201 protein-coding genes, 1 tRNA gene and 3 pseudogenes (2 of these 205 only partly in view) are annotated in these 228,101 nt (G+C 63.5%); 95 read left to right on the top strand and 110 right to left on the bottom strand.

The window, feature by feature from the left end; genetic code table 11:
* From AWY79_RS17360 to AWY79_RS17350, 3 genes are all read left to right on the top strand, one after another.
* A protein-coding gene (locus AWY79_RS17360; protein ID WP_066806650.1) for a PAS domain S-box protein crosses the window boundary here: on the top strand, nucleotides 1-1,251 show its 3' end. The gene continues 1,896 nt to the left of window position 1, outside the view; the window shows 1,251 of its 3,147 coding nt (coding positions 1,897-3,147); its start codon lies beyond the left edge, outside the window; its stop codon occupies nucleotides 1,249-1,251.
* A 113-nt stretch (nucleotides 1,252-1,364) separates the two neighbouring features.
* Complete coding sequence (torT, locus tag AWY79_RS17355) at nucleotides 1,365-2,549, top strand: TMAO reductase system periplasmic protein TorT (protein WP_066806648.1); 1,185 nt, start codon at nucleotides 1,365-1,367, stop codon at nucleotides 2,547-2,549.
* Between the two features lies 1 nt (nucleotide 2,550).
* Nucleotides 2,551-4,503 (top strand): cache domain-containing protein, encoded by a 1,953-nt coding sequence (locus AWY79_RS17350; protein ID WP_066806646.1) that lies wholly within the window; start codon nucleotides 2,551-2,553, stop codon nucleotides 4,501-4,503.
* Here the strand turns inward: AWY79_RS17350 and AWY79_RS17345 are convergent.
* The 5 genes from AWY79_RS17345 to AWY79_RS17325 form a co-directional block, all read right to left on the bottom strand.
* On the bottom strand, nucleotides 4,500-5,684 hold the full coding sequence (locus AWY79_RS17345; protein WP_066806644.1) for a hybrid sensor histidine kinase/response regulator: 1,185 nt from the start codon (nucleotides 5,682-5,684) through the stop codon (nucleotides 4,500-4,502). The genes AWY79_RS17350 and AWY79_RS17345 overlap by 4 nt on opposite strands.
* A 100-nt stretch (nucleotides 5,685-5,784) precedes the next feature.
* The gene (locus AWY79_RS17340; RefSeq protein ID WP_066806642.1) at nucleotides 5,785-6,768 is read right to left on the bottom strand and encodes an ABC transporter permease; all 984 of its coding nucleotides are present in this window, start codon (nucleotides 6,766-6,768) and stop codon (nucleotides 5,785-5,787) included.
* The gene (locus AWY79_RS17335; protein ID WP_066806640.1) at nucleotides 6,769-7,812 is read right to left on the bottom strand and encodes an ABC transporter permease; all 1,044 of its coding nucleotides are present in this window, start codon (nucleotides 7,810-7,812) and stop codon (nucleotides 6,769-6,771) included.
* Nucleotides 7,809-9,287 (bottom strand): ATP-binding cassette domain-containing protein, encoded by a 1,479-nt coding sequence (locus tag AWY79_RS17330; RefSeq protein WP_066806638.1) that lies wholly within the window; start codon nucleotides 9,285-9,287, stop codon nucleotides 7,809-7,811. The genes AWY79_RS17335 and AWY79_RS17330 overlap by 4 nt, the downstream gene beginning before the upstream one ends.
* A 3-nt stretch (nucleotides 9,288-9,290) precedes the next feature.
* Nucleotides 9,291-10,532: a BMP family lipoprotein gene (locus tag AWY79_RS17325; protein WP_233490953.1), complete on the bottom strand. Its 1,242-nt coding sequence runs from the start codon at nucleotides 10,530-10,532 to the stop codon at nucleotides 9,291-9,293.
* Between the two features lie 297 nt (nucleotides 10,533-10,829).
* Between AWY79_RS17325 and greA the strand changes: the two genes are divergently transcribed.
* The 4 genes from greA (at nucleotide 10,830) to AWY79_RS17305 (ending at nucleotide 15,402) form a co-directional block, all read left to right on the top strand.
* Complete coding sequence (gene greA, locus AWY79_RS17320) at nucleotides 10,830-11,324, top strand: transcription elongation factor GreA (RefSeq protein WP_066806636.1); 495 nt, start codon at nucleotides 10,830-10,832, stop codon at nucleotides 11,322-11,324.
* Between the two features lie 62 nt (nucleotides 11,325-11,386).
* On the top strand, nucleotides 11,387-12,163 hold the full coding sequence (locus tag AWY79_RS17315; RefSeq protein ID WP_066806634.1) for a hypothetical protein: 777 nt from the start codon (nucleotides 11,387-11,389) through the stop codon (nucleotides 12,161-12,163).
* On the top strand, nucleotides 12,160-12,804 hold the full coding sequence (locus AWY79_RS17310) for an RluA family pseudouridine synthase (RefSeq protein ID WP_066806631.1): 645 nt from the start codon (nucleotides 12,160-12,162) through the stop codon (nucleotides 12,802-12,804). The genes AWY79_RS17315 and AWY79_RS17310 overlap by 4 nt, the downstream gene beginning before the upstream one ends.
* Nucleotides 12,805-13,218: 414 nt before the next feature.
* Nucleotides 13,219-15,402 carry a glutamine synthetase III family protein gene (locus tag AWY79_RS17305; protein WP_066806629.1) on the top strand — a complete coding sequence of 728 codons (2,184 nt, stop codon included), beginning with the start codon at nucleotides 13,219-13,221 and terminating at the stop codon, nucleotides 15,400-15,402.
* A gap of 925 nt (nucleotides 15,403-16,327) precedes the next feature.
* On the opposite strand, the gene AWY79_RS17300 is transcribed toward AWY79_RS17305, so the two are convergent.
* From AWY79_RS17300 to AWY79_RS17250, 11 genes are read right to left on the bottom strand one after another with little or no spacing between them, the layout of a single operon-like run.
* Nucleotides 16,328-16,780, bottom strand: coding sequence for an amphi-Trp domain-containing protein (locus tag AWY79_RS17300; RefSeq protein WP_066806627.1), 453 nt, complete (start codon nucleotides 16,778-16,780; stop codon nucleotides 16,328-16,330).
* The gene (locus AWY79_RS17295; RefSeq protein ID WP_066806625.1) at nucleotides 16,777-17,532 is read right to left on the bottom strand and encodes a ParA family protein; all 756 of its coding nucleotides are present in this window, start codon (nucleotides 17,530-17,532) and stop codon (nucleotides 16,777-16,779) included. The genes AWY79_RS17300 and AWY79_RS17295 overlap by 4 nt, the downstream gene beginning before the upstream one ends.
* Before the next feature lie 12 nt (nucleotides 17,533-17,544).
* On the bottom strand, nucleotides 17,545-17,727 hold the full coding sequence (locus tag AWY79_RS17290; protein WP_066806623.1) for a hypothetical protein: 183 nt from the start codon (nucleotides 17,725-17,727) through the stop codon (nucleotides 17,545-17,547).
* Nucleotides 17,728-17,755: 28 nt separating this feature from the next.
* Complete coding sequence (locus tag AWY79_RS19160; protein ID WP_066806621.1) at nucleotides 17,756-18,226, bottom strand: amphi-Trp domain-containing protein; 471 nt, start codon at nucleotides 18,224-18,226, stop codon at nucleotides 17,756-17,758.
* A 28-nt stretch (nucleotides 18,227-18,254) separates the two neighbouring features.
* Nucleotides 18,255-19,439, bottom strand: coding sequence for a GAK system CofD-like protein (locus tag AWY79_RS17280; RefSeq protein ID WP_066806619.1), 1,185 nt, complete (start codon nucleotides 19,437-19,439; stop codon nucleotides 18,255-18,257).
* Nucleotides 19,440-19,463: 24 nt separating this feature from the next.
* The gene (locus AWY79_RS17275; RefSeq protein WP_066806617.1) at nucleotides 19,464-20,552 is read right to left on the bottom strand and encodes an HprK-related kinase B; all 1,089 of its coding nucleotides are present in this window, start codon (nucleotides 20,550-20,552) and stop codon (nucleotides 19,464-19,466) included.
* Entirely contained in the window at nucleotides 20,549-21,421 is an 873-nt protein-coding gene (locus AWY79_RS17270) for a GAK system ATP-grasp enzyme (protein ID WP_066806615.1), read from the bottom strand. Before AWY79_RS17270 ends, AWY79_RS17275 begins: the two co-directional genes overlap by 4 nt.
* A gap of 18 nt (nucleotides 21,422-21,439) precedes the next feature.
* Nucleotides 21,440-23,092, bottom strand: a complete 1,653-nt coding sequence (locus AWY79_RS17265; RefSeq protein WP_066806613.1) for a phosphate signaling complex PhoU family protein — start codon at nucleotides 23,090-23,092, stop codon at nucleotides 21,440-21,442.
* Nucleotides 23,093-23,097: 5 nt separating this feature from the next.
* Nucleotides 23,098-23,364 carry an amphi-Trp domain-containing protein gene (locus AWY79_RS17260; RefSeq protein WP_066806612.1) on the bottom strand — a complete coding sequence of 89 codons (267 nt, stop codon included), beginning with the start codon at nucleotides 23,362-23,364 and terminating at the stop codon, nucleotides 23,098-23,100.
* A gap of 9 nt (nucleotides 23,365-23,373) precedes the next feature.
* The gene (locus AWY79_RS17255; RefSeq protein ID WP_066806609.1) at nucleotides 23,374-24,534 is read right to left on the bottom strand and encodes a PHP domain-containing protein; all 1,161 of its coding nucleotides are present in this window, start codon (nucleotides 24,532-24,534) and stop codon (nucleotides 23,374-23,376) included.
* Nucleotides 24,535-24,558: 24 nt separating this feature from the next.
* Nucleotides 24,559-25,083, bottom strand: a complete 525-nt coding sequence (locus tag AWY79_RS17250) for a GAK system XXXCH domain-containing protein (protein ID WP_066806602.1) — start codon at nucleotides 25,081-25,083, stop codon at nucleotides 24,559-24,561.
* Nucleotides 25,084-25,257: 174 nt separating this feature from the next.
* Between AWY79_RS17250 and AWY79_RS17245 the strand changes: the two genes are divergently transcribed.
* On the top strand, nucleotides 25,258-26,985 hold the full coding sequence (locus tag AWY79_RS17245) for a bifunctional metallophosphatase/5'-nucleotidase (RefSeq protein WP_066806600.1): 1,728 nt from the start codon (nucleotides 25,258-25,260) through the stop codon (nucleotides 26,983-26,985).
* A 63-nt stretch (nucleotides 26,986-27,048) separates the two neighbouring features.
* Here the strand turns inward: AWY79_RS17245 and AWY79_RS17240 are convergent, their stop codons facing one another.
* The gene (locus tag AWY79_RS17240; protein ID WP_066806598.1) at nucleotides 27,049-28,044 is read right to left on the bottom strand and encodes a Gfo/Idh/MocA family protein; all 996 of its coding nucleotides are present in this window, start codon (nucleotides 28,042-28,044) and stop codon (nucleotides 27,049-27,051) included.
* A gap of 112 nt (nucleotides 28,045-28,156) precedes the next feature.
* Here AWY79_RS17240 and ppnP point away from each other — a divergent pair, with 112 nt between their 5' ends.
* The 11 genes from ppnP (at nucleotide 28,157) to AWY79_RS17185 (ending at nucleotide 38,793) form a co-directional block, all read left to right on the top strand.
* Nucleotides 28,157-28,471, top strand: a complete 315-nt coding sequence (ppnP, locus tag AWY79_RS17235; protein WP_066806597.1) for a pyrimidine/purine nucleoside phosphorylase — start codon at nucleotides 28,157-28,159, stop codon at nucleotides 28,469-28,471.
* Between the two features lie 8 nt (nucleotides 28,472-28,479).
* Complete coding sequence (locus AWY79_RS17230; RefSeq protein ID WP_066806595.1) at nucleotides 28,480-28,896, top strand: hypothetical protein; 417 nt, start codon at nucleotides 28,480-28,482, stop codon at nucleotides 28,894-28,896.
* Nucleotides 28,897-28,899: 3 nt separating this feature from the next.
* Nucleotides 28,900-29,691 (top strand): substrate-binding periplasmic protein, encoded by a 792-nt coding sequence (locus AWY79_RS17225; RefSeq protein ID WP_078063851.1) that lies wholly within the window; start codon nucleotides 28,900-28,902, stop codon nucleotides 29,689-29,691.
* 182 nt (nucleotides 29,692-29,873) lie between these two features.
* A complete protein-coding gene (locus AWY79_RS17220; protein ID WP_066806593.1) occupies nucleotides 29,874-30,938 on the top strand; it encodes a UDP-glucose--hexose-1-phosphate uridylyltransferase in 1,065 nt (354 codons plus the stop codon).
* A complete protein-coding gene (locus AWY79_RS17215; RefSeq protein ID WP_066806592.1) occupies nucleotides 30,935-32,239 on the top strand; it encodes a galactokinase in 1,305 nt (434 codons plus the stop codon). Before AWY79_RS17220 ends, AWY79_RS17215 begins: the two co-directional genes overlap by 4 nt.
* The gene (locus AWY79_RS17210) at nucleotides 32,236-33,258 is read left to right on the top strand and encodes a LacI family DNA-binding transcriptional regulator (protein WP_066806590.1); all 1,023 of its coding nucleotides are present in this window, start codon (nucleotides 32,236-32,238) and stop codon (nucleotides 33,256-33,258) included. Before AWY79_RS17215 ends, AWY79_RS17210 begins: the two co-directional genes overlap by 4 nt.
* Complete coding sequence (locus AWY79_RS17205) at nucleotides 33,255-34,301, top strand: aldose epimerase family protein (protein ID WP_066806588.1); 1,047 nt, start codon at nucleotides 33,255-33,257, stop codon at nucleotides 34,299-34,301. Before AWY79_RS17210 ends, AWY79_RS17205 begins: the two co-directional genes overlap by 4 nt.
* Before the next feature lie 37 nt (nucleotides 34,302-34,338).
* Nucleotides 34,339-35,436: an ABC transporter ATP-binding protein gene (locus AWY79_RS17200; protein WP_066806583.1), complete on the top strand. Its 1,098-nt coding sequence runs from the start codon at nucleotides 34,339-34,341 to the stop codon at nucleotides 35,434-35,436.
* Between the two features lie 79 nt (nucleotides 35,437-35,515).
* Nucleotides 35,516-36,772: an ABC transporter substrate-binding protein gene (locus AWY79_RS17195; RefSeq protein WP_078063850.1), complete on the top strand. Its 1,257-nt coding sequence runs from the start codon at nucleotides 35,516-35,518 to the stop codon at nucleotides 36,770-36,772.
* 73 nt (nucleotides 36,773-36,845) lie between these two features.
* Nucleotides 36,846-37,964, top strand: a complete 1,119-nt coding sequence (locus AWY79_RS17190) for a carbohydrate ABC transporter permease (RefSeq protein WP_066806581.1) — start codon at nucleotides 36,846-36,848, stop codon at nucleotides 37,962-37,964.
* Between the two features lies 1 nt (nucleotide 37,965).
* Nucleotides 37,966-38,793: a carbohydrate ABC transporter permease gene (locus AWY79_RS17185; RefSeq protein WP_066806579.1), complete on the top strand. Its 828-nt coding sequence runs from the start codon at nucleotides 37,966-37,968 to the stop codon at nucleotides 38,791-38,793.
* A 768-nt stretch (nucleotides 38,794-39,561) separates the two neighbouring features.
* Here AWY79_RS17185 and AWY79_RS17180 read toward each other — a convergent pair.
* The 4 genes from AWY79_RS17180 to AWY79_RS17165 all read right to left on the bottom strand — a co-directional run bounded on the left by AWY79_RS17180 (nucleotide 39,562) and on the right by AWY79_RS17165 (nucleotide 42,556).
* Nucleotides 39,562-40,290: a tetratricopeptide repeat protein gene (locus tag AWY79_RS17180; RefSeq protein ID WP_066806578.1), complete on the bottom strand. Its 729-nt coding sequence runs from the start codon at nucleotides 40,288-40,290 to the stop codon at nucleotides 39,562-39,564.
* Between the two features lie 164 nt (nucleotides 40,291-40,454).
* The gene (locus tag AWY79_RS17175) at nucleotides 40,455-40,919 is read right to left on the bottom strand and encodes a TadE/TadG family type IV pilus assembly protein (RefSeq protein WP_066806575.1); all 465 of its coding nucleotides are present in this window, start codon (nucleotides 40,917-40,919) and stop codon (nucleotides 40,455-40,457) included.
* A gap of 13 nt (nucleotides 40,920-40,932) precedes the next feature.
* The gene (locus AWY79_RS17170; RefSeq protein ID WP_418055034.1) at nucleotides 40,933-42,252 is read right to left on the bottom strand and encodes a VWA domain-containing protein; all 1,320 of its coding nucleotides are present in this window, start codon (nucleotides 42,250-42,252) and stop codon (nucleotides 40,933-40,935) included.
* Entirely contained in the window at nucleotides 42,164-42,556 is a 393-nt protein-coding gene (locus tag AWY79_RS17165) for a TadE/TadG family type IV pilus assembly protein (protein ID WP_066806571.1), read from the bottom strand. Before AWY79_RS17165 ends, AWY79_RS17170 begins: the two co-directional genes overlap by 89 nt.
* Nucleotides 42,557-42,817: 261 nt before the next feature.
* Between AWY79_RS17165 and AWY79_RS17160 the strand changes: the two genes are divergently transcribed.
* The 13 genes from AWY79_RS17160 (at nucleotide 42,818) to AWY79_RS17100 (ending at nucleotide 57,851) form a co-directional block, all read left to right on the top strand.
* Nucleotides 42,818-44,203, top strand: a complete 1,386-nt coding sequence (locus tag AWY79_RS17160; RefSeq protein ID WP_066806569.1) for a sigma-54-dependent transcriptional regulator — start codon at nucleotides 42,818-42,820, stop codon at nucleotides 44,201-44,203.
* Between the two features lie 455 nt (nucleotides 44,204-44,658).
* A complete protein-coding gene (locus AWY79_RS17155) occupies nucleotides 44,659-44,877 on the top strand; it encodes a Flp family type IVb pilin (protein WP_066806567.1) in 219 nt (72 codons plus the stop codon).
* 141 nt (nucleotides 44,878-45,018) lie between these two features.
* Nucleotides 45,019-45,567, top strand: coding sequence for an A24 family peptidase (locus AWY79_RS17150; RefSeq protein WP_066806565.1), 549 nt, complete (start codon nucleotides 45,019-45,021; stop codon nucleotides 45,565-45,567).
* A 12-nt stretch (nucleotides 45,568-45,579) separates the two neighbouring features.
* Entirely contained in the window at nucleotides 45,580-46,395 is an 816-nt protein-coding gene (cpaB, locus tag AWY79_RS17145; RefSeq protein ID WP_066806563.1) for a Flp pilus assembly protein CpaB, read from the top strand.
* Nucleotides 46,396-46,404: 9 nt separating this feature from the next.
* Complete coding sequence (locus tag AWY79_RS17140; RefSeq protein ID WP_233490952.1) at nucleotides 46,405-47,802, top strand: type II and III secretion system protein family protein; 1,398 nt, start codon at nucleotides 46,405-46,407, stop codon at nucleotides 47,800-47,802.
* Nucleotides 47,803-47,825: 23 nt separating this feature from the next.
* Nucleotides 47,826-48,110: a hypothetical protein gene (locus AWY79_RS17135; protein ID WP_066806561.1), complete on the top strand. Its 285-nt coding sequence runs from the start codon at nucleotides 47,826-47,828 to the stop codon at nucleotides 48,108-48,110.
* A 106-nt stretch (nucleotides 48,111-48,216) separates the two neighbouring features.
* Nucleotides 48,217-49,410: a CpaE/TadZ family protein gene (locus AWY79_RS17130; protein WP_066807364.1), complete on the top strand. Its 1,194-nt coding sequence runs from the start codon at nucleotides 48,217-48,219 to the stop codon at nucleotides 49,408-49,410.
* Nucleotides 49,407-50,816: a TadA family conjugal transfer-associated ATPase gene (locus AWY79_RS17125; RefSeq protein WP_066806557.1), complete on the top strand. Its 1,410-nt coding sequence runs from the start codon at nucleotides 49,407-49,409 to the stop codon at nucleotides 50,814-50,816. Before AWY79_RS17130 ends, AWY79_RS17125 begins: the two co-directional genes overlap by 4 nt.
* A 3-nt stretch (nucleotides 50,817-50,819) precedes the next feature.
* Nucleotides 50,820-51,791, top strand: a complete 972-nt coding sequence (locus AWY79_RS17120; RefSeq protein WP_078063848.1) for a type II secretion system F family protein — start codon at nucleotides 50,820-50,822, stop codon at nucleotides 51,789-51,791.
* A gap of 10 nt (nucleotides 51,792-51,801) precedes the next feature.
* The gene (locus AWY79_RS17115; protein WP_066806555.1) at nucleotides 51,802-52,758 is read left to right on the top strand and encodes a type II secretion system F family protein; all 957 of its coding nucleotides are present in this window, start codon (nucleotides 51,802-51,804) and stop codon (nucleotides 52,756-52,758) included.
* A gap of 25 nt (nucleotides 52,759-52,783) precedes the next feature.
* Nucleotides 52,784-54,139, top strand: a complete 1,356-nt coding sequence (locus AWY79_RS17110; protein WP_233490951.1) for a tetratricopeptide repeat protein — start codon at nucleotides 52,784-52,786, stop codon at nucleotides 54,137-54,139.
* Between the two features lie 239 nt (nucleotides 54,140-54,378).
* A complete protein-coding gene (locus AWY79_RS17105; protein WP_418055046.1) occupies nucleotides 54,379-56,469 on the top strand; it encodes a response regulator in 2,091 nt (696 codons plus the stop codon).
* 143 nt (nucleotides 56,470-56,612) lie between these two features.
* Nucleotides 56,613-57,851 (top strand): glycerophosphodiester phosphodiesterase family protein, encoded by a 1,239-nt coding sequence (locus AWY79_RS17100; protein WP_066806551.1) that lies wholly within the window; start codon nucleotides 56,613-56,615, stop codon nucleotides 57,849-57,851.
* Between the two features lie 276 nt (nucleotides 57,852-58,127).
* On the opposite strand, the gene AWY79_RS17095 is transcribed toward AWY79_RS17100, so the two are convergent.
* Nucleotides 58,128-59,432, bottom strand: coding sequence for an HD-GYP domain-containing protein (locus tag AWY79_RS17095; protein ID WP_233490950.1), 1,305 nt, complete (start codon nucleotides 59,430-59,432; stop codon nucleotides 58,128-58,130).
* 313 nt (nucleotides 59,433-59,745) lie between these two features.
* On the opposite strand from AWY79_RS17095, the gene AWY79_RS17090 reads away from it, so the two are divergent.
* The gene (locus AWY79_RS17090; RefSeq protein WP_078063847.1) at nucleotides 59,746-60,192 is read left to right on the top strand and encodes a hypothetical protein; all 447 of its coding nucleotides are present in this window, start codon (nucleotides 59,746-59,748) and stop codon (nucleotides 60,190-60,192) included.
* A gap of 69 nt (nucleotides 60,193-60,261) precedes the next feature.
* On the opposite strand, the gene AWY79_RS17085 is transcribed toward AWY79_RS17090, so the two are convergent.
* From AWY79_RS17085 to AWY79_RS17065, 5 genes are all read right to left on the bottom strand, one after another.
* Complete coding sequence (locus AWY79_RS17085; protein ID WP_066806547.1) at nucleotides 60,262-60,651, bottom strand: DUF2721 domain-containing protein; 390 nt, start codon at nucleotides 60,649-60,651, stop codon at nucleotides 60,262-60,264.
* 258 nt (nucleotides 60,652-60,909) lie between these two features.
* Nucleotides 60,910-61,431, bottom strand: coding sequence for a tRNA (N6-threonylcarbamoyladenosine(37)-N6)-methyltransferase TrmO (gene tsaA / locus AWY79_RS17080; RefSeq protein ID WP_066806545.1), 522 nt, complete (start codon nucleotides 61,429-61,431; stop codon nucleotides 60,910-60,912).
* 156 nt (nucleotides 61,432-61,587) lie between these two features.
* The gene (locus AWY79_RS17075) at nucleotides 61,588-62,742 is read right to left on the bottom strand and encodes a PQQ-dependent sugar dehydrogenase (RefSeq protein ID WP_066806543.1); all 1,155 of its coding nucleotides are present in this window, start codon (nucleotides 62,740-62,742) and stop codon (nucleotides 61,588-61,590) included.
* 161 nt (nucleotides 62,743-62,903) lie between these two features.
* Nucleotides 62,904-63,170, bottom strand: a complete 267-nt coding sequence (locus AWY79_RS17070) for an SHOCT domain-containing protein (RefSeq protein WP_066806541.1) — start codon at nucleotides 63,168-63,170, stop codon at nucleotides 62,904-62,906.
* 24 nt (nucleotides 63,171-63,194) lie between these two features.
* A complete protein-coding gene (locus tag AWY79_RS17065) occupies nucleotides 63,195-63,767 on the bottom strand; it encodes a Spy/CpxP family protein refolding chaperone (protein ID WP_158509909.1) in 573 nt (190 codons plus the stop codon).
* A 376-nt stretch (nucleotides 63,768-64,143) separates the two neighbouring features.
* Here AWY79_RS17065 and AWY79_RS17060 point away from each other — a divergent pair, with 376 nt between their 5' ends.
* Complete coding sequence (locus AWY79_RS17060; RefSeq protein WP_257721342.1) at nucleotides 64,144-65,364, top strand: permease; 1,221 nt, start codon at nucleotides 64,144-64,146, stop codon at nucleotides 65,362-65,364.
* A 281-nt stretch (nucleotides 65,365-65,645) separates the two neighbouring features.
* On the opposite strand, the gene AWY79_RS18485 is transcribed toward AWY79_RS17060, so the two are convergent.
* From AWY79_RS18485 to AWY79_RS18470, 7 genes and pseudogenes are all read right to left on the bottom strand, one after another.
* Nucleotides 65,646-67,451: a DUF262 domain-containing protein gene (locus AWY79_RS18485; RefSeq protein ID WP_078063845.1), complete on the bottom strand. Its 1,806-nt coding sequence runs from the start codon at nucleotides 67,449-67,451 to the stop codon at nucleotides 65,646-65,648.
* Nucleotides 67,452-67,950: 499 nt separating this feature from the next.
* A pseudogene (locus AWY79_RS17055) lies at nucleotides 67,951-69,005 on the bottom strand (IS3 family transposase); the annotation flags it as partial.
* Between the two features lie 294 nt (nucleotides 69,006-69,299).
* Complete coding sequence (locus AWY79_RS18480) at nucleotides 69,300-71,537, bottom strand: ATP-binding protein (RefSeq protein ID WP_078063844.1); 2,238 nt, start codon at nucleotides 71,535-71,537, stop codon at nucleotides 69,300-69,302.
* Between the two features lie 58 nt (nucleotides 71,538-71,595).
* Entirely contained in the window at nucleotides 71,596-73,335 is a 1,740-nt protein-coding gene (locus AWY79_RS18900) for a hypothetical protein (RefSeq protein ID WP_133987175.1), read from the bottom strand.
* Nucleotides 73,328-75,817, bottom strand: coding sequence for an ATP-binding protein (locus tag AWY79_RS18475; RefSeq protein WP_078063843.1), 2,490 nt, complete (start codon nucleotides 75,815-75,817; stop codon nucleotides 73,328-73,330). Before AWY79_RS18475 ends, AWY79_RS18900 begins: the two co-directional genes overlap by 8 nt.
* Before the next feature lies 1 nt (nucleotide 75,818).
* Nucleotides 75,819-77,159 carry a TRM11 family methyltransferase gene (locus AWY79_RS18895; RefSeq protein WP_133987173.1) on the bottom strand — a complete coding sequence of 447 codons (1,341 nt, stop codon included), beginning with the start codon at nucleotides 77,157-77,159 and terminating at the stop codon, nucleotides 75,819-75,821.
* A 105-nt stretch (nucleotides 77,160-77,264) separates the two neighbouring features.
* On the bottom strand, nucleotides 77,265-77,489 hold the full coding sequence (locus AWY79_RS18470) for a DUF6471 domain-containing protein (RefSeq protein ID WP_078063842.1): 225 nt from the start codon (nucleotides 77,487-77,489) through the stop codon (nucleotides 77,265-77,267).
* Between the two features lie 454 nt (nucleotides 77,490-77,943).
* On the opposite strand from AWY79_RS18470, the gene AWY79_RS17030 reads away from it, so the two are divergent.
* The gene (locus AWY79_RS17030; RefSeq protein ID WP_066806528.1) at nucleotides 77,944-78,639 is read left to right on the top strand and encodes a metallophosphoesterase family protein; all 696 of its coding nucleotides are present in this window, start codon (nucleotides 77,944-77,946) and stop codon (nucleotides 78,637-78,639) included.
* 131 nt (nucleotides 78,640-78,770) lie between these two features.
* Here the strand turns inward: AWY79_RS17030 and AWY79_RS17025 are convergent, their stop codons facing one another.
* From AWY79_RS17025 to AWY79_RS17000, 6 genes are all read right to left on the bottom strand, one after another.
* Nucleotides 78,771-80,375, bottom strand: coding sequence for a Tn7-like element transposition protein TnsE (locus tag AWY79_RS17025; protein ID WP_066807346.1), 1,605 nt, complete (start codon nucleotides 80,373-80,375; stop codon nucleotides 78,771-78,773).
* Nucleotides 80,372-81,874: a TnsD family Tn7-like transposition protein gene (locus AWY79_RS17020; protein WP_066806526.1), complete on the bottom strand. Its 1,503-nt coding sequence runs from the start codon at nucleotides 81,872-81,874 to the stop codon at nucleotides 80,372-80,374. The genes AWY79_RS17025 and AWY79_RS17020 overlap by 4 nt, the downstream gene beginning before the upstream one ends.
* A 3-nt stretch (nucleotides 81,875-81,877) precedes the next feature.
* Entirely contained in the window at nucleotides 81,878-83,515 is a 1,638-nt protein-coding gene (locus AWY79_RS17015) for an AAA family ATPase (RefSeq protein WP_066806525.1), read from the bottom strand.
* Nucleotides 83,516-85,603, bottom strand: a complete 2,088-nt coding sequence (locus AWY79_RS17010; RefSeq protein WP_066806523.1) for a Mu transposase C-terminal domain-containing protein — start codon at nucleotides 85,601-85,603, stop codon at nucleotides 83,516-83,518. It lies immediately after the preceding gene.
* Entirely contained in the window at nucleotides 85,587-86,414 is an 828-nt protein-coding gene (locus tag AWY79_RS17005) for a heteromeric transposase endonuclease subunit TnsA (protein ID WP_066806521.1), read from the bottom strand. The genes AWY79_RS17010 and AWY79_RS17005 overlap by 17 nt, the downstream gene beginning before the upstream one ends.
* A gap of 126 nt (nucleotides 86,415-86,540) precedes the next feature.
* Complete coding sequence (locus AWY79_RS17000) at nucleotides 86,541-89,339, bottom strand: SIS domain-containing protein (protein ID WP_233490949.1); 2,799 nt, start codon at nucleotides 89,337-89,339, stop codon at nucleotides 86,541-86,543.
* A gap of 328 nt (nucleotides 89,340-89,667) precedes the next feature.
* Here AWY79_RS17000 and AWY79_RS16995 point away from each other — a divergent pair, with 328 nt between their 5' ends.
* The 4 genes and pseudogenes from AWY79_RS16995 to AWY79_RS16980 form a co-directional block, all read left to right on the top strand.
* On the top strand, nucleotides 89,668-90,918 hold the full coding sequence (locus AWY79_RS16995; RefSeq protein WP_066806517.1) for an ABC transporter substrate-binding protein: 1,251 nt from the start codon (nucleotides 89,668-89,670) through the stop codon (nucleotides 90,916-90,918).
* Nucleotides 90,915-93,431 carry an ATP-binding protein gene (locus AWY79_RS16990; protein ID WP_066806511.1) on the top strand — a complete coding sequence of 839 codons (2,517 nt, stop codon included), beginning with the start codon at nucleotides 90,915-90,917 and terminating at the stop codon, nucleotides 93,429-93,431. The genes AWY79_RS16995 and AWY79_RS16990 overlap by 4 nt, the downstream gene beginning before the upstream one ends.
* 112 nt (nucleotides 93,432-93,543) lie before the next feature.
* The gene (locus AWY79_RS16985; RefSeq protein WP_066806509.1) at nucleotides 93,544-93,924 is read left to right on the top strand and encodes a response regulator transcription factor; all 381 of its coding nucleotides are present in this window, start codon (nucleotides 93,544-93,546) and stop codon (nucleotides 93,922-93,924) included.
* Between the two features lie 296 nt (nucleotides 93,925-94,220).
* Nucleotides 94,221-95,570, top strand: a pseudogene (locus AWY79_RS16980) (HD domain-containing phosphohydrolase); the annotation flags it as partial.
* Nucleotides 95,571-95,580: 10 nt separating this feature from the next.
* On the opposite strand, the gene AWY79_RS16975 reads toward AWY79_RS16980, so the two are convergent.
* The 5 genes from AWY79_RS16975 to AWY79_RS16955 all read right to left on the bottom strand — a co-directional run bounded on the left by AWY79_RS16975 (nucleotide 95,581) and on the right by AWY79_RS16955 (nucleotide 101,631).
* Nucleotides 95,581-97,350, bottom strand: coding sequence for a DUF885 family protein (locus AWY79_RS16975; protein WP_418055033.1), 1,770 nt, complete (start codon nucleotides 97,348-97,350; stop codon nucleotides 95,581-95,583).
* A 25-nt stretch (nucleotides 97,351-97,375) separates the two neighbouring features.
* Complete coding sequence (locus AWY79_RS16970) at nucleotides 97,376-98,329, bottom strand: chemotaxis protein (RefSeq protein WP_066806505.1); 954 nt, start codon at nucleotides 98,327-98,329, stop codon at nucleotides 97,376-97,378.
* Nucleotides 98,330-98,436: 107 nt separating this feature from the next.
* Complete coding sequence (locus AWY79_RS16965) at nucleotides 98,437-99,816, bottom strand: sigma-54-dependent transcriptional regulator (protein WP_066806503.1); 1,380 nt, start codon at nucleotides 99,814-99,816, stop codon at nucleotides 98,437-98,439.
* Entirely contained in the window at nucleotides 99,813-101,243 is a 1,431-nt protein-coding gene (locus AWY79_RS16960; RefSeq protein WP_066806502.1) for a HAMP domain-containing sensor histidine kinase, read from the bottom strand. Before AWY79_RS16960 ends, AWY79_RS16965 begins: the two co-directional genes overlap by 4 nt.
* 115 nt (nucleotides 101,244-101,358) lie before the next feature.
* Nucleotides 101,359-101,631, bottom strand: a complete 273-nt coding sequence (locus tag AWY79_RS16955; protein ID WP_066806500.1) for an acylphosphatase — start codon at nucleotides 101,629-101,631, stop codon at nucleotides 101,359-101,361.
* A gap of 173 nt (nucleotides 101,632-101,804) precedes the next feature.
* Between AWY79_RS16955 and AWY79_RS16950 the strand changes: the two genes are divergently transcribed.
* A complete protein-coding gene (locus AWY79_RS16950; RefSeq protein WP_066806498.1) occupies nucleotides 101,805-102,398 on the top strand; it encodes a hypothetical protein in 594 nt (197 codons plus the stop codon).
* Between the two features lie 231 nt (nucleotides 102,399-102,629).
* Nucleotides 102,630-102,818, top strand: a complete 189-nt coding sequence (locus AWY79_RS19050) for a hypothetical protein (protein WP_158509908.1) — start codon at nucleotides 102,630-102,632, stop codon at nucleotides 102,816-102,818.
* Nucleotides 102,819-102,891: 73 nt separating this feature from the next.
* Here AWY79_RS19050 and AWY79_RS16945 read toward each other — a convergent pair whose 3' ends face one another.
* Complete coding sequence (locus AWY79_RS16945; RefSeq protein ID WP_066806496.1) at nucleotides 102,892-103,395, bottom strand: hypothetical protein; 504 nt, start codon at nucleotides 103,393-103,395, stop codon at nucleotides 102,892-102,894.
* A gap of 458 nt (nucleotides 103,396-103,853) precedes the next feature.
* Here AWY79_RS16945 and AWY79_RS16940 point away from each other — a divergent pair, with 458 nt between their 5' ends.
* The 6 genes from AWY79_RS16940 to AWY79_RS16915 all read left to right on the top strand — a co-directional run bounded on the left by AWY79_RS16940 (nucleotide 103,854) and on the right by AWY79_RS16915 (nucleotide 109,877).
* On the top strand, nucleotides 103,854-104,171 hold the full coding sequence (locus tag AWY79_RS16940; protein WP_066806494.1) for an FmdB family zinc ribbon protein: 318 nt from the start codon (nucleotides 103,854-103,856) through the stop codon (nucleotides 104,169-104,171).
* A gap of 122 nt (nucleotides 104,172-104,293) precedes the next feature.
* Nucleotides 104,294-105,592 (top strand): adenylosuccinate lyase, encoded by a 1,299-nt coding sequence (gene purB, locus AWY79_RS16935; protein ID WP_066806492.1) that lies wholly within the window; start codon nucleotides 104,294-104,296, stop codon nucleotides 105,590-105,592.
* A 1-nt stretch (nucleotide 105,593) separates the two neighbouring features.
* Complete coding sequence (gene pyrE, locus AWY79_RS16930; RefSeq protein WP_066806490.1) at nucleotides 105,594-106,151, top strand: orotate phosphoribosyltransferase; 558 nt, start codon at nucleotides 105,594-105,596, stop codon at nucleotides 106,149-106,151.
* A 60-nt stretch (nucleotides 106,152-106,211) separates the two neighbouring features.
* Nucleotides 106,212-107,471 (top strand): L,D-transpeptidase family protein, encoded by a 1,260-nt coding sequence (locus AWY79_RS16925; RefSeq protein WP_066806488.1) that lies wholly within the window; start codon nucleotides 106,212-106,214, stop codon nucleotides 107,469-107,471.
* Nucleotides 107,468-108,175 carry a hypothetical protein gene (locus tag AWY79_RS16920; RefSeq protein ID WP_066806486.1) on the top strand — a complete coding sequence of 236 codons (708 nt, stop codon included), beginning with the start codon at nucleotides 107,468-107,470 and terminating at the stop codon, nucleotides 108,173-108,175. Before AWY79_RS16925 ends, AWY79_RS16920 begins: the two co-directional genes overlap by 4 nt.
* The gene (locus tag AWY79_RS16915) at nucleotides 108,126-109,877 is read left to right on the top strand and encodes a M14/M99 family metallopeptidase (protein WP_066806484.1); all 1,752 of its coding nucleotides are present in this window, start codon (nucleotides 108,126-108,128) and stop codon (nucleotides 109,875-109,877) included. Before AWY79_RS16920 ends, AWY79_RS16915 begins: the two co-directional genes overlap by 50 nt.
* Before the next feature lie 96 nt (nucleotides 109,878-109,973).
* On the opposite strand, the gene AWY79_RS16910 is transcribed toward AWY79_RS16915, so the two are convergent.
* From AWY79_RS16910 to AWY79_RS16890, 5 genes are all read right to left on the bottom strand, one after another.
* Nucleotides 109,974-110,594 (bottom strand): phosphatase PAP2 family protein, encoded by a 621-nt coding sequence (locus AWY79_RS16910; protein WP_066806482.1) that lies wholly within the window; start codon nucleotides 110,592-110,594, stop codon nucleotides 109,974-109,976.
* Nucleotides 110,595-110,617: 23 nt separating this feature from the next.
* On the bottom strand, nucleotides 110,618-111,961 hold the full coding sequence (locus tag AWY79_RS16905; RefSeq protein ID WP_066806480.1) for a glycerate kinase type-2 family protein: 1,344 nt from the start codon (nucleotides 111,959-111,961) through the stop codon (nucleotides 110,618-110,620).
* A 12-nt stretch (nucleotides 111,962-111,973) separates the two neighbouring features.
* A complete protein-coding gene (locus tag AWY79_RS16900) occupies nucleotides 111,974-112,954 on the bottom strand; it encodes a 2-hydroxyacid dehydrogenase (RefSeq protein ID WP_066806478.1) in 981 nt (326 codons plus the stop codon).
* A 114-nt stretch (nucleotides 112,955-113,068) separates the two neighbouring features.
* Nucleotides 113,069-113,145 (bottom strand) — tRNA-Arg (locus tag AWY79_RS16895).
* Between the two features lie 52 nt (nucleotides 113,146-113,197).
* Nucleotides 113,198-113,629 carry a pyridoxamine 5'-phosphate oxidase family protein gene (locus AWY79_RS16890; RefSeq protein ID WP_066806477.1) on the bottom strand — a complete coding sequence of 144 codons (432 nt, stop codon included), beginning with the start codon at nucleotides 113,627-113,629 and terminating at the stop codon, nucleotides 113,198-113,200.
* Nucleotides 113,630-113,684: 55 nt separating this feature from the next.
* Here AWY79_RS16890 and AWY79_RS16885 point away from each other — a divergent pair, with 55 nt between their 5' ends.
* The 7 genes from AWY79_RS16885 (at nucleotide 113,685) to AWY79_RS16855 (ending at nucleotide 119,741) form a co-directional block, all read left to right on the top strand.
* A complete protein-coding gene (locus tag AWY79_RS16885) occupies nucleotides 113,685-114,359 on the top strand; it encodes a phosphoadenosine phosphosulfate reductase family protein (protein ID WP_066807344.1) in 675 nt (224 codons plus the stop codon).
* Nucleotides 114,360-114,687: 328 nt separating this feature from the next.
* A complete protein-coding gene (locus tag AWY79_RS16880) occupies nucleotides 114,688-116,586 on the top strand; it encodes an NADH-quinone oxidoreductase subunit 5 family protein (RefSeq protein WP_066806475.1) in 1,899 nt (632 codons plus the stop codon).
* The gene (locus tag AWY79_RS16875) at nucleotides 116,586-117,434 is read left to right on the top strand and encodes a respiratory chain complex I subunit 1 family protein (RefSeq protein ID WP_066806473.1); all 849 of its coding nucleotides are present in this window, start codon (nucleotides 116,586-116,588) and stop codon (nucleotides 117,432-117,434) included. Before AWY79_RS16880 ends, AWY79_RS16875 begins: the two co-directional genes overlap by 1 nt.
* 3 nt (nucleotides 117,435-117,437) lie before the next feature.
* Nucleotides 117,438-117,881 (top strand): NADH-quinone oxidoreductase subunit B family protein, encoded by a 444-nt coding sequence (locus AWY79_RS16870; RefSeq protein ID WP_066806472.1) that lies wholly within the window; start codon nucleotides 117,438-117,440, stop codon nucleotides 117,879-117,881.
* A gap of 18 nt (nucleotides 117,882-117,899) precedes the next feature.
* Nucleotides 117,900-118,268, top strand: coding sequence for an NADH-quinone oxidoreductase subunit C (locus AWY79_RS16865; protein WP_066806470.1), 369 nt, complete (start codon nucleotides 117,900-117,902; stop codon nucleotides 118,266-118,268).
* A gap of 9 nt (nucleotides 118,269-118,277) precedes the next feature.
* On the top strand, nucleotides 118,278-119,357 hold the full coding sequence (locus AWY79_RS16860; protein WP_066806468.1) for a hydrogenase large subunit: 1,080 nt from the start codon (nucleotides 118,278-118,280) through the stop codon (nucleotides 119,355-119,357).
* A 9-nt stretch (nucleotides 119,358-119,366) separates the two neighbouring features.
* A complete protein-coding gene (locus AWY79_RS16855) occupies nucleotides 119,367-119,741 on the top strand; it encodes a 4Fe-4S binding protein (RefSeq protein WP_066806467.1) in 375 nt (124 codons plus the stop codon).
* A 363-nt stretch (nucleotides 119,742-120,104) separates the two neighbouring features.
* Here AWY79_RS16855 and AWY79_RS16850 read toward each other — a convergent pair whose 3' ends face one another.
* The 4 genes from AWY79_RS16850 to AWY79_RS16835 are packed head-to-tail and all read right to left on the bottom strand — an operon-like array spanning nucleotide 120,105 to nucleotide 123,589.
* A complete protein-coding gene (locus tag AWY79_RS16850; protein ID WP_066806466.1) occupies nucleotides 120,105-120,638 on the bottom strand; it encodes an FmdE family protein in 534 nt (177 codons plus the stop codon).
* Between the two features lie 14 nt (nucleotides 120,639-120,652).
* A complete protein-coding gene (locus AWY79_RS16845; RefSeq protein WP_066806465.1) occupies nucleotides 120,653-121,408 on the bottom strand; it encodes an ABC transporter ATP-binding protein in 756 nt (251 codons plus the stop codon).
* Nucleotides 121,405-122,475 carry a FecCD family ABC transporter permease gene (locus AWY79_RS16840; protein ID WP_066806463.1) on the bottom strand — a complete coding sequence of 357 codons (1,071 nt, stop codon included), beginning with the start codon at nucleotides 122,473-122,475 and terminating at the stop codon, nucleotides 121,405-121,407. The genes AWY79_RS16845 and AWY79_RS16840 overlap by 4 nt, the downstream gene beginning before the upstream one ends.
* 1 nt (nucleotide 122,476) lies before the next feature.
* Nucleotides 122,477-123,589: an iron ABC transporter substrate-binding protein gene (locus tag AWY79_RS16835; RefSeq protein ID WP_066806461.1), complete on the bottom strand. Its 1,113-nt coding sequence runs from the start codon at nucleotides 123,587-123,589 to the stop codon at nucleotides 122,477-122,479.
* A gap of 418 nt (nucleotides 123,590-124,007) precedes the next feature.
* Between AWY79_RS16835 and ispG the strand changes: the two genes are divergently transcribed.
* The 11 genes and pseudogenes from ispG (at nucleotide 124,008) to AWY79_RS16785 (ending at nucleotide 135,124) form a co-directional block, all read left to right on the top strand.
* Entirely contained in the window at nucleotides 124,008-125,081 is a 1,074-nt protein-coding gene (gene ispG / locus AWY79_RS16830) for a flavodoxin-dependent (E)-4-hydroxy-3-methylbut-2-enyl-diphosphate synthase (protein ID WP_066806459.1), read from the top strand.
* The gene (locus AWY79_RS16825; RefSeq protein ID WP_066806457.1) at nucleotides 125,082-126,824 is read left to right on the top strand and encodes a proline--tRNA ligase; all 1,743 of its coding nucleotides are present in this window, start codon (nucleotides 125,082-125,084) and stop codon (nucleotides 126,822-126,824) included.
* 126 nt (nucleotides 126,825-126,950) lie between these two features.
* Nucleotides 126,951-127,565, top strand: coding sequence for a LysE family translocator (locus AWY79_RS16820; protein ID WP_066806455.1), 615 nt, complete (start codon nucleotides 126,951-126,953; stop codon nucleotides 127,563-127,565).
* Between the two features lie 172 nt (nucleotides 127,566-127,737).
* Nucleotides 127,738-128,049, top strand: a pseudogene (locus tag AWY79_RS19595) (exodeoxyribonuclease VII large subunit); the annotation flags it as partial.
* 118 nt (nucleotides 128,050-128,167) lie between these two features.
* On the top strand, nucleotides 128,168-129,232 hold the full coding sequence (xseA, locus tag AWY79_RS16815; protein ID WP_335343125.1) for an exodeoxyribonuclease VII large subunit: 1,065 nt from the start codon (nucleotides 128,168-128,170) through the stop codon (nucleotides 129,230-129,232).
* A gap of 7 nt (nucleotides 129,233-129,239) precedes the next feature.
* Nucleotides 129,240-130,223 carry a M23 family metallopeptidase gene (locus AWY79_RS16810; protein ID WP_066806454.1) on the top strand — a complete coding sequence of 328 codons (984 nt, stop codon included), beginning with the start codon at nucleotides 129,240-129,242 and terminating at the stop codon, nucleotides 130,221-130,223.
* A 9-nt stretch (nucleotides 130,224-130,232) separates the two neighbouring features.
* A complete protein-coding gene (locus tag AWY79_RS16805; protein WP_066806452.1) occupies nucleotides 130,233-131,132 on the top strand; it encodes a M23 family metallopeptidase in 900 nt (299 codons plus the stop codon).
* Between the two features lie 35 nt (nucleotides 131,133-131,167).
* A complete protein-coding gene (xseB, locus tag AWY79_RS16800) occupies nucleotides 131,168-131,410 on the top strand; it encodes an exodeoxyribonuclease VII small subunit (protein WP_066806450.1) in 243 nt (80 codons plus the stop codon).
* Complete coding sequence (locus AWY79_RS16795; RefSeq protein WP_066806448.1) at nucleotides 131,407-132,312, top strand: polyprenyl synthetase family protein; 906 nt, start codon at nucleotides 131,407-131,409, stop codon at nucleotides 132,310-132,312. Before xseB ends, AWY79_RS16795 begins: the two co-directional genes overlap by 4 nt.
* 21 nt (nucleotides 132,313-132,333) lie before the next feature.
* The gene (gene dxs, locus AWY79_RS16790) at nucleotides 132,334-134,232 is read left to right on the top strand and encodes a 1-deoxy-D-xylulose-5-phosphate synthase (RefSeq protein ID WP_066806446.1); all 1,899 of its coding nucleotides are present in this window, start codon (nucleotides 132,334-132,336) and stop codon (nucleotides 134,230-134,232) included.
* Between the two features lies 1 nt (nucleotide 134,233).
* Nucleotides 134,234-135,124: a class I SAM-dependent methyltransferase gene (locus AWY79_RS16785; RefSeq protein WP_066806444.1), complete on the top strand. Its 891-nt coding sequence runs from the start codon at nucleotides 134,234-134,236 to the stop codon at nucleotides 135,122-135,124.
* A gap of 191 nt (nucleotides 135,125-135,315) precedes the next feature.
* On the opposite strand, the gene AWY79_RS16780 is transcribed toward AWY79_RS16785, so the two are convergent.
* The gene (locus tag AWY79_RS16780; protein ID WP_066806442.1) at nucleotides 135,316-135,804 is read right to left on the bottom strand and encodes a YchJ family protein; all 489 of its coding nucleotides are present in this window, start codon (nucleotides 135,802-135,804) and stop codon (nucleotides 135,316-135,318) included.
* A gap of 317 nt (nucleotides 135,805-136,121) precedes the next feature.
* On the opposite strand from AWY79_RS16780, the gene arfB reads away from it, so the two are divergent.
* Entirely contained in the window at nucleotides 136,122-136,550 is a 429-nt protein-coding gene (arfB, locus tag AWY79_RS16775; protein WP_066806440.1) for an alternative ribosome rescue aminoacyl-tRNA hydrolase ArfB, read from the top strand.
* Nucleotides 136,551-136,561: 11 nt separating this feature from the next.
* Here arfB and AWY79_RS16770 read toward each other — a convergent pair whose 3' ends face one another.
* The 3 genes from AWY79_RS16770 to AWY79_RS16760 all read right to left on the bottom strand — a co-directional run bounded on the left by AWY79_RS16770 (nucleotide 136,562) and on the right by AWY79_RS16760 (nucleotide 138,705).
* Entirely contained in the window at nucleotides 136,562-137,176 is a 615-nt protein-coding gene (locus tag AWY79_RS16770; protein WP_066806438.1) for a 3'-5' exonuclease, read from the bottom strand.
* A 109-nt stretch (nucleotides 137,177-137,285) separates the two neighbouring features.
* Nucleotides 137,286-137,942 carry a hypothetical protein gene (locus AWY79_RS16765; protein WP_066806436.1) on the bottom strand — a complete coding sequence of 219 codons (657 nt, stop codon included), beginning with the start codon at nucleotides 137,940-137,942 and terminating at the stop codon, nucleotides 137,286-137,288.
* A gap of 16 nt (nucleotides 137,943-137,958) precedes the next feature.
* Nucleotides 137,959-138,705 carry a hypothetical protein gene (locus AWY79_RS16760; protein ID WP_066806434.1) on the bottom strand — a complete coding sequence of 249 codons (747 nt, stop codon included), beginning with the start codon at nucleotides 138,703-138,705 and terminating at the stop codon, nucleotides 137,959-137,961.
* 113 nt (nucleotides 138,706-138,818) lie between these two features.
* On the opposite strand from AWY79_RS16760, the gene lgt reads away from it, so the two are divergent.
* Complete coding sequence (gene lgt, locus AWY79_RS16755; protein ID WP_066806426.1) at nucleotides 138,819-139,601, top strand: prolipoprotein diacylglyceryl transferase; 783 nt, start codon at nucleotides 138,819-138,821, stop codon at nucleotides 139,599-139,601.
* Here the strand turns inward: lgt and AWY79_RS16750 are convergent.
* Both AWY79_RS16750 and AWY79_RS16745 read right to left on the bottom strand, forming a co-directional pair.
* Nucleotides 139,593-140,369, bottom strand: a complete 777-nt coding sequence (locus tag AWY79_RS16750) for a glutaminyl-peptide cyclotransferase (protein ID WP_066807343.1) — start codon at nucleotides 140,367-140,369, stop codon at nucleotides 139,593-139,595. The two genes, lgt and AWY79_RS16750, sit on opposite strands and share 9 nt — an antisense overlap.
* 124 nt (nucleotides 140,370-140,493) lie before the next feature.
* Nucleotides 140,494-141,120, bottom strand: a complete 627-nt coding sequence (locus AWY79_RS16745; protein ID WP_066806424.1) for a TetR/AcrR family transcriptional regulator — start codon at nucleotides 141,118-141,120, stop codon at nucleotides 140,494-140,496.
* Between the two features lie 142 nt (nucleotides 141,121-141,262).
* Between AWY79_RS16745 and ispH the strand changes: the two genes are divergently transcribed.
* The 3 genes from ispH to moaA all read left to right on the top strand — a co-directional run bounded on the left by ispH (nucleotide 141,263) and on the right by moaA (nucleotide 143,859).
* On the top strand, nucleotides 141,263-142,111 hold the full coding sequence (gene ispH / locus AWY79_RS16740; protein WP_066806422.1) for a 4-hydroxy-3-methylbut-2-enyl diphosphate reductase: 849 nt from the start codon (nucleotides 141,263-141,265) through the stop codon (nucleotides 142,109-142,111).
* Nucleotides 142,112-142,476: 365 nt separating this feature from the next.
* Nucleotides 142,477-142,839 carry a molybdenum cofactor biosynthesis protein MoaE gene (locus AWY79_RS16735; protein WP_066807341.1) on the top strand — a complete coding sequence of 121 codons (363 nt, stop codon included), beginning with the start codon at nucleotides 142,477-142,479 and terminating at the stop codon, nucleotides 142,837-142,839.
* A 12-nt stretch (nucleotides 142,840-142,851) separates the two neighbouring features.
* Nucleotides 142,852-143,859, top strand: a complete 1,008-nt coding sequence (gene moaA / locus AWY79_RS16730; RefSeq protein ID WP_066806420.1) for a GTP 3',8-cyclase MoaA — start codon at nucleotides 142,852-142,854, stop codon at nucleotides 143,857-143,859.
* 147 nt (nucleotides 143,860-144,006) lie between these two features.
* Here the strand turns inward: moaA and AWY79_RS16725 are convergent, their stop codons facing one another.
* Entirely contained in the window at nucleotides 144,007-147,705 is a 3,699-nt protein-coding gene (locus AWY79_RS16725) for a DUF748 domain-containing protein (protein ID WP_066806419.1), read from the bottom strand.
* A gap of 263 nt (nucleotides 147,706-147,968) precedes the next feature.
* On the opposite strand from AWY79_RS16725, the gene AWY79_RS16720 reads away from it, so the two are divergent.
* The 6 genes from AWY79_RS16720 to AWY79_RS19470 all read left to right on the top strand — a co-directional run bounded on the left by AWY79_RS16720 (nucleotide 147,969) and on the right by AWY79_RS19470 (nucleotide 154,360).
* A complete protein-coding gene (locus AWY79_RS16720) occupies nucleotides 147,969-149,669 on the top strand; it encodes a sensor histidine kinase (RefSeq protein WP_066806416.1) in 1,701 nt (566 codons plus the stop codon).
* Nucleotides 149,670-149,706: 37 nt separating this feature from the next.
* Nucleotides 149,707-150,138 carry a response regulator gene (locus AWY79_RS16715; RefSeq protein WP_066806414.1) on the top strand — a complete coding sequence of 144 codons (432 nt, stop codon included), beginning with the start codon at nucleotides 149,707-149,709 and terminating at the stop codon, nucleotides 150,136-150,138.
* An 8-nt stretch (nucleotides 150,139-150,146) separates the two neighbouring features.
* A complete protein-coding gene (locus tag AWY79_RS16710; protein WP_066806412.1) occupies nucleotides 150,147-150,545 on the top strand; it encodes a response regulator in 399 nt (132 codons plus the stop codon).
* A 5-nt stretch (nucleotides 150,546-150,550) separates the two neighbouring features.
* The gene (locus AWY79_RS16705) at nucleotides 150,551-150,961 is read left to right on the top strand and encodes a response regulator (protein ID WP_066806410.1); all 411 of its coding nucleotides are present in this window, start codon (nucleotides 150,551-150,553) and stop codon (nucleotides 150,959-150,961) included.
* 80 nt (nucleotides 150,962-151,041) lie between these two features.
* Nucleotides 151,042-153,633, top strand: coding sequence for a PEP/pyruvate-binding domain-containing protein (locus AWY79_RS16700; RefSeq protein WP_066806408.1), 2,592 nt, complete (start codon nucleotides 151,042-151,044; stop codon nucleotides 153,631-153,633).
* Between the two features lie 487 nt (nucleotides 153,634-154,120).
* A complete protein-coding gene (locus tag AWY79_RS19470; protein ID WP_066806406.1) occupies nucleotides 154,121-154,360 on the top strand; it encodes a hypothetical protein in 240 nt (79 codons plus the stop codon).
* A 510-nt stretch (nucleotides 154,361-154,870) separates the two neighbouring features.
* On the opposite strand, the gene tmcA is transcribed toward AWY79_RS19470, so the two are convergent.
* The 8 genes from tmcA to AWY79_RS16655 all read right to left on the bottom strand — a co-directional run bounded on the left by tmcA (nucleotide 154,871) and on the right by AWY79_RS16655 (nucleotide 163,527).
* On the bottom strand, nucleotides 154,871-155,269 hold the full coding sequence (gene tmcA / locus AWY79_RS16690) for an acidic tetraheme cytochrome c3 TmcA (RefSeq protein WP_066806404.1): 399 nt from the start codon (nucleotides 155,267-155,269) through the stop codon (nucleotides 154,871-154,873).
* A gap of 9 nt (nucleotides 155,270-155,278) precedes the next feature.
* A complete protein-coding gene (gene tmcB / locus AWY79_RS16685; RefSeq protein WP_066806402.1) occupies nucleotides 155,279-156,598 on the bottom strand; it encodes an electron transfer complex ferredoxin TmcB in 1,320 nt (439 codons plus the stop codon).
* A 33-nt stretch (nucleotides 156,599-156,631) separates the two neighbouring features.
* Nucleotides 156,632-157,291, bottom strand: coding sequence for a TmcC family electron transfer complex membrane anchor subunit (gene tmcC, locus AWY79_RS16680; protein WP_066806400.1), 660 nt, complete (start codon nucleotides 157,289-157,291; stop codon nucleotides 156,632-156,634).
* A gap of 13 nt (nucleotides 157,292-157,304) precedes the next feature.
* Nucleotides 157,305-158,564 carry an electron transfer complex subunit TmcD gene (gene tmcD / locus AWY79_RS16675; protein WP_066806398.1) on the bottom strand — a complete coding sequence of 420 codons (1,260 nt, stop codon included), beginning with the start codon at nucleotides 158,562-158,564 and terminating at the stop codon, nucleotides 157,305-157,307.
* Nucleotides 158,565-159,251: 687 nt separating this feature from the next.
* Nucleotides 159,252-160,421: a pilus assembly protein TadG-related protein gene (locus AWY79_RS16670; RefSeq protein ID WP_066806396.1), complete on the bottom strand. Its 1,170-nt coding sequence runs from the start codon at nucleotides 160,419-160,421 to the stop codon at nucleotides 159,252-159,254.
* Nucleotides 160,422-160,425: 4 nt separating this feature from the next.
* Nucleotides 160,426-160,815 carry a TadE/TadG family type IV pilus assembly protein gene (locus AWY79_RS16665; protein ID WP_078063838.1) on the bottom strand — a complete coding sequence of 130 codons (390 nt, stop codon included), beginning with the start codon at nucleotides 160,813-160,815 and terminating at the stop codon, nucleotides 160,426-160,428.
* Nucleotides 160,816-160,817: 2 nt separating this feature from the next.
* Nucleotides 160,818-161,219, bottom strand: a complete 402-nt coding sequence (locus AWY79_RS16660; RefSeq protein WP_066806390.1) for a TadE family protein — start codon at nucleotides 161,217-161,219, stop codon at nucleotides 160,818-160,820.
* 283 nt (nucleotides 161,220-161,502) lie between these two features.
* Nucleotides 161,503-163,527 (bottom strand): HAMP domain-containing methyl-accepting chemotaxis protein, encoded by a 2,025-nt coding sequence (locus AWY79_RS16655; protein ID WP_066806388.1) that lies wholly within the window; start codon nucleotides 163,525-163,527, stop codon nucleotides 161,503-161,505.
* A gap of 221 nt (nucleotides 163,528-163,748) precedes the next feature.
* Here AWY79_RS16655 and AWY79_RS16650 point away from each other — a divergent pair, with 221 nt between their 5' ends.
* The 8 genes from AWY79_RS16650 to AWY79_RS16615 are packed head-to-tail and all read left to right on the top strand — an operon-like array spanning nucleotide 163,749 to nucleotide 170,103.
* Nucleotides 163,749-164,054, top strand: a complete 306-nt coding sequence (locus tag AWY79_RS16650) for a c-type cytochrome (RefSeq protein WP_066806386.1) — start codon at nucleotides 163,749-163,751, stop codon at nucleotides 164,052-164,054.
* A 12-nt stretch (nucleotides 164,055-164,066) separates the two neighbouring features.
* On the top strand, nucleotides 164,067-165,077 hold the full coding sequence (locus tag AWY79_RS19560; protein ID WP_078063837.1) for an SCO family protein: 1,011 nt from the start codon (nucleotides 164,067-164,069) through the stop codon (nucleotides 165,075-165,077).
* Entirely contained in the window at nucleotides 165,078-166,685 is a 1,608-nt protein-coding gene (gene ctaD, locus AWY79_RS16640; RefSeq protein WP_066806384.1) for a cytochrome c oxidase subunit I, read from the top strand. It abuts the gene before it with no gap.
* Nucleotides 166,678-167,274 carry a cytochrome c oxidase subunit 3 family protein gene (locus tag AWY79_RS16635; RefSeq protein ID WP_066806381.1) on the top strand — a complete coding sequence of 199 codons (597 nt, stop codon included), beginning with the start codon at nucleotides 166,678-166,680 and terminating at the stop codon, nucleotides 167,272-167,274. Before ctaD ends, AWY79_RS16635 begins: the two co-directional genes overlap by 8 nt.
* 12 nt (nucleotides 167,275-167,286) lie before the next feature.
* Complete coding sequence (locus tag AWY79_RS16630) at nucleotides 167,287-167,574, top strand: cytochrome C oxidase subunit IV family protein (RefSeq protein ID WP_066806379.1); 288 nt, start codon at nucleotides 167,287-167,289, stop codon at nucleotides 167,572-167,574.
* A gap of 39 nt (nucleotides 167,575-167,613) precedes the next feature.
* The gene (gene coxB, locus AWY79_RS16625; protein WP_066806377.1) at nucleotides 167,614-168,834 is read left to right on the top strand and encodes a cytochrome c oxidase subunit II; all 1,221 of its coding nucleotides are present in this window, start codon (nucleotides 167,614-167,616) and stop codon (nucleotides 168,832-168,834) included.
* Nucleotides 168,831-169,661, top strand: a complete 831-nt coding sequence (locus AWY79_RS16620) for a protoheme IX farnesyltransferase (RefSeq protein WP_066806375.1) — start codon at nucleotides 168,831-168,833, stop codon at nucleotides 169,659-169,661. Before coxB ends, AWY79_RS16620 begins: the two co-directional genes overlap by 4 nt.
* A gap of 16 nt (nucleotides 169,662-169,677) precedes the next feature.
* Entirely contained in the window at nucleotides 169,678-170,103 is a 426-nt protein-coding gene (locus AWY79_RS16615; RefSeq protein WP_066806373.1) for a hypothetical protein, read from the top strand.
* Here the strand turns inward: AWY79_RS16615 and AWY79_RS16610 are convergent.
* The 5 genes from AWY79_RS16610 to xylF form a co-directional block, all read right to left on the bottom strand.
* Nucleotides 170,100-171,689 (bottom strand): sensor histidine kinase, encoded by a 1,590-nt coding sequence (locus AWY79_RS16610; protein WP_066806371.1) that lies wholly within the window; start codon nucleotides 171,687-171,689, stop codon nucleotides 170,100-170,102. The genes AWY79_RS16615 and AWY79_RS16610 overlap by 4 nt on opposite strands.
* A 4-nt stretch (nucleotides 171,690-171,693) precedes the next feature.
* Nucleotides 171,694-172,689: a phosphate/phosphite/phosphonate ABC transporter substrate-binding protein gene (gene phnD, locus AWY79_RS16605; RefSeq protein ID WP_066806369.1), complete on the bottom strand. Its 996-nt coding sequence runs from the start codon at nucleotides 172,687-172,689 to the stop codon at nucleotides 171,694-171,696.
* A gap of 172 nt (nucleotides 172,690-172,861) precedes the next feature.
* Nucleotides 172,862-173,620, bottom strand: coding sequence for an ATP-binding cassette domain-containing protein (locus tag AWY79_RS16600; RefSeq protein WP_066807337.1), 759 nt, complete (start codon nucleotides 173,618-173,620; stop codon nucleotides 172,862-172,864).
* Between the two features lie 9 nt (nucleotides 173,621-173,629).
* Complete coding sequence (locus AWY79_RS16595; RefSeq protein ID WP_066806367.1) at nucleotides 173,630-174,853, bottom strand: sugar ABC transporter permease; 1,224 nt, start codon at nucleotides 174,851-174,853, stop codon at nucleotides 173,630-173,632.
* A gap of 132 nt (nucleotides 174,854-174,985) precedes the next feature.
* Entirely contained in the window at nucleotides 174,986-176,008 is a 1,023-nt protein-coding gene (gene xylF / locus AWY79_RS16590; RefSeq protein ID WP_066806365.1) for a D-xylose ABC transporter substrate-binding protein, read from the bottom strand.
* Between the two features lie 621 nt (nucleotides 176,009-176,629).
* On the opposite strand from xylF, the gene AWY79_RS16585 reads away from it, so the two are divergent.
* The 3 genes from AWY79_RS16585 to xylB all read left to right on the top strand — a co-directional run bounded on the left by AWY79_RS16585 (nucleotide 176,630) and on the right by xylB (nucleotide 180,713).
* On the top strand, nucleotides 176,630-177,808 hold the full coding sequence (locus AWY79_RS16585) for an ROK family transcriptional regulator (protein WP_158509907.1): 1,179 nt from the start codon (nucleotides 176,630-176,632) through the stop codon (nucleotides 177,806-177,808).
* A gap of 67 nt (nucleotides 177,809-177,875) precedes the next feature.
* Nucleotides 177,876-179,183 (top strand): xylose isomerase, encoded by a 1,308-nt coding sequence (xylA, locus tag AWY79_RS16580; protein WP_066806361.1) that lies wholly within the window; start codon nucleotides 177,876-177,878, stop codon nucleotides 179,181-179,183.
* 27 nt (nucleotides 179,184-179,210) lie between these two features.
* Complete coding sequence (xylB, locus tag AWY79_RS16575) at nucleotides 179,211-180,713, top strand: xylulokinase (protein WP_066806359.1); 1,503 nt, start codon at nucleotides 179,211-179,213, stop codon at nucleotides 180,711-180,713.
* A gap of 67 nt (nucleotides 180,714-180,780) precedes the next feature.
* Here xylB and AWY79_RS16570 read toward each other — a convergent pair whose 3' ends face one another.
* The gene (locus AWY79_RS16570; protein WP_066806357.1) at nucleotides 180,781-181,488 is read right to left on the bottom strand and encodes an SIMPL domain-containing protein; all 708 of its coding nucleotides are present in this window, start codon (nucleotides 181,486-181,488) and stop codon (nucleotides 180,781-180,783) included.
* A gap of 201 nt (nucleotides 181,489-181,689) precedes the next feature.
* Here AWY79_RS16570 and AWY79_RS16565 point away from each other — a divergent pair, with 201 nt between their 5' ends.
* Entirely contained in the window at nucleotides 181,690-182,223 is a 534-nt protein-coding gene (locus AWY79_RS16565; protein WP_066806355.1) for a TlpA family protein disulfide reductase, read from the top strand.
* A gap of 12 nt (nucleotides 182,224-182,235) precedes the next feature.
* Complete coding sequence (locus AWY79_RS16560; protein WP_066806353.1) at nucleotides 182,236-182,814, top strand: peroxiredoxin; 579 nt, start codon at nucleotides 182,236-182,238, stop codon at nucleotides 182,812-182,814.
* A 4-nt stretch (nucleotides 182,815-182,818) separates the two neighbouring features.
* On the opposite strand, the gene AWY79_RS16555 is transcribed toward AWY79_RS16560, so the two are convergent.
* From AWY79_RS16555 to AWY79_RS16450, 21 genes are all read right to left on the bottom strand, one after another.
* A complete protein-coding gene (locus tag AWY79_RS16555) occupies nucleotides 182,819-183,532 on the bottom strand; it encodes a response regulator (protein ID WP_066806351.1) in 714 nt (237 codons plus the stop codon).
* Nucleotides 183,529-185,538 carry an ATP-binding protein gene (locus AWY79_RS16550; RefSeq protein ID WP_066806345.1) on the bottom strand — a complete coding sequence of 670 codons (2,010 nt, stop codon included), beginning with the start codon at nucleotides 185,536-185,538 and terminating at the stop codon, nucleotides 183,529-183,531. The genes AWY79_RS16555 and AWY79_RS16550 overlap by 4 nt, the downstream gene beginning before the upstream one ends.
* A complete protein-coding gene (locus AWY79_RS16545) occupies nucleotides 185,535-186,770 on the bottom strand; it encodes an ABC transporter substrate-binding protein (RefSeq protein WP_066806343.1) in 1,236 nt (411 codons plus the stop codon). The genes AWY79_RS16550 and AWY79_RS16545 overlap by 4 nt, the downstream gene beginning before the upstream one ends.
* Nucleotides 186,771-187,057: 287 nt before the next feature.
* Nucleotides 187,058-187,783: a 4Fe-4S dicluster domain-containing protein gene (locus AWY79_RS16540; RefSeq protein ID WP_066806341.1), complete on the bottom strand. Its 726-nt coding sequence runs from the start codon at nucleotides 187,781-187,783 to the stop codon at nucleotides 187,058-187,060.
* Between the two features lie 12 nt (nucleotides 187,784-187,795).
* Nucleotides 187,796-190,822 carry a formate dehydrogenase-N subunit alpha gene (gene fdnG, locus AWY79_RS16535; RefSeq protein WP_148651030.1) on the bottom strand — a complete coding sequence of 1,009 codons (3,027 nt, stop codon included), beginning with the start codon at nucleotides 190,820-190,822 and terminating at the stop codon, nucleotides 187,796-187,798.
* Between the two features lie 22 nt (nucleotides 190,823-190,844).
* Nucleotides 190,845-191,072, bottom strand: a complete 228-nt coding sequence (locus AWY79_RS16525; protein ID WP_066806335.1) for a hypothetical protein — start codon at nucleotides 191,070-191,072, stop codon at nucleotides 190,845-190,847.
* A 233-nt stretch (nucleotides 191,073-191,305) separates the two neighbouring features.
* Nucleotides 191,306-191,620 (bottom strand): hypothetical protein, encoded by a 315-nt coding sequence (locus tag AWY79_RS16520; protein ID WP_066806333.1) that lies wholly within the window; start codon nucleotides 191,618-191,620, stop codon nucleotides 191,306-191,308.
* Nucleotides 191,617-192,096, bottom strand: a complete 480-nt coding sequence (locus AWY79_RS16515) for a MauE/DoxX family redox-associated membrane protein (RefSeq protein WP_066806331.1) — start codon at nucleotides 192,094-192,096, stop codon at nucleotides 191,617-191,619. The genes AWY79_RS16520 and AWY79_RS16515 overlap by 4 nt, the downstream gene beginning before the upstream one ends.
* On the bottom strand, nucleotides 192,093-193,832 hold the full coding sequence (locus AWY79_RS16510; RefSeq protein ID WP_066806329.1) for a rhodanese-like domain-containing protein: 1,740 nt from the start codon (nucleotides 193,830-193,832) through the stop codon (nucleotides 192,093-192,095). The genes AWY79_RS16515 and AWY79_RS16510 overlap by 4 nt, the downstream gene beginning before the upstream one ends.
* On the bottom strand, nucleotides 193,829-194,368 hold the full coding sequence (locus tag AWY79_RS16505) for a TlpA disulfide reductase family protein (protein WP_066806327.1): 540 nt from the start codon (nucleotides 194,366-194,368) through the stop codon (nucleotides 193,829-193,831). The genes AWY79_RS16510 and AWY79_RS16505 overlap by 4 nt, the downstream gene beginning before the upstream one ends.
* A gap of 27 nt (nucleotides 194,369-194,395) precedes the next feature.
* Nucleotides 194,396-195,109 (bottom strand): response regulator, encoded by a 714-nt coding sequence (locus tag AWY79_RS16500; RefSeq protein WP_066806325.1) that lies wholly within the window; start codon nucleotides 195,107-195,109, stop codon nucleotides 194,396-194,398.
* A gap of 85 nt (nucleotides 195,110-195,194) precedes the next feature.
* Complete coding sequence (locus AWY79_RS16495) at nucleotides 195,195-196,091, bottom strand: transposase (RefSeq protein WP_394705777.1); 897 nt, start codon at nucleotides 196,089-196,091, stop codon at nucleotides 195,195-195,197.
* Between the two features lie 45 nt (nucleotides 196,092-196,136).
* Nucleotides 196,137-197,024 carry a formate dehydrogenase accessory protein FdhE gene (locus AWY79_RS16490; RefSeq protein ID WP_066806324.1) on the bottom strand — a complete coding sequence of 296 codons (888 nt, stop codon included), beginning with the start codon at nucleotides 197,022-197,024 and terminating at the stop codon, nucleotides 196,137-196,139.
* 241 nt (nucleotides 197,025-197,265) lie between these two features.
* Nucleotides 197,266-198,045, bottom strand: coding sequence for a formate dehydrogenase accessory sulfurtransferase FdhD (gene fdhD / locus AWY79_RS16485; protein ID WP_066806321.1), 780 nt, complete (start codon nucleotides 198,043-198,045; stop codon nucleotides 197,266-197,268).
* Nucleotides 198,046-198,403: 358 nt separating this feature from the next.
* The gene (fliD, locus tag AWY79_RS16480; RefSeq protein ID WP_066806319.1) at nucleotides 198,404-200,122 is read right to left on the bottom strand and encodes a flagellar filament capping protein FliD; all 1,719 of its coding nucleotides are present in this window, start codon (nucleotides 200,120-200,122) and stop codon (nucleotides 198,404-198,406) included.
* A gap of 9 nt (nucleotides 200,123-200,131) precedes the next feature.
* Complete coding sequence (gene flgL / locus AWY79_RS16475) at nucleotides 200,132-201,325, bottom strand: flagellar hook-associated protein FlgL (protein WP_066806317.1); 1,194 nt, start codon at nucleotides 201,323-201,325, stop codon at nucleotides 200,132-200,134.
* A gap of 16 nt (nucleotides 201,326-201,341) precedes the next feature.
* Nucleotides 201,342-203,348: a flagellar hook-associated protein FlgK gene (gene flgK / locus AWY79_RS16470; protein ID WP_066806315.1), complete on the bottom strand. Its 2,007-nt coding sequence runs from the start codon at nucleotides 203,346-203,348 to the stop codon at nucleotides 201,342-201,344.
* A 25-nt stretch (nucleotides 203,349-203,373) separates the two neighbouring features.
* Nucleotides 203,374-204,921, bottom strand: a complete 1,548-nt coding sequence (locus AWY79_RS16465; RefSeq protein ID WP_066806313.1) for a flagellar hook protein FlgE — start codon at nucleotides 204,919-204,921, stop codon at nucleotides 203,374-203,376.
* Nucleotides 204,922-204,955: 34 nt separating this feature from the next.
* A complete protein-coding gene (locus tag AWY79_RS16460) occupies nucleotides 204,956-205,633 on the bottom strand; it encodes a flagellar hook assembly protein FlgD (RefSeq protein WP_066806310.1) in 678 nt (225 codons plus the stop codon).
* Nucleotides 205,630-206,208 carry an RNA polymerase sigma factor gene (locus tag AWY79_RS16455; RefSeq protein WP_066806308.1) on the bottom strand — a complete coding sequence of 193 codons (579 nt, stop codon included), beginning with the start codon at nucleotides 206,206-206,208 and terminating at the stop codon, nucleotides 205,630-205,632. The genes AWY79_RS16460 and AWY79_RS16455 overlap by 4 nt, the downstream gene beginning before the upstream one ends.
* A 332-nt stretch (nucleotides 206,209-206,540) precedes the next feature.
* On the bottom strand, nucleotides 206,541-207,401 hold the full coding sequence (locus tag AWY79_RS16450; RefSeq protein WP_066806307.1) for a flagellin N-terminal helical domain-containing protein: 861 nt from the start codon (nucleotides 207,399-207,401) through the stop codon (nucleotides 206,541-206,543).
* A 258-nt stretch (nucleotides 207,402-207,659) separates the two neighbouring features.
* Between AWY79_RS16450 and AWY79_RS16445 the strand changes: the two genes are divergently transcribed.
* The 6 genes from AWY79_RS16445 (at nucleotide 207,660) to AWY79_RS16420 (ending at nucleotide 216,027) form a co-directional block, all read left to right on the top strand.
* Entirely contained in the window at nucleotides 207,660-208,370 is a 711-nt protein-coding gene (locus AWY79_RS16445) for a response regulator transcription factor (RefSeq protein ID WP_066806306.1), read from the top strand.
* On the top strand, nucleotides 208,371-210,281 hold the full coding sequence (locus tag AWY79_RS16440; RefSeq protein ID WP_066806304.1) for a TonB-dependent receptor plug domain-containing protein: 1,911 nt from the start codon (nucleotides 208,371-208,373) through the stop codon (nucleotides 210,279-210,281). It abuts the gene before it with no gap.
* Complete coding sequence (locus AWY79_RS16435; protein ID WP_066806302.1) at nucleotides 210,281-210,832, top strand: YfiR family protein; 552 nt, start codon at nucleotides 210,281-210,283, stop codon at nucleotides 210,830-210,832. The genes AWY79_RS16440 and AWY79_RS16435 overlap by 1 nt, the downstream gene beginning before the upstream one ends.
* Nucleotides 210,829-212,373, top strand: coding sequence for an ATP-binding protein (locus AWY79_RS16430; protein ID WP_066806300.1), 1,545 nt, complete (start codon nucleotides 210,829-210,831; stop codon nucleotides 212,371-212,373). The genes AWY79_RS16435 and AWY79_RS16430 overlap by 4 nt, the downstream gene beginning before the upstream one ends.
* A gap of 152 nt (nucleotides 212,374-212,525) precedes the next feature.
* On the top strand, nucleotides 212,526-214,670 hold the full coding sequence (locus AWY79_RS16425; RefSeq protein ID WP_078063832.1) for an adenylate/guanylate cyclase domain-containing protein: 2,145 nt from the start codon (nucleotides 212,526-212,528) through the stop codon (nucleotides 214,668-214,670).
* A gap of 1 nt (nucleotide 214,671) precedes the next feature.
* On the top strand, nucleotides 214,672-216,027 hold the full coding sequence (locus AWY79_RS16420) for an ABC transporter substrate-binding protein (protein WP_066806297.1): 1,356 nt from the start codon (nucleotides 214,672-214,674) through the stop codon (nucleotides 216,025-216,027).
* Between the two features lie 76 nt (nucleotides 216,028-216,103).
* Here the strand turns inward: AWY79_RS16420 and AWY79_RS16415 are convergent, their stop codons facing one another.
* The 13 genes from AWY79_RS16415 to AWY79_RS16355 form a co-directional block, all read right to left on the bottom strand.
* Complete coding sequence (locus AWY79_RS16415; protein ID WP_066806295.1) at nucleotides 216,104-219,202, bottom strand: efflux RND transporter permease subunit; 3,099 nt, start codon at nucleotides 219,200-219,202, stop codon at nucleotides 216,104-216,106.
* Nucleotides 219,199-220,296, bottom strand: coding sequence for an efflux RND transporter periplasmic adaptor subunit (locus AWY79_RS16410; protein ID WP_066806293.1), 1,098 nt, complete (start codon nucleotides 220,294-220,296; stop codon nucleotides 219,199-219,201). The genes AWY79_RS16415 and AWY79_RS16410 overlap by 4 nt, the downstream gene beginning before the upstream one ends.
* Nucleotides 220,293-220,970 (bottom strand): TetR/AcrR family transcriptional regulator, encoded by a 678-nt coding sequence (locus AWY79_RS16405; protein WP_066806291.1) that lies wholly within the window; start codon nucleotides 220,968-220,970, stop codon nucleotides 220,293-220,295. The genes AWY79_RS16410 and AWY79_RS16405 overlap by 4 nt, the downstream gene beginning before the upstream one ends.
* A 167-nt stretch (nucleotides 220,971-221,137) precedes the next feature.
* Entirely contained in the window at nucleotides 221,138-222,169 is a 1,032-nt protein-coding gene (locus AWY79_RS16400) for an extracellular solute-binding protein (protein WP_066806289.1), read from the bottom strand.
* Nucleotides 222,166-222,933 carry a spermidine/putrescine ABC transporter permease PotC gene (potC, locus tag AWY79_RS16395; protein WP_066806287.1) on the bottom strand — a complete coding sequence of 256 codons (768 nt, stop codon included), beginning with the start codon at nucleotides 222,931-222,933 and terminating at the stop codon, nucleotides 222,166-222,168. Before potC ends, AWY79_RS16400 begins: the two co-directional genes overlap by 4 nt.
* Complete coding sequence (potB, locus tag AWY79_RS16390; RefSeq protein ID WP_066806285.1) at nucleotides 222,930-223,784, bottom strand: spermidine/putrescine ABC transporter permease PotB; 855 nt, start codon at nucleotides 223,782-223,784, stop codon at nucleotides 222,930-222,932. Before potB ends, potC begins: the two co-directional genes overlap by 4 nt.
* Complete coding sequence (gene potA, locus AWY79_RS16385; protein WP_066806283.1) at nucleotides 223,774-224,892, bottom strand: spermidine/putrescine ABC transporter ATP-binding protein PotA; 1,119 nt, start codon at nucleotides 224,890-224,892, stop codon at nucleotides 223,774-223,776. Before potA ends, potB begins: the two co-directional genes overlap by 11 nt.
* Nucleotides 224,893-226,005 carry an acyltransferase family protein gene (locus AWY79_RS16380; RefSeq protein ID WP_066806281.1) on the bottom strand — a complete coding sequence of 371 codons (1,113 nt, stop codon included), beginning with the start codon at nucleotides 226,003-226,005 and terminating at the stop codon, nucleotides 224,893-224,895.
* A gap of 86 nt (nucleotides 226,006-226,091) precedes the next feature.
* A complete protein-coding gene (locus AWY79_RS16375; protein WP_066806279.1) occupies nucleotides 226,092-226,733 on the bottom strand; it encodes an SET domain-containing protein in 642 nt (213 codons plus the stop codon).
* 58 nt (nucleotides 226,734-226,791) lie between these two features.
* On the bottom strand, nucleotides 226,792-227,064 hold the full coding sequence (locus tag AWY79_RS16370; RefSeq protein ID WP_066806277.1) for a hypothetical protein: 273 nt from the start codon (nucleotides 227,062-227,064) through the stop codon (nucleotides 226,792-226,794).
* 15 nt (nucleotides 227,065-227,079) lie between these two features.
* The gene (locus AWY79_RS16365; protein ID WP_066806276.1) at nucleotides 227,080-227,643 is read right to left on the bottom strand and encodes a GNAT family N-acetyltransferase; all 564 of its coding nucleotides are present in this window, start codon (nucleotides 227,641-227,643) and stop codon (nucleotides 227,080-227,082) included.
* Between the two features lie 17 nt (nucleotides 227,644-227,660).
* Nucleotides 227,661-228,011 carry a hypothetical protein gene (locus tag AWY79_RS16360; protein ID WP_066806275.1) on the bottom strand — a complete coding sequence of 117 codons (351 nt, stop codon included), beginning with the start codon at nucleotides 228,009-228,011 and terminating at the stop codon, nucleotides 227,661-227,663.
* 3 nt (nucleotides 228,012-228,014) lie between these two features.
* Nucleotides 228,015-228,101 carry the 3' portion of a hypothetical protein gene (locus AWY79_RS16355; protein WP_066806274.1) on the bottom strand. It continues 186 nt past the right edge of the window, so only the last 87 of its 273 coding nucleotides appear in the window; its start codon lies off the right edge, out of view — the gene reads right to left on this strand; it ends in the stop codon at nucleotides 228,015-228,017.

Genomic DNA, 228,101 nt, shown 5'->3' with positions numbered 1-228,101 from the left:
CCGGTGAACCCCGGCCAGTCGCCCACCGAGGTCATCGCAACCCTGGAGGACTTCTCCCAGCGCAAGCAGGCCCAGGACGCCCTGGAACGGGCCAAGGAGCAGGCCGAGGCGTACAGCCGGTCCAAGACGGAATTTCTGACCAACATGAGCCACGAGATACGGACTCCGCTCAACGGTATCATGGGCATGCTCCAGCTCATCCAGGCCTCGGGGACGACCCCGGAGCAGGCCGAATACACCGACGCCGCGCTGCAATCCTCCCGGCGGCTGATGAACCTGCTCTCCGACATCCTGGACCTGTCCCGGGTGGAAGCGGGCAAGCTGGTCATGCGCGAGGTCCCCTTCGACCTGGTGGAGACCTGCGAGCAGGTCTGCGACCTGTTCAAGCTGACCGCCACCCAGACCGGAGTGCGCTTGGACTGCCGCCTGGGGGACGGCGTGCCCAGGGAGGTTTTCGGCGATTCGGTGCGGCTGCAGCAGGTGCTGACCAACCTGCTGGGCAACGCCTTCAAATTCACCACCCAAGGGGCCGTGTCGCTTTCGGCCCACCGGCTTGCCGACGACCGTGACGGTCGGTATCGCCTCCTGTTTACAGTGGCCGATACCGGCATGGGCATCCCGGACGACAAGGTCGACACGCTGTTCGACGCCTTCACCCAGGTCAGCCAGGGGTACACCCGCCAGCACCAGGGCGCCGGGCTCGGGCTGTCCATCTGCCGGAATCTCGTCTCCCTCATGGGCGGAAGCATGGCCATCGACAGCGAAGAGGGGCGCGGCACCACGCTGTACGTGTCCATCCCACTGGGGCGGGGCGAGCCGCAGGAGCGCCAGATGCCCGAGCCGGAAACTCTGCCCGAGCAGCGTATCGACGGGCTGTCCGTGCTCATGGCGGAGGACGAGCGGGTCAACAGCCTGGTCATGCAGCGGGTGCTCGAAAAGGAGGGCCACAGGGTGGTTTCGGTGGAGAATGGCTGGGAGCTCCTCGAAACGTTGCGCGCCGGGACCTACGACGTGGTCCTCATGGACATCCAGATGCCGGTCATGGACGGGGTGGAGACCTCCCTGGCCATCCGCGCGGGCAGGGCGGGCAAGGAGAATGCGTCCATCCCCATCGTGGCCGTGACCGCCTACGCCATGGTCGGTGACCGCGAGAAGTTCCTGGAGGCGGGCATGGACGGGTATCTGGTCAAGCCCATCGAGGTGGACAAACTGCAACGAATCCTGGCGGGCGTGCACAGAGGGGGCAGATGATGCGCCTCGACACCCGGTTTGGCTCCCTCGGGCTGGCTTTCGCGGCCGGGCTCAGGTATCCTGCGCGGGAAAACTGCTTCGAGAACGGGTAACCACTGCGAATCAAGGACACCATGGCAACGACATCTCGTGACCGTTTCCGCGGGAAAACCGCAACGTTCCTGGCTGGATGCGCCCTTCTTGTCCTGGCTGTTCTCCTCGGAGCCTCGTTCGTCTCGGCCCAGTCCGACGTTCCGCCCTGGTGGCCCATCCAGGTCAAGAGCTACTACGGGGTCTACGACCCCAGCCAGAAGAAGCCGGGCCAGGCCGCAACGAGCCTGAGCCGTCCCCGCCTGGAGGAGTGGATGCCGCCGCTGGCGCCCGCGGGCCGGTATACCCTGGGCGTCTGCGTTCCCCATCTCAAGGACCCCTACTGGATCGCCGCCACCTACGGCATTATCGACGAGGCCAAACGGCTCGGCGTGGGCATCCGGCTGATGGAGGCCGGGAGCTACCACGGGATGCAGCGCCAGATCGAACACCTTCGCCATCATCTGGCGGAGGGCGTGGACGGCATCATCCTGTCCGCCATCAGCTATGCGGGGGAAGACGACATCATCAGCGAGATTCGCGCGCGGGAAGTGCCCGTTGTCGAGCTGATCAACGACGTCAACGCGCCGGACATCTCGGCCAAGGCCCTGGTCTCGTTCCACGAGATGGGCTATCTCACCGGCGAATACGTGGCCGAGCACGCCGAGAAGGCCGGGCTTGACGAGGTGCGGGTGGCGTTTTTCCCCGGCCCGCAGGGATCGGGCTGGTCCCCGGAGACCCTGGACGGGTTCATGGAGGCCCTGGAACTCTTCCCCGGCCGCGTGAACATGGCGGCCGTGGCCTGGGGGGACACCGGCAAGGAGGAGCAGCTCGACCTGCTGCGGCGGAGCCTGGCCGAGACCGGACCGGTGGACTACCTGGTGGGCAACGCGGTTGCCGCAGAGGTCGCTCCGGACCTGCTCCGGGAGCTGGGCATGGAGGACCGGACCACGGTCATCGCCACCTACATCATGCCGTCCCTCTACGACCTGATCCGCAGCGGTGCGGTCCAGGCCGCGCCGTCGGACCTGACCGTGTTCCAGGGCCGCATGGCCGTGGACATGATGGTCCGGCTGCTCAAGGGCGAGAAGGCCGGGCGGGACTTCCCCTTCCGGTCGGGCCCGTTCATCCCCATGGTGACCACCGGTAATATCGCGTCCTACCCCTTTGAGGGGCTGTTCGGACCGCGCGACTTCAAGCCGGTCTTCGAACTGGAACCGAGGGAATAGCATGCTCTCCCTGATCAACTCCCGCATCCGGACCAAGCTCTACGTAGCCTACGCGGGCGCGTTCCTGGTCATCTTCCTGGTGTCGGGCGTCATCATCTATTCCCTGGTCGGCAGCATCCTGCGCCAGGCCATCGAGGTCGAGCTGACCGAGACCACGGAAGCGCTCAGGACCATGGTCCGCACCTCGGTGGACGTGTCCATCAAGAACTACATGCGGGCCGTGGCCGAGAAGAGCCTGGACGAGGCGCGCGCCCTGTACCGCCAGGTGAAGCGGGGCAGGCTGACCGAGGAGGAGGCCAAGCGCCGCGCGCGCCACGCCCTGCTGTCCATGACCATCGGCAAGACCGGGCGGGTGTACTGCCTGAACAGCCAGGGGATCATGGTCCTGCACCACAAGCGCAGCCTGCTCGGCGTGGACATGTCCGGGTTGCCCTTCGTGCGCGAACAGGTCCGCCGCAAGGAGGGGTACCTGGAATACGAGTGGCGCGAGCCGTTGGAACCGGATAGCCGCCCCAAGGCGGTGTACATGACCTATTTCGAGCCGTGGGACTGGATCATCACCGCGTCCTCCTACCGCGAGGAGTTCGCCCAGCTGGTCAACGTGGAGGACTTCCGCTCCCGGTTCCTGGAGCTGCGCTCGGGGCGGTCCGGCTATCCCTTCATCCTGGACTACGACGGGCTCATGCTGCTTCATCCCTACCTGGTGGGAAGGCACTTCAGCGAGTACGGTGCCAAGGAGCTGGGCGGAGTGGCCCGGCGCATCGTGACGGAGCGCAACGGCCATTTCGACTACATGTGGGTCAATCCGGGCGAGACAAAGCCACGGAAAAAGGTGGTCTACTTCAGGGATGTGCCGGAAATGGGCTGGGTGGTGTCTTCCTCCAGCTATTACGACGAGTTCCAGAAACCGCTTGAGGCCATCGGCTATGTCCTGCTCGTGGCCTTGGCCGTGGCGGTCCTGCTGATGATTCCGGTGTCCATGGGCATCGGCGCGCTGATCACCCGGCCCATCGAGCAGCTCCAGCGGAGCTTCGCCCGCGCCGCGAACGGCGATTTCTCCGTGCGCATGGAGCAGCATTCGCGGGACGAACTGGGCCTCATGGCGGGCTATTTCAACTCATTCATGGAGAAGCTGACCGCCTACAGCAACGACCTGGAGAGCGAGATCGCCTCGCGCAAGGAGACCGAGAAGCAGCTCATCGCCATGGACAAGGCCAAGTCCCTGTTCCTGGCCTCGGCCTCCCACGAGCTGCGCACCCCCCTGACCTCCATCATCGGCTTTCTCAAGCTCATGGAGAAGAACTTCAGCTCGCGGTTCATGCCCGTGCTCGGGCCGCTGGACCCGCTCGGCCGCCATGCGCGGCAGTTCGAGAAGAACCTGGCCATCGTGCGCATCGAGTCCGACCGGCTGGGCAGGCTGGTCAACGACCTGCTCGACCTGAGCAAGATCGAGGCCGGGCGCATGGAGTGGCTCGACCGGCCCCTGCGCCTGGGCGAAGCGGTCAACCGAGCTGCCGAGGCCATCTCGGCCTACGCCGCCGAGAAGCCCAACGTGGACTTCTCGGTGCTGCCCGTGCGGGAGGACGGGGAGTTCCTGGCCGACGCCGACCGCATTCATCAGGTGATCATCAACCTGCTGAGCAACGCCTTCAAGAATACCGATGCGGGCAGCGTGACCCTGTCGGCCCGGCGGCTCGAATCCGGGGCGGAATTTTCCGTGAGCGACACCGGACGGGGCATCCCCAAGAGCGACCAGCTCAAGATCTTCGACATCTTCTATCAGGGACAGGACGAGAACCGACGGTCCAGCGGGGTGCTGGGCACCGGCCTCGGACTGGCCATCTGTCGGCAGATAGTCACCCACTACGGGGGCGAACTGGTGGTGGAATCGGTGGTCGGGAAAGGGAGTACCTTCCGGTTCACCATCCCGGATTCGGGCGCGACCGGGGGCTAGCCTTCGTCGGGGAGCACGGTCAAAGGCAGGGAAACGAAGAAGGTGCTGCCCTTGCCGAGGACGCTCTCCACGCGGATCTTTCCGCCCATCTTGTCGATCAGGTACTTGGCGATGGTCAGCCCCACCCCGGGGCCGGACAGTCGCTTGGTCATGACCTTCTCGCCGATCTCGAAGCTGTTGAAAATGGTTTCCAGCCGGTCCTCCGGGATGCCCACGCCCGTGTCCGAAACCGTGAATCGGATCATGATCTGGTCCTTGCCCGCCCCGGCGAAGTGCTCCGGGTCGATGCGCACGTCCAACCCGACGGCGCCCTTCTCGGTGTAGCGGAAGGCGTTGAGCAGGATGTTGTTCAGGGCGTGAACGGCCTCCTGCGGCGCGCCGAGGACCCTGTGCGGCAGCCCTTCGCCCATGGAGAAGCGGAACTCCACCCCTTTGCGCTCGGCATAGCTCCGGTACACGGCCAGGTGGTCGGCCAGGGCCTTCTGGAAATCGAAGGGCCTGTACTTGATCTGGACCGAGTTGGATTCGAGCAGGGTCAGGTCCAGGAGCTGGTCGAACAGCCCCGCCAGCTGGGCCGCCCCGTCGTGCAGCGGCTGCAGCAGCTCCAGCCGTTCGGGGTCGGTGTCCAGTTCCAGCAGCAGGGTGGACAGCCCCAGGATGTGGTTCAGCGGGGTGCGCAGCTCGTGGCTGATGTTGGCCAGGAAGGCGGACTTGGCGCGGCTGGCCTCGTCGGCCTTGATCTTGCTCTTCTCCAGTTCGCTGGTCCGTCTGCGGACCTTTTCCTCCAGCTCCCGGTTCTGGTTGTAGAGGGCCAGGTGGGTCTTGATCCGGGCCAGGACGATGGCCGGGTTGGCGGGCTTGGTGATGTAGTCCACGGCCCCCAGGGCCAGTCCCTTGGCCTCGTCCTCGGTCTGGGACTTGGCGGTGATGAAGATGACCGGGATCTGGGCGCTGCGCTCGTCGCTCTTGAGCCTGCGGCAGACCTCGTAGCCGTCCATCTCCGGCATCATGATATCCAGGAGGATGATGTCCGGGAGGGTTTCTTCGATGACTTCCAGCGCGGTGACGCCGTTAAGGGCGACCAACAGCTTGTAGTCGTCCTTGAGGACGTCCACAAGAAGGTCGATATTTAAACGGTTGTCATCGACAACCAGTACCGTTGGCCGTTCGCTTGAATGCATGTAGGCTCCAAAAGAATATACGCTCTAGGGAACTTACCGCATTTCCGGTTGTGGAGCAAGGGGGAGGGGGAATTCCTCGTTCAAGCCCTCGGGAGCCCGGTCAGAGTCCTTTCTTGGGATCGAAGTCCTGGCCCAGTGCCGCCGGGGCCTCGATGGACCAGGACTTGGAAAAGTTCTTGAGGAACGGGTGCCGCCGGACGATGTCCTGGACCCAGCCCATGCGGCCCATGTTCACGGCCAGCAGGGTCAGGATCATCATCGGGAAGGGGGCCACCTGGAAGACCGGCGCCGGGATGGAGGGGAACAGCTCCTGGAGATGGATGCCCGACACCTGGAGGGCGGCGAAGAAGAACGCGCCGAGGGCGGTGCGCACCGGGTGCCAGCCGCCGAAGATGACGATGGCCAGGGCGATCCAGCCCGCGCCCTCGCACCCCTGGGGACGGCCCCAGCCGGGCTTGACGGCCAGGGAGTAGGCGCCCCCGGCCAGCCCCACCAGCGCGCCTCCGGCCAGGCAGTAGTACAGCCGGACCAGCCGGACGCGGATGCCGCGTCCGAAGGCCGCGCGCGGGGATTCGCCCACGGCCCGCAGCCGCATGCCGCCCTCGGTGCGGTACATCCACCACCAGCAGGCGAAGATGGCCGTCAGGCTCAAGTAGACCACCGGGGACTGGGAGCCGAAGATCAGCCCCACGAAGGGCACGTCGCCCAGGCCGGGGATGGTCCACAGCCCGAGGTCCGGGCCGGGCTGGCGGGAAAACTTGTGGCCCAGGAAATAGGCCAAGTCGCGGGAGAGCAGGGTCAGGATGAAGCCCACGGCCAGCTGGGACTGGCCGAGAAAGATGCCGATGAGGCCGAGCACGCCCGCGATGGCCGCGCCCACGGCCGCGCCCGCGACCATGCCGAGCCACGGGGAGTCGAAGGTGGCGGAGCAGGCGAAGGCGGCCATGGCGGCCAGCAGGATGGAGCCGTCCAGGGACAGGTTGATGATACCCGCCTTCTCGGTCAGGGTCTCGCCCAGGGTGGCCAGCACCAGGGGCGCGCCCGCAATGAGGATCGCGGCCAGGGTCAGTGCGAAGGTTTCCATTTAGTCCGCCTCCTTTTTTTGCCTGAGCCACAGCCGCAGCCCCTGGACGATGAACAGGGACAGGACCATGACGCCCTGGATCACGCCGGACAGGGAGGAGTCCAGGCCGAGCTGGAGCGGGAGCTGGATGGAGCCGACGTTGAGGATGGCGAAGAACAGGCAGATGAACGGCACAAGCCCCAGCCGGAACGAGGCCATCATGCCGACCATCAGGGCGGTGTAGCCGTAGCCCGAGGAGATATTCGGCAGCAGCCGGTGGTAGACGCCGAGGACCTGGGCGGCTCCGGCCAGTCCGGCCAGCGCCCCGCAGAACAGGAACGACTGGAGCAACCGGCGGCGGGGGCCAAGGGCGAAGAGCGTGGCGGCCTTGGGGTTTTCCCCCACGGCGCGCATCTTGAGGCCCCACGTGCTGCGGTGGAGCAGGATGTAGACCAGGAGTACGGCAGCGCAGGCCAGGGCCAGGCCGACCCAGCTCACCGAGAGAGTGCCCAGCCGGGGCAGCCACAGGGAGACGTCCAGGGGCTGGGTGCCGGACATGGAGGCCACGCCGGGCCGCTTCCACGGGCCGAAGATCAGCCACAGGGTCACGCCCAGGGCCACGAAGTTCAGCCCCAGGCCGGAAAAGATTTCGTGCACCCGGCCGAACACGCGCAGCAGACCGGCCAGCAGCGCCCAGAGCGCGCCGCCGAGCATGGACGCGCCCAGCGCCAGGACGATCAGCCCGGCCCCGCCGCCGTCCTCGAAGGGACGCAGGGCCGCGGTGCAGAAGATGGCCCCCATGATCACCTGGCCCTCCACGCCGATGTTCCACAGCCGGGCCGTGAACGGCACGAGCAGGCCCACGGAGCACAGGGTCAGGGGAACCCATCCGGCCAGCACGCGGCCGATCTTGGACAGGGAGCCCAGCCCGCCATGGAACAGGACGTAGATGGTCTCCAGGGGCGGCGCGCCCGCGGGCAGGGCCACGATCACGGTCAGGACCAGGGCCAGGAGCAGGGCCAGCCCGAACCAGCCGATCTGGGTCAGCAGGGAGTCGCGGTTCATGCCTTGTCTCCCTTGATGTCCGCGTATTTTTTTCCGGCCATGAGCGCGCCCACGACCTTCATGGAAATGTCCACGCCCTCGACCACGGCGGCGATGGCCCGGTCGTAGAAGACGATGACCCGGTGGCTGTGCTCCAGGACCTCGTCCAGGTCCGGGGAGAAGAAGATCAGGGTCGCGCCCTCGGCGCAGCGGTGCTTGAGGTTGTTCCAGACCTGGCGGGCGCTGCCCGCGTCCAGGCCGCGCGTGGGATGCTCCATGAGCAGCAGCCTGGTCCCGTCCGGGATCAGGGAGAGGAGCAGCCGCTGCTGGTTGCCGCCGGACAGCTCCACGGCCCGCGTGTCGGGGTGGGCCTGGAGGTTGAAGCGGTCCACGCACTGGGAACGGTAGAAATCGGTCAGGTCGCCGTCCTTGTCCGGGAAGGCCAGGGTGATGTGCTCCATGAGGTTCAGATCAGGGAACAGGGCCAGCCCCAGCCGGTCGGCGGGGACGAACTGGACCCCCTCCCTGCGCAGGGAGGCGAAGTCGTTGTCCGTGTGGGACACGCCGTCCAGCGTCAGGGTGCCGCCGGGCATGCGGTCCAGGCCGCACAGCCCGCGCAGGAACAGCTCCTGGCCGGAGCCGTCCAGTCCGGCCAGGCCGATGCATTCGCCGGGCCGGGCGGTGAAATTCAGCTTGTCCATGGAGTACTTGGGCCCGGCAAAGAGCACGTCGCGCAGAACCAGGCGGTCCGGTTCCGAGGCCGGGGCCGGTTCGGGCAGCGGCTCCACCTCGCCTTCGGCCGCCTCGCCGAACATCAGCGAGACCAGCTCCTTTTCGTCGTAGGGCGGGGTCAGGGTGGAGACCAGCGACCCCTGGCGCATGATGAAGATGGAATCGGCCATCTCGAACGCCTCGGACAGCTTGTGGGTCACCAGCACGATGGTGTGGCCCTCTTCGCGGGCCAGCTTCATGAGCAGGTCGAAGAGGTCCTGCTTCTGCTCCGGGGTGATGCCGGTGGTCGGCTCGTCCAGGATCAGGGTGGACGCGCCCAGGTCGAGCAGCCGGAGCAGCTCCAGGAGCTGGCGCTCGCCCACGGTCAGGCTGGAGACAGGCTCGTCGGGCAGGAAGCAGGCGTCCAGGCGGAAGGACAGCTCGCCGATGATGTCCACCACCTCGCGCTTGCTGCGCTTGGGCGCGCCGAGCTGGAAGTTCTCCCACACGGGCATGGCCGGGAAATCCAGGGGGTCCTGGTAGAGCATGCCCACGCCCTTTTCGCGGGCCAGGGCCGGAGTCAGGTGGCTCAGGGTCTCGCCGCCGATGGTCAGGGTCCCGGACGTGGGGCGCGTATGGCCCGCCAGGATGCGCATGAGCGTGGACTTGCCCGCGCCGTTCTCACCCACCAGAGCATAGATGCGGCCGGGTTCGAGGGTCAGGCTGATGCCGTCGTTGGCCCGAACCCGGCCGTAATGCTTATGTATGTCGTTGAGGACGATCATCCCTTATTGGGGGGAGGAGAGTCCTTCCATGCCTTCAAGCAGCTGCTCCATGTACCAGATCTGCTTGTCGGAACCCTTTTCGCCGTCCTTCAGGAACGGGGTGCCGTCCTGGTAGTTCAGGGGGCCGGTGAAGAGTTCGAGCTCGCCGGAGCCGAGCTTGGCCACGAAGGCGTCCAGGGCGTCGGCGGTCTCGGCGCTCATGCCTTCGCCGCGGGCGAAGCCCACCGGGGACTGGTCGGCGTCGTTGTAATTCTGCCAGTAGGGGGATTCCCATTCGAAGCCGGGCTTGTAGGTGCCGTCGGTAACGGCCTTGGCCACGCGCAGGAAACCGGGACCCCAGTTGAAGTAGGGCACGCCGAGGCAGATGTTGCCCTGGCCCTCGCAGGCGTTCTCGTAGTCGTACGGCAGGGCCCAGACCTGCTTGCCCGCGTCCACGCGCTGCTTGGCCACGGTCACGGCCTCGGGGGTGTCGATGCCGGAGATGAGGACGTCATAGCCGGAGTCGATCAGGGAACCGGCCACCTGGGTCGGGTCGGCGGTCACGCCGGGGATGTTGAACCAGAAGCCGATCCACTTGACGTTGAAGGAGAGGTCCTTGGCGTCCTTGCCGCGCACCTCGGTCCATGCGTAGCGCGCGCCCAGGTAGGCGGCGGACATCAGGCGGCGGGTCTCCTCGTTGATCAGCGGGCCGACCACGCCGATCTTGCCGGTTTGGGTGGTCATGGCGGCGGTGAACCCGGCCATCATCTTGGAGTAGATCATCTTGGCGAACAGGTTGCCGAGGTTGGCCGGGGCCTTGCCGGTCCAGGCGGCGTCGCCGGAGACGTGGACAAAGGTCTTGTCGGGGTGCATGGCCGCGGCTTCGAGGATGCCGTCCTTCATGTCGTCGGAACCGGCGATGATCAGGTCCGCGCCCTTTTCGATCAGGTCGTCGACGACCTGCGGAATGGTCAGGCCGGGCCGGTCGGCGGGGTTGACCTTGTCGAGGTAGATCAGCTTGGCGCCGTCCATGTGGGACTCGACGTACTTGCCGCCCTCGTACTGCGCCTGGCTGTAGCCCTTGTCATTATAAGGACCGACAAGGATCAGGCCGATGGTGAGGGGCTTGGCTTCCTTGACTTCCACGGATTCGGCCTTGGGCGCTTCCTGTTTGGCCTCTTCCTGTTTGGGCTCGGAAGAACAACCAAAGGCCAGGAGCAGGCACAGGCTCATGGCCAGTCCTGCCACGGTGCGAAATGACATCATCCTCATCCTCCATGTTCGTGGGCGGGGCGGGGATCCGCTCCCGTATTCCGGTGTGTGAATGTTCTGGCGGGGCCGCCCGCCAACGGTGTATTCTTGTATACAATGCCCGGGATGTGTCAACAGCTTCCTGCCCGGCGGGGTCGCCGGGCTTGACCTCCGTGACCGGATGTTCTATCAGAGAGTCAGTCAATTCGATTGACGCAGATGCAGCCGCGCAGCTTTTTCAAGGATCGCCGCGCGGCATGTATCTTTTTTAGCTTTTGCGTTTTTGAATACTTTTAGAGAGGTTTTTCCGACATGGACCGCATTCCCATTTCTAAGCAGGGTTACGAAAAAATCACCCAGGAACTGGAGGATCTGAAGGCGCAGCGTCCGGCCATCATCCAGGCCATCGCCGAGGCGCGCGCGGAAGGCGATCTCTCCGAGAACGCCGGCTACGACGCCGCCCGCGAGCGCCAGGGCATGCTGGAGGCTCGCATCTCCTACATCAACTCCCGCATGCCGCTGTTCGACGTGCTCGACCTGGACACCCTCAACGGCGAACGGGCCATCTTCGGCGCCACCGTGGTGGTCGAGGACCTGGACACCGAAGAGCGCCGCAAGTTCACCCTGCTCGGCCCCGACGACGCGGATCACAAGAAGGGCACCATCTCCGTTCTCTCCCCCATGGGCCAGGCCATCCTGGGCAAGGAGGAGGGCGACGAGGTCGTGGTGGACGCCCCGCGCGGCCGCATCGAATATGAAATCGTCTCCGTCCAGTTTCTCGGCGCTGCCGGGCTGGACCTGAAATAGCGCATTCGCGCCGCCAAGCGCAGACCCGCCCCGCCGCCCAAGGGCGGCGGGGCTTTTTACTGATGCCGCACACGCCCGTCGACACCAATGGGGAATTCGACCCCGCCGTCTCCTGCAGGGGGTGGTGCGCCCGCTGCGCGCGGGAGCACTCCCTGCCCGTGGGCCCGGCGCGCGGTCCGGCCCTGGCGCTGCTTGAGCGCATGGAGCGGGAAGGGCGCATCGACTTCGAGGCCCCGGAGCCGGACCCCCGGTTCTCCGTCGGCTACCTGGACGGCGAGGCGCGCGGCCAGATGTTCGGCGTGCTCGTGGCCCGCGACAAGGCGGGCGCGACCGTTGCCCTGAAGGCTTTTTCGGGCCAGTACAACTCCGCCTGGGAGGTGGAGGGCTGGGCGCCGCCGCTCCTGGACACGGCCCGCTTCCGGCGCGACACCTTCGAGGCCGAGCAGCGGATCAAGTCCATGGGCCGCGAGATCGCGGGGATTCCCGCCGGGTCGCCCTCCCGCGACCTGCTCATCTACCGCCGCAAGGCCGCATCAAGGACCCTGATGCAGGAGATCCACGCCATGTACCGGCTGCCCAATTTCCGTGGAGAGACCGTGCCGCTGCCCCTGGCCGTGCACGGCGACGGCGGGGTGCCCACCGGCACCGGCGACTGCTGCGCGCCCAAGCTTCTGGGGCTGGCCGCCGCACAGGGGCTGGTTCCCCTGGGGCTGGCCGAGTTCTACTTCGGGCGGACCAACCGGTCCGGGACCCGCGAGCACGGCCGCTTCTACCCGTCCTGCCTGGACAAGTGCGCCCGCATCCTCGGCCACATGCTGTGCGGGCTGGAGGACGCATGACCATCCCCCCCGGACTGGACGTGATCTACGCGGACGACGCCGTGGTGGTGGTCAACAAGCCGTCCGGCCTGCTCTCCGTGCCCGGCAAGGGCGAGGCGAACCAGGACTGCGTGGCCGCCCGCGTCAAGGCGGCCTATCCCGGGTGCATCGACCAGCCCTCGGTCCACCGGCTGGACCAGGACACCTCCGGGCTGCTCGCCCTGGCCCTGACGACCGAGGCCCACCGCGACCTGTCCATGCAGTTCATGGACCGGCTGGTGGGCAAGCGCTACACCGCCCTCATCGACGGCGTGCTCAAGGAGCCGGGCGGGGTCATCGAGCTGAAGTTCCGCCTGGATCCGAACAACCGGCCCTATCAGGTCTACGACGCGGCCAAGGGCAAGCGCGGCGTGACCCGCTGGCGCAACCTCGGCGTGGAGGACGGCCGGACCCGGGTGGAGTTCATGCCCCTGACCGGTCGGACCCACCAGCTCCGGCTCCACGCGGCCCACGCCAAGGGGCTGGGCTTTCCCATCGTGGGCGACAGGCTCTACGGCACCGGCACCGAACCGGGCCAGCTCAAGCTCCACGCCTCGCTGCTGCGCTTCCGTCATCCGGTCACGCGCGAACCCATGGAGTTCGTCTCTCCGGCCCCGTTCTGACGCGCTTCCCATTCCCGTGCGGAAGGGGGGCTCCAGATGCCATTTTTGTGTTATTTTCACCGTCCTTTCCGGCGCTCCTGCGGATTTTTCTGAATAGGCCGGATTTGCAGGACAATTTTCTTTTTTACCCATCGGCGGACGGCTGCAAAAAATTAACATGGATGTGAAAAAGTGCATTGTTTTTTGCAAAATTGTCATCACCAAAGGGGGAAAAGGGGTCGTTAAACTACATTTTCGTAGTTTTTCACTGGCCCGGCCAAAACCGGCTTGATGTATCCACCTGGTTATACGCGCTTTTTATTGTTTGGCATGTAACTTGGTATAGTGGGCGTCTAGACAACAAGGGTCAGGCGCCCTTTGGCCCGGCCGGACGCCGGAAAACCCATATTTACCTGCCTGGAAGGAGTATTTTACATGAGCGGATACCAGACTCGTCAGAACGCTATCAATGCGGTGACCAACTACAAACCCAGCATCGAGCCCCTGAACTTCGCCGAGACTTCCCCGGCCGAGATCTTCGGTTCCAACGTCTTCAACGACAAGGTCATGAAGGCCATGCTGCCCAGGGACGTGTACAAATCCCTGATGAAGACCAAGCTGGCCGGCGAGAAGATGGATCCGTCCATCGCCGGGCCGGTGGCCGCCGCCATGCGCGAGTGGGCCATGGCCAAGGGCGCCACGCACTACACCCACGTTTTCTACCCGCTGACCGGCCTGACCGCCGAGAAGCACGACGGCTTCCTGAACCCCGACGGCGAGGGCGGCGCCATCGCCGAATTCGACGGCAAGCTGCTCATCCAGGGCGAGCCCGACGCCTCCTCCTTCCCGTCCGGCGGCCTGCGCGCCACCTTCGAAGCCCGCGGCTACACCGCCTGGGACGTGACCAACCCGGCCTACATCCTGGAAAACCCCAACGGCACCTTCCTGTGCATCCCGACCGCCTTCGTCTCCTGGAAAGGCCACGCCCTCGACAAGAAGACCCCGCTGCTGCGCGCCAACCAGGCCCTGAACAAGGCCGGCCGCCGCTTCCTGAAGCTGTTCGGCTCCGACGACGGCTCCATGGTCGTCTCCAACGCCGGTCCGGAACAGGAATACTTCCTGCTCGACCGCAACTTCTTCTTCGCCCGCCCCGACCTGATGGTCTGCGGACGCACCCTGTTCGGCGCCAAGCCCTCCAAGGGCCAGGAGCTGGATGACCACTACTTCGGCGCCATCCCCCGCCGCGTGCTCTCCTTCATGATGGAAGTCGAGCGCGAGCTGTACAAGCTGGGCGTGCCGGTCAAGACCCGCCACAACGAAGTGGCCCCCGGCCAGTTCGAGATCGCCCCGGTCTACGAGCAGTCCAACCTGGCCACCGACCACAACCAGATGGTCATGACCATCCTGAAATCCGTGGCCAAGAAGCACGGCATGGCCTGCCTGCTGCACGAGAAGCCGTTCGCCGGCATCAACGGCTCCGGCAAGCACCTGAACTACTCCATCTCCACCCCGTCCCAGGGCTCCCTGTACTCCCCGGGCAACACCCCGCACAAGAACATGCAGTTCCTGGCGGTCACCGCGGCCACCATCCGCGCCGTGGAGAAACACGCCAAGCTGCTGCGCTCCGTGGTCGCCACCGCGGGCAACGACCATCGCCTGGGCGCCAACGAGGCCCCGCCGGCCATCATCTCCATCTTCCTGGGTGAAGAGCTCGCCGAGATCTTCAACCAGATCGAGCTGGGCGACCTCAAGGGCTGCAAGTCCAAGGGCTGCCTGGAGATGGGCGTCGACTCCCTGCCCCCGCTGCCGCTGGATTCCGGCGACCGCAACCGCACCTCCCCGTTCGCCTTCACCGGCAACCGCTTCGAGTTCCGCGCGGTCGGTTCCAACCAGTCCATCGCCGGTGCGCAGGTTGCCCTGAACACCATCATGGCCGAGTCCCTGGACTTCATCACCGACGAGATCCTGAAGCTCACCGGCGGCAAGAAGGCCGGTCTGAAAGAGGCCTGCCAGAAGGTCCTGCAGGAGATCATGAAGAAGCACGGTCACGTGATCTTCAACGGCGACGGTTACGCCGACGCCTGGCAGAAGGAAGCCGCCAAGCGCGGTCTGCCGAACCTGAAGACCACCCCGGAAGCGCTGCCCGCCATGATCGAGCCCGAAGTCGTCGCGGTCTTCGAGAAGTACGGCGTCCTGTCCAAGGACGAGCTGCACTCCCGTTACGAAATCTACCACGAGCAGTACTGCCAGCACATCACCACCGAGTCCCTGCTGGTCGTGAAGGTCGCCAAGACCATCATCCTGCCCGCCGCCATCCGCTACCAGGGCGAGCTGGCCTCCGTCGCCGCGTCCATCAAGGCCGCCGGCATCGAGCCCCGCACCACCCTGCTCCAGGAAGTCACCGACAAGCTGCGCGACCTGCAGGAAAACATCGGGACCCTGGAAAAGATCATCGCCAAGGAAGGCTTCAAGTCCATCGAGGAAGAAGCCAAGTACAAGGTCTCCAAGGTTCTGCCCGCCATGCTCGCCGTCCGCGAAGTGGCCGACGCCCTGGAAGGCATCGTTGCCGATGATCTGTGGCCGCTTCCCAGCTACCAGGAAATGCTCTTCATTAAGTAGGGCGCACTCCAAAAGCGTAAAGACAAGGGCTCCGGCGTTGCCGGGGCCCTTTTTTTACGCTTTTGGAGTGCTGGCGGCGGCTTCCGATAGCGGGCCATCCGCACATTTTTTCCGGGGGGCTTTCATCCTCACGTAGACGGCTATCGCTGCTGTCGACATCTCTAAGACCGAGCGAGCTCGGCCTAAGAGCTGACGCATGCTGCGGTGAAAGCCCCCCGGAAGTACCTAAGGCATAAGATCTTGTACGGCTCGAAGACTCGCCTACAATTCACTTAAAAATGCACGGCTGACCCACTCTCGACAAATCCGCAGGACAGCGGATTTGGACGTTGCGGTCTTTCCGCAACGCCCCGAAGGGGTGAGCCCCAGGACGGGGCGAATCAAAGCCTCGCTGCCTACGGTCGCGGGAGGGGGGGGAAGAGCCGCTTCGCTCCAAAGAGGAGGGTTGCTCCTTTCGTCGTGCGGGGAGAGAGCCGCTGTTCGAGGCTGCGCCTCGAAGACGCTCCAAAGAGGTGCGTTGTCCGCTTTGGCGTCAAAGAGAAGTGCTGTTCGAGGCTGCGGCGCCTCGAAGACGCTCCATGGGAGGACCTTCGGTCGGAGCGGCGGGGTATGAAAGCCGCTGTTGGGGTTACGCCCCAATGCGCTCCGGGGTTCGATAGACGGGGCTGTGGGAGGGGCGCTGTTCGAGGCTGCGTCTCGAAGACGCTCCAAAGAGGATTTTTGTACGTTTGTCTGAGTAGGAGAGCCGCTGTTCGAGGCTGTCGCCTCGTAGGCGCTTCAGGAAGATGAAAAGGAGGGCGGGGGTGTCCGCGAAGCGGCGATAAAAAGCTTTGGAAAAGGAAGGGGATGGGGGTCCGGGGGAAGGGGAAGGAAAAAACCTTTCACGAAAGGTTTTTCCTTCCCCTTCCCCCGGCCGCCGGAGGCTCTACGAACCGTCGGAGATTTTGAGGGTTCCGGCCTGGGTGCCGTCGTCGGTCCATTCCAGTTCGATCTCGCATTTGGCCTTGTCCTTCTTGCGGGCCAGCTTGAGTTCGACCTGCATGGAGTCGGCCACGCCGAGGACCAGGGTGCCGTCTTCGTTCTCGGCGCGGATGACGCCGGATTCCAGCGAGTCCGCCAGGTCCTTGAGGTAGGCCACGACCTGGGGTGTGTCCATGGTCTGCTTGATCTTGATCTTGCCTTTGCCCATCGGTTCCTCCGTGGCGTTTTCGGCGGACCGGAACAGCCCGCTGGTCATGGTTCGGGTATGGTCGCGTCCGTCGGCGGCGCAGGCCGGGGGGGGCTGGACGGGGGCCGGGGCCTGTGCCGGGGCGGCTCCCGGGGCCGCGTCGGGCGTGACCCATTCCAGGGGGTTGGTTCCGAGTCGCACGTCGCTCATGGCGCACCTCTGCGGAGCAGCTCCAGGGCCAGGTTTCGGTAGTCGGCGGCCCCGTTGCTCCGGGGTTTGTAGGTGAAGATGTCCTGCCCGAAGCTGGGGGCCTCGGCCAGGGAAATGTTGTCCCTGATTGCCGTCTCCAGCAGGGCGTGGCCGAAATAATCCCCGATCTTGCGCCGGATCTCGCGGTTGAGCTTCTTGGTCCGCTGGTACCGGGTCATGACGATGCCGGTCAGGGCCAGCTTCGGGTTCCAGCCCGAGCGGATGGCCTTGACCGTCTCCATGAGTTTGCCCAGGGATTGCAGGGCCAGGAACTCGGGCTGCACCGGGACCAGCAGCTCGCCCGCCGCGACCATGGCGTTCAGGGTGAGCATGCCGAGGTTGGGCGGGCAGTCGATGATCACGAAGTCGAAGCCCTGGACCGCTGAAAGGGCGTCGCGCAGCCGGGTCTCGCGGCCCTCGGCCGAGGCCAGGTCCACCTCGGTCCCGGCCAGGGCCACGGAGGCGGGGACCACATGCAGTCCGCCCACCTCCATGGTCACGCTGTCCAGGGGGCATTCGCGCAGCAGGACCGCGCCCATGGTCCGGGGCAGCTCGTGGGCCATGATGCCCAGGGAATAGGTCAGGTGGGCCTGCGGGTCGAGGTCCAGGAGCAGGACCCGCCGGTCCTGGCGGGCCAGGGCCGCGCCGAGGTTGACCGCCGTGGACGTCTTGCCCACGCCGCCCTTCTGGTTGAGTACGGCGATGATGCGCATGGGGCTCCGGGGCTAGTGGGTGGTCTGCAGGGTGATCTTCTTGATGACGTACTCCCGGCCGTAGCGGCAGGACAGGGCGTTGATGCGCTCCAGAATCCGGTCGCGCTCCTCCTCCCGGGGCATGCTTTGGTCGGGAATGCCGAACAGGTCGGCCACCTCGTTCCAGTCAAATATCTTGTCTTGGATGTCGGTCATGATTCCTCCGTCCGTAAGGGACATCAGGTTATTGCTTCTTGGCGGGCTTGGCTGCTTTCTTATCCGCCTTTTTGGGCTTGGCCGCCTTCTTTTCCGCCTTTTTCGCGGATTTGTCGTCTGCCTTGGGGGCCTTGGGAGCGGTCTTGGCGGGCGGGGCGGCCTCCTCGCGGGTGGCCGGAGGCTGCGCCTCGGTCTTGGTGGCGGGCGCGGCGGGTTCGGGCCTGGTGGCGGGCGGAGCCGCGGGCTCGGTGTCGCTGATCTTCAATTCGGCGCGGGGCGCATCGGTCCAGCTCAGCTCGAAGGCGACCTTCTGCTTGCCGTCCTTGATCTTGGCCTCCACCTTGATGGCCACCTGGGCCGAGGGGGTCATGACCACGTGTTCCTCGCCGCTCTCGATGACGATGGAGCCGGACTTCAGGCTCCTGGCCAGGTCCTCCATGTAGCCCACGGCTTCCTTGTATTCCAATACCTTCTTGACGCTGATCTTCTGTTTTTCCACGTTCGCAACCTCCTTTCCGGGTTGGCCGTCAGCAAAGGGACAGCAGGAATTCGCTCAATCTCAATCCGTCTATGTCGGGACCGCCGGTCTCGTTGACCAGCGGTGCGTCGATCACGGTAAAGCCGTTTTTCGCCAGCCGCTTGCGCCCGATGCCGCCCTCGTACTGGCCGTGCTTGGCGTCCACCAGGACATAGCCCAGGACGTCGGAGTCGGACGGCGCGCCGGTGCGGCGCAGCTGGGCGCAGAGGCGTTCGGCCCTCTCCGCCACGGACAGTCCGGGTGCCTCCGGGTCCAGACCGGTGCTGGGCACGAACACCTTGGGGCAGGCGTTGGCGGCCACGGCCGCGCCCACGCCGTTCATCAGCAGGTTGGCCATGACGCTGGAATAGAAGCTGCCGGGCGGGTAGCAGATCAGGTCCGCCTTGCCGATCCACCCCTTGACCTTGTTGCGGATGGAGGCCGCGGCGGGTTTGTCCGAGTCCAGGGAATCGGTCAGCCAGAGGTCCTCAATGGAGGAGTCCAGGGGCCCGGCCTCCTTGCCGGTGATCAGGTGCTGGCCGACCACGGTCCGGCCGTCGGCCAGCCGCACCGCCAGGTGCAAGTCCTTGTTGATGGTCGGGCGGACCACGCCGCAGACCTGGACCAGCTTGGAGAAGAGAAAGATGACCGGGTCGAGCTGGCGGCGGTTGGACAGGTACCCGGCGGTCAGGACCAGGTTGCCGATGGACGCGCCCGCGAGGTTGAAGTCGCCGGGCATGCGGTCCAGGAACTCGTAGAAGTGGTTGCGGATGATCTTGCGCATTGGGTCCGGGATGCACCGGACCAGGGGGTGGTTGCCCCCGGCCATGGCGTCCAGCTCGGCGCGCAGCCTTTCCGGCTCGCCGTCCTTGGGCAGCCGGTGGGTGAACAGGTTGTATATCTCCGGGTTGCCCTGCACGGACTGGTCGGCCAGGGCCATGAGCCGGTTGCGGATGTCGCCCACGGCGGGCATGCCGAAGGCGCGCCGGATGACCGCCGAGCTGCCCCCGGAGTCGAAGGGCGTGATCAGGTGGATGGAGTTGTGGGTGAAGCGGATGAGCGCGCGCGAGGTGTCCCGCAGGGCGGTGCCGCCGCTGAAGAAGAGGACGGACGGCCCCAGCTCCGGGGCGCGCCGGAACCGTTCCAGCTTGCGGGGATCGGGGATGGTCACATCCCTGGTGACGCGGATTCGCACTCGTTTTCGCTCCTTGTCGTGGGCCTAGAGACGGCCCGTTTCCATGAAGCGCAAACATACCTCGGAAGCGCGCTCGAAGTCCACGCCTCCGGAGATCTCGATGAGGTCGGCCTTGGACAAAAGCTCGGCGTACGCCTCCAGGGGCGGATCGTCCCGCCGGGCGGGGTTCTCCGGGAGATAGAACAGCCCGGTGGACTTCATGAACGCGGGCAGCAGATCCTTGCGCAGCAGGGGATCGACCTTGGCGGCGCGCATGGGCGACTCGTCCCGCTTCCAGTTGAGGATGATCAGCGCGTCCATGGGGCAGCGCAGCTCGAACCGGTTCGGGCCGTAACAATGGTCGATGAGGGCGTCGTACTTGTGCTCCAGCCGCCACAACTCCTCGGCGGGCAGGTTCAGGAACGTCTCGCGCAGGTCCGGTTCCACGATGCAGCTCAGGTCCGGGTTGTGCAGCGCGGTGCCGGGGTTGATGCGCGGCTGCTTGGCCACGCCGAACATGGTCAGCCCGTGCCCGTTGTCCTCGACCATGACCCGGTCGTTGCTGATGAAGGTGGTCCCCTTGCTCATGAGGTGCAGGGCCAGGGTGGATTTGCCCGCGCCGGAGAATCCGGCCAGGGCGATGCCGCGCTCGCCGAAGCGCACGCCCGCCGCGTGGCCCAGGAACCCGCCGGAATTGAGTTTCCACTCGATGAACCGGTTGTTGACGAAATTGATCACCTGGTTGGCGTTGGCGAGGCACGGCCCCACGGCCACGTTCTCGCCCTGGCCGAAGAGGAAGTGCATGCCGGTCAGCCGCTTGCGGACCACGCGCCCGTCGGGCAGGTCGATCCACTCCTCCTTGATCTTGGTCTTGCCGGGATCGGGCTGCTTGGCCGCGAATTCGAGGTCCGTCTCCGGCGGCTCGGCCTCGTGGGCCGAAAGCACGATGGTGGGGACGCCGCCCCCGGCCAGGAACTCCTTGAAGTAGTCCTCAAGAGCGTCGTGCAGCGCGTCGGTGGTGGTGTCCACGCGGATGACGCAGCCGCCGAAATCCAGGAGCAGCTTGCGGGTGGCGGGGTAGGTCTCCTTGATCTCGCGGGCCAGTTCCCGCCGGGTGTCGCCGGTCAGCTTCATTTCAGTTTCTCCATGACGTAGTCTGCGTAGCGGGCCGCGGCGTCGATGCCGCTGGTCTCCTGGATGCCCCGGAAGCCGCCGAACACCGAGACCTCGAACACGTAGGGGCCGTCCTCGGTGATGGCCACGTCCACGCAGGTGAAGTCCAGGTTGAAGTCGGCCTGCGCCCGGCGCGCCAGCTCGATGATTTCGGGCGACGGCTCGTAGGGCCGGTACTTGCCCCCCGAGGCCGTGGTGGTGTTCCACGCCCCGTTGGTCTTGCACCGGGCGTAGGTGGTCAGGTACTCGCCGCCCAGGAAGGCGATGCCCAGGTCCAGGTCGCCCAGGTCGATGGTCTTCTGGATGTACAGGATCGGGTGCTCAACCTTGTATTCCTCGATGGCCGCGCGGGCGTCCGGCCCGTGTTTCAGGATGAACATGCCGCGCGCCTTGGAGGTGTAGAGCGGCTTGAACACGGCCTCGCCGTAGTGTTCGAGGGCGGTCAGGGCCTGGTCCACGGACTCGGTGACGGTCGTGGGCGGCATGGGGATGTCCTTGAGCTGCAGCGAGATGGTGCAGGAGAGCCGGTCCAGGGCGCGCAGGATGGCGTAGGGGGAGCTGAAAATCCTGAGCCCCCGCTCGTGCAGGTAGCGCAGCACCTCCAGCCGGTCCAGGAGGTCCGGGGAATAGCGCGAGCCGATCTTCTTGATGATCAGCGCGTCGAAGTCCCTGAGGTTGTGCCCGTTGTAGAAGGCGTCGCCCGAGGGCAGGTCCAGGCGCACGTCCGCCATGTCGATGAGCACGCGCTCGCCGCCGGTCTTTTCGGCCACGGTGTCCGCGAGTTTCTCCGAGGACCAGCCGCCCTCCACGCCGATGACTCCAATTTTCACGAATGCGCTCCTTTCGGGCTAGTAGTACAGAATGTCCTCGGGCAGGGAGAACTGCTCCCAGTCGCCGCCCCGGTATTGGCTGATGCGTTCCAGCAGAAACATGGACCGGTTGTACATCTCCTTGGCGAACTTGTGGTTCAGCTCGAACCGCGTGGAGGTGTAGAAGGACCGGGCCAGGGCAAAGGCCAGCCGGGCCTGGAGGGTGTGGTCGTCGTGCTTGGCGGCGAACCCCTTCACGAACCCGTAGAACTGGCTGATGACGCTGTTGATCCGCCCCCGGTGCTCTCCGTCGAACAGCGGCATGCGGAAGTTGGACACCAGGAAGACCGAGGCGTCCTGCACGTAGTCGAAGTCGCGCGAGCGGTAGAGGTCGATGTAGTGTATCTGCTGGGCCTCGTGGTTGTAGACCACGTTGTTGATGTTGAAGTCGCCGTGGATGAAGACCGAGAAGGGCGCTTCCAGCTCCCCCTCTATCTCGGCGCAGGCCGTGAGCAGGGCGTCCGTGGACAGGACCTCGGCCCCGCCCAGCCGCTTGGGGGCGCGCCAGAATTCCGGGTGGGTCTGGAGCACGCCGTCCAGGCGCGATTGGATCTGGCGGATGTAGTCGGTCTTGAGCGGCAGTTCGACCATGGTGGTGGTCCAGGTCTCCAGCACCGTGGACTCGAAGATGAACAGGGCGTTGCGGACCAGCTCGCCGTCCCCGGACAGAATGACCTCGTCCAGGGTGCAGCCGTTCAGGAACTCCACCAGCATGGCCCCCTTGTCCTGGTCCTCGTGGAATCCGTAGATGTCCGCCACCAGGTTCGGGAAGATCCGCTTCCAGCGCAGGATGGACTCCCGCTCCTTGCGGATCTTCTCCAGGCTCCCTTCCTTGTAGATGGATCCCTGCCGCTTCTCCTCGGTGGTCAGCCCGTTCTCGCGCTGCTCCACCTTGCCGATGCGGCAGCCCGACCGGGTGCCCCAGATGGCGCTGAAGTCGATGTCCGAGAACGAATCGCCGAACCCGGACTTGGACAGGGTCTGCTGCAGGGCGTCGAACTGCTCGATCTTGATCCGCTCGCCGAGCAGCGAGAAGATGACCGCCTCGCCGATGTTCAGGAGGGCGTCGCCCACGCGCTCGAAGTAACGGAAGATGAACAGCACCGTGACCAGGGACTGGGCGTCGCGGCCCATGCCCATCTCGTTCATCACCCGGTCGAAGCGGACCTTGTAGATGTCGTCGAGCATGGGCTCGGCCTTGCAGATGTAGAGCGCGCGGGACATGTCCTCGCGGTGGAAGGCGTCGAGCACCGCGCCCAGCCGGTCCAGGATGACCTCGAAGACCTCGCCGTAGCCGTAGCGCTGCACGAACGACTGGTCGTCGAGGTATTGCATCTGTTTGACGATGTTGACGAAATAGTCCGCGATCTTCTCAAGGTTGACGCAGATCACCTGGATGGCGCGGATCTTGTTCACCTGCCGCTGGTCCAGGGACTGGTCCGAGTGGATGCGCGAATAGCACTTGTTCTCGATGATCGTCTTGAGGTTGTCGATGTAGTCGTCGCGGGACGTGATCTTCGCGTATCGCTTGCGCGACGGCGCATCCATGAACTTCTGCGTCGAGCGGGCCTGGTTCTCCACTTCGAGGACGATGAACTTGAAGTTCTCGCCCAGTCCTTCAAATGTGACCATGGCGCTCAGCGGACCTTGAGGAAGGCGTTCCCGGTGTCCTGCGCCTCAGGATTCTCCTTCCACGCCACCTTGATGGACAGCTTGTTCTCCGGCCCCTTTTTCTTGGCCTTGACCATGAACTGGAGCAGCCCGTTGGGGGCGAGGTGAATCTCGTCGCCGTTGGTGGTCAGGGTGATGGACTTGTTCTCGAATCCCTCCACCAGGGAGGTCAGGAACTCCTTGATGGTCTCGCAGTCCTGCAACGAATCGAACACGAATTTTTCTTCGGCCATGATTACCGCCTATCCCGCCAGGCGGGCTTTGTACTCGCTGATGACGGAACGTCTGGAGATGTTGTTGACGATCAGTTTCTTGCGCACGCCCAGGTCGTCCCAGGCGGGTTGCAGCCCGATCTCGCGGGCCGCCTTTTCCGGGTCCTGCTGGTCCGCGGGCTTGGTCTTCTCCCCCATGTGGCAGTCGTCGCCCATGAAGATGAGCACGTCGCGGCCCGAGGTCCTGCGCTCGTTGCGCTCGTTGACCACGGAGATCAGGAACTCGGTGTACTCCCGGGACTGCGGGTTCCAGACCTCGATGCCGTCAACGTCGTAGTTGCGCAGCAGAATGGGCCAGAACTGCTCCGGGTGGGGGATGACGATGCACCCGCCCAGGGACCGGACCTCCTCGATGACCTCACTGGCGCGGTAGAAGAAGGACAGGTTGAACCCCTCCTTGACCAGCGCCTTGACCGCCTTGAGGTAGGCCTGGATGCGGTCGGTGGCGGTGTCGCCCAGCTCCGGGCGCATGGCGTCGAACCAGTTGCGCAGCAGCTTGTTCTTCACCGAGAGGCGCGGCACGTCGCTCCAGCGCTCGTCCAGGAGGCGCTCCACCTTGGCGACGTTGACGCGCACGAACTCGATCAGCTCGCGATCCGCGCCCGTACCCCTGGCCGCCCGCGCGATGCGGTCCTCGTCGGGTTTGGTGATGGTGTGCATGAACTCGAACAGCTGGCCCGAGCGGTACTTGAAGGTGTGGGCGAGCATGGACTTGAGCACGCCCGCGTCCTTCACCCTGTCGTTGGCGAAGTGCAGCAGGAGCTGCACCTTGCGGTTGAAGCCCGAGGAGAAGCAGTCCACCTCCACCCCGGTGTGGCCGTCCCAGCTCATGAGCTGGTTGTGCTGGGTGGGGATGAGCAGCTCGTCCGTGCGGTTGGGGAACATGGCCTCCACCCGGGTGCGGATGTGCTCCATGGGCACGAACTCCGGGTGCCAGTGCACGGCCAGCAGGGCCTCCTGCCGGACGTGGACGCTCGGCGGGGTGACGACCTGCTCGACCTGCCACGGTTCGAGATCGGTGGAGACCACGGCGTTGAACCGGGCCACGTCCGCTTCGGTGATCTCCTCGGCGGCCACCGCCGGGAAGGCGCACCCCTGGGGCCCGTTCGTTTCATTCTTGATCAGTTTCATGGAATACCCTTCGGGCCTGGTGTTTCAATCGTACTTGGCGTGGCAGCGGCTCTTCTCGTGGACCAGGGCGTCCACGGCCGCGTGCATGCGCTCGATGTCGCCGGACGCGTAGGCCGCACGGAATTCGTCGCACACGGCGGTGTATTGTTCGTAGAATTCATCGCCGTAGCCGGGGTAGGTGACCATCAGGGCCGAATCGGCCAGGAACGCCTCCACGGCCTCGGCGGGCGGAACGCTGCCGTCGTGGATCATCTTGACGAGAATCCGGAAGCTGCCGCGCATGCGCTTCTTGAGGTCCTTGTATTTGGGTTTGGCCGGTTCGCCGGTTTCGGAATCCACGGCCGGGACGCAGGGGGCGGCGGTCTTGAACTTGGCCTTGAGGTTGATCTGCCCGTATTCCTTTTTCACGCGGATCTTGATCTTGCTGAAATCCTCGACGCAGGCGAGCTCGCCTTGCCCGCCGTTTTCCACGGCGTCGGCCAGGTTACGAAAGAACTCCGCCAGTTCCCTGGATTCGAGATATCTGCTGATGGTCGCGTCGTCGCTCATGAATGGGGTCTCCCTTTGGGTTTGATGTTCAGTTACATACCGATAAAAAACGGTTCGGCACAATGCGCGGCGCGGAATTGTCACAATTGTTCACATTCCCGACGGTCGGACCCGCCGCGCGCGTTCCCTTTTTGCGGGAATGTTGGTAGGCAGCGACAATACCCGGAGGTTGCCATGCATCGAGTCCTCGCCACGTTGATCCTCGTCCTGGCCGTGCTGTGCGGTCCCGGCGCGCCGCAGGCCTTTGACCTGACCCTGCTGCACGTCAACGATTCCCACTCCTACCTCGACCCCACCACGGACAAGATCCGGCCTCAGGGAAAAGAGACCTACGCCAAGCTCGGCGGCTGGGCCAGGCTGACCACCCTGGTGGACAAGGCGCGTGCCGAGCGGGAGAACGTCCTGCTGCTGCACGCGGGCGACGCGGTCCAGGGGGACCTCTATTTCCTCAAGTACGGCGGCAGGCCGGAGATGGAGTTCCTGGACCGGCTGGGGTTCGCGGCCATGACGCTCGGCAACCATGAATTCGACAAGGGGCCGGACTTCCTGGCGAACATGCTCGGGTACGCCAAACTGCCGGTGCTCAGCGCCAACATGGACGCGTCCGAGGTTCCGGCGCTGGCCTCGCGGGTCAAGCCGTACATCGTGGCCACGGTCGGCGGCGAAAAGATCGGCATCATCGGCCTGACCATCCGGGAGACCGGGGTCATCTCCGCTCCGGGCAAGGTGGCTTTTTCGGACGAGGCCCAGGCCGCCGACCTCTACGTGCGCGAGCTCCAGGCGCGGGGCGTGAACAAGATCGTGCTCCTGACCCACGTGGGGTTCGGGGTTGACAAAATGCTCGCGGCCAAGGTGCACGGGGTGGACGTTATCGTGGGCGGCCATTCCCACACCCTGCTCGGCGGCCCGGACGGCATCGGGGCCATGGGGCTGAACCCGGCGGCACCGTATCCCGCCGTGGTCAAGGGCGCGGACGGCGGCGACGTCTACGTGGTCACGGCCTGGAAATGGGGCAGGGTGCTCGGCCGCCTGGACCTGACCTTCGACGACGAGGGGCGCGTGACCCGCGCCGAATCCAGGCCCGAGCTGGTCCTGGGCGACACGTTCCGGCGCAAGGACGCGGGGGGCAGGAAGGTCGAGGTCCTGGGCGCGGACCGCGAAGCGCTGCTCGCGATGATCGACAACAATCCCGAAACCGCGGCGGCCGCCCCCGACGCCGGGGCCAGGAAATTTCTGGGACCGTTCGCCCAGGGCGTGGAGGCCATGCGTACCGAGGTCATCGGCAGGGCGGTCCTGCCCCTGCCGCACATCCGCGTGCCGGGCGTCACCGACTCCGGCGAGAGACTGCCCCACGGCAGCCTGCTCGCCCCCCTGGTCTGCCGCTCCATGCTCGACAAGCTCGGGGCTACCGGCAGCCCGGCGGACATCGCCCTGATGAACGGCGGCGGGGTGCGCATCTCCATTCCCGAGGGCGACATCACCGTGGGCACCGTGTTTTCCATGATGCCCTTCAACAACACCCTGTTCGTCCTGAAGCTGACCGGCAAGGAGGTGCGTACCGCCCTGGAGACCGGCGTGGCGCGCGGCGGCGGGGCGTTCCCCTACGTGGGCGGCCTGCGCTTTGCCGCGGACATGAACCAGCCCGAAGGCAGCCGGGTCCACGCCGTGGAGGTCCTGGGCCGCGAGGGGAGCTGGCAGTCCCTTGTCCCGCACCGCACCTACTCGGTGGTGACCAACTCCTACCTCGCCTCGGGCGGCGACGGGTACGAGGTCCTAAAAAGGGCCACGGACCGCTACGACACCGGGTTCGTGGACTCCCTGGTGTTTCTGGATTTCGTCAAGCGCAAGCGGACCCTCAGGCCGCTGCCCTCCACGGGAGTGACCTACATTCCGGGCCATTAAGCCAAGCGGGAGCAAAAGAGAAACGGGGGGGCGGGTCGACGCTCCCCCGTTTTTTTCGGGATGCTAGCAGGCCACCCACTCGCCCAGGTCGGCGCTGCGCCGCAGGGTCTCCAGGACGTGCATGTTGTCCAGGGCGTCCGTGAGCGGGGTGGGGACGTCCGTGTCGTCCAGGATGGCCCGGGCGAACAGCTCGGCCTGGAGCGCGTACTGGTCGCAGACGTCGAAGGTGATGGTCTCGATGCCGCCCGCGGCCCCCTTTTGCAGGAGGATGGAGCACGGCTCGTCCGGCGGGGCGTTGAACGGGATGAGGATCTCGATGCGCCCGTCGGTGCCGAAGATGTTCACCCGCTGGTAGTCGGCCAGCTGGGTGGAGCAGGTGAAGGCCGAGACCCTGCCGCCGAAGTCCATCATCCCGGAGAAGACCCGGTCCGTGCCGAACTCCGGGTCCACGTCCGCGAACCCGGCCACCCGGTCCGGTTCGGCACCGAACAGGAAGCGGGACAGGGAGATGTTGTAGCAGCCGATGTCCATGAGCCCGCCGCCGCCGATGTCCGCCATGTTGCGGATGTTGCCGGGGTCGGCGTTGAAATAGGAAAAGAACGACTGGATGGTGGTCATGCGCCCGATGGCCCCGGACAGGGCCAGCTCCCGCGCCCTGATCCACTGCGGATGGTGGCGGTACATGAACGCCTCCATGACCTTCAGCTCCGGGTGCGCTTCGGCGGCGTCCAGCAGGGTTTGGGCCTCGCCGGTGTCCAGGCCGATGGGCTTTTCACAGAGCACGTGCTTGCCCGCGTCCATGGCGGCCAGGGACCAGTGCACGTGCAGGTGGTTGGGCAGCGGGATGTACACGGCGTCGATGTCCGGGTCGGCCAGGAGCGCTTCGTAGCTCTCGAACGCCTTGGGTATGTTCAGCTCCTCGGCGGCCTTGCGGGCGCTCTGCGCGTTGCGCGAGGCAATGGCCGCGACCTCGCAGCCCGCAGCCCGCTGCATGGCCGGAATGACCTTGGTGCGGCCGATCTTGGCCGTGGAAAGAACGCCTATGCGAATCCTGTTCATGATCCCCCCTGGGGTTGACGGTGTCGGTTCCCGGCAAGTATAAACGGATTCCGACATCACGCAAGCGGTCCCCCGCGAGCGCCCCGACCAAGCCAACCAACCCGGAGAGAGAATGAGCGATTTCAGCAACGTGACCGTAGCCAGGAAGGCGAACGTCTATTTTGACGGCAAGGTAACCAGCCGGACCATCACCTTTGCCGACGGCGGCGTGAAGACGCTCGGCATCATGCTGCCCGGCGAATACGAGTTCGGCACGGCCAAGGCCGAACACATGGAGATCACCTCCGGCGAGCTGTCCGTGCAGCTGCCCGGCATCGACGAATGGGTCGCGGTGACCTCCGGCCAGACCTTCAATGTCCCGGCCAACGCCAAGTTCCGGCTCAAGGTCGCGACCGTCACCGATTACTGCTGTTCCTACCTGGACTAGGGGGCGGAATGTCCGATCAAGGCCAGCGCATCGAATTCGGCGACAGCGGCCCCTATCTCTTTCAGGAAATCGACGTCCAGCCCGAGGGCATGCTGCTGGAGGACCATGCGGTCTGCCTGCTCCGGTTCGAGGGGCTGTACCTGCCCGTGGCCCTGGCCGCCTGCGCGCCCATGGCCGAGGCCCTGACCCAGATGGAGCAGACCGCCATGGGGCCGGAGCGCGAGGGCATGATTCCCCTGGAGTTCGACCTCTCGGAAACCCTGGAGCTTCCCCTGCTGACCTCGGTGGCCGGAGAGAGCTTCCAGCACGGCGAGACCGTGTATCTCGACGTGTTCTTCGACCAGACGCGGGCGCGCCTGTGCTTTTCCATCCTCACCGCGGCGGCGGTGGGACAGATTCTATCCCAGCTTCCGAAACAGGAGTAGGACATGGCCGGAGGGCGGGGCTGCCGCAGGGGACTGAACGCGCTCGGCCGCATTGCGGCCGTGGTGGCGCTGGCCCTGTTGCTGGCGGTCCGCGCGGCTTCGGCCCTGGACGAGATCGTCCTGACCAGCGGCGACTGGCCGCCGTACTACTCCCCTGAACTGGCCTTCGGCGGGGCGGCCAACCAGGTGGTCGCCGAGAGCTTTGCCCTGGCCGGGATCCACGCCTCCTTCGTGTTCGTGCCGTGGCGCCGCGCCCTGGAGATGGCCCGCACGGGCAAGGCCCAGGGCTCGGCGGGCTGGATGCGCATGGCGGACCGCGAGCGCGATTTCCTGTTCAGCGACCCGCTCTTCGAGTCCGTCCGGGTCTTCTTCCACCGCAAGGACACCCCCTTCGACTGGTCCTGTCTCGACGACGTCAGGGACTTGCGGGTGGCCGTCACCTTGGGCAGCGCCGAGGAGTTCCAGCTGGAGGAAGTGCTGTCCAGGGGCGAGGGGAGGCTGGATATCGCCAAGGACTACGCCTCGGGCATGAAGAAGCTGCTCCTGGGCCGGGTGGATGTCTACGCCTGCAACCTGGCCGTGGGGCGGTTCGTCCTGGATCACCGGGTGGGGCCCGGCGCGTCCGCCATCATCCACCATCCCCGGCCGATCTTCTCCGAGACCAACCACCTTCTCCTGGACCGCAACCTGGTCGGCGCGGAGGAACTCATGGCCCGGTTCAACGAGGGGTTGCGGAAACTCCGTGAAAACGGCCGCTACGACGTCATTTTTCGGGATATCTCCGGCCCTCGCTGACCATCCGTTCCGTTTTTCCCCTTTTCACCCACAATTATGTGACGCCATGTTGACAAAAAGGCGGCGGTGTGAAATTTTCATGGGTGCACCGCAAACGTTTGCGGCAACGTTTGCGCCCCGCTTCGGAACCCATGGGATCACCTGGGGAAATCCTGTGCCGGGGCGATGTTTCGGGGGAGAAAATGCAGTTCGAGGATCATCCGCACAGGCGGTTCAACCAGCTCACCGGCGAGTGGGTCCTGGTCTCTCCGCACCGCACCAAGCGGCCCTGGCAGGGCCAGCAGGAGCAGCCGGACCGGGCGACCCTGCCCGCCTATGACAAGCAGTGCTATCTCTGCCCGGGCAACGGGCGCGCGGGCGGAGCGGTCAATCCCGACTATGCCGACACCTTTGTCTTCACCAACGATTTCGCCGCGCTGCTGCCCGAAGGGGCGGAGCAACCCCCGGCAACGGACAACCACTCCCTGCTGGTGGCCGAGCCCGAGACCGGCGTCTGCCGCGTGATCTGCTATTCCCCGCGCCACGACCTGACCCTGGCCCGGCTGGGCGCGGCCCAGGCCGCCAAGGTGGTGGACCTGTGGTGCGAGGAGTCCGTCTCCCTCGGCTCGCGCGCCGATATCGGCTACGTCCAGATCTTCGAGAACCGGGGCCAGGCCATGGGCTGCTCCAACCCGCACCCCCACGGCCAGATATGGGCCACCCGGTCCGTGCCCATGATCCCGGCCGCCGAGGACCGCCGCCAGCACGCGCACCGGGCCGAAAAGGGGACCTGCCTGCTGTGCGACTACCTGAGCCTGGAGCTGGCGCGCGGCGAGCGGATCGTCTTCGAGAACGACTCCTTCGCGGCCCTGGTCCCGTTCTGGGCCGTGTGGCCCTTCGAGACCATGATCCTGCCCAAGGCGCACCTGGCGGACGTCGCGGCCATGGACCCGGCCCAGCGGCGCGACCTGGCCGACGCCATGGTCCGGCTGAACATCCGCTACGACAATCTTTTCGAGACCTCGTTCCCGTATTCCATGGGCATCCACCAGGCCCCCTCGGACGGGGCGGACCATCCCCACTGGCATTTCCATCTCCATTACTACCCGCCGCTCCTGCGCTCGCGCACGGTCCGGAAATTCATGGTCGGCTACGAGATGATGGCCATGCCCCAGCGCGACCTGACCGCCGAGGCCGCCGCCGCGCGGCTGCGCGAACAGCCGGAGGTCCATTACATGGACCTGCCCGATGCCGGGGAGAACGCATGACCGACCTGCTGTCCGCGCACGTGCGGGGGCTGGAGGACGGCTCCCTGGACCCGACCCTGGCCGCGATGTACGGCCCGGAAGCGGTCCCGGCCCAGCGCGCCCGCTACCTCTCCCTGCTCGGCCGCATGGGCGACTGGCTGGGCCAAGGCGGGGCGACCCTGGTCGTGGCCCCCGGGCGCACCGAGCTGGGCGGCAACCACACGGACCACAACCTCGGCGTGGTCCTGGCCGCCGCCGTGCATTTCGACTGCCTGGCCACGGCCCGTCCCAACGGCGGGAACACGGTCCGGGTGCGCTCCAGGGGGTTCGACGGCGAGATCGTCGTGGACCTGGGGGACCTCGCCCCGCGCGCCGGGGAGGAAGGCAGTTCCACCGCCCTGGTGCGCGGCGTGGCTGCCGGGCTGGCCAAGCGCGGTCGGACCATCGGCGGGTTCGACGCCTGCGTGGACGGCGCGGTGCCCATGGGCGCGGGGCTGAGCTCCTCGGCGGCCTTCGAAGTCCTCATCGGGCGCGTGTTCAGCGAACTTTTCAATGACGGCGGGGTCACGCCCCTGGAGCTGGCCCTGACCGGGCGCGAGACCGAGAACGTCCATTTCGGCAAGCCGTGCGGGCTCATGGACCAGCTGTCCAGTGCGGCCCAGGGCATCCTGTCCATCGACTTCGCCGACCCGGCGGCCCCGGTGGCCACCGAGGTGGATTTCGATTTCGGGACCACCGGCTACCAACTGGCCGTGGTGGACACCGGCGGCAGCCACGCGGACCTGACCCCGGACTACGCGGCCATCCCCGAGGAGATGGGGCGGGCCGCCCGCGCCCTCGGGCAGGACCACGCGCGCGGGCTGACCGTGGACCAGGTCCTGGCCCACGCGGGCCGCGTGCGCGAGGCCGCCGGGGACCGGGGCGTGCTGCGGCTCATCCATTTCATTGAGGAAAGCGACCGCGCCGTGGAGCAGGCGCAGGTCCTGCGCGCGGGCGACATGGAGCGGTTCCTGAAGCTGGTGGCCCGGTCCGGCGACTCCTCCTGGCGGCTGCTCCAGAACTGCATCTCGGCCACGGACCCGCTGGACCAGCCCATCCCCCTGGCCCTGACCCTGACCGAGCGGTTCCTGTGCGGGCGCGGCGCGTGCCGCATCCAGGGCGGCGGGTTCGCCGGGACCATCCAGGCCTACGTGCCCAAGGAGCGGTTCGCGGCCTACACGGCGTTCATGGAGGACGTCTTCGGCCCGGGGGCGGTCATGCCGCTTCGGGTGCGCAAGCCCGGCTTCGAGCGCATCGGCCCCGGCGGGGAGGGGACCCGATGACCCCCTTCACCATCAAGGACCTGGCCCGCGAGCTGGGCGTGTCGCCGTCCACGGTGTCCCGCGCCCTGCGCGACCATCCGGACATCAGCCCGGCCACCAAGCGGCGCGTGACCGAGGCGGCGCAGAGGCACAACTACCACCCCAACCAGCTCGCCCAGTCCCTGCAGAAGAAGCGCAGCAACACCATCGGGGTCATCGTGCCGGAGATTCGACACCACTTTTTCTCCAACGTCATCAGCGGCATAGAAGAAGTCGCCTACGACAACGGCTACATCATCATGGTCTGCCAGTCCAACGAGACCCTGGCCCGCGAGATCATCAACGTCCAGGCCCTGGCTGCCAACCGCGTGGCCGGGCTGCTCATCGCCATCTCTTCGGAGACCACCCGGTACGAGCACCTCTCCGGGGTTATCCGCCAGAACGTGCCCCTGGTCCAGTTCGACCGCGTGGTCGAATCCCTGGACACCGGCAAGGTGGTGGTGGACGACTACGCGGCGGCCTACGGCGCGGTGGTCCACCTGATCGAATCCGGCTACCGGCGCATCGGCCACATGGCCGGGCAGGAGGGCATTTCCCTGAACCGCCACCGTTTCGAGGGGTACCGCGACGCCCTGGCCGACCACGGGCTGGTCCTGGAGGAGAAGTTCCACCTCCACGGCGGCTACCGCGAGGAGGACGGGCGCGACGGGGCCGAGCGCTACCTGTCCATGGACGAACTGCCCGAGGCGATCCTGGCCATCAACGACCCGGTGGCAGTGGGCCTGTATACCCGGTTCAAGGAGGCCGGGGTGCGCATCCCGGAGGACGTGGCCCTGGTCGGGTTCTCCGACACCCCGGAGGCCGCCCTTCTGGACCCGGCCCTGACAACGGTGTTCCAGCCCGCCCAGGAGATGGGCCGGGCCGCCGTCTCCCTGCTGCTCCGGCAGTTCGAGGAGGGGGCCGACTTTTCGCCCGCGCCCGTGACCCTGCCCACCGAACTGATGGTGCGCGGCACCTCCGCGCCGAGGAGGCGTCCATGAACGTGACTTCGATCCCCTTCGGCACGGGGCCGGGCAACGTCCCGGTGGAACTGTACACCCTGGTCAACGGGGAGCTGTCGGCCTCGGTGTGCACCTACGGCGGCGCGCTGGTGCGGCTGCTGGTCCCGGACCGGCACGGCGCGGCTGAAGACGTGGTCCTCGGGTACGAAACCCTGGACGGCTACCTGGCCGACCAATGCTATTTCGGCGCCCTGGTGGGGCGGGTCGCCAACCGTATCTCCGGGGCGCGGTTCACCCTGGACGGGCGCGAGTACGCCCTGGACCGGAACCACGGCGCGCACCACCTGCACGGCGGGGGCGGGGGTTTCCACGCCAAGGTCTGGGGGGCCGAACCGGGCGAGGGCGCGGACGGACCTTTCCTGACCCTGCGCTGCGAGAGCCCGGACGGGGACCAGGGATACCCCGGCAATGTGGCCGTGACCGCCGTCTACACCCTGTTGGCCGACGGGCTGCGGCTGGATCTGTCCGCCACAACGGACCGGCCCACGGTGGTCGGCCTGACCGGCCACGCCTATTTCAATTTTTCCGGACGGATGGATCGGGACTGCCTGGACCACGTCCTGACCATTCGGGGGCAACGCTATCTGGAAACGGACGCGGAGCTGATCCCCAACGGGAAACTGGCCGGGACAGCCGGGACCCCGCTCGACTTCTCCACGGCGCGCGGGGTGGGCGAGCGCATCGGCGAGCCGTCCGAACCGCTGGCGGCGGGCAAGGGGTACGACCACTGCTACGTGCTCGACGGACACGGCTTCCGTTCCGTGGCCACGGTGGAGGAGCCCGGCTCCGGGCGCTGCATGGAGCTCTTCACGGACCAGCCGTGCCTGCAGTTCTACTCCGGCAATTTCATTCCGGACGGGTTGCCCGGCAAGGGCGGAACGGTGTACGGTTGGAGGTCTGGATTGTGCCTGGAGCCGCAGGGGTTCGTGGATGCGCCCAACAACCCCGGGTTCCCCTCCCTGACCCTGGTCCCTGGCGACGAGTACCGGAACACTATTTTGTACAGGTTTTTCACCAAGTAGCGCCATCACGGCGCGGACAAGCAAAGAGACGGACAGTATGGCAAACGTGCAATTGAAGAAGGTGGTCAAGCGGTTCGGCGACGTGGAAGTGGTCCACGGCATCGACCTCGACATCCAAGACAACGAATTCATCGTCCTGGTCGGACCGTCGGGCTGCGGCAAGTCCACGGTGCTGCGCATGATCGCGGGGCTGGAGCCGATCAGCGGCGGCGAGGTGTACATCGGCGACCGGGTGGTCAACCAGGTTTCGCCCAAGGACCGCAACGTGGCCATGGTCTTCCAGAACTACGCCCTGTACCCGCACATGTCCGTGCGCGAGAACATGGGGTTCTCGCTCAAGATGCGCGGCGAGAGCCAGGACGACATCGCGGCCAAGGTGAACGACGCCGCACAGGTCCTGGAGTTGACCCCGTACCTGGACCGCAAGCCGAGCGAGCTGTCCGGCGGGCAGCGCCAGCGCGTGGCCATGGGCCGGGCCATCGTCCGCAACCCGGACGTCTTCCTGTTCGACGAGCCGCTGTCCAACCTGGATGCCCAGCTGCGGACCCAGATGCGCATGGAGCTGCGCAAGATGCACATGCGCTTCGCCACCACGACCATCTACGTGACTCACGACCAGATCGAGGCCATGACCCTGGCCGACCGCATCGTCATCCTCAAGGACGGGTACATCCAGCAGGTGGGCACGCCCATCGACGTCTTCGAGCGGCCCGCCAACGTGTTCGTGGCCAAGTTCATCGGCAACCCGCCCATGAACATCATGGAGGGGACCTTCCGCGTTGAGAACGGCGCGCGCTTCGTCCAGGCCGGGCCTTCCCGGCTGCCGGTGACCGACGGCGCGGCCCCGAACCTCAAGGACGGCGACCCGGTCCTGGCGGGCATCCGCCCGGACTCCATCAAGATGGGCGACCGCATCGCCAAGCTGCCCGAGGCGTGGCTCTGCCAGGGCGAGGTGGTGGTCTCCGAGATCCTCGGCGGCCACTCCCACCTCGAGATCGTGGTGGACGGCGAGCACAAGCTCATCGCCGAGGTCGAGGGGCGCGTGGTGGCCCATCCGGGCGAGATCGTGCCCATCGGCTTCGAGTTCAACCGCATGGTCCTGTTCGACCCCGAAACCACCGAGGCGATTTATTAAAATTTTGGTTTTGCAACTGTTTGAATGAATTGACGATTGATTAACTGAAGCTGTTGTTTGCAAACCCTAGGAGGTACGTATGAAGAATGCTTTTGCGAAATTGATGATCGTGTTTGCGGCCGCGCTGCTGATCGGCGCTCCGCAGGCCGTTCAGGCGAGCGACCTGAAGGGCGACCTGGAGATCTTCTCCTGGTGGGCCGGTGACGAAGGTCCGGCCCTGGCCGCGCTGATCGACATCTACAAGAAAGAAAATCCCGGCGTGAACGTCATCAACGCCACCGTTACCGGCGGCTCCGGCGTCAACGCCAAGGCCGTCCTGAAGACCCGCATGCTCGGCGGTGAGCCGCCGGATTCCTTCCAGGTCCACGCCGGCCAGGAGCTCATCGGCACCTGGGTCAAGGCCGACCGCATGGAAGACCTGACTCCCCTGTTCAAGGAAATGGGCTGGATGGAAGTCTTCCCCGAAGGGCTGATCAAGCTGATCGGCACCGACAAGGGCATCTGGTCCGTGCCGGTGAACATCCACCGCTCCAACGTGATGTGGTACGTTCCCGCCAATCTGAAGAAGTGGGGCGTCGAAGCTCCCAAGACCTGGGACGACTTCTTCGCCGCCGCCGACAAGCTGAAGGCCGCGGGCGTGACCCCGCTGGCCCTGGCCCAGAACTGGACCGCCAACCACCTGTGGGAATCCGTTGCCCTGGCCTCCATGGGCGCCGACAACTGGGACGCCCTGTGGGCGGGCAAGCTGCCCTTCGACTCCGCCGAGGGCGTCAAGGCCTGGGAACTGTTCGGCAAGGTCCTGCAGTACACCAATGCGGACGCCTCCTCCCTGTCCTGGCAGCAGGCCACCGACATGGTCCTGGACGGCCGCGCCGCCTTCAACATCATGGGTGACTGGGCCGCCGGTTACATGACCACCACCAAGAAGCTCGTGCCCGGCGAGGGCTACGGCTGGATCGCCTCTCCCGGCACCACCGGCGAGTTCATGTTCCTGGCCGACTCCTTCGGCCTGCCCAAGGGCGCCCCGCACCGCGACAACGCCATTGCCTGGCTGAAGGTCCTGGGCTCCAAGGAGGGCTCCGACACCTTCAACCCGCTCAAGGGCTCCATCTCCGCGCGCACCGACACCGACCTGTCCAAGTACAACGGCTACCTGCAGTCCGCCGCCGCCGACTTCGGCAAGGACCGCGTGGTCGGTTCCCTGGCTCACGGCGTCGCCGCCAACGAGACCTTCATGGGCGGTTTCGCCACCATCATGGAGATGTTCCTGAAGACCAAGAGCCCGGACGCCGCCGCCAAGGCCTGCGCCCAGCTCGCCAAGAAGTCCGGTATCTAACCGACGCTTAATCGCCGCGCGCCGCGCCGGGTTCATCCCCGGCGCGGCCCGGCCCCAACAAACGGATTTGCTTATGCGGGAAGCCTCGCGCGACAAATTGAAGGCGTTTCTGACGCTCCTGCCGTCCATGATCCTCATCGGCGTGTTCGTCTACGGGTTCATCGGCAACACCATCTGGACCTCCATGACCGACTGGGGCGGCATGGGCGCGCTGGCGCTCGAACCGGAAAAGAATTTCATCGGGCTGGAGAACTACATCGACCTGTTCACCGGGTTCCTGGGCGGCGGATTCCGCCAGGACCTGGTCAACGCGGTCTACTATTCCGTGCTGCTGCTGGCGGGCGCGGTGGGACTGGGCATGTTCATCGCCATCCTGCTCGACCAGAAGCCCCGGGGCGAGGACGTGCTGCGGACCATCTTCCTCTACCCCATGTCCCTGTCCTTCATCGTCTCCGGCACCATCTGGCGCTGGCTGCTCGCCCCCCAGGGCGGGGTCAACGTCCTGCCCACCTATTTCGGCTTCAAGCCCCTGACCTTCTCCTGGCTCTCGAGCCAGAGCGCAACCCTGGTCTTCAACTGGCAGGACCTCCTGCGCATCCTGATCTACATCGCCGCCTTCGTGCTCATCCTGGTCGGCCTGTTCCTGCTGCGCAAGGACCAGGGCAGGGCCATCAAGCGGTGGCTCGTCCCCGGCATCCTGCTGGGCGCCTTTGTCTGGCTCTTCGGCGGGATCATCCCCGACGCCCTGTTCATGGAGGAGGAGCACGGCTTCAACCTGGCCACGCTGGGCATCATCATGGCCACCATCTGGCAGTATTCGGGCTACACCATGGCCCTGTACCTGGCCGGGTTCAACGGCATCTCCCAGGACCTGCGCGACGCGGCCATGCTCGACGGCGCGTCCCAGTTCGGCTACTACCGGTTCGTGGCCATCCCCATGCTCAAGCCGATCACCATCTCGGCGGTCATCATCCTGTCCCATATCTCGCTCAAGATGTTCGACCTGATCTTCGCCATGACCGGCCCGGACAACGCCGAGACCGGCCATCCGGCCCTGACCATGTACCTGACCACCTTCCGGGCCAATGATTTCGCCAGGGGCGCGGCCATCGCCATCGTCCTGTTCCTGATCGCGGCCATGTTCATCGTGCCCTACCTCGTGGGCCAATACCGGCAGAGAGGGAGACGCTAGGATGACCACCCGCAAGATTACCCCGGGCAGCGTGCTGCTCTATGCAACGCTTGTCGTGCTGGCGCTGTTCTTCCTCATGCCCGCCTACATGGCGGCCGTGACCGCGCTCAAGATGCCCGCCGACATCAGCCTGCCCACGGCATGGGAATGGCCCGACGTCGTCAACTGGGCCAGCTTCTCCGAGGCCATCGGCCTGCTCAGGCCCAACTTCATCAACTCCATCATCCTGACGCTCTGCGCCACGGCTGGCTCCACCATCCTGGGGTCCCTCAACGGCTACGTCTTCTCCAAGTGGAAGTTCAAGGGCTCGGACGTGGTCTTCACCCTGTTCCTGTTCGGCATGTTCATCCCGTACCAGGTCATCCTGATCCCGCTGTTCCAGACCCTGCGGTCCATGCACCTGTACGGCGGCCTGCCGGGCCTGATCCTGGCGCACATCGTCTACGGGCTGCCCATCACCTCGCTCATCTTCCGCAACTTCTACGCCCAGATTCCCACCGCGCTCATCGAGTCCGCGCGCCTGGACGGGGCCGGTTTCTTCTCCATCTACCTGCGCATCGTGTTCCCGCTGTCCATCCCCGGATTCGTGGTCACGTCCCTGTGGCAGTTCACCCAGATCTGGAACGAGTTCCTCTGGGGCATCTGCCTCACCCGGCACGCGGACAACCCCATCACCGTGGGGCTGGCCCAGCTCGCCGGCGGCCAGGCGGTCTCCTGGAACCTGCCCATGGCGGGTTCCATCATGGCGGCAATGCCGGTTTTGGCGATCTATATCTTCCTCGGAAGATACTTCATTCGCGGGCTGCTGGCTGGCTCCGTCAAGGAGTAGGTCACCGGGCGGGAGGCGGCTTTCGATAGCGGGCCATCCGCACATTTTTTCCGGGGGCTTTCATCCTCACGTAGACGGCTACGCTGCGGTGAAAGCCCCCGGAAGAAAATGCACGGCTGACCCACTCTCGAAAGCCTATTCCGAGCGCGGGGGAAGAGCCGCTGTCGGATGGCTGTGCCATCCGATTCGCTCCAAAGAGGGAGGCTTGTTCTTTTTTATGTGCCGAAAGAGCCGCTGTTTGGGGGTGCGCCCCAAAGGCGCTCCAATTCCAGAAAGACCTTGAAGCCTCCGGTCCTGCCACGGACCGGAGGCTTTTTCATGCAAACCGCCCCGCCGAAGGCGGCGACAAGGAGTTTTGGAGGGAGAGAGGGGATGGGGGCCAGGGGGAAGGGGAGAGGGGGAACCCTTTGCAAAGGGTTCCCCCTCTCCCCTTCCCCCGGCCGCCGGAGGCATCAAAAAAAAACCCCGGACCCAGGTCCGGGGGTTTTGTATCCGTTCGAATGGTGGTTACTTGCGGTCTTCTTCGTCAGAGCGTTCGTCCTTGCTCTCCGAGACGTTTTCGTCCCACAGCCCGCAGCTGTGATCGATGCAGGAGAGGCACGGTCCGGGATAATCCATGTTCGGCATGGTCGCCTCCTTGATAGTTGTCTTCGCTCACCGGCCACGGAGCGGCCGGTTCTAGTTACAAATGAACATGCGTGATAAATAAGCACCCATGCCGGGTTGGCAAGGGGGAGGCGGTGAAAAAAAAAGGAGGTTTGTTGCCGGTTAGGCCTGCTTGCTGCAATATTTCAGGAACTTCTGGGCTTCAATGAATCCGGGATTGAGGGCCAGGGCGGCTTCGAGACTGCCCACGCACAGTTCGTTCTGGCCCTTTTCAAAGTACACGCGGGCCAGGTTGAAGTAGACGTTCTCGTCGGAATCGACGATCTCCAACGACTTCTCGTAGTAGCGGATGGATTCGTCGTAGTGGCCGTTCTTGCGCAGGGAGATGCCGAACTGGTTGAACTTCTGGCGGTATTCGTAGGTGAATGCCTCGTCCAGGCCGAGCAGGGTGTCGAGCACCGTCTTGAGCTTCTCGAAATCCTTCTGCTGGGAATAGACCTCGCCCAGGCCGTAGTTGGCGTCGATGTTCTTGTCGTCGATCATCAGCGCCTTGATGAACTGCCGTTCGGCCTCGTTCAGGTCGCCGGACGCGAACGCCTCCTGGCCCATGAGGATTTTCCGCTTCAGGGTCTCCAGCGCCGGGACGGTATGGATGCGGTAGTAGGAGGGCTCCGGGGTGTATTGCCGCAGGAAATTCATCTCGGTGAGCACGCTGCGCACGCCCGAGGGGACGTGGTGGGCGTTCAGGGGCTGGACCTCGAATTCCTTCTGGGAGAGCTGGCGGGCATACCAGTAGGTGACGTTGTCGTGCTTGGATGTCGTTCCGCCGGTGCCGATGTCGGAATCGAGCTGGAGGGAGTACACGCCGAGGATGGCCGGAAAGTTGTCCACTTCAGGAGCTCCTGTTCTAGAGATATCCACTTTAGACACTGTTTTAATAGAGGATAAGGGACATGCTGGCACAAATCAATACCAATTCTCACATTGCATCCGATGCCGGACAGGAAAAAGCCCCCTGTGCGGGGGCTTTTCGTGGAGGGTATGCTGCAATGCGATCAGTCGCACGGCTTCCAGGGTTCGTTGACCTTCCGGTCGTAGCCCCGCAGGGGGATGGAATCGGGCAGCAGCGACGCCACCAGCGGAGTGAACGGCTCGTAGTTGTAGAGCACGGCGACCTCGGCCAGTTGGCAGGGCGCGCCCGCGTCGTTGTCGATGCCGTCGCCCGTGGCCGACAGGTCGGGCCAGGAGCGGACGGAGATGATCACCTTGGCCGGGTCCAGGGTGGTCAGCCCGGCCTGGGTGGTGTTGATGATGTCCGCGAGCCGGGTGCCGGTCTCCGCCCCGCGGCCCGTGGCCGCGTAGTGGGCGCCCCTCTGGGCCGCCTTCTGCACGGTGACCCAGGCGTAGACGGCGTTGCCGCCTTCGATGACGCCCATGGCCAGGATGAACAGGATGGGCAGGACCAGGGCCGTTTCCACGGCGGCCAGGCCGCGACGGGAGTTCTTGCGGTTGTTGCGCATGGTCGTAACCTCCCTAGAGCAGGCGCCAGCCGAGCTGCTTGCCGATCTGCTTGAAGACGTCGGGGATGTCGTCCACGCGCGGGGCATCGAAGTAATGGTCGTCGGTGCCTTCCTTGCTGGACGCGATGGTCTTCATCAGGTTGATGTCGGTATTGTCCGAGTAGCCGAACCGGATGGCGAAGATCTCGATGCCCGCGTCCTTGGCCAGCTGGGCCTCGTTGAGCATGTCCTGGTTCAGCACGCCGTTGTCGTCGCAGTGGGCCGTTTTCACGCCCATGCCGTAGTAGGCGTTGGTCCAGTAGTTGTTGGGCCGGTAGTAGGCGCGGTAGGTGCCGCCGCACTCGCCGTCCTCGGTGTCGCCGTCGGTGAGTACGATCATGATCTTGCGGAAGTCCTTCTTGTCGCCGCCCTGGGTGTAGGGGGCCTCGGGGGTCAGGATGTGGCGGCCCCACTTGATGCCTTCGGAGATGACCGTGCCCGAGGCCGCGCCCGTGGCGGTCTGGGTGTTGATGGAGCTGATGATCTGTTCCTTGTCCTGGCTCAGCGGCAGGGAAACGGGCAGGTCGGAGCAGGTGTCGAGGCTGATGGAGCTGCGGTAGTAGTAGGGCAGGGCGTAGTATTCGTCCATGAAGTCCTCGTGTATGCCCCGGTTCAGGGTGCCGTCCGCGTTCTGGCATCCCTCCTCGTACCCTTCGGCGCCCGCGTCGATGCGGACCTTGCCTCGGAAGGCGACCATGCCGACCTTGGTGTCGGGGGTGGCTCCGTCAGGGATGAGCAGGTCGGTCAGTTCGATGGAGGCCTGCTTGACCATGGTAATGGGCGTGCCCTTCATGGAACCGGAGTTGTCCACCACGAAGACCACTTCGAGCTTGTTGAAACCCGCCGTGGCGCTGGCCTGGACCACCTTGTCGGCTATGCCCAGGACCTCCATGAGGATCATCTTCACTTCGGCCTGGGCCGTGACCTTCACGCTGCGGATCTCGGTTCCGGCGGACACGGAGGTGACCACGGCGGATTCCATGTTGTTTTCGACCATGAGGCGCACGGCCTGGTCGACCACGCCCTTGGACAGGTCGGGGTCGTAGGGCAGCTCCAGGCTGCCCGCCAGCGCGCCCGCGTCCACCGCGGCCTGGAGCCGGGTGTGGGTCAGGTACATGTTGCCCATGTCCACGGCGATGCCCGCCACCCCCAGCAGAATGGGGAGCAGCAGGGCCATGACGGCACTGGTCGCGCCTTGACGCGCCTTACGGAAGCGGCATGGTTGTCTGCGCGACGAACCGCAGGGGTTCGTCTTCTTCGTCGCCGAACAACCGCTGACCGTTCTGCGATCCAAACATCTGGTAAACATAGGAAACCTCTACTGTGACGGTTTTTGCCACGGGGTCGGTGGTCACGTTGGTGGACAGGGCTTCGGGGTCGAGGTCCACGACGAGGGCCGCCACAAGGCCTTCCACGTCCGCGGTTTCGCCTTCCATGAGCACGTGGCGCGCGCCTTCGCGGCTGGCCTCGACCAGGGAGGAATAGGTGTGCATGGCGCTGCCGCCCTCCACCAGAAGCAACCCCAGGAATGCCACCACGGGAAGCAGCAACGCGAACTCGATGGCGGCGAGGCCCTGGCGTCTATCTCTCTTTCTCATTCCCGTACTCCTTGAATCCAGAAATTGTACCGGCCGGAAGCCGGGTAACCTCACAGAAGCATTGTGCGTGCCAAAGCAGAATCTTTGCGCATCAATCAGTGTGTACCAGTATGTATTAATTGTATTAAAAGTTTTGTGACCAAGAGCGGCAAAGAAGCGTATTCGGATTGGCGGGCTCATTTGTCTATTTTTTGTGGATATGCCTCTTCGAATCCTGTAGGGTTCCTTCACGCGGGACAAACACCATCAGGGAGCAAACCTGTGGCTGAAAAAATTCTTGTGGTCGACGACGATCGCGCCTTCCAGGGCATGCTGGTCGAGGCGTTGGCCGACAAGGGATACGAAGTGGATACGGCACCTTCCGCCGAGGAAGGCATCAAGAAGGCCGGAGCCGCGGAGTTCGACCTCATCCTCCACGACATCCAGCTGCCCGGCATGTCCGGGCTGGAGGCGTTGCGCCACCTGGCGGACGTGGCCCCCGGCGTGGACGTCATCGTCATGACCGGCTACGCCTCCAAGGATTCCGGCGTCACGGCCATGCAGCAGGGCGCCTACGACTATTTCGAGAAGCCGTTCTCCCTGCGCGAGATGGAAGTGGTGGTCCGGCGGGCCCTGGAAAAGCGCCGCCTCCAGCAGGAGCTGGCCGACCTGAAGCGGCGCGGCGGGTCCAGCCCCCTGCACAACATCATCGGCCAAAGCGCGCCCATGATGGCGGTCAAGGAGCGCATCGCCCGCGTGGCCGAGCTCAACGCCGACGTCCTGATCATGGGCGAGACCGGCACCGGCAAGGAGCTGGTGGCGGACACCATCCACGCCCTGAGCTCCCGGGCCAAGGCCCCGTTCGTCAAGATCAACTGCGCGGCCATCCCCGAGAACCTCATCGAGTCCGAGTTGTTCGGCCACGAGAAGGGGGCCTTCACCGGGGCCACGAGCATGAAGCAGGGCAAGTTCGAACTGGCCAAGTCCGGCTCCCTGATGCTCGACGAGATCGGCGACATGCCGCTGCACCTCCAACCCAAGCTGCTGCGCGCCGTGGAGCAGAAGCAGGCCGAGCGCGTGGGCGGGGCCAAGCCCATCCTGTACGACGTGCGGATCATCGCGGCCACCAACCAGGAGCTGGAGGAGCGCGTCCGGGAGGGCGAGTTTCGCAGCGATCTATACTATAGACTGAACGTGGCCACCCTGATCCTGCCGCCCCTGCGCGACCGCAAGTCCGACCTGCCGCAGCTGGCCGAGTTTTTCCTGGACCGGGCCAACCGCCGCCTCGGCACGGACATCGCCGGGGTCTCGTCCGAGGCCATGGAGATATTCTTCAACTACGACTGGCCGGGCAACGTCCGCCAGTTCGCCAACGCGGTGGAGCGCGCGGCCATCTTCTGCACCTCCGCCATGATCACCCCGGCCGAGGTGGATCAGGCGTTCTCCAACGCCCGGCCCGTGGCCGACTCCCCCCTGTTCCTGCCCACGGGAGAGGGCGTGCCCCTGAAACAGGCGCTCATCGACTACGAGAAAGCGCTCATCGAGAGCGCCCTGCGCGCCTGCGGCGGAACCCAGACCGAGGCCGCCTCGGCCCTGGGCGTGTCCGCCAAGAACCTCTGGAACAAGCTCAAAAAGCACAATATCGACCCGGCATCGTTCAAGAAATAGGTGGAGGCCCCCTCCGCTCCCGGCACCGCTCCCGGCTCGGCCCGTTGTCCGTGTCCACGTTTTGTGGTGTCCCCTGGCGGGCTCCCCGTCGTCCAACCCCGTTTTTTCCTCCCTTTTTACGTTGAAATCCCCTCGCCCCGGCTGGGCTTCACAATAGTCTAGTATTTGTGGATTGGCGTAACAGCTCGTTTTTATAGAGGTTGTTTCGCGATAAAACAGGGCCGCCATGCGCCTCAAGTCCACTAATTATAGATTATACCGTTCTGGCACTAGCCATGGAACGAGGGGTTGATGCGTGTTCGAATTTTTATCTTCAATATTTATGGGTAGTTGTGAGCATAAATTTCCCCCTGGCACAGGCTGTGGCACGCGGGTTGCTCTATGGTGGGCGTGGCTGGTGCTGAAAGGCACACGAAAGTTAAAAACAGAAATTTACCAAACCAAGGAGAACGATGATGAACAAGCTGATGAACCTCATCCGTGACGAAGAAGGCGCGACCGCTATCGAATACGGCCTGATCGCCGCCCTGATCGCCGCCGGTATCGTGGGTGCCACCACCGCCCTCGGCGAGCAGGTTGTGTCCACTTTCGACTTCATCACCGGGCAGATGCAGGAAGCCGCCAATACCGCCAGCGGCACCGGCGACACCGGTACTACTGATCCCGCTCTGTAGGAGTGGGTGACAAGCTAACCGTTTAACGGAAGCAGCCAGAGCAGCCGAACCGGGGCTTTCGGGATGGTCCCGTAAGCCCCGGTTTTGTCTCCGGGGGAAAGCGGAGGCGACAAGCGGCTCGACTGGCAAATCGGGGGAACCATGGAAATTCTCGTCACCGTCGCGATCGGCGTAGCGCTCATAGTCGCGTCCATTACCGACATACGCAGCCAGCGCATCTACAACTGGCTGACCTTCCCGCTGATCCTGGCGGGGTTCGCCACCCACACCGTGTTCGGCGGCATGGCCGGGCTGAAGTTCGCCGCAGGCGGCTTCGCCCTGGGCTTCGTGGCCATGGCCATTCCCTATTTCTTCGGGGCCATGGGGGCCGGAGACGTCAAGCTCATGGCCGGCGTCGGCGCATGGCTCGGCGTGGAGGCCACCTTCGTCGCCTTCCTGTTCACCTGCATCGCGGGCGGCGTCTACTGCATCGTCGTTCTGGTCCGAGACCCCTCCCTGTTCATGCGCGCCATGCGGAACATCTGGAACACCCTGTATGTCCTGGTGGCCACCCGCAAGATGAATTTCGCTCCGACAAGCTCCGGCCAGGCCCTGCCGAGACTCTGCTACGGCGTGGCAATCGCGGTCGGCACTGCCGCCGCCATGGCCCTTTCCGCCCTGCAAACCGGTTCCATCTACGCCGGGTATTAAGGAGGACATGACATGAGCAAGTCCAAGAGAGCATTGATACAGCTGGGGTTGGCCCTGGTGCTGGCCACGGTTGCCGGCGTGGTGATTTTCCGTTGGACCAGCGGCGTGCGCCAGACGGCCCCCGCAGCCATCGCCCAGGTGTCCACCGTGGCCGTCGTGGTCGCCAAGGACCCGGTCCGCCACGGCATGAAGCTGACCGCTGACATGCTGGAAGTCCGCAACTTCACCGCCGACTCCCGGCCTGCCGACTCCTTCGGCAAGGTCGAGGATCTGGCCGGCCGCGTCCTCAACCAGGACGTGGGGGCCAACGAGGCCATAACCCGGCTGAAGCTGGCCGACGAGTCCGTCATGGGCGGCGGCGTTTCCGCCATGATCGAGCCCGGCAAGCGGGCCATGGCCGTCAAGGGTAACGTGATCATGGGGCTGTCCGGTTTCGTCCGTCCCGGCGACAGGGTGGATGTCATCGTGTCCATGACCGTGGGCAGGGACGACAAGCCGGTCACCAAGCTGGTCCTGGAACGGATCAAGGTGTTGGCCACCGGCACCGAGCTGCAGCCGCCCACCAAGGAAGGGATGACCGCTTCGGTGGACGTCTACACCCTGGAGCTGACCCCCGAGGAGTCCGAGCGCCTGGCCCTGGCCGCCTCGCGCGGGACCCTGCATTTCGCCCTGCGCAACGAGCAGGACGAGGAGGGCGTGCTGACCCTGGGTTCGGACATCCCCAAGGCGTTGGCCGCGCTCCGGCCCAAGATGCCCGCCAAGAATTACAAGCCCGTCACCCGGATCGAAGTGATCAGCGGCACCGCCCGCTCCACGGTGAAGTTCTAGGAGGCCGTCATGATGCGCATCACCGCCATAACCGCCATCCTCGTTCTTCTGGCCTGCGTCCCGGCCCTCGCCGGTCCCCAGACCACCGAATCCGAGGTCGTGGCCATGGTCCTGAACAAGTCCACGATCATCGACACGGACGTCAAGGTGACGCGCGTGTCCCTGGCCTCCGAGGGGCTGGTGGACATGGTCCTCATCTCCCCCCGGCAGATCTACCTGACCGCCAAGGCGCTGGGCTCCACGTCCCTGACCCTGTGGTCCGGCGCGGAAGTGGCCAAGGTCTACGACCTGGTCGTGGCCCCGGACGTGACCCGGCTGAAGCGGCTGATCCATGAGACCATGCCCGGCGAAAAGGAAATCCGCGTCCTGTCCTCCGGTTCGGCCATCACCCTGGCGGGCAGCGTGTCCAGCTCCGAGCACCTGAGCCGGGCGCTGGTCCTGGCCAAGGCCGAGGCGGGCGGCAACGTGGTCAACCTGTTGAACGTGGACGGCATCCACCAGGTCATGCTGGAAGTCCGGGTGGCCGAGATGTCCCGGTCCGTGACCAAGCAGCTGGGTTTCAACTTCGCGGCCATCGGTTCCAACTTTTCCATCTTTTCGCTGATCAACAGCCTCGCCTCCTACAACCCCGACGACGGCTACCTGGTGGCGGGCGACAAGGTCAACATAATGGGCTCGTACACCAACGGCTCCTACGGCCTCTTCGGGATGCTCAACGCCCTCAAGGCCAACGGGCTGGTCCGCATGCTGGCCGAGCCGAACCTGACCTGCGTGTCCGGCGAGTCCGCCGAGTTCCTGGTGGGCGGCGAAGTGCCCATCCCCATGCCCGGCTCCCTGGGAACCGTGGGCATCGACTACAAGCCCTTCGGCATCGGGCTGAAGTTCACGGCCACGGTCCTGTCCTCCGGGCGGATCAACCTCCAGGTGAACCCCGAGGTCTCCGAGCTGGACTACTCCCGCTCGGTGCCCGTTTCCGGATACGAAGTGCCGACCATCTCCACCCGGCGCGCCAGCACCGTGGTCGAGTTGGCGGACGGGCAGTCCTTCATGATCGCCGGGCTGATCAGCGACACCCTGCGCGAGAATTCCAGCAAGGTCCCGGGCCTGGGCGAAATCCCCATGCTCGGCAACCTGTTCAGCTCCAAGGACTTCGCCTCCAACAAGACCGAGCTGGTGGTCCTGGTCACCGCCCACCTGGCCAAGCCCGTGGACATGGCCGCCCAGACCCTGCCCACGGACGGGTTCAAGGAACCGGACGACAAGGAATTTTATCTCTTCGGCCTGCTTGAGGGGCAGAAGGACGAACCCACCGAGACCGCTTCCAACGGCACCGGCGGCGAACAGGGCGCGGTGATCCGCCCCGAATCGGGATTCGACGGCGAATTCGGCCACTCGTGGTCCAACTGACGGCAAACGAAAGGGAGAACGACATGCAGAACATTCTGATCTACGTCGCCATGGTGGCGATCATGCTCCAGGCCGGATGCGGCACCATGTTCGAGAGCGAACGCACCTCCGCTCCCTTCGGCGCCTCGGTGCGCATGGCCGTGGCCAGCCAGACCGTCAACCCCGAGGCCGGGACCGACGCCCCGGTGGTGGGCATTGACGGCAGGTACGCCGATGCGGTGGTCAAGCGGTACCAGGCCGGTCCCGCCGAGTCCAAGGGCTCCAAGGGGTCGTCCCAGAAGTCGACCGTGATCACCGAGACCAAGTAGGCCAGGGGAAAAGGCCGAGTAAGGGAATGCAGCCGCCCCGCGGGGAAGGCGGATGGTCAAGGACCGCCGCTGTCGGGGCAAAGCAAAGGAATACGGGGAAAGAACCATGAATACCAGAATCATACCCATATCGCTGGCGATCAGCGACAAGAAGCAGCGGGAGCGCCTCGTGGAGATGATCGCGGCCAATCCCATGGCCCGCCTCGTGGACGACGACGCCGAGGAGATGGGCGTCCTGATCTACGAACCGGGCGAGTCCGTGGACGAGGACATGCCGCACATCATCCACGCCCTGGAATCCGGGCAGGCCGAGGACGTCTACCTGGCAGGCAACGTGTCCGACCCGGAGGTCCTCATCCGCGCCATGCGCAGCGGCATCCGCGAATATCTCAAGTTCCCCCTGGAGGAGAACGACTTCCGAGCCTCCCTGCTGCGCACGGCCATGCGTTCCAGCCTGGAATCGGACGAGGGCGAGAAGGGCAAGCTGTTCACGGTGCTCGGCTGCAAGTCCGGGCAGGGAACCACCTCCCTGGCCGTGAACCTGGCCTGCGCGCTCAACGCACGCCAGCCCGGCCGCACCGTGCTGCTCGACCTGCGCACCCCCATGGGCGAGGTCCCGTATTTCCTGGACCTCAAGCACGAATACACCTGGGGCGACCTGGTGGCCGACATCACCCGCCTCGACGCCACCTACCTCCAGAGCGTCATCGCCGAGCACGAGTCCGGCCTGCACGTCCTGCCCGGACCGGCCCACGCCGAACGGCCCGACAACCACACCCTGCTGATGATCCTCGAGCAGCTCCGGTCCAGCTACGACTACGTGGTGGTGGATACCTCCACCCCGGTTGAGGACGACCTGCCCAAGGAGATCGAGCTGGCCGACTCCATGCTCGTGACCCTGCAGCTCTCCCTGCCGTGCCTGGCCCGCGTGTCCCGGCTGGCCGACTCCATCGGCTCCCAGGACCCGGACGCCAACCGGCGCATGCGGCTGGTGGCCAACCGCGTGGCCCGCAACGGCTCCATCGGCGTGCCCGAGGCCGCCGAGGTCCTGAACCGGGCCATCACCTGGTCCGTGCCGGACGACGGCGAGACCGTGCTCTCGGCCATCAACCAGGGCACGCCCCTGGTCCTCGCCTTCCCCAAGTCGCCCTCGGCCAAGGCCGTGCAGGCCATCGCCAACGAGCTGGCCCCCCGGCCCCGAAAGGCCCGCAAGGGGTTCTCCCTGCCGTTCGGCTCCCTGTTCCGCAAGAAGGGCAAGGGTTCCGACGCCAATGACAGCCTTGCAGGAGCGACCTTATGAACCTCGCGGAACGACTGAACAGGAACGCGGCCAAGCGCGCCGCCACCACCGGCGCCGTTGCGGCCGCCCCCAAGGCGAAGGCCCAGCCCAAGGCCTCCAAGGTCGAGGCCGCCGAGCATTATTTCGACATCAAGACCCGCATCCACGACCGGCTCATCGACATGATCGACCTCTCGATCCTGGACTCCCTGTCCGAGACCGAGACCCGCGCCGAGATCGCCAAGGTCACCGAGGGGCTGCTGTGGGGCGAGTTCCGCAACGCGCCCCTGAACCTGGCCGAGCGCAAGCGGATGCTGGCCGAGATCCAGGATGAGGTCATCGGCCTCGGCCCCCTGGAGCCCTACGTCCAGGACCCCACGGTCAACGATATCCTGGTCAACGGCTACAAGCAGATCTACGTGGAGCGGTCCGGCAAGCTGGAGCTGACCCCGGCGCGCTTCAAGGACGACGACCACCTGCGCAAGATCATCGACCGCATCGTTTCCCTGGTGGGACGGCGCATCGACGAATCCCAGCCGCTGTGCGACGCCCGCCTGCTGGACGGCTCGCGCGTCAACGCGGTCATCCCGCCGCTGGCCATCGACGGCCCGTCGCTCTCCATCCGCAAGTTTTCCAAGGACCCGCTGGAAGTGGCCGACCTCATCGGCTTCAACTCCCTGACCCCGGAGATGGCCCTGCTCATGAAGGGCATCGTCCAGACCCAGCTCAACGTGCTCATCTCCGGCGGCACCGGCTCCGGCAAGACGACCCTGCTCAACTGCCTGTCGCGCAATGTACCCGAGGACGAGCGCATCGTGACCATCGAGGACGCGGCGGAGCTGCAGCTCAAGCAGGAGCACGTGGTCCGGCTGGAGACCCGCCCGGCCAACATCGAGGGACGCGGCGAGATCACCATGCGCGACCTGGTCAAGAACTGCCTGCGCATGCGGCCCGACCGGATCATCGTCGGCGAGGTCCGTTCCGCCGAGGCCCTGGACATGCTCCAGGCCATGAACACCGGTCACGACGGCTCCCTGACCACCATCCACGCCAACACCCCCCGCGACGCCCTGATGCGTCTGGAGACCATGATCTCCATGGCCGGGCTGAATCTCAACCCGCTGTCCATGAAGCGCTACATCTCCTCGGCCATCGACGTCATCATCCAGGCCACCCGGCTGGTGGACGGCTCGCGCAAGGTCATCTCCATCCAGGAAGTGACCGGCATGGAAGGGGAGATGATCACCATGCAGGAGATCTTCGCCTTCGAGCAGATCGGCTTGAGCGCCGAGGGCAAGGTGGAGGGATACTTCACCTCCCGGGGCATCCGCCCCAAGTTCGCGGAAAAGCTCGAACGCATGGGTTTCCCGTTCCCGCCGGACATGTTCCGCGTCACCCCCAGGCCCGCGCCCGCGAGGAAGGAGTAAGCCATGTCCATGACACTGATCATCGTCGGCGTCGCCGTGCTCGCGGTCTTCCTGCTGGTCATGGCCGTGGGCTCGTTCATGCAGTCCGGTTCCGACCGGGCCCAGCGCCGCGTCAAGGACCGGCTCCGCGCCCTGGCCATGACCGGCATCGACGACAACGCCGTGGACCTGGTCCTGCGCGAAACCACCTTGAGCGACGTGCCCATGTTCAACCGGCTGCTGGAGCGCATGCAGTGGTCCAGGAATTTCAACCGCCTCCTGTACCAGGCCGACGCCAAGGGGTCGGCGGGCACCTATCTGCTGGTCTGCGCCCTGCTGGCGGTCATCGGTTTCTATGCCGGGACCTTCTCCGACCGGCTCTGGGTCTCCCTGTGCTCGGCCGCGTTGCTCGGCTACCTGCCCGTGGGCGTGCTCCGGTCCAGGAAGCGCAAGCGCATGGACCGGTTCCAGAAGCAGCTGCCCGAGGCGCTCGACCTCATGGCCCGCGCCCTCAAGGCCGGACACACCTTCGGCGGCGGCATGCGCATGGTGGCGGACGAGTTCGAGAGTCCCATCGGTCCCGAGTTCGGCAAGACGCTGGACGAGATCAACTACGGCCTGGACGTGGACCGCGCCCTGACCAACCTCCAGGGCAGGGTGGACTGCCCGGACCTGAAGTTCTTCGTGGTCTCGGTGAACATCCAGCGCGAGACCGGCGGCAACCTGGCCGAGATCATCGCCAAGATCGCCGGGCTGGTGCGCGAGCGGTTCGCCCTGTACGGCAAGATCCGGGTCCTGTCCGCCGAGGGGCGCGTGTCCGCCTACATCCTCATTGCCCTCCCGTTCCTGATCACCGGCATCCTCTACGCGGTCAACGCCGATTACATCAGCCTGCTGTGGACCCGCGAGCTGGGGCAGAACATGGTCTGGGCGGCGGCGTTTTCCATGGTCTTCGGCGCGCTCATCATCCGCAAGATCATCACGATCAAGGTCTAGGAGGACGGCAATGAGCGATCAGTTGATACCCCTGTTCACGGCCTTCGTCGGTTTCGTCTCCGTGCTCCTGGCGGGCTACGGCCTCCTGGGCTACCTGAGCGGCGCCAGCGAGTCGGCCCGGCTCAAGGAGCGGGTCTCCGGCACCACGGTCAAGCGCAGCGACGCCCTGACCGCGCCCATCGGCTCCGCCCTGTCCGGCGTGGTGGACTTCTTCGGCAGGCTGGGGACCAAGATCGGCCCCACCGAGTCCGCCGAGATCGACAAGGGCCGCATGCGGCTGGTCCAGGCCGGACTGCGCAAGCCCGATTCTCACAAGATTTTCCAGGGCGTGAAGGGGGTCTTGGCCGTGGCGCTGGCGGGCGGATTCCTGCTCTACCGCTTCCTGCTCTCCCCGGACATGACCATGACGATGACCGGCTTCGGCACGGTCCTGATGGCCACCCTCGGCGTCTACGCCCCCGAGTACTGGCTGACCAAGAAGGTCAACAAGCGCAAGCTGACCGTGTCCGACGAGCTGCCCGACGCGCTCGATCTGCTGGTGGTCTGCGTGGAGTCCGGCATGGGGCTGGATCAGGCCGTGGACCGGGTCTGCCACGAGATGCGCAGGTCCGGGCCGATCATCAGTTCCGAGTTCAAGCTGCTGACCCTGGAGCTGCGCGCGGGCAAGTCCCGCGTGGAGGCCCTGCGCTCCCTGGCGGCCAGAGTGGGCCTGGACGACCTGAACAGCCTGACTTCCCTGCTCATCCAGGCCGACGCCTTCGGCATCAGCGTCGGCCGGACCCTGCGCGTCTACTCGGACGCCATGCGCGTCAAGCGCTCCCAGCGCGCCGAGGAAAAGGCCGCAAAGATGCCGGTGCTGCTGCTTCTTCCCCTCGTGGCGTTCATCCTTCCCGCCCTGTTCGTGGCCATCCTCGGCCCGGCGGTAATCATGAGCATGGACATGTTCATCAAGATGAACAGCCGGTAGACCGGAACAGCCAAGGAGAATTGAAATGATGAAGAATCTTTTGATCGCAACGATCGCCATCGCCGCGCTGGCCCTGACCGGGTGCGTGAACAAGTCCTACGACGACAAGACGTTCAACGAATTCGCCTACGGCGAAGAGACCCCCGGCGTGAAGCTGACCAGCGCGCAACACGAGCAGGTGGGCGACGGCTACGTGCGCCGCAACAAGCCCGAGATGGCGCTGATGCATTTCAACAAGGCCATCGAGGTCGACAAGACCAACCTCGACGCGCGGGTCAAGCGCGGCGACCTGCTGGTCTCCCAGGGGCTGGACGAACAGGCCCTGGCCGAATTCAACCGGGTCCTGGAAGTCGATCCCGACCACGCCATCGCCAACGAGGCGGCGGGCTGCGTCTACTTCCGGGCCGGGCTGTTCACCGAGGCCCAAGCGCACCTGAACAAGGCCGTGGCCCTCAATCCGCTGCTCTGGAAGGCGCACAACTTCCTGGGCATCATCCACGACCGCGCCGGGGAGTACGACGAGGCGGCCACGGAATTTTCCGCTGCGCTGGAGCTGCACCAGGGCAACGGCGTGGACGAAATCTACAACAACCTGGGCGTGGTCCAGATCGCCCGCAAGGACTACGGCGAGGCCGTGGAGACCTTCCGCCTGGCGCTCAAGTCCGGCGGGGTTTCGGCCCGCACCTACAACAACCTCGGCCTGGCCCTGGCCCGCCTGGGCCGTCTGGACGAGGCCCTGGAATCCTTCAAGTACGCCGGCGGCGAGGCCAAGGCCAACAACAACCTGGGCTACGTGCTGCTGACCGAGAACCGGCCCGCCCAGGCCGTCCCGTACTTCGAGGCGGCCATCGAGCTGTCGCCCAGCTACTACGTGAAGGCAGCCGACAACCTGAAGCGCGCCCGCCTTGCGGCCCGTTTCCAGCAGAACACCATCCAAACCAGCGGTTCCACCCCGAACCCTCTGCTTCGTCCGTCTTTCCCCGACGCGAAGCAGAACCCCGGCGAGCCTGCGGCATCTCCCGCGTCCGCAGGCTCGCCTACCCCTTCCCCCGACGTGGTCAAGGCGTCGCTGGAGAAGCCGGGTTCCGGGGATGAAGTCATATCCCTCCCGAAGACCTACGGCCTGCACGTCAGCTCCTGGCGTGACCACGAGAGCGCCTTCGCCCACTGCGAAACGCTGCGCAAGCAGGGTTTCGAGACCTGGATCAACCAGGTCGACCTGGGCGAGAAGGGCGTCTGGTACCGGGTCCTGGTCGGCAGGTTCGCCACCATCGACGAGGCCAAGGCCGAGCGGCCCGACGTGCTGGCCGTACTGAACCTCGATTCCGCCCCGGTCTTCCAGCGCGTGGACCCCAGGGACGCGGCGGTCGCTCAACTCTAACCTGCACCGAGAACGTCTTGAAAGGCACCGGCCCACACGATACCCCGGAAAGGCAGTCCACCCCTGCCTCTTCCGGGGTGTCCGCGTTACGGCCCGCCCTTTCCTTTTTCGGGGGATTTCAGTATCTTTCCCACGGCAGCGCCACGCCCGGCCCGGGCCTGAACCAAACGGGGAGTCCGTTCTTGCCGACCGAAGCCAGCAAACGCTTTCGCGTCCTCGCCGTGGACCACGACGAGCCGATGCTCACCCTCTACCGCGACATCCTCTGCTTCGAGAGCGAGGAGCCTTCCGCGCTGGAGGCGCTGTTCAGCGACGACGCCCGCCTGCCCTCCCGGGAGGAGATCGACGAGGACGCCACCCGGCCGGTCTTCGAGGTCGTCCCGGCCAGGGACCGCAAGTCCGCGGTCCGGGTCATGGAGAAGGCGCTCTCGGCTGGGGAGCCGTTCGCCATCGTGCTCATCGACGTCCACCTCTCGGCCCTGGGGACCGCCTTCGAGGGCGTGGAACTGGCCGAAGAGCTGCGCGCCCGCGACCCGGACGTGGAGATCGTGCTCCTGTCCGCGCGCCACAACGTGCCCCTCAAGGAAATCAACAAGCGCGTCCGGCCTCCGGAAAAGCTGCTCTTCCTCCAGAAGCCGTTCCGCTCGCCGGAGCTCAAGCAGCTGGCCACCTCGCTCGGCTCCAAGTGGGACGTGGAGAACCGCCTCCGGGACCTGAACGAGACCCTGGCCTTCAAGGTCGAGGCGCGGACCAGCGAGCTGAACGCGGCCAACCGGCGGCTCCGGCTGGACATCGCCAAGCGCGCCGCCGTGCTGCGCGAGCTGCAGGCCAGCGAGCAGCGCTACCGCCTGCTTTTCGAAAAGAACATCACCGGCAACTTCGCGGCGGACAGCGACGGCCTGATCCTCGATTGCAACGTGGCCTTCGCCGACATGTTCGACTTCATTTCGCCCCAGGACGCCCACGGGTCCAACATCTTCGAGCTGTGGGACAAGGCGGGCGGGACCGAATCCCTGCGCGACCTGCTGGCCCAGTCCGGGCGGCTGTCAGGCCATGAGGTGGTCTTTCTGCGCGGCCCGCTGCGCCGCCACCTGGTGGTCAGCTGCGACGTGGTCACCGACGACGAGGGCAAGGTGGAGGAGCTGCGCGGCTACCTCTACGACATCTCGGAGTCCAAGCGGCTGGAGGAGCAGTTGCGCCAGTCCCAGAAAATGGAGGCGCTCGGCACCCTGGCGGGCGGCATCGCCCACGACTTCAACAACATCCTGGGCGTCATCCTGGGATACGCCGAGATCATCGAGTCGGGCGCGGAGCCGGATTCCGGCCTGGACCGGCGCATCGGCGAGATCTCCCGCGCCGGTCGGCGGGCGCGCGACCTGGTCACCCAGATCCTGAATTTCTCGCGCCAGGGGCCGCAGGAGCGCCACGCCATGACCCTGACCCCGCTGGTCAAGGAGGCCCTCAAGCTGCTGCGTTCCAGCGTGCCCACCAACGTGGAGATCATCTCGCGCATGGAGACCGACCGGGACCAGGTCATGGCCGACGCCACCCAGATGCACCAGATCCTGCTCAACCTCTGCGGCAACGCCTCCCACGCCATGCAGGAGACGGGCGGGACCATGACCGTGACCCTGGCCGACGTGCGCGGCGACGACCCGGTGCTGCCGCCCGACGACCTGGGCAAGCCCGAGCGGTTCGTGCGCCTCACCGTGTCCGACACCGGGCCGGGCGTGGACCCGGAGGTGGCCGAGCGGGTCTTCGACCCCTTCTTCACCACCAAGAAGCAGGGCGAGGGAACCGGCATGGGACTGGCCATGGTCCACGGCATCGTCAAGCGCCACGACGGCTACGTAGTCCTGGACAACCGCCCGGGCCGGGGCGCGGCCTTCCACGTCTTCCTGCCCAAGAGCTCGGCCATGGAGCGGCGCGAGACCGACGTGCCCGCCGACCTGGTCTTCCGCGAGGGGCGCATCCTGTTCGTGGACGACGAGAAGCCGCTCACCGACATCGGCCGCGAGATGCTCGAATCCTGCGGCTTCGAGGTGGTCACCCGCACGTCCAGCGTCGAGGCCCTGGAGGCGTTCCGCTTCAAGCCGCGCGACTTCGACCTGATCATCACCGACCAGTCCATGCCCAACATGACCGGCATGGAGTTCGCCCGCGAAGTGCTCAAGATCCGGCCCGAAATCCCGATCATCCTGTGCACCGGGTTCTCGGACGCCGTGTCCTATGACCGGCTGCGCGACGTGGGCATCGGCGACTTCATCATGAAGCCGATCCTCAAGCACGACCTCATGGGGTCCATCAGCAGGCTGCTGGCCAAGAGCTGACCCCCGACGAAAAACCGGTCACCGTCACACAACGGCCTCGCTCCCGCCGCGCCTCCGCAATGCGCGCGCCTTTCCCCGCGTGCTATCCTCCCGCGGACGGCCTGTACGCCGTCCGAACCCAGAAACCGCTTTCGGAGGAAACAATGCGTTGTAAAACCTTGATTATTGCCGCCCTGGCCTGCCTGCTGGCGGGCGCGTCCGGGGCCATGGCCGGGGAGAACATCCAGGTGGGGCCTCGTCCCTATTACCTGGTCGAAAACATGGACGACGGCCCGCTCAAGGAGTCCCTTGAGATGTGCGCCGACAAGCCGCTCAAGCGGACCGCCTTCTCCATCGGCCATCGGGGCGCGCCCATGCAGTTCCCGGAACACACCCGCGAGAGCTACGAGGCCGCGGCGCGCATGGGCGCGGGCGTGCTGGAATGCGACGTGGCCTTCACCAAGGACCGCGTGCTGGTCTGCCGCCACTCCCAGTGCGACCTGGCGACCACCACCGACATCCTGTCCATCCCGGAGCTGGCCGCCAAGTGCTCCAAGCCGTTCACCCCGGCCAGGCTGGACCCGGCCACGGGCAAGGTCCTGGAGCCGGCCACGGCCATGTGCTGCACCAGCGACCTGACCGTGGAGGAGTTCAAGCGCCTCAAGGGCAAGATGGACGCCTCCAACCCGGCGGCGACCACCCCGGAGGAGTTTCTGGGCGGCACCCCGTCCTGGCGCACCGACCTGTACACCGCCACGGGCACCCTGGTGACCCACAAGGAATCCATCGAGCTGTTCAAGAAGCTCGGCGTGAAGATGACTCCCGAGCTGAAGACCCCGAGCGTGGACATGCCCTTTGACGGCGACTACACCCAGGAGAAGTACGCCCGGCAGATGATCGACGAGTACAAGCAGGCGGGCGTGGACCCGTCCATGGTCTATGCCCAGTCCTTCCGCCTGGACGACGTGCTCTACTGGCTGAAGAGCGAGCCCGCCTTCGGCGAGCAGGCCGTGTTCCTGGACGAGGACGGGGTCGGCGAGTTCCATCAGGACAAGCCCGCCACCTGGTCCCCGACCCCGGCGGAGCTGAAGGCCAAGGGCGTCCGGATCGTGGCCCCGGCCCTGTGGATGCTGGTCACGGTCAAGGACGGGAAGATCGTGCCTTCCGCCTACGCCGAGGCCATCAAGGCCGAGGGGATGAAGATCATCACCTGGTCCCTGGAACGGTCCGGCCTGCTGACCGACGGCGGCGGCTGGTACTACCAGTCGATCAAGGACGTGGTCCGCAAGCCCGGCGACACCTACACCCTGGTGGACGTCCTGGCCCAACAGGTGGGCGTCATCGGCATCTTCAGCGACTGGCCCGGCACCGTGACCTACTACGCCAACTGCAAGGGGCTCTGAGCGGCTGTTGAAAAACGGCGATCTGCGGCGTTCAGTGAATTGTTGGCGAGTCCATGAGCCGTACAAGATCTTATGACGTTGTTGTGCTCAAAAACTTCAAGTTCTCGCGTACAGGGAGTACGCTTGGACCTTGAACTGTATTCGCGCCTTGCCTCTCGCCATTATTGAACAGCCTTGAAGTTCGGCGTTTTCAACAGTCCGCCAACCACCGGCCAAAACGAAAGCCGGGACCGGATGCATCCGGTCCCGGCTCTTTCGCGGGCCGTGCGGGCCGCGCTAGGACCGGTCCACGTAGTAGGTGATCCTGGTCCTGGGGGAAAGATATTCGAGCGTCTCCGGGGGAAGCTGCGCCAGCCGGATGGACTTCTCCACCCGCAGGTCCGGCTCGTCCGCCAGGTCCACGATGAGCGCCTCCTTCTTGGGTACCTCCGGATCGTGGAGCATGACGCTCGGATTGAGCTGGTTCTTGGGGTTCACCGCCATGACCATGCCCACGTCGCCGTTGGACAGCTCCACCACCGTGCCGGGCGGGTACACGCCCACCACCGTGCCGGGCGGGTACACGCCCAGGCAGCGGATGAACAGGGCGAGCAGCTCCACGTCGAAGAGATGCTTCTGCTGGCCGAACATGTAGGACAGGGCCAGGTAGGGCGTCAGGGACTCCATGGGGTCCGCGTGGTTGCAGTGGTTGTCGTAGGCGTCGGCCACGGCCACGATGCGCGCCAGCCGGTCGATGGTCTCGCCCTTCAGCCCGCCCGGAACGCCGGAGCCGTCCATCCGCTCGTGGTGCTGGGCCAGGATGCGGGCCACTCCGTCGGGGAACCCTTTCAGCCCGGCGATAATCTCCGCGCCCAGGGCCGGATGCTCGTCCAGGAGGTTTTGTTCGGGCCGGGTCAACTCGCCGCGCTTCTTGAGCAGCTTCTTGGGCAACCGCTCCTTGCCGATGTCGTGGAACAGCGCGCCCAGGGCGAGGACGGTCATCTCCGCCTCGTCCAGCCGGGCCTCCTTGCCCACGATCATGGACAACACGGCCACGTTCATGGGGTGGGAGTAGGCGGACTCGCCCTTGTCCACCACGTTCATCAAATGCAGGGTGGATTCGCGGTCGTCCAGGAAGAGGGCGGCCAGCCGGGCGACGAACCCGACGGCGTGTCCGACGCCCTCGGTCCTGCCCGCGGCCACGTCCCTGTAGATGTCGTTGAAGGTCTTGATGCAGGCGTTGAAGCGCTTCTCGCACAGGGCGATCTGGTCCTTCTTCTCCCGCAGCCGCCGGGTGCGCTCGCGCTTGACCTCCCAGAGGTGGTCTATGACCTCCTGGGACAGCTGCTTGCGGGGCTCGGGCCGTTTGGCCTCGGTCCGCTTCTCCGGCGCGGCAGGGAGCACGTCCGACTTCTCCGGGATGCACATCACATGCGTGATGCCCAGGCTCTTGATGAGGGCTATCTGGTCGAAGTCCCGGACCTTGAAATTGCTGAAAAGAAAGGGATGCTCGAACCAACTGGTCTTTTCCAGCCGGATGAAGACGCCCGGACGGAGTTGGTCCACCGGGATGCGGTACTCTGGCATGTCTCTTTCCACCATGATGGCTCCATATACCGTATCAATGGCGATCCGACAATAGGAAGTACCCGATTGATAGTTTCAAACACCTGATTAATAAAGAATTCATTGTATTATTTCCCTTCTCGGAGAAAAAAGTCCGCAATCTCCAGCCTGTGCGGTGTCCGGCCCGGATTCCATTCCCGGGGGCCGTTGCCAAGAACGGGAAAATGGTTTACCTCTGAAGGAGGAAATCCTTGTTTTCCACATTGTTTCATCTCGGAAACATTGAATTTTAAGGCGGTGTGCAATGGTTTCGAAGCGATCGCGCCCAGGAAATAGAACCGGCGTCGGGATGTTCATCCTGATCCTGTTCCTGGTGGCCGTCAGCGGGGTGGTCTATTTCCAGACCGATCTGCTCCGGATGGTCGAAAAGGAGCCGGGATTGTCCGGCCTGGTATCGGTGCGGGGGGGCGTGTCCCTGGAGCAGCTCAAGCTGACCGCGGGCGAGATCGGGATCATCAACAGCGCCGTGGACCGTTACCGCGACACCTTTACCGGGGTGAAGCTGGTGGTCGATTCCGTGGGCCGCATCGACCACGTCGAGCCGGGCACCGTCCTGGTCATGGCCGTGGAGCTCCAGACCTCCGGCGAGCTCGTGGTCAAGTCGTGGAGCCGCAAGCTGCCGCGCAGCAAGCTCGTGGCCCAGCTGACCTCCTACATGGCCAAGGCCGCCGACGAGTACAACGAGTTCAAGCGGTTCCCCGACGTGAAGCAGAATTTCAAGACGCTCTACATCTAGCTTTTCCCAACCCCGACCCATGACGGACCCCGGCAACAGCCGGGGTCTTTTTTTGTGTCCGCGACCGGGCTAGTTCTCCATGTCCTGGAGGAGAATGTCCAAGGCGTTGATGGAGATGCGGATTTCGAGAAAGGAGTAGAGCATCGAGACGGTCAGGAAGAGGAGGCTGAGGCCGAAGAGGATCTGCCCGGCGAGCATGAATTCCTGGAAGATGCAGACCATGGAGAAGATGCAGGCGAGCATGGACATGACGCCGTACCCCTGCATGTGGCGGATCATGTGAACCCGCTTGCGCAGGTTTTCGATCTGGGCGCGGATCGCCTTGTCCCTGGACTCCCGGTAGATGTCGTGCAGGGTGCGGATGCGCGCCGCCAGGGACAGGAACCGGTTGGTAAAGGCGAGCATGAACAGCGATATGGCCGGGAACAGCAGGGCCGGGGTGGTCACGGTCATCTCCATGACGGTCTTCCTTTTCGGCGGACCGGCGGAACCGGCGCGCCAGGGCTGAGATTGGTCGAGGCGGGACCGCCCGCCGGACGCGGGCATGGGCCCGTCCGGGGAAATCCCTACCCGATGACCGGCCGGAAGTAAATCGGCGTCCCCCGGGGAACGTGCAACAGCGATCGGTCGGCAAGTCGGGATGGTCGCGCTCCCGGCCCGAAGGCAGCGAAAGGCCGCCGAGTGCCGCTGCCGATCCTTTTCCGGCCCGGTTCCGGGTCAGCTCTCCACCTGCTCCAATTCGGCCCCGGCCTTGTCGCGGGCCGCGAAGCGGTCGTCGCTGCGGTGCGTGGCCGCGTTTCCCGATTTTCCCTCGAACCAGCCGACCCGGTCGGCGGGCCAGACGTCGAAGTCCGGGACGTAGGGCTTGATGTCGATGACCGGCGTGCCGTCGAGCACGTCCACGTTGTCCAGGAACAGGCTCTCGCCCGCCACGCCGTGGAGCTCCATGACCGACAGGCCGATGGGGTTGGGCCGCTTGGGCGAGCGGGTGGCGAAGATGCCGTGGGGACGTTTGTCCAGGAAGGGAAGCACGGTCAGGTCCTGGCCTTGGATCTCGTGCAGGTGATAGAGGACGATGAGGTGGGAGAAGCCCGCGATGTCGCGCAGCCCCTCGACGAATTCGGGCAGGACGCGGATCACGCCCTGGCAGCCGCGCGCGCCCGAGGGCTGGATGGGCATGCCCTCCACGTTCTTGTGCGGGGTGTGGAAATAGCCGATGGGTTGGTAATGAATGTACATGTGTCTACCTTTGATGTGGTTCAGTCCCTATAGGCAGGAACCGTGCCACAATCAAAAGTACGCAATTCCGGCAGGTTGGACCGGGCGATAACAAATGGTCCCCCCGACAATCCTACAAAAGTGCAGTCGTCACCTACAAAAGTGTAGGAAACGGGCCTACCGGGGTTCGAGGCGGATGAGCTTGCCGTCGCCCTCGTCGGTGAGCACGTAGACCAGCCCGTCCGGCCCCTGGCGGATGTCGCGCACGCGGTCCCCCATGGGGATGTCGCGCTCGCCGGTGGGGGTGCCGTCCCTGTCCAGCTCGATGAGCCGGATGGTCTCGCTGCGCAGCCCGCCCGCCAGCAGGTCGCCCTTCCAGCCGGGGAAGGCGTCGCCCGTGTAGACCAGCAGCCCGGAGGGCGCGAACCGCCATTCCCAGACCACCGTCGGGTCGGCCATGCCCGGCAGGGAGTGGTGGTCGGCCACGTCCATGGGCAGGGTGTATTCGCGGCTGTAGGAGGCCACGGGCCAGCCGTAGTTGGCCCCGGCCTGGATGCGGTTGATCTCGTCGCCGCCGCGCGCGCCGTGCTCGCTGGCCCACAGGGTGCGGCGCAGCGGGTCCCAGGCCAGCCCCTGGATGTTGCGGTGGCCCATGGTATGCATCCCGGGAGCCGCATCGCCGTCAAAGGCCGGGGGCGCGACCGGGGTGCCGTCGTCGTTCAGCCGGACCAGCTTGCCCAAATGGGCGGACCGGACCTGGGCCATGTCGCGGGAGAGCACGCCGTTGACCCGCTTGGGCGGGTTGCCGCCGTCGCCCACCGAGAGCACCAGGGTCCCGTCGGGAAGCCAGGCCATGCGCGAGCCGAAGTGCTGGCCGCCGGTCTTGTCCGGCGCGGACCGGAACAGGGTCTCGGCCGGGCCGAACGCGCGTCCGTCGAAGGTCGCCCGCACCAGGGCGGTGTGGTTGGCGTCCTCGGTCCCTTCGGCGATGGTCATGTAGACCAGCCGGTTTTCGGCGAAGTCGGGGTGCAGGCTGATGTCGAGCAGCCCGCCCTGGCCCGTGACCAGGACCCGGGGCGCGCCCGTCACATCGGTCGCCTTGCCGTCGCGGTAGAGGGTCACCCGGCCCGGCCGCTCGGTGATCAGCAGCCCGCCGTCCGGGAGCCAGGCCATGGACCACGGGTGGTCGAGGCCGGAGAGCAGGGTGGTCCGGCGGACCGGTGCCTCCGGGACCTCCTCGGGCGAAAAATAGGGCTCGGCAAAGGCCTGGGCCCCGGTCAGGGCAAAGGCGAAACACAACAGCAGGCTCAGGGCGGGGTAGAGTATACGCATGGGCATCTCCTTGGTCGAGGTTCAGGCCCGGCCAGGGACCGTTTCGTCCACCATACCCCATATTCGGCCCGAAGGACAGGCGACGAATCGCCTGCGCCGCTCAAATCCGTTCGCAGAGGGAGCAACCCGCCGGTTTTCTTGCCCGAAGGCCGGTATCCGGGCTACTCCCCCAGCTCCCGCTTCATGCGCTCGAACTCCTCCTTGTCGATCTCGCCCTTGGCGTATCGCCGCTTCAGGATGGCCAGCGGGGTCTCCTCCCTGCCGCCGTCGCCCCTCCTGAGGGCCAGGACGACGAAGACGACGAGGACCCCCAGGATGAGGATCATGGAAAAGCCGCCGAAGGGGGAATACATCATGTGCCCGTCCCATCCGGACGGGCCGCCCCCTCCGGCCTGGGCCGCGGGCAGAAATCGCATCCAATTGATCATGTCGGCTCCTTTGGCTGTGCCGGTCTACTGCATCATGCCCCGGTTCCCGCCGTAGGGCTGGCCGCCGTAGGGCTGGCCGCCGGGATACTGCCGGTCACCGCCGGGATACCACTGGCCGCCCTGGTGCCACTGGCCCCCGCCCATCATCATGTTCATCATGTTGCCCATCATCATGTCCATCATGCCGCCGCCCATCATGCCGCCGTGCATCATGCCCATGCCGTAGTAGGACAACCCCTTTTCGCGCATGTCCACCAGCATATCCACCTGGAGCGCGTAGCACTGCGAAAGGAGCGCGCCGACCTCGTCGGCCAGCTGCTTCACCTGCTTGCGGTCGACCTTTTCCTGGGCCAGGAGACCGTTGAGCTGGGCGCGTTTGGACCACATCTTGTCCGCCAGCCGGGAGAGGTCCCCCTGGTATTTGTCGAAGATCTCCTGGTACGCCTTCTGCTGTTCGGGCGAGGCCTGATAGTTGTTCCACATGCCGTGATGGCCTGGCCCGCCCGGACCGCCGCCGGGACCCATCATCTGGCCGAAGGCCACGGTGGAGAAAAGCAGCAGCGCGGCAAGGCTCGAAACGATAATTCGCGTATTCATCATACGTCCTCCCTTGGTTGAAGATACCGCTACCGTATCACAATATGGAGATGAACGGAGTATAATCTTCGACGGCGATCGCTCGAGCCGGGCGGTCGGGCTGACGGCCCGCCGCCGGTCCACGCGCGCCCCGGAAAATCCGGATGTTTGTTTTGAAGCCCGCTTTGGGGTATGCTTGGCGGTGATTCCCGCCCCGGACGAACGGGGCGGACCCAAACGAAACGGGAGAACCATGACGGCATTTTTCGCATTGTGGCACGAAGCGGCGATGACCACCCTCGGCTTGTTCTGGATGGCGTTCTGGGCCTTCGGGCTCGGCTATCTCATCAGCTCCATGATCCAGGTTTTCGTGACGCGCAGCCGGATGAAGCGGGGCATGGGGCCGTGGACCTCTTCTGGGGCTCTTTTCTTGCTTATCACGCGGCTGGTTGACCCATTTTGTGGATCTGGCCAGTCCGCTGCCACCGCCGGCGTTCCTCATGCTGTTGCTCCGGGCCTCTGCGTGCGCGAGCTCAGCCCGTTTTTGGGGCGCAAGCATGGGGGACGCCTCCGCCCGCAGCGTGGGCCTGGCCACCTTCTTCGGCTTCATCTCCAGCTCGTGCAGCTTCGCGGCCCTGTCCACCACGCGATCCCTCTTTGCCAAGGGGCCGGGCTGGTGCCCGCCCTGGCCTTCATGCTGTCCTCCACCAACCTGGTCGTGGAGCTCGGCATCATCATCGGGGTGTTTCTGTCCTGGCAGTTCGTGGTCGGCGAATATGCGGGCGGAATCCTCCTGGTCCTCATCATGTGGGCCGTGGTCCGGGTCACCCTTCCCAAGGGATTGGAGAACCGGGCGCGGGAACACGCCCGGGAACAGACCGGCGACGAGGACGAGGACGGGGAGCAGGACTGGCGAAGGCTCATCAGCTCCCGCGAGGGATGGCGCCGGGTGGCCCACCGCTATGTCATGGAGTGGAACATGGTCTGGAAGGACGTGACCATCGGTTTTACCGTGGCCGGAATCATCTCGGCCTTTGTCCCCAGGGCGTTCTTCCAGGCGCTGTTCATCAGCTCCGATGCCGCCGATCCCGCCTTCTGGCAGGTCCTGGCCCAGGCCGTGGTCGGCCCGGTGGCCGCCTTCTTCACGTTCATCGGCTCCATGGGCAACATCCCGCTGGCGGCGGTGCTCTTCAGCAACGGGGTCAGCTTCGCCGGTGTCATGGCCTTCATCTTCAGCGACCTGGTGGTCTTCCCCGTGCTGCGGATCCAGGCCCGATACTACGGCTGGAAGATGGCCCTCTATCTCCTCGGCGTGCTGCTGTTCATCCTCGTGACCACGGCGGTCATCCTGCACTACGGCTTCGCCGCCCTGGACCTGCTGCCCTCCGGGGAGACGGCCCACGCCCTGACGGACCAGACCTTCTTCGCGGTGGACTATACCCTGGCCCTCAACCTGCTGTTCATCGCCCTGACCGTGGCCTTCCTGGCGTGGAAGCAGCGGACAAGCCACGCCATGTCGCACGGCTCGGCCTCTCTCGGCGAGCGGCTCCTGTTCTGGCTGTCCATGACGGCCTACGCCTGGCTCGCCGCCGGGCTCGCGCTGCCCGCCGTGCTCTGACCCCTGCCTTCGTTGCGCCATGAAAAAGCCGCTCCCGGCTGACTCCCCCGATGGGGAGGCCGGAAGCGGCTGTTTTATTCAGCCTTGGTGATCGGGCCGTTGTGGGCGAGTAATAAAGTTGTTAACTAAAGCAACACATATCCCCTGTGTTTCGGTTGTATCTGAGCCAGAAATTTTAATAAAGTTTTTTAATTCGCGAAGAGACTCCAGTTCGGAAATTTGCTTTTTTGAGTAATAAAGTTTTTAATTAAAGAGGTTGGACGACCAGCTCCCATGAGAGGCTATGTTCGGGGCCAAATCTGCTTGGCCAGGTCATATAGGGCTGCGCCACGCTTTATAATATCTTTTTCGCTCCAGTCTTGAGTGGTATGAAGAAATCGACTCAAATTCAAAACAGTATGTTTTAATATTTCGTCTTTTTTCCTTTTGAAAGGGCCATTTGAAACGGCTGGATTTAATGAGCTTGTAAGAAATGTAAGATTACCAAAGCTATGCTTCAATACGTCTCGCAAATTTCTCGCTTTAAGAATTTCCTCAGCCGTTTTTCCTGTTTCATCAATAGGCCAGTGTTCCTCCCAACTACCAGGCAAGAAGTGCTCGACGGTTAATGAGTCATAGTTAAGATCATACGATTCAGTCTTTGGCAGCTGAAGAGCTTTGTCTAATTCTGCCAGCACCAATCGTAGCCTGGGCCGTGTAATATTCGTGAAAATTGAACTCGCAAGCCAAGAGGTACGAAATTCCTCATCGTCAGGCCAACGGCCTGTATCTTTTGTTTTCCCTTTGAAAAAAGTAGCAATTGTATCAGCATCGCAATTATTTTCATTTTTAAGAGTCGTTAATAATTCTAGGAACAAATTGTTATAGTTCTTTGTTGTAAGCCTGCACACCATACGGCGAATCAGAAAAGACTCAAGCACCTCCAGAATAGCTTTCAACTCCTTTTCACGTTCAGGCTTCCCGTCAAGAGAGCTATAAATCCAAAGTAGACATGGATATAAGGTAGAAGTGTCCAGTGTCCTTAGTTTGTGAAAGAAAAGCCCCTCCTGGGTTTTAAGGTCATGGGCTTCAAGAAATGCTTTGAAATGTTTTGAATATTTATTAAATGATTTTAGGAGGTCAATCGCACCTTGCTGTGATTGCTCTGCATATTTGCGGAATTCTTTAAATAGATTGCTAGCAGCAACTTCTTTAGATTGCGCCATTACTAAGTAGTGCTGGAGAAACAACTCAAGTGCAGGCCGATTCAATCGACCTTGTTTGAATTCCTTCCTCCACAATCCATTCTCAAAATCGAACGAACGCCAGTAGTTTTCATATACTGTTTCAGGGTCATGACCATTTTCATCTGCCAGTTTTTTAAATAGATAGTTTTTTACTAAATCGCTAGGTAGCAATGGTGTCCCACGAGCATTCATTGTCTCAAAAATCGTTTGAGCATCATCTTGTTGATCCATATCGATAACAACAATTCGGATTTTTTCAGCAAGGATACGATAAAGCCTTTCAAGCCAAGCGTACCCCTCTTCTCCCTTTTCAGCGACCCAGTCATCCATCATCCTGTAGAAATAGCGATATGCATCAGCAATTGTGCCCTGAATTCCAGATGATTGGAGTTGCAGGTGTGCAGGTGCCCCAGCAGTCATAACAGCTTCATAGGCCTTCCGATCAAGATTTGTTGGCCATAACTTGAACCTATGAAATGATCCTTCAAACTCACGGCTTGTGTTGAAGATCAGTTTTTCAACATCATCAACAATGAACTGCTCAGGAAAGCGTTTTTTGCAAACGTCATACAGCGTAACCAAAAGTACTTGGACAGTGGTGAGTCGCTGCTGACCATCAATTATTGCCCTCGCCCCAGGAGCACCTGTTTGAGACTCAAGTTGTTCCAGAACAACTGCGCCCATAAAATATGGCAACACGCTTTGTAGCTCAGAGGCAGGATCGCTGAGTTGGGCAAGGTCAGACCAAAGCAACTCCCACTGCTCCTTTTCACTCCAGACATAAGGACGCTGGAACAACGGGGCTCTGTATTGAACTGTATGACTAAAAATCAGACTTAAAGACAATGCGTTGGCTTCCATTAGTAATCCCTTAAGCTAGAACGTGCGCAAAATTCTGAGGCTATGACCGAGCCTTCGCAACCGTGGTCGAAGGAGTCCTTCTTCATTCTTAGTATGACCTGCTCCGACAATAACGATGCCGAATTTCTCCAGATCAAGTGAAAGGTGGGGCTTCAACTCCTCAACCCACATTTCATCTCGTGACAATAAGTCACTATTCAGCATGTAGTTGAAGCCGGACGATTGCGATATAAACGTTCTAGTTTTTCCTTGCATACCTAATCGATGAGAAGCCATGTTGATCTCTTTTTCAAGCTCTCCCGATGCTAAGGCAACAGCAGATTCAGGCGAAACAGAAGCTACAGCTCTCACTTTTTAGTGAACTCACTTAAATCCTAACAGTTTTCACTTTTTCCAGGGGAAGGCTCTTGAGGTTGTGAAAGAGTTTGGGTAATCCCCCCATTTCTAGGGGGCCTGAAAAGTAGAGCCTATGCTGCCTCGCCCAGCCTTGCCCTTGGGGGTACCCCCCAAGGGCAGAGTGCGGCCGTTCGTTGTTGTAGGTCCAAAGCCACCTTGTGGCAAATTCCTGGACCTCATCTATGGTTTCAAACAGGTACTGGCTGAGCCAGTCATATCTCACGGTTCGGTTGTACCGTTCAACGTACGCATTCTGCTGCGGCTTCCCGGGCTGGATGTACTCAAGCCGGATTCCCTTTCGCTTGGCCCAGCCCTGGAGTCGGTGGCTGACGTATTCAGGGCCGTTGTCGCAACGAATCACTTCCGGGGTACCACGCCACTCCATTATCTGCTCCAACGAGCGGATAACCCGCTCCGAGGGCAACGAAAAATCGGCCTCAATGGTCAGCCCTTCACGGTTGAAATCGTCAATCACGTTGAACAGGCGATAATTGCGGCCATTTCGTAACTGGTGGTGCATGAAATCCATGGACCAGACCTGGTTGATAGCTTCCGGTTGCGCAAGCGGCTCCGGCTTTTCGCGCACGATACGTCGCTTGGGCTTGATCCGCATGTTAAGCTCCAGCTCGCAATAAATCCGGTAAACGCGTTTATGATTCCAGCCAAAGCCTTTGACATTGCGTAGGTATAAAAAGCACAGCCCGAAACCCCAGTTACGCTGATTATGCGTCAAACGCAGTAGCCAATCGGCAACACGTTCATTCTCAGCCGAAAGCTTCGGCTCGTAGCGATAGCACGTCTGACTGATGCTGAACGCCTCACACGCCTGACGGATGTTCAGAGCGCTGTGCTGCACGGCTTTCTTGGCCATCTCGCGGCGGCGAGACGGCCTTACCAGTTTTTTGCTAGCGCCTCGGCAACGACTTCGGCCTTCATCTTTTCCTCGGCATACATGCGCTTGAGAAGTTGATTCTCTTTCTCCAGCTCCTTCATGCGAGCCATGAGCGAGGCGTCCATGCCGCCGTACTTGGAGCGCCATTTGTAAAACGTGGCGCTGCTCATGCCGTGCTCGCGGCAAAGCTGAGCCACGGGAATGCCACTCTCGGCCTGCTTCAAAATGTTTAAAATCTGCGCGTCGCTGTAACGTGATTTCTTCATGTAGAATCTCCTTCGATCTGGTTAATGGAAAATTCTACTTTCCAGAACAACTAGTTTTCGGGGGGATTACCTTTGTAGTTCTTCATTGATCTCGTTTACTTCCTTATTAAATTCACATTAAAATCACCGACTTTAATTCTGGTAATACAGGAGGTTATTTCAGATCGCTTATTGAATGCAAATGCTCCCACACATATGACAACGGCAGGCCATGCCACCGAGTCTATGATGCTTGCTGTCCATTAAAAAAATCATACCTTCCATTTCTCCCAACATGCTTAGGCTGTTGTGCATTTAAGCTTGTTCACGGCTATTCTTTTTAATAACTAGTGATTTGAAAATAAATTGTAGAAAATTGTTTAACTTTCGTGCGAACACAAGAATATCACTCGAAGTGGTTAATGAATCTGAATCGTGAACATATCTGTTCAGGTCAAGCCGCTCATAGTAATCGACCAGATCCTTTTTGCTTCTTTTCAGCTTCTTCCCGTACTCTTTCAGCAGGTCTTCATCTAGTCGGGGATCTCCTTTTCCAATTAGCGTGAATATGTAATTGATTTTATGGAGGGGCGTAATTTCTTTTTCGGGTTCCTCCTCAAGAACGTCTTCAAGAAAATGCCTTATCGTAATTTCCATTAATGACCTGAGAGCAATGCCACACACGACTGGAGAGTTGGTGTATCCAATTGAGATTTGATGAACAACGTCATTGAGCTTGTAGTAATCTTCTATCTCTTCATAATCGGGGAAAAGTCTGCCCATTGCCTTGGCATCATTTTCATATAGAGGGAAAACTTCCACGTCGAGGATTTTGCATATTTCAGGATGGCCTTCTGATTGATAAATGTACTTAATGGGATAGATGTCCGGTTTGTTTGTTTTTTTAAGTGAGTATTTATCAATCTTAGCACTGTCACTTTCGATAATGATGTCACTCAGAACTAAGTTTTTACATGAGTTCTTGGCTATGAAATCAAATAGGTTTTGGGTAGTACCTTCTCTGACCCTTGCGGTGGTATTTTTGAGTTCAAAGCTTGGAGCAGGGTCTTCGCCTTTAATACTAAAGATTTCTGTCGTTATCCCATTGGAAATTTTTAGTTCATATTCACCAACAGATTTGACATAGATAAGACCTTTCTCTTGATCTATTTCGATGTTCTCATCGGGCTCAAAAAGCAATTGTTGACTTGGCAAGTCTGTTCGAACCAAATCTCTAATGTCGATTGGTTTGCCGACAATTGTTTTGCGATTTTTTTGTATCGGAATGAACGAGAGGCCACGCCCTTCGGTGTCTTTCAAGGTGATGTCTATGGAACTAAATATCCCTGACACAAAGTTGCACATGATGTCGTAGAATTTTTTATGTGAATAGTTGCCAGTAAAATCGTTGCGCTCTTTAGATATTTTTAAAGATGATTGTTCTTCATTAAAATTATTAAACAGCACATATCCATAGGTGTTTTTGAACTTGTAATTTGTTGCTTTTACATTTTGTGAAATTTCAGAATGCTGTGTCCAGTCGTTGGCTTGTCCTAGATAATTGTATAGACCATAATTGTTGACATAAATCCTTATGCCAAAAGGATAAGTCATTTCTGCTGTTTTTCGTTCTTTCCACACATAGTAAACCCCTTCAAAATCATCTACAGGTGTCTCAGGATCGTAGCCGTTGAACTTCTCTTTGAGTTTTCTGAAAACAATATTGTGACGAGATAAAAAATTACGAACAGAATCTATGTCGCTTAAGTCAATTGTTTCATTGTCAAAATTGCATACGTTGTACAAATTATCTTCATAAGATAATGTTAGCCTATTGTTGCTATATTTAAATGTAGCTTTTGCAACGAAGTATGCTTCACGTTTTGCTCGTGTTTTAGGTCTATTATACTTTTGATATATATCATCTAGCTTATGGCGTTGCATTTTTTTTATTTCTACACCATTAACATATAGCTTTATAGTCGGTAGGGTTTTGCTATTCGCATAATACGTAATTGAGGACAAAAAAAGCTTGTTGATTTCATCCTCATGCGTCAGCATTTTCATGCTATCGTCACTAACACCCCTCATTGTCAGAGTCGTCCCTAAAGATGGAGTGTCGTGCTCTCGGTAAACAATCCTCTTTGTCCCTTTTTCCCAGCTTAAAAAGTACGTCTTATCATCTTCTCGCGAATGCGTTATTATTTCTAAATGTTGGCAAAGATTGAAAGCTGTAAGGAGGCCAAGTCCTTTGCTTCCTGCATATGGTTCCCCGATCTTTGACAAAACATTTCCTTGCGTCATTTTCTTTGATTCACCAACTGAAGCCAGATTGCGGATGTCCTGTGCGCTTAATCCAACTCCGTTATCTTTGACGACAACAACGTTTTCATGCTCGTTTACGTCGATGACAATCGTATCTCTTTTAATATAACAAGCATCAGAGGAATTTTTGATCAATTCAGAGAGGGTTACTGTTGATGAGTATGCAGTAGCTAGAACTTCTTCAAACTGGCCGTCTGAAATTTCAACGCTAAGCTCTTTGTTGTTCATAGAGTTGTCTCGCTTAGTTTACATCGTACCAATTAGTTAAGAATGGCTGTTGTTTTCACTATTGATTAGTAGGGTGCCCAAAGTCTCGATCAAGAGCAGCCCGGCCTAGACATGCAGCAAAGGACATAAGTAATGCGTATGCATGTTTCCTGTTTAATCTGGCAATTCGTTTGCAATTAAAGGTAAGAGACATATTTTCACCAAGAGCAAAGTTAGCTTTGAATAAATCGCCTTGTAGAAGGAGTGGCCCAATTTTTTTAAATATTTCAGATTTAATATTCTTCCTGTTGCCATTGTCTGCATCGTTTGGCCAGAGCACGCTGTACTTGTTGACTTCTTTCTTCAAATTATTGGAAACGATGCTGTAACGTTTCTCAAGGGAGGGAATCATTCCCTCGGGGGCCATTGAGCCAATATCTATTGAAGCTTCTCCAGTCTTTGTGAAGGAACAAAGATCAAGAATGGTAGATCGGACATATTGCGGATACTTTAATTTTACAGCGTAATTATCGTCAGGTGAAGTCGTGAAGTATTGAAGGGGGGCTGAATATTGATCTAATTCACCATTGGCCTTAGCTATCTTTACAAGGGGGAATCTGTCTTGTTCTGGAGACCTGACTCCACTTGAACGAATCGCTAAATCACACGGTTGCGCAAGAAGGATGTATTGGCGCACTGCGCCTCCTCCCGCTGTAACTTCGAAAATATCCCCAAGCTCAATGGGGAGATGTAGCCTGTTAATGTACCCCCCTTGCTCAAAGATCTCTCGTCGTTGTATTTCCCAAGCATTCGAAAGAGGGAGAAGATCGCTATCTTCGGGGAGGTGGCTTACTTTTCGAAGAGTATTGGCCATCTCGACAAGCTCAGGATCCTCATAGGCGAGTTTTCTCGCTTCCGATCTGTGAAAAAGAGAATGGAGCCTAAACAACATATCAGGTTCCCACATCCCTTCTTGCTGAGGTACTTTGAAGATAATGTGGTCGAAATCCACAACAGAAATCTTGTTTATCTCATCAGCTGCTGTGCTTGTTGCTGCTTCCAATATTTCTTTAACCTTGGCTTTCATTGAAGTGAAAAATGGTGATATGGTCAATAACTTTAGCATGTTGGTGAAGCCAAGGGGGTTCGGGTCAAGCCAACGCTTTGCAATTACGATGAATTTGTCTTTGTTAAGACCATATTTTGTAGCAAACTCCTCCCAAGCTTGTTGTTGACCTTCCTCGGTTACAGTGTGTGTTAACAGGCCACAAACTACTTTACTGCTGTATTCGCCAGAAAGCATGCTGGAAATATACGCAATTCCTTCATCGTACCGTGCTCCAGCATTGGCAAGATCTTGGTCAAACAACAGAAGTACCTTTCCTCGGATACCGCTTCCCAACAAAGTATCTGCTTGCCTATCCCATTCTGAAGGAGAAAGGGTAGTCAGAATGTCTTCAGAAAAAAGCTCATGAAGGGTGCTCAAGTACATGGAGTCATTTGGTTCTTGCCCATTAATTTCATGAGCAGCCTGAACGACAGCTTTGCCAAGCGATTCCGCCTTCTCAACATCAAGCCCCTCATAATACTGACGAAACCGCATTGCTCTAATTTGAGAATCTTCCGACACATTTTCAAAATCTGGCGCTATGTCTGATAAAACACGCAGAGGAATTACCCTTTGCGCCGCGACAACATCATCAACGACTGGTCCACTTGAGTAGTAATCATCAATTGAAATCACTTTTGAGATATTAGAGACTGAAAGCAATTCCGGAATTGCAGCCTTCGCCTTATCTAGAATATTCCCATCAACCATTCAGAGCTCCTCGAAAATCTATCTTGAATTTGTATAAGCGTGAGTATGAATTCCTATCAGACAAGATCGATATATCGCAGTCTTCGGAGTTAAGGAGTTGCCTGTTAATGAAAAGGCCAAGCCCTCGGCCTTGTCCCTGTTTTTTGGTTGATATAAAGGGCTCAAAAATTGATTGCTCAACGGATGGATCGATCCCTTTACCGTTATCCCATACATATAAAAATGGATAAGATATTTCGAAGTTGATTTTGCCCTGTGTGATAATTTCTTTATCAATACAGTCTCTGAGCCAGTGCTCACTGTTCAAAACCATATTATCTAATATTTGGGATAGTTTTCCCTTATTTATTTTCAACTCAAAATCTTCGTGGAGAGTAAGTGCTATCCTAATCTTATTCTTTTTTAGGCGTTCTTCGTAGAACAGACACAGTTCGCCTAAGTGTTTGTAAATGCTCAAATTGTCTCGTTTTTCTCTCACGTACCTTAAGGAGGGAGACAAGAAAGAAATTTGTTTTCTAAGCGATGAGACAACGCTGTTAACATGTTCAACAAAGGCTAACACATAGACATCTTGCAGATTATATTTCTGTAGCTTTGCCTGAACGGCTTTTGACCTTCCCGCGAGTTGATCCGCGATATTGAAGACTTCGTGAGAGAGCGCTTCTGCGGTTAGCCCTAATGCAACAGCTTCGTACATGTGTTCAAGCTGAGTCTTAATTGCTTCGGAGCGATTGTGTAAAACCTTACTTACTTTGTGTAGGTCTTCAACGTTACTAAGGAATTCTGAAGTTGTTTCCAACTTGCTTTTTGCCTCTGTAATCAGGCCCTTTAAGGATGAAGCAGCTTTCTCTACCTGGTTTCTTTGTTCGCGGCCAAAATTCGTTGCATTTGAGAGTGTTTTGACAATTTCATTTGCCTCTTTGACGCTACGTCCCAAATCAGTTTTTAGCTTCTCCAGGTTAGTCTTGTGGGTTTTTGCCGCCTCAAGGCCTTTGCTGATTGTCTTAGAAATATCAACAATAGTGTCGTTTGGAGAAATATCAGCTTCTCTCTCATCTAGAGTTTTGAGGTAATCGGGAAATGCGCGGCCAAAGAAGTTATGAGCACGGTCTGTAAAAGCAATGAAGTCAGAGAGGACAGCATGAAAGTTCCTAAAGTATGGCGTGTCTTTAAAGCCTTCTCGATCTGTTGTTTCTTCAAGTACCATGTTGTCTTTGGCTGAGATCGCAATGTAGCCTAAAGTGTTTGATGGTTTCAGGGAATAATATGATTGTGCTGACGTGCTGTGAGATCCTAAGCGTAGCCAATCATGATCCAGTCGAATCCTGAAGCCATCTCTAAAAACTAAAATACCGCTAAGTGATTTGATACTTCCGCGATAGTCTTGGAGTTTTGAGTAAAGGGTTTGTTTATTGTAGGCTTCGGTTCCTAAATCAAATGAGTCTATCGAGCCATAAAATGGGCCCGGGTTGGCTATTTTTTTTGTTTGTGACGAAATTTTTTCAAGATCGTCGATGTCCAAAAAAGGTTTCGAGTATGAAAATTCTACGAACCAATTGCCTGAATTCGATCTCTTTACCCCAAGCTCTTTCGCACTTTTCTGCTTGGTTATATATTCCCAAAACGGTTCTACTGAACCTTCTTCTATGATTTTTTTAAATTTTGTTTGAAGCCCCTTATCGGTGCCAGATTTAAAAAAGTCTAGCTTGACTTTACCTGCAACAGATAGGCTGTCTTCGGTAAATGAATATGAATACCTGACTTGTGAAAGATTTAGCAATTTATGTGATATTTCAACGAGTTCTAGTGTCTTCCCGTCGATTTCAATCCAAACATCAAATTCTCTGGCTTCTTTATAGGGAGAAATCATGCTTGAAAGTGTTTGTTCAAGCTTTTTTATAGAGTTGGCACCTCTCCAGCTATCAATATCTTGTAGTTCAGAGATTACTATTTTGGTCCCTTTCGTTGGCGCATATGAAGTCGAATTCAAAGGAATTAAAACATCTTCAAAGGAGGAAGCTGTTTCAAAAACCTTCCAATTAAAAGCGAAGTGATAAGGCGTGTCATTTTTATGTTGTGTTAAAATATCTACATAATTTCCGAGTCGTTGCACTCCTAATCTTCCGAGCCCCTTATCCCCAAGAGGGGTGCGCCCACAGCTGGTAATTATATTATTTTCTTTAATATTCTTCTTTGTTCTATTGGATAGAGTCAGCCAGCCATTGCTGATATCATCTCTGTTCATCCCATCGCCATCATCCTCAATAACGATAACTCCCCCTTTTGATGGCGATGTTGTGCCCGGGACTTTTAGCTCCCCACTGGTATCAATGGTTATTTTGGCGTAGCTTGCACATGCATCATAGCTGTTTTTGACAAGCTCAATAAGGGCTTGAGTGGTGTCTGTGATAAGACTCTCACCCAGTTGGTAGATCACTGAGGGGTGGACGTTAAAGTGAATGCTGGCCTTGGGGCTACTCATGCTAGGCCGCCTTTCTCATTACAAGAACTCTTTCGGTAGACATAGTGTCGGCGACGTTATTCCTTAATGCCATCCGTTTGCTTGGTATTTCCCTCGTGATTGATGAAATGAGTGTTGTGTGGTGATGGGCCAATAGCTCTGAAAGAATTAGGTCTAAGGGGATAATCTCTCCCCCCACCTTACGGTTGCCTAATGTCCAAATCATTACTCCTCCCTCTCGGAGGCCACCAAGAACTGAAGGTAGACAGGCATTTAAGTCTCTAAAAAAAGCCACAACTCGGTTTGTGCGGTCTCTTGGGAAGGGCTTTAGCTTATCTAAGCATTCACTCAAACTTAATGAAAGGTCGCACAACATCTCGGAATCCTGGGCGAGTATCCTTTTGTTCCCTCCTAGGCTGCGAGAGTCTATTTCTTGCGTGGTATTAAGAATACGCTCGTCTATTGAAGCATCAATATCTGTTAGGTCGATCCACTGAAGTGGTAAATATGAGTATTGCCCATACGGAACGGTGGTGGTGTTGTCCCCATATGGGGGGGACGTTACAATTACGTCCGACAAGTGTTCTTTCACTGTATTGCTTCGTGTGTCAGCAAGATTGACATCTACAATTTGAGAGTAACGTCCATTAGAAAGGTGTCCCTTATGATCTAAGAGCTGCTTGTGCGAGTTTAAATGTTCAAGATTTCTAGAGAGAGTTTTTTTGAAAAGCCCAATAGGATCTACGATTCTCTCATTGACTTGGTTTTGAGGACGAATATGGAGTTTGAACGTAGAGGTCCTTGAGTTGCTGGTAAGTCGAACAACTTCAGCCAATGCAATCCAAAAGAAGCGTCTCGCCCACTTACTTTTTTGTTTAAGAATGGCCCTGCGGATTCTGGAAAGGGCTATCTGGACATCTTTTCTAAACCACTTGTCGATTCCACGAAAATCAATTGAGACATTGGTCTTTGAATCGGCATCAATCCTTTGAGTAAGGGCCTCTGATTTATTGTTCAGGGATTTGATAAAAAAAGGCCCAGATTTAACCCGGCAGAGTAGTATAGCAAGTGGATTAATGTCGTTACCTTGAAAGTTGAACCCCGCATTCATTGTTTCAGTTAAAATTGTTCCAGAACCAGCAAACGGATCTCCAACCCACTCAATGTCCGGATGGATTTCATTCACCTTGTTTAAGACAGTTTTCACCATTTGTGGGACCATCATAGCTGGGTATTGAAAAAAAGCATGCCCGTGCTCTCTTCTTGAGTTCCCCCTAAAAGACCAATAATCAGGGTCAGCAGTGGTCAAAAGGTTGAATCGTTCTCGCAAAGCGCTGTCGTGTTGAGCAGTGTAGGTGATCACGGTTATGCCCTTTTTAATATTTAAAATTTTTCTACTTTAAACCAATCTGTTTATCAATACCAGCAGTCAGATTTCTGCCTCAAAAATGCATGATGGTTACTTGGACTACAAGCCAATCCGAACCCCTAACACCTCAAGGACTTGTAGAAAAAATGCTGCTGAAAAGCTGCCTCTACTGAGCTTGTTTGCAACACTTGCTCGTGTTTCGGTTATTCCGATTTCTGCTAATAGTTCGACCAACTCACCATGTGAGACGTCTTTCCGTTTCAGTTGAGCGCTTAATATGGATTTGGCTTCAGTACGCCAGCATTTTATGGTATTTTTTTTCATGATACAAAAGTATCATATATGATATTTTTCCATCAAACAAGATATAAAAATGGGTCTAGACTAGAACAGAGGTTTCTTCCGGAGTATCATCAGGAGGACTTCGTACATAGAGGTGGTTCCGGTTGTCCGGACAGCTCGCGGCAAAATTATGGTGGAGTTAGGGATTCACCACGGCAATATCATCTAACAGGCTGTTGAAAAACGGCGATCTGCGTCGTTGCTTCAGAAAGTTCAAACTCTCGCGTACAGGAAGTACTCTTCGACCTTGAATTTTTTTCGCGCCTAGCATCTCACCATTTTTGAACAGCCTGTCTTTTTAATTTTTTCAACGGCCTGCTAAGTAAATGTATCATTGGCCCAAAGCCTTCCATCAACTATACCAAGCAGAATTTTCTGGGGTCGAGAAACTTGACAACAGGTCATGACACCAGCGAGTCTGAAACCGGGATACTTTATGAAAATAATTATTGTCGGCGATCTCCATGGCGACTTTCAGGCGCTCAATAATCTCGTTGAATCTGAGTGCCCGGATATTATTTTCCAGGTCGGCGACTTCGGTTTTCTACCAGGGAAGTATGGCTGGCCTCCAGATGATCCTCCATTGAGAAATGGCGAAACGAGAATCTATTGGTGTGACGGCAACCACGAAGATCACCAGGCGCTATCTCAGTTCATCGAATCCAACAATTACGAGGTTGCTCCCAATTGTTTCTACCAACCACGAGGGGCAGTGCTTACCCTACCTGACAGTAGGAATGTCCTATTTTTCGGAGGTGCTGCATCGGGGGACACGGGGGATGGTATGGAAGGGCAGGACCGGTATCATTCAGAAGTCCCCCAGTTGGCTGATTTGGACAACATCCCTTCCGACAGGTCAATCGACATTGTGGTCAGCCATACGGCCCCAATGGCATTCAAGATACGGCAAGATCCACCGCTGGGCTACGCCAAGCTTCCTTGGTTGGCAAAGCACCATGAAGAGACAAGAGTCCTTTTAGATGAGATACTCCATCGCCACCATCCTCAGCAGTGGTATTTCGGACACTTCCACATTCACCAAACCGGCTATAATGAAGGCTGCCGCTGGACAGCCCTGGCAATGCCTTTTGATGGCGGCGAAACATGGTGGACAGAACTCGGCGATGGCTGAGTCCCCGCTAAACGCCTTCGTAGTTTCGGCCATTTTGAAGCCGCACTTTTCTGAGCATTCCAACTTTTTCGTTACAAAAAAGTTGGAATGAGCTTTTATCAGGTAGATCAGGATAAAAACGGGGTATAGGCTTACCCTGCAAGATGTCGCATCCAACCATAAATACGATCTGCCCAGCCTGTAATCGAATGAGGGGGAAGCACGCTTTTGTTGCCTGAGGGGGCCTGCGGGTGATGAACTCCCTTGTGACGGCCCTCGCCGCACAAATCCTTTAGCAGTTTCGTGGGCCACCGTAGGGAGGACCTGACGAGTTCAACTTTCACGCTCTCGATGTCCTTTCCCCATGCAGCCTCATCCCTTACGACGAGGACTTGCGTAGACAGAGACTGCTCGGCGTCTGACGTATCTACTTCGAGCAGGTGAATAGTCTTTGGTCCAACCCTCATGGCCACATCTGCGATAGCCCTGGGAGTACCGTCGGTCGAAAGAAGGTGCTTTTGGCTTTTGCCGACTTTGCGCAATTCAGTAATCTCGGTATGGAGGAGTTTGCACCCATGGTGTTCGATCAAGACATCGACCAACTCCCGAAAGCAATTGAACTTGCTTTCGAAAAACTTACCGTAATCCGTCTCGTCTTCCAGTGTATTCCAATCACCACCGGGGAGGCCTCGACCCGCGTAGCCGTCATTCGTGCTCACAGATTTTAGCCCGGTTTCGCTTTCCTTTTTTGCTTCACTGGTACCTTGTTTTTGTTTTTCGGTGGCTACCTTGGTCACATGAAATGGATGCTTGAATGTGATGGACACCTTTTCTGCGTCTAGATGGACAGGCTTAATGTTTGGATTCGACTCAAGATCATCATGGACAGTTAGTGTTTCCGACTTGCCCCCCGCAGGTAGAGAAACGTGCCCGGCTCCCGGCATGGATCTTTTGAACTTCGGATGCCACATGCCGAGGCTTTTATGTGGCTCGTTCGGTAGATCATGGAGTCGAAAAATTTCGTAGACGATACAAGCGTTGTGTTCACGGGAGTATTGTCCGCGTATGCCCACTTTGACCCCTCTGAGAGGCGGGGGATCAAATTGAAAATTCCAAACACGATGTCTCTGGTTATCAAATCCGTTCGTTCGTTGGTAACGAGTGATGCTTTCGTAGGATTTCAGCATATCAGCGTTGAGCAGGAGCCATGACAGATAGTTGCGGGTCACAGGGTCGTTGAGGTGGGCCAATTGGAACTCTGACGAATCCGATACTCGAATGAGAACGTTGTCTTCATGGTCGATGACCACTGAGAATTCACTTCTCAAACATTCGGATTCGATGGCTGTCTTTGAAAGGTAGATCCCATGGAAAAAAAGGGCACGGGCGAGTTCGAACTGGGGAAGATAAAAGGTGATACCGTCGACTGTGGAAAAAATAAAACAGAGTTGGTTCGGGTCTTCCCAATCTTCATGCCGGCGGACAGGACATGCCCCGATGGTCCCAATTTCCCAATCTGCCGTATCAGTTATTTGAAATCCATGCTGCTCCCACAGGTCGCCCCTTTTGTTGACTGGATTGATGACGCGGCCCCGCACAATGAGAGTTGCATTGAAAACACTGATCGACTTGCCGGACTGTCCCGATGAGAGAATAAGGCGGACCTTCCACAACTTGCCATTTACCGGCCTGAAATATGGGCCAATACCCAATATTTTTTCATCATCGTCAATGCCGTAGTAGTTAAAGTCGTTCATGACGGCCACCCTTGGTCGCGCAGGAATTGTCTGGTCCGTCTTTTCATTTTTTGCGGACTCAGGCCGGATAGTCGAAGAAGCTTCCAATATGGGAGTTTGACTGCTGATTGGGCTTGAAGGGTGATCTCAATCCTCCTTATCTGATAGCTGGCGATGTCTTCACTCTCGTTTTCAAGAAAGGCGGCAGAGAGAGGAAGCTTCTCGATCTTTCGCGAAAGGTTGCGGCAGCCAGCTTGAGTGAGGTACCAGGTTGCACTCCGCCTAGGCGAATCCTGTATGCCAATGTGAGCTAGCTGGATAGCCTCTAGTTTTTCGAGAAGCAGCTTGTCTCGCTCATACCAGTTTACCCGTCTGTTCTCCGATCGTGTTGTCTTCTTATGCTTTTGATTTATTTCTTTTAGCCAGCTTCGATCGTTTCTGTAAAGCCAAGTATAGAGATAGCCCCATCCAGACAGCCGGGCCATTCGAGTCCCCATGGTCTTTACAAGCTTAAGCCACTCACGGCGCTTGGTTTGGAAAACATGTGAAGGCGTAGTTGGGGCAAAAAAAGGTGCTGTGGTTTTTGGAGCGTGTTGCTTTCGGACCTGGGAGATCACTTCTTCAAACGACCAGTTTGGTCCAAGCAGCGCTTCAAGTATCACAATGTGCTGGAGGTAGCTGAATGCCTTTCGATGTTTTCTCATGGAGAGCCTTAGCCAATTGGTTTGGCTGTCGGAAATAGGAATCCCGAGTTCGTGGAGCTTTTGGGGAGACCAGCTGGCAAGGACTTTCTCTTTGAGATTGTCGAAGATGACTTTACTTTTTCGAGTCAGAATAGCGTCGTAGGCGAGGTGTTTGTAAAAGAGGCTCCACTGTTCAAGGCTCGGAGATGGTGCCGGCGGAAGGGCGAGAAGGCTATTAACTCCGTTTTCGATGCGCTTGTCGTAGGGAGGAGAGTTTGATCGTGGCGGCAGGCAGGCAATGGTCGGTGCGAGAGCGATGAAGGAATGGCGGTGGGAATTGCGGATCTCGAATCGCACGCTGCTTAGCCCTTCGTGCGCGAGGCAGTACGCGCAACCTGGAGCGTGCCATTGGCGAACCCAGAAGTGTTCTCCATGCCTCGCGATTTGTTCATCCATGCATTCCGGGCAAATGCGGAAATGCTGTTTTTGCCGAACCAAGGATGCCGTGACACCTAGCGCCAGGTGCACAGCCCCTTTTGTCCTACGTGTCATTTGGTCGAGGCATTTGAGCCTTCTCGCTTCTGGGACAAATGGAGCATATAGCGGAAACAGGGTATGCTTGTATGTAAGCGTTTCAGCCGTCAATCCAAGCGATTTAGGGTATTGTTCGGAGATGGCCTGGAGATGCGTCGGAAGGTCAACCGTTGCCACGATGTTTCTGTCCCCGAAGACTTCATCGAGTAGAATCTTGGGACTGGTTATCCCGAAATGAACGCCTGCCCGCGCCACAGTGCTGTACAATAGTTCGTCAGGGTATGGCACGGGAAAGTTGAGCATGGCTTATCCTGACTTGCGCAACCAGTCCTCCACTTCAAAGATCATGGAGTTTTGCTTAAGCTGTTCATACATTTCGTCAGGACCACTCTGGGAAAACAGGAAACGTAGGTCTTCGGAATTGAGCGTATGCCATTTTTTTAGTGGCACAGATTTGGCCTTTTGGGAGCTTCTGGGCTTACTGGGAGACTCGTACCATTCCAAGGCTATTGCGATCATCTGGGACGTCGATAGGTCGGGGTGCATGTCCAGGACTCGCTCGACGAGTGGTGTGATTCTATCCTCATCGCACTCCATGCCGACAAGCAGGTTGTACAAACGTTGCGCCTGGGAATTCCCTTCCCAAAAAGACACCTGGGTAGTTCGCGCAGGAGGTCTGATGGAGGCGGTTAGTTCAAGCAGCTTCTCATCAATGTTAGGGACAATAAGGTCCGAATACTCAGCAATTCGTTCAGGGTCGCCGGAACGCAAAGCAGACAACATGGGGTGTACAGGCTGCAATTCGTCATCGTACACCTGCTGCATAAGTCCTGGAGTGATACGTTCTATTCCTGTCGAGATCGCTCGAAGTTGGGATAACACAAAAAGCTTCACGACAATGTCCAACACGCCCTGAGACAAATTAAACCAGTGGGCACGGAGGTCTTCGTTGAGAGTTTCATCGCGCTTTTGGAGCCATTGATATTTCCACAACTTATTGGTGAACGCTTGCCATTCCTTCTGCGCTCTGGGGTTTGAATCAGGATCTTTCATCGGTTCCCATATCAATGCGCCAAGGCCAGCTCCACGCCTTGCTGAACGTAAGTCTTTCTCAAATATGGGCCTAGCTTTGGGAGTGCCGACGAAGATGACCGGCAGGCCTATAGTGTTCACCAAAGTAACAAAAAAGTTGAGCATCTTCTCCACGCCACCTGACCGCCGCCGATCCAGATGTTGTATCTCATCGATGATGAGCACCCCGATGGCGTGAAGATTGGCGACCTGGCTCATCATGGCGAGGAGCTTCTCGATGCCATGCCGCTTGCCGGTATATTTCGTCTCGTAATCTGTATGAAGAACCCGGTCGATTGCCCTGAAGAACTGAATACATAGGTTCTTTAGAGTGCCATCGTGAGGGCAATCAATCTTGAGGTAAGTTATCTGAGTAAAATTGTACTCTTTATGGTAGATGACTTGCGGGTAAGTCGCAAAAATTCGAGCAACCGTCGTGGTTTTACCACTGCCAGAGCACCCGATTAAGGACAGGCTGGAAGCAGTTGATTTGGCATGCTCAAATTTAAATGCCTCCAGTGTCCCTGTCATCACTCGCTCGTAGCCATTCTGCATGTGCATGTTCAGAGAGCCATCTGCCAGATTCCTCCCGACATACCCTTGCCTCATCATAATCGATACTTTTTCTTCGAGCTGGATATGGGCCGTAAGGGGTTGGAAGAAATTATCCAAGAGAGACGAGATGACATGCGCTCTTTCGCGTCCCTCGGCAAAGACCGCCTTGGGATCAAATTGTACCTCTCCCAGTAGATTGCAGATGACCTTTTCGGTGTTCATCAAGGGCGGCAAGGCCTCGATCAAAGGATTGTCCTTGTACTGAGGAATGCAGCTCGGCTCGTATACCGCTGTCACCATATTCTTCGGGAGAGGCATCTACTTATCCTTGTTGCCAAAAATTTCATCCGTCAGGTCCGGATAGGAGTAATCTTCCACCTCAGTGCCCTTGAACGGGATGGTCTTTGCCTTTACTGGTTTAGCCTTCTGATCATTTCTTTGACTTCGCTGCTGCCGTTCATCTCTTTTTTCGTTATCCCTATTGGTCCGTATCCCCCGGATACGTTCAGCATTGCTCACACCGTTTGTCTTGGGCGCACGCTGGTTGGCTTTGTTTATGGTGTCTTGAACAAAACGCTCGTGTTTCCTTCTTGCCTCCTCCTCTCGCAGCTTTCCTTTTGCAATTGTCTTCTTCTGTGTATCTTTAATTTGCCACACATCCCAGAATGAAGCCCCAGCAAATTCGCGGGACCGTTGTGTCAATCTACACAGCCAATGCTCGTTACTGTCTTGGCTCGGAAACAAATAAATGGCGTCAGCGGAAGCAGGGTCGTATGCAGCTTGTAATTTCTGCGGCCTCCGGACTTCCTTTGACCTATGTAGCCATCCTTGCTCCAGAATCTCTTTAGATGTGTAGTAGACTCCGAATACGGATATCCCGAGTTCGGAAACTGTTGCTTTGGTACGTGGCAACAAGCTGATTCTTATGGCCTCTTCGGAGGCTGCCCGGAGCCGTCCTGTTCTATGCTGAATCCCCCAGTTCCAAAGGGAGAGTGGGGTCATTTCTAGGTCCGGCGGCATATCCGGTTCTCGATCGTATTTATCCAATATATGGTAGCTGTTGTGCATCCGAATTGAGGATAGAATGATTCCTTTAAAATCGCGTACGGAAAGACTGGACTCAAGGCGGTAATCCCGTCCTCCGTGCTTTTTAATAATTGTTTTGCCAACAACTCCTGGGGCGAAAGGCTTGAAGTCTGCTTGGAGAGTTCGAAAATGACGCTCAACAATGCCTTTGGCATCCCCTCTAAAGGGTGGAGTGTTCTCAATCCTGACTGAGAAATTGCTTTCCAACGATTCAATTTGATGTCCGAGTAATTCTCCTCTGTCAGCAAGTATTGCGTCAGGTAACCCAATAGTGGGCCATTCTTCGTTTGAAATTTTGATTCCATACTCTGCGCAAAGGTCCGATTTGTCCGTCATTGCCATCGCTAAGGCTTGTATGGCGGCAACGTAGGAGGCATTTTCGAATCCGATATAGAAGCCGGCGACCATCCTGCTGAACACGTCTTTAACCAAATAGACAACAGGTCGCCCAACAATGTTGGCTCTCTCACTGTCTGAGACGAGGTATACGTCGGCAATTGTGGCGTCTATTTCATACCTGGATCCAGGGCCCAGGACATTCGTATTTGCCGTGGAATCCAGCGGCCTGACATCCTTGTTGTATTTAATGCGGCCAGTTCTTTTCTTCAGACTTTCCGGCTGAGCGTATTCACGTTTGTAAAAATGCAACATTTGCCATTTACTGGGGATTTCTGCTTCGAGAACGTCTGGGTAATAGGCTTTGTACCGATCTTTAAATCTTCGGTGGAGATAGGAGAAACTGATCTCAGTGTCTTTCAACCAGTGTCCGTCGATAGTGATTCGGAAAAGGCGCTCAACCTCATCATCAACAACCGCCCCCACGCCGGGTGTGTGTTTGCGAGGTCTGCCAAGCTTTTTGGTCGTCGCTTTACGTTTTTTCCCTTTCCCGCCTGAATTTTTGTAATTTGGCAGTAATGCGTTCGGAGTTTGCCCTTGTTGCCAGTATCGTCGAATGAGCGTGTACAATGTTGGCATTGAGATTTGTTGGTTCGCCAACACTTCTTTGATTCGACCTGCTCGCACATTCGGTTCATAGAAAAGTGGGTCAGTAACTATAGGCTGAATAAGAGCATGATTCCTATCACGCCGCGTCTGTGTTGGGCTGCCTAGCTCAGGGGTTACCAATGCAAGATCGGCAAATGGGTCCTTAGCCCGTTTCAGCGCTTCATCATCAAGGCCTTTGACGAGTTCGCGAATAAGGACGAGGGATGGGAAGGCTTTGGAATCGTCGATTTTGATCCAGACAACCTCCTCACTCAGTACGGATAGCACCCTGAATAACTGACCGTTGTATTCAAGGACCTCATTTACTCTGAACATGGAGGACCTCCTGCAGGATGCTCGTATCAGTTAATGCCAAATCTGCCGGGGTTAGCTTGTGAATCTCATAGTGGATGTCGAACGTGAAAAAACGCAGAGCGATCAGTTGGCGAATTTCCCGCAGGGATTCTCCGTTGGGCATCTTGTAATTGGCGTCCAACGATTTTGCTAAATTTATGATTGAGACGTCGGGGTTCTTTTCGAACTGGTGAGAATAAAAGCTGAGCCTATGACCTAAGGTCTCATCAGGGATCGAATCTCGCTGCGCGGAGTAGAGCCAGTCTATATTCTGAATCGCAACAGGCGAGATCTCCCTTTGGGTTACCAAGAACCAGGGGACCTCTTTTTGCTCCCAATATCGCCGTTCAAGCTCAAGCTTTTCAATTACACGCGGTATTGTCAGGTCGTTTGAGTACTTTACCTGCAAGGCAAATTTTGGAAGGCCGGGGCGGGATGTATTTACCAGGAAGTCAGACGTCAGGTACTGAGGAACACCTTTGACGGACGGATGGGCGATGCCATGCTTTTCTGCCAGGTCCAGGGTCAGTTCACGCTGAAGAGAGAACTGTTCTCTGATTTCGACGACATCCCACTGCCATTCCAAAATCAGAAATACCGCTAGTTCGAGATCGGAGAAGAAGTGATGTGTGCGCTGGGCCTTGTGCCCAAAGACACGGTGTGAGCGTCCCCGAGAAGGGACGTCCCTGACTGTCAGCCATGGTTTGTAATCAGAACCTCGGCCAGCCCCGCGCCCTTCTTTAATCCACCGCTGAAACGTGGTTTCCGAGGGCGAATAGTCTTTTCTCGCCATAGATAAAGCCGCTCCTGGTTGTTTCCATTTTCAGGAATACCAGAAGCGGCTTTGCTTAACAACTTTATTACTTGCTAAAAAACTTTATTACTCACTTAAAGACTTTATTACTCGCCCACAGCCGTCCTACCCCTGGGGCCTGGAGATGCCGACCGTGACGGTCTTGGCCTGGTGGCGGATGGTGTCGATGGGCCGGGTCATCTCTTCGATGGCCTTGTTCAGGATGGTCAGGATGTCGGCGAGGCGCGCCTCGGAAACGCAGATGGCCTCGGACTGGTTGACCAGCCAGAGCATGTAGTTGGCGAGCGAGGCCGCCACCCGCGCGGGCAGGGCGGAGTCCGTGGCCCCGGAGGCGATGCGCTCCACGCACTTGTTCAGGGCCACCAGCAGGGTGCCCCGGTCGAACTTGGCCGCGTCCTCGATCATCTCGCCCAGCAGCACGCGGGCCGCGCGGAACGGCTCGGCGTGGCCGTCGATGGCCTTGGCCGCGCACACGCCCCACCAGTGGCCGGCCACGGTCTCCAGCACGAAGTCCAGGCCGCCCCCGGCGCGGGGAACCTTGATGGTGGCCTCGGCCACCCGGTCGAAGCGGTCCTCGTCCTCGGCGCAGAACACGATGGGCGAGCCGTTGTGGGCCTTGAAGATGGTCGTCTCCTTGACCGTGTCCGTGACCACCATCTCGGGCAGGTCCGAGGCCATAACCAGGGTCAGCGGTTCGGTGGACAGGTCGATGTGCTTCTTGTCCTCGGTCACGTCGCAGGGGATGGACTTGTAGCACAGCTCGGACAGCTTGATGCGCACTTCCTGGGCCGCCACGCAGTTGGCCCCGTTGCCCACCAGCGCCCAGTAGCGGTGCACCGGCGCGTACTTCTTCGCCACCTCGCCGATGGCGTCCTTGTTCTCCAGGACCTTGTCGATCTTGTCCGGCAGCCCTTCGAGCGCCTCGATCTCCGTGCGGATGGTCTGCCCGTCCATGGTGGACAGGATGTCGGCCAGCCACAGGGAGAGCAGCTTGCCCGCCGCGATCTGGGAGTAGAACGCCTTGGTGGAGGCCACGGCCATCTCCACGTCGCGGCCGTTGCTGGTGTAGATGTGCGAGTCGGACTTCTGGACCAGGGGCGAGTTGCGCCGGTTGACGATGCAGTTGACCCACGCGCCCCGGTCGCGGCAGAGGTCCACCACGCGGTTGGTGTCCGTGGTGGTGCCGCTTTGGGAGACCGGGATCAGGAACACGTCGTCCATGGCCTCGTCGCCCATGAATCCGATCAGCTCGGAGCCGGTGTAGGACTCGATGGCCAGGCCGCCCGTGGAGCACAGGGGGGCCAGGGTGCGCCGGAGCAGCCGGGCCACGGCCATGGCGGCCACGGCGGCGGTGCCCTGGCCCACGCAGATGATGCGCTTCAGCGGGCGGGACGCGTCCCTGACGCGCTCCACCAGGGCCGGGCCGCGCCCGAATCCCTCGGGCAGGAACTCCACCGCGCCCTTTTTCTTGAGATATTTGCCGTGCAGGGTGTTGCGCACGGAGTCGGAGGCCTCGTGGATCTCCTTCTCGATGTAGTGCGTGTACTCGCCCCGGAAGATGTCGCGGGAGAAAATCTCGATCTTCTCCTCGGCCAGGGTCACGGGCTCGCCGTTGTCCAGGTAGCGGGCCACCGGCACCGCGCCGTCCGGGTCCGTGTCCTTGAGGACCACGGACACGCCGCCGAGCTTGTGCACGGCCACGGGATAGGAGGAGCGGGCGCGGGCGGCCATGCCGTAGGCCTCGGAGGCCACCAGCCAGCCGTCGTTGATGCGGCCGATGTAGAAGGACTGCCCGGACCCCTTCTGGGCCAGGAACTGGGAATCGAAGTCGCTCAGGTTCTGCATGACCACGGCCAGGGAACCCTCGCACCGCTTGAGCACGCTGCGGAACCGCTCCTCGGCGCTGCCGGTGTCCTCCACGCCCAGGTGGAAGAGCACGGGCAGGATCTTGGCGTCCGTGGAGATGACGGAGGGAATGTGCGCGCCCTTGGAGATGACCGATTCCTCCACCAGGGTGCGGTAGTTGTCCACGTCGCCGTTCAAGACGAACATGGTCTTTTCCAGCCCGGTGGACATGTCGCCCTCCACCAGCCCGTCCACGGGGTGGCAGTTGGGCACGGAGATGATGCCGTTGCTCGCCCAGCGGGTGTGGGCGATGATGTTCAGGGTGGTCAGCCCCTCGGCCATGGACCAGAGCAGCTCGTCGTTGGTGATGAATTCGCGCAGGGCGGCACCGTTGTCGCCCAGCTGGCCCACCAGCTGCGCCACCTTGTAGAGAAAGCGGCAGGCGGTGCGGCCGTCGGGCAGCTTGCGGACCAGCACCTGGCGGGTGTCGGCGTTGCCGATGGAGCAGCGGTCGCACAGCTGCGACTTCTGGTCCGCGCTCAATCCCAGCTCGGGATCGCGCCCCTGGGGCAGGACAAAGGCCACGGCCACGCCGGCGGAATCGCGGCCCCGGACCTCCAGCTTGTCGATGGACTGGAGGACCATCTCCGTGCCCCAGGCCAGGAAGTGGCGGTCGCGGGACGCGGTGTCCCCGGCCAGGGACGGGGGCATCAGCCGGAGGGTGCGGTCCGCGTTGACCAGCACCTCCTGCTCAATCTGCCACAGGTAGTCGTCCAGGGACTCGCGCAGCCCCTCCAGCTCGTCGGTGCGCGGCCCCTGTTCCAGCTTGACCGCTGCGGCGTTGCCCAGGGAGCGGATGGTGTCGCGCAGGGATTCCAGCGTCTGGCGGGTGGCGGGGTCGGCCACCAGCTGCATGTGCAGGCCGAAGGACATGAGGTCGTGGAAGCGGGCGGCCAGGTCGGCCAGGGGGGCGGCGGCCCGGAGCAGGTCCGGGGTGTCGCGGATATCGGCGAAGGCCGTTTCAAGGGCGAAGAGCCAGGTGCTGTCCGGCGTCTCCAACCATTTTTTATTGCTTAAGAAACTTGCAATACCACACATGGCGGTCACGTACTCCTGATGGATGGTTTCCTCTGTGAGACTCAAGGCCGGAGCAATGCTGCGTTGCGCGGCGCGCGTGCGCATGCGGCCCTTGAGTTACTTCACATGCCGGACCTTGGCAAGAGCGGCCCGGAAGAGGAAGGGGGGTGCCGGAAATTCCGATGGCCGGACCGGTTTGGCCGCAAAAAGTGATTCTAATAATCTTTTCAACAAGTAATGGTCATGGTATGGTCCGACGCAAATATCGGAGTCCCGGGTGGAACTGCATGGAAATACATACGGTTATTCTATGAACCGAGCCAGGGTGCGGCGGCTCGCGGCGGTCGTTTTCGCGCTGGCCCTGTTGTGCGCCGTTCCGTGGGCCGGGGCGCAGGAGGAAAAAGCCTATATTCTCGGCATGTCCGCCGCCTTCACCGGCCCGAGCGACGGCCTGGGCGTGGAGCTGTACCGGGGTTCCATGGCCTACTTCAACCGGCTGAACGAGAAGGGCGGCATCAACGGCAAGCCCGTGGTCATCCGCATCCTGGATGACGGCTACCAGCCCGGCCCGGCCATCGACAACACCATCGAATTTCTCAGGGACGAAGATCCGCTGTGCCTGTACAGCTATGTGGGCACCCCCACCGTGACCCGCATCCTGCCCCTGCTCAAGGGATACGCGGGCCGGCGCAAGCTTCTCTTCTTCCCCTTCACCGGGGCCGAGCCGCAGCGCGAGCCGCCCTATGACGAGTTCGTCTTCAACCTGCGCCCCTCCTACCGCCAGGAGCTGCACGTGCTCGTGGACCGGTTCCTGAAGCTCAACCGCAAGCGGCTGGCGGTCTTCTACCAGGCCGACGCCTACGGGCGAAGCGGATGGGACGGCGCGCACCGAGCCCTGGCCGCCAAGGGGCTCTCCCTGGTGGGCGAGGCCACCTACCTGCGCGGCGCCAAGTTCGACGGGTCCATGCGCCCCCAGGTGGAGATCATCATGCGCTCCAAGCCGGACGCGGTGCTCTCCATCGGGTCCTACGCGGCCTGCGCGGCCTTCATTCGCGATGCCCGCGACATGGGGCTCGACGTCCCCATCGCCAACGTCTCGTTCGTGGGCAGCACATGGCTGCTCGGCCTGCTCAACACGGCGGGGCTGTCGTCCGGCCGGGACTACACCGCGAACCTGATCAACACCCAGGTGGTCCCGTCCTACGAAGACCTCTCCCTGCCCGCGGTGCGCGAGTACCGCGAGCTGATGGACTGCTGCCCGCCGCCGCCCCCGTCCTACGCGGCCAAGGCGTACGTTCCTCTGCACTACAGCTTCACCGGTTTCGAGGGGTTCCTCAACGCCAAGGCCATGGCCCGGGTCCTCGAAGCCTATGACGAGAATCCCGGCCTGGGGCTGAAGGCGGCGGCGGAATCCCTGCGCCGGGTGGACATCGGCATCGACGTTCCCCTGCACTTCGGCCCGGACCGGCACCAGGGGCTGGACCGCGTCTATTTCACCACTGTCAGCGACGGCAAGATCGTGCCCATAGACGAGGGCCAGTGGCAGGAATGGCAGCAATGAGTGGCGAGACCAGGATAAAGGGCATCTCCCTGTTCATGAAGACGGGGCTGCTGGCCTTCTGCCTGTTCGGGGTCATCTCGACCCTGACCTCGGCGCTCACGGCCTGGACCCTCTACGACCACATGACCCGAGAGTACCTGAGCAAAGGCACGGCCATCGCCCAGTCCATCGCCGGTGCCAGCCAGGAGATCCTGCTCAACCGGGACGCGGCCACGGTCCAGTCCATGATCGACCAGTACCTGGAGATCGAGGGCGTGGTCTACGTCTTCGTGGTGGACGCCGACGGGCTGGTGGTCTCGCACACCTTCGTGCCGGAGATGCCGCCCATCCTGCGCGACATACAGGGCATGCGGCACCGGACGCTGGTCACCCCCCTGGAGATCGAGCCGTTCGGCCGTGTCATCGACATCTGCCAGCCGGTCCTGGCGGGGCTGGCCGGGCACGTGCACGTGGGCATGGGCAAGGAAGTGATCATCGCCTACTTCTGGGAGGTGGTCATCAAGATGCAGGCGCTGCTGTTCTTCATCTTCTGGGGCTGCGTGGGCCTTCTCTATCTGGTGATCCGGCGCATCTCCCGGCCCCTGGGCCAGCTCACCGAATACGCCCGCAAGGTGGCCGCGCACGACTTTTCCGACTCCATCGACATCCGCACCCGCGACGAGCTGGAGGTCCTGGGCCGGGCCATGATGTCCATGGGCCAGGAGCTGGCCCTGCTCTTCTCCGAGATGGAGAGCGAGGTGGACAAGGCCACGGCCGACCTGCGCGAGCATATGGCCTACCTGGCGGCGATCATCGACAACCTGGCCGACGGGCTGCTCGTGGTCGGGGTCAAGGGCGAGATCACGGTTCTCAACCCGGCCATGCGCGAGCTGTTCGGCCTGGACGAGAAGGGGTACGAGGGCAGCCGGGTCCAGCAGGTGTTTCCCACGGAGGTCGCCGAGCTGACCAAGGCCATCTGCGGCTGCGAGGGCAAGGTGGTGTCCGGCGAGATCGCTCTGAGCCGGGGGCGGACCGGCAAGGCGGTGGGGTCGTCCATCCACGTCTCCGAACCGGCCCCGCGGTGCATGGGCGGCGTCCTGCTGGTGCGCGACATCACCCGCGAGAAGGAGCTCGACCAGCTCAAGACGGATTTCATCTCCACGGTCTCCCACGAGCTGCGCACGCCCATGACCTCGGTTCTGGGCTTCTCCAAGATCATCAGGAAGAAGCTGGAGAAGTCCGTGTTTCCGCTGCTTGCGGAACGGGCCGAGGTGGAGAAGCCCATCGAGCAGGTGCGCAGCAACATGGGGATCATCGTGGCCGAGGCCGAACGGCTGACCGAGCTGATCAACGACGTCCTGGACATCGCCAGGATGGAGGCCGGAGAGATTCAGTGGCGCGACGAGGAGGTCTCCTTGGGCGCGGTCCTGGAGCAGTCGCGGGAGGCCACGCGCGGCCTGTGGCAGTCCAAGGGGCTCGAGGTGGTCACCCAGGTGGCCGGTGGGCTGCCCAGGGTCAACGGCGACCGGGCCAGGCTGGTCCAGGTGGTGGTCAACCTCATCTCCAACGCCGTGAAGTTCACCGGAGTCGGCCCCGTCGTCTGCTCCGCGCGCCAGGAGGGCGACGACATCCTGGTCTCTGTCCGGGACAACGGCGAGGGCATCGAACCCGGCGACATGCACCTGATTTTCGACAAGTTCAAGCAGGTAGGCGACACCCTGACCTCCAAGCCGGAAGGGACCGGCCTGGGGCTGCCCATCTGCCGCCAGATCGTGGAGCGCCACAACGGCCGCATCTGGGTCGAGAGCGAGCCGGGCAAGGGGAGCGTCTTCTCTTTCACCATCCCGGTTTCCGGATCGGCCAAGGCCGGGGACGCCAAGGCGGTGTCCTGCCGCCCGCCGGAGATTGACCCCGACGAGGTGGCAGGGGGCCGGGCGAACGCCAAGCCCCTGGTTCTGGTGGTCGACGACGATCCCTCGCTCATCGAGTACCTGTCCCAGGTCTTCGAGGACCAGGGGTTCATCGTCTGCGAGGCCATGTCCGGACCGGAGGCCATCAGAACCGCCCAGTCGGTCCTGCCCGATCTGATCACCATGGACATCATGATGCCGGGCATGGACGGCCGCGAGGTCATAGAGCGGCTGCGCCGCATCCCGGCCACCCGGTCCATCCCCATCCTGGTCATCACCGCCCTGAGCGGCGTGGAGGAGGAGGCCGGGGACATGGCCCTGGTCAAGCCCGTGGACGACGTCTCCCTGCTTGAGGCGGCCCGCGCCCTGTTGGACGGCAGGGAATGCTGCAATTCCTGCATCGTGCTCGGCGACGGCCGGAGCTGCGATCTCAACGGACTGGCTGTGCTGTGCACGGGAGACGTCCGCTTCACCTCGGTGGAGGCCTTCTGGAAGCTGGCCGAGGAGGGGTTCCGGGGGACGGTGTTCATCCCGGCGGAGGAGTGCGGCAATGTGGAACTGAAGAGGCTTTCCGGGCTGCGGGGGATCTCGGTGATCATCCTGCCGCCGTCGGCCTGCGCGTGAGGCGGGCGTTATTCCAATTGCGATACCATGCCCACTTGTGGCATGATATTCAAATTGGGGGGACCGTTCCGGCAGGTTTTTTTCTAACGGTTTGTTTTCAAGGAGTTGCTAAATGGCCATGAAGATCCTCATTGTCGACGACGAGGTCCACATCAAAATGCTCCTTGAGCAGACCCTCGAGGAGCTTGAAGATGAGTTCGAAGTGGACCTGTACACCGCTTCCGACGGCGAGGAGGGGTTGGAGTTCATCCGGAGCAAGCGTCCCGACCTCGTCTTTCTCGACATCATGATGCCCAAGATGAACGGCTATGAAGTCTGCCGGATCATCAAGGACGACCCGACCCTCAAGGATGTGAAGATCATCCTGCTGACCGCCAAGGGGCAGGAAGTGGACCGCAAGCAGGGGCTGGAGCTGGGGGCCATGATGTACATGACCAAGCCCTTCGACCCGGACGAGATCCTCCGGGTGTCCAAGGAGCTGCTGGAACTGTAGCCGACTCCGTCCCGCCAACGAACAAACAGGCATGACCCCGCTCAAAAAATACATCCGACCAGGCGTCCTGCGGAACCTGCTCCGCAAGGCGGTCCGGCTGGGAGGGGGACACGCTGCGGAACCTGCTCCGCAAGGCGGTCCGGCTGGGAGGGGGGAACTGCTCTCTGGCCATCAGCTACGACGGCGAGGTGGTCATCGTGGAGGGCGAGGGCGTTGCGGCCGATTTTCGCGAGGGCGCCCCCGGGGTGGTCTCGGTCCCGATCCAGTACGACGGGGTCCACTCCGGACTCCTGAGCATGCGGAACGGACAGGGCGACGGCGCGGCCTGCGACGGGATTCTCGAATTCGTCTCCTACTCCATCCAGGAGCTGGTGGACATGGAGCGCGCCAGACGGTCCATCGCCGAGGAGGCCCTGGCCAAATACCGCGAGCTGGCCCTGCTCCACCGCTCCGTTCCCAACATCAATACATCCCTGCACCTGCGCGACGTGGTCGGCGCGCTCATCGACGAGTGCCGGTTGGAAAATTATCCCGGCGAGTTGGGCATGATCTTTCTGCTGGAGCCTTCGCGCAAGGTCTTCCGGCTGGCCGTGCAGTTCGGCTTTCCCTTCGGGACCTATCTCCAGCCCATGGTGGACAGCGCCCTGTTCGAAGAGGTGGTCCGCTCCGGCAAGGGCGAGATCGTCAACAACCTGGAGAGCGAGACGCGCTGGGACAACGAGTTGCCGGGATTGGGGTCCATGATCCTCATCCCCATCAACTCGCCCAACCGGTGCGAGGGCGTGCTCATCCTCGCCTCCCAGAATACCGGGGTATTCGAGGCGGCCCACCGCCGCAGCCTGTCCACCCTGGCCTCGGTGGCCGGCATCTCGGTCTCCAACTCCTTCAATTTCGAAGGCATCCAGAAGCTCATGAGCGCCATCCTCCAGGCGCTGGCCGAGGCCATCGATTCCCGGGACCCGTATACCGCGGGCCACTCCGAGCGCGTCGCCCACCTGGCCGTGGCCTTTGCCCACGCCCTGAACGAGGACGGCGGTCACCGTGGCACGGTCTTCTCGGACGACGAGCTGCGCGAGATCTACTATGCGGGCATCCTGCACGACGTCGGCAAGATCGGCATCAAGGAGGAGGTCCTGACCAAGCGTACCCGGCTGACCGACCGCCAGATGGCCATTGTCCGTGCGCGGTTCCAGCTCATGGGCCAGTTCGACGGGTTCGACTGGGCCGAGGCCTACGCCTGTCTGAGCGAAGTCAACAAGGCCATGACCCCGGCCCCAGAGGACCTGGATTTCGTCCGGGAGCTCGGCGCGCGGGTCATGCGCAGGGACGGGGCCACCCTCAAGTACCTCTACGAAGACGAGATGGAACACCTGCTCCTGAGCTACGGCAACCTGACCCGCGACGAGCGCCGCGAGATTCAGCGTCACCCGGCCGAGAGCGAGCGCATCCTCCAGCACATCCCCATGCAGGACAACTACAGCAACCTGCTGACCATCATCCGTCAGCACCACGAGCGCATGGACGGCTCCGGCTACCCGGACTCGCTCAAGGGTGACGAAATCCTGCTCCAGAGCCGGATGATGGCCATCGTGGACATCTACGACGCGGTCACCCAGGAGCGGCACTACAAGCCCGCCTTCACCCGCTCCGAGGCGGTCAAGATCCTGCGCAAGGACGTGGCCGAAGGGCGGCTCGACTCCGAGCTTGCCGAATTTTTCCTGAATAATATTGAACGGATCGAAATGCTGTCAGACCAAGTGAAGGTGATCCGGGCGGGGCATCTCTCGGCTTTGGGCAACCTCTCCAGCCTCTAGCAGGCCATTCCCGAAGAAAGGGTCTAGCGGACCCCGCGCTCCCGGATGGAGTCCATGGGCAGCTGTCCGCACGCGAACAGCGTCTTGCAGAACAGGGGCAGCTCCAGCGCCCATTCCCGGCGCAGTTCCCGTATTTCGCGCAGGCCGAGGATCGGCATGGTCCGGTGGCCCGGGGCCATGCGGATGGTTCGGACATGGGCCAGTCCCTCCTCGCGGAGAACCCGGCCTGGTCCAGGATGTCCAGGCAGCGGTCCTGGTCCAGCCCGCCCGAGGCCAGCTCGGTGTCGATGCGCGCCAGGGCCGCGCGGCGCAGTCCGCGCACGTGAAGCACCAGCCGGTCGAGGTCCGTGACCAGATAGTCCAGCTCTTCGAGCAGCGTTTCACCGAAGGCGAGCCAGCCAGCCATGAACAGCGGATTGGTCACCTGGGACAGCGGGTCGTTGCCCAGGGCGCGGCGCTGGGAATCGAGGAGGTGGCGGCCCGGATAGGTCTGGGCCGCGGCCAGAAACGGGTATTCCCGGCGCATCCGGGCGAGCCGGGCCGGGGTATCCCTGAACCGGTTGCCGGAAAAGATCTGCGGGCTGACGTAGCAGCGGGAGGGTTCGTTCTCCCACGCCCCGAGCATGGGGTCGTGGTGGATGGGCCTGAGCGACGCGCCCATGTGGCGGGGCTGGGATTCGATGCGCAGCCCGGTGTCCGCGAACACCCCGGCCAGGGGGCCTTCGTGCACGAAGGCGCGCAGCCGGTGAATCTCCCGCACGATGAGGTCCAGCGGCTCGAGCCCATCCGAGGGCGGGCCTTCGTACCCCTCGTACAACTCCCGCCAGGAGCCTCGGCCGATGGCCCGCTCCAGTCCGGCCAGGGAGGCCAGCCGCTCGTCGAACTCCTCCTCGGCCAGGGTGCGCAGCGATTCCGGTCCCTTGTCGGTACACAGCAGGTGTTCGGCCGCGTATTGGAAGGGCGGCCCCTCTGGGCCGGGAATCTCCGGGCTGACGGTGACGAAACGGTCGAATTCGCGCAGGGCGGCCAGGGTGTCCGCCAGGAACCGGGGGGCCTTGCCCGCCTTGCCCAGCTCCTGCCCGGCCAGCTCCGTGAGATAGCGGGCGCAGTCCCGGATCATGGTCTGGGAGGTGGCGCGGCTCTGGGCGCTGATGGCCTCGATGTTCTGGGGGGCCAGGGAGAGCAGGGCGGGGATCGCCTTGAGCCGGGCGATGAACCGCTTCTGCCGGTGGCGTTCGCTGTCGGCGGGCAGGTCCGCCGCCTGTTCCAGTCCGGTGAAGGCCACCTGGAGATAGAATTCCGGGGCGCGCTGCCAGGCGCGGGTGCCGTCCAGCTCGGCCACGGCGGCCCCGGCGCTCATGGCCAGGGCGCGGGCGCGGCCCCTTGTCTCGGCGTCGCTGCTCTTGGCGGCCTCGTTCAGAAAGTCCCTGCGGAACCCGTTCAGGGCGGAAACGTGCTTGGCGATGCCCTTGGCGGAGAGGTCGTCCAGCCGGTCGAGCCAGCGGGAGGCGTCGGTCACGGGCGGCATCATCGGGAACGCGCCGGAGGCGCACATGACCGGGTAGCTCTTGGCCAGGTAGGCGAAGAACTTCTTGGCGCTGCGGGATGTCATAGTCTTGCCTGCCCGTTTAGCCGTATCAGTTGGCGCTTTCGGCGAGGAGTCTGAGCGCCTTGGCGGGAAGGTCGCCGAGCTCGGCCTTGGAGACTTGGTCGTCCGCGCCCACGGCGATGCCCTTGTGATGCAGGGTCTCGGTGATGATGGAGGAGCAGAGGATGACCGGGAGGTGGCGCAGGTCGTGGTCTTCCTTGATGCGCCGGGTCAGGGAGTGGCCGTCCATGGACGGCATCTCGATGTCCGTGACCACCATGTGGACGAAGTCGCTGAGGGGCAGGTCTTCGGCGGCCGCCTTGGATTTGACCTTGAGCAGGTACTTGAAGGCCAGCTCCCCGTTCTCCTCGGCGTGGACCATGAACCCGGACTGGGTCAGGATGTTGGCGATCATCTTCCGGGCCATGGTGGAGTCGTCGGCGAGGAGCACCCGGTAGGTCGTCCTGGCCAGAGCCTCCTTCACCTTTTCGGCGGTCTCCGGCAGCGACGCGCCGTCGGGGTTGAGGTCCATGCAGATCTTCTCCATGTCGAGGATGAAGACGATGCGGTTGGAAAACTTGACCACCCCGGTGATGGAGTTGACGGTCAGGGAGGAGACGTAGTTGGTCGGGGCCTCCACCTCCTGCCAGTTGATGCGGTGGATGCGGGTCACGCCCGATACCAGGAAGGCGCTCTTGGTGCGGTTGAATTCGGTGACGATGACCTTGGGCGGCTCGCCATCGGCCCGTTTCTTCTTCAGCCACCCGGCCAGGTCGATGAGCGGGATGATCTCGTTGCGCAGGTTGAAGGCGCCCAGCACCGAAGGGTGGGCCGCCTCGGGCATCTCGGTCAGCTCCGGCATCTGGATGATCTCCAGCACCTTGGCCACGTTGATGCCGTAATACCCGCGATAGTCGCCGGACGGTCGGGCTTCGTCGAGATAGAATTCGACTATTTCGAGCTCGTTGGTGCCCGATTCCAGCAGGATTTTCGTTTCGCTCATCTACGGTGTCTCCGGGGGCCGGGAAAGGCCCGGCGTATCGTGACCCTGAACATATACAAGCGGTTTGCCGGGCGCAAGTCCCGGATCGGGACAATGTTCGCCCGCCGCTACTCGCCGATGCCGTATTTCTTGATCTTGTAATGGATGGCCCTGCGGCTGATGCCCAGCCGGTCCGCCGCGTCCTTCTTCACCCCGCCGGACGCCTCCAGGGCGCGGAGGATGGTCTCCCGTTCGCTGTCCTCAAGGGAGAGGCTTGCGCCGGAAGCCGCCGGGGAGCCCGCCGGGGCGGGTTCGAGCTGCAGGTCGTCAGGTTCGATGACGTCCCCGCCGCAGAAGACCAGGGCCGCCTCCAGGGCGTTGCGCAGCTCGCGGACGTTGCCGGGCCAGGAGTGGGCCGTGAGGCGGTCCATGGCCTGCGGGGACAGGACCGCGGGCGTCCGTTCCTGGCGCGCGCACAGCTCGGCCAGCAGCCCCGTGGCCAGGGCCGGGATGTCCTCGCGCCGCTCGCGCAGGGGCGGGATGGTCAGGGTGATGACCTTGAGCCGGTAGTAGAGGTCCTCGCGGAAGGTCCCGTCCGCGACCATTTCGGGCAGATCCGCATTGGTGGCGGCGATGACCCGGCAGGACACGGCCCGCTCGCGGTTGTCGCCCACCCGCCGGATGGTCCCCTCCTGGAGAAAGCGCAGCAGCCGGGTCTGCATGTCCGGGGAGATGTTGCCGATCTCGTCCAGGAACAGGGTCCCGCCGTCCGCCTCCTCGATGAGGCCTTTCTTGTCCTTGACCGCGTGGGTGAAGGACCCCTTGACGTGGCCGAACAGCTCGCTCTCCAGCAGGGTGGGCTGGGTGGAGCCGCAATCCACGATGACGAAGGGGCCGTCCGCGCGCGGCGACTGGTCGTGCAGGATGCGCGCCGCCATTTCCTTGCCCGTGCCGGACTCGCCGAAGAGCAGCACCGTGGAGGTGGACCGGGCCACCCGCGCCAGCAGCTCCAGGAACCGGGCCATGGCCGGGGCCTGGCCGCCGATCAGTCCGTTGGCGGCGGGGCGGCTGGCGGACGGCTTGGGGGCGGGTTTCCTTCCGGGGGGAGCGGATGTGCGGGATTCCTCCAGCCGGGTGCGCACCCGGCGGACCAGCTCCTTGCCGTCGAACGGCTTGGTCAGGTAGTCCACGGCCCCGGCCTGCATGGAGTCCACCGCGTCCGGGATGGTCCCGTGGGCCGTGAGCATGATCACCGGGATGTGTCCCCAGTGTTCGGCCACCTCCCTGAGCAGCGCCTGGCCGCCATGCGCCTGGCCGCCATGCCGGGGCATCTTCACGTCCGAGATGATCAGGTCCACGGGCTCGCCCGCCAGCATCTCCAGAGCGGTCTCGGCGCTGTCGGCCAAAAGCGGGCTCAACCCCGCCGAGAGCAGCCGCGCCTCCAGCACCTGGAGGATGTTTTCGTCGTCGTCCACCACGAGGATGGTCGGGATGTCCGGTTTGCTCATGCGTAGTCCTTGTCGGGGGTGTCGGGCAGGGTGAAGCAGAAGGCCGCGCCCTTGCCCGGTTCGCTCTCGATCCAGATGCGCCCCTGGTGGGCCAGGACGATGCGCTTGGAGATGGCCAGGCCGAGCCCCGCGCCGTCGATGGAATTGCGCACGCTCGGCTCCCTGTAATACTTGAGAAAAATTTTGTCCTGCTCCTCCGGCGGGATGCCGGGGCCGTTGTCGGCCACGCAGAAGCGGACCGCGCCGTCCTCCCTGGCCGCACTCACGCGGACCGTGCCGCCCCTGCCCGAGAACTTCACCGCGTTGCCCGTCAGGTTGGTCAGCACCTGGCGGATGTGCGTGGGGTCGGCGCGACAGGTCAGCCCCTCCGGGACCTCGGAGACCAGGGTCACCCCGGCCGCGCTGGCCGTGGGCAGCAGCCGCTCCAGGGTGGAGGCGACCAGCCCGGTCCCGTCCACCTCGGACGGGTTCAGCTCCAGCTCCCCGGACTCCATCCGGGACACGGAGAGCAGCCGGAGCAGCAGGTCGGACAGCCGCTCGGACTCCTGCTCCGCAATGTCCAGGAACCGTTTCTGCTGCGCGTTGACCTCGCCGAAGGTCCCGGACCCGATGAGGTCCACGGCCTCGCGCACCGAGGTCAGGGGGGTCCGGATCTCGTGGGACAGCATGGCGATGAAGTCGGCGCGCATGCGCTCCTCGCGGCGCAGCCGGGCGGCCATGGCGTTGAAGGCCAGGGCCAGCTCGCCCAGCTCGTCGTTGGACAGGATGCGCACGTCGCGCGGCGCACCCCCGGCCCCCAGGTCGCGGATGCCTCGGCGCACCTCGGCCAGGGAGCGGTTCAGGGTGAAGGCCAGGGCCAGGCTGCCGCCCACGCCCACCAGCAGGCAGAAGGCCAGCCCGTAGAGGCCCACGTCGGCGGCGTGGGCGCCCGCGTCGCGCAGGGCGGTGAGCCTCGCTTCGGTGTCGGCGCCGTTTTCGAGCAGGGATTGTTCCAGGATGTCGGTCCAGTCGCGCACCGTGGCGTCCGGGGCGAGGTCCTCGCCGGTGGTTCCGGCCGGGTCCAGGGTGATCTGGAACTCGGAGGTCAGCGGCTCCCAGTCCTTGGCGTAGCGGGGGTGTTTCTTCAGTGTCTGGTCCAGGATTTCGCCGAACCGGGTGATGTCCTCGACGATGAATCCCACTGCGGCCTGGTCGCCGCCCAGGATGCGGTAGCGCCGGATGTTGTTCTGGACGTTGTACAGACGCTCCAGCATGCGCTGGATGGAGGCGTCCAGGTCGTGGTTTTCGGTGACGATGAGGCTGGAGATTTCCGCGTCCTGGCGGACCTGGCGGAAGAGATAGGCCGAGGTGGCGAAGAACACCGCGATCAGGGCGCAGGCCCAGATGGTCAGCTTGGTGGCGATGTTCAGTTGTCGGGCCTTGGGCATGGCATGTCTCTTATTCCATTCCCGCGCCCGGGGCAACGCGGCGGCCCGGGGTAAAAAAAGGCCCTGCCCCCGCGCGCGGGCGCGGCGGGCAGGACCGGGTCGTCCGGGGGGGCGATCAGCCCCTGATCTCGAACTTGTCGTATTCCTTTTCGTAGTCCAGGGAGTTGCAGGTGATCTCGCCGCGGTCCACGATGGGGGCCTCGGTCTTGAGAAGCTCCCGGAACACTGCGAAATCCTTGGCGTCTCCCTGAATCAGGATTTCAGCCTTGTGGTCGGCGACGTTTCTGACCCAGCCCTTGAGGTTGAGGCGCTGGGCGGTGGAAAGCGCCCAGGACTGGAAGTTGCCGCCGGTGACCTTGCCTTCGACGATACACGTGTAGCTCAACATGACGAACCTCCGATGCTGTATGTTCCCTCTATTGTTTATATAGGACAGAATTAAAAATCTGAAAAGGGCGTAGGTTGAAAAACCTCCAAACCTGCGGTTGCCATGGGCTGCGGGGTGGTGTATGTTGCGGTTCTGCTCTGATTGCTTCGCATCCGTGAAGCAGAGGTATACCCGTGCGCACACTGTTCTTCCTCATCGCCATCCTGGCGATGCTCGTCTTTTCGGCTCCGGCCTGGGCGTCGTTGCCCTATTACAATTCCGACGTGGGCTACACCATCTGGCTGCCCAAAACCTGGAGCGAAGCCGCGCCATCGAGCCTGGACCGGTTTGCCGGGGCGGGCCGCCCGTGGCCCGGCCAGGACACGGCCCCGGACTGGAAGGCCGGATATTGCCCGTCCTCGGGCGGGCCGTGCTCCCTGCTGGTGGAGATCAAACCGGGCCGCAAGATGCAGCCCGCGGACATCTCCAACTTCAATCGGTTCCTGGTCCAGTCCCTGGCGCGGTCCATCCGCAATCAGTCCCGGCTGCCCGGCGTGCCGCGCATGGCCTTCAAGGACGCCACCTATTTCAGCGAAAAGAAGACCCTGCGCATCGAGACCCTGGTGGAGCGCGGGGGGCGTTCCATGCTCAGCCTGGCCTACGTGGTCTACACCCGCAAGGGCATGCTCTCTTTCCTGGGGTTCGTGGACCCGGACGATGCGCAGGCGCGGCAGACCATCGACAAGGCCGTGCTCTCCCTCTACCTGGACGACGCCATCCGCTATTGATGGTGGCGTTGACAGCGGCGTCCGGGCGCGGCTACCATCCGGGCGCGGGAAACAATGGTTCCCGGTGCGCACTTTTTGGTGAGCGCGGGCTGTGCTCCCGGCTGCAACATGCCGGGATGAATCGTCATTTCCGGCGGCATGCCCCTTGCTTCGCCATGATCGGAGGCCCGAGTGAAGAAGATCGTCTTGGCAACAGTCGCCACTCTCTTGCTGTTATCGCCGTCCTGGGGAATGGATGTCCGTCCCCCGGCAGGTTCTTTGCTCGTGGCCTCCAAGCAGGACGACCGGAACCGGCCCGGCCGGGACGAGCGTTCCGGGCATGAGGACCGGCAGCCGCCGACGGTGATCATCAAGGGCAAGGGCGGCAAGGTCACCGGCGTGGAGCGCGAGCCGGGCAAGCGGCCGCCGCGCAAGAAGTGACGCCGGTCCGAGGACGCAAAAAGCCCCCGCAGTCAAATCGACGGCGGGGGCTTTTTGCGTTCTCGGACGGGGGCTACTGGGCGGTGTCGCAGGCCGGGGTCTGCGGATCGGTGCCGCTGGCCAGCAGCTTTTCGCGGTATTCCCGGACCTCGTCCAGGGATTTCCACCCCTCGTACATCTCCATCCATCCATTGAAGTCCATGACTTCCTCATCCAGGTGGGATTCGTGCATCTTCATCCAGACGTTGAAGATATACATCTCCAGCTTGAAGTTGGCGTCGTCGAAGACCTGGGGCAGGACCGTGCCCTCGTATTTCTGGCCGTCCAGGCGGGTGGCCACGAAGGCGCACACGTTCTCCTGGGACCGCTGGTAGTCGAGGACCGAATCGTTGACCAGGTCCGCGAACCGATGGAGGGAAGGGTGGTCCTTCTCGATTTGCTCCAGGGTCGCTTCGGGAATCTCCATCCACAGGTCGTCGCCCTTCTGGACAACGAAGTAGAACCGGAGCCACTGGTCGAACTGGAATATCTCCAGGGCATCCTTGACCGCACTTTTTACGCTGACGCTTCGTATCATTGGCAGATCCTCTCGGAAAATTGGCTTGGAGGTGGGAATATGGACATCCCGGCGCGTTGAGTCAAGGGGAAATCCGGGACGGCGGGGGTAGACAAAGGGCTCGCAGTTGTTATATGAAGTGCGGCTCGCAAGGAAGAAAGGCCCTTACCGGGCTGAAATATCAAGGAGACAAGTATGGCACGTCACAAGAAGCATGAGCGCATGAAGGAACTGGATCGCAAGCGTCATCGCCGCGAGAAGGCCCTCAAGGCCCGGATCAAGGAAGCCAAGGCCGCCAAGGCCTAGCAACACGTTTTTCTGGAGCGCCGGACGGCGCGGGGAACCGCCCCGCCGTCGGCGCGCCGTACCGTCAGGACCCGCGCGCCCGGATAACGGGCCGTGGTTCCGCTTTTTTCTGCGCCCGGTCCGTCGCGGAGCCGATCCGCATACCGGCGCGGCAATAAGGAATCTGTAAAACCATGCCCATTTACGAATATCAGTGTCAGTCCTGCGGCTCCGTCTTTGAGGAGTGGCAGTCCGGTTTCGAGGAGCAGGAATTCCCGTGTCCCGAGTGCGGCGGCGAATCCAGGAAGCTCATCTCGCACTCCTCCTTTCATCTGAAGGGCGGAGGCTGGTATGCGGACGGGTACGGCGGAAAGAGCGCCGGGAGCACCCCCGGCGAAGCCCAGAAGCCCGCTGAAGGCGGCAGTTCCGATGGTTCGGCCAAGACCGAATCCGCTCCGTCCCCCAAGTGTCCCGCCAAGGCGGACACATCCAGCGCGGGCTCCGCGTCCTAGACAAGAGCCGAAGGCAGCCATGGCTGCCTTTTTTTTGTGGCCTCGCGCCCTTGAGTTTTTACGCCGCGGTTGCCATAGTGCCTGCTGCGCGGTCGAGCACCCTTTAATGAGAGGAAGAGACGATGCTGGAGCGGTATTCCCGACCGGAGATGAGAGAGTTGTGGACCCTGGAAAACAAGTTTCGGGTCTGGCTTGAGGTGGAACTGGCGGTGACCAGGGCCTGGCACGAGATGGGCGTGGTCCCGGCGGACGCCCTGGCCGAGATCGAGGCCAAGGCGGACTTCGAGGTGGACCGCATTCTCGAGATCGAGGAGACCACCAAGCACGACGTCATCGCCTTCCTGTCCGCGGTGGAAGAGAAGGTCGGCCCCAATTCCCGCTTCATCCATCTCGGGTGCACCTCTTCGGACATCGTGGACACCGCCAACGGCGTGCTCCTGACCCGCGCCGGAGCGATCCTGGCCCAGGGCATCGACCGCTTGATGACCGTGCTCAAGGACCTGGCCCACAAGCACAAGGGGCTGCTCTGCATGGGCCGCACCCACGGCATCCACGCCGAGCCGACCACCTACGGCCTGAAGTTCACCGGTTTCTACGCCGAGTTCGCGCGCCACAAGGAGCGGTTCGAGGCGGCCTGCGAGAACATCCGCGTGGGCAAGCTGTCCGGCGCGGTGGGCACCTTCGCCCACTCCGGCCCGGAACTGGAGGAGCGCGCCTGCGCCCTGTTGGGGTTGACCCCCGACCCGCACTCCACCCAGATCGTCCAGCGCGATCGCTACGCGCAGTATTTCACCAGCCTGGCCATGCTCGCGGGCGGCATCGAGCGCCTCGGCCTGGAGCTTCGGCACCTGCAACGGACCGAGGTCTCCGAGGTGGAGGAAGGGTTCTCCAAGGGACAGAAGGGGTCGTCGGCCATGCCGCACAAGAAGAACCCCATCTCCGCCGAGAACCTCTGCGGCCTGGCCCGCGTGATCCGCTCCAATTCGCTGGCGGCCATGGAGAACCAGGCCCTGTGGCACGAGCGCGACATCTCCCACTCCTCGGTGGAACGGGTCATCATGCCCGACACCACCGCGCTCATGGACTACATGCTGCACCGCATGTCCGGGGTCCTGGAGCGGCTGGTGGTCAAGGCCGACGTCATCCAGCGCAACCTGCTGAGCTCGTTCGGTCTTTTCTACTCCCAGCGGGTGCTGAACAAGCTCATCAACGCCGGGCTGAAGCGCCAGGAGGCGTACGAAATGGTCCAGGGCGTGGCCATGCGCTGCTGGGAAAACCGCATCCAGTTCGAGGAAGAGGTCCGTAAGGACGCGGAAGTAAACAAACATCTGGGTTCTAACGAGCTTGACGAAGCTTTTGACCCCTCGTATTACAAGCAATATGAAGACGTGGTCTTTACCCGCGTCTTTGAGGGAAAATAGGATGACGGAACTGAAATCCAGGCTGGCACGGCTGCTGCTCAAGCTCTCCTACAAGGAGGGCGACTTCACCCTGACGTCGGGCAAGAAGAGCGACTACTATTTCGACTGCAAGCAGACCGCGCTGCACGCCGAGGGCGGGTATCTCATCGGCAGGCTCTTCGTCGAGATGCTCAAGGACTACGATGTCCAGGGCGTGGGCGGCATGACTCTGGGCGCGGACCCGCTGGTGTCCGCCGTGACCGTTGTTTCCTACCTGGAAGGGTGCCCCCTGCCCGGATTCATCATCCGCAAGCAGTCCAAGGGGCACGGCACCAACCAGTACCTGGAAGGGCTGGCCAACTTCAGCGAGGGCGACAAGGTCGTGCTGCTGGAGGACGTGTGCACCACGGGCGGCACCCTGATCACCGCGGCCGAACGCGTCCGCGACGCGGGCCTTGTGATCGTCGGCGTGCTGGCCGTTCTGGACCGCGAGGAAGGCGGCCGGGAACGACTCAAGGAGGCGGGGATGGAGTTGAACGCCATCTTTACCCGCCAGGAACTGTTGACTGCGGGGAAGTAGCGGGGCTCGTCGGGGAGGCGCGTCCGGTTCGGGGAAACCCAGGAGCGGTAGTAACATCTGATGCGTTTTGCAATCATCGTCCTGACATTGCTCATGTCCGCGGGTGCGGCCCTTGCCGGGGGCTGGACTCCGGTGCTCTCTTCGCACGCCTTCGGGCCGGAGCGGATCATCGCCGTGGACAAGGCGTCGCAGGAATTGATCCTGCTGGAGCGCAAGTCCCCGCTGCACGAGATCCGGCGGTTCCCCTGCACCACCGGCCAGTCCGAGGGCGACAAGGCGGTGGAAGGGGACATGCGCACCCCCGAGGGCGTCTACTTCGTGGGCAACCGCATCAACCGCACCCTGGACTGGGACCTCTACGGCAACATCGCCTATTCCCTGAATTATCCCAACCCCGTTGACCGCATCAAGGGCAAGACCGGGTCCGGCATCTGGCTGCACGGCCGGGGCAAGACCTTCGTCCCGCGCGACACCCTCGGGTGCGTGGCCCTCAAGGTCCCGGACATGCAGGACGTGGCCCTGGAAGCGGCCTACGGCACCCCGGTGGTCATCGCCGACGACGTGGACTGGACCCCGGAACCGGGCGAGAGCGAGGTCACGGCCCTGACCCTGGCCAACGAGCTGGAGGCCTGGGCCCGCGACTGGTCCGCCATGGACGAGCATTTCTTCGGCTACTACGATCCCGCCCTGCTGGAGCTCTCCGAGGGGCTGGACTTCGACGGGTTCGCCGAGCACAAGCGGAACATCTTCGCCTCCCAGCCCTGGATTCAGGTCATGGTGGGCAACGTGCGGGCCGTCCCCGGCCCCGGTTACTGGGTGACCTGGTTCGACCAGTACTACCGCACCCCCGGCCTGGCCTCGACCACGGGCAAGCGGTTCTACTGGATGCAGGACGCGGGCGGCGCGTGGCGCATTGCCGGGCGCGAGTACGTCCCGGCCTCCGAGGACATGGAAGGGAAGTACCTGGCCGAGAAGTCGGTCCAGGCCCGCGAGGTGGTCGAGCGCTGGCGCGACGCCTGGCTTTCCTCGGACGTGGACACCTACCGGAATTTCTACGCGCAGGACGCCGAGCAGGGCGACCGGCGCGGCGCAAGTCGCATCGCCGATTACAAAAAGGCGTTGTGGGAAAAGACGCCTCCTGTTAAGTTGGAGGTTGAAGGTTTGAAAGTCGCTTTGCATCCCAAGGGGCTCAAGGTGGCCTTTGCCCAGGTGTTCGCCGACGCGAGCGGATACAGCGACGAGGGATACAAGACCCTGGTCCTCGTGCCTTCCGGTGATTCCTGGAAAATCGACAGTGAGCAGTGGAGACGGATGAGATGAGCGATTCGAAATACAGCGTGCTCTTCATGCGGGACGACCGGGACGTGACCCGGTACCGCGTCAGTCCGTTTTGGCTGAAGATGTTCGTCTGCAGCCAGATATTCCTGCTGCTGTGCGCCGCGGGCGGCATCTACATGGGGGTTCGCGGCTTCAAGATCAACGCCGACCTCCAGTCCGAGAAAAAGGGGCTGGAGCAGCGGCTGGTGGACGCCGAGGTTCGCCTGGAGCGGCTGGGCAACATGGAGAAGATCCTGGAGTCCTACGATACCACCGAGCTGCAATCCCTGCTTTCCGCCGCCACCTCCGAGGCCGAACAGCCCGAGGAGCGGGAAGAGGTCAACCTGAACAAGATCTTCATCCGCACCGACACCCGCCAGGTGGGCGTCGAGAACATGCAGGCCAAGCTGGCCGGCCGCAAGCTGTCCGTCTCCTTCGAGCTGAACAACCTCCAGGCCTCCAAGTCCATGGCCGGACAGGCGGATTTTGTTTTCCTGACCAAGGGCGGGAAGGTCGAGGACGCCGAGACCAACAAGGACGATCTGTCGTTCCAGATTCAACGCTTCAAGCGCATCCAGACCACGTTCCTCCTGCCCGAAGGGATGGACCAGAAGGACCTGTTCGGGTTGCGCCTGGAGATCAGGGGGAAGGATGGGGATGTCATTTTTGCCGAAACGTACCCCTTCTATCATATTCTGGCTTCTTAGCCTCGGTCTGCTCCTCTGCGCTTCCCAGGCCCGCGCCGGGTCGTGGGAGTACGCCTTTTTCCAGGGTACGCAGTATCCCCTGCGCGTGGTCTTTCTCGAAGGCGAGCAACCCGGCCCTACGGTCATGGTCCAGGGCGGCATCCAGGGCGACGAGGCCGCCGGGTACATCACCGCCCAGCTCCTGAGCCAGGCCAAGGTCATGCGCGGCAACGTCATCGTCCTGCCCCGCGCCAACGTGCCCTCCATCAACCTGCGCAAGCGCCAGATCAACGTGGACATGAACCGGCGGTTCGACCAGAACTACAACCGGTTCTACGAGGACCGCGTGGCCCGCGTTATCCGCTTCCTCCTGGCCCGCAGCGACGCCTTCATCCACCTGCACGAGGGCAGCGGGTTCTACAACCCGACCTACGTGGACAACCTGCGCAACCCCATGCGCTACGGCCAGTCCATCATCGTGGACACCCTGGCCTACGGCAACCTCGACCTGGCCCGGACCGTCAACCCGGTGCTGGCCGAGCTGAACACCAAGATCGGGCTCACGGACTACCAGTTCAAGCTCTTCAACACCAAGACCTTCGACCAGGGGACCAGCTATCCGGAGATGCGCAAGTCGCTGACCTGCTACGCCCTGGCCGAGCACGGCATCCCGGCCATGGCCGTGGAGGTCTCCAAGTCCATCACCCAGATCGACTGGAAGGTCCGCCAGCAGCTCACGGCCACTATCATGCTCCTGCACCGCCTCGGCGTGGAGGTCACCCCGCCGGAGTTCTCGGACGAGGACGTCCTGGTCTACTCCCGCAAGGGGGTCAGCGTCAGCGTCAACGGCCGCACCCTGGGCCGGGACCGGGTCATCAGCCTGGCCCCCGGCTCGACCCTGGCGGTGAAGCCCCTGTCCCTGGGGCCGCGTGAATTTTCCCCGGAGCTGGCCCTGTTCGCCTCGGACCGTCCGGGCGTGAACCTGATCAACGCCCGGCGCATGGCCCTGGAGCCGTTCTCCGAGCTGGAGCTGCGCGTTGACGGGCGCGAGGTCGCCAAGGCCATGGTCCAGTGGACCGGCAAGCTCCCGGTGGCGCCCCAGGACGGCAGCGCGGTCTTCGTCTGCTGGCTCAACGGCAACCCGGTCTTCGTGCGCGACGGCGACACCCTGCACGCGGTGGTGGGCGACCAGCTCATCCTGGAAGGGGTGTGGGGCAGCGACCTCAAGGAGGTGGTCAACCTCAAGGGGTTCGTGGCCATCCCCTGGGCCAACAACGGCCAGGACCTGGGCTGGGAAATCATCCTCGATCCCGGCAACTTCATGTCCAAATACGCCCTGGACTCCGACCACGAGGGAGCCACGCGGTTCCGGGTGGTCCGGGAGACCCCGGGCGCGCCGACCGCTTCCTTTGCCGTGGACATCATGGAGCGCACGGTCCACGCCCTGCTGTTGCGCGACGCCCACGGGCAGGACCTGCTCATCCCCTGGGCCTCCGGCGGCAGCTACCGGCTACCCGAGGGCGAGTACGTGTTCGAGAACGTCTGGTCCAACGGCCCGGGCAACAAGATCGTGGCCACTGCCGGGGACGTCCCCCTGTCCGAGGGCGGCTCCTTCCGCGTGGACTACGAGCGCCCCCTGAAACTGACCGTGCGCCAGGCCACCACCTTCGGCGACATGGGCACCATGACCTTCTCTCCCAGCGGGTTGGCCAGCCGAGAATAATCCCCCTTGGCCCGAAAACGCCAAGCCCCCGTCCGGAATGTCCGGGCGGGGGCTTGGTGTTTTCAGGCGGGCGGCTGGTGCGTTTGGATCGGGCGGCTAGCGCGGTTGGGTCGGGCGGAGCAGGGCGTAGCACCAGACGGCGGCGACCACGCCCACAAAGGCCCCCGCGAGCACGTCCGAGGGATAGTGTTTCAGGGCCGGGACGCGGCTTGCGCCCACGATCACAGCCAGGGCCAGGGCCGGGACGCGCAGCCGGGGCAGGACCAGGCCCAGGGCGGTCATGGACGAAAAGATGCGCAGGGTGTGGCCCGAGGGAAAGGAGGCGTGCATGTAGTCCCCGGCAAAGGGGAAGAAACCGTAGACCCCCTTGGTGAAGAGCAGGGGCGGCCTGGCTCTGCCGCACAGCTCCTTGAGGGCCTCGCCCACGGCCATGGCGCAGGCCGTGGACAGGCAGACGAACAGGATCGCGCGGGAGCGCGGGGTCGGCCCGTTGCGCAGCGCGTCCGCGCCGCCCAGGACCAGCCCGGCGGCCACCCAGAAGGCGAAGAAGACGCTGTCGGCGGCCTGGGACAGGAGGTTCGCGCCCCGGTGCCAGGCCGTGTCCCGCAGGGCGAGGGCCGCCTCGGCCACGGGGCGGTCCACGAACAGGTAGCAGACGACCACGAGCAGGGCCGTGGCCAGGGCGGCCCACAGGGTTCGGGTCAGGACGGTGCGCATGGGTGGCTCCTTCGGGTTTTCGGTCAGGCCGGGTCCACCAGCACGGCGGCAACGTCCATGACGTTGGTCCGCGTGGGGCCGGTCTTGAGCAGGGTTCCGGTGCGGGTGAAGAAGGTGTAAGCGTCGTTGTCCGCCAGGGCGCGTCCGGCCTCCTCGGACCGTTCGCCCGAGGCCGTGTCCGGGAAGGCCATGGCCCCGGCCGCGTCCGTGGGGCCGTCCGTGCCGTCCGTGCCCAGGCTCATGGCCGCCAGCCGCTCGCGCGCGGTTCCCAGCGCGTCCATCTCCAGCGCGGCGGCCAGGGCCCATTCCTGGTTCCGTCCGCCCTTGCCCGCACCCCTGATGGTCACCGTGGTCTCGCCTCCGGCCAGGAGGCAGACGGGGGGCGGCGCGCATCCAGCGCCCAGGGTGTACTCCCCGGCCAGCCGGATGAGCCGGGCGGCCTGGTCCCTGGCCTCGCCCTCCATGGCCGCGTCCACCACCACCGGGGTGTAGCCCAGCTTGCGGGCCGCCATGGCCGCGCCGTCCACGGCCATGCCGTTGCCCGCGACAATGACGTTGCGCACCCGGCTGAAGCACGGGTCGCCCGCCTTGCGCGTCTCGGACGCGCGTCCGGCGCAGCCTTCGGCCACGGCCCGGACCACGGACTCGGGCATGCGGTGGCAGAGCTCGTAGCGGTCCAGGATGGCCTGGCAGTCCGCGAAGGTGGAGTCGTCGGGCGCGGTGGGACCGGACCCGATGACGTCGAGCCGGTCGCCGACCACGTCGGAGATGATCAGGGTCAGCACCGTGGCCGGGGCCAAGGTCTCGGCCAGATGTCCGCCCTTGAACCGAGAGAGGTGCTTGCGGATGGCGTTGATCTCGCCGATGGGCGCGCCGCATTCGAGCAGCCTGCGCGTGGCCTCCTGCTTGTCGGCCAGGGAGACCCCGTGGATCGGTGAAGGGACCAGGGCGCTTGCCCCGCCGGACAGCAGGAAGAGGACCAGGTCCCGTTCTCCGGCGTCGGCACCGCGTTCAAGCAATGCGGCTGCGGCGCGCTCGCCCGCCTCGTCGGGCACGGGGTGGCCGGACTCGATGACTTCGGTCCTGGCGAGGGGGAGGCCGTGGCCGTACTTGGTGGCCACCAGCCCGTGGGACAGCCGGTCGCCCAGGAGGTCCTCCATGGTCGCGGCCATGGCCGCCGACCCCTTGCCCGCGCCGAGCAGGATGACCCGGTCGTAGCGGTCCAGGTCGTATTCCCGCCCGCCCACGGCCAGGATGTTGTCCTCACGTTTCACGGCGCTTCTCAGGGCCGGGTCCGGGGCCACGGCACGGAGCGCGCCCTCGACGATGCGCAGCAGGTTGGCTTTTCTTTCGGCGTATGCGGTCATGTTCTCGTTCGGTTAGTCGTAGATTTCGGGGTTGAGGCAGGTCTCGGGCCTGCGTCCTTCGAGCATGGCGATCAGGTTACGGGCGGCCAGGGTGGCCATGTCCGTGCGCGAGGAGCGGGTGGCGGAGCCGACGTGGGGCAGGACCACCACGTTGTCCAGCTCGGCCAGTCCCGGGGCCATGGACGGTTCGTTCTCGTAGACGTCCAGCCCGGCCCCGGCGATGGTCCCGGCCTTGAGGGCGGCCACCAGGTCGTCCTCCTTGATGACCGGCCCGCGCGCGGTGTTCACGATGTAGGCGGTGGGCTTCATGCGCGAGAACGACGCGGCGTCGAACAGGTGGCGGGTGGCCGGGGTCAGCGGGGTGTGGATCGAGATGAAGTCGGATTCGGCCAGCAGGGTGTCGAAGTCAACCAGGCGCGCGTTCAGCTCGGACTCCAGGACCGCGTTCCTGCGCCCGCTGGAGCTGGTGTACAGGACCTTCATGTTGAAGCCGCGCCCCATGAGCGCCATGGCCGTGCCGATGCGTCCCGCGCCCACGATGCCCAGCGTCTTGCCGGACACGTCGCCGCCGATGAACTGCAGGGGCCCCCAGCCGGTCCACTGCCCGGAGCGCATGACCCCGTCGGACTCGACCACGCGCCGGGCCGCGGCGAAGAGCAGGGCCCAGGCGCACTCGGCGGTGGCGTTGGTCAGCACGCCGGGGGTGTTGGAGACAGGCAGCCCGCGCCGGGTGGCCTCGGCCACGTCGATGTTGTCGAAGCCCACGGCGTAGTTGGCGTACCCCTTGAGCACCGGGGCCGCGTCGAAGAACTCGGCGTCGATCCTGTCGGTCAGCAGCCCGACGACACCGTGGCAGTCGGCGATGCGCGCGAGCAGCTCGGCGCGGTCCATGGGCGCGTCCACGGGGTTGACCTCCACGTCCGCGACCCGGCGCAGCATTTCGATTCCTTCCTCGGGAATCTGACGGGTGATGAATATCCTGTGTCGTTCCATCGGTTCCTCCTGGTGTTTCGGCCACCAGCATGCGGCCCCGCGCCGTCGGAGTCAACGCCCTTTTCGCCAACGAAAAACCCCCCGGGGACATGGTCCTCGGGGGTGTTGCTAGCGTGGCGCGCCCGGCACGATTCGAACGTGCGATCTTTCGGTTCGTAGCCGAATGCTCTATCCTGCTGAGCCACGGGCGCGCAAACGAAGTGACTGTTTATGCCCATGTGCTCGGGACGTCAAGGGCTTTCTTCAGGATTTTTTCAGTTTGACGTGGAAATCTTCGTCCACGCCCACGGAAAGCGTTGCGCTGCGGCCCTCCACCCGGATCAGCTCGGTGTCCGGGTCTGCGGCCAGTTCGGCCAGCTCCGGGTGCTTCAACAGGTAGAGGCGGACAATGGCCTCGGAAGTCTGGCCGCGCCGGATGGGGGAATACACGCCCTCGATGGACAGGGCCACCCCCTCCTTCCTGCGGTCGATCAGGATGGAGACGTGCGGATTGGCGTGGATGTTCCTGTTCTTTTTCGTGGTCCGGCGGGACAGGAAATAGAATTTCATGGCCGCGTGGTCCGCGAAGAAGTGCATCAGGGAGCTGTGGGGCTGGGAGCCGTCCGCGGTGCAGAGCACGCAGAATTCCTCGGTGCAGATGAGATCGTCGATTAGACGCAGGTTTTCCTTGCTCATGAAAGGTCTCTACGGCACCTTTTCAAGGATCGCCATTATAAAGATGTGGAGCAAGATGGATACCCTGGACAGAAAAATCGAACGCGCCGAAGGGCTGCTCGCGTCCCTGCTGGACCGCGACCCCGGTTCGGTGCGCGCGGCTTGGACCGGGGGCAAGGATTCCACCGTGGTCCTGTTCATCTGGAAGGCGCTGCTGGACCACGCGGGCGCGGGGCCGGTCAAGGCCGTCAACCTGGACACCGGGTGCAAGTTCCCGGAGGTCCTGGCCTTCCGCGACCGGCTGGCCGTGGAGTGGGGCGTTGACCTGCACATCGCCCGGCCGCTGGTCTCCCTGGACGGCTATCCCCTGGCCGCAGACCCCCTGGCGTGCTGCCGCGAGCTCAAGGTAGCCCCCCTGAAGCGGGCGCTCCGCGAGACCGGGACCACCCGGCTGCTGACCGGCATCCGGCGCGACGAGCACCCGGACCGGGCGGCCCGCGAGGCGCTGGAGCCGCGGACCGACCCCGATCACACCCTGGTCAACCCCATCCTCGACTGGACCGAGACCGACGTCTGGGCCTTCCACGACCGGTTCGGCCTGCCCCATTGTTCCCTCTACGACCTCGGCTACCGGTCGCTGGGCTGCCGTCCGTGCACCGCACTTCCGGGCCAGGGCGGGGGAGAACGGTCGGGCCGCTCCGGGGACAAGGAAAAAATTCTCGGTTCGCTCACTTCCCTGGGCTATTTTTAGGCCTCTGCGCCATCCTTCCGCAACCCGCTTGGGCCGGGGCTTCCGGGTAATTTGAGAATTAATTCACAACATTTCCTACCTTTTTGTACCCAATATTTTCAAAAACGTGATTTAGTGCAAAATCGCGTGAAAAACCATTTATTTGCGCGTCCAAAAAGGATGAGGCAAAAGTCGGGTTCGGGTCTTGACCTGACGGTCAACTTCCCCTAAGGACAGTTGTTTACTAGGCTAAGGGTAAAGTGCATTCGCACCGATTTCCGGTTGGAGGTGAACCGGATTTCACGTGCCTGCTGTACTCGTTTTGTCCATCATCTGAAACGAGGTCTTCATGTCGAATCTGTTACTGCTTCTCATCCTGCTGCCGGCGGCAGCGGCGGGGGTCTGCTATTTCGTCCGGTCGTCGGCCGTTCGGAATCTGACCGTGCTCGCCACCGGAGCCATCCTGACGCTCGCGTCGCTGGGATTGCTCTCGCACGGGGTGTTCGAGCCGATCGAGGTCGGCTCGATTCTGGGGATCGGCAGCGACTTCCTGGTTACCGTCCTGGATTTCGCGCTGCTGGGTGTCATCTTTTTTTATGGTATCAAACACAAGAGCATTCTGATTCAGGCCTTCACCGCGGCGCAGGCCGTGCTGCTCGCCTGGTTCGAGATCGTCATGGTCAAGCACGAAGCCGTCCCCGCCCTGGCGGGCGACCAGCTCTCGCTGATCATGGTCCTGGTGATCTCCATCATCGGTTCGCTGATCTGCATCTTCGCCATTCCGTACATGAAGGAACACGAAGAGCATCTCCACCTGAAGAAGTCCCGCCAGCCGCGATTCTTCTTCTTCCTGGTGCTCTTCCTGGGCGCCATGAACGGACTGGTCCTGTCCAACAACGTGCTGTGGATGTACTTCTTCTTTGAGGTCACCACCCTGTGCTCCTTCATGCTCATCGGCCACGACGCCACCGAGATCGCCACCAGGAACTCGGTCCGCGCCCTGTGGATGAACGCCATGGGCGGCCTCGCCTTCGTGCTCGGCATGATGCTGGTCTACATGGAAGCGGGCACCCTGAACATCGCCGCCATCCTGACCTCCGGCAACCAGACCGCCCTGATGCTCACCGGCCTCGGCTTCCTGTGCCTGGCCGGGTTCACCAAGGCCGCCCAGGTCCCGTTCCAGTCCTGGCTGCTCGGCGCCATGGTTGCGCCGACCCCGGTCTCCGCGCTGCTGCACTCCTCGACCATGGTCAAGGCGGGCGTCTTCGTGGTCCTGCGGTTCGCCCCGGCCTATGCCGGGTCCTTCCTGTCCACCGGCGTGGCCGTCTGCGGCGCGTTCACCTTCATCGCCTGTTCCGCCCTCGGCGTGGGGCAGTCCAACGGCAAGAAGATCCTGGCCTACTCCACGGTGGCCAACCTCGGCCTGATCATCTGCTGCGCGGGCATCAACACCCCGCTGGCCCTGACCGCCGCGGTCATGCTGATCCTCTTCCACGCCATCTCCAAGTCGCTGCTCTTCCTGTGCGTGGGCACCATCGAGCAGGCCATCGGCTCCCGCGACATCGAGGACATGCGCGGCCTGTACGCCAGGCTCCCGCGCACGGCGCTGATCACCATCATCGGCATCCTGACCATGATGCTGCCGCCGTTCGGCGTGCTGCTCGGCAAGTGGATGGCCATCGAGGCCTCCGCCGACTCCAACATCTTCATCGTCGTCATGCTGGCCATGGGCTCCGCCCTGATGGTCGTCTTCCTGGCCCGCTGGGCCGGTTCCATGATGGCCACCCGCGAAGAGGGCGGCCGCTGTGAATCCCAGCCGACCCTGACCCGCCTGCCCCTGCTGATCCTCTGTCTGGGCGCGGTGGTCCTGTCCATCGCCTCCCCCTGGATCTACAACTCCCTGCTGGCCCCCTGGCTCGGGTCCGCCCCGTTCATGGTCGGCTTCGGCTCCCTGGAGTCCGCCCACGGCACGTTCGTGGTGGTGCCCCTGTTCCTGGTGCTCGGATTGGGCCTGCTCTATGCGGTCAAGGCCGGTTCCGGCTACCGCAAGGTGAAGGTCATGCCTCCCTACCTGGGCGGCGCCAACTCCTCCGTTGACGGCACCTACGTCGGCCCCATGAACGGCGATGTTCCCTTCGCCGCGGGCAACATGTATCTGGGCGAGCTGTTCGCCGAAGGCAAACTCACGCCTGTCTTCAACGCACTGGCGGTCGCGCTGATCGTCCTCATGCTGGGAGGGGCGCTGTAATGGAAACCCTTATTCTCGTCATCATCGGACTTCTTGTCGGCCCGCTCGCCGGCGGCCTGATCGCCGGCCTGGACCGTCGCGTCACCGCCTGGTTCCAGTCCCGCCAGGGTCCCCCGATCATGCAGGCCTTCTATGACGTGGCCAAACTCCTGGGCAAGGAGAAGATGGTCGTCAACCAGTGGCAGATCATCTGCGCCTGGGTCTACCTGATCGCGGCCGCCACCTCCGTGGCGCTGTTCTTCGCGCAGGGCGACCTGCTGCTCGTCTTCTTCGTGCAGGCCGTGGGCGCGGTCTTCCTGGTCATGGGCGCCATGGCCGCGAAGTCCCCGTACTCCCAGGTCGGCGCGCAGCGCGAGCTGATGCAGATCCTGGCCTACGAGCCGATCCTGATCCTGGTCTTCGTCGGCTTCTACATGGTCACCGGCTCCTTCTCCATCGAGGCCATCTGGGCCCAGGAGATGCCGCTGCTGGCCAAGATGCCGCTGCTCTACCTGGCGCTCGGCTACGCCCTGACCATCAAGCTGCGCAAGTCGCCGTTCGACTTCTCCACCTCCCACCACGGCCATCAGGAACTGGTCAAGGGCATGCTCACCGAGTACTCCGGCCCCTACCTGGCCCTGATCGAGATCGCCCACTGGTACGAGACCATCCTGGTGCTCGGCCTGTGCGCGCTCTTCTGGCACACCAACGTGGCCTGGATGGCGCTTCTGCTCGCGGCCACCTACATGCTTGAAATCCTGGTGGACAACACCATGGCCCGCATGACCTGGCGCTGGATGCTCAAGCGCGTCTGGCTGCTCGGCATGGGCTTGTGCGTCGTTAACCTCATCTGGCTGTACGCGGGGTAAATCATGTTCGGATCATTCATCAAGAAATCTCGCGCCAAGTCACCGTGGATCATGCACTTCGACTGCGGTAGCTGCAACGGCTGCGATATCGAGGTCCTGGCCTGCCTGACCCCCCTCTACGACGTGGAGCGGTTCGGCATCATCAACGTCGGCAACCCCAAGCACGCGGACGTCCTGCTGGTCACCGGCACGGTCAACCACCGGAACAAAAAGGTGCTCAAGAACATCTACGACCAGATGCCCGAGCCCAAGGCCGTCATCGCCATCGGCGCGTGCGGCAACACCGGCGGCGTCTTCCGCGACGCCTACAACGTCGTGGGCGGCGTGGACCAGGTCATCCCCGTGGACGTCTACGTCCCCGGCTGCCCGGCGAAACCCGAGGCCATCATCGACGGCGTCGTGGCCGGACTCGGCAAATTCGCCCAGAAAGTGGAAGAAGCCGAGTAGCTTCGAACGAGGTACATAATGCAAGGTAAAGTTATAGACGTGACCCTCGACACCCTTGTCGGCGAGGTCATGAACATGAAGAACGACGGGCAGAGGCTTGTCACCTACTCCACCTACCAGGTCGGAGAAAAGGGCATCGGCATCCTCTACCACTTCGACAAGAACCTGGAAATCACCCACCTGCGGCTTGAAACCGACATGGACAAGCCCATTCCGAGCGTGTCCGGCGTCTTCTTCGCCGCGCTCCTGGTGGAAAACGAAATCCGCGACCAGTGGGACGTCAAGTTCGACGGCCTGGTCCTCGACTTCAACCGCACGCTCTACCTTGACCCCGAGGTCACCCAGGTTCCCCTGGTGTCCAACGTCAAGATCGAGCCGAAAAAATAGGGGGCTGAAATGGCTACTACCGTAATTCCCTTCGGCCCGCAGCATCCCGTCCTGCCCGAACCGGTGCACCTCACCCTGAAGGTCGAGGACGAGATCGTCAAGGAGGCCATCCCGGCCCTGGGCTACGTCCACCGCGGCCTGGAAAAACTGGCCGACATCCGCGACTACCACCAGATGATCAACGTCTGCGAGCGCGTCTGCGGCATCTGCTCCATGATCCACGCCGTCTGCTACTCGCAGGGCATCGAGGAACTCATGGGCGTCGAGGTCCCGGACCGCGCCAAGGTGCTGCGCGTCATCTGGTCCGAACTCCATCGCTGCCACTCCCACCTGCTCTGGCTGGGCCTGTTCGCCGACGCCTTCGGCTTCGAGTCCCTGTTCATGCAGTTCTGGAAAGTCCGCGAGCGGATCATGGACATCAACGAGGCCACCACCGGCAGCCGCGTCATCGTGTCCGTCAACGTCATCGGCGGCGTCCGCGCCGACCTCTCCCCGGACCAGATCCGCTGGATCCTGTCCGAACTCGAGATCGTCGAGAAAGAGGTCAAGGCCATGCAGGACACCATCATGAACGACTATACCGTCAAGTCCCGCACCGTGGGCGTCGGCGTGCTGACCAAGGCCCAGGCCTACGAGCTCGGCGCCGCCGGCCCGACCCTGCGCGGCTCCGGCGTGGCGCAGGACATGCGCATGCTCGGCTACGGCGCGTACAACATGCTCGACTTCGAACCGGTCGTCGAGACCGCAGGCGACTGCTGGGCGCGCTCCACCGTGCGCTTCCGCGAGACCCTGCAGTCCATCGACCTGGTCCGCCAGGCCATCGCCAAGCTCCCCGAGGGCGAGCTGGCCGCCAAGGTCAAGGGCAACCCGCCCGAGGGCGAGATCTTCACCCGGGTCGAGCAGCCGCGCGGCGAGTGCGTCTACTATATCCGGGGCAACGGCACCAAGCACCTCGATCGCCTGCGCATCCGTACCCCGACCTTCGCCAACATCCCGCCTCTTCTGGCCATGCTGCCCGAATGCGAGCTGGCGGACGTCCCGGTCATCGTGCTGTCCATCGACCCGTGCATCAGCTGCACCGAACGCTAGGAGGACCGCATGCTGTTTACACCCACCGTCATCAAGAACCTGCTGAAAAAGCCCGCCACCCGGAACTACCCGTTCACCGTGCGCGAGCCGTTCCCCAACTACCGGGGCGAGCTGGTCATCGACATCGACGGCTGCATCTTCTGCGGCACCTGCTCCCGCAAGTGCCCCAGCCAGTGCATCACCGTGGACAAGAACGCCGGGACCTGGCAGTGCGATCCGCACGCCTGCGTGTACTGCGGCATCTGCCGGGACAACTGCCCGACCAAATGCCTGTCCATGAAGGACGTGCACCGCAAGCCCATGACCGAGAAGATCACCTGGATCGAACAGGGCACCCCGCCCAAACCGAAAAAGAAAACCGCTGAAAAGAAAGAAGAGAAATAGGCTGACCCCCTCCCTCTTCGATCAATAAAGTAAGCCCCGGCTCACCGAGCCGGGGCTTTATTTATGGGAGAAGATGCCTCCGGCGGCCGGGGGAAGGGGGAGAGAAACCTTTTGAGAAAGGTTTCTCTCCCCCTTCCCCCGGACCCCCATCCCCCTCTCTTCCAAAACTTTTTATGTCGCTGCGCGAGGGGTGAGGTTCGAGTGAGTTGATTCCTTTAAATTGAATTCGTTCAGACCAACCCCGCACGCTAAACCGCGCTCGCACGGACCTGCCGAAGGCACGCAAAAAGCTTTGAAGGGGGAGTCCAGAGGGGGAAACTTTCTCGAAAGTTTCCCCCTCTGGCCGCCGGAGGCATTCTTCTCCTATAACTTCTGGTCGATGTCGGAGAAGCAGGGGATGCAGTAGGTCTTGCCGGCGAAGCGGCGGGTGCGGGATTCCATGGTCATCTCGCCGCAGTGTTCGCAGCGCAGGCTTTCGAGGACCTGTGCGGGGCGGGGGGCCAGGGCGTCGAGGGGGGTGAGGTCGAACATGTCGTCGAGGTCGATGGTCATGAAGTGGTCGATGGCCTGTTCGCGGCTGCGGTCGCCGGGGGCGAGGTCCTTGAGCAGGGCGCGGAATCCCTTGCCGGACTTGCGGTCATAGAAGGAGAAGGCGCGCTTTCCGTAGTCCCGGTGGATGAAGTTGCCTTTGCCCAGCGTGCAGTCGGTGAGGAACTGGATGGCGTCCACGCCGCACATGTCGGTCTCGCTGACGGCCACGAGGTCGGTTTGGGCAAGGTCGCCGAGTTCGCGTTCGGCCAGCTCCACGGCGCGGATGCCGATGGTCAGGCCGGGGCAGTGGTGGCCGTGGAAGCGGATGGTTTCGTCGAGTTTTTCCTTGGGCAGGGTGCAGGGCATGGTTTTTCCTTGTATCAGCCGGCGGGGACGACCATGGGGTGTCCCTGCACGGTATGGATGTGAACGGGCAGGCCGTAGACTTCCTCCACCACGTCCGGGGTGACTTCGCAGGCGGGTCCGGTGGAGTGGATGCGGCCGTCCTTGAGAAACAGGACCTTGTCGGCGTAGCGCAGGGCGGTGTTCAGGTCGTGCATGGTCATGATGGCGGCCAGGTTGTGGCCTTTGACCACGTGGCGGAGCATGGACAGGATGTCCACCTGGCTGCGCAGGTCGAGGCTGGAGGTGGGCTCGTCCAGGAGCAGGAGCTTGGGTTCCTGGACCAGGGCGCGGGCGATGGCGACCTTCTGGAGCTCGCCGCCGCTGAGCTGGTCGATGTGGCGCAAGGAGAGGTGATCCAGGCGCAGCCGTTTCAGGGCCGAATCGACCATGCGCAGGTCCTTTTCGCCCACCCGCCAGACGATGTGCGGCTTGCGGCCCATGAGCACGGCGTCGAACACGGTCAGCCGGGCGGCCTCGGACCGCTGTGCCACGTAGCCGATGCCCAGCGCGATTTCGGCGGGGCGCATCCTGAGCACGTTGCGGTCCTCGACCAGGACTTTGCCCTTGGCGGGCGCGTGGATGGCGTTGATGCACTTGAGCAGGGTGGTTTTGCCCACGCCGTTGGGGCCGAGGATGGCCAGCAGTTCCCCGCCGTGCAGGTCGAACTCCACGGAGTGGAGCACGGATTTGCCGTTGTAGCCGAAATCGAGGCCGGAGACCGAGAGGATCATCTGCGCTGCCCCCTTATGATGAGATAGATGAACACGGGTGCGCCCAGGAACGCGGTGAGCACGGACACGGGCAGGACGTGGGGTGCGAGCACGAGGCGCGCGGTGGTGTCCGCGGCCAGGAGCAGCAGCCCGCCCGCCAGGATGGAGCCGGGCAGCAGGAACCGGTGGTCCGAGCCGATGACGCGGCGGACCATGTGCGGCACCACCAGGCCGACGAAGCCGATGATCCCGAGGAAGGCGATGATCACGGCGGTGAGCATGGAGGCCAGCAGCATGCCGACCATGCGCACGCGATCCACGCGCACGCCCAACCCCTTGGCGGTCTCGTCGCCCGCGTCGATGGCGTTGTAGTTCCAGCCGTTGGCCAGGAAGTAGACCGTGCAGACCAGGGTCACGGCGGACATGACGCCCAGCTCGGACCAGGAGGCCCGGGCCGTATCGCCGAAGGTCCAGAAGACCATGGCGGCCAGCTGCACGTCATCGGCGAAGTACTGGAGAAACATGGTCCCAGCGGTGAACAGGGCGCCGAGCGCCACGCCGGTCAGGATCATGATCTCCGGGGTCGCGCCGCGCAGCCGGGAAACGGCCACGATGACCCCGGCGGCCAGCAGGGAGAAGAGGAAGGCCACGCCTGTGGTCAGGTACGGGCTGGTCACGTTCACGGTGTCGGCGCTGGCCGAGGTCATGATGCCGCCGCCGAGGATCATCACGGCAAAGGCCGCGCCGAAGGCGGCCGCGTGGGAGATGCCCAGGGTGAAGGGGGAGCCGAGCGGGTTGCGCAGGATGGACTGCATGGCCGCGCCCGCAACGGAAAGCCCGGCTCCGGCCACGATGGAGGTCAGGGCCTGGGGGAGCCGGATGTTCCAGACGATGACGTCGAACCGCTTGGACGAGGCCCAGCCCATGAGGGCCCGGGCCACTTCGTCGAGGGGGATGTTCGCCGCGCCCAGGGAAATGGAGATCACCAGGGCGAGGGCCAGCAGTCCGCCGGTCAGGCAGACCAGTCCGACCTTCCAGCCGATGTACCGCCGGTATTCCTCCGGCACCTGTCCGTCTTCGAAGTGCACGCTAGTTCACCCGCACCGGGACGTAGGCCATACCCTGGAACATGTGGTTCATGTCCGCGAATACCGGCTTGCCCACCAGGAAGGTGTATATCTCGTCCGCCTTGGCCGCGGGGTCCACGTCCGCGAACCGGTCCGGGTACAGGGTCTTGCCGATGAAATAGGCGTTGGCCAGGATCGAGCCGTAGTTGATGGAGTACCAGTTGTAGGGCAGCACGCCGTAGACGCGGTCCGCCTTCACGGCGGCCAGGGTGCGGTAGGCGGGGTCGGTGCGCAGCTCGAACAGGCCGCCCGCCTCGTCGCCCATCTGCAGGGTGGAGAGGTCCAGGAACAGGTAGTCCGGGTTCCACTCCACGATCTTCTCCTTGGCCACGTCGGACTGGCTCAGCCCCTTGCCCGCCGAATTGGCGTCGTAGGCCAGATTCCGGGCGCGGACAAAGGAGAAGGGCGGGTAGGTCGGTTCCGTGGACTGGAAGCCGTGCGGCCCCTTGAAGGCCACGCCGCCCACGAAGGCCGAGGGGCGGTCCTGCTCCGGGATGTCGGCCGTGCGCTTGTTCAGGTCGTCGATCAGCTCGGTGATGTAGGCGATGACCGACTCGGCCCGCTGCTCGCGGCCCACCACCTCGCCCATCAGGCGCAGGGTGGCGAAGAGCTGGTCGCGCCGGGCGCCCAGGTTGCCGTAGTCCAGGACCACCACCGGGATGCCGGTCTTCTGCTCCAGCTCGGCGGGATCGTGGCCCATGGTGGAAAAGGTCTTGAAGACGACCTGCGGCTGGGGCTCCAGGGTCAGGATCAGTTCGGGGTTGTCGTGCCCCCGGAACTGGCCGAACACGGGCATGGTCTTGAACTGCTGGTTGGCGATGGCGTAGGGTCGGGAATCGAACCGCGACCGTCGGCTCTCGATGTCGTCCACGGCCACCGCCAGGGACTGGCCCTGAAGATAGGTCAGCAACCGGAGGCTGCCGGAACCGGAACAGATCACCCGCTCCACCGCGTCCGGAATCTCGATCACCTTGCCGCCGGCGTCGGTCACGGATCGCGCCTGGGCGGGCAGGGGGATGAACAAGGCCAGGACCAGGACCGCAGCCAGGAAACGGAAACGATGAACTAATTCCATTCGGGCACCCTTTTCAGCGTATGATTTGTTGAATCAAATATGGATATTGTTACTGATTAATAAAAAGTAACACAATTGGGTGATAGAAGAAAGAAAGAGACCCGTCAAGGGGGATGTGAATTCGGACTCGGACGCTCGGTTTAGCAAGGGGAGCGGGAATGCCCGGGCGGCTGCCAGGGAGGGGGCGCAGGCCATTGAGAGGGGAAGACGGGAGCGGCTTTCGCTCTCGGCGGGAACCCGGCCTTCCGCAAACCGGTGGATGCGGTCCGGTCCGGGCCGCCGCACGGCCATGCGACCCGGATAGCACGTCGGCAAACCGGTCGGGCGACACCCCGTCCCCATCCTGTGCCGGAGGGGCGCGGGGACCGTATCGGAGCCCTTGGCTTGGGGCGGGAAATTGCGTAACGTGCGATTCCTTATGCAACGCAAGAAGACGAGAGTCGTGAACATCGGCAACGTGGGCATCGGCGGGGACAACCCGGTCCGGGTCCAGTCCATGTGCAACACGGACACGCGCGACGTCCTGGCCACGGTGACGCAGATCACCCAACTGGCCGACGCCGGGTGCGAGATCGTGCGGTTGGCCGTGCCTGACGAGGCGGCGGCGGCCGTGCTCGCGACCATCCGCGAACAGTCGCCGGTGCCGCTCATCGCGGACATCCATTTCGACCACCGGCTGGCCCTGGCCGCGCTCGACGCCGGGTTCGACGGGCTGCGCATCAACCCCGGCAACATCGGGGACGAATCCAAGGTGGACGCCGTGGTCCGCGCGGCCAAGGCGCAGGGCACGCCCATCCGCATCGGGGTCAACGGCGGGTCCCTGGAAAAGGACCTGCTCGCCAAATTCGGCGGTCCCACGCCCCAGGCCATGGTCGAGTCCGGCCTGCGGCACGTGCGCATGCTGGAGGCGCGCGGCTTTCACGACATCAAGATATCGCTCAAGACCTCGTCCGTGCTCAAGACCGTCGAGGCGTACCGGCTCATGTCCGACGAGGTGGACTACCCGCTGCACATCGGCATCACCGAGGCCGGGACCCTGGTGCGCGGTGCGGTCAAGTCCGCCGTGGGGCTGGGCATCCTGCTTTTCGAGGGCATCGGCGACACCCTGCGCGTGTCCCTGACCCACGATCCGGTGGCCGAGATCGGCGTGGCCTACGAAATCCTGCGCAGCTTGGGCTTGCGGGAACGCGGCCCGGAGATTATATCCTGCCCCACCTGCGGGCGCACCGAGATCGGCCTGATCGAGCTGGCCGAGCAGGTGGAGGCGGCGCTGAGGGGGGTGGAGGAGGTCTTCACCGTGGCCGTCATGGGGTGCGTGGTCAACGGCCCCGGCGAGGCGCGCGAGGCCGACATCGGCATCGCGGGCGGCCGCGACCTGGGCATCATCTTCCGCAAGGGGGAGGTGGTCCGCAAGGTCCGGGGCAACGCCAATCTGCTGCCCGAATTCATGAAAGAGATCGATAAATTCCTGGAAGAAAGGAGAACCGAATAGATGCGTCTTTCCCGCTATTACATCCCGACCCTGAAGGAGGACCCGGCCGACGCCGAGGTCGTCTCCCACAAGCTCCTGATGCGCGCGGGCATGATCCGCAAGCTGACCAGCGGCATTTACAACTATCTGCCGCTGGGGCTGCGCTCCATCAACAAGGTGGGGCAGATCGTGCGCGAGGAGATGAACCGGGCGGGCGCGCTGGAGGTCCTCCTGCCCATGGTCCAGCCCGCCGACCTCTGGAGGGAGACCGGCCGCTGGGAGTACTACGGCAAGGAGCTGCTCCGGTTCAAGGACCGCCACGACCGGGACTACTGCCTCGGACCCACCCATGAGGAGGTCATCACCGACCTGGTGCGCGGCGAGATCAAGTCCTACAAGCAGCTGCCGGTCAATCTGTACCAGATCCAGACCAAGTTCCGCGACGAGATCCGTCCCCGGTTCGGCCTCATGCGCGGCCGCGAGTTCATCATGAAGGACGCCTACTCCTTCGACAAGGACGAGGCGGGCGCGGAGAAGTCCTATTTCGACATGTTCAACGCCTACAAGGCCGCGTTCTCGCGCATCGGGCTGCGCTTCAAGCCGGTCCAGGCGGACTCCGGAGCCATCGGCGGCGATTTCTCCCACGAGTTCATGGTCCTGGCCGAGACCGGCGAGGACACCATCGCCTCCTGCCTGTCCTGCGACTTCGGGGCCAACCTGGAAAAGGCCAAGGTGGCCGCTCCCACGACCGCTCCGGCGGACGAATCGACCGTTCCCGCACTTGAGGAGGTCGCCACCCCCGGCACGCACACCGTGGAGGAGGTCTGCAACTTCCTCGGCATTTCCGCCGACAAGCTGGTCAAGACCCTGCTCTTCGTGGTGGACGGCAAGCCCGTGGCCGGGCTGGTGCGCGGCGACCGCGAACTGAACGACGTCAAGCTGCGCAACCTGGCGGGCGGCAACGAGATCGAGCTGGCCGACGAGGCGCTGGTCCGCAAGCTGACCAACGCGCCCGTGGGCTTCGCCGGTCCCGCCGGGCTGGACCCCAGCGTGCCGGTCTATGCCGACCACGAACTGCTGGCCGGGACCGACTGGGTGGCCGGGGCGAACAAGGGCGACACCCACGTCCTGCATCTGGCGCTGGGCCGCGACTGCAAGGTTGAGCAATACGCCGACCTGCGGGTCATCGAGCCCACGGACCCCTGCCCGGAATGCGGCGGGGCCATCGAGTTCACCAAGGGCATCGAGGTGGGCCACGTGTTCAAGCTCGGCCTGAAGTACTCCCAGAAGATGGAAGCCACCTTCCTGGACGAGAACGGCAAGTCCCAGTTCATGATCATGGGCTGCTACGGCATCGGCGTGTCCCGCATCGTGGCCTCGGCCATCGAGCAGAACTTCGACGAGAACGGCTGCTGCTTCCCGCCGTCCATCGCGCCCTTCGAGGTCTGCCTGATCTCGCTCGGCGGCAAGGACCAGGACGTGGCCGACAAGGCCGAGGAGCTGTACGCCGAACTGCTGAAGCTCGGCGTGGATGCGGCCTTCGACGACCGGGCCGAACGCCCCGGCGTCAAGTTCGCCGAGGCCGACCTGATCGGCTACCCCATGCAGCTGGTGCTCGGCGGCAAGGGGCTCAAAAGCGGCATCATCGAAGCCAAGGATCGCAAGACCGGTGAAAAGATCGAGCTCCCGCTCGACACCTTTGCCGAGTCCTTCGCTGCCTGGCGCAATGGTATCTGGAATAATTGGGGCCTTGAAACCCCCTAGATTCCGGACATATATCGTCATGCCAACCCGGCGCGGAATCGACCGCGCCGGGTTTTTTTATTGTCGGTCCGGTCCGCCGGGTGGTATGCCACGGATGGACCGGACACAACCTTCGGGAGAGAGAAAATGACCTTTGAAAGTGGAATCGCGTTGGCGCTGGCCACGCTGGTGTTCGCGTGCATACCGGGGCCGGGGATTTCGGCCGTGGTGGCCCAGTCGCTGGCGCGCGGGTTCAAGGCGGGTGCCGGGTTCACCCTGGGGCTGGCCCTCGGGGACGTGTGCTACCTGCTCACGGCCCTGTTCGGCATGGGCTGGGTGGCCTCGCAGATCGGGCCGTATTTCGTCATCCTCAAGTGGGCGGGCGCGGCCTATCTCGTCTACATGGGCGTGAAGTGCTGGACGGCCAAGCCGAATTTCGATCCGCAGCCGGAGTGCGCGGCCACGGCCCGCACCGGGCGCAGCTTCCTGGCCGGGCTGTGCGTGACCTTGGGCAACCCCAAGGCCATCGCCTTCTATTGCGGGTTCCTGCCCGGCTTCGTGGACATGGCGTCCCTGACCGGGACCGACGTGGCCCTGGTCATGGGCATCATCGTCCCGATCATCGGCACGGTCCCCCTGGTCTACGCCTGGCTGGCCTCGCGGGGCCGCAACGCCATCCGCTCGACCCGGCTGTGGAAGATCATGAACCGCTCCGCCGGAACCATCATGATCGGCGCGGGCGCGGCCATCGCGGCGGAGTAACTGTTGTAGTGTAAAATCAACCGGCCCCCCGCCCCCCCCACCGCGAAGCGGCTATACAAAGTTTAGGAGGGGAGTTGGGGTTGGGGGGTCCAGGGGGGAAGGGGAAGAGGGGAAGCCCTTTTCCAAAGGGTGCCCCTCTTCCCCTTCCCCCCTGGCCGCCGGAGGCATTTCTTTGTCCAATATACTGACCGTTTCCGAACTCACTCAATCCGTAAAGGCGCTGCTGGAGGCCGAGTTTCCGTTCGTCTGGGTGCGGGGGCAGGTCTCCAACCTGGCGCGGCCCGCGTCCGGGCACGTCTATTTCACGCTGACCGATGGCGAGGCGGCGTTGTCCGTGGTCTGGTTCAAGTCCTCGCAGCGCTCGGCGGAGCCGGTGCAGCAGGGTGCGGACAGGGTCAACCCGCTGACCGGGGAGATCGAGGAGGCCGAGGGCGACACGGCGCTCACGGGCAGCGGGCTTGAGGACGGCATGGAGGTGCTCTGCGCGGGGCGGCTCAACGTGTACGAGCCGCGCGGCCAGTACCAGCTGGTGGCCGAGCTGGTCCAGGCCCAGGGCGTGGGCGTTCCGCGGCGCGCGGCGAGCCGCGCGCCAGTACCAGCTGGTGGCCGAGCTGGTCCAGGCCCAGGGCGTGGGCGACCTGGCGCTGGCCTTCGAGGCGCTGAAGCGGAAGCTGGCGGCCAAGGGCTATTTCGACGAGGACCGCAAGCTGGAGCTGGAGCGCGACCCGAGGCGGGTGGCGGTGATCACCTCCAAATCCGGGGCGGCCATCCGGGATTTCCTGCGCATCGCGGCCACGCGCGGCACCGGGGCGGAGATCCGCATCTACCCGACCCTGGTGCAGGGCGACCGCGCCCCGGCGCAGATCGCGGCGGCGCTGGACCTGGTGGACGGCGAGGGATGGGCCGAGGTCGCGGTGCTCATCCGCGGCGGCGGCTCGCTGGAGGATTTGTGGGCCTATAACACCGAGGAGGTGGCGGACGCCATCTTCCGCGCCCGGCTGCCGGTGATCACCGGCGTGGGCCACGAACCGGACGTGACCATCGCGGACTTCGTGGCCGACAGGCGGGCGGCCACGCCGAGCCACGCGGCCCAGGAGCTGTGGCCCCGGCGCGAGACCCTGGCCCAGAAGGTGGACTCCCTGGACCTGGGGCTGAACAGGGCCTACGCGGGCTGGCTGTCGGCCAAGGCAAAGGATTTCGAGCACCTGCGCAAGGCGCTGGTGTGGCTCTCCCCACGGCGGCGGGTGGAGCGCATGGAGGACCGGCTGTCCGCGCTCATGTCCCGGCTGGACGGCGCGGGGCTGGACCGGTATTTCGGGTGCGCGGAACGCGCCGTGCGGCTGGCCGAGCGGCTGGGTCGCGCCTTCGGCCCCCACCGGTTGGACGGGCTGGAGGCAGCGGTGGACGGGTTGGCGCACCGGCTGGACAAGGCCGGGCAGCGGCTGCCCGAGGGGCTGGGCCAGCGGCTGACCGTGCTGGAGACGGCGCTGCGCGGGCTGGACCCGGAGGGTCCGCTCACGCGCGGCTACGCATTGGTCAGGGTGACCGGGACCGGAGAATTTTTGCGCGACCCCCGAAGGGTGACGGAAGGCGCCGCTCTTGATATTACGGTCCGTGACGGCAAGGTCGGGGCGGTGGTGACCTCCGCCCGGCACAAGGATGAATAGAGGTAGTATGCGACGGTTTGTTTTGATGTTGGTTATGGCGGTCTGCCTGATGCTGGCCCCGGCTCCGGCCCCGGCCCAGAGCTTCGGCCTGGAGGAGGGCGACGACGCGGGCGTGGTCCTGCCCAAGGACGCGGAGGCCGGGACTCCGGCCCCGGCCCCGGCGCAGTCGGTCCCGGCGCTGGTCCTGGCCGCGCCGAGCAAGGTCGGCGTGGGCCGTCCGTTCCTGGTCCGGCTGACCTCGGACCTGCCGCTGGAGTCCGTGTCCATCCACTGGCAGGGGCGCGAGGTGGTCCCGTCCATCTCGGTCTGGAACAACCGCCACGTGGCCCTGGCCATGCTCGGCACGGACGTGCTGTCCGAGCGGCCCGGCAAGGAGGACCTCTCGGTCATCGCCTCGGTGGACGGCAAGGAGTCGACCCTGCGCCGCACGGTGCGCGTGACCTCGGTGGACTATCCGACCCAGGAGCTGACCCTGCCGGAGAAGATGGTCACCCCGCCCCAGGACGTGTTGGACCGCATCGCGGCCGAGGGCGTGAAGACCTCCGAGGCCAAGAACACGGTCTCGGCCCAGCGGCTGTGGACCCTGCCCCTGGAGCGGCCCGTGGACGGTATCGTCCTGAGCGTGTACGGGGCGCGGCGCATCCTCAACGGCAAGCCCAAGAACCCGCACCGGGGGCTGGATTTCCGCTCCCCCATGGGCAACCCGGTGAAGTCCGTGGCCGCGGGCAAGGTCATCCTGGTGGGCGACCACTACTATGCGGGCAACTCGGTCTACGTGGACCACGGCAACGGCGTGGTCTCCATGTATTTTCACCTGTCCGAACCCACGGTCAAGGAAGGGGACGCGGTCGAGCGCGGCCAGACCGTGGGACTGACCGGCATGACCGGCCGGGCCACCGGCCCCCATCTGCATTTCTCCCTGTCGGTGCTGGGCGAGCTGGTCGATCCCGCCGGATTGTTCCAGGCCAAGGCCGACGACATGCTGCAATAGAGATCCGCCATGAAACATCATTTTTGTCGACGCGCCCTCGGCGCTCTGCTGCTCTGTCTGTGTCTCGCCGGTCCCGCCTTTGGCGCGGGGCTGGAAATGGTCGAGGTCGACGCGCCCGCGCGCGCGGGCACCGGCAAGCCGTTTCTCGTGCGCATCGCCACCTGGTACCCGCTGGAAGACCTGGCGGTGGAGTGGGAAGGCGGGACCGTGCGCCCGGCCGTGACCGTGCGGTCCGGCAAATCCGAAGCGCCGGTGCTGCTCGGCGTGGACCTGCGGGCCGAGACCGGCGTGCGGACCCTGACGGTGACCGCGCGCATCTGGGGGCATGAGCGCAGGTTCTCGCGCACGGTGGAGGTGGTCGAGTCCGCATGGCAGGAGGAGACCCTGACCGTGCCGCCCAAGATGATCGACCCGCCGGAGTCCGAGCGCCCGCGCATCGAGCGCGAGAGGGAGCTGATGCGCGCGGCCCGGGGGACCGTGTCGCCCGAGCGGTACTGGACCCTGCCTTTCACCCGCCCGGTCAAGGGCAAGATGCTCAGCCGGTTCGGGCTGCACCGGGTCTTCAACGGGACCACCGCCGGGCGCCACACCGGACTGGACTTCCGGGCCTGGCTCGGCACGCCGCTGCACGCCATCGCCGCCGGAAGAGTTGTCCTCACCGGTCACTTCTACTATGCTGGCAACTGCGTGTTTCTCGACCACGGCAACGGCCTGGTGACCATGTCCTGCCACATGTCGAAGGTCCTGGTGAAGGATGGGGATCTGGTCGAGGCCGGGCAGACCATCGGGTTGTCCGGGGCCACGGGCCGGGTGACCGGCGCGCACCTGCACCTGGCCGCATTCGTCCAGGGCGCGGTGGTGGACCCGGAGACTTTATTGAAAATTACTGATGGCAACTCGTTTGAATAAAAGGAATTTGATTAATACAGCTGACGGAGGAACCCGTGGCGAAAGATACCTTTGAAGACCGGCTGGAGCGGCTCAAGGACGTGGTCGACCGGCTGGAGCGCGGCGACCTTCCCCTGGAGGACGGCGTGGCCCTGTACAAGGAGGGGCTGGAGCTGGTCAAGGCGTGCGGCAAGCAGCTGGAGAACGCCCGGCACGAGGTCAAGCTCGTGTCCGAAGGGCTGATCCGCGAGTTCGACGGACTTGAGGGGCTGGCCTCCGACGCGGAGGACGAGCAGTGACCGCCGCAGCGACCGTAAAGGAAGAGCTGGCCCGGCGTGCGGCCTCGGTCGAGGAGTTTCTGGTCACCTGCCTCCGGGATCGCGGCATCCCGGACCGGCTGCTGGCCTCCATGGAGTATTCCCTGCTGGCCGGGGGCAAGCGGCTCCGGCCCGTGCTGGTCCTGTCCTGGTGCGGGATGCTCGGCGGCGAGCCGGACAAGGCCATGCCCTTTGCCGCGTCCATGGAGTGCATCCATACCTATTCGCTGATCCACGACGATCTGCCCGCCATGGACGACGACGACCTGCGGCGCGGCAAGCCGTCCAACCACAAGCGGTTCGACGAGGCCACGGCCATCCTGGCGGGCGACGGGCTGCTCACCGAGGCGTTCGGGCTGATGTCCGCCGCGTCCATCGTCAGGGGGCTCCCGGCGGACCGGGTGCTCAGGGCGATCTTCGTTCTGGCCCAAGCCGCCGGGGCGGGCGGCATGGTCGGCGGCCAGGCCGTGGACATGGAGTTCACGGGGCGCACCGGGGTTCCGCTTCCGGAGCTGCAGCGGATGCACGCCATGAAGACCGGGGCGCTGATCACCGCGGCCTGCGAGTGCGGTGCGATCCTGGCCGGAGCCCCGGAGGCGGACGTGGCCAACGCCCGCGAGTTCGGGCGCAACATCGGCGTGGCCTTCCAGATCGTGGACGACGTGCTGGACGTGGTCAGCGACACCGAGACTCTGGGCAAACCGGCGGGCAGCGACGAAGCCATGGGCAAGACCACCTACCCCGCGCTCATGGGGTTGGACAAGAGCAAGCAACTGGCCGTCGAATATGTGGAAACGGCCCTGACCCACCTTTCGGGATACTACGGCGGGGAGCAGGAGTTCCTTTGGCAGCTGGCCCGATACATAGTGGACAGGGTGTATTGATTGGACTAGACTTTCGCCCTTATGATCAAAGACCCGAAGCAGACGGCCATTCTATCGAAGATCCGCAAGCCAGGCGACGTCCGTGACCTGGAAGGGGACCAGATGGAAGTGCTGGCCCAGGAAATTCGCGACATCATCATCAGCCAGGTGTCCGCCCACGGCGGCCATCTCGCGCCGTCGCTCGGCGTGGTCGAGCTGACGCTCGCCCTGTTCCGTTCCTTCGACCTGGAGCGGGACAAGCTGGTCTGGGACGTGGGGCATCAGGCGTATGCGCACAAGCTGCTCACCGGGCGCGTGGACCGCTTCGACACCCTGCGACAGAAGGGCGGCCTGAGCGGCTTCCCGCGCATGGCCGAATCCCCCTATGACCATTTCGGGGTGGGCCACTCGTCCACCTCCATCTCCGCCGCGCTGGGCATGGCCATGGCCCGCGACCTGAAGGGCGAGGACCACGAGGTGGTGGCGGTCATCGGGGACGGCTCCCTGACCGCCGGGCTGGCCTTCGAGGGGCTGAACCAGGCGGGCGACCTGGGCCGCAAGATGGTCGTGGTCCTCAACGACAACGAGATGTCCATTTCCCGGAACGTGGGCGCGCTGTCCCAGTTCCTGAGCCGCAAGATGACCTCCCCGTTCCTCCAGCGGCTGAAGTCCGACGTGGAGGGGCTGCTGGCGACCATCCCCAAGATCGGCGGCGACCTGGCCGTGTATGCCAAGCGGTACGGCGACTCGGTGAAGTCCTTCTTCACCCCCGGCATCCTGTTCGAGGCCTTCCACTTCACCTACGTCGGCCCCATCGACGGCCACGACACCGCGACCATGGTCAAGGTGTTCGAAGAGGTGAAGAAGATCAACAAGCCGGTGCTGGTCCACGTCATGACCAAGAAGGGCAAGGGGTACGAGCCCGCCGAGTCGGACCCGTCCCACTACCACGGGGTGGGCCAGTTCGTGCCCGAGACCGGCCTGGCCCGGAAATTCTCCGGCCTGGGGCTGCCGTCTTACACCTCCATCTTCGGTTCCACCCTGTGCTCGCTGGCGGCCAGGGACGAGAAGATCATGGCCATCACCGCGGCCATGCCCGAGGGCACGGGCACCGAATGTTTCCACAAGAACTACCCGGAGCGGTTCGTGGACGTGGGCATCTGCGAGCAGCACGCCGTGACCTTCGCCGCTGGGCTGGCCACCGAGGGGTACAAGCCCGCCGTGGCCATCTATTCGACGTTTCTGCAACGCGCCTACGACCAGGTGGTCCACGACGTCTGCCTGCAGAACCTGAACGTGAATTTCTTCCTGGACCGGGGCGGTCTGGTGGGCGAGGACGGGGCCACCCATCACGGGGTGTACGATTTCAGCTTCCTGCGCCACATCCCGAACCTGGTGGTCATGGCCCCCAAGGACGAGGCCGAGCTGGCCCGGATGATGGCCACGGCCTTCGATCACAACGGGCCGTGCGCCGTGCGCTATCCGCGCGGCACCGGGGTCGGGGCCAAGGTCCCGGCCACCCCCAAGCCGCTGCCCATCGGCGAGGGCGAGCTGATGCGCGACGGCACGGACGCGGCCATCATCACCATTGGCTCCCGCGTCTACCCGGCGGTGGAGGCGGCCATGGAGCTGGTGGAGGACGGGCTGGACGTGGCCGTGTTCAACACGCGCTTCGTCAAGCCGCTGCCCGAAGCGCAGCTCCTGGAGCTGGCCGGGCGGTTCGAGCGCATCCTGCTGGTGGAGGAGAACGCCCTGGCGGGCGGCTTCGGGTCCGCCGTGCTGGAGCTGTTCGTGGCCAGGGGGGTGCTGGACGGCAAGAAGATCGCCCAGCTCGGCGTGCCGGACGAGTTCATTGAGCACGCCACCCAGAAGGAGCTTCGGCAGATGCTCGGCATCGACAAGGACGGCATCAAGCGCGGCCTGCTTGGCCTGTGCGGCTAGCATGGCCTGCCGCCGAAACCGGGGACCGGCTTCGAACCGGTGGCGGCGCTTCCTGCGCGGCCTGGCCACCCTGCGCCACTGGATGGGGTGGGGCGGCACGAAATTCGGCTTTTACATCCCCTACGAATGGGCCGGGACCCTCGAACCCTTCACCGAAGACCATACCTATGAGTGGCTGAAGGCGGCCTGGGACGCGGACCAGGGGACGTTCCGGGAGACCTTGGACCGCATCGAAAAGCATCTGGACACCCTGGCGGGGTTCGCCGCCCTCGATCCCGGCGACGGCGACGCGCCGCGCTTCGACCAGAGCTGGTGTCCCGGGCTGGACGGGGCCGCCGCCTACGGGCTGGTCCGGGAGCTTGCGCCCGCGCGGATCATCGAGATCGGCTCCGGCCACTCCACCCGGTTCATGGCCCGGGCCATCCTCGACGGCGGGCTGGCCACCAGGCTGACCTCCATCGATCCCGCGCCGAGGCGGTCCATCGACCATCTGTGCGCCGAGGTGGTGCGCACCACCCTGGACAAGGCTGACCTCTCGCTGTTCGACGGGCTGGGCGGGAACGACATCCTCTTTTTCGACGGCAGCCATATCGCCATGCCCGGCTCGGACGCGGACACCCTGGTCAACCGGGTCCTGCCCCGGCTCAACCCCGGCGTGTGGGTCCACGTTCACGACATCTTCCTGCCCCACGGCTACCCGGACGCCTGGGAGTGGCGGGGCTACAACGAGCAGAACCTGGTGGCCGCGCTGCTGGCCGGCGGCGGCCGGTTCAAGGTTCGCCTGGCCTCGGCGTACGTCCGCCGCCACATGAGCAGGGCCATCGAGAACTGGCCCATCCCCCGTCCCGCCGAATCCTTCGAAACCTCCCTCTGGCTCGAAAAGATATCCTGATCGTCCGTCCGCCGGACGCGACAAATCCCGAGGTCCCGCGCATCAGCACGGCCTCAGCTCACGCACGCCCCTGCCGAAGGCACACAAAAAGTTTGGGAAAAGGAGGGGATGGGGGTCCGGGGGAAGGGGAGGAAACAACCCTTTTCAAAGGGTTTTTCCTCCCCTTCCCCCGAGACGTTCAGCCGCGCGCGCTAGCGCCCGCAGCACTTCTTGAATTTCTTGCCGGAGCCGCAGGGGCAGGGTTCGTTGCGGCCGACCTTGCGCTCCTTGCGGATGGGCGGGCCGGAGACCATGTGGCCGTCCACGTAGAGCCACTGGCCGTTGTCGTTGCGGAACTCGCTGCGTTCGCGGTGTTCCTGCTCCTCGCCGTCGATGGCGTACTTGGCGGAGAACTCGACGATGCCCGCCTCGTCGCCTTCCTGGCCCGCCCAGGTGTCGTGGATGGTGAGGCCCAGCCACTCGGCGGATTCGGCCCACTGGCGCACGGACTCGTCGTCATGGTCCTTGAGGGCCTCTTCGGACAGGGTGGCCTTCAGGTAGTCCAGCTCCTTGAACACGTAGGCGGAGTAGCGGGAGCGCATGAGCGCCTCGGCCGTGGGGGCCTTGGCCTGGCCGGAGATATAGGGGGTGCAGCACTGGGTGTGTTCCAGCCCGGAACCGCAGGGACATTCTTTGGTCATGGTGTACCTCGTTGGGTTTTTGGTCAGCGGATTGTAGAGAAAACGGCCCGCCTGTCAATGGAGAGTGCTGCATTATTGCCCGGTGGCCGCGTTCAGTGGATTGTAGGCGAGGGGCTACGGGCCGCGCAAGAGCCTCTGATGGTGTTGTGCTGCGGAAAAAAGCCGGACCCTCGCGGATATCCAGGTGCGCGGCGGCCTTGACTTTTTTTGACGCGGTGTCGGCGAACAACCCTAGGGCGCTCCCGAAATCGGGCGGCGAGGGGTTTTCGCCGGAGTAACCGCTTGCCCCGGGCGGCGCGGTCTGGCACCCTGCGTCCATGCTCAGAATCAGCGACAGGGTCGTCATCCCCTATGAGGAGCTGCGCTTCATCGCCTGCCGCAGCTCCGGCCCCGGAGGCCAGCACGTGAACACCGCCGACACGCGGGTCACGCTGTTCTTTGACGTGGACAACTCCCCCAGCCTGACCGAATTGCAGAAGGTCGCGGTCAAGGGCAAGCTGCGGCGGCGGATCGACAAGCGCGGCGTGCTCAAGGTGACCAGCCAGAAGTTCCGCAGCCAGAAGACCAACAAGGACTCGGCCGTCGAGCGGTTCGTGGAACTGATGCAGTGGGCGCTCAAGCCCGTGGTTCCGCGCAAGGAGACCCGGGTGCCCAAGTCCGCCAAGCGCAGGCGGCTCGAGCGCAAGCGGCAGACCGCCGAGCGCAAGCGCGGGCGCAGGACGCCGGACGTCTCCGGGGAATACTAGCTGTAGCGGGTCTAGGTCAGGCCCAGCTCTTCCAGGGCGAGGTACAGCTCGCGGCTGATCCAGGCGTCGGTGGCCGCGTAGACGACCTGCTGGCGCGAGAGCTTGTCCTTGGCCCAGTTGGAACACTGGGCGGACTTGGAGATGCGGAAGCCGAGCAGGTTGGCGGCCATGTTGCGCAGCCCGTGGGTCTGGAGATTGTACTTGGCGGTGATGGTCGAGAGGTCGATGAAGCCGCTGGGCTTGAACCGGGCGTGCTTCTGCAGGCCGAGGATGTCGTCGCGCACGGCCACGCCGGTCTTGAGGATGCGGCGGTTGGCCAGGATGTCGCAGACCCCTTTGCCCAGGGGCAGGACGTTCAGCTGAAAGACGTAGGCGCAGTCGGCGGTGGCCAACTGGAGCAGGGACGGCGGGCCGGGTTTCTTGCCCTTCTTGAACACGGGCCGGGTCTCGGTATCGAAGCCGAGCAGGGACGAATCGCGCATCCCCTCGATGGCCTCTTCGAGGTCCTCCTCGCTGCGGACGACCTTGATTTCCCCCTCGTAATGGCGAAGGGGCATCTCGTTGATCTCATCCTTGGTGAAGGAGCGCAGGTACTGTTGCGGAATGTCTGTGGTGTCCGTGGTCATCTAAGCCTGACGTTCGTTTGAAGTTTTGGCGGATGGTTGTACATTCCCGCAAGTTCGTCAAGCAGAAGGTGAAGCGCCCGCCCGGTTAACCGGACGGGCGCTTTGCCGTTTAGAAGCCGGGGTACACCCCGCGCATGCACGGGGAGCTGTTCTTGCGCCACCAGAACTGGCCGTCGCAGGACTCCGTTGCCGGGATCATCCCGGCGCGGTTGTTGTAGCGCATGACGTTGTCCACGAACTGGCGCTGGACCTGGCTGTCCATGGCGTCCAGAAAGTCGGCCAGGGACATGGTGCCGCCGGTCAGGGCGGGCAGGTCCTTGGACAGTTCGGTGGTGATGTAGCGCTGGGAGGGGTTGGCATCCAGGAAGAGCTTGAAGGAATCCGTCATGGCGTCCTGGTCGCCCATGCGGCCCTGGGCCAGGGCCATGAACAGGGCGGCGTCCCAGATCTTGTTCTTGTCGCCCAGGGCGGTCTTCGCGGTCTTGACGCAGGCCTGAAACTGCCCGGCGAAGTAGAAGGCGATGCTCGCCTTGATCTGGGTGGACTCGAAGTTCATGGTCCGCTCCATGGGGTCCATTTTCAGGGCGTCCTCGTAGCCCGCAGCCGAGGCCTTGAAGTATTCCATGGCCCGCTCGGTGTTCCTGGTGACGTAGACCCGCCAGGCGCGTTCGAAGTTGCGGTCGCCGGTGCGGACGTCCGCCGTGACGGGCAGGGCCGAGGCCAGCAGGACGGCGAGGGCGAGAACGATGCTTCGTGTGGTACGCATGTTGGTTGCCTCCTTGTCAGGGCATGTATGTCCTGGCTATACGGAATATATTGTCGTAATTGACTTTGTTGCGGATGGCCAGGGCCATTTCCAGGGCCATGTCCATCTTGCGCGCGGTATCGATCATGACCCGGTCCCGGATGGATTCCAGGTGGTTGGCCAAAAAGTCGGCCTCGAAATTGTCGATGGCCAGGGACACGCCCTCGGAGAAGAAGCGCGACCCCAGGTGAGGGATGAACCGCTCCAGGTTCTGGCGCCCCTCGCGGCGGGCGTACATGGTGAAGAAGAGCAGCTTGACCAGCAGCCGGTCGGCCCGGAACTTGTGGTTCACCGAGAGCAGCAGGTCCAGGTCCACGCCCTTGGGCTTGATGGCGTCGAACATGGCCGTGGCCATGTCGAAGGCGCGGTCCTCGGTCATCAGCGGGTGGGCGAATTTGGAGTCCATGCGCACCAGGGTGATGCGCGGGTTCTCGCCGGACGCGATGGCGAAGATGGCCAGCCGCATGAGGTCGATCTTGGTCCGGTAGTCGTCGATCAGGATATCCTTCCTGACCTCGGCCAACCGCCGGACCAGCGGCGTCTCCAGGCCGGAGAAGACCGTCTCCAGCAGGTGCAGGATATACGGCTCCGAGGTGTTGGCGATCTCCTCGTCCAGGATATCGCGCCCCTTGCGGGCGTCCATGATCTTCTTGATGGACAGCCAGTAGGCGGCCAGCCCTTCCACGGGCATTTCCAGGATGTCGAGTTCAGGCGGCTTGTTCATGGTTCTTTTGGGGTTGACGGACCGGTTCAAAAAGGGACACCCTACCGTTGGCCTTCAGCGTACCCGATTTTTTGAGGAAAACAAGCAGGGACATCAATCCCGGAGACCTTTGCATGCTGCAATTCCCCCAGTTCGATCCGATCATGATCTCCATCGGTCCCCTGCACCTGCGGTGGTACGGCATGATGTACGTCTTCGGCATCCTGTCCGGCTGGCTGCTGGGCCGCTACCGCGCCACCAAGCCGTGGAACAAGATGACCCCGCCGCTGATGGACGACTTCATCACCTGGGCCATCCTCGGCGTGGTCCTGGGCGGCAGGCTGGGCTATGTCCTGTTCTACAACCCGTCCTATTTCCTGTCCGAGCCGCTCAAGATATTCGCTGTCTGGGAGGGCGGCATGTCCTTCCACGGCGGGTGCCTGGGCGTGCTGCTGGCGTGCTGGCTCTTCGGCCGCGCCCATGACATGACTTTCACGGAGGTCGGCGACTTCGTCTCGCCCCTGGTCCCGCCCGGCCTGTTCTTCGGCAGGCTCGGCAACTTCATCAACGGCGAGCTGTGGGGCCGCTATACCGACCTGCCGTGGGCCATGCGCTTCCCGGACGCGGGCGGGCTGCCGCGCCATCCTTCGCAGCTCTACGAGGCGGCCCTGGAGGGCGCGGTGCTCTTCGCCGTGGTCTGGTGGTATTCGGCCAAGCCGAGGCCCAAGGGGTGCGTCGGGGCGCTCTTCCTGCTCGGTTACGGAACTTTCCGCTTCATCGTGGAGTTCGCCCGCGAGCCGGACCGCCAGCTGGGGTTCGTGGCCCTGGACTGGATGTCCATGGGCCAGGTGCTCTGCCTGCCGATGATCCTCTTCGGCGCGGGCTGGATGCTCTGGGCCTACCGCAAGTCAGCGTAGGACCGGGACCCCGATCTCGAACACCTTGTCCCACTTCTTGCCGGTGACCCACAAGCGGCCCGTTTCCCGGTCCCAGGCGATGCCGTTGGCCACGCCGCTCCCCTTGGCCAGCCGGGCGCGCAGGGGGGCGAGGTCCAGCCAGGCGCGGACCGCGCCGTCACCGATGTCGATGACCGCCACCCGGTCCGATTTCCAGACATTGGCGTAGAGCCACCCGTCCACCATCTCCAGCTCGTTGAGCAGCCGGACCGGCGCGTCGCCGTCGCGCACCGTGATCGTCCCGGTGCGGGCGAAGGTCCCGGGGGCGCGGAACTCCAGCCGGGCGGTGCCGGAGGACAGGATGTAGCGGTCCTCGTCCCGGGCCAGTCCCCAGCCTTCGAGGTCCTCTCCCGTGGCCGCGAAGGCGAACCGGTGGCGCGGGTCCAGGTCCTTCAGCCCGAAGGTCAGGCCGATGCCCGATTTCCAGGTCAGCATGGAGAAAACGCCCTCGCCGGGCGCGATGCCCTCGGCGAAGAAGTGCGGGTCCACGTTCGTGGTCTTGAGCCTGCGGCCGGTTTCCGGGTCGGACACGGTCACGAAGGACCGTCCCCAGCCGCCGGAGGATTCATAGAAAAGCCCGTTCAGGTAGAACAGTCCCTGGGTGGAGGTGCCCGGATCGTGGGGGTGCTCGGCGATGACCGCGCAGGGGATGACCGGTGCTTCGGCGCGTGCGGGGAGCGGGAGAAGGGCCAGTGCGGCCAGGATCAGGATCAGGGTTGCGCGGCGCATGGTGCGTGCCTCGGTGGTTGCCGGAGCGGGGGGAAGCATCCGGTGATGCCGCTCCCCGCTCCGGGGGGAAGGCGGCGTGGGACCGGTCTATGGTCTGGGAGGGTGCCGGCCCCGCGTCCCTTGCTTACTTCTTCACCGCCATGATGCCGCCCAGAGAGAAGGAGACCACGTGATCCACGAAGTCGTCCACGTTGACCTCCAGGCTGGGGCGGTGCGGGGTGAGGCGGTCCAGGATGGGCCTGGTCAGCAGATGGTCGAGCATCAAGGCCCAGATGTTGGAGCTGCAATAGGCCAGGGTCCGGTCCGGGGTGTCCGGTCCGAGGAGTTCGGAAAGGATGTCGCGCAGCTCGTTGGCGCGCGGCTGGACCTGGTGCTGGACGATGATGTCGAGGTTCTTGCTCGGCTTGGCCATTTCCCGCAGGAAGATGGCCCATTTCTGGGCGATCTGTCCGGTGGACTGAAGGTATATCTCCTCGGCCAGTCCCTTGACGAACTTTCTCAGCCGCTCCTCAACGGGCAACCCCCGGTTGTCCTCCGAGCTCCACTCCTCGCCCTTGGGGAAGATTTCCTCCAGGACCGAGGCGTACAGGCCGTCCTTGCTGCCGTAATGGTAGTTGACGGCGGCCACGTTGGCCTTGGCCAGGCCGCAGATGTCGCGCACGGTGGCCGAATCGAAGCCCTTGTCGGCGAAAACCTCCATGGCGGCGAGCAAAAGCGCGGTTTTGGTATTGACGTCCGGGGATTCGTTCATAATTAATGGTCCTGCGCGGGCAAAAAAGAGGTCAACGTTGCTTGAAACGCATGTTTGACGGATTTTATTCATGAGTGGAGTCGCCAAGTCAAGGATTTTCCCGGAACGGCGGCGTTCGCCGAACCCGGAAGGAGCGCACCGAGTGGAAGTCGTACTCGCCGAAACCGCTGGATTCTGCATGGGGGTGGACCTGGCCCTCAGGCGGCTGGACAAGCTGATCCTGAGCGCCGAGGGATGCCCCATCTACATCCTCGGTCCCATCATTCACAACCCGCAGGTGCTCAAGCGGTACGCGGAAAAGGGCGTGGTCATGGCGACCGATCCGTCCGAGGTCCCGGCCGGGGCCTTCGTGGTCATCCGCGCCCACGGCATCACCCGCCAGGTGGAGGAAGCGCTGCGCGCCCGCCGGGTGAAGATCAAGGACGCCACCTGCCCCCGGGTGAAGAAGGCGCAGCTGCTCATCGGGCGGCACGCCGACGACGGCAGCGAGCTGCTGCTGTACGGCGAGGCGGACCACCCGGAAGTGGCCGGGCTGGTGAGCTACGCCCGCAACGGGTATTTCGTGTTCGACTCCGAGGAGGCGCTGGCCGCGCACGGGCTGGTGCCCGGCAAGCGGTACGTGCTGGCCGCGCAGACCACCCAGGACCGGGTGCACTTCGAGCGCATCGCCGCCGGGCTCAAGGAGCGCGGCGACCTGGACGTGACCGTGCTGGAGACCATCTGCGACGCCACCAAGCTGCGCCAGGCCGAGGCCAAGGAGCTGGCCCGGAAAGTGGATTTCATGGTCGTGGTCGGCGGCTACAACAGCGGCAACACCCGCAGGCTGGCCCAGGTCGTCTCGGACCAGGGCACCCCGTGCCGTCATGTGGAGACCGTGGACGACCTTCCGCTGGAGGATCTGGCCGGATACGCCCGCATCGGGGTCACGGCCGGGGCGTCCACGCCGAGGTCGCTCATCGAGAAGGTCCTGGACGGCTTGGCCGCCCTCTGAAAAAGGTTGGGGCCAGGCGGTTCCGGACGGGTTTTTTCCGGAAGCTGTCCCTGGCCCCATGCACGACGTCCCTTGCGCATCGAGACCGCGTTGCAGGTGCCGCCGGCCAGGCAGTGGAGGGCTTTGGCCTTCGGCGCGCGGCCTCTCCTGGTCGATGCCGACGGGTCGTCAACAGTGAGAGGAGTGCCGATGTTGGTGCGGCCTGTGCGGCCGTTTGTCCAACCATACCGCGAAACGTGGCCATTGGTATTATTTTCTTCCACCGGGCGAGGTGTCTGATCCGGGGGAATAATTAAATGGTTGTCTGTCCGGACACCAAGGAATACCCTTGCCCGGTACTCAAGCGAATCACCAAGGAGTTCATCATGGATATCAATAAGGCCCTGGCCGATCTGAAGAAGGAACCCGGTTTTGCCGACAACGTGGGCATGATGCTGGTCCACAACGGCGTCGTCCGAGGCTGGTCCCGCAAGGACAAGGGCGAGGTCGTGGCCATCGAGATCACTCCCGACTATGAGAAGATGGAGGAGATCCGGCAGGAGATCGAGGCCCGCGAGGGCATCTTCCGGGCCGTGGCTCACGCCAACGCGGGCCGCATGGTCCCGGGCGACGACGTCCTCTTCCTCATCGTGGCCGGCGACATCCGCGAGAACGTCAAGCCCGCCCTGGCGGACTTCCTCGACCGGGTCAAGGCCGAGGCCGTGACCAAGAAAGAAATCTTCGCGTAGAAAAGGGCGATCATGCACAAGACCCTTGAGGACATCCACGGCCGCGCCGTCTCCTACATGCGCATCAGCGTGACGGACCGCTGCAACCTGCGGTGCACCTATTGCGCCGGGGAGGGCATGGAGTTCATCCCCCACCCGGACATCCTGCGCTACGAGGAGATCATGGAGCTGATGTCCATGGCCCGCAACCTCGGCGTGCACAAGGTCCGCTTCACCGGCGGGGAGCCGTTCGTGCGCAAGGGGTTCGGCGACTTCATGATCGAAGCCGCCGGGCGGTTCAAGGACCTGGACCTGTGCGTGACCACCAATGCCACCCTCATCGGCCCGGATGTGGAACGGCTGGCCGCCGCGGGCATCCGCCGGGTGAACATCTCCCTGGACACCATGAACCGGGACAAGTTCAAGACCATCACCGGCCGCGACCACTACGACACGGTCCGCGAGAACATCGACCGCTGCCTGGAAGCGGGCATGCGGCTCAAGATCAACGCCGTGGCCATGCACGGGGTCAACGACGACGAACTGCCCGCCTTTGTGGAGTTCGCCCGTACCCACCCCGTGGACTTCCGGTTCATCGAGTTCATGCCCGTGGGGCTGGAGACCGGCTGGGAGGACCAGCGGGTCTGGACCGCGGACGAGATTCTGTCCGAGGCGAACAAGCTGGCCGTGCTGACCCCGGTGACCGCTGCGGGCGAGCGCCGCCACGGCCCGGCCCGGATGTACGACATCAAGGACGGCCTGGGCCGCATCGGGCTGATTTCCCCCTACACCAATCACTTCTGCTCCACCTGCAACCGGCTGCGCATCACCTCGGACGGCAACCTGCGGACCTGCCTGTTCTCGGACAAGGTCTATCGGCTGCGCCCGGCCCTGCGCCACCCGCGCCTGGGCATGGAGCACGTGGAGCGGATCATCCGCCTCGCCGGGCACTCCAAGCCCATCGGCAACGAATTGCTCAAGAAGATGCGCGCCAGCGACCACGGCGTGTGCAAGACGCGCATGGCCTCCATCGGCGGCTAGGGCAGACTGTTGAAAAACGGCGATCTGCGCCGTCCCATTGTTCAAGCAAAAGGGTTCATCGACATTCGATGAACCCTTTTTCTTGCCAACCGCAGTGAGGCATCCGGGAGCGGCGCAGATGCGCCGCTCCCGGATGCCGGTGCTGCATTAGTCGATGCCGAGGTCGGCGCGGTGCTCGGGCACGCCGGTCTTGCCCTTGGCCTTTTCGCGGCGGTCGAGCAGGAAGACGCGTTCGGTCAGTTCCGGCTTGCTGGTGATGATGTACTCCTTGACCGCGTTGGCCCGGCGCATCTCCAGCTCGTGGAGCATCTCGTCGGTGATCACGATCCGGTCGCGGATGAACTTCTCCATGACCTCCACGGGCTGCCGGTCGGTGACGAACAGGGTGGTGGGCTTGACGTCCTCCTCGTCCGGCTCGTCCGCATAGGCCTCGTAGAGCATGTCCTCGTATTCATCGGGTTCGATGACCATCTCCTCCACCGTGGTTTCCGCGCGCTTGGAGCGGGGCAGGGATTCGTACTTGGCCTTCTTGATCTTGTATTCGAGGATGGCCTGGACCAACCCGTTGCGGTCCGCCGTGGCGTCGATCACGCCGTCCACCTCGAGCTTGAGCTTGGGCCGTGCGGTCATGGCCTTGACCACCGTGTCGAGCTTCTGCTTGCCCCCGGCGTCGAGCTTCGCCCGGCCGGGCTGGAAGACCACGAAGTCCATGTTGTCCCCGCCGCCGAACATGGAGCCGATCAGCGAGAAGGGGGAGGTCAGGGCCTTGAAGAGCAGGTTGATGATCGCCTTGAAGACGATGCCGCCGATGCGGAAGTTGGGGTCGTCCAGCCGCCCGCTGATGGGCAGGTTGAGCTGCATGTTGCCGTTGGAATCCTGGAGCAGGGCCAGGCCGAACTCCACCGGGATGTTCGGCGCGTCGGGCCGCTTGTCCTTCCTGCCCAGCTTGAGCTGCTCGATGAAGAACTTGTTCTTGGCGTCCAGCACCCAGTCCTCGGTCTTGAACTTCACGTCCGCGTAGAGCCGCCCCTTTTCCACCGGGTAGGCCAGGTTCTTGAGGGTGTAGGGGGAGAGCGGGACCAGCTCCAGCCCGCTCACGGAGATGGCCAGGTCGGAGTAGATGGGCGAGATGACCGGGTTGAGCACGCCGGTCACGGACATGGGCGTGGGGCCGATGTTGGCCTTGAAGTCCACCTTGGGCCGCGCCTCCTGGGACTGGCCGATGTCGGTCAGGACCAGGGTCATGTCGGTCAGCTCGGTGGCGAAGGCGGGGGTGGTGGAATCGTCGCGGAACTTGACCGCGCCGTTCTGCATGCCCACCTTGCCGATGGTCATGGTCTCCAGGAAGCCCTCTTCCTCGGCGGGGGGGGCGTCGGGATTCGGGGCGGGTTCCGGCTCCGCCTTGGTCGCGGTCACGATCTTTTCGTCCCCGGCCTCGCCGGTCGCCTTGTTCTCGGCGGGGTCTGGCGCGGGCGGAGGTTCCGGGATGCGCAGGGCGCGGCGGATGTTCAGCCGCCCCTCCTTGTCGAAGTGGACCCTGGCGCGCGGGCCGTTTAGGTTGATCTCGCCCACGGACAACCTGCCCGGTTCGCTGGCGAAGTCGATGGACCGCACGTCCAGCCGGTCGATGCCCGCCATCTCGATGTCGTCGAAGGTGGTCTTGACCTTGAGGTCGCTCAGGGCCGCGCCGCCCTTGACCGTGATCTCCGGGGTTTCGCCACCGGCAAAGGTGTAGGACAGGTTCGCGTGGACCGCGCCGTCGGCGATGAGCATCTCGGTGTCCTCGGCCAGGTAGCCGTCCAGGGGCCGCAGCCCCAGCTTGTCGACCTTGATCGAGCCGGAGGAGCGCAACGGATCAAGGGAGCCGTTGCCGTTGACCGAGAACCAGCCGCCCCCGGTCCAGCCGCCGTCCAGGGAGAAGGGTATGGTCGCGCCCTTTTCCGTGGTCACGTCGTCCACTTCGAGGGAGAACTTCCGTACGCCGAGGGAGGCCGGGTTGGCCAGGGCCAGGTCGCGAAAATCGACCGAGCCGTCTTCCAGGGCGAAGCGCCCCACGGTGGCCACCCAGGGGGATTGCTCCCCGTCCACGGCCGCCTCCGCGTCTGTCTCCGGTTCGTCGCCCACGGCCCGGGCCGCTTCGTCGCCTTCCTCCTCGGCATCGGCAAAGAGCCTTTCGAGGTCGAGCCTGCCGTCCTTGTTCCGGACCACCGTGGCCGACGGCCCGGTCAGCTTGACCTCGTCCGCGTGGACGGTGCGGCCCGCCAGGTCCATGGCGGCTCCGGTCACGTCCAGCGCGTCCAGGGTCAGGCTCGGCTCCTTCGCATCCGGCTTGCGCACGGCCAGGTCCGTCAGCTTCAGGCTGCCGTTGGCCACGGTCAGGGCCGGTTCGCCGCCGGGCTGGCTGAAATCCAGGTCCACGGAGAAACCGGCCTTGCCGCTGTCCAGGATCAGGGGCTGGGCCTCGTTGATGTACGGGGTGAAAAGCGGCAGGTCCAGGTCCTTGCCCGACACCGTGAACTTGGCGGCCACGGGCTCCAGGGTGGCCTGGCCGTTCAGGTAGAGGAATCCCTTGGTGCCGAGGGACCCCTGGAACACGCTGGGCCGGTCGGCGCGGGTGGAGATGCCCTCGCCCGAGAGGTCCAGCGGGGTGAAGACGTGCTTGAAGCCGCCTGTCACGCACTGGTCCTCGAAGTCCACGGCCCCTTCCTTGAGCTCGAACTTGCGGATGTCCAGGACGAACTGGGCGTCGTTGTCCGCCTTGGTCTTGAGCTTGGGACCGGAGGGCGCGGCCTGGGAGCCGGGGAAGTAGTCGACCCAGTTGATGGCGCCGTCGGCCTTGCGCACGACCTTGAAGAACGGGCGGGTCATGGCCACGTTCTTGACGATCAGGGCGTTGTCGCCGAGCGAGAAGCGCTCCATCTCGAAGACCAGCTTCTTCATGGAGAAGACCGTGCCCCGGGCCGGGTCGGCCAGGTCCAGGTCGCTCAGGGTGCCGCCGCCGCCCAGGTAGAGGTTCATGCGCTGGGCGTCGGCGCGCTCGAAGAACAGGGAGATGTCCGAGGTGAACCGCCCGCCCTTGAGGGTCAGCGGGGTCTCGATGGGCACGTACTTCCAGTACTGGTTCAGGTTGACGTCCACGGCCCCCAACTCGAACTCGGTGAGCAGGGTCTTGTCGAAGGGCAGGGTCCGCCCCTTGAGTTCGATGGGATCGCCGTTGACCACGGCGGTGAACTTGGGCTGGGTGAACTCCTTGACCTTGTCCGGGATGCTGGAGGTGAACGGCACGCGCAGGAAAATATCGGAAATGACGTGTTTCTTGCCGTGCGGCCTGTCGTCGAAGGTGATGTTGGCGTTGGTCAGCTCGAACCCGTACAGGGCGAAGGGGAAGACCGCGCCCTTCTGGTCGCCGGTCTCCTCCGGGGCCTGTCCCTCGGGCGAGCCGAGCAGGTCGGAGATGGAGTAGCGGCCTTCGCCGTAGAAGGTCAGGTTCACGGCCAGGCCGTCGATCTTGAGCAGGGAGATGACCGGGGCCAGCTCCCAGATGGAGGAGGCGCCGGGGGAAATTTCCAGGGAATTGAAGGCGACGAGATCGCCCTCCTCCTCGCGGTTGGCGATCTTGAACCCGGTCACGCGCAGGTGGAGGGTGAGCGGGTTGAAATAGACCTCGCCGATCTCGCCCTTGCGGTGCAGGTTGGTGTCGATCTGGCTCAGGGCGACCTTCTCCAGGATGGGCGGCACGGCGAAGAAACCGAACAGGGTGTAGGCGATGAACGCGGTCAGCAGCCAGAAGACGGTGCGCCGGATGAGCGGGGTTCCGATTTTGATCTTGTCGAGGAAGGAGAGCATGCAAAACTCGCTTGTGGCTTGGTGTTGCGGTATGCCCTCATGCTAGCCCAATTTCGTCGGGGAATCCACGTTTCAGGGCAGCTAATTGGTTTCTTTATGCAAAAAGCGCCCGTCCGGAAGGCGGAGGGCCGGGGGCGCGCTCTTTTCCGGTATGGAAAATACGGATTTTGTTGCCATTATATATATTACAGGTTTATGTTGCAATTGAATGAATGCGCGCGGCCAGGGTCAGGCGCGCGCCCAACTGGGACCGGAGCTGGACCATGTCGGACGTTCACTATTACAAGGGGTTGGCCAAGAGCATGATGTTCACCATCATACTCGTCTCCTTTGCCCCGCTGTTCGTGGTCGTGCTTATCGCCGGATACCAGTACAGCGTGGCCTACGAGGAGAAGGTCGAGGCCCACCTGCGCGAGCTGGTCCTCAAGCACGACCAGACCATCAACGCCTATCTCGAAGAAAAAGTCGCCGAAATCCGCGTCCTGGCGGAGGTCATCGACCTCGGCCACCTGGCCAACCCGGAAGGCATCGAGGCCCTGCACCAGGCCCTGGTCCAGGGCCACGGCACGGACTTCGTGGACCTCGGGCTGATCGACGACCACGGCATCCAGGTGGCCTATTCCGGCCCGTTCCAGCTCCAGGGCGTGGACTACTCCGGGGAGGAGTGGTTCCGGGCCGTCCAGCAGCATCCGGTCCACGTCAGCGACGTGGGGCTGGGGCTGCGCGGGGTGCCGCATTTCATCATCGCCCTGCGCATGGACGCCGGGGGAAAACGCTACGTCCTGCGCACCACCCTGGACTTCATCGCCTTCAACCGGCTGGTGGAGGACATCCGCATCGGCGAGACCGGCATGGCCTACATCCTCAACCGCAAGGGCGAGTTCCAGACCACCCCGCGCCGCGACATGGCCGCCGAGGTCCCGTTCCTCAAGGGCATGGCCGAGTCCATGGCCGAGAGCGGCGACCGCGCGGCCATGACCATCATGGACAACCCGGCCACGGGCCTGGAGACGATCTTCGTGACCAGTCCCATCAAGGGCGGCGACTGGCTGATGGTCTACCAGCAGGACACGGCCGACGCCTTCGCCACCCTGAACCGCAGCCGCAACCTGGCGATCTTCATCCTTTTCATCGGCGGCGTGGCCATCACCGCCATGGCCGTCCTGACCAGCCGCCGCATGGCCCGCAAGGTCCAGAAGGCCGACGCGGCCAAGGACATCATGAACGATCAGGTCATCGAGGCGGGCAAGCTGGCCAGCGTGGGCGAGCTGGCCGCGGGCATCGCCCACGAGATCAACAACCCGGTGGCCATCATGGTCGAGGAGGCGGGCTGGATTCAGGACCTTCTGGAGGAAGGATTGTCCAAGAGCGACAACGAGCGCGAGGTCCAGCGGGCGCTGAACCAGATCCGCACCCAGGGCGCGCGCTGCAAGGAGATCACCCACAAGCTCCTGTCCTTTGCCCGCAAGATCGACCCCACGGTCATGTCCTTCGACCTCAACGAGCTGGTCCTCGAGATTGTGGAACTCTCCCAGCAGCGGGCCAAGTACGCCAACGTGATCATCGAGACCAGCCTGGGCGACGGCATCGCGCCGGTCAAGGCCAGCCCGTCCGAGATGCAGCAGGTCTTTCTCAACCTGGTGAACAACGCCATCGACGCCATGGATTCCGGCGGCGGCGACCTGGACGTCATCACCCGCCAGGAGGGCGACGTGGTGGCCATCTCCATCTCGGACACGGGGTGCGGCATTCCCCAGGCCAATCTTTCGCGCATTTTCGACCCGTTCTTCACCACCAAGCCGGTGGGCAAGGGCACGGGACTGGGATTGTCCATCATCTACGGGATCATCAACAAGATGGGCGGGACCATTTCGGTCAGCTCCGCCGTGGGCGAGGGCACGACCTTCACCATCCGGCTGCCCGCCGGGCGGGTCGACGACACGGACACGGAGGAAGCGGCCTGAACGGGCCGGAACACAGTTTGACCATCAGGAGGGCGAGATGCCTGCAAGGATTCTACTCGTTGACGACGAACGGGGTTTTGTGGACACCATGGCCAAGCGGCTGGAGAACCGGGGCTATACCGTGGGCGTGGCCTACGACGGCCCGCAAGCCCTCGCCGCGCTGGACGGCGACGTCTGGTACGATGTGGTCGTCCTGGACGTGAAGATGCCCGGCATGGACGGCAATGAGGTGCTCAAGATCGTCAAGGCCGACCACCCCCTGGTGGAGGTCATCATGCTCACCGGCCACGCCACCGTGGAGTCGGCCATCGAGGGCATGAAGTCCGGGGCGTTCGACTACATGATGAAGCCGTGCAACCTGGAGGACCTGGTGTCCAAGGTGGAGGACGCCTACGACAAGAAGCAGGCCCACGAGAACAAGATCCTGGAGGCGCGCGCCAGGCATATCGTCCTTCGGCGCGGGGACTAGGAGGTCCCATGAGCGAGTCCCCCGTCCGCGTTCTGCTGGTCGACGACGAGATCGGCTTCCTCGATGTGCTGGCCAAGCGCATGGGCAAGCGGGGCTACGCGGTGACCACGGCGGGCAGCGGGGCCGAGGGCATCCAGGTGCTCAGGGGCAACGATTTCGACGTGGCCGTCCTGGACCTCAAGCTGGAGGACATGGACGGCATCGAGGTCTTGCAGATAATGAAGAAGATGGTGCCGGACCTGCCGGTGATCATGCTCACGGGCCACGGCTCGGAGCAGGCGGCCCGCGAAGGCGTCAAATCCGGGGCCTTCGACTACCTGCTCAAGCCGTGCGCCCTGGACGATCTGCTGGACAAGATAGGCGAGGCCGCCGCAGGGACGGCGTCCTCGCAGAACGAAACGGAGTGAGGCTCATGGCCGAGATTAAAGCGCTCCTCGTGGACGACGAGGAATCATTCAGGAATGCGCTGGGAAAACGGTTGACCCGGCGCGGCATGACCGTGGCCCAGGCCGGGTCGGGCGAGGAAGCCCTCGAGCGGCTCGAGGCGTTCCAGCCGGACGTGATCCTGCTCGACGTCAAGATGCCGGGCATGGACGGCCTGACCGCCCTGCACAAGATCAAGGAGGCGCAGCCCCTGGTGGAGGTGGTCATGCTCACCGGCCACGCCAGCATGGAGATCGCCATCCGGGGCATGGAGCTGGGCGCCTTCGACTACCTGATGAAGCCCGTGGAGTTCGAGGAGCTGCTCTACAAGCTGGAGGACGCCTCGAACCGCAAGCGCCATCACGAGGAGCGGATCGCGGCCCGGTCGCACAGTTCGTGATCCACCCCCTCCGGAGCACCGCCCCCGCCACACCCGAACCCTGAATTTCCCGGACGACTACCCCCGGAGGACGACACCGCATGGGCCTGTTCGATTGGCTGCCGTTCCGCAAGAAGGAAAAGACCCCCGAAGAGCGGGCCGAGATGCGCCGGGTGTTCGCCACCCGCTACGACCATTTCCGGCTGCTCATCCAGGCCAACACCCGCGCCCACGAGCTGATGGGCGAGCTGGAGGAGGCGTTGCGCGGCTTCACCCCCTACGGCATGCACTTCGTGCGCACCCTGTGCACGCGCATCTCCACGGCCATCTTCCAGATGGTCCGTCACATGGGCGAGCTGGACCCGTCGGGCAATGCGGACCTCGTGGCCGCCATGCAGTCCATCAACGAGCGGATCATGGAGGAGCTGGAGCCGGACGCCCATCAGGCCGAGGGCCTGCCGGTCATCGACCTTACCGAGGTCAACCGCGACCATGCGGACCTCTGCGGCCCCAAGATGGCCATGCTCGGCGAGGCCGGGCACAGCCTGGGGCTGCGCATCCCGGCGGGGTTCGTCATCACCGTGGCCTCCTTTCACCGGTTCATGCAGTCCCATGGGCTGGGGACCGAGATCGACCGCCTCATCCAGACCATGGACGGCGACGACCGCGAGTCCGTGTTCCGGGTTTCTTCCAACATCATGCAGCTGGTCATCGAGACCCGGCTGCCGGACGACCTGGCCGAAGCGATCCTGGCCGCCTACGACCGGCTGGCCGAAACCCTGGGCGCGCCGCCCGACCTGGCCGTGCGCTCCAGCGCGCTGGGCGAGGACATCGAGGGGTCGTCCTTCGCGGGCCAGTACCGGTCGGTGCTCAACGTGGAGCGCTCCTCCCTGCTGGACGCCTACAAGGAGGTGGTCGCCTCCAAGTACTCGCGCCAGGCCATGGCCTACCGGCTGACCCACGGCATCCGCGACGAGGACGTGGCCATGAGCGTGGGCTGCATGACCATGATCGAGTCCATGTCCGGCGGCGTGGCCTATTCCGGCAACCCGGTCAACGTTCGCGACGACCGCGTGTCCATCCACTCGGTCTGGGGGTTGCCCAAGCCCGTGGTGGACGGCACTGCCGGGGCCGACGAATTCATCGTCGCCCGCGACCCCCTGCGCGTGGAGGAGGTCGTGGTGGCCGAGAAGACCGACATGTACGTCTGCCGCCGGGACGAGGGCGTGTGCCGCGAAACCCTGCTCGAAGACCGGGGCAACGAGCCGTCCCTCACGCACGAGCAGGCCCTGGCCGTGGCCCGCGAGGCCGTGCGCATCGAGGAACATTTCGGCGTGTCCCAGGACATCGAATGGGCCATGACCCCGGACGGGGTCTTCCACCTGCTCCAGTGCCGCCCGCTCATGCGCCTGTCCACCGGCCCGGAGCACGAGACCGTCGCGGCCAACCTGCCCAAGCCGGTCCTGTCCGGCGGCAAGACCGCCAGCCCCGGCGTGGGCGTGGGCCCGGCCTTCACCGTGCGCAAGGACGTGGACGCCCTGACCTTCCCGGACGGCGGCGTGATGATCCTGCGCCAGGCCCTGCCCAGCCGGGCGGCGCTGCTCGACCGGTGCAGCGCGCTCATCTCCGAGCAGGGCGGCATGGCCGGGCACCTGGCCAACGTGGCCCGCGAGTTCGGCGTCCCGGCCCTGTTCGGGGTCAAGAACGCGGTGGGGCGGTTCGAGAACGGCGCCATCCTGACCGTGGACGCCGACGGCCGCGCGGTCTACGAGGGCGCGGTGGAGCCGCTGCTCAAGGACGCCCCGCGCGAGCGCATCATGCGCGGCTCCCCGGTCCAGGCGGCCCTGCGCAAGGCCGCGCGGCACATCGTCCGGCTCAACCTGACCAACCCGGAATCCCCGGAGTTCAAGCCGTCCAACTGCCGCACCCTGCACGACGTCATGCGCTACTGCCACGAGCGGGCCGTGAACGTCATGTTCGAGTTCGGCACCCACGACGATTTCATCGAGGCCGCCAGCCGCCAGCTCATCTGCGACGTGCCCAAGCAGTTCTGGATTCTCAACCTCGACGACGGGTTTTCCCCGGAGGGGCAGGACCGCAAGGACCGCTGCATCCCCCTGAAACACGTGGTCTCCTTCCCCATGCGCATGCTCTGGGAAGGCATGCAGGCCGTGCCCTGGCAGGGTCCGCCACCGGTCCACGGCAGGGGGCTGATGTCGGTCATGTTCGAGGCCACCATGAACCCGGACCTGGTCCCGTCCGCCGGCACCCGCTACACCCAGAAGAACTATTTCATGGTCTCGAAGAACTACTGCTCGCTCCAGTCCCGCTTCGGCTTCCACTTCTGCGGGGTCGAGGCCCTGGTGGGCGAGCGGGTCAGCGAGAACTACGCCTCCTTCCAGTTCAAGGGCGGGGCCGCCAACATGGAGCGCCGCATCCGCCGCGCCCGGTTCGTGGGCGACCTGCTCGAAATGTTCGACTTCCGCGTCCGCGTCCGCCAGGACAACATGTTCGCCCGCGTCGAAGGCCTCGACCGCGAAACCATGGCCAACCGGCTCAAGATCATCGGCTACCTCATTACCCACACCCGCCAGCTCGACATGATCATGTCCGACGACTCCGCCGTGGCCCGCCGCAAGGCCAAGTTCCTCGAAGACTTCAAACTCTTCGACGCCCCGCCCGAAGGAGGTTAGACAAGAGGCCTCCGGCGGCCAGGGGGAAGGGGAAGAGGGGGGACCTTTTGCAAAAGGTCCCCCCTCTTCCCCTTCCCCCTGGACCCCCATCCCTTTCTCCCCCTCCCAAACTCTTTGTCGCCGCCTTCGGCGGGGCGAAGCAGCAGAGGACTGTCTTGGGAGCGATTTTGGGGCCGCAGCCTCAAACAGCGGCTTACATACCCCGCCATCCCGTCAAGCCGCACGCAGCGAGCCCTGTTCTGGACGCCTGGAAGCCGACCGCGAAAGGGCGGCGGCTCCGCTCCCGTGGCCTCTCGGTATCCCATAAAAGGGGCGCTCTGGTGGAGACTGTCCCTATACTTTTGATCAGATGGAGCCGCCCCGAGCGGATCGGATTCTCAGCGGCCAAACTCCGGGCGGTGGGCTACCCCCCAAAGCATTTTTCTTTCGTTCTTTCTTTTTTGCTTTGGAAAAAGAAAGAACCCCGCCGGGAGGGCTCCAAAAAAACATGGAGGAGCGCCAGCGACGGCTCTCCCACAACCAGGTCGGCTCCCCGTACCAGGCTGTGGGTAAGCACGACAACGTGATCAAGGAAATCGCGTACGACCCGTTCGGCGGGATCATCGAGGACACCAACCCGGGCTTCCGCATCCCGCTCGGCTTTGCGGGCGGCCTGCACGACCGGGACCTGGGTTTCGTCCGCTTCGGCGGGCGGGACAAATCCGCAGGACAGCGGATTTGGCATTAGCTCTTAGGCCGAGTCTCCTCGGTCTTAGAGCTAACGACAGCAGCGATGACGTTGCGGTCTTTCCGCAACGCCCCGAAGGGGTGAGGGCCATGGACGGCCCGAATCACTACGACGTCAAAACCGGCAGATGGACCGCGGCCGATCCGATTGGAGATCGGGGCGGCGACCCGGACTGGTACGGGTATTGTCTGGATGCCCCGGTGAACGGGGCGGACCCGGCGGGTTATTTGTGCCGTTGCCAATGGGGCTTGCAACGGCAACCGGCATTGCCGGGTTTGGAACCGCGCTAGCCTGGCTTGCGGCCGATGGATCAGGCGCACTGGCGGAAAAAACAAGGATGACCCGTTAAAGGCAACCAAGGGGGCGGCTAAGGCTTTGCCGGAGCCACTGCCATCAACTCGGCTCTTTCCGCGACGGCTTTCGGTTCGTGAAAAGGGAACCAACCCTATGCGTTCCATGAAAAAAGGCGGCCCTTGCGGGCCGCCTTGCATTTCGGGGGTCTTCTATCCTCTATTTGGGATGGCACTCGCCGCAGGCCACGGGACCCTTGCCCTGCGCCTCGTGGCAACCCTGGCACTGCAGGTGGTACGCCCGCATCAGCGGGGTGCCGTCGTCGGTGCGCGTCTCCGCATGGCAGGAGCTGCACGATTCGCCCTCGGAGGAATCCTCGGTGTTCTGCGTGCCGTCGTCATTCTTGGAATGGTGGCAGACCACGCAATCGTCCAGTCCGGCCTTTTCGTTGTGGGCGTCATGCATGAAAGGCACGCGCGGGCGTTCGAGCTTGGCGAAGCCGTCCACCGGCACCTCGGTCATGTCGTCCTGGGAAAAGGCCGTGGGGGCCATGTATGCGACGACCAACAGGATGATGGTCAGCATGGAGGCCGCGATGGTGAAGGTGTTCTTTTTCATGGCGTCCTCCTAGACTTCCGGTTTTTCCATCAGTTCGTAGATGATGTCGCTGATGAACTTACCGTGCATCCCGAGATCATAGTAACCGATGATGTCTTCAATGCCGCCGTGGCAGTTGTGGCAGGGGATGACCACGTCGTGGACGCCGGTAGCCTTGAGCTGCTCGGCCTTGACGCGGTTGCCCACCATGCGGGTGTTCTTGAACGGCGGACCGCAGTTGATGACGCCGCCGCCCGCGCAGCAGCAGTAGTTGTGCTCGCGGTTGGGGGTCATCTCGACCACTTCCTTGCACAGGAAGTGGACCACGTCGCGGAGCTTGTCCATGAGGCCTCGGCCGCGGATGATGTTGCACGGGTCCTGAATGGTCACCGGGTTCTCGTACTGGTGGGTGATCTTGATCTTTCCTTCGTTGATCAGCTCCCAGTAGAAGTCGATGGCGTGGATGACCGGGACCGGCATCTTCTTGTGGCCGAGCCAGCGGTTGCCCATGTCGTAGACCGAGCGGAAGGCGTGGCCGCACTCGCCCATGACGATGCGCTTGACCCGCAGCTTCTGGGCGGACTCGTAGTGGGCGCGTTTGAGGCGGCCCATGTTTTCGAAGTCGCCCACGAACATGCACATGTCGGAGTTGTCCCAACCCGGATGGGAGGGCATGGTCCAGTCGATGCCGGCGGCGTTCATGATGGCCGCGGCCTGGTAGATGAGCTGGGTCCGGAACTTGGGTTCCGGGGCGATGACCGAGTAGTAGACCTCGGCCCCTTCCTTGTCGAGCGGGATGCGCAGGTCCGGGAACTCGTCGCGGGCCTCGTCCTCCTGCCATTGCAGGGAGTCGATCCACTCGTCGTCCTTGACCCACATCTGGTTCATGGTCGAGGCGTGGGAGTGCGCGGTATCGCGGATGTACTGCGGGACCACGTCCAGCAGGTAGCAGATGCGGCGCACCATGGACATGATGTAGCCGGTATCGATGCCGACCGGACAGTAGTGGGCGCACCGCTTGCAGAGGTTGCATTCGGTGAAGGCCATCTGCGCCATCTCGTAGATGCGCTGGGGGGTGACCTTGCCCTTCTTGTCCATCAGCTCGTACATGGTCTCCGTGGCCTTGTTGACCGGAGAGTAGCTCGGGTCGGCGTCGTGGGACATGTAGTAATGGCAGCCCTGGGAACAGAGGCCGCAGCGCATGCAGGTCTCCCTGTATGCCCGGAGTTTGGCCCCGGTTTCACCCTTGAGCATCCGGTTGACCACTTCTTCGATTTTCTCGGTGGTCAGCGCGGCGACGCCGGCCTCAAGGCCGACATCGGATATGATTCTGTCAGCAATGTGACTCATTGTTCGTACCTCGCGTTTCAATGATGGTTTGGCCTACCAGTCGTTGGCATGGCGGACGCCGCCGAATTCGGAACCCATGTACGCCCTGGTGAACAGGACGAACAGCGCATGGCTCAGCCGGGTGAACGGGATCAGGGCGATCAGCAGTTCACCGGAGAGCGCGTGCAGGGTGGTCATCAGCAGGACCGGGCCGATCTGGTGATAGGCCAGGACGCCGGTGATGAACGGCAGCGCGACGAGGATCAGGGCAAACCAATCCTGGCAGCGGGTGACACCCTTGACGTGGGGCAGGGCGAACCGGCGGTAGGCGAAGACCGCGCAGCCGGCGAGCGCCACGAAGCTGATGATGTCACCGGCCTGCGAGGGCAGGCTCGGGAGGCTGATGCCGAACGCGGTGTCCCAGAGGACCACGTGCGCGCCCAGGAACACGGCCACCAGCAGGAAGCAGATGTGGAACGCGAAGGTGGTCACGGTCATCAGGGGATCGGACTTCCAGCCCATGGACTTGAAGGGGACCATCCAGGCCAGGATGGACCGCAGGCCGTAGAACCAGCTCATGTAGGCGATGGACGAGCCGTCCTTGGCCTTGGCCAGCGAATACATGCTGACCAGGCGGTAGATGGCGCCCAGGACGAAGACGCCCCAGGCGATCCAGGCGAGGGGACCGGTGACGAAGACATAGAATGCAGTCATATCTGATCCCCCCTTAGAAGTTGCATACTTCCGCGACGATGCGGACGAAGCTGTTGTTCTCTATGGCGCGGATCAGCACCTTGGTGCCGTCCTCGCTGAAGATCGGGGGCCACACGGCGTCGAAGTCCCGTTCATAGGACTTGCCGTTCACCAGGATGCGGTACCGGCCGCTCTTCTCGACCTTGCAGGCCGCGGACTTGGAGTCCGAAGAGAAGACCACGGGCCAGGCCATGTCGTAGGTGCCGGCCCAGGCGGTGCCGTCGACCACGATCTTGAAGTCCTCGTTGCAGTTGGAGGCCAGGACGGCGGCGCGCTGGCCGTCGGGGCTGACCACCAGGTCGGACACGGTGGGCCAGGTCTCGCCCCAGGGGGCGTTGTTCACGCAGGCGGTGAACTGGCCGTAGCTGGTGGCGACGACGCCCCACAGCTTCTCGCCGCTGGCGTCGTACTGGAGGTACAGACACTGGACGTAGCGGGGATCCCACAGCATCTTGCCGTCCTTGGCCACGCCCCACTTGCCGGCCACGCGGACCGGGGCGGCGACGCTGTTGTCCTTGGGCGAGAAGACGGGTTCCCAGACCTGATTGTAGGTGGCGTCCCAGGCCTTTCCGTCCACGGTGATCGTGTGGTTGTAGACGGTGGTGCGGCAGGTGGCGGCCACGGAGGTGCCGTCGGAGTTGAACACCGGGGTCCAGACGTTGACGTAGGTCTTTTCCCAGGGCTGTCCGTCCACGACCACGGTGTAGACGCCGCGCTTGAACCCTTCCAGGTCGGCCGCGCCGAGGCTCTGCACCTGTGCCACGCCCGCGGAGTGGGCGCCGTCCTTGGACAGAACGGGCTGATTGAGGTTCTCGTAGAGGTTCTCCCACGGCTCGCCGTTCAGGCACATGCCGTACCTTTCCATGCCTTTGTACATGGTGGCGATGACCGATCCGTCTTCACTGAACATGGTGTCCCAGATGTAGTCGGTGGTTTCGCCCATGAGCTCGCCGTCCACGGCCAGGACCCATTCCATGTCCTGCTGGCAGATGGCGGTCAGGCGACCGTCCGGAGAGAATTTCGGAGCCCAGATCTTTTCGAACGTGGCTTCCCATACCGTGTCGTTGGTCCGAATGGAGAATTCGCCGTCGCCCACTTTGACGATGGCGGCGATGGTCTCGCCGTCAGGCGAGGCATACGGCTCTTCCTGCCATTCATGTCCTTCGAGAGGGGAGAGGGAGTTGACGACCGTTTTTTGGCCGGGTTCCCAATCCCAAGAGGAGATTTTTCCCATAGCACCCCCTTGTGTTGTGACGCCGTCTCCGGGAAGACGGCAACAAATCATCCCGACCGGCAAAGGGCGGGACAGGTCATTCAACGTGGGGTCGTGTTCGCCGTGCGACGGTCCGCGCGGGCCGTCCCGACCGGATCATCGGCTTGAGCCGTCCTTCGGGCGGCGCCATGCGCTCCCGGCGGACGGATATGTGTAGTCCAAGGGGATGACCCGTGAACAGGCTTTTGAACCCGCCAAGAACGATCAACCCATGATCGTCGCCCGGGCGATTTCGACACCCTTACGGGACCGGATCTCCGGTGCGGCCCGAACCGCCCCGGCGATGAGGTGCTCCCTTCCCAAAGCGCACCCCCGGTCCCGTTGCTGTCATCAGCTCAAGTCCCGGCCGTGAGACGGAAATTCCCATAAATTCCCGCATGGTTCCGGCAATCGGAACCCTCTCGACCTGAGACAGAGCTATGTATAAGCACATGGGAAGAAAATAGTCCATTCTTTTCAGAGTTAAATGGGTATTTCAGACCGGGTGGGTTCGTTATTTGGGAGTTAAAAATGAAAAAAGCGCCCGGCGCGGGCATCGCGGCCGAGTTGAGGGGTATTTTCCCACTTGATAAGGAGGAAAATGGCGAGCAAACGAAGACGCCGCCCGGAGGTGGCGGGCGGCGTCTTGCCGGAGGGAGGGTGGCAGGGCTATTGCCGGGTGGAGTCGAGCATCAGCCGGCTGATCCGCAGCAGGCAGTCGTCGCCCGATGATTCGGGGTCCACGGCCACGGTGTTGATGAACCGGGCGGTGACGTTGCCCGCGCTGTCCACGCTTTCGAGGAAGAACGCGCCCAGCTCGTAGACCATGATGGAGTTGCGGCCTCCGGTGGGCGGGTACCGGGGATCGTAAAAGGAGATGATGACCACGCGGGGGCTGTCCAGGGGGTCGGCGTAGGAGCTGCCCTCGATGGACCGGGTCGTCGGGTCCCAGGCTGCGTAGGGGTCCATTGAGATGACGGTGGAGGTCCCGGCCTTGACCGGTCCGGCGGAGTTGCCCGGTTCGATGAGCAGTTCGTCGCCCGGGGCCACGGTGGCGAAGCTGTTGGAGCCGGTGCAGCCCTCGATGTTCTCCTTGACCATGGCCGCGCCGGTGATCGGGTCGCCCTTGTTGACGGGCGGCAGGTCCACCAGGTTGTACTGTCCGGGCGCGATGGCCAGGCTGGGGTCGCCGGGCTTGATGATGATCTGGGTGCCCATGTCCTCCTGGGTGTAGCCGAGCACGTTGACCGAGGCGAGCTCCTCCGCGCTTTCCACGTCGAAGGTCCCGTTCTGGTAGTACTTGGTGCCGGGCGCGGCAGAGTCGTCCCATTCGAACTTGGTGGGGACCACGAACGGCTTCGTGCACTTGGAGGAGCACATGCCCGCCAGCCCGGCGCGGGCGGTGACTTCAATGGTCATGGCCCCCTTGCCCACGACGCTGCCGAAGTAGAGCGGGAAGGCGTTGCCGCGTTCGCCGGACAGGGTCACGCTGACCTCCACCTGGTTGGGGTTCTCCTCGTCGGGCACGCCGTCGCGGAGGAAGATGATGTCCGCGTCGGTGACGGCCTCGGACGGGTTGTCCGCCTCGGTCAGGTTGCGGGCGGCGTAGCTGGCGACGATGAGCCGGAGCTTCTCGAAATCGCGGCCTTCGGCCAGCAGGGAGTTGGCTCCGGCCAGGGCGCCCGCGTCTGCGGCGGTCTGGAGGGCGCTGCGCTTGAGGTAGGCCCTGCCGAGGTCCACGGCCAGCGCGGTCAGCCCCATGAGGGCGGCCATGCACAGACTGACCATCACGGTGGCGAAGCCGTGCTCGTTTCGGATGACGTCGGGAACTCTGCGCATGGCCTTACTCCATCTTGGCGCGGGCGCTGGCGCGCAGGCCGCCCGGCAGCAGTTCCTGCCAGGGGTACACGGTGGCGTCCGCGAAATTATAGGTGAGGGAGACCGCGACCTCCTGGCCCAGGACCGGGTCGGGCTGGCCGAGCTCGACGTCCACGGTCAGGTTGTCGGTGACCAGCCCCTCGGTCTCCACGTAGGACTTCACGGCCGAGACCGGGTCGTCGCCCCGGGAGGCCATGACCGCGCCTTCCCTGGCCGCGCGGGTCAGGATCTGGTTCATGTCGATCATCGTGGACACGTCCCACATGCCCGTCAGCAGCGGGATCAGGAGCAGGGGGATGAGCAGCGCGAATTCCATGACGGCGCTGCCTCGTCGGTGTTCTCCGTTATTGCGCATGGCTACCTCTCGTGGGTCATGACGGCGGTGGCCGCCACCTGCGTTTCATCGGCCATTTGCGGGACCATGCTGCCGATGACCAGAAATTCGAAGGGAACGGACACGGTCACGTCCACGGGCCGGGACGGCTCCCTCGGGCCGATCTCGATGGACGGCGCCTGGTCAAGGCCGCCCCTGAGAAGCTTCCTGGCGATCTCGGTCTCGATCTGGGCGGCGGTGGCCTCGTTCAAGATGGCTATGCGGGCGCCCTCGAACGCGGCGTCCCGGACCACTCCCTGGGTCCAGTACAGCCGGGCCACGTCCATGACGCCCATCAACAGCAGCAGGAAGATCGGCAACAGCATGGCCATCTCAACGGCGGCCAGCCCGCGCCTTCCCTGTCTGCGCTTATCTGTCTTTTGCATCGGTGCATCCTCCAATCAGGAATGTGCATTGTACGAAGCAAGGGACATGCCAAGTGGATAGTCTGAAAATAGTTAATAAGTTCTCGAAATATTTGAAATAATAAATGTGACCAAATGGTTTCGGCCTTCGTATCCCGGAACCCCCGGTCCACGGTGAATGGAGTCCGGTTCGTGGATAATCCATTTTTCATGGTTCCGTACTGTCCGCCGATCCGGGGCGAGGCGCGAAAAAAGGGCGGCCCCGTGCTGGGGCCGCCCGTTGTCGGAGTTATGGGAGAGGGAATCAGAACCGCTCGAAGGCGTCGTCTTCGCCCATGTCGAGGTCCACGCTTTCGGGCTCGGCGGCCTGGAGCATGGGCTGCTTCCGCTGGACCACGGCCCGTCGCGTCGGAGAGACGGACGTTTGGTGTCTGAGGTTGAAGAAGGACATGGTGGCCTCCATCCGCGCCGCGTGGGAGGAAAGCTCTTCGGCTGTGGAGGCGATCTCCTCCGAGGAACTGGCGTTGGTCTGGACCACGGTGTCGAGCTGCTGCAGGGCGTTGTTGATTTCGGACGCGCCCACGTTCTGCTCGCTGCTGGCGGCGGTGATCTCCTGGATCAGTTCGGCGGTCTGCTCGATGTTCGGCACGATGGAGTCGAGCATCTTTCCGGCCCTGGCGGCGACCTCCACGCTGGAGGCGGACAGCTCGCCGATCTCGGCGGCCGCGGAGCCGCTTCGCTCGGCCAGCTTGCGCACCTCGGCCGCGACCACGGCGAACCCCTTGCCCTGCTCGCCCGCACGGGCGGCCTCGATGGCCGCGTTCAGGGCCAGCAGGTTGGTCTGCCGGGCGATCTCCTCGATGATCGAGATCTTCTCCGCGATCTGGGTCATGGCGTCCACGGTCTGGCGCACGGCCTCGCCGCCCTTGCGGCCTTCCTCGGCGGTGCTCCGGGCGATGGCTTCGGTCTTGGAGGAGCTTTCGGTGTTCTGGCCGATGCTCGCGGACATCTGCTCCATGGAGGCCGAGACCTCCTCCACCGAGGCGGCCTGCTCCGTGGCGCCCTGGCTTAGGGTCTGGGAGGACCCGGCCAGTTCTTCGGAGCTGCTGGCCACGCTGGACGCCGCCTCCTGGACCTCAAGGACGATGGCGCTGAGCTTTTCGATCATCTGACCGATGGCCTGTCCCAGCTGGCCGATCTCGTCGTTGCGCTTGACGTCGAGGCGCACGGTGAAGTCGCCCTTGGCCAGGGACTGGGCCACGGAGGCGGCCTGCTTCATGACGGAGGCCATCTTGGACGAGAAGATCAGGGTCACGGCCACGGAGGCCAGGGTGAAGAGCAGGGAGATCAGGATATAGGTCCAGATGGTGCTGCTGATGACCGCGTCAAGGGCCTGCATTTCGGCTTCGACCCGTTCGACCTCGGCCTGGCCGAGCTTGTCGATGGTGTCGCGCATGGCGGCAAAGGCGCTTTCGCTGCTCTTGTAGAGGGAGACGCGCTCACGATTCTTGCCCGCGTTGGCGGCGGTCAGGTCCACGACCTGCTGGCTGTGCTCCTGCCAGATGGCCAGCTGCGCCAGGAAGTCGGCCTTGAGGGCGGCGGTCGAGCTGCCCAGGATGTCCGCGCCCTTGGTCACGCGGTCCCGCGTCTGGCTCAGGTTTTCGGCAAAGGCCTCGGCCTCTGTCTTGATGGTTTCCGGGTCGAGGGTGCGGGTCACGAGGAGCTGGGCCACATAGGCCTGGTAGGCGTCGCGGTCGGCATTGAGGATCAGGGACAGGGCCTGCTCGGCGCGCTGCCGCTGGAAGTCGGGCAGGCCCGGCTCGGCCAGGGCGTTGTTGGCGATTTCGCCCAGCTTGTCGATGGCGTCGCGCATGGCGTCGAAGGAGGCGAGGGCTTCTTCTTCGGCCTTGTCGCGCTCCAGGTTGGAGGCCAGCGTCTCTCGGGTCAGGGCGAGGATGGCTTCGTTGGCCTTCTTCCACTCGGCGAACCGGGCCTTGAAGGCGTCGAAGTCACCGCTCATGGTCGGGGTGAAGTTCTCGCCGGGGCCGGTGATCCGGTCCCAGGTCTGCTGCATGTTCTCGGCGCAGGCCTCGCTATCCGCTTTGAGGGCTTCCATGGAGGTCGCTTTCATGGCGTTCATCACCGCGACTTCGGCCTGGTAGGCATCGCGATCGGCGTCGATCATCGTCGCCCTGTCCAGGTGCAGGGAGTTGGCGGACTGCATGCTCGAATCCAGGATGTTGAAGCTGGTCAGACCCACGGCAAAGATGATCAAAACGGCCGAAACGGGCAACCCTGTGATAAGAAGCAATTTCCACTTGATGCTCATAATAGACTCTCCTCCATGGCATTTGATGCGGCAATAGACCGTATTGTCCGAAACGGTAAGATGAAACGAGCTTGTATAGCTATTAGAAATTTGAATTTATGCGTCGGTATTTTTCCAGGGGCAGAAAATCATGTTCTAGCGTTTGAAAAAAAGTTGAAAAGGAGTATGGTTCCGTAAGCCTCAGTAACGCAACCCTAATTAAAAATCGAAAAGAGGACATCATGAAAAAAGTATTCGCCATTCTGACCATCATACTCTGTTTCGGCGTGACTGCCGCCTTTGCCGTGGACGGCGGTGAGGTGTACCAGAAACGGTGCGCCAAGTGCCATCGCGACGGCTCGGAATCCTCCAAGGCCGGCGGCGACGTCGTGCTCAAGGGCCAGTCCGCCCAGGAGATCGAGATGAAGCTCACCGGCTATGTGGACGGCACTTACGGCGGGGCCAAGAAAAAGGTCATGGAGCGCATGGCCAAGGGGCTGTCCGGCGACGAACTCAAGGCCGTCTCCGCCTACATAGGCTCCCTGTAAGGATCGGCCGGGATGCGTTCCTTCATCCTCGTCCTGGCTCTCTGTCTTCTTGCGGCCGCCCCCTGTCGGGCGGCCGGAGAGGACGGGGCCATGACCACCGGCCATTCGGCCATGGAACAAGGGGTCATGGAGTCTCCCGTGGATCACGCGGCCACGGATCATTCAACCATGGACCATGCGGCCACCGGCGACATGGCGGCGGGTGACGCGGGCGAGGCCGTTCACGACGCCATGGACCATGCGGCCCAGGGCGACATGGCTGCGGACATGGCCGCGGACGGGATCGCCGAACACGACCACGCCAAGATGATGGAGGAGGCCGAGGAGGCAGACCTGCCCGTGGGCATCGAGGAACACCTGGGCGACATGCTCCCCGACGTGGCCTTCACCGACTCCGAGGGCAAGGAGGTCCGGCTGCTCTCCCTGATGGACACCCCGGTCCTGCTGCTGCCCATCTATTACCGCTGTCCCGACGTCTGCAACCTGCTCCAGGGCTCGGTGGCCTCCATCCTGCCCCAGGTGAAGCTTGTTCCGGGCAAGGAGCTCAAGGTCGTCTCCCTGAGCTTCGACGCCCGCGAGACCCAAAAGGACGCGGCCAGGGCCAAGCGCAACTACACGGCCATTTCGGGCGACGCCTTCCCGGCCGAGTACTGGACCTTCCTGACCGGCGACCAGCAGGCCATCGACGCCACGCTCAAGGCCATCGGCTACACGGTCCAGAAGCAGGCCGGGCTGTGGGCGCATCCGGTGGCGGCCATCGCCATCGCGCCCGGCGGCAAGATCGTGCGCTATCTCTACGGCTCAAGCTTCCTGCCCTTCGACATCACCATGGCGGGAACCGAGGCGGCCCAGGGCAAGACCGGGCTTTCCGTAAAGCGGCTGCTCTCCTACTGCTACAACTACGACCCCCAGGGGCGGCGGTATGTCTTCGACATCCTGCGCGTCTCCGGGTTCGCCATCCTGGGCTTCGTGGGCCTGTTCCTGGCCTGGTTGTTCCTGGGGGGCAGGAAAAAGAGGCGCTAGATGAACGTTGACGCCGGATTCATGGCTCCCGGAGGCAAATCCTGGATACGCGAGTGGCTCTTCACCATAGACCACAAGCGTATCGGCATGCTGTATCTGTGGTGCATCATGGCCTTTTTCATCGTCGGGGTGTTCCTCGGGCTGCTCATCCGCATGGAGCTGTTCTGGCCCGGCCGGGACTTCATCGGCCCGCAGACCTACAACGCGGTCTTCACCCTGCACGGGGTGATCATGATTTTCATCGTGGTCATTCCCTCCATCCCGGCGGCCTTCGGAAACATCTTCCTGCCGCTTCAACTGGGGGCCGAGGACGTGGCCTTCCCGCGGCTGAACATGTTCTCCTTCTGGCTCTACCTCATCGGCGGGGCCACGGCGCTGATCTCGCTGTTCACCGGCGGGGGCGCGCCCGACACGGGCTGGACCTTCTACGTCCCGTTCTCGGCGGTGACCACGACCAACGTCTCGGTGGCCGTGGCCGGGGTGTTCATCCTCGGCTTCTCGTCCATCCTGACCGGGTTGAACTTCATCGTCACCATTCACCGGCTGCGCGCGCCGGGGCTCTCCTGGACCCGGCTGACCCTGTTCGCCTGGGCGCTCTACGCCACGGCCTGGATCCAGGTGCTGGCCACCCCCATCCTGTCCATCACCGTGGTCCTGATCATCATCGAGCGGCTGCTCGGCATGGGCATCTTCGACCCGGCCCGGGGCGGCGACCCGATCCTCTACCAGCATCTCTTCTGGATCTATTCCCACCCGGCGGTCTACATCATGATCCTGCCCGCCATGGGCGTGATCTCGGACATCATCCCGGTCTTCTGCCGCAAGTCCATCTTCGGCTACAAGACCATCGTCGGCTCCTCCCTGGCCATCGCCTTTGCCGGCTCCCTGGTCTGGGCGCACCACATGTTCGTGTCGGGCATGTCGGACACGGCGGTCATGGTCTTCTCGCTGTTGACCTTCATCGTGGCCGTGCCTTCGGCCATCAAGGTCTTCAACTGGCTGTCCACCATGTACAAGGGGTCCATCCGGCTGGAGCCGCCCCTGGTCTATGCCCTGGGGTTCATCTTCCTGTTCGCCATGGGCGGCATCACCGGCCTGGTGCTCGGCAGCGCGGGCACGGACATGCACGTCCACGACACCTATTTCGTAGTCGGCCATTTCCATTACGTCATCTTCGGCGGCACCGGCTTCGGCATGTTTGCCGCCATCCACTACTGGTTCCCCAAGATGTACGGACGGATGTACAACCGCAAGCAGGCCATGATCGCGGCCGTGCTGCTGATCATCGGTCTCAACGGGCTGTACTTCCCCATGTACCTGCTGGGGCTGCAGGGCATGCCGCGCCGCTACTACGACTATCTGCCGCAGTTCACCCCGCTGCACCAGCTGTCCACCTACGGCTCCTGGATCACCTTCGTGGGGTTGGCCCTGATGCTCTGGAACCTGGTCCGGTCGCGCTACAAGGGCGCTCCGTGCGGGCGCAACCCGTGGAAGGCGGCCACCCTGGAGTGGACCCTGCCGTCCCCGCCGCCGACCCACAACTTCGACGAAGTGCCGGTCGTGACCCACGGCCCGTACGACTACAGCGAGGTGCGGGACGATGACTGAACACCGTGACTACGTCGGGGCCAAGATGGGCATGTGGCTCTTCCTGTTCACCGAGATACTTCTCTTCGGCGGCCTGTTCGTGCTCTATTCCGTGACCCTGGGGCGCTACCCCACGGAGTTCCACGAGGCGAGCAAGCTCCTGGACGTGACCATGGGGACCACCAACACCGTGGTCCTGATCACCTCCAGCCTGTTCGCGGCGCTGTCCGTGGCCGCGCTCCAGAAGGGCAGCCGGAAGACGGCCGAACTGTTCATCGGGCTGACCATGGCCCTGGCCTGCTGCTTCCTGGTCATCAAGTACTTCGAGTGGTCCCACAAGATCCACGCGGGCATCTACCCCGGCGGGGAGACCCTGGTCCAGTGGGAGCCGGGCAAGCAGGCGTTCTTCTCCCTGTACTACACCATGACCGGCCTGCACGGGCTGCACGTGATCATCGGCATGGGCGTGTTCACCTGGGTCTGGGCCATGATCCGGCTCGAGCGCTGCACCCCGGACCACTTCGTGGCCCTGGAGAACGCGGGCCTCTACTGGCATCTGGTGGACCTCATCTGGATCTATCTCTTTCCGCTCTATTACCTCATCACCTAGGCGGGCGACCCTATGAGTGAAAACACGAATCATCACGCACCCGGCTACGGGCTGTTCATCGGCATATGGGGAGCGCTCATGGTCCTCACGGCGGTCACGGTGGGGGTGGCCCAGGTCCACCTGGGGTTCCTCAACGTGGTCGTGGCCATGGCCATCGCCTCCCTGAAGGCGTCCCTGGTGGTCTTCTTCTTCATGCATCTCAAGTACGAGAACCGGACGCTCAAGACCATGGTCCTGGTGGCCTTCGTCATCCTGGCCATCTTCATCGGGTTCACGTTCTTCGACACGGCGAACAGGTAGGCCGGTCCGCGACCGGAAGAAGGAAAGGAAGAGGGAACCATGTATCCGCAGATATTTTCCGCCGCAAAGGAAGTGGACCAGGCCTTCCTGATCATACTCGGGTTCGCCGTGTTCATCCTGGTGGCCGTGACCGTTGCCATGCTCTATTTCCTGTGGCGGTACGACCACAAACGCAATCCGCACGCCACGGACATCAAGGGGTCCGTCTGGCTGGAGATAATATGGACCGTCCTGCCGACGATCATCGTCCTGGGGCTGTTCTGGACCGGCTGGACCTCGTTCAAGGCCATGCGGACCATCCCGGAAGGGGCCATGACCGTGTCCGTGGAAGGGCGCATGTGGTCCTGGCGCTTCACCTACGAGAACGGGCGGACCTCCAACGAGCTGGTCATCCCGGTGAACACCCCGGTCCGGCTGGCCCTGGCCTCCCGCGACGTCATCCACTCCTTCTACGTCCCGGCCATGCGCGTGAAGTGGGACCTGGTCCCGGGCATGGAGACCGACGCCTGGCTGCAGTCCGACACCCTGGGCGACTACGACATCTTCTGCGCCGAATACTGCGGCCTGAAGCACGCGGACATGATCACCCTCCTGCGGGTGCTGGACCAGGAGGAGTTTGACGCCTGGCTGGCCGAGGGCGGCGCGGAAGAAGGCGAGGACGTAGGGCTGGCGCTGCTCAAGGAGTTCGGTTGCTTCGACTGCCACTCCATGGACCTCTCCGAGGACGCGGCCCCCAGCCTGCTCGACCTGGGCGGCCGGGAGCAGACCGTGGTCCTGCCCGACGGCACCGAGAAGACCATCCGGCCCGACGCGGACTTCATCCGCCAGTCCGTGCGCGAGCCCGGTGCCACCCTGGTCAAGGGGTGGGGCGACGAGATGCCGCCCTACGGCGACGAACTTTCCGATGCGCAGCTGGACGCCATGATCGCCTACCTGCTCAAGCCCGACAGGCCCGACAAGGGCCAGGCCCTGGCCGACGAGCTGGGCTGCCTCGGCTGCCACACCACGGACGGCACCGACGACGTCGGACCGAGCTTCCTCGGCCTGTACGGCTCGGAGCGGAAGGGCAAGACCGCCGACGGCAAGCCCTACGACCTCAAGGCGGACGACGCGTATCTCCGCCGGGCCATCGTGGAGCCGTCCGCCAACGTGCCCGAAGGGTTCGACGACGCCATGCCCATCTACGACGACCTGGACCAGGCCACCCTGGACCAGCTTCTCGGCTACCTGAAGTCCCTGGCGGGCGAGGGCGGGCAATGATCCGAGACCTCGCGCGGCTGGCGCGGCCCAAGGTAAGCCTGGCCGTGGCGACCGGAACCCTGTTCGGCGCGCTCTATCACGGCGGGGGAGGGCCCCAGGCTGTCCTGCTCGCCCCGGCGGGCGCGTTCTGCCTGTGCGCCGGTTGCTCGGCCCTGAACCAGGTGCAGGAGTGTGGGCTCGACGCGCGCATGGAGCGCACCCGCAACCGCCCCTTGGCCTCCGGTAGGATGGGGGTCGGCCGCGGGCTGTTCTGGGCCATGATTTTCGGCTTGGCCGGTCTCGGCCTGTTTCTTCCGGCCGGGGGCGCTCCCCTGTTCCTGGTCGGTCTGGCCATCGTGGCCGTGTACAACGGGTTGTACACCCCGCTGAAGCGGGTCTCTCCCGTTGCCCTGCTGGCCGGGGGCGTGGCCGGGGCCGCACCGCCCCTGACCGGCTGGCTGGCCGCCGGGGGAGGGTGGGCCGACCCGCGCATCCTGTGGGTGGCGGCCATCTTCTATCTCTGGCAGGTGCCGCACTTCTGGCTGCTGGCCGAGAAGCACCGCGAGGACTATCGGCGCGCCGGGTTCGCCGTGCTCCACGCCGCCCTGCCGCCGCGCCTCCGGGCCAGGCTCATGGGGGTCTGGGTCGGGGCCTATTTCGTGGCTCTGGGCTGCCTGGCCGGGCTGGCCGGACCGGCCTCCCTGCGGTTCATCGTCCCGCCCGCGCTGCTCCTGGCCGGCGCCCTGGCCGCAGGGTTCGCCGCCACGGACCGCCACGGACCGGCAACGGCGGCCATGCACGCCTCCCTGCCTCTGGGGTTGGCCACGCTGCTTTTGAACACCATCTAGGATTCCAAGGACCGATATGCTCTGGATTCACCCGCTCCTCCAATTCGCCGCGCTGCTTCTCGCCGTCCACGTCCTGCTCATGGGCATCAACCGCTTCCGTTTCCAGCACCTCAAGCGCAAGTGCGCCTTCAACTGGAAACGGCACGTCCTGCTCGGCAAATGGGTGGCCTGGATGTGGCTGGCCGGGCTGGTGCTCGGCCTGTACATGGCGGTGCACAGCTGGGGCGCCCTCGGCCTGACCGGGCCGCACTACCAGATCGGGCTGTGGATGACGCCGTTCATCCTCGTGGGGCTGGTCACCGGCTTCATCCTGCAGAAGCCGAGCGGCAAGCGTCCGGCCATGGCCCTGACCCACGGCGCGGCCAACGCGATCGCCTTTGTCCTGGCCCTGTACCAGACCTGGTCCGGCGTGGAGGCCGTCCGGCTGCTGTTGTTGGATTAAAAGGGCTGCGCGGGCAGCTCCACGGTGAAGGTGGAGCCGTGTCCGAGCTTGGATTCCACCGTGATCCGCCCCCCGTAGTGGTCCACGATGTGCCTGCATATGGCCAATCCCAGTCCCGTGCCGCCCGGTTTCCCCAGGCGGCCGTTCTCGCTCTGATGGAATTTGTGGAAGATGAGTTCCAGGTCCCGCTCCGGAATCCCCCGCCCGGTGTCGCTCACGGCGATCCGGGTGGTGTTTCCCTCGTGCCGCGCCGTGAGCCGGATGGTCCCGCTGTCCGTGTTCTTGTAGGCATTGGAGAGCAGGTTCAGGAGGAGCTGCTGCATGCGGTCCGGGTCGAAGACCAGGGGCGGAATCCACTCCGGGATGTCGGTCTCCAGGCGCACCGGGCCGTCCCCGGCGAGCTGCGGGGCCATGGTCCGGAGGGCGCGGTTCAGCTCGTCCGGCACGTTGAGCAGGGTATCCCGCCACTCCATCTGTCCCGCCTCGATCTTGTTGATGTCGAGCAGGTCGTTGATCAGCCGGGTCAGCCGGTCGCCCTCCTTGGCGATGATGTCCAGGTTGCCGAGGATGACGTCGCTCTTTTTCTCCAGCTCCATCCTTGGGGCGGCCGGGGCAAAGTGCTTGGCAAACTCCTTGCGCACCAGCTTGGAGAAGCCGAGGACCGCCGCCAGGGGAGTGCGCAGCTCGTGGGATGCCGAGGACAGGAAGGCCGAGCGCTGGTTGTCCAGCCGGACCAGCTCCTTGTTCGCCTCGCGCAGCTCCAGGGTTCGCCTGGCCACGGTCTGCTCCAGGTCGTCGTGGGCCCGGGCCAGCTTGCGCTCCGCCTCTCTACGCTGGGCGATTAGTTTTTCCAGGGCCGTGTTTTTCTTTACCAATTGTGAAGTCTGGTGCTCCACCTCGCGCAGCAGGTTGTTGTACTCGGCCACGACCTCGCCCAGCTCGTCGCGACTGTTCCAGACCAGCGGCATGCGGGCGTCGCTCCTGGCGTTGTGCCTGAGGGAGAGCTTCAGCCGCTGGAGGGGACGGCCCACCACCAGGTGCAGGATGAACCAGCCCGAGACGAAGACGATGAGGGCGAGCAGGGCGGCGGAGCCGAGATCCTCGTGCCGTCGTCCGGCGATCTCCCGCCGGATGCGGTCGTCGTGGTATTGGACGACCAGCCTGCCGATGGTCATGACCTCGCCCCCGACCGTGCGGGTCAGCGGCCTCGCCGTGGTCAGGATCGTGTGTCCGGCATCGGGCCCGTCCGGGGTTTCCTCCATGACCAGCTTGTCGCTGTTGTCGTACAGGCTGATCCGATGCAGGTCGCCGTTGTCCCGGTAGCTGCGCATGAGACTCGCCAGGAGGATGTCCTGGAAATTCCAGAGCGGTTCGCTCAGCTCGGCGGCCTTGCTGGAGGCGAAGGCCTCGAGCTGGTTGCGCAGGTTCTCCATGCCCTGTTCCCGGATGCGCGCGGAATAGAAGAAATACAGGGTCACGCTGGTGACCAGGAAGATCACGAACACGGACAGCAGAATCTTGGCCGCCAGGGACGGGAAATATTCCCTGGGGCCGAAGAGCGGCGGCACGGGCAGGCGGCGGGCCATGGGGCTACTCCCGGTCCAGGCCCTTGAGGGCGGCGTCGACTTCGCCGAGCCGCGCCTTCCGCTCGGCATCGGTCAGCGTTTCGTCGGCCTCGATCCGGAGCCGGTCCTTGTAGAGCTCCAGCCGCCGGACGGGTTCCAGCTGAGTGTTGTCGGACCGTTTGAATCCGGTCCACTTGCGGGCGGCGAGGTTTTCGGCCTCGCGCTTCACCCGGGCTTCGCTCTTGTCCTTGCCGGGCCGGGCGTATTCCACAAAGAAATCCGTGATTCGCTTCTTGAGGCCGGGGTTCAGTTCCGAGCGTACCAGGATGGGGTCCGAGGGGATCAGCGGCGAGGTCCAGATGATCTTCACCCCGGCGGATTCCTCCGGGAACCGGACCTTGTAGCGGGCCATGGCCGAGCTGTTGCCCGTGGCCACGTCCAGTCTGCCCTCGGCCACGGCCAGGAAGTTCTCCTCATGGTTGTGGTGGACCAGCCGCTTGAAGATGCGCTCCGGGTCGATGCCCCGAGAGGCGAAGAGATAGTAGCTCGGCACGGTGAAGCCGGAGGTGGAGTTGGGGTCGCCGATGCCGAACTCGATCTCCCCGGCGTGATCGAGAACGTCCTGCGCGTCGGCGTATGGCCCGTCGCGCCTGGCGATGAGGTGGGCGTAGTAGCCGGCCCCGTACCTGGTCATGGACTGGGCCACGATCTCGGCCCCGGCGCGGTCCACGGCCTCGATGGCCGCCTTGTTGCCCAGCCAGGCGAGCTGGGCCTTGCCCGAGGCCAGGTACCAGATGACCCCTGCGTAGTCGTCCAGGACCATGGGAACGACCCGCCTGCCGAGCCGGGCGGACAGGTCTTCGAGGATCGGGCCCCATGTGTTCAGTACCGCTTCCCTGGAGTCGGCGGAACCGAGGCCCATGACCAGGGGCGCTTCTCCGGCCCGCGCCGGAGAGACGGCCAGCCAGGCCAGGACGAGGGCCGCCAGGATGCGGACGATGAGGGGTGATGGCGCGTTCATTGTTTCCCGTGCGGGGCGGAGTTGGTCCGCCGCCCCGAATACTGGGTACTGCATTTGGGAATTAATGGAAGACCGGTATTTCGGAAGTTGCCCAATTGTAACAGGGGCGGGAAAAGGCCGGGGCCGCTGCGTCACGCGCAGCGGCCCCGGAGGAATGCGGAGGGGAGGGGGGTCAGGCGGCCTGGGACTCCCCGGGGTTCTTGCCCAGGATGATCATGCCCAGGACCTCGTCCTTGGTCACGTCGCAGGTGCGCCGGGTGCCGACCAGCTTGCCGTTCTTGATCACCGACACGCGGTCGGCCAGGCCGAAGACGTCGTGCAGGTCGTGGCTGATCAGGAAGATGCCGATGCCCTCGCTCTTGAGCTGCTTGATCAGTTCCGCGACCATGGCGGTCTCGTGCGGGCCGAGCGCTGCCGTGGGCTCGTCCATGATCAGGATCTTGGCGTTGAAGTAGATGGCCCGGGCAATGGCCACGGACTGCCGCTGGCCGCCGGACATGTTGCGCACCGGGTCCTTGATGTTGGTGAAGTTCGGGTTCAGGCGGCTGATGACCTTGCGCGCCTCGTTCTCCATGCGCCCGTCGTCCAGGGTTCCCCAGCGGGTCATGATCTCGCGGCCCAGGAAGAGGTTGGCCGGGGCGTCCAGGTTGTCCGAGAGCGCCAGGGTCTGGTAGATGGTCTCGATGCCGTACCTGCGGGCGTCGCGCGGGCTCTTGATGACCGCCTTCTCGCCGTTGATGAGGATGTCGCCCTCGTCGCAGGGGATGGCCCCGGACAGGGCCTTCATGAGCACGGTCTTGCCCGCGCCGTTGTGGCCGAGCACGCCGACCACCTCGCCGGGCATGAGGTCGATGGACACGTCGCGCACCGCGTGCACGCCGCCGAACCGCTTGTTGATGCCGCGCATCTGAACCAGTGGGGTCTGTGTCATGGCGGCCACCTATCTCCTGTTCTTGTTGTAGGCCACGTCGAACCACACGGCGATGATCAGGACCAGGCCGATGATCACCTGGCGCATGGCGCTGGAGATGCCCAACAGGACCATGCCCGATTCGAGCGACTGCATGATCAGCGCGCCGAGGATGGCCCCGGCGATGGAGCCGAGTCCGCCCGCCAGCGAGGTGCCGCCGATGACGGCCGCGGCGATGACGTTCAGCTCGGCCATCATGCCCATGGAGTTGGCCCCGGCGTTGAGCCGGGCCGTGGTGATCACGGCGGCCACGCCGCACAGGAGTCCCATGACCCCGAAGATGAACATGGTCACCCGCTCGACGTTGATGCCGGACAGTTCCGCCGCTTCGGGGTTGCCGCCGATGGCGAAGACGTAGCGCCCGAACTTGGTGACCTTGGCCAGCAGGGTCATGAGCACCACCACGCCGATGAGGATGAGCACCGGGATGGGGATGCCGCGCGGGATTTCGGTCTTGGGCTTGTAATAGGAGTTCATGACCATGACGAAGCCGCAGACCAGGCCGATGGACACGAGCAGGATGAGCGCCTCGGCCCAGACCGCCTTGGGCTTGCACCCGAACCGGGCGCGCCGCTTGCGGCCCTGGACGGCGTTGAAGAGCAGGACCGCGATGCAGAGCGCGCCGAATATCCAGCTTCCGGTGGCCCCGATGGAGCCGTGGATGCCGCCGCCCAGCAGTTGGTAGGTCTCGTCCATGGGGGCCACGGTCCGCCCGTCGGTGACCAGGTAGGCCGCGCCCCGGAAGATGAGCAGCCCGCCCAGGGTGACCACGAAGGCGGGCACGCCGCGATAGGCCACCCACCAGCCCTGCCAGATGCCGATGAGCGCTCCCAGGGCCAGGCCGCAGACCACGGTCAGCGGCCAGTTCCAGGCGGCGCCCAGGGTGAAGGCGTGGACCTGGAGAAAGGCGATGACCATGCCGGTGAAGCCCATGACCGACCCCACCGAGAGGTCGATGTGCCGGGCCACGATGACCAGCACCATGCCGGTGGCCATGATTCCGACCACGCTGGTCTGCACGGCCAGGTTGTAGAGGTTCCGGGCCGTGAAAAAGATGCCGTCCGTGAGATAGTTGAGCGTGAACCAGATGATCAGCAGCGCGCCGATCATGGCCAGCATGCGGGTGTCGATCTCAAGTGAGGCGCACAGCCTCTCGAAGGGGGAGAGCTTGCTCTCGGTCGCTTGGGAGTCCATAGGGCCGCCGTTCCTGAAAAGTTGCCGTTCGTGTTTCACATACCCCATGTGGGCCCTTTGGGGAAGGGCGGCGGGTATACGGAAAGGGGACGCCCCGGCAGGACGTCCCCTCTTGTTCGATTCGTCAGCTGTCTACGGGCACTGGCCCTGAACGCCCTGGCACAGGACGTCCTTGGATATCCAGCCCGCGTCCACGACCAGGCTCAGGTTGGCCTTGGTGACCGGAACCGGGGGCAGGAGGATGGCGTCCATCTCCACGCCCTTGGCGCCGCCGGACCACTTGACGGTGTCCTTGGGGAGCTCGCCCCGGGACAGTTCGACCGCGATGCGCGCGGCGGCCTGGCCGAGCACGCGGGCGTCCTTCCACACGGACACGGTCTGCAGCCCGCGGGCCACGCGGTTCAGGGCGGCATGGTCGCCGTCCTGGCCGGAGACCGGGGTCACGCCTTCCATGCCCTGGGCGGTGAGGGCCGCGACAACGCCGCCGGCGGTGCCGTCGTTGGAGGCGACGACCGCGTCGACCTTGTTGTTCATGGCGGTCAGGATCTGCTCCATGTTGCGCTGGGCGACTTCGGGCTTCCAGCCCTCGGTGCCCTGGGCGGCCACGTTCTTGATCTTGCCGGCCTTGATGGCCTCGTCCAGGACCTCAAGCTGACCCTCGTACAGGAATTCGGCGTTGGGATCGGTGGGCGCGCCCTTGATGAAGACGTAGTTGCCTTCGGGCTTCACGGCGTAGACGGCGCGGGCCTGCATGCGGCCCACTTCCTTGTTGTCGAAAGTCAGGTAGAAGACGCCCTTTTTCTCGATGAGACGGTCGTAGCCGACCACGGGCAGCCCTTCGGCCATGGCCTTGTCGATGGCGGGCAGGACGGCGTCGGCATCCCAGGCCAGGACGATCAGGGCGTTGGCGCCCCGGGCGATGAGGTTTTCGATGTCGGCGATCTGTTTCTCGGCGGAAGCCTGGGCGTCGGCCATGATGTACTTGGCGCCCATGGCCTTCAACTGATCCTTGATGGCGGCCTCATCGGTTTTCCAACGTTCCTCCTGGAAATTGGACCAGGACACGCCGACCACCAGATCCTTGGCCATGGCGTTGACGCCAAAGGCCAGGACAGCGACGGCGGCAACAGCCAGCAGTGCGAGTTTCTTCAGCATGTGGGGTTCCTCCTTGCCACATTTCGTTTATTCGTCCCGGGCGGAGGATGGCTGCGTAAGGTGGCAGTCCCGCCGCCGTTTTCGGCTTTCTCTGCCCCGAAGGGCCCGCAACGGAAATCCGGAAAAACGGGAGTATGGGCGCATCCCGTATTGCCCTTTCGCCTTCCCGCAAAAGAGGACACGCCACATATTACTGGGAACTCTGCCAAAAAATAAGGGTTGTGGCAAGAATTAATTTTGTCAGTGAATTATAGAAGGGTTCCTCTGCCGAGGGTTGCAGTCGGATCAGCGATAATTTTATAATAACTCGAAATAACATGACAAATATGATTAAAATCAAATGTGGATGTCCTCTCGTTTTCGACGATATTGTCACCGGGCGGTGTCGCACTTTCTTGCATTGCCTACTGTTCCCTGCTAACTATGGAGGTCATGGTCGTGGCCGTGGCCTGTTCCGTGACGGTGTTGCTTTGTGTATCTATATAGAAACACGGTGAATTATGACATTGAAACGGAAAGTCTCCGCCGCTGACATTGACTCGCTGGTCAGTTTTTAAATTTTCTGAGTGAATTAAAGGGACCCGCCGGATGAAGGCTGCAAATCGCGATTTCACGCGCGCCGTGAATCAATTCAACATCCTGAACAGCATCCGCGAGGCCGGACGCATCTCCAGGGTGGAGATCGCCGCCCGAACCGGGCAGAGCCCGGCGTCGGTGACCAACATCACCGCCGACATGATCCGCGAGGGGCTGATCCGCGAGGAGGAGTGCGGGTGCAAGCCCAGGCGCGGGCGGCGGCGGATCATGCTGACCCTGGACCCGGAGGCGGCCCATGTGGTGGGGGTCAAGATATCCGCCTTCCAGATCAGTTTCGCGGTGGTGGATTTCGTGGGCGGGGTCAAGTCGTCCCTGACCATGCCCATCCGGGTCAGCGAGCGGCGCGAGGAGACCGTGGCCGACTTCATCGAGGACGGGGTGCGCCACTGCGTGGAGGACGCCCGGTTGCGCATGGACGACATCTCCGGCTGCGGCGTGGCCATTTCCGGGTTCGTGGACTCGGCCTCGGCCGACTGTCTGTGGACCCCGCTGAAAAAGGGGCGCACGCGCATCCGCGACCTGGTGGCCGAGCGGCTGAGCGTGGACGTGTATCTGGAGAACGACGCCAACTCCGTGACCGTGGCCTCACAATGGTTCGGCCAGGGCAAGGGCATCGACAACTTTCTGGTGGTCACGGTGGAACACGGCGTGGGCATGGGCATCGTGGTGGACGGCAAGCTGTACCGGGGCGCCACCGGCATCGGGGCCGAGTTCGGCCACGTGGTCCTGGTCCCGGACGGGCTGCCCTGCCGCTGCGGCAAGCGCGGGTGCATCGAGGCCTACGCCTGCGACGGGTGCATCCTGCGCCGCGCCAAGGAGATGTTCTCCCGGCGGCGCGGCCCGGTGCCGGACCTGGAGACCCTGACCATCGAGGACGTGACCGAACTGGCCCGCGCGGGCGACCCCGGCCTGCGCAAGCTCTTCCGCGAGGGGGGGGCCATCCTCGGCCAGGGCATCGCCGGGCTGATCCAGATCTTCAACCCGGAGCGGATCATCGTCACCGGCGAGGGCGTGCGCGCGGGGGATCTGGTCTTCGGCCCCATGCGCAAGGCGGTCAAGAAGTTCCTCAACCGCGAGCAGTTCGAGGCCACCGAGATCGTGGTCCAGGAGTGGGGCGACGACGACTGGGCGCGCGGTGCCGCCGGGTTTGTCCTGAGCGAGCTGTACAAGTCGCCCCTGGACAAGATCCACCGGGCGGGATGACCGCCCTTGGTTGTTGGTGGTTAATCAATATTCATTGATAACAGTATATTAGTCTGCGAGGTAAACAATGAACACGTTTTTCCCCGAAGTGGACGCGGTCAAGTACGAGGGTCGGGAGTCGACCAACCCGCTGGCGTTCAAATATTACGACGCCGACCGGGTCGTGGGCGGCAAGACCATGGCGGAGCACCTGCGTTTCGCGGTCTGCTACTGGCACACCTACAAGTCGCAGGGCGGGGACCCGTTCGGGTCCGGGACCTTCGAGCGGCCCTGGAACGCCGGTTCCCCCATGGAAGTGGCCGAGAAGACCCTGGAGGCGAATTTCGAATTCATCACCAAACTCGGGGTCCCGTTCTGGTGCTTCCATGACCGGGACATCGCGCCCGAAGGCGCGTCCTTCGGCGAGGCCGTCGCCAACCTGGAGACCATCGTGGCCAAGGCCAAGAAGCTGCAACAGGCCACCGGGGTCAAGCTGCTCTGGGGAACGGCCAACATGTTCAGCCATCCCCGCTACATGCACGGCGCGGCCTCCAACCCGGACCCGCACGTCGTGGCCTGCTGCGCCATGCAGGTCCGCCGCGCTCTGGACGCCACCCTGGAGCTGGGCGGAGCCAACTACGTGTTCTGGGGCGGCCGGGAAGGGTACGAGACCCTGCTGAATACGGACATGAAGCGGGAGCGCGCCCAGATGGCCGCCTTCTTCCACATGGCCGTGGACTACGCCAAAAAGATCGGCTTCACCGGCCAGTTCCTTATCGAGCCCAAGCCCCACGAGCCGACCAAGCACCAGTACGACTTCGACTCGGCCACGGTCCTCTCCTTCCTGCGCGAGTTCGACCTGCTCGATCATTTCAAGCTCAACGTGGAGGCCAACCACGCCACCCTGGCCGGGCACTCCTTTGCCCACGAGCTGGCCGTGGCCGCCGAGGCGGGCAAGCTCGGCTCGGTGGACGCCAACGTCGGCGACCCGCTGCTCGGCTGGGACACGGACCAGTTCCCCACGGACATCAACGACACCACCCGCGCCATGTTGGTCATCCTGGAGAACGGCGGGCTGGGGTCCGGCGGCCTGAACTTCGACGCCAAGGTGCGCCGTCCGTCCATCGATACCGTGGACCTGTTCCACGCCCACATCGGCGGCATGGACACCTTTGCCCGCGCCCTGCTGGCGGCCCAGGCGATCATCGACGACGGGCGCATCGCCGAGTTCAAGGCGCAGCGCTACGCGGGCTGGGATTCCGGCCTGGGCAAGTCCATCCTGGACGGCAACGAGACCCTGGAGTCCCTGGAGGCCAAGGCCATGGAGCTGGGAGAGCCCAAGCGGGTCTCCGGCCGTCAGGAGATGCTGGAGAACATCCTCATCAACGCCATTTAACGGGCCCTTCGGGCTACTGGAGTTGTCATGGGCCTTTTCATCGGCATCGATTCCGGGACGCAGGGGACCAAGGGCGTGGTCCTGGACGGCGAGTCCGGTAGGATTCTGGCCGAGGCCTACGCCCCGCACGAACTGATCGAGGGGGAGCACGGCCTGCGCGAGCAGGACCCGGCCTGGTGGGTCGAGGCCTGCCGTTCGGTCATCGCCGCGTTGATGGACTCGGACGGAGTCGATTCCTCGGCGGTGCGCGCCATCGGCGTGTCCGGCCAGCAGCACGGGTTCGTGCCGCTCACCGAGGCGGGGGAGGTCATCCGCCCGGCCAAGCTGTGGTGCGACACGGCCACCGCGCCGCCCCAGTGCGCGGCCATCACCGAGGCGGCGGGCGGTCATGAGGCCGTGCTCAAGGCCATCGGCAATTCCGTGGCCGCCGGGTTCACGGCCTCCAAGGTGGTCTGGCTCAAGGACAACGAGCCGGAGAACTACGACCGGCTGGCGACCATCCTGCTGCCCCACGACTATCTCAACTTCTGGCTCACCGGCGAGCGCAGGACCGAGTGCGGCGATGCATCGGGCACGGCCTATTTCGATGTGGCCAACCGGCGCTGGAGCACCGAGCTGCTCGACGCCATGGACCCTTCCGGCAAGCTCCTCGCCTGCCTGCCCGAGCTGATCGATTCCGACCAGCCCGTGGGCGTGGTCCGCCCGGAGCTGGCCCGCGAGTTCGGCTTCGGCTCGGACGTGCTCGTCTCCTCCGGGGGCGGCGACAACATGATCGCGGCCATCGGCACGGGCAACGTGGTCCCCGGCGTGGTCACCGCGTCCCTCGGCACCTCCGGGACCATCTATGCCCATTCCGAAAGCCCGGTCATCGACCCGCAGGGCGAGCTGGCCGCGTTCTGCTCGTCCACGGGCGGCTGGCTGCCCCTGGTCTGCACCATGAACGTCACCGTGGCCACCGAGCTGACCCGGCGGCTGCTCGGCCTGGACACCGGCGGGCTGAACGCGCTGGCCGCAGAGGCGGGCGCGGGCGCGTCCGGCGTTATGCTCCTGCCGTTCTTCAACGGCGAGCGCACCCCGGCCCTGCCTTCGGCCACAGCCTCACTGCACGGGCTGACCCCGTCCAACTACATCCCGGCCAACCTGTGCCGGGCGGCCATGGAAGGCGCGACCTTCGGGCTGCGCTACGGATTGGACGTCCTGCTCCGGCAGGGGGTGCGGCCGACCGAAATCCGGCTGGTGGGCGGCGGGGCCAAATCCGCGCTGTGGCGGCAGATGGTGGCCGACGTGTTCGGTTGTCCCGTGGTCCGGCCCGTGGTCGAGGAGGCGGGGGCGCTGGGCGCGGCCATCCAGGCCGCCTGGTGCGCCCTGCGCGATGGCGGCGAACGGACGGAGATCGCGGATTTGGCGGCGCGCTACGTGGCCATGGCGGAGGGCGGCACGGTGCCGAACCCCGGCGACGCGGCCCGGTACGCCGACCTGTACCAGCGGTACCTGGTCCTGGACCGGGCGCTTCGTCCCGTCAACGGCTAGGCCTTTCAACAACGAAAAAGGGTCCGCGACCATTGGCCGCGGACCCTTTCATATTGTCCTTTGCGGATCAGTCCTCGAGGAAGTAGTCCACGCTGGTGACCACCCGGACCTTCTTGATCTCCGGGGTGTACTGGTCGCGGTCGTCGAGGCTGAAATAGCCCTGGGAGGCGCGCCGGATGCCGCCCACCCGCGAGCCGGAGTCCTCGGCGAACTGCCGGGCGGCGCTGCGTGCGTTGCGGGTGGCCTCGGCGATCATGTCCGGCTTGATGTCGTTCAGCCCGGTGAAGGAGAAGGTCGGCTGGAACTCGTAGTTGCGGACCAGCAGGACCCCGCGCGAGACCAGGTCGCCCGCGGAGGCCATGGCCTTCTTCACGGTGGCGATATCGCCGGTGCGGACCGTGAGCACCGCCTGGGCGGTGTAGAGGCTCGTCGGGCGCTGGCCGGACATGTACTGGTTCTCATCGATGCGCGGGGCGGCGTTGATGATCTCGGCGTTGCCCAGTCCCTGCTCCTTGAGGAACTTGAGCACCTCAGCGCGGGAGACGGCCAGGGCGCGGTCCAGGTCGGGCAGGGTGTCCGCCCCGACGCTGAAGCTGACGGGCCATACGGCCAGGTCGGCGTTCACTTCGCGCTCGGCCAGCCCTTTGACCGAGACGTAGCGGTCCATGGCCTTGAAGGCGACCAGGGCGTTGCCCAGAACGAAGCAGCCGACGATGAATCCGGCGGCCAGGAGGAGGCCGGTGACGGCGGATGATGCAAGGGGTTTGTTTTCCATGATTGCTCCTTTTTGCGCCCCATGGTGGACGGCGCTTGGGGGGAGCATACCCCCTCGGCAGGAGACGGGCAAGGCCGTCGAAGGAAAAGGCAAACGGTGCAGAAGCGGAAGAATGACGCGGACCATTGCAATTCACCACGTTTTTCGTGCATACTATATTTTTGGAAAATCCGGATTATCTCTGACCCCAAAGGACATCCAATGCATAGACGCATATTGCTCTCGGTCGTCTGCCTGCTCTTGCTGGCGACCTCGGCCATGGCCCAGGACGTGTTCCCGGACGTGCAACTCGAAGGCAAGATCACGCAGGAGCAGCGCGAGTACCTGGGAGTACCCGAAGGCGACTTCAAGATTTCGAACATCAACGCGGACTTCCTGTTCGTGGAGGTGTTCAGCATGTACTGCCCCATCTGCCAGCGCAACGCGCCGTCCGTGAACGCGATGTTCGCCGACGCCTTGGCCTCGGACAAGGCCGGGGCTTTGCGCTTCCTCGGCATCGGCGCGGGCAACACGCCCTTTGAGATCGCCTTCTACCAGAAGAAGTTCGGCGTGGAGTTCCCGCTCTTCGAGGACCCGGACTACGTGGCGCACAAGGCCGTGGGCGGGGTGGGGACCCCGGCCTATTATATGGTGGACATGCGCGAGGGAAAGCGAAGCATCGTCCTGTTTCACGAGGGCGAGATCAAGGACAAGGACGCCTTTCTCAAGGATTTGCTGGCCCTTATTCCCGAGTAGGAGGAGAGAGCTGTGAAACGGGTACCGTTATTGGCATTGCTGGTTTTGCTGCTGCTCGCGCCCGGAAGCCGGGCCGACGACATGATCCCCTATCCAACCGGGCATCTCAAGCCCATTGATTCCACCCTCAAGGTCAAGGTGGGCGACATGGCCCCCGACTTCGAGCTGCCGGATCTGAACGGCGACAAGGTTCGGCTGAGCGACTACCGGGGCAAGCGGAGCGTGGTGCTCTCCTTTGTCCCGGCCGCCTGGACGCCGGTCTGCTCGGACCAGTGGCCGGGCTACAACCTTGCCCTGGACCTGATCCACGGGCTGGGCGCTGAGGTCATCGGCATTACGGTGGACAACACCCCGACCCAGGCCGAGTGGGCCAAGGCCATGCACGGCCTCGACTTCCCCGTGCTCTCCGACTTCTGGCCCCACGGCAAGGTGGCGGCCTCCTTCGGCGTGCTGCGCTCGGACGGCATGGCCGAACGCTCTCTGTTCGTGATCGATAAGCAGGGGATCATCCGCTACATCGACGTCCACGACATCAACGAGCGGCCGGACCTGGGGGTCCTGGTGGGCGAGCTGGAGAAGCTCGGCAAATAGGGTCCTAGTGGGAGGCCAGCGCCTCCTCTCCGTTGTCGAATATCTCGGCCAGCTTGGTTATGCCGAGGGTCTCGAAAACCGTCCGGAAATTGCTCGACAACCCGGCCAGGACGATCCTGGCGCCGCCACGGTGTTCCCGCAGCAGCTCGGTCAGGCCGGTGATGCCCGCCCCGTTGATGGAGGCGTTCTTCTCGAAATCGATGAGGATCAGCTCCTTGCCCAAGGCCGCGGCCTGGGCAAAGGTCTCGCTCAGATGCGGCAGGGTCATGGACGAGACGTTGCCGCGCACGCCGATGACCGCCACCCGGTCCTTCTCCTCCAGCACCACCTGCCCCTCTTCGTTTCGGGTGATGTTGATCCGTTCGCGGGCGCGGGTCAGGGCCTTTTCCAGGGCCTCCCGCTTGAGCGGCTTGTTGATGAAGTCCGTGGCGTCGAGGTTCAGGGCCTGGATGGCCAGGTCCATGTCGCCGTGGCCGGTGATCACGATGACCTCGGTGTTGGGATTGAGCTTCTTGATGGCCTTGAGGGCCTCGATGCCGTCCATGATGGGCATCTTGATGTCCGTCAGCACCAGTCCCGGACTTTCCCGCAGGAAGGTCTCCACGCCCTCTCGGCCGTTCTCCGCGGTCAGCACCTGGTACCCGTACGCGGAGAGCAGCAGGGTGAACATCTTCAGCGTGGGCCGCTCGTCGTCTATGACCAGAACTTTTTCCTTCATGCCTTGGCCTCTCCTCGCATGCTCGCGGCGGGGAACTCCATGCGGAAGACCGTGCCTTCCCCCTTGCCGCTGTTGATGCGGATCTCTCCGCCGTAATCCTTGATGATGCCGTAGGTGATGGCCAGCCCGAGCCCCATGCCCTGACCCGCCTCCTTGGTGGTGAAGAACGGCTCGAATATCTTCTGCTGGTCCTTCTCGTCGATGCCCGAACCGGTGTCCTCCACCTCGAGGAACACGCGGCGCTCCGCGTTTCCGGTCCGGATGCTGATGCGGCGTTCGGCATTGCCGTCCGCCTGGGAAATGTCGTTGATGGCATCGCGCGCGTTGGTCACCATGTTGAAGATGACCTGCTGCAGCCTGTTGGAATGGGCCTGCACCGGGTTGAGCCCTTCGGCCAGGTCCAGGTCGAAGCGGATGTTGTCCAGCTCGAACTGGCGGCGGAGCATGGACAGCACCGCCCGGATGGGCTGGTTCAGGTCCACCTGCTCCTCCATGAGGTCGGACTTGCGCCCGAAGGAGCGCAGGGTGTCGATGATCTCGGCGGCCCGGTCCACCTGGGAGGATATCTCGTGGACCACCTGGAGGAAATGCTCCTTGGGAATCTCCAGGTCCTCCTCCTGCATCATGGACAGGAACTCGCTGCCCACCTTGATGGCGTTGAGGGGCTGGTTGATCTCGTGGGCCACGCCCGCGGACATCTCGCCCAGGGACTTCATCTTGCCCGCCTGGATGAGCTGGGCGTCCTTCTCTATCAGTTCGGTGATGTCCGTGACCGCGATGATGATCGCGTGGTGGCCCCGGTAGGAGATGGGGCAGGCGTGCATGTTCACGAAGAACGGTTCACCGCCGTTCTTGTAGTGCAGCCGCTTGGGGAAATAGACGCACCCGCTGCCGCCCTCGTTGAAATAATCCAGGCAGTCCGCGTTGTGTTCCGGGCCCAGGTCCAGGAGATTCATGCCCAGCAGCTCGTTCCTGGCGTAGCCGTAAAGCTCCGTGGCGCGCGGGTTGGCGTCGCGCACGGTCCCGCTCTCGCAATCCACGACGAAGATCGGGTCCGGCCCGGAGTCGAACAGGGAGCGGTATTTCTCCTCGGACTCGCGCAGCCGCCTGCGGTAGAGCTTGATGGACCAGACCATGTTGCGGAAGGAGTCGCCGAGCTGGACCACCTCGTCGCCCTCGTGCTTGCGGTAGAAGGCGCAGTCCGCGCACTTGCGGTGGGCCTCGCCGGGCCGCTGTCCGCTGCGCGACTGGTCGAAGTGCCAGCACGGCAGGTCGGTGTTGGAGAAGGCCGGGCATTCGGCGGCGTTCCAATCCTCGCCGGAGCCGAGCTTCAGCGGGATGTCGAAGTTGCCCCGGCTGATCTCGTCCGACAGCCGGGTCAGGTCCGAAACCGGCTTGGTGATGTACTTGGACAGCCAGGAGGAAAGGATGATGGTGATGATGACCACCGCCGAGATGAAGCCGAGGAAGGCCACCCGGAGCTTGCCCACCAGGGAGTCGATGTGCCGCTTGTTCAGCCCCACGTGGACCGTGCCGATGCGGTAGAGGCCTTCGTTGATGCCCGCCGCCAGGTCGTATATCTCGCGCCCGCCCAGCTCCATGAGCTTGATCGAGTCGTGGCGGTCCGGGGGCAGGGTGTTGGAGCGCAGGTTCTTGGGCAGCTCGTGGGTCAGGGTGTGGGCCAGGATGTTGTTGTTCTGGTCCTCGATGAATATGTAGGCCACCAGGTCCTTGCGCTGCCTCAGTTTTGCCTCGTCGAAGATGAGCACCAGCAGCTTGGGGATGTCGTTGTCCAGGATGTAGGAGCCGCCGCGTTCGGCCACGGAGTGGGCGATGGCGAAACCGCGCATCTCCAGCTCGTTGGTCAGGGAACTGACCAGGATGTAGCGGGAGATCAGGGCGATGGCCACGGAGATGAACAGGACGGCCGCCAGCATGGAGAAGAGCAGTTTTTCGCGCAGCCCGATGCGGGCCAGCCGGGTGAAGGTCTTCTGGAACAGCGTCATTGCTGCGTCTCCAGTTCCCGTTTGAACTCGGCCCAGTTGGTGAACGGGATGAAGCGGCCCTCGTGCAGCTTGGTGAAATGGATGGCGTCCAGCCCCTGGCGGTCGTAGGGACCGTAGGTGATGGTCAGGCCGGGGCCGAGCTTGAAGTCCTTGATGGACTCGATGGCCCTGATGAACCCCTCGCGGGTCAGATCGCGTCCGGCCCGGCGCAGCCCTTCCACCAGGATCTCGGCGTTGAGGAAGCCCTCCAGGCCGACGAAGCTCGGGGTGTCGTCCGGGAAGTAGCGCCTGAGCAGCCGGACGTATTCGCTGGCCGAGTCGCCCTCGACCTGCGATTCCATGGGCGGGGGGACCACCTGGGACATGAAGACGTGGGCCGGGGACGACCTGCCCACGCGCCAGGCCAGTTCCTCGGCGCCGACAAAGGAGACGGTGTAGAAAATCGGGTTGTACCCCTCCTCCACGGAGAGGTTGATGAACCGGGCGCACGCGCCGTAGGTGCCGATCATGACCACGGCTTCGGCCCCGGACCGGCGGATGCGATCCAGCCCGTCCTGGACGTCCAGGGTCCCTCGGATGTAGGAGCTGCGGGCCACCGGCTCCAGGCCGTATTTCTTGAGGGCCAGCTCGGTGCCGATCAGCCCGTCGAAGCCGTAGGCGTCGTACTGGTAGAAGACCGCGATCTTGGACAGGCCGAGGTCGTTGACCATGTGGCTGACCGCGTCCATGGTCTCCTGGTAGTAGGAGGCGCGGATGTTGATCACGTAGCGGTTCACCGGCTGGCGCAGGGCGTTGGCCCCGGTGAACATGCCGATGAGCGGGACGTGGGCGTCCTCCACCAGGGGCAGGGCCTTGATGGTGGTCGGGGTGCCCACGTAGCAGAACAGGGCGAAGACCTTGCGGTTGACGATGAATTGCTGGGTGTTGGCCAGGCACTGGGGCGGGTCGTAGGAGTCGTCCAGGACCTCGATCTTGATCTGGCGGCCGTGCACGCCGCCCTGCTCGTTGACGTGGCGCAGGTAGGCGCGCGCGCCCTGGAGGGTCTGGGTGCCGAGATAACCGGCGTGGCCGGACAGGGGCAGGGAGGAGCCCAGCGTGATCTGGTCGCTGGTGACGCCGGGAACCGCGTCGTCGCCGGCCGTGGTGGCGGGCGACCCGTCGCACCCCGCGAGGAAGAGGGCCAGGCAGAGCGCGAGGCAGGGGATGAGGCTCTTCCACGGGTTGCTATGCACGGCTCGGCTCCATTTTCGGGGTCGGATTACAAGGGTCGCACCAATCCGTTACTGTCTCGGACGGTAAAACACAAGGACCCTGCATTTCCCCACAATGTAACATCGATTTCTCCTGTGAGGCCGGGGAAAAAGACCCCGGCGGCGAATGCCTGCCGGGGTCATGAAAAACTCCGATTGCCCCGTTGCCTTGCGGCGACGGACGGTGCGGCTCACGGAGGTGTTCACGCATGGAGCGTCGGGTGAATGACCCCGGCGCGGGCGAACCCGCGCCGGGGGTGTGAGTGTCGTCAGGAGCGCATGCGCTTGATCGGCCGGGCCAGGGAGGCCAGGAACTGCTTCCTGGACAGGGGGCCGCGGCGGATGTCCGAGGCGTCCGAGGACAGGGACTCGTAGTAGCTGTCCGGATCGGTCTGCACGAGGTAGATGACCCGCACGTACTCGGCGTCCACCAGTTCCGCGTTCGGGAACTTCTCGGTGGCCTTCTCCAGGCTCTTCTCCGCAAGGGCCAGCATCTCGTCCCGGTCGCCGAAGTTCATGCAGCCGGTGGGGCAGGTCTGAACGCAGGCGGGGAGCATGCCGATCTTCACGCGGTCGATGCACATGTCGCATTTGACCACGCGGCCGGTCTCCTTGTTGACCCGGGGGATGTTGTACGGACAGGCCATGCTGAAGGCATCCTTGTCCGGTTCCTTGGCGGTCAGCTCGGTGTAGACCACGGCCCCGGTCTCCTCGTCATGGACGATGGAACCCGGAACGGTCATGGCGTCCAGGCAGGGCGGCTCGACGCAGTGGCGGCACTGTTCGGGGAAGAACAGCCATTGCAGCCCGTCGTCGGTCTCCACTTCCTCGAAGCGGACCAGTTTGAGGGTGACGCCTGAGAGATCCTTGGGGTTCTGGTGGGAACCCCAGTTCTCGGTCTGCTCGGCGGGCAGCTTCTTCCATTGCTTGCAGGCAATCTGGCAACCACGGCAGGCCGTACACTTGGTCAGGTCGATGAAGAATGTTTTACTCATGTCATTCCTCCTTTACGCCTTGCGGACGTTGACCATGAAGGCCTTGGTTTCGGGAATACCCGTGTTCGGGTCGCCAACGGACGGGGTCAGGATGTTGGCGGAATCGCCGCCATCCTTGGGCCAGGTCCAGCCGAAGTGCCAGGGCAGGCCGACCTGATGGACGATGGTGCCCTGGACGGTGAACGGCTTGAGCCGCTTGGTGACGATGGCCTTGGCCCAGATGGTCCCGCGCAGGGAGTCCACCATGACCTTTTCGCCGTTCTCGATGCCGCGGAGTTCGGCCAGCTCGGGGCTCATCTCCACGAACACCTGGGGCTCGGCCTCGGTCAACCAGGTCTGGTTGCGGGTCATGACGCCGGTCTGCCAGTGCTCGGTGACGCGGTAGGTGGTGCCGACCAGGGGATACCTGGGATCGCACACGGCCTTTTCCTCGGCGTCGAAGGTCAGCGCGGTGGGGTTGTGCAGGGTCTTGGAGAACGGATGCTCCTTGACCGGGCATTCCAGAGGCTCGTAGTACTCGGGCAGCGGGCCGTCGGCGCGGCCGGGGCCGAAGAGCTGGCCGTGGCCGTGCTTGCGCATGATGAAGGCGTACTTGGTGCCGGGGGCCCAGCCGCCGTCGGGCACGTCGCCCACCCACTTCTCGCCGTTCCAGGCGATGACCGCCTTTTGCGGGTTCCAGGGCTTGCCCTGAAGGTCGACCGAGGCGCGGTTGTACAGCACGCGGCGGTTGACGGGCCAGCACCAGGAGAAGTTCGGGTACAGGCCGATGTTGGCCTGCTCCGGGGTCTGGGTCAGGTCGCGGCGCGCGGCCATGTTGCCGGCGTCGGTGTAGGAGTGGCAGTACAGCCAGTTGCCGGAGGCGGTGGAGCCGTCGGCCTGCAGGAAGGCGAAGCTCGGGACCTGCTGGCCCTTCTTGTAGAGCTTGCCCTTGATCTCGACGTCACGGGTGAAGTGACCGTTGATCAGCTTGGCCGTCTTGTGGGCATCGAACACGCCGTCGGTGGCGATGGCGTCCCAGGTCAGACGGGTGATGGGCTTCGGATAGACGCCGCCTTCCTTCTCGTACAGATGCTGGATTTCCTTCATCAGCTCGTACATCAGGTCGCCGTCGGGCTTCTGCCCGTTGGGCGCGTCCGGGCCCTTGTAGCGCCACTGCATCCAGCGGCCGGAGTTGGTGACGGACCCTTCCTTCTCGATGGACACGGCGCAGGGCAGGAAGAAGACCTCGGTCTTGATGGTCGAGGGGTCCAATCCCGGTCCTTCCCAGAACCAGCCGGTTTCGTTGGGGAAGATGTTGACGTTCACCAGCCAGTCGAGGTTGGCCATGGCCTTCCTGTTCTTTTCGGCGTTGGCGCCGGAACAGGCGGGGTTCATGCCCCAGGAGAGCAGCCCCTTGAACTGGCCCTTTTCCATCTTGTCGAACAGGGTCAGCCAGGAATATTCCATGGCCGACAGGGAGTCGAGGCGGGGCAGGAACTGGTAGGCGTCCTCCGGGGTGTCGTTCTGCCACATGGACTTGATGAGCGACGCGGAGTACTTCGGGAAGTTCTGCCACCAGTTGGCGGATTTCGGGTCGTTGGAGACCGGGGTGTTGGCCTTGTTGTACGTGGCCAGGTCGGGCTGAGAGGCCTGGGGGGTCGCCAGGTAGCCGGGGATGATGTGGTACAGCAGGCAGTGGTCGGTGGAGCCCTGGACGTTGGATTCGCCGCGCAGGGCGTTGACGCCGCCGCCGGCGATGCCGATGTTGCCCAGCAGCAGCTGGATCATGGCCATGCAGCGGATGTTCTGCACGCCGACGGTGTGCTGGGTCCAGCCCATGGCGTACATGATGGTCCCGGCCTTGTCCGCCTTGCCGGTGGCCGCGTACGTCTCGTACAGCTTGACCAGGTCGGCCTTGTTCATGCCCGAGATGGAGACGACCTTGTCCAGGTCGTACCGCGAGTAGTGCTTCTTCATGAGCTGGTACACGCAGTTGGGGTCCTGGAGGGTCGGGTCTTTTTTCGGATTGCCGTCGGCGTCCATGGCAAAGGCCCAGGTGGACTTGTCGTAGCTCCGGGTCTTCTCGTTGTAGCCCGAGAACATGCCGTCCTCGAACTTGTACTTGTCGCCGACGATGAAGGACGCGTTGGTATAGTCAACCACGTAGTCCTTGAAGATCAGGTCCTTTTCCAGGATGTATTTGATCATGCCGCCGAGGACGGCGATGTCGGCGCCCGAACGGATGCCGGCGTAGAAGTCGGCCTTGGCCGAGGTCCTGGTGAAGCGGGGGTCGACGTGGATCAGGGTTGCGCCCTTTTCCTGCGCCCTGGTCACCCACTTGAAAGAGATGGGATGGTTTTCGGCAGCGTTGCTGCCCATGATAAGAATGCAATCAGAGTTCTGGATGTCGATCCAGTGATTGGTCATCGCACCGCGTCCGAACGACTCTGCCAGAGCCGCAACAGTCGCGCTGTGTCAGATCCTAGCCTGGTGTTCCACATACACCAGGCCGAGGCTGCGGAGCATGGTCTGGTAAGCCCAGCACTCCTCGTTGTCGAGAGCGGCCGAACCGACGGAGGCGATGCCGTCGCAGCGGTTGACCACCTGGCCCTTGGCGTTTTTCTCGGTCCAGGTCTTGTCGCGGGTGTCCTTGATCCGGCGGGCGATGGTTTCGAGCGCCCAGGACAGGGAGACCTTCTTGAATTCCTTGGCGTAGGGAGCCCTGTAGAGGACGGAGTCCGGGCGGCGGTCGTTTTCGGCCAGCTGCCAGATGGACGCGCCCTTGGCGCACAGCGCGCCTTCGTTGATCGGGTGGTCCGGGTCGCCTTCAACGTTGATCGCCTTCATGTCCTTCAGGGACGTGTTGACGACCAGCCCGCAACCCACGGCACAGTAGCAGCAGATGGTGGTGGTCTGTTTGCTCCACTTGGGGTCCAGGGCTGCGGCGCGGTCGGGCAGGGGAGCCGTCTCGGCCTTGCAACCGAATCCCAACCCGCCGAAAGCCGTGGCCGTGGCCGCGACTGCGGAGAGCTTGAGGAAGTTCCTACGGTTGGTGTGCATTCTACCTCCTGGTGTTTGCGGGTCAGCGCCCGCGGATCTCGCGACCCAGGGTCACGAGCAGTTTGTAGCCGCCGACTTGAACGGCAGGCCCGAAAGCGGCGGCGACGACGTCCTGGCTGCCACCATGGCAGTGAGGAACCGGGCTCATCGACTTGGCCGCTTCACGGACCTCGGCCACGGCGAAACCCAAGCCCGCAAAGGGCATGGTTGTCTGGGCCGAAGCCGGCATAAGGTTGGTGTTCAAGCGCATTCGCGTTCCTCTCCCATTTTTTTGGTTATCCCCCTTATGAGGGAAAATGGTCAGGCGGGCAAAGAACTTGCTCTTGCAACGGTTTTTACACACGAAAAAACATGCTATTTTTAGCAGAATGGCGATATTGCTGCGTCTACTTTATGTCAATTCTGGCATAAATTGATTTCCGCCCCACGGTTTGACACCGGCTTCCCGGAGGAAAAAACAGGCGGGAAAGGGGGCGACGCGAGCTAGGGCAGGGGGGTGAAGACCAGCGGGGGAACGCCGGGAAGGGTGAGGCGGATGTCCTCCCCCTCGATGATGCCGGGAATGACCCCGCCGGCAACGGTGTGCAGCCAGATATGGCCCTCGTCGCGGCGGCTCCACTTGAACGGTATCTCGTCGGTGTCCGTGGACCAGACGCCCTTTCCGTCCTTGCCCAGCCTGAGTCGGATCTCGATCTCCCCGTTCCTCGCCGAGTAGTCCCCGGGCAGGGTGTCCCTGTCGGGGGCGCAGGCCGTGAAGGCAGGGAGCAGCATCAGGAGCAGCAGGTCGCGGCGGGTCATGTGTGTATCCTTCTGAGTTTCCCGAGGAACAGCTGATCGGTCTGGAGGACGCTGTCGAAGTAGTGCACGTGGACGGTCATGCCGATCCAGGTCAGGTCGCGGAGCACGGTCCACCAGCTGATGGGGTCCTCGAGGGTGTGGAAGCATCCGCAACTGATGGGCGCGTTGCGGAGAAGGTTGATGAAGATGGCCAGGGTGAAGACGGAGAGGAGGCCGCCGATGATCACGGTGACCGACTTGACCCGCACGCCGAGGAGCAGCATCGCCCCGCAGATGATCTCGGTCCACGGCATGACCAGGGCCATGACGTTGACCGCCCAATAGGGGATCAGGCGGTAGGAGGCGATGGTCGTGCTGAATTCGGCGGCGTAGTTGATCTTGTACATGGCCGCGTAGACGAACAGCCCGCCGAGGTAGAGGCGGAAGGCCAGGGCCAGCCAGGGGCTGGTCAGGAGGGCGCGGATCGCGGCGGTCATGGGGCCTCCTCCGGGCCGAGGCCATTCCAGGCGTCCAGCCCGCCCTTGATGAGCAGCACCCGTTCGTGGCCGAGCAGCTCCAGCTGCCTGGCCACGTCGGCGTCGTAGCGGCGGCTGATGTTCCGGCCGTAGACCAGCAGCGGCACCGCCGGGTCCAGGTCGGACAGCTTCATGGAATAGACGAACTCGAACAGGTCCTCGGGCAGGTTGACGGCGTCCGGGATGTGCCCTTGCAGGAAGAAGTCGCCGGGCCGGGCGTCGATGATCACGGCCTTGTCGTCGCGGGCCAGCCGCCTGGCCTCCGCCGCTTCGATCATGACCGGCGGCGGGGCCAGGAGAGACTTCGGCACCAGGTCTATCCCGCCCGGGCTGGACAGGTTGTAGAGGATGCCGAGGGTCGCTCCGGCCAGCAGGATCAGGCAGATGTCCAGCCAGGAGGCCCGCCAGACCCGCTCCACCTCGCCGTGCACCAGGGCCACCAGGTGCTCCTTGGCCTTGGTCTGGACGTCGATCTCCCGCTTGGCCGAGGTCAGGGCGTCCAGGGTGGTCTGGAGGTCCACGTTGCGGGCGGCCAGCTCCGAGTTCAGCTCCCGGATGAGGTCCAGCTGCCGGGCGTTGCCCAGGGTGACCATGAAATTCGCGACCAGCGAGTGCAGCAGCTGCCGGGCGTCTTCGTCCAGAAGTTCGTCGTCCCGCTCGCCGGACAGCGGGGCGCTCAGGCCGATGGCCCCCTGCCAGCCCTGGTCCAAGGTGAAGAGCACGGCCGCGTCCGCCTGGGCCGGGAGCGCCTGCCGCTCCTCGGGATCGTCCACCAGGCAGGCGTGATTGGCATGCGGGATGCGGTCCTTGAGGGCCACGAACCGCGCCAGCACGGCTCCCCGGCCCGTTTCGGAAACGAGCTCCTCCCTGACGCACGGGGCCAGCCCCCGGCAGACCGCTTCGGCCCGGCCGTGACCCGGCCCGTACAGGGCTATCCAGCCGCCCGTGAAGGACAGGGTCCCCATGAGGGAGAGCAGGAAGGCGTCGAGAATGCCCCCCGGCTCGTGGATGTCGATCATCTCCAGGGTGGTCTCGTAGAGTGCGCGGAGCTGGAGGGTGTGCCTGGAGAGGGCTTCCCTGGCCCGTTCCGATTCCCCCAGGGCGCGGTGCAGGTCGTCGTTCCTGCGGGCCAGGGAGGTGTTCAGGTCCCGGACGCACTCCATGGCCGTGGCGTTGTTCAGGGCGTGGCCCAGGACAGAGGCCAGACCGTCCAGCAGCCGGGTCTCGTCCGCGTCCAGGGGGACCCCGGCCACCTTGGGGCCGAAGCCCAGGACCGCGTGGGTCCCGGCGCCCATGCTCAGGGCGATGACCGCGGCGGTGCCCATGGGCAGGTTGGGGTCGTGGGACAGGTGCTCCCCGGCCAGGATGACCGGGCGGGACGGGTGCGCGGGCGCGGCGTCCTCGGGAAAGAACTTGTGCACCAGGTCCAGCCCGGAGGCGCGGTAGAGGTCCGCCGCCGGGGGCTGGAGGCCCAGGCTTTCGATGGTCAGCGCCCCGGCGTGGAGGAGTATCCCGAACCCGAAGGTCAGGCCGAGGGGCCCCATGGCCACGGGCAGGAAGGCGCGGAGGAGATCGGCAGGCCTGGCCGGGACGGCCAGGGCGCTGGACGCCTCGTAGAGGCTCTTCAGGTGGAAGAGCTGGCGATCCGTACCCGTCAGGGAGCCGGGCGCGTCCGGGGTGTCCTTGGGGCTGATCATTTTACCAGGTTCTGGATTTCCTGGAAAAAGGCGTTGAAGTCCGGGATGATCCCCAGGTGGGCGTAGTACACCTTGCCCTCCCGGTCCACGATCATGGTGTAGGGCGTCTTGGGTTCGGCCAGGGCCTTGTGGATCTCGAATTCGGTGTCGTGGGCCACGGGGAAGACGTAGTCCTTGGGCCGGACGTGCCGCACTTCCATGGGGGTGGCCCCGGCGGCGATGCCGAGCATGGTGATGCGGTCGTCGAGCCGGGCCTTCCTGATCCGCTTGTACAGCCGGGTCAGGGACGAGGACATCTCGCGGCAGACCGGGCAATAGACCCCCAGGATTTCGATCAGCACGTACTCGGTCTTGATGTCGGCCAGGGTGAAGACGCAGTTGTCCTTTAGTCCGAGGATGGCCGAGTCCCCCTCGACGGCGAGGGGGGCGATGGTCAGGGGGGGAAGGACCTCGCCCGCCACTGGCGGTCCGGCCAGGGCCTGGGAGCACAGGAGCGCGGCGGTCAGCAGCAGGGCCATGGTGAGGCGTTTCGTCATGGGATGGACTCCGTTCGCGGTTGACGGTCAGATGTTGGCGAGGGCTTCCTCGACGGTCACGTGGACGGGGGCCAGTTTTTCGAGCCCCGCCATTTCGATGGATTTCCGGATGCTGTCCGGGGGCTCGGCCAGGACCACGGGCGTGCCGTTGTCCCGGCAGGAGAGCAGGTGCTGGGTGAGGAGGGCCATGCCCGCGCCGTTGATGGCGGTGTTGCCCGCAAAGGAGACGATCAGCTTCGCGCTCCCTTCCAGGGCGGCGGAAAAGGCGCGGTCGAGCCGTTTTTCGGCCACGGAGTTGACGATGCCCCGCAGCTCGATCATGCCGATCCCTCCCCGACGGCTGACGGCGTAGCCGGTGTTCGTGTCGCGGGAATAGAGGATGCGCTCCTCGGCCCGTTTCAGGGCGGCGTCCATGTTGCTCTGCCGGATCGGCTTGTTGATGAAGTCCGTGGCGCCGAGGGACAGGGCCTTCAGGGCCAGGTCCATGTCGCCGTGGCCGGTGATGACGATGACCTCGGTGGCGGGGCTGCCCTCCTTGATCAGCCGGAGGACCTCCATGCCGTCCATGCCGGGCATGCGGATGTCGGTCAGGACGAGCGGAATGGCGTGTGCCCGGCACAGATCAATGCCGTCCGGGCCGTTTTCCGCAGTGAAAACCTCGTATCCATAGGCCTCAAGAAAGAGCCGGAACATGGACAGAGTGGGCCGTTCATCATCGATGACGAGAATTTTAGACGGCATGACCTACCTCGTGCGTTGGCGATTATTATGACACTACGGTAAAAAACCATTTCGTGTCCAGAGGTCGCCCGCAGACGGGGTGGTGCTAATCCGTGGAGGGAACCAGTGCGCAGAGGTAGGCGGCCAGAATCTCCGGCAGCGACTTGTCGCGGTTGTTGAAGCGGAACTCCAGCTCCTTCATGTACAGCGGGAACCGCTGGCAGGAGATGCCCCGGAACTTCTTGATGCGCACCTGGGCGTATTCCCAGAACTCGTCCCGGACCGCGTCGATGTGCGGCGGCTCGTCATAGCGCCGGATGATCTCGTAGGGCAGGGAGTCGTTGCCGCAGAACATGAGCGCGTCGTACTCCTTGTACCGGTCGGTGTAGACCAGGTTGCCGGAGCGGATGAGCTTCAGGTGGAAGTTCATGTGGAAGTGGAACAGGGTCTCGGCCTGGAACCCCGGCACCAGGTCCACGAAGACCAGCTCTTCGCGGCGCAGGATGCCGTAGACCGGGATGGTGTCCATGCGCATCTCGCGGGGGCCGCCGGTCAGCCGGTTGCCCTTGAGGTAGGAGTCCAGCCCGGTGGCCTGGCTGATGAGCTGGCGGGCGTCGAGGGCGTGGGCCAGGATGGCGAACCGGATGGCGGTCAGGGCCTTGTAGACCGTGTTGTAGGAGAGCCCCAGCTCCTCCTTCATCTGGTGCACCGAGCGCTCCTCGACAAAGAGCACGATGAGCCGCAGCCACTCGCTGGGGGTCAGGGCGCCGTTGTTGATCCAGCGCCCGGAAAAGGGCTGGAAGGTGTATTTGCAGCTGGCGCAGCGCAGCCGCTCGCCCGACAGGGAGTAAACCTTGCGGTGCCCGCACCGGGGACAGAACGGGTCGCCCAGGGGCCAGGTCCTGGCGAGCAGGTATTCCCTGGCCTTGTCGTCGTCGTGGAGCAGCGATTCGAAGTCGGCTGTTCCCGGCGCGTCCAGTATGGGCATGATGTGCGAATTCATGTGCAAGGTTTCCCGGTTCAGGGCAGGCATGGCCGCCTCCTGTCGTTAGAATCCCCATGCGGACAGTGTCGCCCGCCTGTATCCCTGCCCGGCGGCGACATAGTCGAGCGCCAGGGAGTCGAGGTCGTCCAGCACCGGGAGCGCCACGCGGTCCAGGTTCCGGAAGTCGATGGTCTTGACGTAGGTCTTGCACGAGTCGCAGACGTCCACCCGGAAGCCCGGCTCCTCGTCCACGGTGAAGAAGGTCAGCTTGGTGTGGTCGTCCTCGCCGCAGATCGGACAGGTGATCCGCTTGATCCGGTAGTCGTGGCGGCAGAACGAGCAGGTGGCGTGGCGGAATCCCTCCTTCTGCTCCAGGGAGGAGATCAGCGGCATGGACCCGCAGATGGGGCAGGTTCCCACCGGGGATACCTTCATCTCGGGCAGCTTGTCGGCCAGCATTCCGGCGGCCACCTCGATGGACGGGCCCATGGCCGCGAAGGCCAGGAAGGGCAGGGTGCGCGGTGCCTCGGGCATGCGTTCGGCCCATTCGCCGAAGAACTCGGTGTCGTCGTCCAGGAAGCGGCGGAACAGGTCGGCCGGGGTCAGGTCGCCATCGTCCAGCGCCTTGGCCACCAGTCGCGCGCCCTTGCCGAGCGGTCCCTCGACCTTGCCGACGATGCCCAGCAGCTTGACCAGCAGGTCTTCGGCCTGGGCCTGGTCAAAGGGGAAGTTCTCGCGGGCCACCAGGGAAACGCCCTGGATCGCGGCCTGGGGCGGGGTCAGCTCCGCGTCGGGCGGCAGGACCACCCGCGCCTCGGGCACTGCGGCCAGCTGGAGGTGGGAGACCTCGTCCAGCAGGTCGATGAGTTCAGCGGAGATGTAGGACTTTTTGCGCAGCTGGACGAGCTTCTTGTCGAGCCTGCGGGTTTCATCGGTGAGATTGCGTTCCATGATGTTTCCTCTGAGTGTTTTCCGTATGCGCAAAACAGTAGGGGGCGCGCAACGGACATGCCAAAGGTTTTGCACTTACTCATGATTTGACACCAATGGTGAATAAGATGCTGGAATGCAATGATAAAAATATGCAACATTATGCCTAAACAGGCATATTTTCAATAGAATAGACCAATAAATCAACCGCTTCTAAAAGGTGCGGGAAATTAAAGAAAGGGCGAGATTATAACGGGCGGGGTCAGAAACCGATGATCCGGCCGCTGTCGTTGTAGACCCAGAAGCGGTCGTCCTTGATGTTGCCGATCAGGGTGATGCCGATCTTCCGGGCCAGCTCAACCGAGAAGCTGGTGGCCACGGCCGTGGAGGCCAGCACCGGGATGCCGATGCGCGCCACCTTGAGCAGGATCTCCGAGGCGATGCGCCCGGTGGAGACGATCATCTTGTCGTCCACGGCCACGTCGTCCAGGAAGCATTGGCCGCAGATCATGTCGATGGCGTTGTGCCGCCCGATGTCCTCGCGGAAGAGGAGCATCTCGTTCGGGGTGCACAGGGAGGAGTTGTGGCAGCCGCGCGTGAGGTTGTAGAGGGTGGACCGTTCGTGCAGCTCGCGGGCCAGGGCCAGGATGTTCTCCGGCCGGACCTTGATGTCGCCGCCCACGCGCCGCTTGGAGATGGTCGCCACGTTGCGCCCGAAGTTGGTCCCCTTGCCGCAGCCGGAGGTGATGGACCGCTCCATGATCCGGTCCTTCCACGGGTCGTGGCAGGTGTCCACCTCGGCCACCAGCCGGTCGCCCTCGTCGCGCACGGTGAGGTCCGTGATCTGGGCCGGGCTGGACAGGAAGGCGTCGGACTTGAGAAAGCCCACGGCCAGGTATTCGGGATACTTGGCCGTGCACAGCAGGGTGACCACCTCGCGGCCGTTGAGGATGATGGTCAGCGGCACCTCGCGGATGGCGCTGATACGTTTGCGCGTGAACCCCTGCCGGTATTCGTGGACGTCGTATTCGTATGATTCCATGGTTTGTTTCCGCCTGTCGGGCTTCCCTCCGCATTCATCCTTACCTTCGGGTGCGGTGCGCGGGCAAGCGGGCACATTTTACCCTGACTCTCACACTGCGGGTGGGCGGAATCGCCGCTTCGGGCGGCAAGAAATATGTATCCGGACGGGGCCTGCGAACGATCATGAAGGTATGGCAATTCCCGCGCCGTCCCTTCGGGCGGCGGGTCCTCCCAACCACGTCCCGGAGGCGCGTTCGATGATTGTCCCAGCAAAACTCCCCCTGGACAGGCTCAAGCGCGTGCTGGCGCGGCTGCACGCCGACCCCGGACTCTCCCCCGCCGATCTGGGGGAGAGCCCATCGGCCCGGCGCACCCGCCTAGAGCGATTGGAGCAGGGTGGTCAGGGTGGAGCTCTGGGCCTCGTAGGTGGCGAGCCGGGCGTCGAGGGCCGCGTACTTTCGCTTCAGTGACGTCTCTAAGGCGTCGAGGCGCTTCTCCTCGTTGTATATCTGGTTGTCCAGGCTGGTGACCGACTCATCGTAGTGCTCTATGATGATGGTCAGGGAGCCGGTCTCCGCGTTGGTCACCCCGTCCAGGTTGTCGGACAGCTCGCCTATCTTGCCCTGCTTGACCCGGCAGGTGCCGTCGTACACCCCGTCCCCGGTCGTACCCACGGACAGGTAAAGACCCCTGGCGTCGCCCCCGGTGGCCAGGATGGTCCAGCCGTCCACGGCCGCCTCTTCCCCGTTGATGGTGGCCGAAACCAGCTCCCCGCCGGACACGGTGTATTCCACTTCGTATTCCCCGGCTTCGGTCACCCCGTCGATGACCGAGATGACCTGGAACCCGTCGCTGTCCGATTCCCCGGAGGCGCGGGCCGCGAACAGGGAGGCCACGGCCTCGGCGTCGTTGTCCAGGGCGTCCTCCAGCTCGTCCTCGTCCAGCAGCAGCTGGCCGTAGGTGTCCGAGTCCTCGTCCGTATCCGTATAGAAGCCGATCTGCGACAGGGCGGTGTAGTAGTCGCCGCCCTCGTCCTCGCTCCAGCTCTTGAATCCCAGGGCCGAGGACGAGAGGATGGACTTGATGTTGTTGTAGACGATGTCCAGGGCGTAGCTGTCCAGGGTGTAGGTCTCCTCGTCGGAGTCCTCCTCCTCGGTGACGCGGCCGGTCAGGATCTGGATTTCCTCGATGATCGCGTTCAGGGACTCCTGGAACTCGATGATCTTGTCGTACATGTCGTCGGTGTCGTACTCCACCGAGACCTGCAGGGTGTCGCCGTCCGTGGAGTCCTTGAGGTCGAAGGTCAGCCCCTCGACCACGTCGTCGATGGAGTTCGAGTCGCGCTCGATCCAGTCGTCCGCGCCGGGGGGGAACCCGTCCACCTTGATCTGGGAGTTTTGCCCCGCTTGGGTGTTCGTGAAACCGGCCGTCGACATCCCGGTCAGGGTGCCGGTGTCGGTCACGGAGAGGGTGTTGTCCGCGCCCGCGTCCACGCTCTTGAGGACCAGGTAAAAACCGTCGCCGTCGTCCATGACGGACGCCTCGAACTTGTCGCGGGCGTTCACCGAGCCGTTGATGGTCGAGACCAGCCCCTCCAGGGTGGTCCCGGCGGCCACGTCGATGACCACGTTCTCTCCGCCGAAGGAGACGGTCAGGGTGGTGGACTCCTCGGCCACCACCGATTCCTCGGACTCGTATGCGGTATCCATGCTCACCCAGACGTCGTTCAGGGCGAGCTGGTTGACCTCGATGGTGTGGATGCCCGGAGCGGCGTCGCCGTCCGCCTCCACCTCCACCTGGTCGTCGCTGACCGTGGCGACCATGGAGTAGAACTCGTCCGGCTCGTCCATGTCGTCGAGGACCTCGTTGAAGTCGTCGATGTCGTCGGAGAGCTGCTCCATGAGGTCGATGAGGTACTCGTATTCAGTCTTCTGTTCCTCGTAGGCATCGAGCTGGAAGCTCTCGGCGTTGATGGTCGCTTCGATGATTTCCGAGAAGTCCGTGCCGTTGCCCAGGCCGGAAAAGGAAACCTCGCCGGAGGTGGAGACCGGCTCGTAGGCGGTCACCGAGCTGGAGAGCGAGGAGACGTAACCCATGGTTTCCTCCTAGATGTAGTCGAGCAGGGACATGCTCATGATGCTGGAGGAGGTGCTGAGCACCGCCTCGTAGACGTAGTTGGCCTGCTCCAGCTCGACAACGAGCTGGGTGGCGTCGGCGTCCTCCTCGCTGCTGATGGAGTTGGCGGTCAGCTCCTTGACCAGCGACAGGGAGGTCTGGGTGTAGGTGATCTTGTTCTCCCGCGCACCCAGGTTGGCTGCGCCGGTCTCCACGGTTTCGTGGCAGTCGCCGAGGTCCTCCAGGCATTGGGCCACGCCGTCGTAGTTCCCGGTCTGCATGTAGACGATGCAGTCGGCCAGGGTCTCGAACAGGTTGGGGGAGTCGTAGGGCTGGCCCGTGGACTCGTCCACACCGCCGAAGATGGTGCTCCCCACGGTGTTCATGTCCTCGGACGTGCTTTCGGACACGGCTACGGACATGGCCCTGGACGAGCCGGTGTAGACGCACGCCTCGCGCAGGTAGAACTGCGAGCCGTTGCCGTCGTCGTCCGCGGCCGTGATCATCGTGCCGGTGGCCAGCTCCACCGTGGCGTCGCCCACGGCGAAGGCGGTGTCGCCGGCGGCCAGGGTCGCGGTGGTCCAGGTCTCGCCGTTGTCGGTGGAGTACTCGTACCCGATGGCGTCGGTCCCGATCACGCCGTCCGAGGTGAAGCGCACGGCCACGGTATCCTCGATCTCGCCTTCAAGGCTCGTGAAGTCGCTGCTGGAGAACGAGTCGTTGGTCTGGGTCACGCCCAGCCCCATGGCGTAGGCGTCGTCGCCGATGTCGTCGCCCGCGAAGAGGGAGTCGGAGCCGAGCTGGGTGTTGGCGATGGCGTACAGGGCGTCCAGATACCCCTCCATCTCCAGGGCCATCATCTGCAGCTCCTCCTCGGTGTAGGTCTCGGTGGACGCCTGCTCGGCCAATTCCAGGGCCGCAGTGATGGTCTCGCTGGCCGTGGACAGGACCTGGTCGGCGGTGCTCAGTTGTTCCAGGACGGTGGAGCAGTTGTCGATGTAGCCGGACAGGGATTTCTCGTACCCGGACAGCTCGACCACCCTGCCCATGCCCGACGGGTCGTCGGACGGGGCGTTGATCCGTTTCTGGCTGGCGTTCATGATCGTCAGTTCGGTGACGTCGTTCAGGGCCGAGTTCATCTGATTCAGGGACATGGAAAATATCTGTGCGGTGCTGATGCGCATGGCTGTCGCTCCTTGCTCAGACCAGGCCGAGGACGGTGTCCATCATTTCCTTGGTCACGCTGATGATTTGCGCGGCGGCCTGGTAGGCCTGCTGGTATTTGGTCAACTCGATGAGCTCCTCGTCCACGTTGACCTCGCTGGTCGAGGCCTGCTGCTCGTAGAGGTAGGTAGCGGAGGTCTGGGCGTAGGCTTGCTGCATCTCCGCGGCGGAGGTCGCCGCGCCCACGTCGGCGACCAGGGCGGCCGTGGCCGAGGTCAGGCTGGTTTCGGCTTCGCCCACGGTCAAGGTGGCGGTAGCCAGGGCGGCCAGCAGGGTGGCGGTCTCGTTGGAGCCGGAGGCCACCAGGCCGTCGTCGCCCACGCTGCCCGTGTTGATGTGCGAGGTGTTCGCGGTGACGTAGCTGTTCAGGGAGATGTCGCCCGCGTCGGTGCCGGTGAAGTAGGTGTTCATCCCCAGGGCGGCCATGACGTTGGCGCTGTCGCTCGCGATCTCGAACTCCACGTCCGTGTCCGCCGTGACCTGCAACTGTCCGTCGCTGGTGATCTGCGCCGTCAGCCCGTCGATGTCGTCGATCTTCTGCCGCACGGACTCCAGGGAGTCCGTGGCCGGGTCGATGTCCAGGATGGAGGTGGAGGCCACGTTGCCGTCCGCGTCGTAGGTGACGATGGTCAGCTCGCCCGCCTCGATGTTGTCCGCGAAGTACAGCCCGCTGTCGGCCAGCGGCACGGCGTCGTCCTCCACGGAGTAGGTCCCGGTCAGGCTGGTGTGGTGTTCCAGCCCCGCGCCCTGGGCGTGGACGGCGTTGGTCTCCCAAATGATCGCCTCGGCGAGGTCGTCCAGCCCTTCCAGGGTCGGGATGACCACGTCGTCCCGGACCGTGAACAGCCCGGCGATGGAGCCGCTGGAGGTGCGACCGGACACGGAATCGCCGCTGTCGTCGGTCATGGGGGTGATATTCTTGAGCGAGCCGTCCCCGGATTCCCAGTACAGGCCGGACTTGGACATGACCGCGTACCGGTCGCCCTCGGCGTGGTCGCCGCTGCCGTCTTCGAACCAGATGGTCACGCCCTCGATCTCCACGGCCCCGTCCTCGCCGTCGGCGGTGTAGAGCCGGAGGTCGCCGTTCTCGTCGGTCAGCCAGGTGTTGCCGCCGTCGGTGGAGGCCTTGAACTGGGCCGTGCCGTCCGGGCCAGAGGAGACGAACTCGATGAGCAGCTCCTCGTTGGAGTCGCCGGAGTAGTTCAGGGTGCCGTCGTAGTCCGAGTCCCGGACCAGCGATTCGGTGACGTTGGGGTTGGCGTAGACCAGATCGTGGGTCTCGGTGCCGTCTACCAATGTGTAACCCTCCTCGGTCAGGATGGTGACCGTGTTGTCGGACTGGTACAGGACGTCCACGCCGATCAGGGCGTCGAGCTCCCGGATCATCTGATCGCGGTCGGCCACTGCCTGATTGTCGTCGGGATTGGCGGCGATGCTCGCGTTGATGGCGGCGATGTCCTCGATGAGCTGGTTGGCCTCGGAAACCTGGTCCTGGATTTCCGCGTTGATGGAGTCCTCCATGGCCTCGATGGTCGCCGTGGTGGAGTTCAGCGCGTAGATCAGGGTCTCGGTGGAGCCGAGCAGGGCCTCGCGGGCGGACAGGGAATCCGGGTCCGTTCCCAGCTCGTTCCAGGCGCTGAAGTACTCCTCCATGACGTCGGACAGGCCGCCCTCGGACTGGTTGAGCAGGCCGTCGAGCTGGTTCAGGTAGTCCAGGGCCGCCGACTGGGTGGCCAGGTCGGCCAGGGCGTCGAGGTATTGCGCCTCCACGTACTTGTCCCATTCGGACTGGATGGCCGTGACGTCCGCCCCGGTGCCCAGGGTCAGCCCCGAGACGGTGATGGACCCGGAGGTCTTCTGGACCACGGAGGTGCGCTGGTACCCTGGGGTGTTCGCGTTGGCGATGTTGTTGGACGCGTTGTTGACGCCGACCTGCGCGTTTTGCAGCGAGGTCTGTCCTATGTTGTAGAGATTGTTTATCATCGCGTCCTCCCGGATCTGGCGCGGATCAGCGCTTCATGCCGATGGCGGTGGAGAGCATGGTGTCTGCCGTGGTGATGATCTTGGAGTTGGCCTGGTAGGCGGCCTGGATGATGATCAGCTTGGTCAGTTCGGTGGCGGTGTCCACGTTGGACTGCTCCAGGGCGTTGGACGCCAGCGTGCCGAACCAGGCGGAACCGGGGGTGCCGATGAGCGCCTGCCCGGACTCCGCGGTGGCGGAGTAGAGGTTGCCGCCCTCGGAGTGGAGCCCCTGAGTGTTGGCAAAGTCGGCCAGGCCGAAGGTGTACAGCTCCTGGGTCTGGCCGTTGGTGTAGGAAGCCGAGAGGATGCCGTTCTCGCTGATGGCGATATCCACCAACTCGCCGGGGGCGTAGCCGTCCTGGATCAGGTTGTAGGTGGCGGAGCTGGCCGTGGTGCTGCTTGTGGCGTTTGCGGCCATGATGGAGGTGTTGAACTTGGGCAGGTCGTCGGGATCGGTGACCGCGGCCAGGTCGTCCAGGGAGTCGATGGTACCGGCGTCCCAGCCCGTGCCCGTTGAAAAGTCCGAGTTGGATATGCCGAAGTCCAGCGCAATGGTCTGGTTCTCGTCCGCGCCGGTGAAGTTGACATCAAAGACCGGCAGTCCGTTGTTGTCGAACTCGCACAGGACCCAGTTCTCCTCTGCCATGGGATCGGTCGGGTCCGTGGGCGTGTCGGACAGGGTGAAGGCGGTCATGGACTGGATGTCGCCGGAAGAGGAGAAGGTCATGGTCCCGGAGACCAGGGCGCCCGCGCCGCTGGTCTGGGACATCTCGGTCCCGTTGAAGTCGCGCTGGTCCTCGTCGGGATCGCAGCAGACCATGTATTCCCAGACGATGGAGCCGTCGTCGGTCTCGACAGGGTCGTAGTAGACGGTCAGGTCGTGGGACGCGCCGTTCTCGTCGTACACGGTGATGGTGGTCTGGTAGGCGTAGCGGGAGTCCTCCAGGGGCGTGTCCGAGGTCCCGTCGTAGATCCCGAACAGGGCTGCCCATTCGTTGGTGCCCGAGGTGGTGTTGTCCGTGGCCGTGGAATCGAGGTTCAGGGAGAAGGAGACCTCGCTGGTGGCCTGGGGCGGGGACTGGGAGTTGTCGATCTGGATGTCCACCAGCCCGCCGGTGATGGAACCGTCATCGGTTTCCCAGCCCTGGACGCGGTTGCCGTGGGAGTCCACTAGGTAGCCGTTGGAATCGAAGGAGAAGCCGCCGTCGCGGGTGTAGAAGGTTTCGCCGGTGTCGGGGTCCACCACGATGTAGAAGCCGTCGCCGTTGATGGCCACGTCCGTGACCGAGTTGGTGGTCTCGTAAGCCCCCTGGGAGTAGTCTGTGGTGATGGAGGAGGTGGTCACGCCGTTGCCTACCTGGGACGCCGACCCTCCGGCGTAGACCGTGGAGTAGAAGACGTCCTCAAAGGCGATGGACGAGCTCTTGTAGCCGGTGGTGGTGGAGTTGGCGAGGTTGTTGCTGACCACCGATGTCGCCTGGCTCTGGGCCTGGAGCCCGGAGATGCCGGTGTACATGGAACCTGTGATACTCATGATTTTTCTCCTTAAAAAATAGGGTATTCGAGGGTTAGCTGGTGGCGTAGGTGACGTCGGCCAGGTACACGCTCCGGCCGTCGCTCAGGGTCAGGACCACGCCGTTTTCGGTGTTGGAGACGCCGGTGACCGTGCCTGTGGTCGTGGAGGTGCAGCCCACGCTGTCCCCCTCGGCGTCGGTGGCCGTGGCTATGATGTAGTATTGTCCGTTCGAGACCTCGTTGCCGTCGTAGTCCGTGCCGTCCCATTGGAAGGCGACGGTTCCGGAATCCACATCGGCGTAGATCTGGCTTTCGACGATCTTGCCTTCGGAGTTGTAGATGTTGATGGTCAGCTCGGCGGCGTCGTCATCGAGCGTCAGGTACAGGGTGGAGATGTCGTCATCGTGCTTGGCGATGGTGTGCCCGTTGGCCTCCACCTGCTTGCCTAGGTAGTCCAGTCCGTAGGCGCTGCCCATGGCTTCGATGGACTCGTTCAGGCTGTCCATCTTGTCGTTCAGGTCCGCCAGTTCCTCGAGCTGCGAGTACTGGGTCATCTGGTCCACCATCTGGGAGTTGTCCAGGGGCTCAGTGGGGTCCTGATACTGGAGCTCCGTGCACAGCAGGGTGATGAAATCCTCCGAGGTCAGGGAGGTGGAGCTCTCGGTGGTGGTCGAGGCGACCGCCGTGGAAGAGATCAGGGTATCGTAATAGCTCGTTGCATCGACGGTCATGACACGTGCCTCCTTGCGGGCTCTTCGGGTTCGCCGTGCTCGGGCAGGGGAGCGGCCGCGCCGTAGTGGGCGCGCAGCCGGTCCAGGGCCTGGAACTTGATGCTGCGGACGGTCCTGGGAGAGATGCCCAGCGACCGGGCGATCTCCCCGGCGACCATCCCCTCGCGGTAGTAGAGGGTGATGACCTCGGCCTGGCGGTCAGTGAGCACCCCGGCGGGCAGGCTGAACAGGGCGTCCGGTCCTTGGACCGGCGCGGGGCCGTCCTCGGAGAGCACGGATTCCATCCAGCGCAGCTTCTTTCTGTAGTAATCGATGGTCGTGGTGCGGCAGATGATGTTGAGCCAGGTGATGAACGAACTTTTTTCCTCGTCATAGCGGGAAATGTGGTCATTCTTGAAAATTTTCAGGGCAATTTCCTGGTATACGTCATCTATCTCTGTATTTTGAAGATTGATATTCTTTGCTCTGATGAAGTTGATGATGAGCTTGTAGATCAACCGTGAGTGCTCTTTGAAGAGAACATCGTAGGAGATCTCCCCGTAGCGCTTTCTTATTTCCAACAAAGTACTGCTCATTTCGAACCTCCTGCATGGAGATTGAGCAATGTGGATGCCGCAAAACGTTTATGTGGCATAAAGTCACATTGATTATCCTTTGGAGAATGTTTGCGGAGTGTGAAGGCGGGGGCGATGACGACGTCCGAATCTGAAGGAAATGAAGAAGATTTAATATGTCCGGAAGGGGAAACTCGGCAGCGGAGGAACATCCGGGGGGCGGCGCAGGGGAAAGGGAGCTTTTTTCCCGGTCGGAGGGGAAATGTGCAACCGGCGGGCGGTGGCGGGCGATTACAATGGTAAGGGCCGGTCCGAATGGTTCCGGACCGGCCCTCGGCTTGGGAAGGCGCGGACTAGCCGCTGATGAGCGACAGAGCCATCTGCGGAAGCGAGTTGGCCTGCGAGAGCATGGACACCGCAGACTGGGTGATGATCTGCTGCTTGGTGTACTCGGTCATTTCGGTGGCCACATCCACGTCGGAGATGCGGGATTCCGAGGCCTGAAGGTTCTCGGCCTGGATCTCGAGGTTGGAGATGGTTGCCGACAGCCGGTTCTGCATGGCGCCCAGGTTGGCGCGCACGTTGTCCTTGGACTCGATGGCTTGGTTCAGGGCGTCCAGGGCGCTCTGGGCGGCCTCCTGGGTGGAGACCACCGCGCCCGCCTTGTCCACGCCGGCTGCCAGCCCCACACCCAGGGCGGAGGCGGTGCAGTTGTCGATGGTCACGGCGTACTTGTCCTCGGCGGCATCGTTGCCAGTGCCGAAGTGGACGGTGATGCCGTCGGCGGACAGGTTGCCGTTGAGCAGGTAGATGCCGTTGAAGTCCGTGGCGTTGGCGATTCGGGTGATTTCCGAGGCCATGGCCTGGTACTCCGAGTCGATGATCAGCCGTTGGGCGTCCGTGTAGGTGCCGGTGGCGGCCTGCTCGGCCAGTTCCTTCATGCGGATGAGCTTCTCGTCGATGACGGAGAGCGCACCGTCCGCGGTCTGGATCATGGAGATGCCGTCGTTGGCGTTCCTGATCCCCTGGTTGAGGGTGGCGATGTCCGAGCGCATGAGCTCGCGCACGGCCAGGCCGGCAGCGTCGTCGGCGGACGAGTTGACGCGCAGGCCCGAGGAGAGCCGTTCGGTCGAGGTGCCCAGAGCCGAATACGCGGTGTTCAGGTTTCGGGCGGCGGCGTTCGCCATAAGGTTGTTGTTGACTACGAGTGCCATGATTTCCTCCTTGAATGGTTATGCTTCCATGCATTTTCCCCGTCACGATGAGCAGGGAACCAAAGTCGCCCATGTATACGGGCGCAGTGGGGAGAAGCGTTCATGGAGGAAAAATGTTCCAGCCTCTGCAAAGCGCGGCCGAACAGACCTTTCTGAAGACGCGGCGGATGTTTCTTATTGTTCTTAATATTTATTGATGCGCGATTAATATCATAATTTTTTCTGAATCTTTATGATGTATTCAAAAGGAGTGTGGCGATGAAAGACCTGTTGCTGATCGACGACGATCCCGAATTGGCGGAACTGCTCGGCGCGTACCTGGGCGAGGAGGGGATCGGACTCGATGCGGCCGTCAACGGCGGCGACGGATTGGATATGGCCCGCAGAGGGGAGTACGAGCTGATCATCCTGGACGTCATGCTGCCGGACACCAGCGGGTTCAACGTCCTGACCAAGCTGCGGGGTTCTTCGAACGTGCCGGTGATCATGCTCACCGGGCGCGGTGAGGAGATCGACCGCGTGGTGGGGCTGGAGATGGGCGCGGACGACTACGTGTCCAAGCCGTTCCAGCTGCGCGAGCTGCTGGCCCGCATCCGGGCGGTGCTCCGCCGCTACGGGGCCGGCGGCGAGGAGGGCGGCTCCGCGCCCGTCGCCAAGGCCAAACCGGACATCGAGATCAACGACGTGCGGCTGAACCGCAACGCCCGCAACCTGACCATCGGCGGCACGCCCGTGCACCTGACCTCCACGGAATTCGACATCCTGGAGATGCTCGCCGTGAACATGGGCAGCGTGGTCGAGCGCAACGCGCTCATGGAACGCGCCCTGGGCCGGAGCGAGGACTTCGACGACTACGTCCTCAACGTGCACATGAGCAACCTGCGCAAGAAGCTGGACCGGCACGTGGGCATCAAGACCATCAGGGGCAGGGGGTATCTGCTGACCGTTCCCCAGGAAGAGGCTGTATAGATGCTCCCCGACCCGTGGCGGCCGGTTTTCCTGTGCATCCTGCTCCTGCTCGGCTGGCCCGCCTGGGCCGCGGGCCAAGACGCGCTCGACTCCCTCGGCCTCGAAGAGCTGATGGAGGTGGAGGCAGTCAGTGCCACTCGGCGCGCCGAGCCGCTCTCGCGCATCCCCGCCGCGGTCACGGTGCTGACCGAGGAAGATATCTTCCGGTCCGGGGCCACCAACGTGCCCGAGGCGCTCAAGCTGGTGCCCGGCGTGCACGTGGCCCAGACCGACACGGACCGCTGGGCCGTGGGCATCCGGGGGTTCAACGGGCTGCTGAGCAACAAGCACCTGGTCCTGGTGGACGGGAGGCCCGTGACCTCACCGGTCATGACCGGGGTGCAGTGGGGCAATATCGTGCCCATCAGCCAGGTCAAGCGCATCGAAGTGGCGCGCGGCACCCGCACCAGCCTGTGGGGGGCCGAGTCCTTCACCGGTACCATCAACATCATCACCAAGTCGGCCATCGAGAGTCTGGGCGGGCAGTCCGTGACCACGGCGGGCACCTCGGGCGTCGGCCAGACCCTGCGCTACGGCATGGAGACGGGCGGCGATGGGGCAATCATGGTCTACGGCAACGGCGACTACCTGAACGGGAGCCAGCTGAGCAGCCGGGACCGGCGTGAGGAGCCCCACGATTGGTCCCAGGTCCAGGGCGGGATGCGGGGCGACTGGGAGAACGCCTTCACCGACGCCCTGTCGTTCCAGTGCAGCCTGGCCGGGTCGCGGACCAAGGACGGCAGCCGGGACGGACCGGGACCCGGCGGACCGCCGCCCCTGGACCGGACGGACCTCAACGGCTACGCCCAGTTCGTCTGGGACCGCGCCACCGGCCTGGACTCCAACCTCCGTTTCCGGACTTCCTACACCCGCGACACCGCGTCCCTGGCCGACCTGGACGGCGGTGCGAACATCGTCGACGCCGAGCTGACTTCGGCCATGGAGGAGATGGGCCGCCATCTGGTCACCTGGGGCGTGGGCAGCCAGTATTTCTGGGATGACGTGCATGGCGGCGACCGGGCGGACATCGACCGCGAGCGCATCTACACCTGGACCGCCAACGGGTTCGTCCGCGACCGCATCACCCTGCTCCCGGAGAGCCTGTACCTGGTGCTGGGGACCAAGGTGGACGTCCTGGACGAGGCCCACGTCGAGCTTCAGCCCACGATCCGCCTGCTGCACGCGCGGGGTGATTCCGAGTACTGGCTGGCCGTGTCGCGCGGGGTGCGGGCGGACAACAGATACCAGCGCAGCGGCTCCTACGTCATCCACGCCAAGGGCAAGGACTATCGGGTCATCAAGCCGGACAACCTCAAGACCGAGGAGCTCATTTCTTATGAGGGCGGGTACCGCCGGGCCATGACCCCGGAGGCCCGGCTGGACCTCTCCCTGTACGTCAACGACTACTCCGAGTTGCTCATGATGGAGCTGGACGACGTCGCCGACACCGCGCGGGTGACCAACTCCCTCAAGGGAACGGCCTACGGGCTGGAGGCCCTGGTGGACTGGTGGATCAGCGATTGGCTGACCCTGCGCCCCTCGGCCAGCCTCATCTATCAGAACATATACGGCCTGGATTCCGGCCCGGTGGGCGACTCCATGCCCGAGGAGGGGTTTGGGAGCGAGATCAAGCTCCAGGTTCTGACAAAGCCCTGGGAGCGGGTCGGCGCAGACTTCTTCCTCGGCTACATCGACAGCCCGGATCAGCTCCATCTGCCCGCCTATTTCAGCCTGGAGGCGCACCTCTCCTGGCGGGTCTCAGACGACCTCCTGCTGGAGTTCATCGGGCGCAACCTGGGCGGTTCCCACGAACAATTTTCGGACCTCGCCGTGGGGCCGAGCGCCGATTTCCGGGTCACGTGGGACTTCTGATGACGCTCCTGCGCCTGCTGCTCCTGGCCGTCATGGCATGGGCCGCGTTGCTGCCCGCACCTGCTTCCGCGGACGGCCGGCTGACGGCCACCCCGGACCAGCTGCGTGCGCTCTACGTCCAGCGGCTGGTCAAGTACGTGGCCTGGCCCGAAGGCACCGGCCCGGCGCCGGGCGATCCGTTCATCGTGGCGGCCACGGAACCGGCCCGGCTCAAGCCCTGGTTTCCGGACCCAACCGGTGAGGGAGAAGACGGAGATAACGGCGAACCGCGCTTCCGGCTGGTCCGCTGGCCCGCCGAATGTCACGTCCTGGTCCTGACCGGGGCTCCCACGCGGGAGATGGCCGCTATCCTCATGCGGGTGGCGGACCAGCCCGTGCTGACCATCACCCAGAACCCGGATGGCCCGGAGCGCGGGGCGGTCATCAACTTTTACATGCGCGACGGGCGGTTGCGCATGGAAGTCAGTCTCGAGGCGGCCCGCAAGGCCGGGCTGACCGTCAGCTCCCGCCTGCTCCAGTTGGTCCGCATCCACCAGGGGGAGGGCCGATGAGAAACCCCGAGGTCAGGCCCCTGGGCCGGAAGATCGTGGCCGCCATTCTGGGCACCACCCTGGCCGCCCTGGCGCTGAGCTTTCTGCTGAACATCATCCCCATGATCCACTCCTACCGCCAGGAGGCGGCGGGCAAGGCTCGGGTCCTGGCCGGGCTGATGGCGGCGTCCCTGGCCGCGTCCGTGGACTTCGACGACCAGGCCGCAGCCGCCGAGAACCTGGCCACCTTGTCCCTGAACCCGACGGTCGCGGGCGGGGCCGTGTACCTTGCCGACGGCACGCTCTTCGCGGCCTGGGGCCGACCTCCGGCCCGGCCCGAAACCGTCCCGTTCGAGGCCGCCACCCTGTCCGGGCTGACCACCGCCGCGTCCATCCCGGCCGGGCGCCGGGGGTGCGCCGTTGTCCTGTCCGTTTCCCTGTCCGGCCAGTGGGCGTTCCTGGAGAGCTATCTGTTCAGCGGCGGTGTGGTCTTTCTGGGCGTGTTCCTGTTCAGTTTCCGGCTGGCGGGGCGGTTCAGGCGCAGGCTGGGCGACCCCCTGGGTGAGCTGACCCGCGTGGTGGGCGACATCTCGGTCAGCCGCGACTACTCCCGGAGAGTGGACTACGAGAGCGACGACGAGCTGGGCGTGCTGGTGGCCGAGTTCAATTCCATGCTCCGGCGCGTCGAGGACCGTGACGCGCGGTTGGACCGCCACCGCGAGGAGCTGGAGCAGACCGTGGAGGAGCGGACCCTTCAATTGAAGCTCAATCAATTGGAACTGCTGAAGAACAACCGGCAGCTCCAGATGGAGATCAAGCGCCGCGCCCAGGCCGAGATGATCCGCGAGGAGGTGGAGCGCATCAACCGCCACGACCTCAAGTCCGGCCTGAGCCTGGTCATCGGCTACCCCGAGCTGCTGCTCCGGCAGGGTGGCCTGAATCCGGAGCAGGAGAAGCAGATCCGGCGCATCCGCGCCGCCGGATACCGGATGCTGGACATGATCCGCAACCATCTGGACATGTTCAAGATGGAGAAGAACGTCTATGCGCTCAACCGCGCGTCCGTGGACCTTGTCCAGGTTCTCTGCGACCTGGAGGAGGAGTTTGCGCCGCTGCTCGGCAGCTCCGGCGTGCGGCTGGCCATCCGCCTGGACGGGACGGACGTGGTCGGCGACGAGGAGTTCACGGTGTCCGGCGAGGGACCGCTCCTGCGGACCATGTGCCGCAACCTGATCCAGAACGGCATCGAGGCCTCGGGGCCGGGGGACGAGGTCGTGGTCGTCTTGAAGAGCGGGGAGCGCATGCGGCTGTCGGTGTCCAACCCTGCGGCCGTGCCCGCCGAGATCCGCGAGCGGTTCTTCGAGAAGTACGTCACTGCGGGCAAGGAGAACGGCACCGGTCTTGGCACCTACTTCGCGGCCCTCATCGCGCGCACTCACGGCGCGGATATTTCCATGCGCACCAGCGAGGAGGCCGGGACCCGCTTGACCATCGTCTTTCGCGCCGGGAAGACCGCATGTCCCCCGCGTCACGGCGGGCGCCGAGAGATCGTCGACGTCTGATCCCGTGGGAGGGGTGCTCGCGGCCCGTTATAAATGCACGCGCGAATCCCATCCGTTCTTGCCCAGGCCGGTCCGTGGGTCTAACGTCCAATAGTGGAGGCTCAGTGCCTTCTTCGCGGCACGGACCGGTTCGACCCTCGAAGGGGAAATGAATGAGACGTTGCTTTCCCTTTTATTTGAACATCGTCACGGTGTTCTCCGTTCTCATCACCATCATCGTCGTCGCAGTGGTCGTCTACGGATACCGCGGCAACGCCGACTCCGCCCTGGTTTCCGCCCGCCAGCAGCTCGTCCGGGTGGGCGCTTCGGTCTCCCAGCGCTCCAGGGCCATCTTCGACACGGCCTTCGACACCACCAACATCTACGTGGAATTCCCGGCGATCTCGGAGAAGCCGTCGATCCATTCCCACCCCATGAGCCATGTGTTCTTCAGTTTTCTGGAGCAGCACCAGGACTTCTCCTCGGTCTACATCGGGTTTGACGACGGCGATTTCTATCTGGTCTCTTCCCTGGCCGGTCGCAATGAGCTGAAGGGGCGGCTGGGCATCCCCGGCTCCGCCCGGTGGTACACCCAGGAGATCGGCCACCTGGCGGACGGAACCCGGTACGAGCTGAAGAAGTACCTGGATTCCGGGATGGTCACCGTGGGGTCGTCCGCTTCCCGGAACGTGGAGTACGACCCGAGGCGGCGGGTCTGGTTCCGGACCGCCGCAGGGCGCATCGCCCCCTCGCTGAGCGACGTCTACATCTTCTCCCTCTCGGGCGAGCCGGGCATCACGGTTTCCCGTCGGTTCGACGGCGCGGTCTCCGGGGTGTTCGGCCTGGACCTCTCCCTGGCCAACCTCTGCCGGTTCGTGCAGCGCCAGACCCTGGGAGACAACAGCGAGATCATGATCTTCGGCCCCACCGGCAAGGTCTATGCCTACTCGGACCTGGACCGGATGGTGAAGAGCCTCGGCGGGGACAAGGGGGAGCCCGCCGTGGACCGGCTGGGCGTTCCCGCCCTGTCGGAGCTGATGCGCGGTTTCCGGGCGCGGGAGGACAAGACCGTGGAGGCCGGGGAAATGTCCGTGGGCGGTGAGCGGTACCTGTTCCGGGTGGACCCGCTGCCCGTTGAGTACGGCAAGGAGCTGTTCGTGGCCGTGGCCGTACCCGAATCGCAGTTCACCGGCCCCATCGCCCGGATCGGCACGCGGACCCTGTACGTCTCGCTGGGGCTGCTCCTGCTGTCCCTGCCGGTGGTCTTCGGCGTGGCCAAGCTCATCAGCCGTCCGCTGAGGCTGCTGACCGTGGCGGTTCACGAGATCAAGTCGTTCAACCTGAACACCCCGGTGTCCATCAGGACCGTCATCACCGAGATCAGGGACCTGACCGCGGCCCTGGAAACCATGCGCAACTCGCTCAAGGTCTTCGGCAGTTATGTACCCCGGCCGCTGGTAAAACGGATGATCACCAACGACATCGTTCCGGCCCTGGGCGGTGAAAGGCGGGAACTGACGTTGCTGTTCAGCGACATCGAAGGGTTCACCAACATCGCTGAAGGGATGTCGCCCGAGGAACTGACGGCGGACGTGACCACCTATTTCAAGCGGATCAGCCAGGTCATCCTGCATACCGGCGGCACGGTGGACAAATACATCGGCGACGCGGTCATGGCGTTCTGGAACGCCCCGGTGCGCAACGCCGGGCATGCCCACGACGCCTGCCTCGCAGCCCTGCGCTGCGAGGCCGCCCTGCGCATCTTCAACATGGGCCGGGAGAACCAGGGCAAGGCTGCGTTCCGCACGCGCATGGGGGTGCACACCGGCGAGGCCGTGGTGGGCAACATAGGCTCCTCGGACCGCATGGCGTACACGGCCATCGGCGCGAGCGTGAACCTGGCGTCGCGCCTGGAGGGGCTGAACAAGTACCTCGGCACCTCCATCCTGGTCAGCGAATCCACGCGCGCGGCCGCGGGAGACCAGTTCGTCTTCCGCTTTGCCGGGAGGGTGGTGGCCAAGGGGACCTCCTCGGGAGTCGGGGCCTACGAGTTGCTCGGCACCCGATACGGGACCGCCGGGGTGTACGCCCCCCTGAGCCTGGACCGGGACGCCGAGGCCCGGGTGGAGGAATGGGGCGGCTGCCTGGGCCTGCTCCTGGCGCGGGACTTCGCGGGCGCGGCAGCGGCCTTCGGAGCCTATGTCCAAAGGCACGGCCGGGACAGCCTGGCCGAACATTTCCGGGCCATGGCCGAGACCTTCATCACCCGGCCCCCGGCGGCCGACTGGAACGGGGAGCAGGTGTTCGATGCCAAATAGCATGCCGCGCATCCTTCCGGCGCTGCTGGCGGCCGTCGTGCTGGCCCTTTGCGCGGCCGGCGCCCGCGCAGCTGTTCCCGTGACATTCTGGACCACCGAGGTCAGCCCCGACCGGCAGGCGGTCATCGGCTACCTTGCGCAGGCATTCATGGTCTTCAACCCGGACGTGGAGGTCCGTGTGGTCGGGGTGGAGGAGAACGACATGGCCCGGGCCATGGCGCAGGCGCAGGCGGAGGGCCTGCCCCCGGACGTGGTCGGCTGCGCCTCCAACCTGGTGGTTGCCTTCAGCAACCAGGGGTGGATGGACGAGGCCGGAAACGCCCGGGTCATCGACGCCGTGGGCCGCGACCGGTTTTTCGCCGGAACGCTTCGGCGCGTCAGCATGAGCGACGGCAAACCGTGCGGCATCCCCTTCAACGGCTGGGTCCAGGGCATATGGTACCGCAAGGACTGGTTCGAGGCGGCCGGGCTGGCCCCTCCGGACACCTGGGAGCGTATCCTCAAGGCGGCCAAAACGCTGAACGACCCGGCGAACGGGCGGTACGGCATCCTCGTGGGCACCCGCAACGACGCCTATGCCGAGCAAGTCTTCACCCATCTCGCCAAGTCCGCCGGGGTGCGGGAGGTATCCCCCGAGGGAAAGGTCGTCTTCGACTCGCCGGCCGCGGTCCGGACGCTCAAGTTCTACGCCGAGCTGGCCCGCTATACCCCACCCGGGCCGCAGTGGTGGCGGGGCCGTGACTACTATCTCCAGGGCAGGCTGGCCATGATGTTCTATTCGAGCTTCATCATGGACGATTTCGTCGTGCCCTCGGTCGCGGCGGACTCCCTGACCGGCGATAATTTCGAGGACCTCTCGGGCGCGCCCTTCGACTACGAGCTGCCGGACCGGACGGGCATGGTCGCCATCCTGACCGGGACCCGGAAGGCCGGGTTCGGCGTGCTGCACGCCCTTGGACTGGTCAAGACCGGCGACGCGGCGCGGAGCGAGGCCGCCCGAAGGTTCGTCCGGTTCCTCTTCCGGGAGGACGCCTACGTGACCTGGCTGCACATGGTCCCCGGCGGCATGCTGCCCGTGCTGCGCGACATCGTCGCCCACCCGACGTTCTACTGCGATGTCCAGGGGATATTCCACAAATACCGCCGGGAGCGGGTGGAGGCCATTCTGGCCGGTTTCGATTCCCTGAAAAGCTTCGAGTTCGAGGACGGCAGGCTCATTCCCCAGGCCGCCCGGATATCGGCGGCGGGGGTCATCGGCCGGATGATCGTCGACACCCTGGACGGCCGGTCCACCCCCGAGGGGGCCGTGCGCGAGGCGGCCGAGCGCATGCGGGAAATCCTGGAGGAAAGGCGATAGAAAGCGCTCCCGCGTCGGGGAACGGAAAAGGGCGGCACCGCCGAAGCGGGCCGCCCTTTTTTCGTGCGCTTTCGACCTAGCCCGCCGTGGGGATGTCGCTGCCCCGCTCCACCACCGCCTGGTCCCAGACATACCCCTTGAAGCTCTGGCGGAAGAAGAGGGAGTAGAGCACCGGGCACAGGACCAGGGTCAGGACCGTGGCTACGGTCAGGCCGGACATGATCAGGTTGGCCATGGGCCGCCACATCTCGCCGCCCTGCAGGGAGAGCGGGACCATGCCGATGATGGTCGTGGTGGCGGTCATGATGATCGGCCGGGCGCGCTCCATGGCGGACAGGACGATGGAGTCGTCCAGGTCCAGCCCCCGCTTGCGCTGTATCTCTATGCGGTCGATGAGCATGATGGCGTTGTTCACGATGATCCCGAGCAGCGAGATCATGCCGAGCATGGGCATGAACCCGAAGGGCGAGTTGGTGGCCAGCATGCCCGCGGCGATGCCGATGATCATGGGCGGCAGGGTGAGCAGGATGATCACCGGGCGGCGGATGGAGTTGAACTGGAAGACCAGGACCAGGACCAGCAGCCCCATGGCCAGCGGCATGTTCGCGTTGATGGCGGCCTGGGCCTCGGCGGACTCCTCGAACTCGCCGCCGTATTCCACGGAATAACCCAGCGGCCAGTCGCCCTTGGCCATGAGCGCCGTGACCTCGGGCCGGACCGTGTTCAGGATGGACAGGGCGTAGTAGCCGTCGGCCACGTCCGCCTTGATGGTCATGGTCCTGCCCTGGTCGCGGCGGCGGATGTCCGAGGGCTGCCAGTCCAGACGGGTGGTTGCCACCTGGGAGAGCGGCACGGACGCGCCGGTGTCGTAGGAATAGACGTTCAGGCTGTCCAGCTTGTCCAGGCGGCCCCGGAATCCCTCGTCGTTGCGCAGCAGGATGGGGATGATGGTATCGCCCTCGCGGTAGTTGGAGGCGCGCAGCCCGGACATGGCGGCCTGCAGGCTGACGGCCACGTCGAAGCTCGAAAGCCCGGCCTCGCGAGCCTTGTCCTGGTCCACCTCGACCATCATCTTCTTGGTCCACTGGCCCCAGTCGTCCCACACGCGGGTCACGCCCGGCTGGCTCTCCACCAGGGGCACGATCTCGTCGCGCAGGGCGTAGAGGGTCTTGATGTCCGGGCCGGACAGCCGGATCTGGAGCTTGGCCCCCACGGGCGGGCCGTTCATCAGCTTGTTCAGGCTGTAGTCGGCGTCCGGGAACCCGTCCTCCAGGGCCTTGCGCGTGCGCTTGATGACCCCGTCCACGGACTCGACCGACCTGGTGTTGACCACGAAGGTGGCCAGGTTGTCGTTCTTCTGCTCCAGGTTGAGCGGCAGGTACCAGCGCGGGCCGCCGTGGCCCACGAACACGCCCACCTGGGACACGTCCGCGTCGGCCAGGAGGACCTTTTCGAGACGCTCCACGCGGCGTTCGGTGGCGGTGATGTCCGTGCCGTAGGGCTGCCAGAAGTCGATGGTGAACTGGGCGCGCTCGTTGGGCGGGAAGAACATCTTCGGCACGTAGCGGAAGGCCCACCCGGAAACGGCGCAGAAGATCAGGATCAGGGCCACGAACACGGTCCGGTTGCGCAGGGACCACAGGAGCAGCCCCCGGTAGGCGCGGTACAGGCGGTTCGCGTAGGTCTGCACGGTGACCTTGGGCTTGAGCAGGTAGTAGCAGAGCATGGGGACCATGGACATGGACAGCGCCCAGGAGCAGGCCAGGGTCAGGGTGACGACCACGAACAGGGAGGAGCAGAACTCGCCCACCGGATGGGTGGTGGCCAGCGGGATGGGCAGGAAGGCGAAGATGGTGGTCAGGGATGCGGCCAGCAGCGGCATCCACAGCTCGCTGACCGCGCCGACCGCGGCCTTGAGGCGGTTCTCGCCCGACGCCAGCCGGACCAGGATGGCCTCGGAGACGACCACGCCGTTGTCCACCAGGATGCCCAGCGAGATGATCAGCGAGGCGATGGAGATGCGTTGCAGTCCCACGCCGAACAGGGGCATGAGCGCGATGCAGCCGAGCATGGCCATGGGCACCAGCGACCCGGCGATGATCCCGGTGCGCAGCCCGGCAAAGGCCAGGATGACCACGACCACGAAGGCGAAGGACTCGATCAGGTTGATCATGAAGTCGTTGATGGCGGTCTTCACGTAGTCGGGCTGGAAGACCACCACGTTGGCCTCCAGGCCCACGTAGAGGTTGGCCCGCATCTCGTCGAGCTTCTTGGTCACCCGTTCGCCCAGGTCGGTGATGTTGCCGCCGTCGGCCATGGACACGGCCAGCATCAGGCAGGGCGCGCCGTTGAACCGGGTCAGGGTGGAGGGCGGGTCCGAGAACCCGCGCGAGATGTCGGCCACGTCGGCCAGCCGGACCGAGGTCTTCTGGCCCGGAGGCCGGATGGCCAGGGAATAGATGTCCTCCACGCCCTTGAACTCGCCGGTCGGCTCGATGACGATGCGCTCCGGCCCGACCAGGGAGGAGCCGCTGGGCTGCAGGGTGTTCTGGCTGTCGATCATCTGGGCCAGGGCGAACGGGCTGACCCCGGCGGCGGCCATGCGGGAGTTGGTGAAGTCCACGAAGATGCGTTCGTCCTGCACGCCCCAGCGCTCGACCTTGCCCACGCCCTTGATCTTCAGGAGCTGGTCGCGCATGTCGTCGGCCACGTCCTTCAGCTCGCGATAGGAGAAGCCGTCGCCGGTCAGGGCGATGACGATGCCGTATACGTCGCCGAACTCGTCGTTGACCGCCGGGGTGTACGCCTCCTCGGGCAGGTCTCCGGCGGCATCGTCCACCTTGTTGCGCAGCTTCTGCCAATAGGGCTGCATGTCCTTGATGGAGTCCTCGAACTCCACCTTGAGGATGGACAGTCCGGACATGGACTGGGATTCCACGGTCTTGACGCCGTCGATCTCGCGGACCTTCTCCTCCAGCTTGTCGGTGACCAGCTCCTCGACCCGCTGGGGCGAAGCGCCGGGGAAGACCGTGGAGATGACCCCCGTGCGGATGGTGAATTCCGGGTCTTCGGCCTTGGGGATGGAAAAGAAGGTCATCACTCCGCTGATCGCGATGATCAGGAAGAGGACCAGGGAGGTGCGGTTGTTCTCGATGCACCACTTGGCGAGGTTCATTTCCGGACCTCCGTCCCGTTGTCCACCAGCCGGACCTTGCGGCCCTCTTCGAGGCTGTGCACGCCCCGGATGACCACCACCTCGCCTTCCTTGAGCCCGTCGAGGATCTCGAGCCCGGCCGGGGTGAGCTGGCCCACGGTCACGGTCCTGTGGGTCACGGTGGAGGTCTCCGTGTTCACCACCCAGACCGCGCGGGTCCCGTCGGTCTCGCTGACCACGGCGGCCGGGGGCAGGGTGAAGGCCGTCCCGGTGGAGCCCAGGCCGGTGAAGGCGACGTGGCCGGACATGCCCGCGCGGATGGCCTGGTCGTCGTTGTCCAGGTAGACCTTGACCGGATAGGTGGACCCCATGCCGGACTCCACGCTGACCTCCATGACCTTGCCCGTGAGCACGCGGCCGGGAAGGGCGTCGAAGACCACGGTGACCGCGTCGCCCTCGTGCACCTGGGCGATGAGGGTGTCCGGCACCGCGATGTACATCTTCATCTGGCGGCCCGCGTTGTAGGTGGCGATGGCCTGGCCCGCGGACACGTTCTGGTGGACGTCCGCCTCGACCTCGCCGATCCAGCCGTCGAAGGGGGCCTCCAGCGTGGTGTAGGAAAGCTGCTTGCTGGCGATCTCCAGCTGCTTGGCCGAGGCGTTCAGCTGGGCTTCGAAGGACTTGAAGTCCGCCTCAACCTGGTCCAGTTCGCCGCGCGAGATGACCCGGCTGTCGAACAGCTGGCTGTTGCGCTTCATGTCCGCCTTGGCGCGGACGAAGTTGGCCCGGACCTGCTCCATGTTGGCCCGCGCCTGCCGGTACTGGAGCTCGTAGTCGGACGGGTCGAGCCTGGCGATGACCTGCCCCTTGGCGAATTTGCGGCCGATCTGGTTGCCGGGGAAGGCCACGATCTTGCCGCCCACGCGGAAGGAGAGCTTGGTGGCGAGGGCGTCCTCGGCGGTGCCGGCGAAGGTCCACAGCTTGCTCCTGTCGGCGCGGGTGGCCACGGTGGTCCTGACCGGACGGACCTGTTCGGGGACCGGTTCCGGGCTGCGGTCGCAGCCGGTCGTCAGAAGGGCGAGGACGAAGAGGGCGAAGAGTGCCGGGCGGTTCATTGTGCGATCTCCATGGGGAGGCCGATCAGGCCCCTGATGCGTTTCTTGAGGATGGCGGCGAGGGTTTCGAGGTGGCCCTCGTAGGATTCCCAGCCCAACCGCTGACAGACCATGGTGCTGTTTTCCAGCATCTTGATGATGATGCCGATGATGCACTGGGCGGTGACCACGACCTCGGTGGGGTCCGCGGGTGCCGGGGACGTCCCCCGGACCAGGGTGCACAGGGAGTCGAAGGTCGGGTTGAAGAACTGGTGCAGAAGCTCGGGGTACAGCTCGGAGGGGTGGACCAGCTCGCGGGAGATGATCACCGTGCCCCAGACGTAGTCCCCCACGCCGAGCAGGTCGCGGGTCAGCCTGTCCACCAGCCAGTCCACGACCCGTGCCTTGGCGTCGAGGTCGTCTCCGGCGGCTTCGATGCGCGAGGCCACCTCCGCCTTGGGCGGGATGATGTCGTCCCGGATGTCGATGATTTCCCGGAGGATGGCCTCGTACAATCCGGCCTTGCCGCCGAAATGATAGCCCACGGTGGCCAGGTTGACCCCGGCCTCGGCGGCCAGGGTGCGCATGCTGACCCCGTTGTACCCGTTCTGGGCGAACAGGCGGGCTCCGGTATCGATAAGGGTGGCGCGGGTTTCCTCGCCCTGCGTGGCCTTGAGGGACTTGCGTCCGGTCATGAACCCTCCATGGGAAGACGTTGTTCCTTCGTGAGGGTTTGGTACGCCCGCACTGGTTGTTTGTCAAACGTTCGTTTAATATGTTGCGAAAAGAGGGGACGGGTCGGCGGGGGCGAAAAAAAAGGCCGGACAGGTGTCCGGCCTCGGGGATGCGGTCTGGAAAGGGGCTATTCGGCGCCCTTGAGCCTGACCCAGTATTCCTCGTACGTGTTCATGGCCTCGCCGATGTCGTCCAGGAACTCGCCGCGGGCGGCGATGGCCTCGGAGGGGTAGACGATGTCGTTGGTGCGCACGTCCTCGGGGATGAACTCGGAGGCCTTGGCGTTGGGAGTGGAGTAGCCCATCTCGGTGGAGATGGCGGCGGCCACGTCAGGGCGCAGCAGGTAGTTCAGGAAGGCGTGGGCCTCATCCAGGTTCTTGGCGCCCTTGGGGATGCACAGGGAGTCCAGCCACAGGGAGTAGCCCTCGGCGGGATAGATGTATTTGATCTCCGGGTTCTCCTGGTTGGCCACGAAGGCCTCGCCGTTCCAGACCACGCCCACGGAGACCTCGCCGGAGAGCAGGGCCTGCTTGGGGGAGTCCGAGTCGAAGACGCGCACGGCCGGGATCAGGCTCTTGAGCTTTTCAAAGGCCTGCTCCAGGTGCGCCGGGTCGGTGTCGTTCAGGGAGTAGCCCAGGGTCTTGAGCGCGATGGTGAAGACCTCGCGCACGTCGTTGGGCAGCAGCAGATGGCCCTTGAGCGCCGGGTTCCAAAGGTCCTCGAAGGAGGTCACCGCCTTGCCCTCTTCGGTGGCGGTGTTCACGGCGATGGCCGTGGAGCCCCACATGTAGGGCACGGAGAAGGTGTTGTCCGGGTCAAAGGGCTGGTCCGTGAACTTCTTGGCCAGGTTGGCGAAGTTGGTCAGCTTGGACTTGTCCAGCGGCAGGAGCATGTCCTGGCGGCGCATGAGGCCCACGTAGTCCGAGGAGGGGACGATCAGGTCGTATCCCTCGCCCGCCAGCTTGATCTTGGCGTACATGGCCTCGTTGCTGTCGTAGTTGGAAATGTTGACCTTGATGCCGGTCTCCTTGGTGAAGTTCTCCACCACCTCGTCCGGGATGTATTCGGACCAGATGTAGAGATACAGCTCCCCTCCGCCGGCAAAGGCCGGAACGGAACAGAGCAGGGTCAGGATGATGGCGAGCACGGTTTTTTTCATGATTTCTCCTTGAGCAAACGCCGGGACAGGACAACGGCGGTTACGGTTATGGCGATCATCACCACGCTGAGTGCGTTCACGTCCGGCTTGATGCCGAGACGAACCATTGAATAGATCCGCAGGGGCAGGACCTCGTAGGTCGGCCCTGTGGTGAAAAAACTGACGATGACGTCGTCGAGCGACAGGGTGAAGCTGAGCAGCCAGGCCGCCACCAGGCCGGGGGCGGCCATGGGCAGGACGATGCGCCGGAAGACCTGGTACTCGGTGGCCCCCAGGTCGCGGGCGGCCTCGACCACCGTGGGGTCGAACCCCTCGAATCGTGAATAGACCGTGGCCGCCGCGAACGGCATGCACAGGGTGACGTGGCCCATGAGCAGGGTCCAGAACCCGAGCGCAAGCCCCGCACCCAGGAACAGGACCAGCAGCGAGATGCCGATGACGATGTCCGGGGACATCATCATCACGAACAGCCCGCCGAAGACCGCCTTGCGCCCCTTGAACCGGTACTGGTGGAGCATGAACGCGGCCAGGGTGCCCAGGGCCAGGGCCACGGTGGCCGAGACCACGGCTATGGTCATGGAGCGCAGGGCCGCGTCCAGCAGGGTGGCGTTGCCGATGAGCTTGCCGTACCACTGCAGGGTGAACCCCTTCCAGGCCAGGGAGTACTTGGAGGCGTTGAAGGAATAGACCGCGATGACCACCAGGGGCAGGTACAGGAAGGCGAAGACCAGCGCGGCATAGGCCGCCTTGACGATCCGGTTCATATCCGCACCTTCCTTCCGGCCCGTCGCACGCTTCGGTAATAGAGGAAGAGCATGACGCCCATGATCACGGTCATGGCGATGGACGCGGCCGCGCCCAGCGGGATGTTGCGGGAGACCAGGAACTGGTCGCGGATATAGTTGCCGAGGAGCATGGTCTTGGCCCCGCCCAGGATGTCCGGGATGTAGAACATGCCCAGCGCGGGCAGGAAGACCAGCATGCAGCCGGACACGATGCCCGGCATGGTCAGCGGGATGGTGATCTTGCGGAAGGTGTTCCAGCGGCTCGCGCCCAGGTCGCGGGACGCCTCCAGCAGCCGCAGGTCGAGCTTCTCCACCGCGGCGTAGAGGGGCAGGATCATGAACGGCAGCAGGGTGTAGATCAGGCCGATGAACACCGCGGTCTGGGTGTACATGAGCTTGATGGGCGCGTCCACGACCCCCAGGAACAGGAGCAGGCGGTTGATGACGCCGTCCGCCTTGAGCACGGCAACCAGGGCGTAGGTCCTGATGAGCGTGTTGGTCCAGAACGGGATCATGACCAGCAGGAGCAGGGTCTTGGTGTACCGCTTGCCCGCGCGGGCCACGATGTAGGCGAAGGGATAGCCGATGACCAGGCAGAGCAGGGTGGCCGTGGCCGCCATGAGCATGGACTGGATGAGCATGGACCCCAGGGCGGGCTCCAGCAGCTCCAGGTAGCTGCCGAGGGAGAACACCGGTTCGATGAGGTTGTCGGGGTGGCGCTTGAGAAAGCTGACCCCCAGGAGCATGAGCGAGGGGACGGCCCCGAACAGGACCATCCATCCGAGCACGCCGCCGATGACCAGCCGCTTGAACAGGTTGTTATCCCTCATAGGGCAGGACCACCTCCCAGCCTTCGAACCAGCCCACGGCCACGCGGTCGCCGGCATGGAAGTAGAGGGTCTCGCTGTCCTCGTCGAAAAATTCGGTGACCAGGATGTGCTTGCCGTCGTCCAGGGTGATGTCCACGTCGTAGGTGGCCCCCCGGTAATAGGTGCGGTCCACGCTGCCCGTGAGCAGCGCCTTGGCGAACTTGTCGGCCAGGTCCGGGGACTCCTCCAGATCCTTCATGACCTCCACGCGGAAGTCCTCGGGCCGGAGCAGGACGTGGACGCGGTCTCCGGGGGTGAACTCCCGCCGCGCCTTGACCAGCACGGACGCGCCCTCCACGTCGGCCATGTAGCTCTGGCCCCGGTGGCCGGTGATGGTCCCGTCCAGGACGTTGATCTCGCCCACGAAGCGGGCCACGTACAGGTTGGCCGGTTCCTCGTAGATTTCGCGCGGGGAGCCGACCTGCTCGATGCGGCCGTCGTTCATGACCACCACGCGGTCGGACATGGTGAACGCCTCCTCCTGGTCGTGGGTGACCAGGACAAAGGTGATCCCCAGGGTCTGCTGGAGTTCCTTCAGCTCCTTCTGCATCTGCTTGCGCAGCCGGTAGTCCAGGGCGGACAGCGGCTCGTCCAGGAGCAGCACACGGGGCTTGTTGACGATGGCGCGGGCGATGGCCACTCGCTGCTGCTGTCCGCCGGAGAGCTCCTTGGGCCTGCGGGAGCCCATGTTCTCCAGGCGCACCAGCTTGAGGGCTTCGTGCACGGTGCGCTCGGTCTCGGCCTCGGACTTGCCCGCGATGCGCAGGCCGAAGGCCACGTTGTCGAAGACGTTCATGTGCGGGAACAGGGCGTAACTCTGGAACACGGTGTTCACGGCCCTGGATTCCGGGGGAACCCCGGTCACCGTGCGCCCGTCGATCATGACCGTGCCCAGGTCGCAGTCCTCGAACCCGCCGAGGATGCGCAGGATCGTGGTCTTGCCGCAGCCGGACGGGCCGAGCAGGGTGATGAACTCCCCGTCCTCGATGGCCAGGGAGAAATTTTCGACGGCATACTCTCCGTCGAAGGTCTTGGTGACGTTGTCTATGGTGACGACAGGTTGTGCCATTTAACTCCTCTGGGAGAGCATGCGCCTGGTGAGCCGCCGGGGATGGGGAACGGGCTGAAGGACAGCCTCCCCGACCGGGGCGAGCGGCGCGTGGCGCCGGCGCAGTTTTGTTTTCAGGGTCTCGATGCCCGAGTTGAACAGGAAGTGGACCGCCAGGGCAGCCGCCAGCCCCGCGATCAGGATGTGCCATCCCTCAGGCGCATCCTCATAGGCTTCGAACAGGGCGATTACGGAGTAATGCAGTAGGTAGAACGGGTAGCTGACCTTGCCCGTGAGCCGGTCGAAGTCTAACCGTTTGAAGGCCCGAAAGACAAGCGGAAGTACGCACAGGGTGGCTCCGGGCAGAAAAAAGGGCTGCCACGCCTTGTCCACCGCATCGGCGGTGAAGATCAGCCCGACGAGCAGGATGAACAGGAAATAGTCCAGGAGATGCGGGTCCGGCGACAGCCTGCGGTGGACCCGGTAGGCCAGGACGCCGCCGCAGAACAGCCAGAATTCCAAGGGGAAGAACCGCTTGTAGAAGGCCACCTCGGCCACCGGGGAGAGCATGATCCCGATCTTCAGGGCCAGGCTGGCCAGCCCCAGGGCGGCCACCGTGCGGGTGCGCATCCGGACCATGAACGGCGCCAGGGCGTAGAAGGTCAGCTCCAGGGACAGGGACCAGCCCTGGATGAGCGGAGCGTCGGACCACAGGGCCGTGCGGCTGGAGGTCACGAACTGCAACCCGCCCTCCGGGGCGCGGGCAAGGCTGAAGAGCAGCTCCTGGCCGAAGGTGGTGGCCGAGGTCCAGGCCATGACCAGGAACGCGGCCGGGTCGGACAGGATACCCTTGAGCGTCGCCCGGTTGGTCATTGAGTGCACGTCCAGGCTGGTCAGCAGGCCGAGGCTGACGGCCAGGGCCAGGACGTATATGGGATACAGGGTCAGGAACCGGCTCAGGTAGAAGTCGCGGGCCGTGCGGTAGGAGCGGTCCAGGATCAGGGCCATGTAGAAGCCGGAGATGGCGAAGAACGTCAGCACGGCCTCATGGCCGTTGACGATGGGTGCGCCCTCCAGGGTGGGGAAATGCGAGTTGAAGACCGCGAACGCGAGAAGCAGACGAATGATGCCCATGATCTCCCCCTTCCTTCATCCGTGCAGGGCGGATGCCCTGAGGCGGAACGCGGTCCGTGCAAAGACCGGCGCGCCGCCCTTGCCGTTCAGCCGTGCAGTCCGGCGACGGGCTTGGGGTTGCCGGGGAGGACCGAAGACGCGTCCATGGGCCGGTCGCGGCGCAGGGAGCGCACCGAGACGTAGGGCTGCGTACCGCTCAGAAAGGCCCGCAGCCGTTGCCTGGTGACGGGGTCCATGTGGGGGAGCAGCGGCTGGGGCACGTCGGCGCCCTTGGACAGCGCTTCGCGGATGGCCTCGTCCCAGAGGTCGCCGTAGCGGTCCAGGTCGTCCGGCCGAAGCCGGCCCCGGCAGCGCGTGCAGCCGCAGGCCAGGGGGATTTCGCGCCCCAGGTCGTACAGGCCGTATTCCTCGCTGATCTCCTGCCCCTTCCAGATATCGCGGACGGCCACGGCGAATCCGTACGCCGTGGCCATGGTGTTGCAATCGCAACGGTGGTTGACGTAGCGCGCATTGTCGCGGCCGAGGAAGCGCACCCCGTTCTCGTCGGCGGCCATGGGTTTGCCCCAGGCGTTTGACGGGACGATCCGGTTGGCGGCGCGCCCGGCAAAGGCCAGGTCCAGCGCGTCCCGGACGTAGACCACGGTCCCCCTGGGAATATCCGCCGTGGCAAAGGCCCCGTATCCCATGGCGGGGTTGACGTAGCGCGCTTCGGTCTTGGGGTGCATCATGACGGTTTACCGCTCCCCGCGGGGCGGGGCATTGGCGGGACTGAAGCGCCTGGAGGCGCTACCAGTCCTCGTCGGTATCGTAGTCGATCTCGTCTTCGAGGGTGTAGTTGCGCACCTTGATGCGCAGTTCGTCCTCGTTCTCCACGACGATGCCCTCGGCGGTGACCCACCGGTCGATGTACTCGATCAGGCTCTCGCCGTTTTCATCGGGCTCGACGATGAATTCCTCCTCTCCGTCCACGAGCAGCACGACGCCGGACACGGTATCGTTGTCCCAATCCAGGGGAAGTATCTGCCCGAACAGGGAATCTTCGTAAACGTCAGCAGCCATGTCTTCCTCCTGCACCTATTGATACTGATTGTCCGCCTCTTCGGCGTCGATGTTGAACCGGTAGACCAATCCGCCCTCCATGGGGATGAACTGCTTGCAGAAGCGCTGCTGCTGCGAGAAGTCGTTGGCCTCGTAAAAGAGACGGGCGTTTTCAAAGGCCCGCCCGGCCCCGGTTTCGAGAAAAATTCGCTTTCCCTTTTCCTCGGCGACCCGTCGGATCATCTCCGCCACCAGGGCCGAGCCGATACCCAGCCTGCGGAATTCCGGGTCCACGGTGATGCCGTAGAGCTCGTGGTCTCCCGGCCAGTGCCGGATCGGGCCGTAGCAGACAAAGCCGATGATCCGGTCCGCGCCCTCCTGGTCTATGCGGGCCAGCAGGAACGTCTGCATCTCCTCGCCGTTGCCGTAGGCGCAGTCCCAGGCCATGTCCTCGGCGGACATCATGGCGTCGGCGGAGAACAGGCCGCTGGAGCCGGCCATGTTCAGGATGGTCTCCACGTCGTCCGGGGAGATGCCGGCGGAGATGCGGACTTCCCACATCTCCTCGCGGGGTTCTTCTTCTCTGGTGGTGGTGTCCATAATGGTGTCCGGGGTCGTCAGCAGCGGGCGACGGTTCGGGCGGTTCGGCCGTCCGGGACGAGGTTCATGGAATAGTTCATCGACGAAGTGTCGCTGATGACCTCGATGGACAGGACGTCGATGGCGTCGATGCCCAGGGTGTTGGTGGCCGTACCGACGACTTCGCAGGTCTTGCCCGCCAGGGCGTCGTCAGTGACGCCGAGCAACAGATAGTCGGTGTTGCCGTCCTTGATGACCAGCCCGAAGTCGGTGTTTACCACCAGCCCCCAGACGGTGACCGTGTTTCCCTGCTGGGCCGCGGCCGGGCCGGGCAGGGCGGGGGTGACGAGAATCAGTGCCAGCAACAGGGGAATCAGTTTTTTAACCATGGGTTATCCTGAGATGTTGGTTTCTATGGGAGTGAAGCTTTCCACGATCATGGACTCCACGCCCCGTTCCTTCCTGACCACGCCGGTGAA

It is taken from the genome of Pseudodesulfovibrio indicus (genome assembly GCF_001563225.1).
In the GTDB taxonomy this organism is placed as follows: domain Bacteria; phylum Desulfobacterota; class Desulfovibrionia; order Desulfovibrionales; family Desulfovibrionaceae; genus Pseudodesulfovibrio; species Pseudodesulfovibrio indicus.
Note: the sequence above shows the minus strand (reverse complement) of the source record. Positions and strands in the feature narration are given on the sequence as shown.

Bases quoted from the DNA above. Each gene is read 5' to 3' on its own strand.
- AWY79_RS16915 (WP_066806484.1), top strand. From the start codon at position 108,126: ATGTCATTTTTGCCGAAACGTACCCCTTCTATCATATTCTGGCTTCTT.
- AWY79_RS16620 (WP_066806375.1), top strand. From the start codon at position 168,831: ATGATCCGAGACCTCGCGCGGCTGGCGCGGCCCAAGGTAAGCCTGGCC.
- AWY79_RS17085 (WP_066806547.1), bottom strand. From the start codon at position 60,651: ATGGAGATGACCGTGACCACCCCGGCCCTGCTGTTCCCGGCCATATCG.
- AWY79_RS16910 (WP_066806482.1), bottom strand. From the start codon at position 110,594: ATGCGCACCGTCCTGACCCGAACCCTGTGGGCCGCCCTGGCCACGGCC.
- AWY79_RS17295 (WP_066806625.1), bottom strand. From the start codon at position 17,532: ATGCGCATCATCGCCGTACTCAACCAGAAGGGCGGCGTGGGCAAGACG.
- AWY79_RS16885 (WP_066807344.1), top strand. From the start codon at position 113,685: ATGGATACCCTGGACAGAAAAATCGAACGCGCCGAAGGGCTGCTCGCG.
- AWY79_RS17350 (WP_066806646.1), top strand. From the start codon at position 2,551: ATGCTCTCCCTGATCAACTCCCGCATCCGGACCAAGCTCTACGTAGCC.
- AWY79_RS16720 (WP_066806416.1), top strand. From the start codon at position 147,969: ATGTCGGACGTTCACTATTACAAGGGGTTGGCCAAGAGCATGATGTTC.
- AWY79_RS17100 (WP_066806551.1), top strand. From the start codon at position 56,613: ATGCGTTGTAAAACCTTGATTATTGCCGCCCTGGCCTGCCTGCTGGCG.
- tmcC (WP_066806400.1), bottom strand. From the start codon at position 157,291: ATGACTGCATTCTATGTCTTCGTCACCGGTCCCCTCGCCTGGATCGCC.
- lgt (WP_066806426.1), top strand. From the start codon at position 138,819: ATGCTGCAATTCCCCCAGTTCGATCCGATCATGATCTCCATCGGTCCC.
- fdhD (WP_066806321.1), bottom strand. From the start codon at position 198,045: ATGGAATCATACGAATACGACGTCCACGAATACCGGCAGGGGTTCACG.
- AWY79_RS16440 (WP_066806304.1), top strand. From the start codon at position 208,371: ATGCTCCCCGACCCGTGGCGGCCGGTTTTCCTGTGCATCCTGCTCCTG.
- AWY79_RS16550 (WP_066806345.1), bottom strand. From the start codon at position 185,538: ATGACGCTGTTCCAGAAGACCTTCACCCGGCTGGCCCGCATCGGGCTG.
- AWY79_RS17225 (WP_078063851.1), top strand. From the start codon at position 28,900: ATGGCCGGAGGGCGGGGCTGCCGCAGGGGACTGAACGCGCTCGGCCGC.
- AWY79_RS17015 (WP_066806525.1), bottom strand. From the start codon at position 83,515: ATGCCTCTCCCGAAGAATATGGTGACAGCGGTATACGAGCCGAGCTGC.
- AWY79_RS16985 (WP_066806509.1), top strand. From the start codon at position 93,544: ATGGCCATGAAGATCCTCATTGTCGACGACGAGGTCCACATCAAAATG.
- AWY79_RS19470 (WP_066806406.1), top strand. From the start codon at position 154,121: ATGGAGGAGCGCCAGCGACGGCTCTCCCACAACCAGGTCGGCTCCCCG.
- AWY79_RS16660 (WP_066806390.1), bottom strand. From the start codon at position 161,219: ATGCAAAAGACAGATAAGCGCAGACAGGGAAGGCGCGGGCTGGCCGCC.
- AWY79_RS18475 (WP_078063843.1), bottom strand. From the start codon at position 75,817: ATGAGTAGCCCCAAGGCCAGCATTCACTTTAACGTCCACCCCTCAGTG.
- AWY79_RS17175 (WP_066806575.1), bottom strand. From the start codon at position 40,919: ATGCGCAACAACCGCAAGAACTCCCGTCGCGGCCTGGCCGCCGTGGAA.
- AWY79_RS16845 (WP_066806465.1), bottom strand. From the start codon at position 121,408: ATGATCCTCTCGGTCTCCGGCCTCGATTTCGGCTACAACGGCAAATCC.
- AWY79_RS16400 (WP_066806289.1), bottom strand. From the start codon at position 222,169: ATGAAAAAAACCGTGCTCGCCATCATCCTGACCCTGCTCTGTTCCGTT.
- AWY79_RS16705 (WP_066806410.1), top strand. From the start codon at position 150,551: ATGGCCGAGATTAAAGCGCTCCTCGTGGACGACGAGGAATCATTCAGG.
- AWY79_RS16925 (WP_066806488.1), top strand. From the start codon at position 106,212: ATGCGTTTTGCAATCATCGTCCTGACATTGCTCATGTCCGCGGGTGCG.
- AWY79_RS16710 (WP_066806412.1), top strand. From the start codon at position 150,147: ATGAGCGAGTCCCCCGTCCGCGTTCTGCTGGTCGACGACGAGATCGGC.
- AWY79_RS16920 (WP_066806486.1), top strand. From the start codon at position 107,468: ATGAGCGATTCGAAATACAGCGTGCTCTTCATGCGGGACGACCGGGAC.
- AWY79_RS18900 (WP_133987175.1), bottom strand. From the start codon at position 73,335: ATGGTTGATGGGAATATTCTAGATAAGGCGAAGGCTGCAATTCCGGAA.
- AWY79_RS17030 (WP_066806528.1), top strand. From the start codon at position 77,944: ATGAAAATAATTATTGTCGGCGATCTCCATGGCGACTTTCAGGCGCTC.
- AWY79_RS17005 (WP_066806521.1), bottom strand. From the start codon at position 86,414: ATGGCGAGAAAAGACTATTCGCCCTCGGAAACCACGTTTCAGCGGTGG.
- potC (WP_066806287.1), bottom strand. From the start codon at position 222,933: ATGAACCGGATCGTCAAGGCGGCCTATGCCGCGCTGGTCTTCGCCTTC.
- AWY79_RS16460 (WP_066806310.1), bottom strand. From the start codon at position 205,633: ATGACCGTCGATGCAACGAGCTATTACGATACCCTGATCTCTTCCACG.
- AWY79_RS17300 (WP_066806627.1), bottom strand. From the start codon at position 16,780: ATGAGCGACGTGCGACTCGGAACCAACCCCCTGGAATGGGTCACGCCC.
- AWY79_RS16735 (WP_066807341.1), top strand. From the start codon at position 142,477: ATGGATATCAATAAGGCCCTGGCCGATCTGAAGAAGGAACCCGGTTTT.
- AWY79_RS16865 (WP_066806470.1), top strand. From the start codon at position 117,900: ATGCAAGGTAAAGTTATAGACGTGACCCTCGACACCCTTGTCGGCGAG.
- AWY79_RS17025 (WP_066807346.1), bottom strand. From the start codon at position 80,375: ATGAACGACTTTAACTACTACGGCATTGACGATGATGAAAAAATATTG.
- potB (WP_066806285.1), bottom strand. From the start codon at position 223,784: ATGAGGGATAACAACCTGTTCAAGCGGCTGGTCATCGGCGGCGTGCTC.
- AWY79_RS17240 (WP_066806598.1), bottom strand. From the start codon at position 28,044: ATGAACAGGATTCGCATAGGCGTTCTTTCCACGGCCAAGATCGGCCGC.
- AWY79_RS17105 (WP_418055046.1), top strand. From the start codon at position 54,379: ATGCTCACCCTCTACCGCGACATCCTCTGCTTCGAGAGCGAGGAGCCT.
- AWY79_RS16370 (WP_066806277.1), bottom strand. From the start codon at position 227,064: ATGGCTGCTGACGTTTACGAAGATTCCCTGTTCGGGCAGATACTTCCC.
- potA (WP_066806283.1), bottom strand. From the start codon at position 224,892: ATGGCACAACCTGTCGTCACCATAGACAACGTCACCAAGACCTTCGAC.
- AWY79_RS17220 (WP_066806593.1), top strand. From the start codon at position 29,874: ATGCAGTTCGAGGATCATCCGCACAGGCGGTTCAACCAGCTCACCGGC.
- AWY79_RS16940 (WP_066806494.1), top strand. From the start codon at position 103,854: ATGCCCATTTACGAATATCAGTGTCAGTCCTGCGGCTCCGTCTTTGAG.
- AWY79_RS16615 (WP_066806373.1), top strand. From the start codon at position 169,678: ATGCTCTGGATTCACCCGCTCCTCCAATTCGCCGCGCTGCTTCTCGCC.
- AWY79_RS16610 (WP_066806371.1), bottom strand. From the start codon at position 171,689: ATGGCCCGCCGCCTGCCCGTGCCGCCGCTCTTCGGCCCCAGGGAATAT.
- AWY79_RS17260 (WP_066806612.1), bottom strand. From the start codon at position 23,364: ATGGCCGAAGAAAAATTCGTGTTCGATTCGTTGCAGGACTGCGAGACC.
- flgL (WP_066806317.1), bottom strand. From the start codon at position 201,325: ATGCGCATCAGCACCGCACAGATATTTTCCATGTCCCTGAATCAGATG.
- AWY79_RS17020 (WP_066806526.1), bottom strand. From the start codon at position 81,874: ATGCTCAACTTTCCCGTGCCATACCCTGACGAACTATTGTACAGCACT.
- AWY79_RS16965 (WP_066806503.1), bottom strand. From the start codon at position 99,816: ATGAGCAAACCGGACATCCCGACCATCCTCGTGGTGGACGACGACGAA.
- AWY79_RS16670 (WP_066806396.1), bottom strand. From the start codon at position 160,421: ATGCGCAGAGTTCCCGACGTCATCCGAAACGAGCACGGCTTCGCCACC.
- AWY79_RS17330 (WP_066806638.1), bottom strand. From the start codon at position 9,287: ATGATCGTCCTCAACGACATACATAAGCATTACGGCCGGGTTCGGGCC.
- dxs (WP_066806446.1), top strand. From the start codon at position 132,334: ATGATCAAAGACCCGAAGCAGACGGCCATTCTATCGAAGATCCGCAAG.
- AWY79_RS16810 (WP_066806454.1), top strand. From the start codon at position 129,240: ATGCGACGGTTTGTTTTGATGTTGGTTATGGCGGTCTGCCTGATGCTG.
- AWY79_RS17275 (WP_066806617.1), bottom strand. From the start codon at position 20,552: ATGAAGCTGACCGGCGACACCCGGCGGGAACTGGCCCGCGAGATCAAG.
- AWY79_RS16655 (WP_066806388.1), bottom strand. From the start codon at position 163,527: ATGAGCATCAAGTGGAAATTGCTTCTTATCACAGGGTTGCCCGTTTCG.
- AWY79_RS17120 (WP_078063848.1), top strand. From the start codon at position 50,820: ATGTCCATGACACTGATCATCGTCGGCGTCGCCGTGCTCGCGGTCTTC.
- AWY79_RS17245 (WP_066806600.1), top strand. From the start codon at position 25,258: ATGCATCGAGTCCTCGCCACGTTGATCCTCGTCCTGGCCGTGCTGTGC.
- AWY79_RS17340 (WP_066806642.1), bottom strand. From the start codon at position 6,768: ATGGAAACCTTCGCACTGACCCTGGCCGCGATCCTCATTGCGGGCGCG.
- AWY79_RS16495 (WP_394705777.1), bottom strand. From the start codon at position 196,091: ATGAATTCGCACATCATGCCCATACTGGACGCGCCGGGAACAGCCGAC.
- AWY79_RS16635 (WP_066806381.1), top strand. From the start codon at position 166,678: ATGACTGAACACCGTGACTACGTCGGGGCCAAGATGGGCATGTGGCTC.
- AWY79_RS16785 (WP_066806444.1), top strand. From the start codon at position 134,234: ATGGCCTGCCGCCGAAACCGGGGACCGGCTTCGAACCGGTGGCGGCGC.
- xylF (WP_066806365.1), bottom strand. From the start codon at position 176,008: ATGCTGAAGAAACTCGCACTGCTGGCTGTTGCCGCCGTCGCTGTCCTG.
- AWY79_RS16455 (WP_066806308.1), bottom strand. From the start codon at position 206,208: ATGAGCAGTACTTTGTTGGAAATAAGAAAGCGCTACGGGGAGATCTCC.
- AWY79_RS16430 (WP_066806300.1), top strand. From the start codon at position 210,829: ATGAGAAACCCCGAGGTCAGGCCCCTGGGCCGGAAGATCGTGGCCGCC.
- xylA (WP_066806361.1), top strand. From the start codon at position 177,876: ATGAACACGTTTTTCCCCGAAGTGGACGCGGTCAAGTACGAGGGTCGG.
- cpaB (WP_066806563.1), top strand. From the start codon at position 45,580: ATGAGCAAGTCCAAGAGAGCATTGATACAGCTGGGGTTGGCCCTGGTG.
- AWY79_RS17205 (WP_066806588.1), top strand. From the start codon at position 33,255: ATGAACGTGACTTCGATCCCCTTCGGCACGGGGCCGGGCAACGTCCCG.
- AWY79_RS16890 (WP_066806477.1), bottom strand. From the start codon at position 113,629: ATGAGCAAGGAAAACCTGCGTCTAATCGACGATCTCATCTGCACCGAG.
- AWY79_RS17090 (WP_078063847.1), top strand. From the start codon at position 59,746: ATGTTCATCCTGATCCTGTTCCTGGTGGCCGTCAGCGGGGTGGTCTAT.
- AWY79_RS17195 (WP_078063850.1), top strand. From the start codon at position 35,516: ATGAAGAATGCTTTTGCGAAATTGATGATCGTGTTTGCGGCCGCGCTG.
- AWY79_RS16360 (WP_066806275.1), bottom strand. From the start codon at position 228,011: ATGGTTAAAAAACTGATTCCCCTGTTGCTGGCACTGATTCTCGTCACC.
- ppnP (WP_066806597.1), top strand. From the start codon at position 28,157: ATGAGCGATTTCAGCAACGTGACCGTAGCCAGGAAGGCGAACGTCTAT.
- tmcB (WP_066806402.1), bottom strand. From the start codon at position 156,598: ATGAGTCACATTGCTGACAGAATCATATCCGATGTCGGCCTTGAGGCC.
- AWY79_RS16465 (WP_066806313.1), bottom strand. From the start codon at position 204,921: ATGAGTATCACAGGTTCCATGTACACCGGCATCTCCGGGCTCCAGGCC.
- AWY79_RS16520 (WP_066806333.1), bottom strand. From the start codon at position 191,620: ATGACCCGCCGCGACCTGCTGCTCCTGATGCTGCTCCCTGCCTTCACG.
- AWY79_RS17155 (WP_066806567.1), top strand. From the start codon at position 44,659: ATGAACAAGCTGATGAACCTCATCCGTGACGAAGAAGGCGCGACCGCT.
- AWY79_RS17325 (WP_233490953.1), bottom strand. From the start codon at position 10,532: ATGATGTCATTTCGCACCGTGGCAGGACTGGCCATGAGCCTGTGCCTG.
- AWY79_RS16860 (WP_066806468.1), top strand. From the start codon at position 118,278: ATGGCTACTACCGTAATTCCCTTCGGCCCGCAGCATCCCGTCCTGCCC.
- AWY79_RS16725 (WP_066806419.1), bottom strand. From the start codon at position 147,705: ATGCTCTCCTTCCTCGACAAGATCAAAATCGGAACCCCGCTCATCCGG.
- AWY79_RS17125 (WP_066806557.1), top strand. From the start codon at position 49,407: ATGAACCTCGCGGAACGACTGAACAGGAACGCGGCCAAGCGCGCCGCC.
- arfB (WP_066806440.1), top strand. From the start codon at position 136,122: ATGCTCAGAATCAGCGACAGGGTCGTCATCCCCTATGAGGAGCTGCGC.
- AWY79_RS16995 (WP_066806517.1), top strand. From the start codon at position 89,668: ATGAACCGAGCCAGGGTGCGGCGGCTCGCGGCGGTCGTTTTCGCGCTG.
- tmcD (WP_066806398.1), bottom strand. From the start codon at position 158,564: ATGGGAAAAATCTCCTCTTGGGATTGGGAACCCGGCCAAAAAACGGTC.
- AWY79_RS17215 (WP_066806592.1), top strand. From the start codon at position 30,935: ATGACCGACCTGCTGTCCGCGCACGTGCGGGGGCTGGAGGACGGCTCC.
- AWY79_RS17200 (WP_066806583.1), top strand. From the start codon at position 34,339: ATGGCAAACGTGCAATTGAAGAAGGTGGTCAAGCGGTTCGGCGACGTG.
- AWY79_RS17210 (WP_066806590.1), top strand. From the start codon at position 32,236: ATGACCCCCTTCACCATCAAGGACCTGGCCCGCGAGCTGGGCGTGTCG.
- AWY79_RS17110 (WP_233490951.1), top strand. From the start codon at position 52,784: ATGATGAAGAATCTTTTGATCGCAACGATCGCCATCGCCGCGCTGGCC.
- AWY79_RS16650 (WP_066806386.1), top strand. From the start codon at position 163,749: ATGAAAAAAGTATTCGCCATTCTGACCATCATACTCTGTTTCGGCGTG.
- AWY79_RS16875 (WP_066806473.1), top strand. From the start codon at position 116,586: ATGGAAACCCTTATTCTCGTCATCATCGGACTTCTTGTCGGCCCGCTC.
- coxB (WP_066806377.1), top strand. From the start codon at position 167,614: ATGTATCCGCAGATATTTTCCGCCGCAAAGGAAGTGGACCAGGCCTTC.
- AWY79_RS16415 (WP_066806295.1), bottom strand. From the start codon at position 219,202: ATGAACCTCGCCAAGTGGTGCATCGAGAACAACCGCACCTCCCTGGTC.
- tmcA (WP_066806404.1), bottom strand. From the start codon at position 155,269: ATGAAAAAGAACACCTTCACCATCGCGGCCTCCATGCTGACCATCATC.
- AWY79_RS17250 (WP_066806602.1), bottom strand. From the start codon at position 25,083: ATGAGCGACGACGCGACCATCAGCAGATATCTCGAATCCAGGGAACTG.
- AWY79_RS17345 (WP_066806644.1), bottom strand. From the start codon at position 5,684: ATGCATTCAAGCGAACGGCCAACGGTACTGGTTGTCGATGACAACCGT.
- AWY79_RS16505 (WP_066806327.1), bottom strand. From the start codon at position 194,368: ATGACGAAACGCCTCACCATGGCCCTGCTGCTGACCGCCGCGCTCCTG.
- AWY79_RS18470 (WP_078063842.1), bottom strand. From the start codon at position 77,489: ATGAAAAAAAATACCATAAAATGCTGGCGTACTGAAGCCAAATCCATA.
- AWY79_RS16970 (WP_066806505.1), bottom strand. From the start codon at position 98,329: ATGAGCGAAACGAAAATCCTGCTGGAATCGGGCACCAACGAGCTCGAA.
- AWY79_RS17115 (WP_066806555.1), top strand. From the start codon at position 51,802: ATGAGCGATCAGTTGATACCCCTGTTCACGGCCTTCGTCGGTTTCGTC.
- AWY79_RS17230 (WP_066806595.1), top strand. From the start codon at position 28,480: ATGTCCGATCAAGGCCAGCGCATCGAATTCGGCGACAGCGGCCCCTAT.
- AWY79_RS17135 (WP_066806561.1), top strand. From the start codon at position 47,826: ATGCAGAACATTCTGATCTACGTCGCCATGGTGGCGATCATGCTCCAG.
- greA (WP_066806636.1), top strand. From the start codon at position 10,830: ATGGACCGCATTCCCATTTCTAAGCAGGGTTACGAAAAAATCACCCAG.
- AWY79_RS16825 (WP_066806457.1), top strand. From the start codon at position 125,082: ATGCGTCTTTCCCGCTATTACATCCCGACCCTGAAGGAGGACCCGGCC.
- AWY79_RS16410 (WP_066806293.1), bottom strand. From the start codon at position 220,296: ATGAACCGCCCGGCACTCTTCGCCCTCTTCGTCCTCGCCCTTCTGACG.
- AWY79_RS16780 (WP_066806442.1), bottom strand. From the start codon at position 135,804: ATGACCAAAGAATGTCCCTGCGGTTCCGGGCTGGAACACACCCAGTGC.
- flgK (WP_066806315.1), bottom strand. From the start codon at position 203,348: ATGATAAACAATCTCTACAACATAGGACAGACCTCGCTGCAAAACGCG.
- AWY79_RS19560 (WP_078063837.1), top strand. From the start codon at position 164,067: ATGCGTTCCTTCATCCTCGTCCTGGCTCTCTGTCTTCTTGCGGCCGCC.
- AWY79_RS17095 (WP_233490950.1), bottom strand. From the start codon at position 59,432: ATGGTGGAAAGAGACATGCCAGAGTACCGCATCCCGGTGGACCAACTC.
- AWY79_RS16760 (WP_066806434.1), bottom strand. From the start codon at position 138,705: ATGAACAAGCCGCCTGAACTCGACATCCTGGAAATGCCCGTGGAAGGG.
- fliD (WP_066806319.1), bottom strand. From the start codon at position 200,122: ATGGGTTACGTCTCCTCGCTCTCCAGCTCGGTGACCGCCTACGAGCCG.
- AWY79_RS16630 (WP_066806379.1), top strand. From the start codon at position 167,287: ATGAGTGAAAACACGAATCATCACGCACCCGGCTACGGGCTGTTCATC.
- ispG (WP_066806459.1), top strand. From the start codon at position 124,008: ATGCAACGCAAGAAGACGAGAGTCGTGAACATCGGCAACGTGGGCATC.
- AWY79_RS16565 (WP_066806355.1), top strand. From the start codon at position 181,690: ATGCATAGACGCATATTGCTCTCGGTCGTCTGCCTGCTCTTGCTGGCG.
- AWY79_RS16975 (WP_418055033.1), bottom strand. From the start codon at position 97,350: ATGACATCCCGCAGCGCCAAGAAGTTCTTCGCCTACCTGGCCAAGAGC.
- AWY79_RS16900 (WP_066806478.1), bottom strand. From the start codon at position 112,954: ATGGAACGACACAGGATATTCATCACCCGTCAGATTCCCGAGGAAGGA.
- purB (WP_066806492.1), top strand. From the start codon at position 104,294: ATGCTGGAGCGGTATTCCCGACCGGAGATGAGAGAGTTGTGGACCCTG.
- phnD (WP_066806369.1), bottom strand. From the start codon at position 172,689: ATGAACGCGCCATCACCCCTCATCGTCCGCATCCTGGCGGCCCTCGTC.
- AWY79_RS18480 (WP_078063844.1), bottom strand. From the start codon at position 71,537: ATGAACAACAAAGAGCTTAGCGTTGAAATTTCAGACGGCCAGTTTGAA.
- AWY79_RS16855 (WP_066806467.1), top strand. From the start codon at position 119,367: ATGCTGTTTACACCCACCGTCATCAAGAACCTGCTGAAAAAGCCCGCC.
- AWY79_RS16490 (WP_066806324.1), bottom strand. From the start codon at position 197,024: ATGGAACGCAATCTCACCGATGAAACCCGCAGGCTCGACAAGAAGCTC.
- AWY79_RS16435 (WP_066806302.1), top strand. From the start codon at position 210,281: ATGACGCTCCTGCGCCTGCTGCTCCTGGCCGTCATGGCATGGGCCGCG.
- AWY79_RS16835 (WP_066806461.1), bottom strand. From the start codon at position 123,589: ATGGAATTAGTTCATCGTTTCCGTTTCCTGGCTGCGGTCCTGGTCCTG.
- AWY79_RS16420 (WP_066806297.1), top strand. From the start codon at position 214,672: ATGCCGCGCATCCTTCCGGCGCTGCTGGCGGCCGTCGTGCTGGCCCTT.
- AWY79_RS19050 (WP_158509908.1), top strand. From the start codon at position 102,630: ATGGATGTCCGTCCCCCGGCAGGTTCTTTGCTCGTGGCCTCCAAGCAG.
- AWY79_RS16805 (WP_066806452.1), top strand. From the start codon at position 130,233: ATGAAACATCATTTTTGTCGACGCGCCCTCGGCGCTCTGCTGCTCTGT.
- AWY79_RS16945 (WP_066806496.1), bottom strand. From the start codon at position 103,395: ATGATACGAAGCGTCAGCGTAAAAAGTGCGGTCAAGGATGCCCTGGAG.
- AWY79_RS17060 (WP_257721342.1), top strand. From the start codon at position 64,144: ATGGGGCCGTGGACCTCTTCTGGGGCTCTTTTCTTGCTTATCACGCGG.
- AWY79_RS16700 (WP_066806408.1), top strand. From the start codon at position 151,042: ATGGGCCTGTTCGATTGGCTGCCGTTCCGCAAGAAGGAAAAGACCCCC.
- AWY79_RS17290 (WP_066806623.1), bottom strand. From the start codon at position 17,727: ATGACCGACATCCAAGACAAGATATTTGACTGGAACGAGGTGGCCGAC.
- AWY79_RS16955 (WP_066806500.1), bottom strand. From the start codon at position 101,631: ATGTTGAGCTACACGTGTATCGTCGAAGGCAAGGTCACCGGCGGCAAC.
- AWY79_RS16715 (WP_066806414.1), top strand. From the start codon at position 149,707: ATGCCTGCAAGGATTCTACTCGTTGACGACGAACGGGGTTTTGTGGAC.
- AWY79_RS17255 (WP_066806609.1), bottom strand. From the start codon at position 24,534: ATGAAACTGATCAAGAATGAAACGAACGGGCCCCAGGGGTGCGCCTTC.
- AWY79_RS16540 (WP_066806341.1), bottom strand. From the start codon at position 187,783: ATGAGTAAAACATTCTTCATCGACCTGACCAAGTGTACGGCCTGCCGT.
- AWY79_RS16595 (WP_066806367.1), bottom strand. From the start codon at position 174,853: ATGGACTCCCAAGCGACCGAGAGCAAGCTCTCCCCCTTCGAGAGGCTG.
- AWY79_RS16990 (WP_066806511.1), top strand. From the start codon at position 90,915: ATGAGTGGCGAGACCAGGATAAAGGGCATCTCCCTGTTCATGAAGACG.
- AWY79_RS17165 (WP_066806571.1), bottom strand. From the start codon at position 42,556: ATGAGAAAGAGAGATAGACGCCAGGGCCTCGCCGCCATCGAGTTCGCG.
- AWY79_RS16770 (WP_066806438.1), bottom strand. From the start codon at position 137,176: ATGACCACGGACACCACAGACATTCCGCAACAGTACCTGCGCTCCTTC.
- AWY79_RS16515 (WP_066806331.1), bottom strand. From the start codon at position 192,096: ATGACCGCCGCGATCCGCGCCCTCCTGACCAGCCCCTGGCTGGCCCTG.
- AWY79_RS16745 (WP_066806424.1), bottom strand. From the start codon at position 141,120: ATGAACGAATCCCCGGACGTCAATACCAAAACCGCGCTTTTGCTCGCC.
- AWY79_RS17010 (WP_066806523.1), bottom strand. From the start codon at position 85,603: ATGTTCAGAGTAAATGAGGTCCTTGAATACAACGGTCAGTTATTCAGG.
- AWY79_RS17150 (WP_066806565.1), top strand. From the start codon at position 45,019: ATGGAAATTCTCGTCACCGTCGCGATCGGCGTAGCGCTCATAGTCGCG.
- AWY79_RS17310 (WP_066806631.1), top strand. From the start codon at position 12,160: ATGACCATCCCCCCCGGACTGGACGTGATCTACGCGGACGACGCCGTG.
- AWY79_RS17190 (WP_066806581.1), top strand. From the start codon at position 36,846: ATGCGGGAAGCCTCGCGCGACAAATTGAAGGCGTTTCTGACGCTCCTG.
- AWY79_RS16510 (WP_066806329.1), bottom strand. From the start codon at position 193,832: ATGATCAGCCCCAAGGACACCCCGGACGCGCCCGGCTCCCTGACGGGT.
- ctaD (WP_066806384.1), top strand. From the start codon at position 165,078: ATGAACGTTGACGCCGGATTCATGGCTCCCGGAGGCAAATCCTGGATA.
- AWY79_RS16905 (WP_066806480.1), bottom strand. From the start codon at position 111,961: ATGACCGCATACGCCGAAAGAAAAGCCAACCTGCTGCGCATCGTCGAG.
- AWY79_RS16425 (WP_078063832.1), top strand. From the start codon at position 212,526: ATGAGACGTTGCTTTCCCTTTTATTTGAACATCGTCACGGTGTTCTCC.
- AWY79_RS16765 (WP_066806436.1), bottom strand. From the start codon at position 137,942: ATGCGTACCACACGAAGCATCGTTCTCGCCCTCGCCGTCCTGCTGGCC.
- AWY79_RS16570 (WP_066806357.1), bottom strand. From the start codon at position 181,488: ATGGAAAACAAACCCCTTGCATCATCCGCCGTCACCGGCCTCCTCCTG.
- AWY79_RS17305 (WP_066806629.1), top strand. From the start codon at position 13,219: ATGAGCGGATACCAGACTCGTCAGAACGCTATCAATGCGGTGACCAAC.
- AWY79_RS17335 (WP_066806640.1), bottom strand. From the start codon at position 7,812: ATGAACCGCGACTCCCTGCTGACCCAGATCGGCTGGTTCGGGCTGGCC.
- torT (WP_066806648.1), top strand. From the start codon at position 1,365: ATGGCAACGACATCTCGTGACCGTTTCCGCGGGAAAACCGCAACGTTC.
- AWY79_RS16525 (WP_066806335.1), bottom strand. From the start codon at position 191,072: ATGCGCTTGAACACCAACCTTATGCCGGCTTCGGCCCAGACAACCATG.
- AWY79_RS16365 (WP_066806276.1), bottom strand. From the start codon at position 227,643: ATGGACACCACCACCAGAGAAGAAGAACCCCGCGAGGAGATGTGGGAA.
- AWY79_RS16445 (WP_066806306.1), top strand. From the start codon at position 207,660: ATGAAAGACCTGTTGCTGATCGACGACGATCCCGAATTGGCGGAACTG.
- AWY79_RS16450 (WP_066806307.1), bottom strand. From the start codon at position 207,401: ATGGCACTCGTAGTCAACAACAACCTTATGGCGAACGCCGCCGCCCGA.
- AWY79_RS17185 (WP_066806579.1), top strand. From the start codon at position 37,966: ATGACCACCCGCAAGATTACCCCGGGCAGCGTGCTGCTCTATGCAACG.
- AWY79_RS16820 (WP_066806455.1), top strand. From the start codon at position 126,951: ATGACCTTTGAAAGTGGAATCGCGTTGGCGCTGGCCACGCTGGTGTTC.
- pyrE (WP_066806490.1), top strand. From the start codon at position 105,594: ATGACGGAACTGAAATCCAGGCTGGCACGGCTGCTGCTCAAGCTCTCC.
- AWY79_RS16850 (WP_066806466.1), bottom strand. From the start codon at position 120,638: ATGCCCTGCACCCTGCCCAAGGAAAAACTCGACGAAACCATCCGCTTC.
- AWY79_RS17130 (WP_066807364.1), top strand. From the start codon at position 48,217: ATGAATACCAGAATCATACCCATATCGCTGGCGATCAGCGACAAGAAG.
- AWY79_RS17140 (WP_233490952.1), top strand. From the start codon at position 46,405: ATGATGCGCATCACCGCCATAACCGCCATCCTCGTTCTTCTGGCCTGC.
- moaA (WP_066806420.1), top strand. From the start codon at position 142,852: ATGCACAAGACCCTTGAGGACATCCACGGCCGCGCCGTCTCCTACATG.
- AWY79_RS16500 (WP_066806325.1), bottom strand. From the start codon at position 195,109: ATGCCGTCTAAAATTCTCGTCATCGATGATGAACGGCCCACTCTGTCC.
- AWY79_RS17075 (WP_066806543.1), bottom strand. From the start codon at position 62,742: ATGCGTATACTCTACCCCGCCCTGAGCCTGCTGTTGTGTTTCGCCTTT.
- AWY79_RS18485 (WP_078063845.1), bottom strand. From the start codon at position 67,451: ATGGAAGCCAACGCATTGTCTTTAAGTCTGATTTTTAGTCATACAGTT.
- AWY79_RS16750 (WP_066807343.1), bottom strand. From the start codon at position 140,369: ATGCGCCGCGCAACCCTGATCCTGATCCTGGCCGCACTGGCCCTTCTC.
- AWY79_RS17065 (WP_158509909.1), bottom strand. From the start codon at position 63,767: ATGAATACGCGAATTATCGTTTCGAGCCTTGCCGCGCTGCTGCTTTTC.
- AWY79_RS16380 (WP_066806281.1), bottom strand. From the start codon at position 226,005: ATGGGCATCATTCGTCTGCTTCTCGCGTTCGCGGTCTTCAACTCGCAT.
- AWY79_RS17265 (WP_066806613.1), bottom strand. From the start codon at position 23,092: ATGGTCACATTTGAAGGACTGGGCGAGAACTTCAAGTTCATCGTCCTC.
- AWY79_RS16880 (WP_066806475.1), top strand. From the start codon at position 114,688: ATGTCGAATCTGTTACTGCTTCTCATCCTGCTGCCGGCGGCAGCGGCG.
- AWY79_RS16870 (WP_066806472.1), top strand. From the start codon at position 117,438: ATGTTCGGATCATTCATCAAGAAATCTCGCGCCAAGTCACCGTGGATC.
- AWY79_RS16555 (WP_066806351.1), bottom strand. From the start codon at position 183,532: ATGAAGGAAAAAGTTCTGGTCATAGACGACGAGCGGCCCACGCTGAAG.
- AWY79_RS17315 (WP_066806634.1), top strand. From the start codon at position 11,387: ATGCCGCACACGCCCGTCGACACCAATGGGGAATTCGACCCCGCCGTC.
- AWY79_RS17070 (WP_066806541.1), bottom strand. From the start codon at position 63,170: ATGATCAATTGGATGCGATTTCTGCCCGCGGCCCAGGCCGGAGGGGGC.
- AWY79_RS16405 (WP_066806291.1), bottom strand. From the start codon at position 220,970: ATGACCGGACGCAAGTCCCTCAAGGCCACGCAGGGCGAGGAAACCCGC.
- AWY79_RS16665 (WP_078063838.1), bottom strand. From the start codon at position 160,815: ATGCGCAATAACGGAGAACACCGACGAGGCAGCGCCGTCATGGAATTC.
- AWY79_RS16960 (WP_066806502.1), bottom strand. From the start codon at position 101,243: ATGCCCAAGGCCCGACAACTGAACATCGCCACCAAGCTGACCATCTGG.
- AWY79_RS16375 (WP_066806279.1), bottom strand. From the start codon at position 226,733: ATGATGCACCCCAAGACCGAAGCGCGCTACGTCAACCCCGCCATGGGA.
- tsaA (WP_066806545.1), bottom strand. From the start codon at position 61,431: ATGTACATTCATTACCAACCCATCGGCTATTTCCACACCCCGCACAAG.
- xylB (WP_066806359.1), top strand. From the start codon at position 179,211: ATGGGCCTTTTCATCGGCATCGATTCCGGGACGCAGGGGACCAAGGGC.
- AWY79_RS16600 (WP_066807337.1), bottom strand. From the start codon at position 173,620: ATGACACAGACCCCACTGGTTCAGATGCGCGGCATCAACAAGCGGTTC.